The sequence below is a fragment of the Bradyrhizobium lablabi genome (genome assembly GCF_018131005.1).
In the GTDB taxonomy this organism is placed as follows: Bacteria; Pseudomonadota; Alphaproteobacteria; order Rhizobiales; family Xanthobacteraceae; genus Bradyrhizobium; species Bradyrhizobium lablabi_D.
Map to the genome: position 1 here is coordinate 284,159 of NZ_JAFCJK010000002.1, position 226,290 is coordinate 510,448.

The window sequence follows — 226,290 nt, forward strand, 5'->3', positions numbered from 1 at the left end:
GATACACAGTTCAAGCCCGATCCGGGCGTCGTTCCCGATCCGGACGAGTGCGAGAAGGCCGGCATCACGGTGGTGAACACCGGCTTCCAGCACAACGACATGCGTGACACCGGGCCGGACAAGGCCAAGAACTCGATCCAGTCGATGCTCGATAAATTCCTGGCGGATACGGACAGCGATGTCCGGCCCGTCGATACCAAGAACGCCCCGGCGACGATTCTGGAGCCTGGCCCTGTCACGCTCTATGTGCCGGTTGAGAAAACTGGACAGGCCGCGGACGGGAAGGCCGGAAGTGGAAAGGCCGCGAGCGTAAAGCGGGATCCGTCCGAGGCGACGAACTGACCAGCCGGGCAAGCGGGCCGACGGCGACCATCCGTTGACCAAGTCTAAACCGCCGCCCACATATATAGCTTGCTGAGAGAGCGAGCGCATATGGCTGGCGAACCGACCAGACCAACATCCGGAAAAGACGTGCCTTCGGCGCGTGCTGATCAGCCACACAAGAATGATCCGTTGCCGGAGGCGCGGACATCGACGGCCGAGGACATCGCGGCCTTCGTTGCGAAGGCGCGCGCGATGTCGCCGCATCGCGCCGGCGCGCGCGGCAGGCTGGTGTTCGCGCTCGACGCCACCATGAGCCGGCAGCCGACCTGGGACATGGCGTGCGCGCTACAGGCAGACATGTTCCGCGAGGCCGCTTCCCTCGGCAGTCTCGATATCCGCCTCGTCTATTATCGCGGCTTCAACGAGTGCCGTGCCACGGGGTGGATTTCCGACAGTGCGCATCTGGCGAAGCTGATGAGCAAGATCAATTGCGAGGGTGGCAACACGCAGATCGGAAAGGTGCTCTCCGAGGCGCGTCGTGAGGCGATCGGCGCCGGCGTCCGCGCGGTGGTTTTTGTCGGTGATGCGATGGAAGAACGCGTCGATGAGCTCTGCGGCAAGGCCGGCGAGCTCGGCATGCTCAAGGTGCCCGTGTTCATGTTCCAGGAGGGCGACGACGCTGTTGCCGAGCAGGCGTTCCGCGAGATCGCCCGCCTGACCGGCGGCGCCTGGTGCAGGTTCGATCCCGGTGCCGCGGCCCAATTAAGGGAGCTGCTGCGTGCCGCGGCAGCCTACGCCGCCGGCGGACGCGATGCACTGCTGCGGCTCGCCAGAAGCGGAAGCAGTGCGGCCAGGCTGATCGGCCAGATGAAATAGGCTACTGCGAGCAAGCGGCGGCGATGCCGCGGCCTTTCGCCAGGGCACCTACCTGAGCGTCATCATGCTTTTTGCCTCCGAAGAGCATATATTGCGCTCATGCCAACACTGATCGCCGGCGTCGTCGCCGTTATCATTCTTTACTCGCTGCTGCAGATGTTTCGTGCGGCCAATCCGACGGTCCTTGCGCGCGCGATCAGGATCGCGGGCGGCGTGCTGGCGCTAGCGGTTGCGGCTTTCACCGGCGTCAAGGGCGAACTTGCTGTGGCGATCCCGCTAGGCATCTTCGGTGCCGGACTGCTCGGTTGGTCGCCGTTTGGCGCCACGGGCTTCCCAAATCTCGGGAATATCTTCGGCGGCACGCGATCTTCGCCGGGACAAGCGTCGCGCGTCCGCTCGCAATATCTCGACATGAGCCTCGATCACGACAGCGGTGTGCTGAGGGGCCAAATCGTGGACGGTCCGCAAGCCGGCCGCACACTCGATGAGTTCGACCTGCAGCAGCTGCTCGCGATGGTGCCCGGCTTCGATGCCGAGAGCGTCGCGCTACTTGAAAGCTATCTGGACCGCCGGTTTCCCGCCTGGCGTCAGGACGCGCAGCACGACCGGGCAGGGGGGCAGCGCCGCGCGGCGGCGGGCGGAAAAATGACGGAGGAGGAGGCCTATCAGATCCTTGGCCTGCAGCCGGGGGCGACGCGTGACGACATCAGCCGGGCTCACCGCACCCTGATGAAGAAACTGCATCCCGACCAAGGGGGGTCGACGTACCTCGCTGCCCGTGTGAACGAGGCCAAGGATACTCTGCTTCGCACGCATCTCTAGCTAACTCCGGCAACGCTACCAACGCCACAGGCCGAGATCTGCTTCCGTCGATTACTGTCTGCTGCCTCGCGCCGCCCGCCATTGTCCGGCAAGGTCGATCGTTCATTCCCCAAAACTTAACCGTAAAACCTTGACGAGAAGTTTTCGCAAATCCTGCACGACGCGCGGGAACGGTCACCCTTTGTTGCCGAGAGCCGGAAGCAAAAGGCCGGCGCTTGCGGCGCCGGCCTGACCGAATTGAGGTGATGCATCGATCAGTTGCGAACGGTGATGCAGGATATCTCGGCGCGCTTCAGCGCCCGGCAGACCGCTTCGGCCTCGTCGCGCTCAAGCCCAGCGAAGCGGGCGCGGTAAAGCCTGCGGTTGTCCTTGGCGACAACCTCGGTGAACGGATCGGCCTTGCTTAGCAGTCCACGGGCCGAATTGCGGGCGAGGTCGATGCGTTGCTTGGCCTCGCCCTCGGATTCCAGCGCGCCGACCTGGATGATCCAACCGGTATGAGCGACAGGCGTCGCCGGCTGCCTGACAGTCCCACTCTGTTGGGCGACCGGCTGGCCGCGTGCCGGCTCGACGGCCGCCACGGCCCGAGGCGCGGCCGGCGCGGGCGTTTGCAGGGCCGAGGCTGGCAGCACGCCGAGCACGCCATTGCCGGTGCCGAAATTGGCGGGCTGCGGCGGCATGTCAGGCCTGCTGGTCTCGGTGATCCTCGCCATCACGGCGCTGGAGGTTTCCGCGACTTCGGCGCGCGCGGGAATCCCATTGGTGACCGATGGCGCGGGTTGAGCCGGACCCGCGGCGGCGAGCTTGATCGGTCCGGCCTTGACCTGGACGGTCTTCACCTTCACTGGCTTCATCGGCTCGGCCGAGCCTGGAATTGCGGCGATTGCCTGGGCCTGGATCACGCCGCTGGTCAGCGGAGCAGGCTCGGGCCTGGCTTGCGGCTGCTCGGCCTTGGCGGGCAGGGGCGGCAGGGCTGCAGCGGCCGCCGCCATCAGCGACGGCCTGTTGGCCGGGCGCGACGCCTGCATCGCGCCGGCGGCCGGTTCGGATGCGGCAGCGGCGCCGTTAGCGGGCGCGGCTTCTGCGACACGCGAAGCGTTATCGGCGTCGGCGACATCGAGATTCGTATCCGCGCCGTTTCGCTCGGTAATGGCGACGGCCGTACGGGTTGTCGCTGCCCTCTCGAGATTCTCGGCGAGCAGGTTGCGCATGGTGGCGTCGCGCGAGCCGCCGCTGCGGCCGCCCAGCACCACGCCGATCAGGTAGCGGTTGCCGCGGTGCATCGAACTCACAAGGTTGAAGCCGGAGGCGCGAGTGTACCCGGTCTTGATGCCGTCGATGCCTTCGACATTGCCAAGCAGGTGGTTATGGTTGCGGATTGCCTGGCCACGATAATTGAACACCGTCGTTGCGAAGTACCGATAGTAGCGCGGGAAGCGATCCTGGATCGCGCGGCCCAACGTCGATTGATCGCGCGCCGTCGTCACCTGCTCGTCGTTGGGCAAGCCCGACGCGTTGCGGTACAACGTCTTGCTCATGCCGAGTGCGCGCGCCTTGCGCGTCATCATCCTCGCGAAGTCCTCTTCGCTGCCGCCGATCGCCTCGGCGATGACGACCGCAGCGTCATTGGCCGAGCGGGTGACGAGGCCCTTGATGGCATCCTCGACCTTGATGGTCTGGCCGGGTCGCAGGCCCAGCTTGGTCGGCGCCTGTTCGGCGGCATGCTCGGAGACCGCCATCTCGGTGTCGAGCTTCATCTTGCCGGCGTCGAGACGCTCGAACAGCAGATAGAGCGTCATGATCTTGGTGAGGGAGGCGGGGTGACGCAGGCCGTCGGGGCTGTTCGAGGTGAGCACAGCACCGGAATTGCCGTCGACGATGATCGAGGCGAACTGCGGGCTATAGCTCTCACGCGCCTCCTGGTGCTGGCGCGCATGGCTGCGATGCCGGTAACGGCGCGCCTCGGCGCTGTCACTGGTGATCACTATCGCCGTGGTAACGGTAATGAGCCCGAGAACGCCAACTCGCAACGCCCGCGAGGAAGCCAAGGTTGTACGAAGCATCTACTTCCCCGTCCCAATTTCTATCTAGATCACCGGTTCGTTGGGCAAAATTGTGCCCGACGGCCGCCGACCCTTGCCTGCGCAACTACCGCACCAGGCAAAATGCCTGACGCCCGGCGACCGCTCAGGTTGCTGTTCTAGCTAAGATCCTGTTCAAAAACGGCTTTCAGGGCCGTCTATCGGAAGGCGAACAAAGTCCGGGAATCAGGTTAGGCGGCCTGAGTTTCCAAAAGCTTAAGCAACCGTTGCATGACCCGGCGGGACTTATTGCAAATGCCTCGAATCAAGGCAGTTTGCTTGTGCGACGCACCATTTTACTTGACATTATTGTGCAGTGCACTATCTTTGGAGGCGTCGAGGGGGCCGGAGCTTCCCGGCAAAGGGAATTGCGCATTCAAGTCTGGGAAAAGGAACCCTCTGATTATGGTCAAGCTCGAAGAGATTCAGAACTACGGCAAAGAGCACATGGAGTCGGTCGCGGCGTCCGCCAGCAACCTGCAAAGCGGCGTCCAGGCGATCGCCACCGCCTATGGCGACTACGCCAAGAAGTCCTTTGAGGACACCAAGTCGTATGTGGAGAAGCTGTCCGGCGTGAAGTCGCTCGACAAGGCGCTCGAGGCGCAGAACGAGTTCGTGCGCTCCGCCTACGAGACGTTCGTTTCGGAGTCACAGAAGATCGCCGGCCTCTACGGCGACTGCGCCAAGCAGACGTTCAAGCCGTTCGAAACCCTCGTCTCCAAATTTTCGCCGGCCCAGTAAGCGGCAGCGCGTCATCTCGGAATGGAAACGAAAAGCCCGGCCGTATAGGCCGGGCTTTTTTGTATGCTGGAGCGGGGCGCTTATCTGGCCACGCGCAGCCTCGACAGCGACTGACCGATCGAGTTGAACACCGACGCCGTTTGGGTGGCGGAAGTGACCAAGTAGAACTTGTCCGAGCCACTGGCGCAATATTGCAGGACCGCTGAAGTAGGATCCGTGCCGGTATTGACTTGCACCGTATAGATGGTGATGCCGGCCGCCTTGGCGTTGTCACAAGCCATCTTCTCCCGAGCATCGATTTGCGAGGCTGTGCTTGAATACCGGTTTTGCGTGTTCATGCCGTCGGACAGCAGGATGATCGCATCCTTGTAGGTATAGTTCGGGTCCTTTGGCGGAGCGTCGAACGGCGCGCCGTCGCCCAGCGTCATCCACGCCCAGGCAAGACCAATGCCCTGGTTGGTGTTGCCGGTCGGCTCCATGTCGTTGACTCGCGTCTTGAGCGAACTCCAGTTGTAGGTCAGCGGCATGATGGGTTGCAGGTAAGGATTGTTTGACGAGCTGCAGTATTTCTCGCTTCCCGACACGTATTCTTCAGCAGGGAACAACGTGGCCGTGTTGGTCGCGACCGGGGTCGTGTTGCTCACGTCGTAGTCCTTGGCACGGTCGGTGAAGCAGCCGGTCCATTTCGAATGATCAGGCGTCCACTTCTTGCCGTTTGATTCGCAGGTGCTCTTCGTCGTGTAGGTTGATCTGCTGCAGGTTCCCCAGCTTCCGTTGGCGACGTCCCACAGGCTCCAGTCGATCCAGGGCTGGTTGACGTTACTCGCGCCGGATGCGTCCACCTTGTAATTGACGTCCTTCGCGAACGGCACCACCGAGATGTAGATATCTCCGTTATTCTTGGCGAGTGCGCTGAGCTGATCGATCAGGCCGTTGGTACCGGCCACCGCGTTTTTCAACGCCGGCATCTTGCCGTCGTCAGCCATCGACCCGGTATTATCCAGCGCCATCGCCACCCGCATGCGGACATTGCCCCAGGCGGAGGTGGAACTGCTGTCGAAGTTCAGGTTGGGATAGCCGGCGAGCTTCATGAAGTCGGTCTTCACGAGGCCCGATCCATTGACCTGAACGGTCGAGCCCAGCGGTCCGCTCTGGGTGTAGCTGGCGTTGACCGTCACCGACTGCGCTTCGGTATTGGTGTACAGTGCCGTAAAGTAGGCCTGCGCCTTCGCCGGGATCTGCGCGGCGGTGATGTCGCCGTTGGTGAGGTCCTTCGCCAGCATCAGCGCGGTCGAGTCGAGCGCGGCCTGCATTGAGGAGCGGGCTTTGTTGGCGCGGGAGTAGTCGATCGCCGCGCCCATGAAGCTGATGATCGGCACGGCTGCGATGGCAAACAGCACCGCAATATTACCGTCGGTGGCGGCGGAAAACCGGCCGGCAGCCGAGCGGACGCGATTGAAAATGGCTGAACCAGACATGACGCTCTCATCGAGAAATTGGTGTGGCTGCCATCTCGACGCGGGCGGCTAAACAGAGAATGAATCGCGCTGTGGAAACCCGGCTAAGGTCCCTCCAAACATTAAAAAGCGAGGCAAAAGCCATCACTATCCTGAATGTTCGCTAAATTGGATGCCGGAGTCCTTTGTCAAATCGGACAGAAATGATTAACTTTGGGGCGATTGCTGCGCCGGATTTCGGCGGGCTCCGGGGCAGGGTGCCGAGGGGTACTTCTGCGCTTGCGGCAGGCTTGCCTCGGTCCCATATTTGGGACGCCGACCCAGCCGCCGGGCCGGATCGGGAGCGGCAATCTGGGAGGCGTTGCCGGAGGTTCCGCGAGAGCTGACGCCGCGATCGCGAAGCGGCCGTGCGCCATCCGGTTTCTCTTGTGGAATTTGAACGCCTGAGCCATGTCGCGATCCACGTCCATAGCCCTTTTGTCCACTTCGGCAACTTCGACCGCCTCCGCTCCCAGTATGAGCGACAATCGCCCCGGTGGGGCCAGCGGTCCCTCAACGTCGGTCATCACCAAGGTCAAGCCGAAGACCAAGCGTCCGAACCTGTACCGCGTCCTGATCCTCAATGACGACTACACTCCGATGGAGTTTGTCGTTCACGTCCTGGAGAAGTTCTTCAACAAGGATGCGGAGGCGGCGACCAAGATCATGCTCCACGTCCACCATCACGGGATTGGGGAGTGCGGCGTGTTCACCTACGAGATCGCCGAAACCAAGGTGACGCAAGTGATGGACTTCGCACGCAAGCACCAGCATCCGCTGCAATGCGTGATGGAAAAGAAGTAGTTCGCAAGCAGCAGTCGACCTGCCGCATCAGCGGGACGGGTCTTGCAATCGATTTTTGTGACGGAAGAATCCCCGCATGATTGCGGGGATCGGGTGCGCGACGACGCGGCGGCTGCCCGAATTTTACAGGAAATCCAACGTTTCGGAGCCGGTCTTTCGCCACGATCGGACGTAACTATATGAGGTGGGATCACGAAGGTTGTTATTGCCTGACCCGGTAATGGCGATCATGATGGCCGGGGACCATAGAGGAAGCGAATGCCAACTTTTTCCCAAAGTCTGGAACAATCCCTGCATCGCGCGCTGGCGATCGCCAACGAGCGTCATCATCAATACGCGACACTCGAACACCTTCTGTTGTCGCTGATCGATGATTCGGATGCGGCGGCTGTGATGCGGGCCTGCAGCGTCGATCTCGACAAGCTGCGGACGAGCCTCGTCAATTATCTCGAGACCGAATTTGAAAACCTGGTGACTGACGGCGCCGATGACGCGAAGCCGACGGCCGGGTTCCAGCGCGTGATCCAGCGCGCGGTGATTCATGTGCAGTCGTCCGGTCGCGAGGAAGTGACCGGCGCCAACGTGCTGATCGCGATCTTCGCTGAGCGCGAGAGCCATGCCGCGTATTTCCTGCAGGAGCAGGACATGACGCGCTACGACGCCGTCAACTACATCAGCCACGGCATCGCCAAGCGGCCGGGCGTCTCCGAGGCGCGGCCGGTGCGCGGTGTCGACGAGGAGACCGAGACCAAGGGCAACGAAGACGCAAAGAAGAAGGGCGAGGCGCTCGAGACTTATTGCGTCAACCTCAACAAGAAGGCCCGTGAGGGCAAGATCGATCCGGTGATCGGCCGTGGTGCCGAGATCAACCGCGCGATCCAGGTGCTGTGCCGCCGGCAGAAGAACAACCCGCTGTTCGTTGGCGAGGCTGGCGTCGGCAAGACCGCGATCGCGGAGGGCCTCGCCAAGCGCATCGTCGACAGCGACGTGCCGGAGGTGCTGGCGGCCGCGACGGTGTTCTCGCTGGACATGGGCACGCTGCTCGCGGGCACCCGCTACCGCGGTGACTTCGAAGAGCGCCTCAAGCAGGTGCTGAAGGAGCTGGAGGCGCATCCGAACGCCATCCTGTTCATCGACGAAATTCACACCGTGATCGGGGCAGGCGCGACCTCCGGCGGCGCGATGGACGCCTCCAACCTGCTCAAGCCCGCGCTGGCGTCCGGCACGATCCGCTGCATGGGCTCGACCACCTACAAGGAGTATCGCCAGCACTTCGAGAAGGACCGCGCGCTGGTGCGGCGGTTCCAGAAGATCGATGTCAACGAGCCGTCGGTGGAAGACGCAATTGCGATCCTGAAGGGACTCAAGCCGTACTTCGAGGACTACCATCGGCTGAAATACACCAACGAGGCGATCGAAGCCGCCGTGCAGCTTTCCTCGCGCTATATCCACGACCGCAAGCTGCCCGACAAGGCGATCGACGTGATCGACGAGTCCGGCGCGGCCCAGATGCTGGTCGCCGAGAACAAGCGCAAGAAGACGATCGGCATCAAGGAGATCGAATCCACGATCGCGACCATGGCGCGGATCCCGCCCAAGAGCGTGTCGAAGGACGACGCCGAGGTGCTGAAGCATCTCGAGCAGACCTTGAAGCGCGTGGTGTTCGGTCAGGACAAGGCTATCGAGTCGCTGTCGGCCTCGATCAAGCTCGCTCGGGCGGGCTTGCGCGAGCCGGAGAAGCCGATCGGCTGCTATCTGTTCTCTGGTCCGACCGGCGTCGGCAAGACCGAAGTGGCCAAGCAGCTCGCGGCGTCGCTCGGCGTCGAGTTGTTGCGCTTCGACATGTCCGAATACATGGAGCGGCACACCGTGTCGCGCCTGATCGGCGCGCCACCCGGCTATGTCGGCTTCGATCAGGGCGGCCTGCTTACCGACGGCGTCGACCAGCATCCGCATTGCGTGGTGCTGCTCGACGAAATCGAGAAGGCGCATCCCGATCTCTACAACGTGCTGCTGCAGATCATGGATCATGGTCGGCTGACGGACCATAACGGCAAGCAGGTCAATTTCCGCAACGTGATCCTGATCATGACCACGAATGCGGGCGCCGCAGATCTCGCGCGCCAGGCCTTCGGCTTCACGCGCAGCAAGCGGGAAGGCGACGACCACGAGGCGATCAATCGGCAGTTCGCGCCGGAATTCCGCAACCGGCTGGATGCGATCGTCTCGTTCGCGCATCTCAATGCCGACGTGATCGGCATGGTGGTCGAGAAGTTCGTCCTGCAGCTCGAGGCGCAGCTCGCCGATCGCGACGTCACTATCGAATTGTCCGAGCCAGCCAAGGCCTGGGTGATCGAGCATGGCTATGACGAGCAGATGGGCGCGCGTCCGATGGCACGCATCATCCAGGAGCACATCAAGAAGCCGCTGGCGGATGAGGTGCTGTTCGGCCAGCTCAAGGGCGGCGGCCATGTGCGCGTCGTTCTGGTCAAGGACGAGGCTGACAAGGACAAGATCGGCTTCGAGTTCGTCGAGGGACCGGTCACGCCGAAGCCCGAAAAGCTTCCCGGCGGCGCCCGCAAGCGCAAGCCGCCGAAGTCGGGTGGCGGCTCCAACGGCGGCGGCTCCAAGGGCCCCGCGTCGCGCGGGCCGCTGGTCAAGGCCTGAGGCGCCGACAGATAGCGAAATTGAAAAGGCCGGCTGATGAGCCGGCCTTTTTGCTTGGGCGAGAAGGTGTCAGCCCTCGCCGATCAGTTCCTTGATGCGACGCTGGAGCTGCCGCTTTTTAATCTCGCTGCGGCGCAGGCGCTCATCGAGATCGCTGACCGGCGCGTCCGATGTCATGATCCGGAAGGCAAGCCCGACCTTGTTGGCCTGCCGCCAGATCAGCCGCACCAGGAACGAGCGGCCCTTGCGCGCAACGGCGAGGGTCATCTGCTCCGGCAGCTTCGCGGTGGAATCGATTTCGACGCAGGCGCCGTGGTCGCTGATGTTGCGGACGACGCAATCCATCGTCGAGCCGCGCTCGTTGATCTCGGCGACCCCGCCATAGAGCACCTTGTCGCGCACGTCATGGCGCCGGTCCTGCATCTCGAAAATCCTCCAAATGAACGGCCGGACTGTATCGGGATGTGACGCGATGAGAAGATCGCCGGTGGAACCGGTTGGCGTTAACCTAAACCAATCCCGGCCATCACGACCGGGATTCCCGCCTAGTTTTCGCGTTGCAAAAGCTACGCCACGCGCTCCCGGAGGCCCTTGGCGATTTCCTTCTGCGCGTCGAACTCACGGCGCAGGCGCGCGAGCTCCTCGGTACCAAGCGCATCCGCATTGCTGTAGTCGCGCTTCCAGGAATGGTCGTCACTCCAGCGCAGCGGCGACTGCACAGTGGTCTGCGGACCCGGTGCCTGCTCCAGCACCCGCAGCGCAAGCTCCAGCGTGAACGCCTGCGAGGCTACATCATGCGGCTTTCCGGCGGAATTGCCGAGCGGGAAGTCGGAGAACAGGAAGCGCGGCACCGCCGCGTGCTCGACGATATCCTTCGCGCAACCCATCACGACCGTGGAGACGCCATTCTCTTCCAGATGCCGGGCGACCAGGCTGACGGTCTGGTGACACACCGGGCAACTCGGCACCAGCACCGCGGCCTCGACGCCATCGGCGCGGCAGCGCCGCAGGATCTTGGGCGCGTCGGTCTCGATGGTGACGCGATGGCTGCGATTGGTCGGCGCGCCGAAGAACCGCGGTGCGACGCTGCCGATCCGGCCCGTCTCGGCGAGGCGCCGGAGTTGCGCCAGCGGAAACCAGGTTCCGCTGTCCTCGGCCGAGGTGTGCACGCGGTCATAGGCGATATGGGAAATCCGCAGGTCCTGCTGCTTCGCGGTATCGCCGTCATAGACCGTGTAGAATTTTGCGCCGCCATTGTACTTAGCGCCGGGGCCCTGGTCGCCCTTGGCCGGATCGAACGGTGCCGCCGTCGTAACGATCGCGACACGCGACTGGTCGAGCGGCTTCTGCAACGGCTGGAACGGCGCCGAGGTGTAGTGCGCCCAGCGATAGGGCGTGGTGTAGCCGATTGCCGCATAATACTCGCGGGTGCGCATCATGTAGCCGATCGGCACATCGTCGTCGGGCGCAAAGCCTGGCTGATCGTCGGAAAGTGCGGCCATTTTGCGCTCCCATTTGCGCACCATTGTTAGTGTAATAGCTAGACGAGGGGTTTTGGGTGTCAAGCGCGGCGGCGCGGAGACAGAACTGCGATGCGAACGGGCCTCTGCGCCGGAACGTGGATGCTTGCGATGCTGGTTATTCCGGCGCACGCGGAAGACGCGGCGCCAGCCATGACCGGCGTCGCGCGGCCGAGCGTCGAGGAGCTCGCGATTCCCCAGCAGAAGCCGGCCGATGATGGCCGCGAGAGCGATACCCGAGAGGCGATGTGCCTGATGATCGAGTCCGCGGCTCGCGCGAACGACCTGCCGCTCGAATTCTTCGCCCGCGTGATCTGGCAGGAAAGCCGTTTCCAGGCGGATGCGGTCGGGCCGATGACCCGCAACGGCCAGCGCGCGCAGGGGATTGCGCAGTTCATGCCGGGCACCGCGAGTGAGCGAGGGCTCCTCGACCCTTTCAATCCGGTGCAGGCACTGCCGAAATCGGCCGAATTCCTGAGCGAGCTGCGCAACCAATTCGGCAATCTTGGGCTGGCGGCGGCCGCCTACAATGCCGGTCCGCGTCGGGTCCAGGAATGGCTTGCCGGGACCGGCTACATGCCGCAGGAGACCCGCAACTACGTGTTCGCGATCACCGGCTCCAGCGTCGATGACTGGGCGGCCGCAAGCCGCAACGGCAAGATGCCGGCGCGTGCGCCAACCTCGAGCTGCCGTGAGCTGATGGCGCTGTTGAAGCGCGCGCCCAATCCGTTTGTCGCCGAGCTCGAGCAGCACATCACGCTCTCGGCGGCGAAACTCTGGGGCGTGCAGCTCGCCGCCGGCTTCAACCGCGACAAGGCGCTAGCGATGTATGCCCGCGCCATGAAGCGGCTGTCTGCCGTGATCGGCGACCAGGATCCAAGCCTGCTCTCTTCCCGGCTGCGCACCCGCGGCAGCGCCACCTTCTACCAGGTCCGCATCGGCGCCGACACGCGCCCCGAGGCGGATGGTCTGTGCAATCGCATCCGCAAGGCGGGCGGCGCGTGCTTCGTGCTGAAGAACAGGGTGTGACCACATCATCCGCGTCGTTGCGAGGAGCTCGCGGCAAGATTGCAAAGCAATTTTGCGCTGAAGCGACGAGGCAATCCATCGATCCGCATGTGCAAAAGCATGGATTGCTTCCGCCTTCCAAGGCTACGGCGGACACGTCGCTTCGCTTCCAATGACGGCGGGGCATTGCCACGACATAGCCGCCCTGTGCGCCGCCTCGCTTGACCGCGCGTTCCGGCAGCCCTATTCCGCCACCGTCCAAACCCACTCCGACACCCCCGTGGCGCTTCCTCCGCTCGATTCCCCGCAATGGCAGACGTCGTTCCGCGCCTTCCTGTGGGGGGCACGATCGGTCGGCTCGACGGTGCTGACGCTGGTGCTGTTCGCGACCTATCTCGGCATCGGGGCGCTGGCGCATGATTCCGGCTTCTCGCTCGGCTGGACGCTCGCCAGCACCGCGTTCGTCTGGGCGGGGCCAGCGCAGATCATCGTGATCACGACGCTCGGCTCCGGTGCGACCATCGTGCAATCGGCGATCGCGGTCACAGTCAGCGCTGTCAGGCTGTTTCCCATGGTCGTTTCCGTTCTGCCGATGATGCGCACGGACGAGACCAAGCGGCGGCATCTCATTCTGGTCGCGCATCTCACCGCGGTGACGCTGTGGGTCGAATGCTTCCGCTTTCTGCCGCAGGTGCCGCGCAACCGGCGGATCGCCTTCATCCACGGCCTCGGCTGCGGGCTGGTCTGCGTCTGCCTGATCGCGAATACGATCGGATATGCGCTCGCAGCCAATCTCTCGCAGCTCCTGGGAGCGGGAATCCTGATGCTGACGCCGCTGGCCTTCCTGTTCTCGACCGCGCGCAACTGCCGGGAACTCGCCGACGTCATCGCGCTGGTGCTCGGGCTCCTGCTGTTTCCGGTGGCCGCGCTCCTGAACAGCGGTGTCGATATTCTGGTCAGCGGTATCGCGGCTGGCACCATCGCCTATGGTGTCCACCGGGCGAGGGCCGTGGCATGAGCAGCTTCATCGGCGACTGGCACGCGCTCGCGGTTCTGTTCGTCGCCGGCGTTATCCCCAACCAGATATGGCGGATGCTCGGCCTGTGGTTCGGCGGCGGGATCGACGAGGGTTCGGAGCTGCTGGTCTGGGTGAGGGCGGTCGCGACCGCGATCCTCGCCGGCGTCATCGCGCAGATCGTGGTGCAGCCGCCGGGTGCGCTCGCGAGCGTGCCGGACTGGCTGCGCTATGGCGCCGTGGTGGCGGGCTTTGCGGTGTTCATGCTGTCGCGGAAGTCCATCTTTGCCGGCGTGATCGCGGGCGAAATCGTCATACTCGCGGGCAAATACTGGATCGGCTGATTGCAGCGACCGCGCGATCGGGTAGTGTTGCCGTTCAGACATCTGATATCGGCGGACTGACACATGGTACGCGAAAGTGAACTCCGCGAGGGCGAGGTCGCCGTCGACATGCCCTCGGCGCGCGACGCTGGCCTCGTCTTCATCGGCCGGATCCGCACGCCCTGGACCTCGCGGCTGGCTACGCCGCGGCAGGGACGGCATGATGGGCCGGTGTGCCGGCTCGAGATCTTCGAGCCCTGGGTCGCCGCGATCAAGGGCGTCGATTTCTACAGCACTCTCGAGGTGATCTACTGGTTGCACCAGTCGCGCCGCGACATCGTGCTGCAAAGCCCGAAGAACAACGGCAACACCCGCGGCACTTTCTCGCTGCGCTCGCCGGTGCGCCCCAATCCGATCGGGACTTCGACCGTCAAGCTGGTCGGTGTCGAGGGCAACGTCATTCTCGTGCGCGGCCTCGACTGCCTCGACGAGACGCCGCTGCTCGACGTCAAGCCCGACCGCTGCGAATTCACACCGCTGGCCCCGCCGCAGCCGGGCGATTTCGAGACGGAGTGAGACTCGTGGCCCGGATTGCGTTGCGCTCTATCCAGCTACGTTGTGTTCCATTGTAGCGTCGGAATTTAGCAGGCGAACAGGTTCGTTCCTTGGCTATAAATGAAGTAAACCCAACCCTGCTGCGATTTGTATTGCAGCGATCCCATCCGGACACCGGTGTCGAGGACGGCGTCTTCAGCGCCGCGTATGAGCTTCGCGATCGAACTCAAGTGTCGGTCCAGGAGCGCGAACAGCTGGAAAATCTCCTGTCATGGTTCCGGAAAAATCTGGCAATACCCGAACGTTTCAACCGCACAAAGTCGAAGGGTTACTATCGCAGGAAAACAGCCGGTGTGTCGTGGCTCAAGCCCACGGCAACCGAGCACATTGAGAAGATGCGTGCGTTGGCCTCCGTGTTAGAGAACAACGGATACGGCGTTACTCAGATAACGACGGACAGACCGGGCTACATTATCTTCGAGGACCTCCATCAAGTGATCGCGGAACCGTTTCGCGAAAACAAGCCGCGTTGAAGTGTGGTCGGCGCGGCCTATTTCAAGGCCGCGATCAACTTGGTCGCATTGTCTTCCAGCACCTTGACGTCTTCCTTGCGGCTGGCGGGCGGCAAGAGCGCGACGCCGTCGAAGCGCGGCATCACGTGCATGTGCAGGTGGAACACGACCTGGCCGCCGGCGGGCTCGTTGAACTGCTGCACGGTGATCCCATCGGCGTCGAACGCTTTCATCGCGGCACCCGCGATCCTGTGCGCGGCGCGGGCGACATGGGCGTAGTCATCCGGCTTGATGTCGAGGATGTTGCGGGCAGCGGCCTTTGGAATGACCAGCGTATGCCCCTGCGAACGCGGCATGATGTCGAGGAAGGCGAGGACATGCTCGTTCTCGTAGACCTTGTGGCAGGGAAATTCGCCGCGCAAAATCTTAGCGAAGGGGTTTTGCTGGTCATAGGCAGGCATGTCGGCTCGGCTCCTCGGATCAAGTCCTGGAATGGGTAGCAGAAAGCTCAGGCTTCGTCGCCCGTCTTGCGGAACGGGCCGGCTTCGCTGAGTTCGCGGCCGACCTCGGCGACATAGGCGCGCTCGCGCTTGAGATAGTCGTCGATCGCTCGGCGCAACGCGGGATCGGCGATGAAATGCGCCGAATAAGTGGTCTGCGGCTGGTATCCGCGCGCGAGCTTGTGTTCGCCTTGCGCACCCGCTTCCACCACCTTCAGCCCGCGCTGGATGGCGAAATCGATCGCCTGGTAGTAGCAGACCTCGAAATGCAGGAACGGGTGGTGTTCGATCGCGCCCCAGTTGCGGCCGAACAGCGTGTCCGAGCCGATAAAATTGATCGCGCCCGCGATCCAGCGCCCTTTGCGTCTGGCCATGACAAGCAGCACGTCACGGCTCATGCTCTCGCCGATCAGCGAGAAGAATTTTCGTGTCAGATAAGGCCGGCCCCATTTGCGCGACCCGGTCTCCATGTAGAACTCGAAGAACGCATCCCATGCGTCTTCGGTGATGTCGCTGCCGGTGAGCCAATGGATTGTGATGCCGGCGGCGAGCGCTTCGCGGCGCTCGCGTTTGATCGCCTTGCGATGGCGCGAGTTCAGCGTGGCGAGGAAGTCGTCGAAGGTCTTGTAGCCCTCATTGTGCCAGTGGAACTGCTGGTCGGTCCGCTGCAGGAAGCCGTGCGCGCCGAGAAAATTTGCTTCCGCCTCGCGGGCGAAAGTCACGTGCACGGACGAGGCATCGGTGGCGTTGCAGAGCGCCCTGAGGCCGCGCGCCAGCGCTGAGCCGATCCGGCCGTGGTCGAGACCGTTGCGGATCAGCAGGCGCGGTCCGGTCGCGGGCGTGAAGGGAACGGAGACCTGCAGCTTCGGATAATAGCTGCCGCCGGCGCGGTGATAGGCCTCGGCCCAGCCGCGGTCGAACACATATTCGCCCTGTGAGTGGGACTTCAGGTAGCAGGGCACGACGCCGACAATTCTGTCGTCAATTTTTGCCACGAGATGCCGCGCCCCCCAGCCGGTCCGTGGGCAGGCTGAGCCGGAAGCTTCCACGGCGGCGAGAAAGGCATGGGATACGAAGGGGTTATAGCTCGACCTTGAAGCCGTCGGGCAGTTGCTTGCGGGATCGGGTGAGGCCAGCGTGTCGAGCTGTTCCAGGCTCGCGGGATCTGATGCCGGATTGGCACACGAGTCCCACTCGGCGGCCGGAATGCCGCCGATATCAGAAACAGCTTCGAGGGTGATTTCGGATGACGCCATCGAAAATTGAGACCGGTCCCAACTCGATCATGATGCGACTATCGCATCATGATCTCAGCCCTTTCTTTGTTTGAGCATGATCTCTTCGGAAAACCGGCTTCCACTTTTCCGGATCATGCTCCTGCGATCAGCCATCGCGCGTGGCGACCAACCGTTGCCAAGATCGTGCATCGCAGCGACGACTTCAAGGTTGACGGCGGCATGTCAGCTTCCCGGAACGAACCCCTCGAAAATGATCTGGTCGGCGTGACGCGCGGCGCGCTCGCGCTGTTCCGCCGTCCGCACGGTCCAGGCGAGCAACGGGCAGCCGAACACCTTACGGGCGATCCACGGCGCGGGCGCAGGCAGCTGGTCGACCCAGAATGCGACGAAATGCGGCTCGGTCCGAAACCCGTGACGTAAGTAAAGCATGCTGTCGCGCTGGGCCGGCGTCAGCTTCTTCCAGTAACCATCGTCATAATTGCGCTGGGCAACGATGCCGCGCGGCAGTTTCGGCATGATTTCGCGCAGCGCCAGCACCTGATCGGGGTCGAAGGACATGCCGACCACCGGGCCGGAATAAGAGGACAGCACCTCGGCCATCCGCCGAACCAGCTTGCGGTCACCGTTGAAATGGCTCTTTACCTCGACCACCAGCGGAACGCGGCCGCCGACGAGCGCGCAGAGGTCGCCGAGCGTCATCATCGGCTCGGACGTGTCCTTGAACTTCACCGCCTTCAACTCGGCCGCGGTCTTGCCCAGCAAGGCGCCCGAACCCTCGGTGAGGCGGCCGAGCGCATCGTCGTGATGCACCATCGCCTCGCCGTCGGCGGTAAGTTGGATGTCACATTCTATGGCGAAATTGCCGGCGACCGCGGCCTGCGCCGCAGCCGGCATGTTCTCGATGACGCCGCAGGCGGCATCGTGCAGGCCGCGATGGGCGACCGGCCGCCTGGTCAGCCAATCAGGTGCGCGCATCGCCGGTTCACGAGACTTCGAACAGGCCCTCGACTTCGACCGCCGCGTCCGCAGGCAGCGAGGCGACGCCGACGGTGGTACGGGCGTGACGGCCCTTGTCGCCGAAGGCTGCGACCATCAGGTCGGAAGCGCCGTTCAGCACCTTCGGCCCGTCGAGGAAATCTGGCGCGGAATTGATGAAGCCGCCGAGGCGCACGACGCGCACGACCTTGTCGAGATCGCCGAGCGCGGCCTTGATTTGCGCAAGCAGGTTGATGGCACAGCCGCGCGCTGCCGCGGTGCCTTGCTCGATGGTTACGCCGGCGCCGAGCTTGCCCTTGGCGATCAGCTTGCCCTCGGCGTTGAAGCAAACCTGGCCGGATACGAACAGCAGGTTTCCGGTGCGGACAAAGCCTACATAATTTGCGACCGGGGAGGCGGGCTCGTGCAGCGTGATGCCCTGTGCCGCCAGCTTCTGTTCGACTGTACCCGCCATGTTCTCATCCCTGGTTGAATTTATCTGAAATTTGGAAACGCGCTCAGGCGGGGCATTGTTTCGCGCATCGCGCCGCCGGTTGCAAGCGAAGGAACTCCTGACCAACCGTCGGAAATCGCAGGGATAGCCGCCGCAAGGCGGGCATGGCCGGATCCGTCCGTTACCTTTTTGTGAGACTCGCCCCAGTTGCGGCGCAATAGCGCCGTCACTATTGTGACGAATCGCCGTAGGGTTGAGGAAAGAACATGGTCTTGCCGTTCCGGCTTCCGTTGCGCGCCGTGGTTTTGTCGATTGCGGTTGCCGCTGGGGGCGAATTTGCCGGCTCGCCAGCCGTTGCTGCCGCGGGCGGGCCGTTTCTCTCGCATCAGGCGCTCTACGAGCTCAGCCTCGTCAAGTCGCGCGGCGGCAATGCGATCAGCAATGCGCGCGGGCGCATCCTCTACAACTTCTCCGGCAACACCTGCGAGGGCTATACGTCAGAATTCCGCCAAGTGTCCGAGCTCGACAGCGGCGAGGGCAAGGTGACGCTGTCAGACCTGCGCTCATCCTCCTGGGAGGACGCTGCCGGCAAGACCTACCGTTTCAAGATCGACGCCCGCATGAATGACAGCGATTCCGCACCGGTCGACGGGATTGCCGAGCGGGTCGGCGACCACATCACAGTCAAGCTGAAAGAGCCGGTCAACAAGACCTTCGATCTCGACGGCCAGATCGTGTTTCCAACCGAGCAGATTCAGCACATCATCGCCGCTGCCCGCGAAGGCAAGTCGGTGCTCGAGCTGACGGTCTATGATGGTTCCGATAATGGCGAGAAGGTGTACAACACGCTTTCGGTCATCGGCCAGCCGATCCCGGGCGACCGCGCAACCGCGTCGCCTGATCCGTCCACCGCAAGCGAGGCCATGAAATCGATGACGCGCTGGCCGGTGACGGTGAGCTACTACGACCGCGATGCCACGGCCAAGGACGGCGAGCAGACGCCAGTCTACGCGATGTCGTTCGAACTCTACGAGAACGGCGTTTCGCGCGCGCTGGTGCTTGATTACAACGACTTCGTCATCTCGGGCGCGATGGGCAAATTCGACGTCAAGGACAGCAAGCCCTGCAAGTGAGGCTGCGCTGAGGCATGTATTGCTTCGCGGAGCCTGCCATCCGGCGGCGCTTCGCGCCGACCGGGTAGCTCGTAATGACGGAAGCATCGTGTGTGACCGGTCTGGTCGAGAGTGCCGGACCCGGATAGGCTTCGCTGCAATCACGCGTCAGGGAGGCATAACATGAGCAAGCTGGAACATCTTCGCCCAAGCGGCCTTCACCATAATCCGGCATACTCCCACGTCGTAGTCGCCTCCGGCGCACGCACGATCTTTATCGCGGGACAAGTGTCCACCGACGAGGAGGGACGCGTGGTCGGCGTCGGTGATCTGGCGGCGCAGACGACGCAGGTGATGCACAATATCGGCCTGGCGCTGAAGGCCGCCGGCGCGAGCTACGCCAACATCGTCAAGATCACCACCTTCGTCGTCGGCTACAGGCCGGAGCTTCGTCCCGTCATCGGCAAGGCGCGCTCGGCGTTCTTCGAGGGCATGGAACCGCCAGCGAGCACGCTTGTCGGTGTATCCGCGCTTGCCGCACCTGAATGGCTGATCGAGATCGAGGCGGTGGCGGTCGCCGATTGAAGTCTGCTCGTCGCCGCACGGGGCGAGACGCAGCGACACTCTCCAAGGCTTCGGCGGGCAAGTCGCTCCGCGCGCAATGATGGAGTGTGCGCTCGCCGCCGCCGTGGCTACTCATCCGCCTGCTTCGCCGGCCCTTCATAGGCAATGCCTCTGATGACGGCGGCGTTGCCGAACCTCTTGCGCAGGCCGTCCATCGCACGCTCGGCATCGGCGGAGCGGCGGTCGAGCATGTCGGCATCGTTGGCCTGCGTGCCCGGCCGCAGCGCGCTGACGCCGGTGCCCATCAGGCGGAAAGCGGTGCCGTCGATTTCCCTGGCCAGCATCTCGCGCGATACCGCAAAAATCTTCGCCGCGAGTTGGGTCGGCGTCTGGATCGATTGCGAGCGGGTGCGTTGGCGAAAATCCGCCGTCTTCAACTTCAGCGTGATGGTGCAGCCCGAAAGGTCGCTGGTCTTCAGCCGTGCCGAGACCTTCTCCGACAGCCTCCAGAGCAGCTTCTCCAGCGTCGCGAAATCTCGGATGTCGTTCTCGAAGGTCGTCTCGCTCGAGATTGTCTTGGCGCCACGATCGGGCACGACGCGGCGGTCGTCGATGCCCCGCGCCAACTGCCACAGCCGGCGGCCCTCGCCGGAGAGCTGCTTCATCAGCTCGTTTTCATCGGCGCGCTGCAGGTCGGCAATGGTGCGGAAGCCGCGTTGTGCGAGCTTCTCCTGCGTCGCGGGCCCGACGCCGTAGATGAAGCCGACCGGCTTGTCCGCGAGCATCTCGCGGGCCTCGTCCTGGTCCAGTGCGGCAAAGCCTCGCGGCTTGTCGAGATCGGAGGCGATCTTGGCAAGGAACTTGTTGGAGGAGAGCCCGACCGACACCGTGATTCCGATCTCGCGTTCGACATCGCGCGCGAACCTGGCCAGTACCTTCGCCGGGATCATGCCGTGGACGCGCTGCGTGCCGGACAGGTCGAGGAAGGCCTCGTCGATCGACAGCGGCTCGACGAGCGGCGTCAGCGCCTGCATGGCGTGACGCACCTCGCGTCCGACCCGGACATATTTTGCCATGTCGGGGCGGATCACGGTCGCGTTCGGGCAGAGCGCGAGCGCCTTGAACATCGGCATCGCCGAGCAGACGCCATAGGTGCGGGCAATGTAGCAGGCGGCCGACACGACGCCGCGCTTGCCGCCGCCGATAATCACCGGCCGGTCGGCGATGTCGGGATTGTCGCGCTTTTCGACGGTTGCGTAGAACGCGTCGCAGTCGATATGCGCCAGCGCCAGCGCGGGGAGGGTGCGGTGGCGGACCAGCCGGGGCGAACCGCAATGACCGCATCGCTTCGCCCTGAAATCGAGGTCGCCGAGACAGTCCCGGCAGATCCCGAGCGGGCCGCCTGACGCTGGCGCCGCCGTCGTCACGGCACGTCGCGCTCCCAGTTCCGCTCACCCAGCACCTGATGGGCCGCAGCGATGTTGGTCGGATGCAGTTCCGAGGCGCTGGCAAAGGCCTTCACCATGGCATCATCGCGCATGACGAAATCGAGCACGCTCGCAAGGAATTGAGGATCGGAAGCCGCGCTCCGCAGCGTCTCGGGCCCGATTCCCGTCTCGGCCAGGAACAGACCCAGCCGCTCGGGATCGCCGGCAATGAAGCTCAGTGCCTGAATCGCAACGATTTCAGCAACTTCCCGAGGGTTGTGAACAGGCTTTTTCAACGCGCCAGTTTGCCTTTCCGTTAACTTATGATCTCTATTGAGACGCCCATCATGCCCGAGTCTTCCACGTGTGTTCAAGCAAACGGAAACCACGCTTTCGCAAGTTGGCGTTCGGGTTTAACGGGTTAAGAGCGATTCTGGCGCTAGTTTGAATTCACATTTCGACGCGCCCCAAGCGTGGTGCCCGATGCACCGCTGCCGGGCCCGTCTCCTGGATTTAGGAGGGACGGGATGGCCAAAACCGTCCTGATCGTGGAGGACAACGAGCTCAACATGAAGCTCTTTCGCGATCTGTTGGAAGCGCATGGCTATCAGACCTCGGGCACCAGTAACGGTTTTGAGGCGCTCGACATCGTCCGCAAGCTGCGTCCCGACCTCATCCTGATGGATATTCAGTTGCCGCAGGTTTCCGGCCTCGAGGTTACGCGCTGGATCAAGGACGATCCGGACCTGCGCGCCATACCGGTGGTCGCGGTCACGGCCTTCGCCATGAAGGGCGACGAGGAGCGCATCCGCGAAGGCGGCTGCGAGGCCTATTTGTCAAAGCCCATTTCGGTCGGAAAATTTATTGAAACTGTCCGACGTTTTATCGGGTAGTAGGGAGTGCAGTTCCGATGTCCGCGCGTATCCTTGTCGTCGATGACGTTCCGGCGAACGTCAAGCTCCTGGAAGCTCGACTGTCGGCCGAATATTTCGACGTGCTGACCGCTTCCAACGGCGCCGAGGCACTGGAGATCTGCGCGCGTGCCGAATGCGACATCATCCTGCTCGACGTGATGATGCCCGATATGGACGGCTTCGAGGTCTGCCGCCGCCTGAAGTCCAATCCGGTCACCCATTTCATTCCCGTCGTCATCGTCACCGCGCTGGACAGCCCCGCCGACCGCGTCCGCGGCCTCGAAGCGGGCGCCGATGATTTCCTGACCAAGCCGGTGTCCGACGTCGTGCTGATCGCGCGGGTACGGTCGCTGACGCGGCTGAAGATGATGACCGACGAGCTGCGCATGCGCGCCATTACTTCGCTCGAGATCGGGATGCAGGCGCCCGAGCGCAGCGCAATCGCCGACAAGGGCGTGGGCGGGCGCGTCCTCCTGGTCGACGACCGGCCGTCGTCCTATGAGAAGCTCGCGCCGATCCTCTCCGCCGAACACACCGTCGACGTCGAGACCAATCCTTCAGAAGCCTTGTTCCACGCCGCCGAGGGCGATTACGACCTGATGATCGTCTCGCTCGGCCTCGACAATTACGACGGCCTGCGGCTATGCAGCCAGGCGCGCTCGCTCGAACGCACGCGGCAATTGCCGATCCTCGCCATCTCGGACGCCGACAACAACACGCGCCTGATGCGCGGGCTCGAGATCGGCGTCAACGACTATCTGCTGCGCCCGGTCGACAAGAACGAATTGCTGGCGCGCGCCCGCACCCAGATCCGCCGCCGCCGCTACACCGACCATCTGCGCGACAATGTGCAGAACTCGATCGAGATGGCGATCACTGATGCGCTGACGGGCTTGCACAATCGCCGCTACATGGAGAGCCATCTTGCGACGCTCGCCGAGCAGGCCTCGGCGCGCGGCAAGCCGCTTGCGCTGATGATCCTCGACATCGACTACTTCAAGTCGATCAACGACACCTATGGTCATGACGCCGGCGATGACGTGCTGCGCGAGTTCGCTGTCCGCATCCGCAAGTCGATCCGCGGCATCGATCTCGCCTGTCGCTACGGCGGCGAGGAGTTCGTCATCGTGATGCCGGAGACCGATCTCCACGTCGCCGGCATGGTCGCCGAGCGGCTACGCCGCTCGATCGCCGGCGAGGCCTTCGCCGTCAACAAGGGCGCGAGACGGATCGATGTGACGATCTCGATCGGCCTGGCCACGCTGGAGCGCAAGGGGGAATCAGTCGCCGACGTGCTCAAGCGCGCCGACACCGCGCTCTATCGCGCCAAGCACGACGGCCGCAATCGCGTGGTCTCGGCCGCGGCGTAGGCCGTTTACCCATAAACCTGGTGGCGTGATGTGACGATGCCATATCCGCCTTGCTCACAAAGCGGCCGAGGTCGCACGGCGGCGTAATGCGTCGCGGACGGCCATGTCCGGATCGACGCGGAGGTTTGATCTAGATCAATGCTGCGGCTTCTCGCGAGAGGGTGGATCGGTAGGGGACTTTTTGCAATGGAGCGAGCCATGACAAACCTAAAAGTTCTTGGCGCAATCGTGATTGCGGCATCCGCGCTGTCCAGCTCTGCTGCGCTGGCGCAGGCGGCCCTTTCCAATCCTGACGCATGCCAAGCTGAATTCGCCAGCTGCACGGGTCTTGGAACCGGGAGTACGCCCACCGGCGGCTATCGGCGAACGGCGTATGGCCGGCCGGCGGCGGTTGCCGCGGGCGCTACAGTCGGCGGCTGGGGCAATTCTTACGCCATGTCCGGCGATATGGCCTGGCGCGGCAGCTGGAATGCGTATGCGGCCCGCAACGGCATCGTCTGCAGGCCCGGCACCTATTTCAAGGGTGCTGACGGTCTCCAGCATCCCTGCCAATAGGTAATTGATGCTAACTCAGGCGGCGAGCCAAAGCGCCGCCTGAGTCACGGCGGACTGCTGTTTCGCCGAAGTTTTCAGTCCACGTCAGGCACCACGACTGGATGGGGGTGCGGCCTCCGGATCGAGGTCCCGCACCATCGCCAATGCTTCGACGTGCCGCCCCGAAGGCGCGCGATGCTTGGAGGCCACGACCCAAAGCGGCCAGCGTCTCCCATTTCCAAGTGCAGACCTTTGTCAGCGCTGTGCGATTGGCTCGCTCAGCGGGGTTGCCCTCGCCTGGTGAAACAAGACGGACTGCGGTGCGTCGCCGACAGGCCAGAAACCATCATCGGCAAAACACAAACTCCTGCGGTGACCGACGATGTTCCCAGCCGGCTCGCTCCAATTCCGGAATGTCTTCATCGTCCATTGGATAGCCGATGCAAAAGTATCCGATGAAGCGCCAGTCTTTGGGAACATCCAGAATCCTGGCGATGACGACAGGATCGAGGATCGACACCCATCCCATTCCGACGCCTTCAGCTCTGGCTACCAGCCACATTGAAAAGATCGCGGTCACGACGGAATAATCCGCCATCTCGGGCATCGTCCGCCGACCGAGGCCGTGTCCGACAGTGGTCGAGCGGTCGGCGAATACGGCCAGATGACAAGGCGCCTCGCGCAGTCCGGCCAGCTTCAAGCGGGCATACCGGGTCGCCAGCCCGCCGTCATAGTCTGCGAGGGCATCGGCGTTGCAGGACTCGAAATTGGCGATCGCCGCCTCGCGACGGCCGACATCCTCGACAAGTACAAAGCGCCAGGGCTGACTGAGGCCAACCGACGGCGCCAGACAGGCGACTTCGATCAATCTCTCGACCATGCCCGGCGGAAGGGGCTCAGAACGAAAGCGGCGCACGTCGCGGCGCCAGGCAAGTAATTCGAGCAAGCCCGCGCGAAAGGTGCTGTCGAAATTGGGTGCGTCCGGTTTTTGGTTCATGCTGGCCCTCGCTTGTGCTTCGACAGCTCCGGCGGGAGAGGGGACCTCCGCTCTCCTCGCGACCCGACCTGGTTTCGTTCGAAAGACGCGCTTGTGTTTCAACTGGCGTCAGGTTGGCGTATCTTCGCCGCTTCCCGTGGCTTGTCCGGGATGCTTTTGTCGATGTTTACACCGGCATGCGCCAGCAGCACGATCGCGGCTTGCCTGGCCGCACGGGCCATCGCGGGATCGTCGCGCACCAGATCCTGTGCGATCGAACCGTCGACCAGTAACACAAGTTGCGTCGCAAGCCCCTCGGCATCGGCGACGCCGAGTTCTCGCAACAGATCGCGAAACCAGGCGCGGCGGCTCTCCTTGAACGCAATAGCGATCTTCCGGACCGAACGGTCCTCCGGCCCGAGCTCAGCCACCGCGTTCACGAACGGGCAGCCGCGAAAATCCTTGCTCGCAAAACGCCGCTCCAGCGAATCGAAGGTGGCGAGGATCTGCTCGGCCGGCGGCTTGTCGGAGGCGCGCGGCTGTACGAAGCGGCGTTCGAGATAGGCCGCGATCAGCGCGTCCTTCGATGGGAAATGATTGTAGAGCGTGCGTTTGCTGATGCCGATCTTGGCCGCAATCGTGTCGACGCCAATCGCGCGAATACCCTGCATGTAGAACAGCTTGTCGGCGGTCTCGAGGATCCGCTCTTTCATGGTCTGTTTGGGGGGCGGGGATGCCATGCAGCAGCCGTGGATCCTCATAGCTTGACACTGAGCCGCAAGCATAGACTAGTTACACAGGTCTGTGTAATCAAAACAGCGGGAATCGCAGGCCGCGGTGATCATGCCGCGTACCCGAACGGGAGAACAAGAAGCATGCCCCTGTTACAGGTCCTGCGTCCTACGCTTCCCATTCTGATCGGCGCCTCCATCATGCTCACGCTGAGCATGGGGCTGCGGCAGAGCCTCGGCATCTTCCTGCAGCCGCTGACGCACGACATCCGCATCTCGGTCTCGGACTTCACGCTGGCGCTGGCCGTGCAGAATCTCGCCTGGGGCTTTCTCCAGCCGTTGGCTGGCGCGCTGACGGTCCGCTACGGCTTCCGCCCGATCATGGTGGTCGGTTCGTTGATGTACATTGCCGGTCTGGCGCTGATGGCGACCGCGCAGGGGCTCGTCAGCGTCATGGTCGGCGGCGGCGTGCTGATCGGCACCTCGCTCGCCTGCACCGCCGCAGCGATTGCGATGTCTATCGCGGCGCGCGCGGTGCCTGAGACCGTCCGCTCGACCGTGCTCGGCATCGTCTCCGGCGCCGGCTCGCTCGGGGCGCTGCTGTCGGCGCCGATCGGGCAGATGCTCAACGAAGGTTTTGGCTGGCGCATCGGGCTCGCCGGCTTCGTCGCGCTATCGGTAGCGATGATTCCTGCGGCCTGGTATGCCGGTCGCGTCGACAGGATTCCGCTGCCGAAACAGGCCTCCGACGATATCGACGACGCGACTGCGGTGACGGCCGCGAAGACCGCGTTCGGCAATGCCTCCTTTGTGGTGATGACCTGCGCCTATCTCGTCTGCGGCATGCAGCTCGTGTTCCTCACCACGCATCTGCCGTCGTATCTTGCGATCTGCGGCCTCGATCCGATGCTGAGCGCGCAGACGCTCGGCATGATCGGCGGCTTCAACGTACTGGGTTCGCTGTTCTTCGGCTGGGCCGGTCAACGCTGGAACAAGCTCGCGCTGCTTGGCGCGATCTACATCCTGCGTTCGTTGGCGCTTGCCTGGTACTTCATGCTGCCCGCTACTCCCGCTTCCACGCTGCTGTTCGGCGCGATCATGGGCTTCCTCTGGATGGGCGTCGGTCCTCTGGTCGCGGGCGCGGTGGCCGAAATGTTCGGGCTGCGCTGGCAGGCGATGATCCAGGGCCTTGCCTTCATGAGCCACCAGATCGGCAGCTTCCTCGGCGCCTATGGAGGAGGGGTGCTCTACGACGCGCTCGGCTCCTACACCATGGCCTGGCGCATCGGTGTGGCGTTCGGCCTTGCCGGCGGCATCATCCAGGTGGCGTTCGCGCTGATCCGCCCGTCGCAGCCGCCCATCTTGAAGACCGCGTAGAGCAAGATCGCGTAGAGCCGAACGGCTCCGACTGTTGACGGACCGCTGCCGAAGCAAGTGGCAGCGGTCGATCTCTGCCTATTTATTGACTTGGAATCTGCCGAAAAGGTGAGCAGCCGGCGACCATTTCTTTGTAAGACCCCTATTAAATGAAGATTTTCCAAGAGGTTACGATAGCGCCATCGCTGGCACGAATCTTGATTGAGTTTGATTAAGAAATGGAAGCCGGAACCGTTACTGAGGTTCCGACCTGGCGACAATGGGGAAGGCTGGCCAGCGATGAGGCTAGTCGCGCCGATCTCCCAGCCAAACCGAGCCCGACGACCTTGCTGCGCCGCCGAGCAACGGGCGTCTTGTGCCTCACGTCAGGCCTTCATCCTGTTGCGATCTGCGAGCGCGCAGGCCCCATACATCGCGGCGCTTCGAGAAATTCCGAGAACTGGACGGCGGGGCAACGCCGCGGCGTTCGCGCGCGAGCGAGCCGTTACGCGTGTGCGCGGCAAGAGGCGGCTCCGAACACCGGCATCTCATGCGACGGGAGGAAGGCGATGGAGTTAGGGACATACACGCGTCAAAGACTCGTGAGACTCGCGGTTATTCTCTCGGGGGTGGCCGTCCTGTGGCTTGCGTTCGGCGATTTTGCGCTCGCCGAGGATGCGGCACCGCCGCCCTGCGGCGGCAAGGTTCTCGAGAAGTGCACGCCGAACTCTGGCGACACCGCGTGGATGCTCACATCGGTGGCGCTCGTCCTGATGATGACGATCCCCGGCCTCGGCCTGTTCTACGGCGGCATGGTGCGCAAGAAGAATGTCGGCGACACCGTGATGACCAGCTTTGCCGTCACCTGCCTGGTCACGATTTTGTTCGCCGTGCTGACCTACAGCCTGGCGTTTCGCGCCGGCACGCCGTTGATCGGTGGCCTGGACCGCATGTTTCTCAAGGACATCCTGAGCGATATCGGCAAGGGAGGAATCGGCAATCCGAACCCGCTTGCCGCAACCATTCCGGAGACGGTGTACATCTGTTTCCAGATGACATTCGCCATCATCACGCCCGCGCTCATTGCCGGCGCGTTCGCCGAGCGGATGAAATTCTCGGCGATGCTCTGGTTCATCGGCCTGTGGGCAATCTTCGTCTACGCGCCGATCGCGCACTGGGTCTGGGGACCTGACGGAATCTTCGCTGCCGGCAACGACGCAGCGTGGGTGAAGGTGCTCGACTTTGCTGGCGGCACCGTGGTGCATATCAACGCCGGCGTGGCCGGGCTGATGTGCGCCATCATGCTCGGCAAGCGCGTCGAGACGGGGCCGGCCCACAACATGGTGCTGACCTTCATCGGCGCCTCGCTGCTGTGGGTTGGCTGGTTCGGCTTCAATGCCGGTTCCGCGGTCACCGCAGGCATGCAGGCCGGAATGGCGATGCTGGTGACGCAGATTGCCACTGCCGTTGCCGCCTTCACCTGGATGCTGGTGGAATGGGCGCTCAAGGGTAAGCCGACCGTCGTCGGCATCTGCTCGGGTGCGGTCGCAGGTCTTGTTGCGATCACGCCGGCCTCGGGCTTTGTCGGCCCGATCGGTGCGTTTGCCATCGGCATCGGCGCCGGCGTCTTCTGCTACTGGGGATGCACCGGCTTGAAGCGCATGTTCAGCTACGACGACGCGCTCGATTGCTTCGGTGTGCACGCAATTGGCGGCATCGTCGGCGCGCTGCTGACCGGCGTCTTTGCGGTCGAGCAGTACGGGGGAACACCGGGCCTTCTTGAGGGAAATCCCGCTCAGTTCGTGAACCAGTGCATCGGGGTCGCGACCGTGTTCGTCTATGACGCTGTCGTCAGCTTGATCATTCTGTTCGTGGTCAAGATATTCGTCGGCCTCCGCGTGGCGCAGGATGCGGAGCGCGATGGGCTCGACCTCGCGCTGCATGGCGAGGTGGTACACTAGGACGAAGCGGGGCGGCATCCCGCAGGGCCGGCGATCGCTGCCGGTCCTGCGGGGCAAGACTGTTCGCAACGAGGTCATCGAATGAACTGGTTCTATTGGAACACGGCGTGGTCGCTGTTTTTCAGCCTCGTTTGGTTCATGACCATCACGCACAATCCTGATGCCGAGATCGCGGACAGGCATGTGCGCGACGAGGCGTTTGGCGGCGGCTAGCTCCGATAGTAGCGCCACATCCTGAGGAACGTCCGATGAATCTCATCGGGCGTCCGGTCGAATGGCTCAAGGTTGACCCGCACGACGCCGCGGTGGTCCATCTGCCACGGCAGGCGCATCATCAGGCGATAGGCGGGCCGCTTGCGCCAGTCGGCAACGAGCGCGCTGCCGATCGGCGCGTTGAGCGCGATCTGGAGCTCATGGACGGTCATCGCGCGCTCGGCGATCTGGACGAGATCGATACGCTCGACCGCGCGCCACCGGATCAATCCGAACGCCTGGATGAAGATGCCATACTGATTGGCGCCGATGGTCGGACGTCCGGTCTCGAGCAGGGGAATGTTGTAGTAGGTGAAGCCTGCCGCTGCCACTGCGAGCGCCAACCAGTAAAGGGCGCATGTGACCCATGTGGCCGTGAGGAAGATCGCCGCCAGCGCGGCCGTGACATAGACAGGAAAGTAGATGTCCTCGCGGCCATACGCGACCGAGTACCCACCGACGTTACCTTCCTGCGAGGTCGCGATCATGTAAACCCTACGCCCGGGCCCGTCCGGGAGGCAGAAGGGGTGACGCTCGGCCACAAAGCAAAAACGGGGCCGCAAAGGCCCCGTCTGACGACGTCAGGGTCCAGCAATCTTACTTGATCTTGGCTTCCTTGAATTCGACGTGCTTGCGCGCGACCGGGTCGTACTTCTTCTTGACCAGCTTGTCGGTCATGGTGCGCGAATTCTTCTTGGCAACGTAGTAGTAGCCGGTGTCGGCGGTCGACACGAGCTTGACCTTGATGGTGACCGCTTTGGCCATGTGCAAACCTCGGAAATGCAGGGATATCAGGAACCGGCCAAATCGGCCCGCGTTGGCGGGGAAACTAGCCAGAAACGGCCGGAAGTCAAGATTTTCCGGCCGGAGAGCGGTTCCTTTCCTGGCAACTAGGCCCCAAAGAAGCGGTTTTCCGGCCGCGGCAGGTCCAGATTCTCCCGCAGCGTCCTGCCTTCGTACTCTTTCCGGAAAATCCCGCGTTTCTGCAGTTCCGGGACGACCTTGTCGACGAAGTCGAACAGCCCCTGCGGCAAATAGGGGAACATGATGTTGAAGCCGTCGCTGCCACGGCTCGTCAGCCATTCCTCCATCTGGTCGGCGATGGTCGCGGGCGTGCCGACAAAGGCGAGGCCGCCATAGCCGCCGACGCGTTGGGCGAGCTGGCGCACGGTGAGCTTGTCGCGCGCGGCGACATCGACAATGCGCTGCCGGCCGCTCTTGCTCGCGTTGGTCTCGGGGATCGGCGGCAACTGCCCATCGGGATCGAAGCCGGAGGCGTCGGTGCCGAGGATCACCGAGAGCGAGGCGATCGCGCTGTCATAATGCACGCAGCTGTCGAGCAGCGCGCGCTTTTCCTTGGCTTCCTCGACGCTGTCGCCAACCACGACGAAGGCGCCGGGCAGGATCTTCAGATGGTCGGGGTCGCGGCCGAGCTTTTCCATTCGGCCCTTGATGTCGGCATAGAGCCTTTGCCCGTCGGCCAGGCTGCCGCCGCCGGTGAACACCGCCTCCGCGGTTTCGGCCGCAAGCTGCCTTCCGTCGTCCGATGCGCCGGCCTGCACGATGACAGGCCAGCCCTGTACCGGACGGGCGATGTTCAGCGGACCGCGCGCCGAGAGATATTTGCCCTTGTGATTGAGCACGTGCATCTTCGAGGGCTCGAAGAACAACCCGGATTCGACGTCGCGCACGAAGGCGTCGTCGGCGAAGGAATCCCACAAGCCAGTCACGACGTCGTAGAACTCCCGCGCCCGCCTGTAGCGCTCGGCATGCTCCATGTGATCGTCGAGTCCGAAATTCAGCGCGGCGTCGGGATTGGCCGTGGTGACGATATTCCAGCCGGCGCGGCCACCCGAGATGTGATCGAGCGAGGCAAAGCGGCGGGCGACGTGATAGGGCTCGTCGAAAGTGGTCGAGCCGGTCGCGATCAGGCCGATGTTCTCGGTCACTGCCGACAGTGCCGACAACAGCGTAAAGGGCTCGAACGAGGTGACGGTGTGGCTGCGCTTGAGCGCGTCGATCGGCATGTTCAGCACGGCCAGATGGTCGGCCATGAAGAAGGCGTCGAACTTGCCGGCCTCGAGCTTTTTGATCAGTTGCTTGATATGGGCGAAGTTGAAATTGGCGTCCGGCCAGGCTCCGGGATAGCGCCATGCGCCGGTGTGAATGCTGACCGGACGCATGAACGCGCCGAGCCTGAGTTGACGCTTCGCCATTGACCCGTCCCTTCCGTTGTCGGTAGCCGACTAGATGGGGGGTCCGTCCGCGGCGCGCTATCCGGCGGTGGCAGAAGAATTTTGCAATTTTGGCGACGGCGGGAGGCGGGTCTACGCCCCCAGCACATCCTTCTGCATCTTGCCGCCGTGGAAATGGAAGAAAGGTACGGGCGCGTCATGGCGCAGCGGGCCGGTGGCGAGCCTGCGATCGAGTTCGGCGAGCACGTTCTTGGTCATGGCATGCGCATCCGCGAGCGGCTCCGAGCCGATCTCGACCCACACCAGCTCGACCAGTTCGGCATCGGCATGCACCACGCCTTCGACACGATGCGCGATCGTCGATGCGTCAGCAGTAAAGAAGCGCGTATCGAAACGGCGAACCCGGCCAGGCGGCGTGATCGCGCGCGCGATCAGGAACAGGCCGGACGGATCGGGCAACAGACCTGCATCGGCGAACGGCTTCCACGGACCTTCGAGTTTACCGGCCTGCTCTACCCTGCGGCCGAGGCAGAGACCGGTCTCCTCGCAGGCTTCGCGTATCGCGGCATTGGCGAGGGCGCGGGCGCGGCCCGTCGTGATCTTCGGGCTTCCCTTGAGCAGATTGGCCTCGAGCTCGGGGGTGATCGGAGCGGCGACGGGCACGCGGTTGTCGTCCTTGTCGACCCGGCCGCCGGGGAAGACATATTTGCCCGGCATGAACACCACGTTGTCGTGCCGCTTGCCGACCAGCACTTTCGGCCTCGCGCCGGAGCGGTCGATCAGGATCAGCGTCGCTGCGTCCTTTGGCCGAAAGTAAGGATGATGATCGGCTTCTTTTTCTTCCTTCACGGCAGTTGCGGCTTCGGTCATGCCATCCCCGTTTGGTTTCTTCTTGATCGGGTTTAGCTAGACCGGGGGGATGTCGCTAGGGGCATTTTCATCAAAGCCGTGCATGCGAAGCGCCCATTGGAAACCTACCACGGCACCTTTGACCGGCTGCAGCAGCGCCAGTGACGCGATCAGCGTGACCGGCAGATAGATCGCCAGTTGCAGCGCGATCGGTGGCGAATAATTGGTCTCGATCCACAGCGCCATCGGAACCACGATGTGACCGACGATGACGATCACGAGATAGGCGGGCAGATCGTCGGCGCGATGCGGCGTGAAATCGAGACCGCATACCGAACAATTGTTGTCGACCTTGAGGAACGCGCGAAACAGTCTACCTTCGCCGCAGCGCGGGCAGCGGCCGCGGAACCCGCGCTTCATCGCGTTCCAGACGTCGCGCTTCTCGGGCTGTGTCGTGTTGCGTGTCCAGACGACCGTCGGCGGGGTCACCGTTTCCATGACTTGCCTCGCTTCGATTTACCGGACTTTTGCTTCGCCGGTTTGCGGTCCTTCGTCTTGCGCTGTTTCCGCTCCTGGTGCGCCGTCACGCGGCGTTCGGCCCTCACGGTGCGCTTTCTGTCGCGCGCAACGGCCCGGCCTTCCGACAACAGCTCGAATCTCAAGGCGCCGGCCACCGGTGCAGCCTCGACCAGGCGCACATCGACGACGTCCCCGAGCCGATAGATAGTACCGCTGCGCGAGCCGATCAGCGCGTGGCGTGTCTCGTCGTAGTTGAAATATTCGCCGCCGATGGTGCGGATTGGAACCAATCCGTCGGCGCCGGTATCGTCGAGCTTTACGAACAGCCCGGCGCGCGTGACGCCGGAGATGCGGCCCTGGAACGTGGCGCCGACGCGATCGGCGAGGAAATGCGCGATCAAGCGATCGGCGGTCTCACGCTCTGCCTTCATTGCGCGGCGCTCGGTGACGGAAATCTTCGCCGCGATTTCGGCGAGCGTTTCCACCGTTTCATCCGCCGGCAGCGCACCTTCGCCCAAGCCCAGCGCGCGGATCAGCGCGCGATGCACGATCAGGTCGGCGTAGCGCCGGATCGGCGAGGTGAAATGCGCATAGCGCCTCAGGTTTAAGCCGAAATGGCCATAATTCTCGGCGGAATATTCGGCCTGCGCCTGCGAGCGCAACACGACCTCGTTGACGAGCGGCTCGTAATCCTCCCCCGCCACCTGGGCGAGCACGCGGTTGAACTGCGAGGGCCGCAGCGCGCCTGACTTTGTAAAGGGCAGGTCGAGCGTCTTCAGGAATTCCTGCAGATTGTAAATCTTCTCCTGTGTCGGCTCGTCGTGCACGCGGTAGATCAGCGGCAGGCTCTTCTTCTCCAGCGTCTCGGCGGCCGCGACGTTGGCAAGGATCATGAATTCCTCGATCAGCCGGTGCGCATCGAGCCGCTCCGGCACGACCACGCGATCGACGGTACCGTCGGGCTTGAGGAGGATCTTGCGTTCGGGCAGATCGAGATCGAGCGGGTCTCGCTCGTTGCGCGCGAGCTTGACCAACTCGTAGGCGGCCCACAGCGGTTTGAGGATTGGGACGAGCAGGGGGCCGGTCGTATCGTCGGGCCGGCCGTCGATCGCGGCTTGGGCCTGCGCGTAATGAAGCTTTGCGGCCGAGCGCATCAGCACGCGATGGAAGCTGTGCGAACGCTTGCGGCCGTCGCTGCCGATCACCATGCGCACCGCGAGCGCGCCGCGCGGCTCGCCCGGCACCAGCGAGCAGAGATTGTTCGATATGCGCTCGGGCAGCATCGGCACGACGCGGTCGGGGAAATAGACCGAATTGCCGCGCTGGAGCGCGTCGCGATCGAGCGCCGAGCCCGGCCGCACATAGAAGGCTACGTCGGCGATCGCGACGTTGACGATGTAGCCGCCCTTGTTATTCGGATCTGGATCGGTTTCCGCATGCACGGCGTCGTCATGGTCCTTGGCATCGGGCGGATCGATCGTGACGAGCGGCACGTCGCGCCAGTCGTCGCGGCCCTGCAAGGTCGCCGGCTTGGCGTCTTCGGCTTCACGCAGCGCGGAGGCGGAGAAGACCTGCGGAATGTCGTGGGCATGGATCGCAATCAGGCTGATCGCCTTCTCGCTCGACAGTGAGCCGAGCCGCTCCTTGACGCGGCCCGAGGCGAGGCCGTAACCGCGCGTGCGGATCAGGTCGACGCTGACGAGATCGCCGTCCTCGGCGCCGCCGGCATCCGGCTTGGCGATGTTGAGCTCGCGGCCGGCCTGTTTCTTGTCGACCGGGATCAGCCGTCCGCCGCCATCGGGAAGGCTGCGGAACACGCCGAGGATGCGGGAGCGCGCGTGATCGATCACCTTGATGACGCGGCCGCGATAGGGCGTCCCGTCGCGCTCGTCAGTGACCTCGACCCGCAGCAGCGCGCGGTCGCCGACACCGGCTGCGGTGCCGGGCTTAGGCCGTCGCGGCGTCTCGATGCGGATTTTTGGCGCGGTGCCGTTTTCTTCGGTGTCCCACTCGGCGGGCGAGGCGATAAGCTCGCCATCGCTGTCGCGGCCGGTAATGTCGGCGAGCACGGTCGGTGGCAGCGCGGCCGGCTCATGTATCTTGCGGCCGCGCTTTGCGATCGTGCCGTCGTCGGCAAGCTCGCGAAGGATCTTCTTCAGCTCGACGCGGTCGGCATTCTTCAGGCCGAACTCGCGGGCGATTTCGCGGGTGCCGACCTTGCCTGGATTGGCGCGGATGAAGGTGACGATGGCGTCCCGGGCCGGAAAGCCATGGTCATGTCTGCGTTTCACTTATCCTCGTGCCTTGCCGACGCTCTTTTTCGGAGATGTCTTCGATGCTGCCGCGGGTTTTGCGGGCGATGTCTTGGCCGCCGATGCGACCGGCGCGCGCGCCTTGGTGGTCGCATCTGATTTCGGTTTTGCGACGGTCTTCTTCGCCGCGGCCTTCTTCGCGGGCTTGGGCTCGGCTTCGGCGTCGCCATCAGCCTTGGCCGTTTCCGCCTTCGTCGACCTTGCCGGCTTCGCGGCCTTCGCCTTTTTGGTCCTTGCCTTGCCGCCGCCCTTGGCCGCGCGTTCGTCGATCAGCGCGACCGCTTCGGCAACCGTGATCTCGTCGGGCGTGCGGTCGCTCGGGATCGTTGCATTGATACCGCCTGCGGTGACATAGGCGCCATAGCGGCCACTCTTGAGTGCGATCGCGCCGAGCGTCGGGTGATCGCCGAGCGGCTTGCCCGGATCGGATCCAAAGCGGCGGCCGCTCGGACCCTTCGCCGCCTTCTCCGCGATCAGCGTGACCGCGCGGTTCAGCCCGATGTCAAAAACCTCGTCGCCGGCCTCGAGGCTGGCATAGGTCTTCTCGTGCTTGACGAACGGCCCGAAGCGGCCGATGCCGGCGGTGATCGGCTGACCGGTTTCCGGATGCCTGCCGATCTCGCGCGGCAGCGACAACAGCTTCAGCGCCAGATCGAGGTCGACATCGCCGGGCGAGGTGCCCTTCGGGATGCCTGCACGTTTCGGCTTCTCGCCCTCGGAATAGTCTTTCGCCTCGCCGAGCTGGATGTACGGTCCAAAGCGTCCCGCCTTCACCGTGACGTCGAACCCGGTCTCCGGGTCCTTGCCGAGGATGCGGTCGGCGCTCTCGGCGCTGTCAGCGGCAAGCGGGCGGGTGTAGCGGCATTCCGGATAGTTCGAGCAGCCGACGAAGGCACCGAACTTGCCGGCCTTCAGGTTGAGCCGGCCGGTGCCGCAGGTCGGGCATTGCCTGGGATCGCCCCCATCCGCGCGCGGCGGATAGATATGCGGACCAAGCATCTCGTCAAGCGCGTCGAGCACTTCGGCAACCCGCAGGTCCTTGATGTCGTCGACCGCGCCGATGAAGTCGCGCCAGAAATCCTTCAGCACCTGCTGCCACGAGATCTCGTTGTTGGAGACGCGGTCGAGCTGCTCCTCGAGGTCGGCGGTGAAGTCGTACTCGACATAGCGCGAAAAGAAGTTCTCCAGGAACGCGACCACGACGCGGCCCTTGTCCTCGCCGTGCAGCCGCTTCTTCTCGAGCTTGACGTAACCGCGGTCCTTCAGCACCTGCAGGATCGAGGCGTAGGTCGAGGGCCGGCCGATCCCGAGCTCTTCCATCCGCTTGACCAGCGAAGCTTCCGAGAAGCGTGGCGGCGGCTCGGTGAAATGCTGGGTGACGGCGAGGCTTTGGCGTTTCACCGCTTCGCCTTCGCTCATCGCGGGCAGGCGGCGCGAATCTTCGTCCTCCTCGTCGTCATGACCTTCCTGGTACAGCGCGAGGAAGCCGTCGAACTTGATCACCTGTCCCGAGGCGCGCAATTCCAGGACGCGCGAACCGGCTTTCGCCTCGATGTCGACCGTGGTGCGCTCGAGCTCTGCCGATTCCATCTGGCTTGCGATGGTACGCTTCCAGATCAGTTCATAAAGCCTGGCCTGATCTGCATCGAGCCGCCGGCCGATTGAAGCGGGACGACGCGACAAATCGGTCGGGCGGATTGCTTCATGTGCTTCCTGCGCATTCTTGGCCTTGGTCTGGTACTGGCGCGGGGCGTCAGGCACATAGGCGTTGCCGTAGTCCTCGCCGATCACCTTGCGCGCCTGGGCGACCGCCTCGTTCGCGATCTGCACGCCGTCGGTGCGCATATAGGTGATGAGGCCGGTGGTTTCGCCGCCGATGTCGATGCCCTCGTAGAGCCGCTGTGCGATGCGCATCGTGTGCGCCGGCGCGAAGCCGAGCTTGCGGCTTGCTTCCTGCTGCAGCGTCGAGGTGGTGAATGGGGCCTGCGGGTTACGCCGCGCCGGCTTGGCCTCGATGGTCAACACCTTGAAGGTTGCGGCCTCGATCGCACGCCTGAAATCCTCCGCCGCCGCGCCGGAGCCGATATCGAGCCGCTGGATCTTCTTGCCGTCGGCACCGACGAGGCGCGCCTCGAAGGCTTCGCCGCGCGGCGTCAACAGCGTCGCGACCAGCGACCAATATTCCCTGGGTACGAACTTCTCGATTTCGAGCTCGCGGTCGCAGACGAGCCGCAGGGCGACCGACTGCACGCGGCCGGCCGAGCGCGCGCCGGGCAGCTTGCGCCAGAGCACCGGCGAGAGGGTGAAGCCGACGAGGTAGTCCAGCGCGCGGCGCGCCATGTAGGCGTCGACGAGGGCGCCATCGATCTGACGCGGCGCCTTCATGGCTTCGGACACCGCCTGCTTGGTGATGGCGTTGAACACGACGCGCTCGACCTTCTGGTCCTTCAGTGCGCGCTTCTCCTTCATCACCTCCAGCACGTGCCAGGAGATCGCCTCGCCCTCGCGATCGGGGTCGGTTGCGAGAATCAGGCGATCCGCCCCCTTGAGCGCCTTGGCGATGTCATTGAGGCGGGTCGCGGCCTTGGGATCGACCTCCCAGATCATCTGGAAATTTGCGTCCGGATCGACCGATCCATTCTTGGCCGGGAGGTCGCGGACATGGCCGAACGACGCCAGGACCTCATAGGAGGCGCCCAGATATTTGTTGATCGTCTTGGCCTTGGCCGGCGACTCCACGATGACGATATTCATGTCATTCCAATGGCTTGCGGGAAAGCTTGAAAGCGGGTTCCGCTAGACTCGCGGCCCGCTGTTTCGGGGCGAACATGGGTGTTGAGGCGGCCCCTGTCAAATCGACAGATATTGAGAACGGCGCCCGGGCTGCGGTTCCTATCCCAAGAGTTGTACGCTACGCCCTAGAGTTGCGGCCGAAAAGGGCGTATCTGTTCAGACGTTGTGGGGAACTAGGTGCGCTTTTGACCAAAGCAGGGGGCGGCCGGAAGCGACCAGCATCCGCCGGGCGGCAATCGCCAAATGACACGAGTGGAGAGGACAGCGCTGACGACGCCTTGATCCTCATCGCGGCTGCGGCCAGCGAGCTCGCCAAGCTCGCCCAGCGCCACGAGTTCGACGTCCTCGGCCATCTGTTCGACATGGCGCGGCTTGAGGCCGACGAACAGTTGCGGTCGCGGAGCCGCCGAAAACTGTCGTGAAGGCCCCGCAACCGCAAAGTCAGAACAAGCGGCGTTCGCACATCAGTGCGGGCGCATGTCCTTCGAGGGGCGGCGGCCCGAAGGTAGCGCGAGCACAACGAGGCAGAGCGCAACTATCATCATTCCCACGAATTCCAATACAAATGCGTCCATGGGCCATTTCTCCCGATAGATCGCTAGATTTGTCGGGAGCGAATTGACGGGTTGTTAAGCCTTATAGTTACTGCGCCGGCCCTCGGCACATGGTGGAAGGTGAGTTAATGCTCACGAGCCATATCGTGCGTCATTGCGGTATCAGATGGTGACGTGCAGGATGAGCATCACGTTCCGCAGAACGTCCGCGTGACGCGCTGATCCGGCAGTGGCGGATCGGCATAGGCCGCAAATTGCGGCTGATCCTCGAACGGCTTCGCCAGCACCGTCAGCAATTCCTCGAACGGCGCGTAGTCGTCGCTGTTCGTTGCGGCCTGGATCACAGCTTCGACGCGGTGGTTGCGCGGGATGAAGGCCGGGTTGACGGCCTGCATCGCCGCCTTGCGCTCGGCGGCGGTCTGCGGCTCCAGCGCAAGCCGCTCGCGCCAGCGCTTGGACCAGTCGTCGAATGCCACGGGATCGGTGAACTGCGCGCGGACATCGGCGGTGTCGGCCTCGTCGCCTGCGGCGTTGCCGAGCTGCCGGAAGGTCAGCGTGAAGTCGGCGTCGTTCTTCGCCATCGCATCGAGCAGGTCCTGGACGAGCGCCTCGTCGCCGTCGCGCGCGGTGAACAGGCCAACCTTTCTTGACAGGCCCGCCTGATAGGCCGCTGTGAATTTTTCCGAGAATTCGCCGAGCATGAATTGCGCCTGTTCGATCGCCTTGTCCTTGTCATCGTCGAACAGCGGCAACAGGCACTCGGCGAGCCGGGTCAGATTCCACAGCGCGATCCGCGGCTGGTTGGCATAGGCGTAGCGCCCCATCTCGTCGATCGACGAGAACACCTGTGCAGGATTGTAGTTGTCGAGGAAGGCGCAGGGGCCGTAGTCGATGGTCTCGCCCGAGATCGAGGTGTTGTCGGTGTTCATCACGCCATGGATGAAGCCGACGAGAAGCCAGCGCGAAACGAGCTCGGCCTGGCGCGCAATGACGCCCTCCAATAGCGCGTGATAGGGACGGTCGGCGCTTCTCACATCGGGGTAGTGCCTGCTGATGACGTGGTCGGCGAGCGCGCGCACTCCGTCAACATCGCCGCGCGCGGCGAAGAACTGGAAGGTGCCGACGCGGACGTGGCTTGCGGCAACGCGGGTCAGCACCGCGCCGGGCAGTGCCGTCTCGCGCATCACAGCCTCGCCGGTGACGACGGCAGCGAGCGAGCGGGTGGTCGGAATGCCCAATGCGAACATGGCCTCGCTGACAATGTATTCGCGCAGCACCGGCCCGAGCGCGGCGCGGCCGTCGCCCCGGCGGGAGAACGGGGTCGGACCGCTGCCCTTGAGCTGGATGTCGCGCCGCACGCCCTCCTTGTCGACGACCTCACCGAGCAGTATGGCGCGGCCATCGCCGAGCTGCGGGACGAAATGCCCGAACTGGTGGCCGGCATAGGCCATCGCGATTGGGTCGGCTCCGTCAGGCACAAGCTTACCAGCCAGGATTTCGGTACCCTCCGCCGTCGACAGCAGGTCCGGATCGAGGCCAAGCTGGATGGCCAGCGCAAGGTTCAGCTTGATCAGCCGGGGGCTTGCCACCGGGGTCGGGGCGACGCGGGCAAAGAAGTTCGCCGGGAGCGTCGAATACGTGTTCTGGAACGGGAAATGGATGGTCATGTCAAAAAGATAAGCTCGCGGGCGCAATAGGCAAACGGTTCGCGACCGATTGCCGAAAATGTGCGGTTTCGGGCCGAAACCGCTCGTTCCCTTGGTTGCCGCACCCCGCTTGCTCGGGTAAACCCTCCGCAACTTCGGACCGGGCCCTGGGCCGTCCGATTCGTTTGCTCCGACATCAGTTTTGGGACACCCATGCATCGCTACCGGTCACACACATGCGGCGCGCTCCGCGAGAGCGACATCGACCAGACCGCCCGGCTGTCTGGCTGGGTTCACCGGGTCCGCGACCACGGTGGCGTGCTGTTCGTCGACCTGCGCGACCATTACGGCATTACCCAATGCGTGGCTGACCCGGATTCGCCGGCGTTCAAGGAAGTGGAAAAGTTCCGCTCGGAGTGGGTGGTGCGGATCGACGGCAATGTGCGCCGCCGCCCGGCGGGCACCGACAATCCCGAGCTGCCAACCGGCATGATCGAGGTCTATGTCAAGGAGATCGAAGTGCTGGGGCCAGCGGCCGAGTTGCCGCTGCCGGTGTTCGGCGAGCAGGAATATCCTGAGGACATCAGGCTTAAGTACCGTTTCCTCGACCTGCGTCGCGAGAAGCTGCATCAGAACATCATGACGCGCGGCGCGATCGTCGATTCCATGCGCCGCCGGATGAAGGAGCAGGGCTTCTTCGAATTCCAGACCCCGATCCTGACGGCTTCCTCGCCGGAAGGCGCGCGTGACTTCCTGGTGCCGTCGCGCATCCATCCCGGCAAGTTCTACGCGTTGCCGCAGGCGCCGCAGCAATACAAGCAGCTCCTGATGATGTCGGGCTTCGATCGCTACTTCCAGATCGCGCCGTGCTTCCGCGACGAGGACCCGCGAGCCGACCGCTTGCCGGGCGAGTTTTATCAGCTCGACGTCGAGATGAGCTTTGTCACCCAGGACGACGTGTTCGCGGCGATGGAGCCCGTCATCACCGGCGTGTTCGAGGATTTTGCCAAGGGCAGGCCGGTGACGAAGAACTGGCCGCGGATTCCGTTTGCCGAGGCCGTGCGTAAATACGGCTCGGACAAGCCGGACCTGCGCAACAAGATCATCATGCAGGAGGTCTCCGAGCATTTCCGAGGCTCCGGCTTCAAGGTGTTCGCGCGGATGCTGGAAGACCCGAAGAACCAGGTCTGGGCGATTCCGGGCGTGGGCGGCGGTTCGCGCGCCTTCTGCGACCGCATGAACTCGTGGGCGCAGGGCGAGGGCCAGCCCGGCCTCGGCTACATCATGTGGCGCGAGGGCGGCGAGGGCGCAGGTCCCTTGGCCAACAACATCGGCGCTGAGCGGACGGCCGCGATCCGCGATCAACTCGGCCTCAAGGAGGGCGATGCCGCGTTCTTCGTCGCGGGTGATCCGGAGAAGTTCTGGAAGTTCGCAGGATTGGCGCGCACCAAGCTTGGAGAGGAGTTGAACCAGATCGACAAGGACCGGTTCGAACTCGCCTGGATCGTCGACTTCCCGATGTACGAGTACAACGAGGACGACAAGAAGGTCGACTTCTCGCACAACCCGTTCTCGATGCCGCAGGGCGGCCTGGAGGCGTTGCAGACGCAGGATCCGCTAACGATCAAGGCGTACCAGTACGACATTGCATGCAACGGCTACGAGATCGCCTCCGGCGGCATCCGCAACCACAAGCCGGACGCGATGGTGAAGGCATTCGAGATCGCGGGCTATGGCGAGCAGGAAGTGATCGACCGCTTCGGCGGCATGTACCGTGCCTTCCAGTACGGTGCACCGCCGCATGGCGGCATGGCGGCCGGGCTCGACCGCATCGTGATGCTGCTGTGCGGTACCACGAATTTGCGCGAAATCTCGCTCTTCCCGATGAACCAGCAGGCCGTGGACCTGCTGATGGGCGCGCCGTCTGAAGCCACGACCAAGCAGTTGCGGGAGCTTCACATCAGGGTGAATCCGCCGAACAAGGGCTAGCGGGGCGCTCCACGCCCTCATTGCGCTTGCGAGATGGCCCGGCGCCGCGAGTGCGGGCTCTCCGTGAAGCGATCAGCTTGACGATCAGGTTGTCTGAACGACGAACCGCGTCTCCGCTTCAGCCGCGATGTCAGCCCTGACTTTCACAGGGAATGAAGTTGCGATTTCCGGCTGGAAGAGCGGAGGAGGCCGCAGCCGCGGGGGATGGCCTGCCGGGTCTGTTGACGATGACGTTACCGGATGTTGCGTCCAAGCGGTTGGGCATGCTTCACATCCGGCTCGATTTGCCGGAAAACTGACTTCCCTTGGACTAGCAAAGCAACAAGACTTCAGGGCCGGAAACGCGGGGAGCATGTATGTCGTCATCGTCCGAAGAACTCCATAGCGCGGCGCTTGCCTATCATCGGCTGCCGCGGCCGGGCAAACTCGAGATCCACGCGATCAAGCCGCTTGCCAACCAGCGTGACCTCGCGCTCGCCTATTCGCCGGGCGTGGCCGCGGCCTGCACCGAAATCGCCAACAATCCGGCCGAGGCGGCTGCGCTCACCGCGCGCGCCAATCTGGTGGCGGTGGTCTCGAACGGCACCGCCGTGCTTGGTCTCGGCAATATCGGCCCGCTGGCGTCGAAGCCTGTGATGGAGGGCAAGGCGGTACTGTTCAAGAAATTCGCCGGCATTGACGTGTTCGACATCGAGATCAAGGCCGACACCATCGAGCGCGTCGTCGAGACGGTTGCGGCGCTGGAGCCGACCTTCGGCGGCATCAATCTGGAGGACATCCGTGGGCCGGAGTGCTTCGAGATCGAGTCGCAGCTCAAGGAGCGCATGAAGATCCCTGTATTCCACGACGACCAGCATGGCACCGCCATCATCGTCGCTGCGGCGATCGTCAACGCGTTGCTGCTGAACGGCAAGAAGCTTCCCGACGTCAAGATCGTCTGCTCGGGCGCGGGCGCCGCAGCGATCGCCTGCCTCAATCTCCTGGTCTCGATGGGCGCGCAGCGCAAGAACATCTGGGTCTGCGACATCGACGGCGTCGTGTACGAGGGCCGCGGCACCACGATGGACCGCTGGAAGGCGGTTTATACCCAGAAGACCGACGCGCGCGTGCTTGGCGACGTGATCGGCGGCGCCGACATCTTCCTGGGGCTTTCGGCGCCGAACGTGCTCAAGCCCGAGATGGTCAAGCGGATGGCGAATCAACCGCTGGTGATGGCGCTTGCCAACCCGGTGCCGGAGATCATGCCCGACGAGGCGCGCCAGGCGCGGCCTGACGCCATGATCTGCACAGGGCGTTCGGACTTCCCGAACCAGGTCAACAATGTGCTCTGCTTCCCCTTCATTTTCCGCGGCGCACTCGATGTCGGCGCCACCGCGATCAATGAGGCAATGAAGCATGCCGCGGTCGACGCGATCGCCCAGCTGGCGCGCGATCCGCCGTCGGATGCGGTCGCGCATGGTTTCGAGACTGGCGAGACGCAAGGGTTCGGCCCGGGCTCGCTGATCCCGAGCCCGTTCGATCCGCGCCTGATCCTGCGCATCGCGCCGGCGGTAGCGAGGGCTGCTACGGAGTCCGGCGTGGCGACCCGGCCGATCAAGAATTTCGACGAATACTGCGCCCAGCTTCAGCGCTACGCGTTCCGCTCCGGCCTGACCATGAAGCCGGTATTCGCCAAGGCGAAGACCCAGCCGGTGCGGGTGATCTATGCCGAAGGCGAGGACGAGCGCGTGCTGCGCGCCACCCAGGTCGTGCTTGAGGAGACGCTTGCGCGGCCGATCCTGGTCGGCCGTCCATCGGTTGTCGAAACCCGCATCAAGCGCTTCGGCCTGTCGATCAAGGCCGGCCGCGATTTCGACCTCGTCAATCCCGAGGACGATCCGCGGTACCGCTCCTATGTGCAGTCCTACATCGATGTCGCCGGCCGGCGCGGCGTGACCCCCGATGCCGCGCGGACGGTGGTCCGCACCAACAACACGGTAATTGCGGCACTTGCGGTGTCGCGCGGCGAGGCCGACGCCATGCTGTGCGGCGTCGAAGGCGGGTACATGACCCATCTGCGCCATGTTCGCGAGATCATCGGCTTCCTGCCCGGGATCAGCGACTACGCGGCGCTGTCGCTGTTGATCACCACCAAGGGCGCCTATTTCATTGCCGACACCCAGGTGCGGCCCAACCCGAGCGCGGAGGAACTCGCCGAGGTAGCATCGCTCGCGGCAATCCACGCCCATCGCTTCAGCTTCAAGCCCAAGGTCGCGTTCGTGTCGCATTCCGACTTCGGCAGTTACGATACAGAGTCAGCGCGCAAGATGCGCCGCGCCATGCAGCTCCTGAACGAGAAGCACCCGGAGCTCGAGGCCGATGGCGAGATGCAGGCCGACACCGCGCTGTCGGCCGTGGCACGCAAGATGGTGCTGCCGCAATCGCGGCTGGAGGGCGAAGCCAACATCCTGATCATGCCCACGCTGGATGCGGCCAACATCGCCTACCAGACCATCAAGGTGCTCGCAGATGCGTTGCCCGTCGGTCCGATCCTGATTGGCCCGGCGCGGCCTGCGCATATTCTCACCCCAGGCGTCACGGCGCGCGGCATCCTCAATATGACTGCCGTCGCCGCGGTCGAAGCCCAGGAGCGAGCCGGGCGCGCGCAACCGACGCTGTTCGGTTGAGGGGCGGCAGAGGATTCGATTTGATCGAGGCAGGCGGAACGACCATAATCCTTTCGCCTGCTTCGTCGATTTCCGCGATTTCGTGAGGCCAACCCATGCCGGCATTCATTACGTTTGGGCGAGTCTTGTTCGCCGTCCTGTTCATCTATTCGGGGGCGACCAAGCTGTTCAGCATCCAGGCGACCGCCGATGTCCTGACGGCCAAGGTGGCTGTTCCAGCGCTCGTTGCGCCCTACACCGTGCAGCTCGAAACCTTTGCCGGCATGCCCTTCATGCAACTGCTCACGATTGCGATCGGCGCCTTCGAGATCCTCGCGGGGCTGATGATCGCGCTGAATCTGCTGGCACGGTTCTTCGCAATCCTGCTGATCATCTTCGTGTGCTTCGCCACCTTCTACTTCCACGATTTCTGGAATCAGTCGCCGCCGGACAACGGCAAGACCCTGATCGATGCGTTGAAGAACCTCTCGATCATCGGCGCGCTGTTCATCATCGCCGGCTACGGCCGCGGTCCGCGCAACGCCGAGGCCTCCTACGGAGATGCATAGCGTCCCGTCGACCGGTCATTCGTAGGCGATGTCGCGCGTCCTGCGGACGAGGCTTTCGCCGCCGTCGACCGCAAGGTTTTGGCCGGGGATGGATTTGTTGTCCGCAAAGAACAGCACGGTGTTGGCGATCTCCTCAGGCGAGGGATTGCGCCGGAGCACGGTATCGCTCTTGACGCGGTCAAAATCGCGAGCCGTCTGCTTGCCGCTCGGATAGAGCAGGCCCGGCAGGATGCCGAACACCCGCATCCGGTCAGTCGGGTTCATCTGCCACAGCCGGGTGACGGCGTAGAGACCGCATTTGCCGATCGTGTAGCTGTAATAGTCCGGATTGAGGTTGACGACCTTCTGATCGAGGATGTTCACCACGGTTACGGGTCGCCGGCGGCTCGCGCTTTTGTACGCGAGCTCCAGCAGCAGGAACGGGGTCTTGACGTGGACGGCGAGGCTCGTGTCCAGGATTGCGGCGGAAGCCTTGCCAGGAAAGTCGTAGCTGAACGCGGAGGCGTTGTTGACGATCAGCTCCGGCATGCCGTGGTGCTCGACGATCTTGCCGAAGAAGTTCGGGATCCGGTCCGGCCGGCTGAAGTCGCAGGCGACGAGCGCCGCGGCGCCGCCATCGTCAACGATCCGGCGTACGATCGCCTGTCCCTCAGTGCGCGACCGGTTGACATGAACGATGACCTTGAAGCCGTTCCGCGACAACAGCTGCGCGATGACCGCTCCGAGTCGCCTGCCGGCTCCGGTGACGAGCGCAATGCGCATCAGGTCCAGTTCGCCCGGGTTCGGTATACTTCGACACCGGCGGCCTCAGCCTCGTTGAAGATGTCGAGCTTCATGATCGAGACGCGGCAGGAGCTGACGCGCGCGTCGGCGAAGCATTTGTCCACGATCTCGTCAAGCAGCGTCTCGAGCAGGGGCGTGTGGGGACGCGCGGGAAATCCCTTCAGGAAGTCCCTGATGCCGTCGTAGTCGATATAGCCAAATTCTGCGAGGCGTCGCTCGCCGAGCGCAGCGAACAGCGTCACATTGATGGACAGCCGGTTAGGACGTTCGGGATGCTGTTCCCAGGGATGAATGCCGCACGCGGCCTCCACCACGACGTTCTTCAACCTTACAACGACGTGGTCGGATTCGGTATCCATGCGATTGTGGCGCAGCGCCGCCGATCTTTCCAGGATAGCGGCTATTCCGAGACCGTGGTGACGACGCTGTTCACCGGCCGCGAACTCACGGTCGGCAACTTGACGTCCTTGGCGAGCTCTTCCTCATATTGCGGGATCACCGTGACTGGGAATTTCGCCCGCATCGCGACCACCTTGTAGCCGCCCGCCTTCAGCTGCTTCAACAGCTCGGGCAGCGCCTCGGCGGTATGCTTCTGGAAGTCGTGCATCAGGATGATGCCTTTGCCGAGCTTGTTGACCTTCTTCATCACGGTATCGATCACGGCCTGCGGCTTGCTCGACTTGAAGTCAAAGGAGTCGAGGTCGCAGGAGAAGATCGCGATGTTGCGGGTGCCGAGATAGGTCACCATTTCCGGCGGATGCTGCAGGGCGGGGAAGCGGAAGAACGGCGAGGGCGACACGCCGAGCGCCCATTTGACCGCGGCGTACCCGCGCTCGATCTCATCCTTCCTCTGCTCCTCGGTCAGTTTCTTGTTGTTCAGATTGGCATGCGACCATGTGTGCGCGCCGACCGTGTGGCCTGCCGCATAGACCTGCTTGAGGATCTCGGGGTGATAGGTCGCGTGCTTGCCGATCGGGAAGAAGATGCCTGTCGTGCATTCATCGGCGAGCGCCTTGAGCACAGCCGGCGTGTTGTTCGGCCACGGGCCGTCGTCGAAGGTCAGCACGACTTCGTGGTCGCGCAGGAAGTCGAGTTGCTTGAAGTGCTCGAACCCGAAGCCCGGACCGCCGGTCGTGTCGATCTCGACGGTGCGGCCGACGCCGAGCGCGCTCGGATTGTTGCAGGCGGCTCGCGCCGGCTGCGGCGGCTGTTGCGGCGGAACGGGCGCCGCGGTTGCGGCTGTCGCCGGTGCGGCCTGCGGCGTTGCCGCCGTTCCCTTGGCTGCGGCCGGAGCAGGGGCGGCCGCTTGAGGAGTGGCAGTTGGGGGCGGAGCGGTTGCACCCTTGGCTGCGGGGCTCTGCGGCCACGCCGCGGTTGAGGCGAGCAACGACACCGTGCCCGCGAAGACCAGAGATGCCGCAATGCGCATGGTGTGTTCCTTGCTGATCCCGTTCCGGTACTGGCTCTTTACCGGTACCGAATCCACCGCCTGCCCCGCCGAATAGTACCCTAGTTGGATCGGTGCCGCCAAGACAACGGAGGTGGCGGCTTTGTGTCCAAATCCTCGCCGGATGAGTTGATTCCGGGGATTACCGCGGTTGCTCAGGCGGCCGTCAGCGTGCGCGCGATTGCGGTCTTGATTCGTGTGTCCGTGGGCTCGACCGACTCGGGGAAGACATCGGCGATATAGCCGTTGCGGCCGATCAGGTACTTGTGAAAGTTCCAGCGCGGCACGTCCTTCGGCCGCGCCTCGGCGGCCCATCTGTAGAAGGGGTGCGCATTCGGCCCTTTCACGACGGCCTTGGCGGCGATCGGGAATGTCACGCCGTATTGATGCTGCGCCGTCTCCGCGATCTCGGTCTCGCCGCCCGGCTCCTGACCGCCGAAATCGTTTGACGGCACGCCGATGATAACGAGGCCACGATCGTGGAACTCGGTCCATAATTGCTGCAGGCCGGCATATTGCGGAGTGAAGCCGCAGAGCGAGGCTGTGTTCACGATCAGCAAGGGATGGCCGGCATGGTCGGCGAGGCGGATGTCGCCGCCGGCAAGCGCTGGGAACGAGAACGCGTAGGCCGTAATCCGGCTCATTCCGGTCTGCGCCCGGAGCGGGCACCAACCCGCCGGCGCGGCAAGCGCTGCCACGATCAGTGTCCTGCGGTCAATCATGCTCGCGCCCTCGAACTGACTTGGCGGGATCATAGTGCAACGCGCCGGCCGCAGCCTTCAAGAAGCCGTTATGGCTTGCATCTCTAGTGCAGCGAGACGATGAAGTCGGTGCCTTCGCCGGTCTCGCCCTGGTTGATGCCTTGATCGGCGACGATGATGGATGCGCCGGTGCCAAGCGCCTCGGTAACCCGCGCCATCGCATCGGCAGGGATCGTGATGCGGTCGAGCGCCTCGGTCGGGCTGTTCGGCGCGGGCAGCAGCTTTGCTTCGACGGGCTCTAGACCAGTGACCTTGCGACGGCCCGAGGGACGATCCCCTTGGTCGATGCGCGCGGCGTGGCGGACGATGACCGGAAGCGTGACCACTGTCCACCGCAACACATTCGCATCGTTCTTGTCAGATTCCGCCGTGAACACATGCGTGCCGAGCGGCCGGTCGCTCTGGGCTATCGTCACGGGCACATCGAACAGCGGCGCGAAATTCTGTCGCACATAGAGTCTCGAGTCCTTGCGGCTGATCAGCACCGAGATCTGGCCGGTGCGCTTCGGTTCTGACTTTGCAAGCGTCGGAAGCCGTGACGAATCCTTCTTGCTGTCAGGTGCGCCCGCAGCCGGAGCATCGGGCGCCTTCGGCGCCACAGGGCCGATGACGGAAGGTTTTGCCGATTCGACTTTCGGCGCCTCGGTCTTTGCACGGTCGCCCGTCGATGCGGTGTCGCTTTGGGCCGCCGGTAACTCCGGTCTCGCTGCGTCGGCACTCACGTCAGATTTGGATGCTTGGTCGGACTGGGCCGTGGCGGCATCCACCGACGTTGGAGGGGCGTCGGACATCGTCACCGATGCGGTTGCCGACGATATGCTGCCGCGGGCATCTGCCGTGCGGGTATTGTCGTGAAGCGAAACGGGCTGGGACGAGGGACCGACCGTCGAGCGCGGATCGAGACTGGTCTCCGGCTTGTTCACGCCCTTGTCGCCCTTCACGCCGAGCGGCGCGTCGACCTTGAGATCCTCGCCGACAAGCTGCGGCGGGACCTTCTGCGCGACGAGGAGCGGATGCGAGAAGCTCACGGGCGTCATCTGGCCGGGCGTAACGATGACGCGGGCGCCCATCCTCGTCCAATTCCACATCTTCACCGCGAACGCCATCGGCATGCGGATGCAGCCATGCGACGCCGGATAGCCCGGCAGCACGCCGGCGTGCATTGCCACACCCGACCAGGTGATGCGCTGCATGTACGGCATCGGCGCGTTGCTATAGATATTGGAGTGGTGGAATTTGTGCTTCTGGATGATGCTGAACACACCCATCGGGGTCGAGTGCCCCTTCATTCCGGTCGACACCGGGCTCTCGGCGAACAGGCCATTCGAATCGAAAACCTGCACCCGCTGCTTCTCGATGGAAACCGTTATGACCAGCGGCCCCTGCGGCTTGGTGCCGGTCTCGCTCTTGACTGCTACGTCCTTTTTGACCGGATTCCGCCATGCCTTCTGCCGGCGCGGTTGAACCATCGGCACAGCGGGCACGTAATAACCGGAGTCATAGCCGCCCCAATAGTAGAGGGTTGCGTCCGCTGGCGTGGAGACGCCAATAGTGCCTGCGGCAGTCAGGATGGCGAACGGCCAAACTCGCCCATTCGTAAAATCAAAAATGGCAACACGGCGCCCGTTCGCACGCATATTCCAATTCCCAGTCCAAGCCTTGTATTAGTTGTCGCAAAGGCGAAATACGTTCACCAGCCTACACCTCTAACCCTTGCGTGATCGCCTGGTTTTCGCGGAAAGCGTAACAAAAAAGCCTCACGTAAGGTTAAAGCGGCGCGGTGATCGGTTACCTGCGGAGCGCCTTCCTGCGCCGCCGCTTTTTCAGCAGTCCACAGGGCGACTGCCAGCGGAGACCCTCATGACATCGAGCTATGTGAGCGCGTGCGACATCCTAACGCGGTGTCGGTGGTGGTTTGTGCTGGCGCTTCTGGTTGTCGCTTTGGGGCATGCTGGGTCAGCGATCGCGGCGGATGAGCCGGACCTGATCTTCCGCCGCTCCACGGTTTTCAAATGGATCAGTCCGGACGACAAACTCGCGACCTATGGCGTCGACGACCCCGAGGTCGATGGTGTGGCCTGCCATTTCACTGTGCCCGAGAAAGGCGGTTTCAAGGGGTGGCTCGGCTTGGCCGAGGAAGTCTCTGATATCTCGTTGGCTTGCCGCCAGATCGGGCCGATTCGCTTCAAGGACAAGATGAGCCAGGGCGACGACATGTTTCGCCAGCGCCGCTCGCTGTTCTTCAAGAGAATGCAGATCGTTCGCGGCTGCGATGCCAAGCGTAACGTGCTGGTCTACATGGTCTATTCGGACAAGCTGATCGAAGGCTCCCCAAAAAACTCGACCTCGTCGGTGCCGATCATGCCTTGGGGAACCGGCGATACCAGCGTGCAGAGGTGCGGCGAATTTATTCAGTAGACGATCCAAGCGCTTGAGCTGTGAAGCTCAGCTCGTCTGCGAACTAGCGCTTGGTCTGGCCGAGCTGCTTTGCGCGGAAGTCGTAGCCTGGCCTTTCGGGTTCGATCCTGGAATCGCGGCATCCGACCAGCCGCACAAGCTTCTGCGGCGCGCATTCATTGTCGCCCATCACATGGGTGCCCTGTTGTGGCATTGCGCCAGCCATCTGCTGGCCACGTGTGCGGGGTTCACTGCCAACACCGTTGTTGCCACTGCCCACGATTGACATCCTCCGCTGTGTTGAAGGACGACAACGTGCCACGAGGCGAAGGGTTGCATCAATGCTCACCATAAATCGGGTGCAGCATGATTCGTGGCGGGCTTGGCTTTGCTGCGCTGCGGTCCGTTTCAGCGGCGCACGCCATGACACCCGATTGAGCCAGCGGCGCCATTGAAACTGTTTGTCTTTTGCCGCCAATGTTTCGTCGACCCGCGGCCGACGAAACAATTCTCCCGGCCAATGAAACCATTTTCCGCTTTTGGCGCAGATGTCCGGAAACGGCGAGTTGTTATCAAACTGTCAAGAAAGCGGCGGGGGCCGCCGGAACAACACCGGAGACAGTCAAAATGCGAGCCACCAGCTTCATCCTCGCCTTCGCGGTCTTGATTGTCGCTCCGTCGCTGGCTGGTTCTGCTGACAGTGGATTGCCTGGCGTCGGTACCTTCTCCTACAAAAGCCCCCCGGTCATGACCCCGGCGCCGATGGTGATGGCGGCGTACTAATCGCGACGCAAATCCAGAAAATCGCCGGCAAAGGCTCCGCATGTTGCTCCGCATCTGTCTCGCCGCCCTTGTGGCATCGTTCGCCCTCACTGCCTCAGCGCAGGCGCAGTCTCAGCTTCCGCTCCAATCTTTGCAGCTCCGCTCGCTGTTCAAGGTGCCCGATCCGCGTGGCGAGTTCGTTCGCCTCTGCGCACCCCACATGCTTGGCCGCTGGGCGCATCCGGAGGCGGTGTGCGGCTGCCTGCACGACTACGCCGCCGCGACGGTAGAGGACGCAGACCTGCGCGAAGCGCTGCTGCGCGGCATCAGCGAGACCGGAGTGCCGACGATTGAGACCGACTGGGTGCCGCCGTCCAAGCAGTCGGAAATCGGCCCAACCTTCACCAAGATCGCCAAACCGACACTGCAGTGCATGTTCGAGCCGTCGCCAACGACGAACTGACCGCGGCCCCCCGCGAACTGCTTGGCGGATCGATGATTGTTTGCCCCCCTGATTAACGCCTGGTCAGCCGCTGCACGCATGTGCGGGTGCGCAGCACGCCGCTCTGTGTCAGTTGTGACCCGACGACCTGCTTGATCTGCCCGGCGGGGCACGTGCCGTCGTCGACCCATACGCGCTGGCCGACGCGCAGATCGATGATGTCCTGCTCTCGCGACACGACCTGCTGCTGGGCGGTAGCAGGCAGCGTCAATGTGACGGGCGCGACGCCGCCGAGCAGCGCGCCGATGACCAGATGCAGGACAGTGCGATTGCCGGACATCGGTATCTCCTTGCTGCAAATTGTTTCGGGCGGCAACCTAGTCAGGGGGCGGCGATTCTGACAGGGCGCGGTGGGTAGTGCCCGAGGGCGGTTGGCGACGCTCGGTCGCCATCCGAAACGCTGCTCGGAGATGCATAGCGGAAGCCAATCCGGCACAATATCCGCCGCGCTGAGATCAGGCTACGGTACTGCGCCTGACTTCCGACATTCCTCATGGAGCTGCTGCATGAATGCCGATACGCAACAACGAATCCTTGACGCCGTTGAGTCCGGCTTTGATGCACAGCTTGCGACAACGAAGGATTTTGTTGCGATTCCCTCGACTCGCGGAGCGGAGGGGCCTTGCCAGGACATGATCGCCGATCTCTTGCGCGCGCGCGGCTACGAGGTCGACGACTGGCACATCAATCTCGACGAACTGAAGGATTTGCGTGGCTTCGGTCCGATCGAGCACGACTTCTCGAAGGCGCGCACCGTGGTCGGTACCTACCGCCCGGCGACGAACAGCGGCAAATCGCTGATCCTGCAGGGACATTGCGACGTGGTGCCGACCGGCCCGCTTGACATGTGGGAGACGCCGCCGTTCTCGCCCGTCGTCAAGGACGGCAGGATGTATGGCCGCGGCGCCTGCGACATGAAGTCTGGCACGATCGCCGCGTTGTATGCGCTCGATGCGATCGGGAAGGCCGGTCTAAAGCCGACGGCGCGGATCCATTTCCAGTCGGTGATTGAGGAGGAAAGCACCGGTGTCGGCGCGCTCTCGACGCTGCAGCGCGGCTATCGCGCGGATGCCTGCTTCATCCCGGAGCCGACCAACGGCAAAATGATACGCTCGCAGGTCGGCGTGATCTGGTTTCGCCTGAAGGTACGTGGCTTCCCGGTGCATGTATTCGAGGCGGGCGCCGGCTCGAATGCGATCATGGCGGCGTATCACCTGATCCACGCACTTGAGAAGCTCGAGATCGCCTGGAACGAGCGCGCCAAGTCTGACCGCCATTTCAAGCAGGTCGACCATCCGATCAACTTCAACCCCGGCATCATCAAGGGTGGTGACTGGGCATCCAGCGTGCCGGCCTGGTGCGACGTCGATTGCCGGATCGCTGTATTGCCGGGCTGGTCGATATCGGAGTGCCAGAACGAAATTCTCAGCTGCGTATCGGCCGCCGCGCGTGACCATCGCTTTCTCTCCAACAATCCGCCGCAGGTGGAATGGTCGGGATTTTTGTCCGAGGGGTACGAGCTCACAAGTTCCGAAGCGCCCGAAGCTGCCTTCGCCAGGGCTCATCGGGCAGTTTATGGCGGCGCGGTGCAGGACCGCGCGTTTACCGCGCTGACCGACACCCGTTTCTACGGGCTGAATTACAACATCCCGAGCCTCTGCTTCGGCGCCAGCGGTGCGGCGATGCACGGTTTCAACGAATATGTCGACCTGGAGTCGCTGCGCAAGTCGACGAAAGCGACCGCGCTGTTCATCGCGGAGTGGTGCGGGGTGGAGAATGTCTAGTGCCTCACGATGAGGAGTGCGCATCTGGGGGCCACAGTGCCCGGACGATCGCATCGAGCCCGTCCGTCAGCGCGGCAGGGCCAGGCTGCAAAATGATCGCTGACTTGATCTCGACGATACGATCGTTACGCACGGCCGGAATTGCGTTCCAGCCATCGCGCTTCCTGATGCGATCGGGCACGACCTTCTTGCCACACCAGGACGCCAGGATCACGTCGGGCGCCGCCTGACGCACGACGTCGGGCGCGATGATGCGGTCCTTGGCGGCCTTGTGAACGCGCAAATGCGGCAGCGCGTCCTCGCCGCCGGCGACCTCGATTAGCTCGGACACCCAGCCGATGCCGCTGATCAGGGGATCGTCCCATTCCTCGAAATAGACTCTTGGCCGCGACGGACGCGGCGTTGCGGCGATCGCCGCAAGCCGCTGCTCGAGGCCTTGTGCGAGCTGTTCGGCGCTATCAGCGGCACCGACGATCGCGCCGAGGGTGCGGATCATCGAAAAGATACCGGCGAGGTCGCGCTGGTTGAAGACGTGAGCGGCGACGCCCGCCCTCACCAGATCGGCGACGATAGCAGCCTGTAGGTCGGAAAAGGCGAGCACAAGATCGGGCTCGAGCGCGAGGATCTTTGGAATATCGGCCGAGATGAAGGCAGAAACCCGCGGCTTCTCGCGGCGGACCTGCGGCGGCCGCACCGCGTAGCCGGACACGCCGACGATCCGGTCCTGCTCGCCGAGCAGGTACAATGTCTCGACCGTCTCCTCAGTGAGGCAGACGATCCGGCGGGGAGGGAAGTCGCGCATGACCGACGATATGCGGATTGGCCGTGCCATGTCACGGCGGCGACGTCATCGTCGCCATTACCTCCGACGTCATTGCCGGGCGCAATCGGCCAATCCATCATGCGACGATGTTGGCGAACGGAAAATCGGGAGGACTTGATGACGCCGCTTGAGAGGATCCAGTCGATGAAAATGCCGTTCGCGGAACTGAAGGGCGTCGTCTTCACCGAAGCCGACCAGGATCGCGTGGTCGCCAAGATGGTGGTGCGGCCGGATCTCTGCACGCTCAATCACACCATTCACGGCGGCGCGATCATGGCGCTCGCCGATTCGGTCGGCGCGGCGGCGACCGTGATCAACCTGCCCGAAGGCGCCAAGGGCACCACGACACTGGAGAGCAAGACCAACTTCATCGGCGGCGCCAGGGAGGGAACCACCGTGACCGCCACTGCAACGCCAGTTCACCGGGGACGGCGAACCCAAGTCTGGCAAACCCGGCTGGAGACCGAGGACGGCAAGTTGGTGGCCCTCGTCACCCAGACCCAGATGGTGCTATGATAGGGTAATTGGTAGAATCTACAGCCAATTCTATGGGCATTTCAATGAATCCAGATACTTGAATTATATGGTGCGGTGCACAATATAGAGCGTGTAGGGACTGAACGCCTCCTCGAGGGCTACCACGAGGAGTTATGAAATGAACGATTATTCCCCCCATTCGACGCTCGCCAAGGGCACCGTGCGGACGCTGAGCCGGCAGGAAGAGTTACCTCTGCTGCGTGATCATTTGTTGCGTCTGGACCGAGCCAGCCGCCATGACCGCTTTCATGGCTTCATCGACGATGACTTTATCCGCCGCTATGCCGAGAAATGCGCCCACGACGGCACGGTCGTCATCGGCTATTTCGAGGACGGCGTCGTCCGTGGCGCGGCTGAGCTGCATCCGGCGGAGCAGTCACCCGATGCTCAGCCGGAAATCGCCTTCAGCGTCGAGGGCACAGTGCGGCGTAAGGGCGTCGGCAGCATCTTGTTCCGTGAGCTGATCGCCGAGGCGCGCGCCAGGGGCTACACATCATTGCGCATCACTACCGGCGCGCAGAACGACGCGATGCGGGCACTCGCCAGCAAATTTGGCGCGCATCTGACCTTCCGTCACGGCGAGTCGACGGGCAGCATCGACCTGACCAAGTACAGCCAGCGCGAACCAGCGTCGGCCATGTTGCCGGTTTCGCCGATCGAGGCCGCGCGCACGATCGTCAGCATGAATCGCGCCTATTGGCGGATGCTGATCCAGATGTCGGGCTGGGGTCGCGCCGCGTAAGCCAACGGCCACGAGGAAAGGGCAATTCGCTCGATGAATTGCCCTTCTTCGATCTCAGGTGCCGGTGCGCTTGTCGATCGCGAAGCGGCGGACCGCGCGGCGCTCGACCACTACTGAGCGCTGCGCGCCCTGTTCGCCCGCGATCACGCGAGTGGCGATGCCGGTGCGCGCACTGACTCGGGCAGTCTTCTTCACCTCGGCCAACACGTCTTCGTAGGGAAGGCCCATAAGTGCAGAGGCGATCTCGGCCTGGGCCTCAACATCGTCGGTGATGCCGACCGCAGCGAAGATTGCTTCCTCGAGCGTCGGCGGGTCATGCCGCACGCGTCGGGTGCCATACTTGGTGTTCCAGTCTCCGCTCATCGTCGCCTCGATTCTGATAGCGAGAGATAACTATGCGCCCTCATGTTGCATTGCAATATGAAAGTGTTATGGCAATCCAGCCATGCACCTAGAATCTCTCGACCTTGTGAGCATCGTAGACTTCGATGGTGGTCGCGACCGCTGTCAGCAACCGTAATGCGCGGACAAATTCTCGCGAGGCCGGCACGGCGAAATGTGACTCCAGCGCCGCACGATCGGCCCATTGCTCGAAAAACACCAGCCGGAGCGGGTTCTCGCAGTCGATATGGACGGCGTGCGAGAGGCAGCCAGGTTCGGTGCGTGAACGGCGCACGTGTTCGAGGGCGAGCCGCCGCATCTCGTCAAAGGTGTCGGGGCGGGCGGTCGCGCTACCGGTGACGACGATCATGCGGTTCTCCCGATGCCGATTCTCAAGGTGGCGCCTCGGTTGCGCCCGAAAAGGCGATGGATTGCTGCGGCCAGCGCATCAGCGCCGCGCGTCCGGCATCTGTCAGCACATAAATGCCGCGCTCCGCGCGATCGAACCAACCATAGACGTTGTGCAGAAGGATCTTGCCGGCATCGGGGATATCGGTACGGAGGTCGCGCACCCGGCGCGGACCATCCGACAGCGCCGAGGCGCAGGCGAGCGCCTGCTGGCGATAGGCGGTCATGATCGGTGCGCGAGTCGAGCCGCCCATCACAGGATCGCCCTTGCGCTTTTGATGCTCAGCGATCAAGCGCGAGCGCTTCCTGGGATTGCGGCGCGGCGCCGCGGTTGGCGGTTTCACCAGCACTTCGACATCGCCGGTATTGTTGACGCCGAGCATGCCGAAACCAAGCCGGCGGCATAAATTGCGGTAGCGCGCATCGCTCTCGCGGCCTTTGCCGCGGGTCGATATCTTTGCAGCAATCCAGACCTCGTCAGCGGCGCCGGCGCGATCGACCGCCTGGAGGATCAGTTCCAGATTGAAGGCGAGCTTGAGTTCCCCGATCACCACGAGCGGCGGATTGTCGGCGTTGAGCGCAACGAGGTCGCAGCCGCCGATTTCCCCCTTGACCGTGAAGCCGAGCTTTTCCAGGAAGCGTTTGACGGGCAGATAAAGCGCGGTTTCCAACGGGGTGCTCCGGCGGCGTTCAGCCGCGACTCATTGCGCGCAGCATAGCGCGGATCGGAAAAGCCCGGCGTATTGATCTAAACGCGCCCGTTGACCGGCAGCAGCGCGCCGGTGACGGCGGACGCGGCGTCGCTGGCGAGGAACAGGATGACATCGGCGAGTTCCTTCGGCTTCACCCATTTCGAGACATCGGCCGTCGGCATGCTGCTGCGATTGGCCGCCGTGTCGATGATCGACGGCAGCACCGCATTGACGGTGACCTTGCCCTTGAGCTCGGCGGCGAGCGCCTCCGTCAGGCGGTGCACGCCGGCCTTCGAGGCGGCATAGGGGCCCATGCCGGCACCGGCCTGCAGCGCCCCCATCGCGCCGATGTTGACGATGCGAGCGGCGCTGGATGCGGTGAGATGCGGGATCGCCGCGCGCGAGGCGTTCAGCGCGGTCATCACGTTGAGCGCGTAGATGCGCTGCCAGGACTTGGGATCGCCGTCCGCGACCGTCTCGAAGACAAAGCCGCCGGCGATGTTGACCAGCGCGTCGAGCCGCCCGAAATGCGCGGCTGCCTTGTCAATTGCAGCCGTGGCCTGCGCGGTATCGGTGAGATCGATACCGCCGAGCTCGACATGATCAGGCGTAGCAGGAAGTTGCGAGGCGGCATGATCGATGGCGGCTACGCGTGCGCCGCGCGCCCGAGCTTCCTCAACCACCACCTTGCCGAGCGCGCCGAGGGCGCCGGTGATGACGATGACTTTTCCATTCATCAGGTACCTCCGTGAAGGCCAGGGCCGTCAGCGGCCACTATCATCATGCGGATTTCATTTGCAATGCCGCGGCTTTGGCCTTCCTACTGCGAGCGTTCGTAAATTCATTCGCGTAGAGGATGTTTGCCATGCCCGACCCGAGGCCGTGCGAAACTCATCTCGACGTCTTTAAATTCGAACACAGGATGCGGCATTTCAAGACAGCGCTTGATAGCCAACGCAAGGTCAAGATCGTCGCCTTTGGATCGTCGTCGACGGCGGGCGCCGATAACATCCTGCCATACCCGCCGCGACTCGAGATGCTGTTGCGGCAACGTTTCTACGGCCGGATGATTGACGTGATCAACCGTGGGATCGGCGGGCAGGAGGCACCGGAAGAGTTGTCGCGGATCGAGTCTGACGTCATTGCCGAGGCACCGGTTCTGACGATCTGGCAGGTCGGCACCAACGCGGTCTACAAGAACTACAACGTCGACGAAGTCCGAGCTGCGATTACGGCAGGGATCGACTTGCTTACGCGGCTCCCGATGGATGTTGTGTTGATGGATGCCCAGTACACGGAGGCGATCGTCGGGCCGCCCGACAAGCTCAAGCTCGCCAACACGATCATGTCGATCATTTCGGAGATCGCCATCAAGAAGAAGGTCAACCTGTTCCGCCGCTTTGCTCTGATGAAGCGCTGGGTCGACGACAAGATCCCGCTCGCCGAACTCGATGACGGCGCGCCCGAGCATCTTCACACCAGCGAATGGGCGACCAATTGCCTGACCCAGGCGTTGGCCGGCGCAACGATTGAGGCGATCGAGATCGAGGATGTGTAGGGACAGGTCGAAATCGCTAAAATTTGCGATAATTCCGTAAGTCGATTGCAGAACCCCATCAGGTAGAAGCGGGCCATTACTAGGCATGGGGCTTTTGCTATGGGATATCTTCCGGATCACGGTTTGCCGCTCGTTCAGCTCAAGGAGCAGCGGCGCGACCTTGTCGTTGCCTTGCAGAACCGCACCGGACCGGTGAGTAGCTGGGAATTGATGCAGATCGCCGCGATCCAGCAGGCGATTTCGGCCTTCGAGGACGTCATTGCCGATCTCGACGCCGAGCTGGAAGCAGCAGCCTGACGCCTGCAACCAGCGAAGCTGGATCGATCAGGCCTGCAGATAGCGCCCTTCGAGCGCGTTGCGCTCGGCCCGTCCGAGCCCCAGGCCATCGCGAAAATAGCTGTCGAGATCGCCGTAGTCGGCCTCGATCGCCTCGAAGGCCGCGCCAAGGAATGCCGCCTGCACGGTGCCAAGCACCTGCTTGACGTCGTCAGGCAGGTCACTGCTCGCGGACGGGTCGCGCTTATAGAACTGGTTGGTCAAGAGGTAATCCTCTGAAATCACCTCGTCGGGCACGCCGAGCGCGTGCAGGATCAGTGCGCAGGCGAAGCCGGTGCGATCCTTGCCGGCGGTGCAGTGGATGACGAGCGGCGCGTGGTCTTCGAGCAGATGGGCAAACAGAGTGCGATAGCGTGGCGTGTTCTCCTGGACATAGCCGCGGTAGGAATCCCGCATCACTTCAACCGCGTCCGCGCTTGATGGCGGCCGGCCGCCGGCAGCAATGGCGCGCAAGGCCGCCACCACAGTCGGCTCGACGGGCAACGAGTGCACGGTGATGTCGGCAAGGCCGCACAGTGCATCGGCGCGTTCGACAACGCCGCGAAAATCGAATGCGCTTCTCACCCCGAGGCTGCGAACCACCGCGACGTCGTCGGCGGTGAGGTGGCCGAGATGGTTGGAGCGGAAAATCTGCCGCCAGCGCACACTGCGGCCGTCGCGGGTCGGGTAGCCGCCGAGATCGCGGAAATTGCTTGCTCCCAAAAGATTGAGATGGCGGGCCGGGGCTTCGTGCATCGGACAGACCTGCGTGGCTGATTATGTCGTGTGGGCGCTGCGGATGACTGGTATAACCGCCCAGCCAGGGGGACAGTATGCATTATCGTCAGATCACCATTCTTGTGGGCACAGCTCTTTCCGTAGCCTTCGGTGCGTCAGCCGCGTCGGCGCAAACGTTCCAGAACTACCGCTGCGCCGACGGCACGCAGTTCATCGCGGCGTTTTACCAGTATGATGCGCGCGCCCATCTGCAACTTGATGGCAAGGCGGTGACATTGAAGAAGCGCTTCTCGTTGTCTGGATCGCGCTACTCGGGCAACGGCGTCACCCTCATCATCACCAAGGCCGGATTGACTTCGCTCAAGCACGCCCGACGGGCGGCCACGGCCTGCAGTTCGACATGAAAAAAGGGCCGAAACTTTCCGTTCCGACCCTTCCTTACTGTCCCGATGCCGCTTGATGCCTGGCGTTCATCGCGTCTCCAAATTGCGCCGGCATCAATGATCCTGTCCCCGATTGGCATCGTCGATCGCTGCCTGATGGTACCAGCTATCGCTGCAACTCGCGGTCTCGACTTGTGCCGCAAGCTCGAGTGCTGTCCGCTCGCTATAGGGACGTCCCCCGAGAGCCGCGCGGCCGCCGGATGGGAATTGATAGATCTTGGCGGATCCCTGGTTTAGGCCCGAAGTAATCATGTGAAGTCTCCTTAACGGACGCGGATCTCCATAGTGCGCCCGACTTGTTCGCCCGTGGTTACCAATTTCGGTATCGGCCGGGACTTTTCGAGACGCAAGCAGGGGCAGCTTGATTAGGAAACGGTCATATTCTGGCTAATTCATAGGCAATTTTGCGCCTGCCTTCCGAGAGGCAGCATGCGGATGGTCAACGCTCGGCCCTGACGGTTGGTTGCGAAGATCCGCCTCCCGGAACGCAAATCGTCGGCTGCCACTGCCTCGGCTTTGGTCGGAGGTAAGGTCCAGGAGCCGGACTGCTGGAGAATCGGGCGCTTCAAGGCTGCAACGCGCCAATTTCGGCTGCCTGGGGCGCATGCCAGCCGCGCTGCTTTGTCGCAGCAAAAAATGCAGTGCCGTCGCGGGCGTCCATCGGGTGGGTGGGTGCCGCAGTGCAGCGGCTGGCATTTTAATTGCTTGGCGAGAATCGGCCGACGGTGGCCGGGTACGTGCGGCACCAACCGGCTTTGGTTTCCGCACGTTTTTGCATCATCAACAGAGAGGCTAAATGACCAAGTACAAGCTCGAGTATATCTGGCTCGACGGATATACGCCGACACCGAATCTGCGCGGCAAGACGCAGATCAAGGAATACGCATCGTTTCCGACGCTCGAGCAGTTACCGCTTTGGGGATTCGATGGTTCGTCGACCCAGCAGGCCGAGGGCCACAGCTCCGACTGCGTGCTGAAGCCGGTCGCAGTGTATCCGGACGCCGCACGCGAGAACGGCGCGTTGGTGATGTGCGAAGTCATGATGCCCGATGGCAAAACGCCCCATCCCTCGAACAAGCGCGCGACCATCCTCGATGACGCCGACGCCTGGTTCGGCTTTGAGCAGGAATACTTCTTCTACATGGACGGCCGCCCGCTGGGCTTCCCCTCGTCCGGTTATCCGGCGCCGCAGGGCCCGTACTACACCGGCGTCGGCTACAGGAACGTCGGCGCCGTCGCCCGCAAAATCGTGGAAGAGCATCTCAACCTTTGCCTCGCCGCCGGCATCAACCACGAAGGCATCAACGCCGAAGTGGCGAAGGGCCAGTGGGAATTCCAGATCTTCGGCAAGGGCTCCAAGACCGCCGCTGACCAGATGTGGATGGCACGCTACCTGATGCTGCGCCTCACCGAGAGCTACGGCATCGACATCGAATTCCATTGCAAGCCGCTTGGCGACACCGACTGGAACGGCTCCGGCATGCACGCCAACTTCTCGACCAAGTACATGCGCGAAGTCGGCGGCAAGGAGTATTTCGAGAAGCTGATGGATGCCTTCAAGGCCAACCGCGCCGACCACATCGCGGTCTACGGTCCCGACAACCACATGCGCTTGACCGGCAAGCACGAGACGGCGTCGATCGACACCTTCTCGTATGGCGTGGCCGACCGCGGCGCCTCGATCCGCGTTCCGCACTCCTTCGTCAACAACGGCTACAAGGGCTATCTGGAAGATCGCCGCCCGAACTCGCAGGGCGACCCCTACCAGATCGCGTCGCAGATCCTGAAGACGATCTCGCAGGTTCCAACCGGCGCCAAGGCCGCAGCGTAAGACACCAACCAAATCCGGACGGCGACGTCCGGAGACACAATTTGGTCCGCCAGGCGAAAGCTTTGGCGGACCTTTGCGTTATGATGAGACGCTTGCTCGCAACCGCGCTCAAGGCGGTTTCGCTGCATCATGAACCGCGCTAGATAGCGCAGCACTTTGGGTGCTCCGTGGGGGGCGCTGATGCGACGGGCCTGAGGGATGACAGATCATTCGGTTCGCGTGCTCTCGACGCTGGCGCTCAAGGGAGCGGTCGGCTTGCTCGCTGCAAACTACCGGGCCGCGAGCGGCGTGCGCATCGATGCCGATTTCGCGCCGACGCTGGCGCTGCTCGAGCGTCTGCGCGGCGGCGAGACCGCCGATCTCGTGATCCTGACCCGCGAGGGACTCGACGAGATGGCACGCGAGGGCCACATCGCTCCTGAGAGTTGCGTCGATCGCGCGCGCTCCTATGTCGGTCTCGCCGTGAGGGCGGGCGCAGCGCGTCCCAATATCGCAACCGAAGCAGCGTTGCGTGCAACGCTGTGCGGCGCGCGCTCGGTGGCCTATTCACGGATCGGTGCGAGCGGCATCCTGTTTTCACGGCTGATCGAACGGCTCGGCATCGCCGCCGAGGTCAACGCCCGCGCTGTCATCATCCCCGCCGGCTTCACCGCGGAAAGGCTTGTCACAGGGGAGGCGGATCTCGCCGTCCAGCAGATCAGCGAGCTGAAGCAGGTCAGCGGAATCGAGGTCGTCGGTCCAATTCCGCTGGAATTGCAGACGCCGGCGGTGTTCTCCGCCGGTCGCACGATGTCCTCGGCGAACAAGGATGCCGCCGATCACCTGTTGCGCTATCTGGCATCCGCGGAGGTTGCGCCTGTGCTGCGCGAGACCGGGCTCGAGCCTTGAATTTGCCGGGGCGGCGAAGCAACCTGCCGCGATGATCAAGTCGCTCCATGCAATTGCCGTTGCCGCGATGTTGGCCGTGCCGGTGCTCGCGCACGCGCAGTCGGCGGACCTCGTCCTTTGCGACCGCGTCGCCGCCGATCCCTCCGATCCCGACAGGCCGACCGATGTGAAGGGCGTAGCGGAGATCGCCCCGTCCGACATTCCAACCGCGATCAAATATTGCGCGGTGGCGGCGAAATCCTCACGCCGGGCGATGTACCAGCTCGGCCGCGCCTACGCGGCCAATCGACAGACGGCGGAAGCGGTCGCCGCCTGGCGGAAGGCCTCCGACAAGGGCTCGACATCGGCGATGGTGGAGCTTGGCGTGCTCTATGGCACCGGCGCCGGAGTTGCAAAGGACGAGGCGCAGGCCCGCAAGCTCTTCGAGCGCGCAGCGCAGGCCGGCAATCCGCCGCGGCGTCAGCAATCTCGCGGCGCTCGGCGGCGGCGCGCCGTCCGATCCGGCGCGCTCCCGCGAGCTGCTTGCCAAGGCCGCAGAGACTAATGCGGAGGCGCAGTACCAGCTGGGTATGATGCTGTCGGAAGGCGAGGGCGGCGCGCAGGACGACGTCGCGGCGCGCGCGCTGTTCGAGAAGGCAGCCGCGCAGAACCATGCCGGCGCACTGGAGCGGATGGGCGCGTTCACGCAGACCGGCCGCGGCGGGCCAAAGGATGCCGACGCGGCGAAAGCCTATTACGAGCGCGCCGCCGCGCTCGGCGACGAGAGCGCGAAAAAGGCGCTGGAGCGCATCCGCTGTCCCTATGCAATCAAGGACAAGCGCGGCAACCTCGTAACTACTCTATGCTTCTAAAGCATGATCCGGAAAAGTGCGTAGCGATTTTCCCCCACAACAAACGCGGAGCGTTTCGCGGAGATCATGCTCAAACAAGGACCTAAGGCGCGATGATGATCCAGCCTAATTTCATCGCGCTCTAGTCGAGTTTAGCCGGTTGGAACATTGGCCCCGCTATCCCGGTTGATGCCAGGAAGATGTTGGCGAGGTGACGTGATGATCCGAAAGCTACGTTCCGGCGAATACCGACTCTACTCTCGCAAGGTCAACCCGAAAACCGGCAAGCGGCGCAATCTCGGCACCTTCAAGTCGCGCGCCGCCGCCGAAAAGCACGAGCGCGACGTTCAGTACTTCAAGCGGCACTAGGTAGTGTCGGGTATAATGTCGGGTATATTGACGACGCACCGCCATGGGCAGCTGCGCCAAAACACCCAGTGGCGCGGGGCCTCCCGTGCTGCTATCTCGCCTCGAGAATCAATTGCTTATGGATTTTTCGTTGCTCAACGGGCTTTACAAGGTCGAGTACGGCATCAACGGCGCGTTCGGCCGCAGCATCATGTGCATGCACGACGGCAAGATGCTGGGTGGCAATTCTGCGTTTGCCCATCTCGGCACTTACGAGGTGCGGGACGGTGGGATCGACGCGGCCGTGGTCACCGAGCGTCACAATGATGACCCCCATTTCAAGCCGCTAATGGGGGCAGACGTGGCCGCCATCAAAGTGCGCGGGAAGCGGGAGGGATCGACGATCCTGTTTGAAGGCAGCTCGGATGCCGTGCCGGGCGCCGTGTTCTGGGCCAACCTGACGCCACTCGATGACGAGGCGCTGCCGCCGAGCGGCACCGTCGGGACGGGCGGCATCGTCAATGGGCTGTATTCTATTCATGTCCGCACGCTCGACGGTATCGATGCGTGGCTATCCGGCGTCATGCTGCTGATGGATGGCCGTATCCTCGGGGGAGACGCTTTCTTCTACTACCTTGGCTCGTATTCTTCCGCCGACGGCCGCTGGAAGGGCGAGATGATCAATCAGGAACATACGCCTGCAAAGGGCGTAAGCCCCGTCTTCGGCGGCCACGAGGTCGGCATCGGCTTTACCGGTGCATGCCGCGAGGATGGCGCGGAGCTGGAGGGGATTGCTCTCGCGGGCAAGCGCAGCCTTCGCCTGTCCGCCGAACTGAAGCTGATGCGTCGCGCATAGCGCGGCCTCAGTGTGGCGGCCGAAGACACGTGATGAGACGCAGAATGCATGGAAACGGGCTTCCACCAGAGCCCCGGATCGAATAAGAGGCCGCAACTCCTGTTTTTCTAGCACGTCCCATGATCCGCCTCGATAACGTCTCAAAACAACTCGGCCATCAGATCCTCTTCATCGAAGCCTCCGCCGCGCTCCAGAAGGGCGAGAAGATCGGCCTGGTCGGTCCGAATGGCGCCGGCAAGACCACGCTGTTCCGGATGATCTCGGGCCAGGAACTGCCCGATGAAGGCCAGGTCTCGGTCGATCGTGGAATATCGATCGGCTATTTCAGCCAGGATGTCGGCGAGATGTCGGGCCGCAGCGCGGTCGCCGAGGTGATGGACGGGGCCGGGCCCGTGAGCGTGGTCGCAGCCGAACTCCGGGAGCTCGAGGCCGCGATGGCTGACCCCGACAAGGCCGACGAGATGGACGACATCATCACGCGCTACGGCGAGGTGCAGCACCGTTTCGAGGAACTCGACGGCTATGCGCTCGATGGCCGTGCGCGCGAGGCCTTGGCGGGCCTCGGCTTCAGCCAGGAGATGATGGACGGCGACGTCGGAAAACTCTCCGGCGGCTGGAAGATGCGCGTGGCGCTGGCCCGCATCCTCCTGATGCGGCCCGACGTAATGCTGCTTGACGAGCCGAGCAACCATCTCGATCTCGAAAGCCTGATCTGGCTCGAGCAGTTCCTGAAAGGCTACGAGGGTGCGCTGTTGATGACCTCGCACGACCGCGAGTTCATCAACCGCATCATCAACAAGGTGGTCGAGATCGACGGCGGCCAGCTCACGACGTATTCCGGCAACTACGAGTTCTATGAGCAGCAGCGCGCGCTCGCCGACAAGCAGCAACAGGCTCAGTTCGAACGCCAGCAGGCGATGCTCGCCAAGGAGATCAAGTTCATCGAGCGCTTCAAGGCACGCGCCTCCCATGCCGCGCAGGTGCAGAGCCGGGTCAAGAAGCTCGACAAGATCGAGCGCGTCGAGCCGCCGCGGCGACGGCAGACGGTGGCGTTCGAATTCCAGCCGGCGCCGCGGTCGGGCGAGGACGTCGTCAACTTGAAGAGCGTCCACAAGGCCTACGGCAGCAGGCGCATCTATGACGGGCTCGACTTCATGATCCGCCGCAAGGAGCGCTGGTGCGTGATGGGCGTCAACGGCGCCGGAAAGTCGACGCTCCTCAAGCTGGTCGCCGGCTCGACCGAGCCGGATGAGGGCACAATTGCCATCGGCGGCAGTGTCAAGATGGGCTATTTCGCCCAGCATGCGATGGACCTGCTCGACGGCGAGCGCACCGTATTCCAATCGCTGGAGGATGCGTTTCCGCAGGCCGGCCAGGGCAGCTTGCGCGCGCTCGCCGGCTGCTTCGGATTTTCCGGCGACGACGTCGAGAAGAGGTGCAGGGTGCTGTCGGGCGGCGAGAAGGCGCGGCTGGTAATGGCCAAGATGCTGTTCGATCCGCCAAACTTCCTGGTGCTGGACGAGCCGACCAACCATCTCGATCTCGCGACCAAGGAGATGCTGATCAATGCGCTGAGCGAGTTCGAGGGCACTATGCTGTTCGTCTCGCACGACCGGCATTTCCTCGCCGCGCTCTCCAACCGCTTGCTGGAACTGACGCCGGACGGCATCCACCAATATGGCGGCGGCTACACCGAGTATGTGGCGCGCACCGGGCAGGAGGCGCCGGGGCTGCGGAGCTGAGCTTTCGCTTCACTGCTACAGCGTTTTCGAGCGAGTGAACGCCGGTTTGCGTGAAGAAATCGCGCCAAAACAAGAAAAGAAGTTGGAGCTTCGGTTCTGATTCAATCAGTACCGCCTCGTGTCAGCGAAGAACGGCAGATCAGAATCCCAGCTGAAATCTGCGGACGCATACTCGACGGCTTCGCTGGACAACTAAGCAGGAAGGCGCCAAAACCAAAAGTGGTACCCCACTGCCTACCCACGTCGCAGTTTTGTCCCAACTCGGAACGATAAGGGCATTCTGGATTAATTCAGGTGTCTCATCTAATCCGCAGCGAGCTGACGGGATGGTTTCAAGAATCGGCCGAATGTTCAAACGCTTGCCGACGCACATCGCTGACATCAAGGAGAATCCACGATGGTTGCCGATGTTTGCGCTGGGACGCGTAATGTTGTTTCGTGAGCTGGCGTGGAAGTTCAAAACAGCACCAGGGCAACTCGATCTCACAAACACACTTTTTCCTGAAGTTCCCGCCGAGAAGGTATCGGAACGGTTACGACAGGACGGACTGTTTCAGGGCTTCAGGCTTCCAGCAGCCGTTAGGTCGGAGATCTCCTCGTTTGCCCGGCGCACGCCCTGTTTTGGCAATTTCGACCGCAAGTTCGAACTGGTTGCCCAAGACCACGGGGCAGCCGAATTGGCGACCGGCAAGGCCATTCTGACTGGTCACTTCTTCGAACGCGTGCTCGATTGTGAAGCGGCCCGTCGCGTGCAAAAAGATCCGCTCTTGCTGCAGATCGCTCAGAACTACCTGGGAGGCGAGGCGCGCGTCACCGCGACCCGGCTGTGGTGGAGCTTTCCGAGCGCGAGAGCTAACGACTACGATCTTCATCTGGCATCTCAGAACAGGTTTCATTTCGATCTGGATGATTGGAGAATGATCAAGTACTTTTTCTACATCGAGGCGGTCGATCAAGATACGGGTCCGCATGTCTACGTCTTAGGCAGTCACCGGCAACGCGTACTCCGACATCAATTCACACTGCTGGTCGGTCAGTCCTCGCAGGAAATCGAGCGCATCTACGGCCGGGACGCGATCGTCATGCTGACAGGCCCTGAAGGTTTCGGTTTTGCCGAGGATCCTTTTGGATTCCACACGGGCTCGCTGGCCAAAAGCGGTCCAAGGCTCGTCCTCGAAATCAGTTTCGGAGTTAGCGAAAAGCTGCATCGCCGTTTCCACGGTGAACCGGTCGTTCGTTCATCCTGAGCGGAACCCGTTTAGTCCCGTACACCTTCCACAAAGCCGATCACGCGCTTCTGCGCGTCTGCCAGCGCCGCAGCGTTGGCGGGATTGGATTGGCGACCGCGGCCGGGGTCGTCGAAATCGTGGGTCGCGCCCGGATAGAGCAGGACGTCGATCTTGCTTCCGGCGGCGATGGATCGCTGAGCCACGTCCTGACACCTCTGCGGCGACACTTCCTCGTCATCCGAGCCGATTAGCATGGCAATGGGTGCGGCTGACCTGAGTGTCTGCGACAGCAATGCGTCCGGCCCACAGCCGGGATAGAAGGCGAGCGCCGCACGAAAGCCCGACTTCACTGCGCCTTGTCGTTGCATCACATTGAGCGTCGTGCTGCCGCCGTTCGACCAGCCCTGCAGGAAAATGCGCTTGCCAATGATGTTGCTTTGGCTGCGCAGCCAGTTCAAGGCGCCTTCGGCATCGAGCGGCCGCACCGTCAATTCGTTGACGTCGGTGCGATCCGGATCGTCGTGGGTAAAGCGGCCAAAGCCGTGGGCCTTGCCGCGCGGGCCGAAGCTGTCCGGCAGCAGCGCGACGTAACCGTGGTCCGTCCAATACTGTCCCCACATCATGTGCCGCCTCGACAGGCCATTCGCGTTGCAGGCGGCGGACGGGCTGGCCCGCGACACCAGCGTGCACTCCCTGTTGACGTTGATCGAGTAGGGCCCGCCGCGGCCGTGCAGCAGTACGATCGCGGGGTGCGGGCCTGGTCTTTCCGGCCTGAACAGATAGGCGACGATCTCGGTCTTGCCGTCGGCGCTCGGGAAGAACACCGTGTCGGGCGCGGCCGCGGCCGCCGATGCCGGCAATGCCGCGAGCATCAGGAGGGCAAGCTGTGGCGCGCGGTCGATCATCGGCACAGCATGAGCAGCATTTCGGATGAATTTGCGGCACGGCTACCGCGCCAGCAATGCAGAAGGCGCACGGCGCGCCGCATGGTGCTCCGCTTGTGGGGCACTGCGCCGCCCGGTACGATCTTCCAAAACGGGAGAAACGGCCATGAAGCACATCAGGATCGGCGACATTACGATCGACGCAGTGATCGAGCGGGAGGGGCCATGGCGACGGCCGCAGGATTTCTTCCCGGCCTATGACGACGCGGTGTTCAAACATCACCTGCCGACGATGGAGCCGGAGGTGTTCGACGCCGTGCGTGGCATGATGGTGATCACCTACCAGACCTTTGTGGTCCGCACGCCGCGCTACACCATCCTGGTCGACACCTGCACCGGCGAGGATAAGGGCCATCCGCCGCCGTTCGACTTCCCGGGCAAGGAGCGCTGGCGCAACGAGTTGTTCGCGCTCGGCATCTCCTTCGAGCAGATCGACTATGTGTTCTGCACCCATCTGCATATCGACCACACCGGATGGAACACGACGCTGCGCGACGGGCGCTGGGTGCCGACCTTCCCGAATGCAAAATACGTCTTCCACAAGCGCGAATATGCGGCCTGGGAGGCTGAGAATGCCAAAGGGGCAAATCCGCCGGGCACGGTGTTCCGCGACAACTGCCTGCCGATTGTCGAGGCGGGGCAGGCGCTGCTCGTCGATAACGACTATGCGCTTGACGACACCATCACGCTGACGCCGACGCCGGGGCATTCGCCTTGCCATTGCTGCGTCAATATCTTCTCCAAGGGACAGCGCGCGGTGGTTGCCGGCGACCTCATGCATCACGTGATTCAGTGCCGTGAGCCGGACTGGTCGGCCAGGCCCGATTGGGACCCGAAGCAGTCGGCGGTGTCCCGGCGGAAGTTCTTTGCTTCCGTCGCGGAGACGGACACGCTGATCTTGCCGATCCATTTCCCGGCGCCGACGGTCGGCCTGATCAAGGCGGATGGCGACCGCTTCGACTACCGTTTCAAGCGGGAATAGCGCGGCCGCGACGTCAGCGTCTCAGCGCGACGTCCCGGAATGCTGCGACCAGCGGCCGCTCGAGCTTTCCCTTCATGTCGAGAAGGATCTCATACGCCTTCTCCCGTGGCATTGTCGGCTTGTAGGTCCGCTGCTCGATCAGCGCGGCGAAGATATCTGAAATGGTCAGGACGCGAACAAGGTCCGAGATACTCCCTGCGCACAGGCCGTCCGGATAGCCGCTGCCGTCGAGATATTCGTGATGGTGACGCGCCGCATCGAGGATTTCGGCCGATATGCCCGGAGTGCTCTTCAGCACGTCGTATCCGGCGATGGGATGGCTTTCGATCAGCGCGCGCTCGGCCTCGTCGAGCCGGCCCGGCTTGTCCAGCACTGCAAGCGGGATCCTGGCCTTGCCGATATCGTGGAACATCGCGGCCGAGTGAAGCCGTTCGATGTCGGTCTTGGCCATGCCGAGGCTAAGGCCGAAATCGACGGCAATGCCGGTCACCAGCAGGCAGTGCTGGTAGGTGCCTTCATGATGGCGGCGCACCGCCGTCAGCCAGTCGGAGAGGCCGTTTTCCGCGATGCTGTCAGCGATCCTGCCGCCGGCGCGCCTGGCGTCCGCAACGTCGATCGCCTCGCCGCTGATCACTGCCGAAAACATCGTCGCGATGCTGGCGGCACCTGCGGACGCTGCCTCCTCAGCGGTGTTGGTCGGTTCGTCCGAAACGATCGACGGCGCGTCGATGTCGGCGAGCTTCGCCAGGAGCTGCGCTGGCTTGACCGGATTGACGAATGCGTGGGTCGCGCCGAGCGCGTAGGCCTGGACCGTGGCGAGGCGGCTCCGCTGGTCTATGATGAAAATGCGCTTCGGGATGCGCGTGAGCCTGTCAGAGGCTGCCTTCAGCGCCGTGATGTTGTCGATCAGGCGCAAGTCCGCACTGACAATGACGGCGTCGATGTCGTTGTGGCTAAACCGGGCGGCATCAAGCAGATCGGACCTGACCTCGAATGCCCGTCCAAGCATGCCACTGACTGCTGACAGCTTGGAGCGGCTATCGGCGAGAACGTAAATCGGCATCGAAATGGCCCGTCGGCCTCCTGGCATCGAAGTGCGGGTCACCCAAACCGGACGTCGCGCGACCGGCGCGTGACCTGGGTGAGGAATCGTTCGAGATCGCTGCAAAGTTGAAGGGCAAGCTCCTCGTTGATCTCGAATTTCGCCGCCGCATCGGCGCAGTCGATCTCGATGATTCCGCGCAGCGGTTCGGCTGACTCCGTCGATACCGTAATGCTCGTCACTCTCTGCATGGTCATTCGGGCAGTTCCCCAGACTTGATGAATGCCGCCGCCTTCATTTCGCAATGACGGCTCGTCCCTTTTTCTTTCGTTCCTCGACGAACCTCACGCCGACCTCGGCGCCATCGACGCGGATCAGCTCGCAGCGGCGGAAGGCCAGACCTCGCGAGGAGAGCAGCAGGAAGAATTCCTGCGCCTGCAGCACCTCCAGCGTGCCATCGACTTCAAGCCGGGCACCGGTTTGGGAGACGTCGAGCAGGACGCAACTGCGACGCCAGGTGCCGTCCACCGCCATAAGGTTGACGGGATAGCGGTTTTCGAGGCGAACGCGCTCCGATTTTCGGTCGCCATATGACATCAGGTCGCTCCTGCCGCGGAAGGTGGGTTCGCGGTCAACTCGTTGATCGAACCAAACCGGATCAGGCGTTGTGCGTTCGAGAGTGGAAGGGTTTCGAACATCTCCCTGGCCTGCTCGAGATGTTCTCGTGAGAGTGCCGGGCCGGCCTTGCGGCTGTTAACGATGGCCGCCGTAGTGGTCCAGTTCAGGCGGGAGGCTCGGCAGGCGACGACGAGGCCGTGGATGTCGCTGTGCTCGAGCAACAGCTCGATGGTTGCGGTCGGGACAGTTGCGAGCTGCGCCAGCGCTGCAACGAGGTGGCGGTAATCGCGCCGTACCGCAAAGCGGTTGACACTTGAATCGTTCAGTTGACCGGCATTGTTGAGGGCGAGGACCGCGGCCTTCGCTTCCGTATAGTCGACGGGCACCGGCTTCTTGGCTTGGGCGCGGGCGGTACCCGCATCGATCGCCTTGCGGATCGCATCCTGCATGTCCGGACGCGCGGCCTTGAGCAGCCGAGCTTGAGCGGCCGGGGTGCTCTTGGCGATGAGATCGTTAAGGACGCCGTGCGGCAGATCATCGCGCATCACCAGGGAATGGGCAACGTCGTCGTCTCGCTCAGCCGCGTCTACCAGGATGGCAAAGCTGGCGGCGGAAAATTGTGCGCCAGGATTTCTCGCCAAGGTGCGGCAGACGCCGCTCTCGCCGCGCATCAGAAGAATATCGGTGAGCTTTTCGCCAAGCGTTCGTCGCCCTGCGACTGCAACCAGATGCCTTTCGCCGCGGGCCTTGGCGACGTCGATCAGTTCGTCGTTCGACAGGGAGGCGCATTTGAGCAGGATCGGCGCCGCGACATCGGCATCTTCGTGATGGGCGAGGCGCCGCGCCAGTTCTCTGGGCACGGAACGCACATCGGCAATGGAGCCGCTGAGCTTGGTCAGGGTCCGTGTCTCGACGCTTTCGGTCAGGCGCACGAGCACGTCGTCGAACACGTCGATATGGTGTTCGTTCAGCCGCTCGACGTCAGCAAGAAACAGGCTGGCCACCTGGCGCAAGATCCGCACGCGCCGTTCCGGCGAGCCAGATTTCACAACATGATCGAGCTCTGCAATAAGTTCAGTCGCAATGGCAGTCACAGCGGTACCCAGAACGCGTTCCGCGACAGACAATATGTTTATGTTCCCGCAGTTATTTTTGGCCCTGAGCCGTTAATGCCCGCTATAAAAGTTGATGGGGACATAAGGCAAAGACTATCGAAAATCGGCAGGGACAACCGTTTCTCACGTTGTGTTTTTAGGCGATTTTGCCGCAACTGGTCGAATTGGAAGTGGGACGATTCGCAGAGTGAGACTTGGATAATGACTGTGGCGCATGCTGCGCTGCAGCGGGCGGTGTTTCTCAACATCATCTCAAATGAACGGTGGTGCGATGGCACCATTTCAGGTGCCAAGAGTATTTCGATTTGACGACATCGACGCGTTTCGGAGTTCGATCAGAAACCTCGACGTGGATTTCACGCCGCTCGCGCGCAGGATCTCGGCAGAGCAGGTCATCCTGAGCCTGCCCGGGTGCGACCTCAACTACACCCGGTCGTTCCCGCGGATCATTGACGCGCAGCTCGCGCCCGATACCACGGCCGTCGGATTCACGATGGACGACGGCGTTCCGATTCGATTCAACGGCGTCGAGCGCGATCGGGCAGTGATCGTGATCGGCCATAGCGGCGCCTTCTACACCTCCGTGGAGAAGACGCCGCGCCAATACGTTTCGATCATCTTCACGCCTGAAATGCTCGATCGGGGCTGGCCCGGCGCGGGTCTCAATTTCAGTGTCCACGAGATCAGCCAGGCGGCGCAGGACCGGTTGCGCGAAGCGGTGCGCCAGGTCCTGTTCGTCACGTCAGAGGCCGCGATGGCCGACGTCACGGGTGAGGCTGTCAAGGAATCCCTGCTGGCGGTCATCGACCAGGCCTTCTCCGAAATCGTGCCGGCAAAGTGGACGGCACGGGCCAATTCGACGCGTCAGTTCAAGGTCTTTAACGATGCTCGCGCCGTGCTGGCCGGGAACGTGGCTCACCCGATCTATAGTGGCGAGCTTGCCAAGCAGATCGGCGTGTCCGTGCGCACGCTGCATGACGCCGTGCAGCGATACCGCGGAATGAGCCTGCACCGCTATCTGCGCCTGCGGCGGCTCTGGCTGGTCCGTCAGCAACTGCTTGCCGGCACGCATAGCGTCAAGGCCAGCGCCTTGGCGTTTGGCTTCTGGCACCTGAGCGACTTCTCCAGAAGCTACCGGTCGCAGTTTGGTGAATCACCCTCCGAGACGCTGGCGGCGGCGCGCCCGAAGTGACGCTTGCTCCGGCATTTGTAAACTGACCGGTTCCAGAGCCACAGTTCTGAACGAATTCTTAACGGTCGCCAATGCACTCGTTGTGCGGTCCAAGGCATCCGTCCGGCCGAGCAGTTCAAGATGATTTACGGCAACACGAAGAAAAGTTGCCGCCATCGCCGGCAGGGGCGTGCGTTCCGGCGTCTCGTCCTGATCGCCTATTGCTCGCCGATCATGTCGAGCACACGCCGCGCCAACGTATCCATGACAAAGGGCTTGGTCAGCACCCGCATACCAGGCCCGAGTTGGCCATTGCCGATGATGGCGTTCTCCGCGTAGCCGGTGATGAAGAGCACTTTGAGGTCAGGCCGCGTGACGCGGGCGGCGTCGGCGAGTTGACGGCCGTTCATGCCCCCGGGGAGACCGACATCGGTGATTAGCAGATCGATGTGGCCGCCTGACTGCAGCATGCGCAGACCGGTCGGACCGTCCTTCGCCTCGCGCACGGCGTAGCCGAGTTCTTCCAGCACTTCGATCACCAGCATGCGCACACTCGGCTCGTCATCGACGATCAGGATCGTCCTGCCGGTTTGCGCCTGCACGACCTCGGCCCGATCGTCGCCGGCGCCGGCGTCCGCGGCAGTGCCATAGTAGCGGGGCAGGTAAAGGCACATGGTCGTGCCGTGCCCGACTTCGGAATAGATACGCACCTGTCCACCCGACTGGCGCACGAAGCCGTAGATCATGGAGAGCCCGAGCCCGGTGCCCTGTCCAATCGGCTTCGTCGTGAAGAAGGGATCGAAGGCACGCGCGATCACGTCGGGCGTCATTCCGGTGCCGGTATCGGTGACGCAAAGCGAGAGATACTGGCCGGGCGGCAGGTCGCGCTCCTTTGCGGCGCGGTCGTCCAGCCACTTGTTGGCGGTCTCGATGGTGATGCGTCCGCCCTCCGGCATGGCGTCACGCGCGTTGATGCAGAGATTAAGCAGCGCGCTTTCGAGTTGCGACGGGTCGATCAACGCCGGCCATAGTCCTCCGGCCGTCACGACCTCCAGCGCGATCTGCGGTCCGACGGTGCGCCGGATCAATTCCTCCATGCCCATCACCAGACGGTTCACGTCGGTCGGCCTCGGGTCGAGCGTCTGCCGGCGCGAGAAGGCGAGGAGGCGATGGGTAAGGGCGGCTGCGCGCTTGGAGGCGCCCTGCGCCGCGGTGACATAGCGATCGATCTCCGACAGCCGTCCCTGGCTCAGCCGCGTCTGGAGCAATTCGAGTGAGCCGATGATGCCGGTGAGCAGGTTGTTGAAATCGTGCGCGATGCCGCCCGTGAGCTGTCCGACCGCTTCCATCTTGTGCGACTGGCGCAGCGCCTCCTCGGCGTCGAGAAGCCGCGCCTGCTCGCGCAGCCGTTCCGTGACGTCGTAGGCGAACTGGTAGGCGCCGATCTGCTCTCCGCCGACATTGCGCAGCGCGTTGAACCGCATTTCATAGTGACGCCGGTCGCGGCTTGGATCGCCGAACTCGCCGATCTCGATGAATTCCTCGCCGGCGAGCGCGCGCTGCCAGATCGTTGCAAGAGCTGCCCGATGTTCGGGCTGGTTCTTGAGCGCGCCGAGCATGTTGTCGCCGGCCTTGGGCCGCACCCCGAAGATGCGCTCGAATTCGCCCGCGGAAGCACTGTTGATCGCGAGCCAATTGAACTCATTGTCGAGGACCTGGACGAACGCATTCGTGCCTTCGACGATGTCGGCCAGAATCTTGCGTTCGGCAATGGCCTCGACAACGCGAGCCTCCAACGTCTCGTTGAGCTGCTGCAGCGCGGCCTCGGCGCCCTTGCGTGCGGTGATGTCCTGGAACAGCACGGCGACTTGACGGCGGCCCGGAGGGTCGATGCGAAACGCGGCGAGCTCCAGATGGCGTCCGGTCGCGATCAGCTCGCGCTCGAACCGGACGGGTACCCCCGTGCGCAGCACGCCGGCGTAAAGCTCGACCCATCCGTCGGCCTCGTCCGGCACCATGTCCCGGACTTTGCGGCCAACGACGTTCGGGATACCGGCATGCTGGGCATAAGCGGGATTGGCTTCGACATGGATGTAGTCGCTGAGCGGGCCGTGTGGGCCGTCGATGAACTCGATGATGCAGAAGCCTTCATCGATGGAATCGAACAGCGTGTGGTAGCGTTCTTCGCGCTCGGCCAGAGCCATTTCCGTCCGCTTGCGCCTGCTGACGTCGGCGGCGACGAGCGCCTCGAGACGAACGTTTTCCGCTTCGAGCGCTTTGATGCGCCGCCGCAGGTCCTCGGCGTCATCCAAGGTCACGGCTACTTGCCTGACTTGGGGTCGTGCTGAAGTGAGCAATGCGACGCAAAATGAGTCTCGACGAGGCAGGAGGACGTAACCGCTTCCAGAACAGCGGTTTAGGCACTCTATGAAACGTCGCCATGCCGTGCTGGTTCCCGGTGCGGGACGGTCAAAGCCTCATGCCATTCGCCTGGCGCGGGCGGCGAGGCCACGGCCGGGAGGCGGTCGCGCCAGACGTGGCTGGAGGGACGACGGCGCCAGGGGATCAGGCGCCGCTCTCGCATTTCTTCATGAAAGAGGTCTTGGCCGCGCCGGCGAGCTTCTTGCCGTCAGAGCCCACCGCCTTGGCCGCGCAGGCATCCACGGTGCACTTCTTCATGAAGGAGGTTTTTGCCGCGCCGGCGAGTGGCTTGCCGTCCTTGCCCACAGCCTTTGTTTCGCAGGAGGCGTCCTGCGCAAAGGCCGAACCGGCCGCGAAGGTCGCGATGACGGCAGCCAAGAAAATCCGCTTCATTTGGGCTTCTCCCTGAACCAAACCAGTGACGGGATTGGATATCGGATTTCTGGTCCGATCAAGTTCCCAGGGCCGAATTTGTCGATTAAATACCCGGCCGGACCGGAGAGAATATCCGAGGCCGGATTGGAAACAACGGAGATTGCGGGAATGGAATTCGAGACGCTGGTACAGACACGCAGGAGCGTGCGCGGATTCAAGAAGCAACCGGTATCTCGGACGACCATCGAGGAGGTCATCGGCGTGGCCAAGCGCGCGCCGTCCTCGATGAACACCCAACCCTGGCACGTCCATGTCCTCACGGGAGCGCCGCTGGACGAGGTGCGCCGGCGCAACATGGAGGAGATGAGCGCGGGCGCCAGGCCGAAGCGCGATATCGTCAGTCATGGCGAATATCAGGGCGTCCATCGCGGCCGTCAGATCGATATCGCCAAGAAACTGTTCGGCGCCATGGGGATTGCCCGCGACGACAGGCCGATGCGGCAGGATTGGGTGCTGCGCGGCTTCCGTCAGTTCGACGCGCCGGTGTCGCTGGTACTGACCTATTACCGGATCCTCGATCCGGGCGCGGTCTGCCATTTCGATCTCGGCGCGCTCTGCTACGGCATCGTGCTCGCCGCCTGGGATCGCGGGCTTGGCACCGTCATCAACGGCCAAGGCATCATGCGCTCGGATATCGTGCGCGAGGTGGCGGGTATTCCCGAAGACGAGGTGATCATGACCTGCGTCGCCATGGGCTATCCCGACGACAGCTTTGCCGCCAATACGGTGCGGTCGGACCGCGAAGCCAATGGGGACTTCGTCCGCTATGTCGGCTTCGCCGAGTGATCGGGAAGGTGGCGGGGATCGAGATGAGGCGCGACACTGCCGCCATCTGTTTGATTGATCGGCTCGCCTGCTGACATTACGCCGCGCGGACCTCGGACAGAAAGCGGTTGACCTGACCCGCGAGATCATTCGATTGCGCGGAGAGTTGTTCAGCCGCGCCGAGCACCTGGGCCGCTGCATCGCCGGTATCGTCGGCGGCGCGCTGAACGCCGGAAATATTGGAATTGACCTCCTGCGTGCCGCGCGCGGCCTCCTGGACGCTGCGCGAAATCTCCTTGGTCGCCGAACCCTGTTCCTCGATCGCTGCCGCAATCGCGGTGCCGATCTGGTCGATCTCCGTGATGACATCAACGACGTTCCGGATCGCGGTGACCGTCTCGTCACTCGCGGCCTGGATCGCCGCAATCTGCTCGGAGATCTCCGTGGTTGCCTTCGCGGTCTGCCCGGCGAGCGATTTCACTTCGGACGCGACTACGGCAAAGCCGCGGCCGGCGTCGCCGGCGCGCGCCGCTTCGATGGTGGCATTGAGCGCGAGCAGGTTGGTCTGGGCGGCAATGTTCTGGATCAGCGTCACCACGTCGCCAATCTTCTGTGCGCCGTCGGCCAGCGAGCGCGCGGTATCGCCGGTGCGCCGGGCATGCTCGACCGCGCGCGCGGCGATCTCGGTCGACGTCGTCACCTGGCGTGCGATTTCGGAAATCGACGAGGTCAGTTCCTCCGTCGCGCTTGCCACCGTCTGCACGTTGGTCGAGGTCTGATCGGAGGCCGCGGCCACCACGGTGGCCTGGCGGTTGGTAGCGGCGGCGGTCGCGGACATCGACTGCGCGGTCTCTTCCATCACCGATGATGCCGATGATAGCCCGCCAACGAGTTCGCTGACCTTTGCCTCAAAGGTCCGGGTGAGATCGTCGAGCACGCGGGCGCGCCGCATCTTTACCTCGTTCTCGGCTTCCTTCTCGGCGGTGAGACGATCGGCTTCGATCTTGTTGTCCCGGAACACCTGTACGGCGGCAGCCATGGCACCGATCTCGTCATTGCGCGCAGCGCCCGGAATGGCCTCGGCGACGTCACCTGCGGCGAGACGCGACATGCGGCCTGTGAGGGCAGCGATCGGGTTGAGGATGCGGTGGCGAACCAGGACGATGAGGCCGGCGTTCGCGGCCACGAATGCAATCAGCCCGGTCAGAGCGATAGCGAAGCTCAAGCACGCGGAGGAATAGGCGGCGGCAAGCCCCTGTTCGGCATTGTCGTAGAAGGCGTCACGCACGAGGACGATGGCGGCGAGGCCGATCTGCGACTCGACGTAATAGGCATCGGCGTCCTGCTCGTACCTGCCTGACACCGCGCCCTCCTTGGCAAGCTTCAGCGCCTTGCCGAAGCGCTCGACAAAGTCGGCCTGCATCTTGCCGAGTGCCGCCGTAACGTTCGCAGGCGTTGCCGGATTGTTGCGGAGCTCCTGCAAGGTCGAAAGGATCTGATCGGTCCTGCCGGTGCTACGGTAGAGCTCCGCTTTCTCGGCATCGGTCGCGACGCGCTTGGCGCCGACCAGCGCCTTATGGAGACTGGCATTGAGGCCGCCGATGTCGCGCAACGTCCAGGCGACGTTAGCGTAGTTGGCCTGCCGGTAAGCGTTGCCGTCGAGACCTGCGAGCCCGCGCACCTGCTCGTCAAGCAGCGTCGTCACGCCGGCGTTGAAGACGGAATTGTCGGCGACGATCCTGGTGCCTGCGGCACGACGGACGTCGACCGGGCCAGCGATGGCTGCTGCGATCTCGCCGCGGAGCGCGGCAAACTTCACCTTCAGCGCATCGATCGCGCTCGCAACAGCCTCGCCGTCGTCAAGCGAGCCAGGCAGCTCGGTGCGCACCCGGTCGACCCTGGCGAGCGCGCCGTCGGTCAGTTGACGCAGCTTGTCGAGTTCGGCGATCTGCTTCTGATCAGTCGCGCTCGTGCCGAACAGGATGTTGATGGCATAACCTCGCTCGGGGTTCATGTATCGCGGGATATCGCCGACGGCGCGGACGATCTCGAGCCTGCTTTGGGCGATGGAGATCCTGTCCATTGTCTGGTACTTGGTCACTGCGACATAGGCTGCGAGCCCGCCGCCGACCGCGGATAGTGAAATGATCGCGGCCGTCAAAAAAGTACCGATTTTCATGTGCTGTGCGCCGTTCGTGACGAGTGAGGAGTGGGGACCTCAACCGTACCGGGTGCGCATTAATCCTGGGTTTACGCTACGGCGTAGCGCAGGCCGAACCCTGTCAACCGTGGGCGGAATCCGGAGATTCAAGCTTTTCCGGCCGCTGCAGCCCGCCTCAGTGCTCGTCCTCGGTGTCGCCTTTGGTCACGGCGCGATGCTGCGTCGAACCATCGGAACCCATCTCGCCGCAGGGGAGCTGGGTCCAGCTGCCGTCGGCCGCCTGCTGGTAGGCTTGACAGGTTGAGGATGTCGGGGTGGTGGACTTGTCGTCGGCCTTCTGCCGCTCCGAACTCTTCGCCAGCGCCGGAGTGGCAACAGCAGCGAGGGTTGCGAGCGAGCCTGCGAAAACCAACCTTGCGATCCGCATGTCGGGTTCTCCTTTTCGAAGCGACCCGTATTTCCGAAAATGAATTTGGCAATTTTTGGCCAGGGCGGATCCGCGGTAGAGGATTGCTTAATGCTTGGAAAACGAGCCAAAACAGCAGTTAACGCTTGCGAACGCGGGCCGCGTGATGCATCGCAGGACCGCGCGATCGCGACCATGATAGGATGGTTGTCATGACCCACCGCATCCTCGTTCTTTACGGCTCCTATCGCTCCGATCGTATGGGCATCCGCCTCGCGCATTTCGTCGTTGAGGGTCTTCGCGCCCGCGGCGACGATGTCGAACTGATTGACGCCAGGGAAATCGGCTTACCGATGCTAGACCGGATGTACAAGGAATATCCGAAGGGCGAGGCGCCGGCGGGGCTCGAGATGCTCGCAGGAAAGATCCGCAACGCCGACGGGTTCCTGTTCGTCACCGGCGAATACAATTGGGGCATCCAACCCGGGTTGAAAAACCTCACGGATCATTTCCTCGAAGAATGGTTCTGGCGTCCCGCAGCCATTGCAAGCTACTCGGCCGGTCGTCTTGCCGGTGCGCGGGCTGCGACCGCCTGGCACGGCACGCTGTCGGAGATGGGCATGGTGGTGGTATCCAGCACGATCGCCGCGGGTCCCATCGCGCAGACGTTGTCGGCGGAGGGCAGGCCGATCGGCGAGGGCGGCAAGGCACTGGAGAATGCCTTTCCGCGCTTTGCCGACGATTTCGCGTGGTGGATCGAAGCGGCCAAGGCGCAACGCGCGCGGAAGGCGCCGCCATATTGATCATAGCACTATGGTCTTCGGGAGTCGTTAGAGCATGAACCTCTTCAACGCGCCGTTCGATCCCGCACAGGACGCAGCGCTGGTCACCGGCGCCGGCAACGGCATCGGACGCGCGATTGCGCAGGCGCTGGTCGGCGAAGGCGTACGCACGGTGTTCGCCGACGTGAGCGAGGAACGGCTCGCAGCCGCGATCAGGACAGCGCCGCGGCCGGAACTCGCGGTGCCCTGGATTGGCGATCTTGCCGCGCGCGAGGGCTGCGATGCGCTCATCGCGCACGCGCTGTCCGCGCTTGGTCAGGTGACGCATTTCGTGCATAGCGCCTCGCCGCCGCGCCGCGAGGCTGATCATACGATGGCGGTCGATGCGGATACCTGGCGGCGGATGCACGCGGTCAATCTCGACGCCGGCTTTCATCTGTCGCGTGGATTGGCGCGGAAGCTGATTGCGGCCAAGATGCCCGGATCGTTCCTGCTGCTCACCTCGCTGCATGCGGGGACGCCGCGCAATCTGCCGCATTATTCGACGGCAAAGGCCGGCATGGCGATGCTGGTGAAAGAGCTGGCCAAGAGCTGGGGCCGCTACGGCATTCGCGTCAACGCGCTCGTCCCCGGTGCGATCGCCGCCGGCGGCTTCGTCGCCGACCCCGCGCTCGCAAGTTACATTCCGCTCGGCCGACTCGGGCAGGCAGAGGACCTTGCTCCGATGGCGCTCGCGGTGCTGTCCAACAAGTTCTCCCGCTACGTCACCGGTGCGTCGATAGTGGTCGACGGGGGATTGTCGCTGACCAACTGGTTCGCGCCGGCGGAGTTTGGCGAGATTTGATACCGGGCAGTCACTCCTTCGTCCTGATAAAGCCTGCCAGTCGCCCCTTCTGATCGTGGCACCACGTCGTCATGCCAAGGCGGCGCTGGTCGAGGTCGGTTGACTGTGTTGCGATCGCGACTTCCGACATCAACTCGTCGTCCTGCTTCTCGCCCATCTTGCCGCCGGTGTGCATGAAGGCGATCGCCTTGCGTACCTTCTCGGTGGTGCCGTCGGGCAGGTGCATCTCCTGCGCCTTCTGCACCAGGTCCTGATAGACGAGATCGGTACCGGGGCATTCGACCTTCGCGGCAAAGGCCTGCAGCACCATCGTGACGTAGGTCGAGCGTGGATCGGCGTGGACCGGTGCTGCCGCAACGAGCAGGCCGATCAGGACCGGGACATAGCGCATCAAATCCTCCTGAATCTTCCGGAAGGCTAGCGTCCGCTGAACCCCAGTGCAACCGAAGGGACACACTCGCTGAAGGAGCCGATCAAACAGACGTGTTCCATGTTGCGTCGCCACGATTTTGGCGCGATTTCGGCCGCAACTGCCTCAAGTTGACGCAGGGGGAGATACAGCCGTGTCGAAGTCCGGGCTCGCGATGGTGCTGATGGGAGCGCTCGCGGTGAGCGGGTGCATGCAGGCGACGCTCTCGCCTGCAACAGATGTTGCTATGACGACACGCGATCGGCAGTTGCTGGCGCATCCGCCCTATGCGAGGGCGAGCATCCCTGAGCAGTATCAGCGTCACATCGTCGAATACACTCGCCGCGAGCAACCGGGCACGATCCTGGTCGATACCGACAAACGCTACCTCTACTACGTGCTGCCCCAGGGCAAAGCGATCCGCTACGGCGTCGCCGTCGGCGAGGAGGCGATGGCCTTCTCTGGCGTCGCCACCGTTGGCCGTGTGGCGGAGTGGCCGGACTGGATTCCGACCGCCGAAATTCAGGCCCGGCTCGGGCCGTATCCTTCGCGGGTCCCCGGAGGGCCGGCCAATCCGCTCGGCGCGCGAGCGATTTATCTCTACCAGGGCAACAAGGACACGCTCTATCGCATTCACGGCACCAACCAGCCTGAATATATCGGGCAGGCGATCTCGTCGGGCTGCATTCGCATGACCAATACTGACGTCATCGATCTCTACCAGCGGGTGAAGACCGGCGCGACAGTGGTCGTGCTGCCGCCAGGACAGAGCGTGTCGCTGGAGTCATTCACAGCGCGCGGTTGATCTCTCCTCCATTCGAACGCAGTCGCCAGCGCGCTTGATCATGATGCGACCATGCAGATCGCATCATGATATCTCGCCCCCTTTGTTCTTGGGCATGATCTCTGCGCAAGCGCTTCGCGCTTGTCCCGCGAGGGAAACCGCTCCGATGCCCTCAACGTAGGGGCATCGGCGGGCGCACCACCGGCTCGTCATCGAGATCAGTCGTCGCGGGCAAGGGCTGCGACTGGGCAGGCGGCGGAGCCATCCGCTGTGCGGGTGCGGCGACAGCCGGCGGCAGCGCCGCTGCCGACGCGGACTGCGGAGCAGGCACATAAGCCTGGACCGGCCGGCGCGGCGTCGCCGGGGGTGGCGTCACGGCCGCACGCGGCGCCAGCGTCGAGGCGCGCGGGCGCGGCGGCGGAGCAGGATTGACCGTGGCAGGCCTGGCGTCGGCAGGCTTTGCCTCGGCCAGCTTCGCGATACGCTGAACCAATTGATCCTGGCCTGCCTTGAGCTGATCGATGCTCGCCTTGAGTTGCTCGATCTGCTGCCCCATCGACGCGAGATCGTGCGTCATCGACTGCAGAAGCTGCGTCTGATCAGGTGCGGGCTCCGCGGCAGCCGCCGCCGCCAGCGCAGGTGCCTCCGGTGCAGGCGCCGCTGCTGGAACCGTCATGGCGGGAGCCGCTGCGGCGGCCGCGGCTTCCTGCGGTGGCGCCGCAGGCTCGGGCTGTCGGACAGCTTGATCAGCGGCTGCGGTCTGCACCGCGGCTGCGTTCGTCTGTTCGGCGGCCGGCGCTGATTTCGATGTCAGCAACGACGACAGCGGCGCGACGTTCGGCGTCCACCCCGCGACCATCTGCTTCGCGCGATCGCCGTAGTGCTCCCACGCGGCGGCCGCGACGGCGCTGCCGATCGCGAACACGAAGAAGAACGCGCGGATCGCCCATCGGAGGCGCGACGGCCTCGCGTCCGTGAGCTTGAGATCATCGTGATCGACGTTCTCCTGCATGAGGTCTTCGAGGGTGAAGGTGCGGGCAGATGGCTCCATAGGAGCGGCCATTGTTGCGGCCGGACCGAAATGCGGCTCAAGCTGTCCGGAGTCGCGATACGCCGAAAAGGCTGCGGCATCAGGCGCGATCGTGGGCTTCTCTGTACGTGCAACCGGCGTGATTTCGGGTTCGATCGCGAAGATATCGTGCGGATCGGCGTCTTTCATGGAGAGCGTGGATTGCATTGGCGGTCCCGTGTTCTGTCCAATGTCAAACCGCAACCGGCGGCCGGCGAAATTTGCGTGATGTGTCAACGATCCCTGACCCACCACACGACTCCAGTCCGGTTTGACCAAAGCAAGGCGAGAGGATGGAGAGGTTGGGGCCGAACATGGCGAGTGTGTTTCGGGAACCTGGATCGAAGCCGTTGCGGGGGGTGGCTCAAGGGGCGTGCGTAGCCATTGCGGCGAGGCGAGCTCCATCGTTCAAGTTTGCGCGTGTTCGTCGGTTGTGCGACCAGCACCTGCGGTGTCTCACCGCAACGTTCGTCACCAATGCAAACTGCCCCTCATTCCGATGAGAAGGCGAGTTCGGAGTAGAGCGCATCGCAGGCTGCTCTCCGGCGTGACGGTTGAGTGAAAATTGTGGCGCGATCAACACACCCGAGTGGAAATCGTGTCGTAGGAGCCGGTTGGCACAGCCGCGCGCCTCCCTTCCGCCCGATTGGATTCCGCTGATAGGCATAGTTGAATTTTCGGCTTGGGCTGGGGCGCAAGTTGGGGATGCAACATGCCACGGGACGGTGCCGTTACCTCCTACGCCGGCGTCAAGGGTCGCACGCTGCGCGTTGCGTCTCTGGCCTCGTTACCGCGTGTGCGACAAACTTTCCGTCTTTTTGCCGCCATGCTCGGTGCCGCCTCGCTTGCGGCCTGCGCACAGTCCTCCGTCGTCAGTCAGCGGTCGCAGGCGCTCGCGAGCCGACCGGCATCTGTCGAGCACGTGCGAACGGTGTCGTCTCCGATGCGAACGCGGGTTGCCGCGGCGCGCCGGCATACACCGTACGCTCCTCGCAAGGACGATAGCAGGGTCGCCTCGCAGGGAGTCGCGAGCTTCTACAGCGAGGAACAGGAGACCGCGAGTGGCGAGAAGTTCGACGGGCGTGAGCTGACCGCGGCGCATCGGACATTGCCGTTCGGCACCAAGCTCCGTGTCACCGACGTCAAGACCGGGCGCTCCGTGACCGTGCGGGTCAACGACCGTGGCCCCTACGTATCCGGGCGCGTGGTGGACGTCTCCTATTCCGCCGCGCAGACGCTCGGCATGGTCGGAAAAGGCGTCGCGAACGTCCGGCTCGATGTCGTGCGGTGAGAGTGATGGGAAGGGGGCCTGGCCGACACGTCACCTTCTGACCGTGCGAGACGCACATCAAGCCAAGCGCACTTGCTCATGACATGCCAACCGTGATTGGAGCGGTGCCGCGGGCTTGGCCGCACGCTTTGTGACCATCGCCCGCGCATCCACCAAATTGTCACGCTCCCGGCGAATTGCAGCCCCAAGGCGCTGGCACCACCGGGCCCGGAGCGTCAGGGAGGGGATGAAGCATGACCTACATGATGATCGCAGAACGCGAGAATGAGACGGTCAGAGTCGAACGGGCGAGTTCATTCATCATAGTCGCCAAGGCGAAAATCTGGGCGAGCGAGGGATGGCAGGTGGTCATCACCGACAAGGACGGCAGATCGTACCAGCCCACGGAATTCGACAAATTGCTGGCGGCGTGACGAGGCCATGGGCGAAGCGGAGAGACCGTTTCGCGCCGGGCAGCGCGGGCGTCGGGTGTGGAACCATAGGTCGTGTTCGGCGGTTTGATATCAGGCCGCGGGACATTCGCGGGTCCTGCGACGGTCGGAAGTCGAGGAGAGCGCCATGATATCCGAGACGCAAATCCACACCATCGCGCGCCAGATGCTGGAGAAGCACGGCCTGCAGGCTATCGCACAGGCCGCACAGAACGCGTTGGCTTGCGAACGCAAGGGCGAGACCGAAGAAGCCAGGGAATGGCGCCACGTCGAGGACGCCATGAAGATAATGCGCGGGCCGCATCAGAGCTGACGATACCGAACAGCATCCGCGCAGGACAACCCTCCCGGGCGAGGCCTTCGAGACGGCGGTATGCGGCACGATCGAGCCACCCCGCTAAGGCGGTGCAGCACTCGAGTGCTTAATCCGGCGCTAAACGCGCTTGCGCCAGCTCGGCATCGGATCGAGCGGTGTCCGATAGAGCTCCCTCTGATCAACATCGGTGACACGAACGGCGCAGCCCTTTGCTTTCAGCTCGGGCTTCACCTGCAACAGCTCGTTGGCGAGCTGATCGGCGCGATCAGAGGCGAGGTGCAGGTCCTCGAGGATGATGGTTCCCTGGTTCCTGAACTCGCTTCCGACGACGAGATCGAAATTGTAATAGGGCATTCCGAAGTTCCCCCGTTTCGGTTTGCACGACATGCTAACACTGAGTCGACGGTTCCCTAAGACGTACAAAAGACGCACAACGCATATTGGCTGAGCGGTCGATAAGAAATTGTTGGCATCAGATCCTGCGTGACGCGCAAACATGCAACGTGATGAGTCACGCGCCGCGGCCCCGTATTTTTCCGGAGCGGGCGACGCGCCTCCCATTCTTCCCTCAATCTCCCGATGTAGATGTGATGCAGTTCACCCTTGTCTTGTTAGGATTTTATTAAACATGTAGCGACAGGCTTGGCCTAAGCGGAATTGCAGTGGAACCGGACCTCGTGAGCCGGCAGTTGCAGGAGAAGGCCGGTGGCGTAACGCCCGCCGGCCTTTTCTCGTTAACGCTCGCCAGCTGACGCCACTGCACCTGTGTGAGCGGCCGATTCCCCGCCACTAATCGGCTCGGCCGAGGTGCTGCCTTGCGTGCCACTTCGGGCCAGGCCCGCGCATGTAGTGCAGTTCGGGCCGATACGGACGCACGAAGTTTCCGAGCAGCGCGTGGCAACGCGCGATGATTGCGCCGAGGCGGCGGCGCAGCAGCGTCACCGATGATTGCATTGACCGCATCGTTGCCCCTCAGTGCAGGCTGAGCACGGAGGCGAACGGCACATCGAAGAGCTCGTCGCCGAGGTCGTCGGTGACATGCAGGACCCAGCTTCGCCAGTCTTCCCCGCCGGGCGCCATGAGATAAGAGCGGATCAGGCGTTCGGCATGCTCGCGCGCCTCGCCGAGATCCATTGCGGCGCCGCCGGATTGGTCGAGGAGTACGTGGTGATCGTCGGAACAGTGGAAATAGACTTCTGTCATCGGCCTGATTCCTGCGGCGAGCGAGTCTCGGATGCCAGAGACTTAACAGCGGTAAGGCGCGCGGAGAATCCGGGCGATCCACGATCGGAAAGTTACGGGGATTGTGTACGATTCGAATCACGTCGCCGTGATGACGCACCCGAAATGCGCCGCAGGTCTGTCGTGCATGCTCAGGTACTGATCGCGATGCTTTCGAATTTCCGATCGGGACGAACCAGAGCCTCCGCGCTCTCGACGATGCGCATTTCCTCGGTGCCGCGGAGCGCCGTGCATTCCAGCACGGCAAAGGTGACCGATGCAGCGTGAGCAAGCGCGGCCGGCGTATCGAGCCCGCGGACGCGCCCGGCCACGAGAAGCGCGGCGAACAGGTCGCCGGTGCCGGACGGGCTGATCGGTAGCCTCGGCGTGCGCACGCGCCAGGCTTCTGCGCGTTCGACGGCGAGCGTTTCGATCGCGCCCTCAGGTACATCGGCAAGCTCGGCACTGGTAACGACGATGGTCGACGGCCCGCGCGCCATGAGAGCCCGCGCCGCTGCGGTCATCTGACCCGCTGTCCTGGTCTTCGCGCCACAAAGAAACTCGAACTCGAAATGATTGGGGGTGATGACATCGGCAAGTGGGCAGAGCAGGTCGCGCACCAGCGCCGGGATGTCGGCGCGGACGAACAGGCCGCGGTCGCGATCCCCTAGCACAGGATCGCAGCAATAACGCAGTGCCTGGTTTTTTTCCTTGGCGCGCCCCACGAAATCAGCGACGACAGAGGCGATCTCGGCCGAACCGAGATAGCCCGACAGGATCATGTTGCAGGTCTCGACTGCGCCGCGCTCCTCGACGCCGCGCAGCAGATCGGCGACGAGCTTCGCATCAAGCACTTCTCCGCGGATAGTCGGATAACCCGGCCGGTTGCTCAGGAGCGTGGTCGGCACCGCTATGACGTCGATCCCATGAATCTGAATGGGAAAGGTGGCCGCGCTGTTGCCGACATGGCCGAAGGCGACCTGCGACTGAATGGAGATCACATTCATGCGTGGGGCTCAGCCGAACAAGGCGGCATAGATCACATAGAGCCAGCCCAGGATGCCGTGGATGATTGCCCAAAGTATCGAGTGGTTGTTGGTGTAGGAGATTGCGATCGCAAGCGCCGAGCCGAAGCCGACGCCGTATTTCGCGCCCTCAAGGCGAACCCCGTAATATCGATGCCCGTTCATGGTTGATCCTTCCCGTCAGCTCCCAGGGTGGGTTAGCGCTTGCGTAGCGTAGCTCACCAACCCGCGAGAGAGAATGGCGGGTAAGGTGTGGTCGGCAATCCCGCCCGGCAATCACTCCATGCCTCCGCGACCTCGCGGCGCGAAGCATCCGAGGTTTTGCGTTTCGGCGCCGCCGAACGGGTTCGGCACACCGCCTGTCATGAGCCTGGTCGATCGGTTAATCGCCTGCGTGCTCACGCTCCACCGCGTAGCGCAACCATCAAGCTAAATGGGTCTAAGTGAAGTGAACCGGAGTCACGCGGCATGATTGATAAGCCGCGCCTGAGACTTCACAGATGGGATGATCGCCATCGCGGCCGGTGCGGACATTGGTACCAATTTCACGCTTGTCGCTTATTGACCCCTTTCCGGACATTCGATTTGAAGTCCGTGACGTCCACCTTCATCTGAGTTTGGTCAGAAGCGCCCACCTCCCGTGTGATGGGCGCTTCGCTTTAACGATCAGTCTTTCTTGGGTGGAATTGGAGCTGCTGTCAGCATTCGGGCCTTCCATTTGCCGTCTACTTTGACATAGACAGCGGTCCAGGTACCCGATGCATCCAGCGCATCGCCCTTGTCGTTCTTGCCGGTGATGTGAAATTTGCCCATCGCGGCCGGGGTATCATCATCGACCTGCCACACCTCATCGACCGTGGCATCGAGCTTATTAAAACCTGCTTTGAAAGTACCGGCATAAGCGGTCGCGACATCATGCTTCCCGGCCGGATTGATAAAAATACCGTCCTTGGTGTAGAGCGCGGCGACGCAGGCCGGGTCCTGCTTGGTGTAGCAATCCATATAGGCGGAAGCGATCTTGCTGACTTCCTGCTTCATATCATCAGCTGATGCTGGAACCGAAAACACAAACGGGATGCACAATGCCAATAAAACTGAACGTTTCATTTCCACTCCCTCCCTTGGTGGTGCGCAATTGCACCGTGACGCCCACCGCAATGGGCGCTGCGTTGCAATCCTGTACTTTTCCAGCCGACTTCATGGGACGCCGATCGGTCCGATACCGGAGAGCCTAACATGGGTTCGCCCGGCCGTCAGCGTTGGTTTCGACGTGGTGGCTGCAACTGACATCGCGGCAACAGATCAGAACGTCGCGGGCACCGAAGCTGCGCATTTCGCGGTACGTGATTCTCTGCGGTTAGGTATGCGTCCTTCGCCTCTACTGTAGCCGTGCTTTATAGCAAAACGGATATTCTCGCCGCGTCGAGAGTACGATATTTTGGCCATAGGGATTCAAGCTGTCGGAATCCCCTTTCGAAAAGCAGGAGGGTACTAAATCGAAGATATGGAGGCCCATAATGAAGGGCATATTTGGCTTGCTGTTTTATTTGCTATTTTTACCGTTGGCTTTTGCTCATGAACATACGAATGCCGTACCGGAGATCGATCGGAAGTTTCTCGACAATCTTCAGCGACCGGACAACCGGCCTGACGAGCGTTACGACAAGAAATCCAGAGCGTGCTGTACAGACAAGGATGCCGTAAAAGTCGAATACAAGATGGTCGTGCCCGAAGGCGCCAGGTATCCGGAGCCTGAGTGGTACGTGTGGATTGAATCGGATAAACCGGACGGCACCCCGGGCGAATACAAATGGGTGAAAGTGCCGTCGGAGAAAATCGTAGAAGAGTATTCGCCTTCAGGTCAGGCATACGTGTATGTGTTCGGCCACGGCATCCAATGCTTCGTGCGCCCGCAGACGCGGTATTAACGATCCAGTGCCTGCGCGGTCTGGGCTGCGGCGTGCGCTCTCGGGTGCCGCGGGCGAGTCGGCGTTGAAGAAATCAACTTCGACATGCGACGGTCCACACGACCTCAACGGCAGGCTCGACCGACACCTACTTCGGCGGAGATGGCATTGCCGAAGAATGATGATCGACGATCATCCAGCGGTCGCCGTTCTTAACGTAGGTGAAGCTGTAGCGCGCCGGGAAGACTTTGCTCTCTCCGTTCTGGACATATGAAAAGGTGTAGTAGCCGGTGTTAACTGCGGTGTTGCCGTACACGCGGATTAGGTGATCGCCGAACGTTACTTTCAGACCGGGAAGAGCCTTGAAGGCGCCTACGAAATAGTCCCGCAACGCCGTCGGATCGGACCGGAGCTTCGGGGATATGGTCCCCCAAAGAACCGCGTCGCTGGAATAGAGTGGAAGCACCTTCTCGGGATCATCCTCACCTAATGCCTGCGCCCACGCTGCGGCTGCCGCCGCGACTTCGTCTTTGGGTTCGGCGGCGGCGGTCGCGGAGAGCGAAAAGGCCGCGAATGTCAAGGTGAGTGCCACGCCGGCGACGTGTAGAGAAGCTCGCATCGTTCGCCTCCATCGCTGCACGCCTGATGATGCCGCGGACGCGCGGCCCGCGACGGCGATGCTAAGCTCGCCACAGAGGTACACCGGCGTCAATATGTCCTACCGTAGCCAATCAAAATCCGATCGGGACATGAACGAAGAAAAATCAGCCTCATCGCGTTGAATTATCTAGTCTTTTGTTGCCAACACGTCTCTGCGCGATGGTTTCACGGTTTCCTTCGTGCTCCTCCCGGGGAGACCGGCTGCGCTCACGACGCGCTGTACGGCCTCCTGCGGCCTCCTGCGGCCTCATGCCTGCCGTATGCCTGTCGGAACGTGATTGATATTTTTCACGAGCGTTTCGGCGCTAAGGTCCGCAATCTCAGAAGGAAGGGGGGCTTCTCCGATGCGCGACGCCAAATGCAACTGCGGTGCACTCACACTCTCGCTTCCAGAAGAACCATCCAAGATAGTCGTTGCGTGCCACTGCATCGACTGCCAACGCCGAACCGGCGCGCCGTTCGGTGTGGGCGCTTATTACCCCGCTGAGGTCGTCACCATCTCAGGAACCTCAAAAGAGTTCACGCACGACGCCGCAAGCGGGGGGAAAATGCATAACTATTTTTGTCCGCAGTGCGGCTCAACAGTCTACTGGAAGGTCACCAATCTGCCCGCGCTGATCGGCGTTGCTGTCGGCGCGATGGCCGACCCAAAATACCGAGCGCCCGTCATATCAGTTTTTGAGCAGTCGAAACATGACTGGGTTCAAATTGATGGTGCCGTTGAGCACTTCCGGCAAGGCTACGTCCCAAAAATTTCGAACTGAGACATACCCCCGCGCTCGACGCTGCGGTAGCCGTCGTATCTGGCCGGACCCGTCCCGGAAGGGCCAAGTGCGGCGATCGTGCCACTTTCGGGCGCACGAGAAATTGCTGTAACGTTCAATCATGAGCTGTCGACGTGCGGAAGTGCTGCGTCCCCGAAATGCAATCCACGTCCGGGCGGGCTCTTTGGCCTGTAGGCGGTGGGGCGACTGAAGCAATCGCGGTCACCTGGAAATCGGTCCCGCCTTTCGCGTGAGCGCCGGCAAAGTCACCCCCGGGAAGGAGGAGCGCAACGTGACGAGTGACCAATCGAGAAACATCGTTGTGTGCTGCGACGGAACGGGGAACAAGCTCGACGTTTCTCGCACGAATGTCGTTCGGTTCTTCCGGGCATTGGATCGCAGTATCCCGGACGAGCAGGTCGCCTACTACCATCCAGGCGTAGGCACCATGCCGGCGAAAGCCGCGCTATGGTTTCTGTCGCGGTGGCTCACGCGCATGGCGGGATTAGCGTTCGGCTATGGAACGCTCGAAAACGTTGCTGACGCGTATGGCTTTATCGTCAAGTGGTATAGACCCGGCGATCGTATCTACCTTGTGGGTTTCAGCCGTGGTGCCCTGACCGTCCGCCTCATTGGCGGGCTCCTGCACCGCATAGGGGTACTTCGACCTGACGCTATTAGCCTAGTGCCTTACGCGCTCGAACTGTATGGAAGACACCTAACGCTCATTTCGGATAAGGACGAGCGTTGTCAGGCCCGTGCCGTCATTGAGGAGTTTCGCAAAACCTTCTCCTTTGACGGCTCCGTATGCATCCGTTTCCTCGGCGTGTGGGACACGGTCAAGTCGTTCGGCGTCCTGAGACCAAAGAGCTTTCCGCATATGCGACATAACCCTTCGGTCCACACGGTTCGTCATGCGATTGCGCTCGATGAGCGTCGCCGATTTTTCATCTTCACCAGCTGGGGCGGACTTCGCGATTGCGTCGAAGCGGGCCCTCCTGAGAACCAGAACGTGAGGGAGGTGTGGTTTGCGGGAGACCACGCGGACATCGGAGGTGGACATCCCGAGAAAGAGAGCGGGCTCTCGTGGTACTCGCTCCGATGGATGGTCGGCGAAGCGAGGCGCGCAGGAGCAAAGTTTGACGAGGACAAATTGTCGGAAACGATGCGCAGCGCAATGGAGGGCCGCTCAGCTTGCGAGTGCTTCTTCAAGCGTCACAAAATGGAGGGTTGGTACCAGCTGTTTGATCCACTGGCTACTTTCTTGCCATTCCCTGAACTTGAGAATTCACCTTTGCGCTCTCGACATCCTTCGGTGCATTTGCAGGAGGACTTGTCGGTTCCGCTTGGCTGGCCGAAGCCAAGCTTTCTCCCAAAGAACGGCAATCGGCACCCCGAGGCCTACCGCCGAAATGACCCGGGGGGGCCGCTGCTTCTGCATTGGAGCGTGAAGCAGCTCGTCGTCAATGGAAAATACAAGACGGTGAGCGGGAGAGAATTGGATCTCGGCGACGTGAGCTATATTGATGACGAAAAACTCTAGTGAGCGGCCTCCGCGCAGTGAGTTGTGGGGCGGAAACTTCGCGTGATCCGCGTCCATTTTCCGCAGTGGGTCCGTCTTTCACCCGATTGCGTCCCACGCCTTCCTGCGACATCGTCGCGGGCTTCTCAACGTGAAAGGCGGGTTTCCGCCATCGATCGCCGGTCGTAGAGTGGGCCAGAAGAGCAGCGCCAAGCTGTCGACGCAACGCACACGCCTTGAGGGGAGGACAGTGATGACGTCGCCTGTGAACCGCCGTCACGCGCTCGCGACCGTCGGCTCTTTCGTTGCTGCGCCCTGGTTGGCCTCAAGTACCGGACGCGCCGGAGACGCATGGCCGGGACGTTCGGTGCGCTATGTCAACGGCTTTCCGGCCGGTGGCGCCACCGATACGCTCTCCCGCGTGATCTGTCAGAGGATGAGCGAGCTCTCGGGCCAATCCTTTGTGGTCGAGAACAAGGCTGGCGCCGGCGGCGTCTTGGGCGCGGATGCGATCGCGAAGGCGCCGCCCGACGGCTACACGGTCGGACTCGGCGGGATCGCGAGCAACGTGCTTGCGATCGGCTCCTACGCAAAGCTTCCGTATCGCCCGCGCGAGGATTTCACATTCATCTCCGGCATGTGGCAATTGCCGAACATTCTTACCGCGAGGAAGGATCTGTTCTCCGCGGACTTGAAGGAATTGCTCGCGGCGTTCCGGAAGGACCCGGGAAAGTATACCTATGCGTCGGCGGGCTTCGGCACGACGCTGCACCTCTCAGGCGAGATGATGAACAGCATGGCGGGCGTCCACGTGAGGCATGTCCCCTATAAGGGTGGCGCTCCGGCACTGAACGACCTGCTCGGCGGCAATGTCGATCTGCTGTTCGACAATTTGCCGGGCTCGCTGCCGAGCGTACGCGCAGGCGCGATCAGACCGGTCGCGGTGACCTCGAAGACGCGGCTAGCGGAGCTTCCCGACGTGCCCGCTATGGCCGAATTGTTACCCGGCTACGAGCTTAGTTCGTGGGCCGGCCTCGTCGGCCCTGCGAACATAGCGAGCGACCTCGTCACGCAGATCAACGCGCTGACCGTGAAGGCCTTGAAAGACCCTTGGGTAGAAAAGCGCTACGCCGACCTCGGCGCCTCCGCCTGGCCGACAACGCCGCAGCAACTCGCCGCCTATCGTGACAGCGAGGAGACGAGGTTGCTGCCGATCATGAGGGCCGCTGGGATCAAGCCGGAGGGCGGTGGGTGAGGGGACTGGTCGCTGACTTTACGCGAGCCGACGGGTCGCGCGAACGCGCCCAATGACAGGCTCCGCGACGCCTCGGGTAATACTCCGACCGGCTCCCGATATCGCTCCACTCATCCTGGCCTCTCTTGCTATTTGAATGCACGCAAGCGCCCGTCCTGACGGCCGTCTCCGGGATAAATTGTCGCGGGCAGAATGTGAACTGCTTCACGCATGGGGTGGAGGAACTCAATCATGATACCGATGGTTGAGTGCAAGAATTCGAGCCCTGGTTGCATTGATCGGGAGGAGACCATGCGTGCAATCATCATTTTAAGAATCCTCGTATTTGTCCTGGCGACGACGTGTGTCGCGACGTCGGCATCGGCCTGCCCCGCGGGTTACCGCCCGTGCGGCGGCGCCTGCTGTCCCCGGTAAAACTATGTAGACGTGCGCCCCGAGAGGAGGCCGTCATGCGTATCAGGACCATGGTTACGATAGCCGCAATCGTCGTGGGAGCGCCCATCGCGGCGCATTCCCTGCAAACGCCGAGCAACGATCAGCTCGGCGACACGTTGCGGGAATATGGATTTATCCCGAAGAATCCGCCGACCACGCTGATGACCGTCGGGTCGCTCTACTACATCGATCCTGACGCGAAGCGTTTCACTCCAATATGCGTTGCCAGCAAGGCGGATATCGGAGAGGCCCTGCTTTCGTCCCCCAGCGTGGAGCTACAGCAGCGGCTCGAACGCAAGGGGCAGCTCGCGACCGGCATCAGCATTGACATCGGATGGATCTTCAAAGGCAGCGCCAGCAACGACTACGTCGTCAAGGTGAACTATTCACTCACGGACGTCCGCGTCGATGAGCTTCCGCTCGGCGTCAACTCGCAGATCTTCGGCAAGCTGATGGACCAACCGCAGTGCAATCAGGTGGCAGTGCAGTACATGCGTGCCGGCGGATATGTGTGTCAGGTGACCAGCATTTTATCAGCCACCGCTGAATTCAAGCTGGATCGCGATGTGCAAAACAAGTTGGGGACCAGTTCGAATGAAACGGTCAACGACGTCAAGGACATCATGAAGCGCGCCGTCGAGTCGCATGGCAATCAGGAAGTGGTCGACAAGGAAGGCCGGCTGCTGGCGGGCAAAGCACTGCAATACGGCGCCGCATTGACTCCGCTCTGCCTCGCGCCTGAGCATTCGCGGTTTTCCCGCGTCGTCCCGACCACGACTCTCGGTCGTTTCTGGAACTACGTGCTGTTCAATATCCTCGAGCCGATCCTTCCGGCCAAGGATGACGAGCCGGATACGTCGCAGGGGTAGAGCCTGAATGACGGAAGTGGCGCAGCATCACGCAACCACGGCAGTAGCCAGCACTGGCGGGAGTCAAAACAGATGGGCAAGCACACGTTTGACAGCTTGCGTGCCGACTACCGGCGACTGTGGGATGGGGCTACTGTTACCAAGTCGGCCGAAGCAAGGCGACAGGCCCAGTTGATCAACAGCCACCGTGCGACCTACGAGGACGTCGGCAAGACGGTCGGAGCGCCCTGGTGGGTGATCGGCGTCTTGCATCTGCGTGAGGCCGGCGAGGGCGATGTTGGCCGTTGGCTTTGTGTTTTGCACAACGGCGAAAAAATCATAGGGACCGGTCGTAAGACCTGCCTCGTGCCCGAGGGGCGCGGGCCATTCACGAGTTTTGGCGCAGCCGCGATCGATGCTTTCGAAGTCGAAGGTCTGAAAGACCGTCGCGAATGGAGCGAATGCCCGGTCGAATTCCTGGCTTACGTCTCCGAGAAATTCAATGGGTTCGGTTATCGCGACGAGCGCAACATGGTGAGCCCTTATCTTTGGGGCGGCACCAGCGTGCAGCAGCGGGGCAAATACATTGCCGACCACAAGTTCGACGAGAACACCATGGACCCGCAGATTGGGACGATGGCAGTACTCAAGAGCCTGCAGCAACTTGATCCGGGCATCGGCACGGTGGCGGGGCGGACGATCGTGTCCCAAGGGACCGCGTCTGCTCCAAGGACGACGCCTCCACCAGTTGCATCGGATCTCGCCAATCTCGTCGTCGCCGCCATGGAACGCAAGGGTTATCAGGTCGACCGCGGTCCAGGCCAACTCAATATTGTTTACGTCGAGGGGATGAATCCGGATGGCACACCCAACAACGACGAGGCCAACAAGTGGAACGACTTGCGCCTGCTGATCCGGTTCGAAGGCGGCCTCCCGAAGATCGTCGGCAAGTGGGCGGCAACGACCGAGCCGGGGCGGTACTGGACGGAGAACCCGTTGAGTCCTCTCGGCGCCGCGCGTATCGCATTCGGCCAGTACTCGAGTTGGCAGGTCGGAATGCACCACGCCGACAAGCCTTCGGGCCACGAAGCTCTCGTGCAGACCGGCGGACTGGTGACGGTCTGCCGTGACCTGAACAAGGACGGCCTGCGGACGGGCGACAGGTGCCAGACTGGAATATTCGGGATCAACCAGCATTGGGGCTTCGATCTGGCCGAGGTGGACAAGGCAAGCGCCGGCTGTTTGGTTGGTCAAAGCAAGGACGGCCATCGCGAGTTCATGGCCCTCGTGAAATCTGATCCGCGCTACCAGGCGAACCAGAAGTACGTGTTTGCTACCGCGGTCCTGCCGGAATCGGACGTACTGGCCGAAGCACTGGCCGTGGCTCCGCCGCCGGCACAACGACCGCCCGTGCTAGCCGACGCGAGTCGCAATGTGCGCCGCTGGCAAAAACTCCTTGGCTTTTCCGAACAGGAGCAAGACGGCATTTTCAGCTCGATCACCGAGGAGGCCGTGAAGCGATTCCAGCGCCGGCATGGACTGGTGGTCACCGGCGACCTCGATGAGAAAACACGGGACCTGTTGGAGCGGGAAGCAACGATCACCGTTGCGGATGCCCCGAGAATTTTGAAGCCGGTCGAACTCGTCAAGCAGCGCGAGCTCTTGAAGCAGTTCGTAGTTCCGGGGTCGCCTGGAAACGCCAGGCCGACCGAACCATTGCTCAAACCTCGTCTGCCCGATTTTACAAATCTATTTCCTAACCTTGCCACGGGAGTTGCAACCATGAATCCGTTGATTGCGCTTGCGGTTGGAGTTTTGCCCGAAATTCTAAAGGTTGTCGTCGGAGACAAAGCTGGTGGTGTCGCGGGCGCCGTCAGCCAGGCGGTCGCACAGATCGCCCACACGACAGATCCAGAGAAGGCGAGGGAGAAGCTCAACGCCGATCCGGCAGCGTTTTCCGAATTGCAGGTCAGGTTGGCTGAAATTGCGGCCGCTCAGGACGAAAAACGGCAGGAAGCACAGCTTGCATTGATCAAGGAGCAAAACGAGCAGGAGGCAAGACGGCAGCAGGCACAGATTGCGGTCCTCAAGGAGCAATATGAACAGGACGCAAAAAAGCGCGAAGCGCAGCTGGAGCAATTTCGTGTCCAGATCGAGGACACGAAGAGTGCGCGCTCTACCTTCAGCGCCCTGGCGCTCGCCAACAGTCCGATGGCCTGGGGAGCGCCAATGGTGTCGCTGGTCGTTACGCTCGGCTTCTTCGGGATATTGATCGTGCTGCTCACCCGCGGCATTGCGCCGGGCGATCAGGTGGCCCAGATCGTCAACATCACGGTGGGAGCTTTGGCCGCGGCATTTGCCACCGTTGTCAGCTTCTGGTTGGGGTCATCGCAGGGCTCACGGGCAAAGGATGCTTCGACCAGTGCAGCGATCGAGACCCAGGCGAGGCAAACCGAAGCGTTGCAAAGCACCCTCCTGCAGGCGCAGGTCAAACAAGCTGAGGTGCTGCAATCCACGGTCAAGACAGCAATCGCAACAGCGCCGGCGAAGGGACCTAAGTCGTCCAATTTTCGACGGAGCATTGACGTCGTGCTGGCAAACCAGGGAAGGTTTTCCGGCGATACAGGGGACCTGAACGCAGTCGCTCAATTCGGAATTACGATCGCTACCTTGCGAGATTGGCGGCAGGATCAGAAACTTGCGGCTGAGGATGTGCGCAACCTCGGGCGCGATGAAGCTTGCGAAATCTACCGGACGCGCTTCTGGAACGTCTTGCGGTGTGACGATCTTCCCGAGGGCGTCGACCTCGCTGTCTTTGATTTCGGCGTCAGCGACGGACCTGCGCGGTCGGCCAAGATGTTGCAGCAGGTTGTCGGCGCCGCTCCCGACGGCTCGATCGGCGACGCGACGATCGCGGCAACCAGAGCGATGGCTCCGAAAGATATCATTAAGGAAATTTCAGATCGCCGGTTGGACTACTACCGGGATTTGCCCAACGGGGCCCGGATGCGGGACAGAGCCGCCACCGTTGAGAAGATCGCTCTGGATATGATCCCGGCGGAACGGGCGATGGCTGCTTAGCGTACCGAACCCAAAGGAGAAGCTCCATGACTACGATGAAATTCTTGTCGGCGGGATTGATCGGAATCGCGATGCTCACCACGTCCGCCATGGCTCGTGAGCATCTCACGGCCGAGCGACACGCCGTACGGAAGGAAAATGCGCAGCACCACGTTGGCCGCTGGATTTACAGCCATCCCCGCATTCCAGCAGCGTCCGACTCATCGCCTCGGAACGAGCCAGGCGGCGTGTGTGATCAGGGCGACAACGCGATGATTTGCTGAATCGCCGCCATTCGCTTGCTAGCTTAGTCACTAGGCGCTCATGGCGAGGCGAAGCATTGCGCCGTCTCGAAGCATGCGGCCATCAAGGGATAGCTAGAAGGCGGGTTAGCGAATGGTACCCGGCAGACCAGAGAGCGCGGATTACGCCTTCGGCTAATCGGCCCTGCGCTTGTTCCGGCGCTCCTCAGGAATGAGAGGGGGTGGCTCGGGTGCGACCGCCTACCCATCATCGACAACCCCACCATCAACTGTTCGTCTCGATCGAGACGATATCACGACACATCACGAAAGCTGGATTGGGAGCCAGAAGCTCTGCGGCGTCGGAATTAAATCGCCGTTCGATCGGTCATACCAGTGCACGACCTGGTGCATTCGGCAAAGCAGGCAAATGTCCCTGAGCGTGCTGAATCCAAAAAGGAGAAGCTCTCATGACTACAATCAAATTCGTGTCGGCGGGATTGATCGCGATTGCGATGTTCACGACATCAGCCGTGGCTCATGAAAATTTCGTAACCGAGCGGCACGTCGCACGGCAGGACAGCGTTGGCACCTTCCTCACCGGCCGCAGGGCTTACAACCATGTCCGCATGCCCACGGCGTCCGTCACGTCGTCCCGGAATGAGCCCGGCGGAGTCTGCGACGAGGGCGACAATCCGATGATATGCTGACCTATTAACGAAGTGTAACCTGTCGGTTGGGTCGTTGAGTCCTCAGTGCCATTGCCGGCAGGCCAGCCGATCAATGGATGGTTTCGACCAGGGTTACTTTCACATGACATCACAAGAGTTGGATCGGCATCCGCTAGCCTTGGTGGTGACGGAATAGAATGCCATGAGGTTAGTCATACCAGCACAGAACTCGTGCATTCAGCAGGGGAGGCAAACGTCCTTGGGCTGACTGAATCAAAAAAGGAGAAGTTCGATGACACAAATTAGATACCTGTCGGCGGGATTGATGGCGATTGCCATGCTCACAATTTCCGTTGTGGGCCAAGAGAGCTTCGCGGCTGAACGACTCACCGCACGGAGCGAACATGCGAGTGGTTCCCACGCTGGCCACTGGATTTTCAGCCGTGCCCCCGCTTCAGCTCCATCCGCTCAATCCGAAATGTCGCCCCACAACGAGCCCGGCGGCGTTTGTGACCAGGGCGATAATCCGATGATCTGCTAAGCTCGGCACTCCAGCGCCCCACAAGGCCGCCGCCGCGCACGAGATGCGCGGCGGCGGATGCCTGACGAAGCGCGAGACGAGGTTGCCGCCATCTGCATCCTCGATCTCGTCATCGACGAGATCTGGGGTCAGCGAGTAGCATGCATGAGCGACGCGATATCCGCATGCGTGCGGGATTGGTTCGGTAGCTGCCCCAGACATCGCCAGGCTTGCGATTGAGTGCGCGTTTGCGCGGCCCTTTGGCTGATCCAGGGGACGCATGCTACGTTCTTGAGCGACAATTGCCGCTCAAGAGAGACACGGATTCATGGCGAAGGAACTGGCGAGACGAGCAGCGCGACGAACCGTCCTGGTGATCGATGTCGGCGGAACGCACGTTAAGGTGATGACCGACAAGGGGCGAACCAAGCGCGAGTTTGTCTCGGGTCCTGATCTTTCCGCCAGAGTGATGGTGAGGAAAGTCAAGGCGCTGACGAAAGACTGGACCTACGATGTCATCTCGGTCGGATATCCGGGGCCTGTCGTCCGCAACCGGCCCTTGGCGGAGCCTCATAATCTCGGTCGCGGGTGGGCAGGCTTCGACTTCCAAGAGGCGTTCGGCCGCCCGACGAAGGTCGTCAACGATGCGCTGATGCAGGCGATCGGCAGCTACCAGGGCGGCCGGATGCTGTTCCTCGGACTGGGAACGGGCCTCGGATCCGCGATGGTCGTCGATGGCGTTCCCCAGCCGATGGAGCTCGGTCACCTGCCATACGTCAAGAGCAAGACCTTCGAGGACTACGTCGGAGCGGCAGGTCTCAAGCGCCTTGGAAAGAAGAGATGGCGACAGGCCGTCGACGACGTCGTGAAGCGGCTGTTCGCCGCGCTGCAGCCTGATTACATCGTGTTGGGCGGTGGAAACGCCGACAAGGTCGACAGCCCGCCGCGCATGGTCCGGTTCGGCAAGAACGCCAATGCATTCGAGGGCGGGTTTCGGCTGTGGAGGAGGGGTGCGGTCAGAACGTCCGGCTTGCGCCCATAAAGGACTCCGCTCCGGCGCATCCGTGCGCGGCGCTCAGGGCTGCGCTTGTTGCTCCCTAAGCAAATCTGCGGAAGTGTCGCGAACCAATTCAAAGAGCGTATCTGCGGGAGGTTCGTCCGAACCGAGGGTTTCTGACGCGAGTTTGAATGGAGCTTAGCAATCACGGCAGTACCTTACGACGCGCTCAATTTCGGATCGGCTTGATATTCCCAGATATCGCAGAGTTTTATCGTCGAATCTCGCAAGGGCCATCACCGCCGTCCTGATCTCTCGTTCGCGTTGCCAATGCGAGCGAAGCCTAAAGATAATTTTTCCAGCGCCAACGGCACTCGCAGGAGTCGCAACCTCAGCGCTACGACGCCGAGATGCATTGTGAACAATACGACCATCATTCTGCGACCTGTGACTGCCGACCATAAGACGTCTCGCTGTTGCCATTGACGGAAACTCTTGCCGTCCTGGTGGATGGAAGTCGTTCCTCCGCTGGATGCCACGTGGCCGTCGCGCATGTCATGGTCAAGGTACGATATCCACCGACTTCGGCGTCGTCGGCATGTGCGCTCGCCACTCATCTTGCAACGTGGGCGGAGCTGCTGACCGACAAGCTCGCCCGATCAGGACGCCCGCTGGAGCAGAAGTTTGGCGAGTTCGTTTGGCATGTCGATCATCGCATCGTGGCTACAATTGAGCTCTTCACACCACCAGCCGCGCCGCTTGGCCAGCGTTGCAAATTGAACGAAAAGACCACCAAGACCATCCCACCCGCGCGTGAGAATATACCCAATATCTGCGACGCTATCGCAAGCACCGCTGAGCCGGGCGGGCGTCTCATTGGTGACATGCGGATGCATTGTGCACCGCCGGTCAACCCAATCAGCGTCCGCCCCACTAAGCCCCATAGCTGCTGCCGGGAGCGGGGGCACCTTCCAACCTTGGCCATGAAGGACGGCCAGAACATGCAGGCTCTTGCCAGAATCGGCCAGATAGCTGGCGACCGACTTGCCGTTTTCGGGCACGAAGGCGTCAAGGTAGATGAGCGAGCCAATTCGATCGGGCAAGCGGTCTGCGACGTGTCGTGCGATGGCTCCCCCATAGGAGTGGCCAACCAGGACCACGTCCCGCAGATCTTCCCAGATCAACAGATTGGCGACATCCGCAATGTGGGTCTCGAAGCCAACTTCACGGCTCAACAGGTGTGAGCGATCTCCGAGGCCGGTCAGGGTCGGAGTAAAGACCCCGTGTCCCTTGGCCGTTAGCTGGCCACGAATTCGTGACCAGCACCAGCCACCATGCCAGGCGCCATGAATCAGAACGTAGTTTGTCATTGCAGATAAACCTTTTAACGCTGTGACGATCGGGCGCTCACAAACGCAGTGTCCGAGACTGGCGCGTTGGTGGCGTCGCCGCAGACTTCGGTCGAAGCAGCTACGCCATCAAGTCCGTTTTTCAGACTGGAATTCGAGATCCTCCGTGATTAGGTCGCGTGAATGCCAGCCGGTTATGGTCAATTCTGCCCGATTGCAAAGGCGTCCGAAGTCTTCGCCACGCGCTGGACGCCGCTCATCCTGCGCGAATTGATGTCCGGTGCGCATTCCTTCAACGACATTCATCGCGGCGTTCCGCTGATATCGCGGGCCGTTCTGGTCGCGCGGCTGCGGCAATTGGAGAAGCAGGGCGTCGTTGAACGACGAATTCGTGTCGAGGGAGCAGGTTACGAGTATTGGCTTAGCGAAGCCGGCGAAGGCTTTCGCCCGGCGGTCGATGCGCTCGGTCGGTGGGGTCTCTCCCACACGTGCGACCGGATCGAACCATCTGATCTTGATCCGGGCTTGCTGATGTGGGCATTGCGCAAGCGGGTGAAGCTGAGCGCGCTACCGACACAAAGGATCGTCCTGCGTTTCGAATTCCTGGGCGTGCCGGCGAGCCGCACAAAGCTAAAAGTCATGTGGCTTTTGCTTGAGCGTTCTGGTGCCGACGTATGCGCCAGGGATCCCGGATTTGCCGTCGATCTCACGCTTCGGGGCAACATTCGTGACTGGATAGCCCTTCTTCTAACCCAGACAAGATGGCGCGATTTAGTGGGGGCCGCCCTTCAAATTGAGGGAGACCGAAAATTGATGACAATGGTTCCGGCGTGGCTTCAATTCGATGCGGTCAGCAAGGACAAGCTGGCAGTCGCATCGTGAAGCCGTGGGGTAACAACACGAGCTTTCGCCAATGGTGATTGCGGCGGGAACCGTCACCAAATCGCCTCAGCTGCCGAAGTTTCTTGCTTGTTCGTGATGCGCCGTGTCGGAACTGATGCCAATTCCGCTCGTTCTATGCGACGTAGACAGTTCGACAGGAGTGGGACCATGCGAAAAGTGATTCTTCCAATCGTCACCGCCTTGGCGCTCGGTGCAGCGACACCCGCCATGGCTTACGATTCCGGCGACCAGATTTCGATGCAGGCCGCGCTCGATGTGGCGACCGATCTCGGCGTCGTGACGGTGTCCCACACCCAGTTCCTCGGTGATGAATGGGAGATCGAAGGCCGCGACGGCGTCGGCCGCTGGATGGAGGTCTATGTCGACTCCCGAACGGCCGAGGTGCGCAACGTGAATCGCGGATGGTAGTGCGGTCTTCGTAGGGCATCAGCGCGCATCTTATGCGCAGGAGACAGAAGGGCGGGTAATCCGCCCTTTCGCTTTCCTATCTCGCGAGCGGCGGGCTGCCCGCATGAGCGAAGCGATATGCGGGCATGAGCGGAATGCATTGCCGTCGATGCGACGCGGGGGGCGTCGCTCGGGAATATCATTCTATTTTCGTGCGGAATTTAAGCACGGGCCTCCAGTCGCGTGCGTAGTCGTGAAATGAAAACTCAAGCAAGGCTTTGACGACTGTCATGGCGGTCGCGTTAGGGCCGATCACGATGATGTTTAATATGATAGACATCATCTTATTGACGGTAGGACACGGGTGCATATCTCCGGTTCTGGAGATATTACCCAGGAGAATTTCCGTGAAGAAGATATCGCTAGTCGTCGCAGCCGCTGCTGCGATCTCAATTGGCGCTGCGACTGCGAGCTCCGCGGTCGAGTTGCCGACCTATGAAGCAGATGGGTTGCCGATCTCGCCGGTACAGGTTGGCGTGCTGGGAGCGGCGCGTGTCCAAGGGCAGTCGGAGGTCACGACCAATACGCCGTCTCCGCATCAGCTGAGTGTCCTGACGCCTCGGCGGAAGCAGACGGCGGCGACGTCGGTCCGCAATGGACGGGTGACCAATTAATCGCGCTTGGTCTTCAGCGCGTAGGAGAGGGCGGCCGGTTGGCCGCCCTTCGACCGGCTGCTCGAGGTTTCATTGGGAAGAATCGTCGGACGCCGCCGGCGTGTTGGTAAAAACGACCAATTCCGTGATTTCACGCCGCCAGTTTTGATAATTGTCGCTGTTTTCGAAATGCTAATCTTCCGCTGCCATGAAAAATGCGGCAGGAAATATGAACTCGAAACTAACGAGATCGACGGCTCATCTGGCCCGTCGGATCGACCTCACGACGCTGCAACTCTTCGTTGCCGTATGCGAAGAAGGCAATCTCACTCGCGCCTCGCAACGCGAAGCGATCGCGCCATCCGCCGTCAGCAAACGCCTTCACGATCTTGAGGAACTGTTCCAAGTCGCCTTGTTCGATCGTCAGCCGTCGGGAATGGCGTTGACGTCGGCGGGCGAGTCTCTGCTGCACCATGCGCGAGTGACTTTGCTGAACGTCGAGAAGATCGCGGTCGACATGACTGATTTCGCGCAGGGCGTGCGAGGCCATGTGCGGATGCTTGCCAACCTGTCGTCGATCGTCGAGTTCCTGCCCGACGACCTGCCCGGTTTCTTTCGCACGCATAGTCTCGTCCGCCTGGATCTTCAGGAGCGTCCAAGTGCGGAGGTCGTGCGGGGAATCGAGGAGGGCGCGGCCGAACTCGGCATTTGCTCCGCGGACGTCGGAACGCGTGGACTGACCCGCCACGCCTACCGCAACGACCGGCTGGTGATCGTGGTGCCGCAGCGTCATCCGCTCGCGGCGTGCTGCGAGATATCCTTCAGCGACACGCTCGACTACGATCACGTTGGCCTTTTCGCAACTAGCTCGATCTACCTGCGTTCGCAGATCGCTGCGCAGCAGCTTGGAAAGTCGTTACGGCTTCGTGTTCACGTCCCCGGTTTCGATGCCGTATGCCGCATGGTGCAAGCCGGCATGGGCGTCGGATTGATGCCCGACCGTGCGTTCGAGGTGCTAAGCGGAGGTATGAAATTGCGAGCAATCCGGCTTCGCGACGAATGGGCGAACCGTGAATTGACGCTTGTGGCTCGCGATCAGGCGGGGATGTCCCCGATCAGCCGATTGATGCTCGAACATCTCCGGCGTCCGATGTCGCAGCGATCGCACTAGAAATATCCGCCGAAGTGCGATTTCGGCGAAGCAGTTGATGCGGTCGTTCTCGATCCACGAACGCCTTGTCTTGAAAGGCGATTAGACTCCAGCCCCTATCTCGGCAACTCCTTAACGAAAGACAAATTCGAGGAGCGCCGACATTGGGTGGACCGTTGAATGGCATTCGCGTTGTCGAATTCGGCACGTTGATTGCTGCGCCTTTTGCGGCGCGCTTGTTCGCCGAGTTCGGCGCGGAAGTGATCAAGATCGAACAACCCGGAAGTGGCGATCCGCTGCGAAAGTGGCGCAAGCTCCATCAGGGTACGTCGCTCTGGTGGTACCTGCAGTCCCGCAACAAGAAGTCGGTCGCGATCGACCTGAAGTCGGCGGAAGGGCGGATGCTCGCCCTGGATTTGGCCGCGTGCGCCGACGTCGTCATCGAGAACTTCAAGCCCGGCGGCCTCGAAAAGCTCGGGCTCGGGTGGGACGTGCTGTCGGCCCGCAATCCGAACCTGACGTTGGTCCGCATCTCCGGCTTCGGCCAGACTGGCCCTTATCGCGATCGCTCCGGCTTCGGTGCCATCGGCGAGGCCATGGGCGGCTTGCGGTTCACGACCGGCGATCCGGATAACCCTCCAGCTCGCGTCGGCATCAGCATCGGCGACAGTCTGGCTTCGTTGCACGGCGTGATCGGTGCGCTGATGTCTCTCTTGCGTGTGAAGAGCGGGCAGGGCCGTGGCCAGGTCGTCGACGTCTCGCTCTACGAAAGCGTCTTCAATCTGATGGAAAGCCTCGTGCCGGAATACGATCTGATGGGCCACGTCCGGACCAGAACCGGCGGCGCGTTGCCCGGCATCAGCCCCTCCAACACCTATCCGAGCGCGGACGGCAGCCATGTCGTCATCGCCGGCAACAGCGATGCGATTTTCGGACGTCTGATGGGCGTGATCGGACGGCCGGACCTCGCCCGGGATCCCGCGCTCGCGAGCAACGACGGGCGCGTCCGTCGCAACGACGCGATCGACGATGCGATCAGCGCGTGGACCAGGAAGAGGCCGCTCGATGAGATCCTGACTGCCCTCGACGCCGCCGACGTTCCGGCGGGACGGATCTATTCGGTCGCCGATATCGTCGCCGATCCGCATTATCTGGCCCGCGAAATGATCCTGCCGACCGAGTTGCCCGGCAATGTCGCGGTCAAGATGCCCGGCATCACGCCGAAGCTCTCGGAAACGCCGGGTGCCGTGAACTGGCCGGGCCCGACGCTCGGCCAACACACCGACGAGGTGCTCGGTGGCCTTGGTCTCGGCGAGCAGGAGGTACGCCGGCTTCGGAAGATCGGAGCCGTCCAATGACGCGGGCAGTACCCGACATCGTAATCCAGGAGGTCGCCCTGCGCGACGGCCTGCAAATCGAACCACAATGGGTCGAGACCGACGACAAGGTCGATCTGGTCGACGCGCTCGCTGCCGCCGGCCTGCGGCGTATCGAGGTCTCCTCCTTCGTTTCACCGAAGGTCGTGCCCTCGCTGTGGGACGCGGACGTGGTGTTCAAGCGCATCCAGCGTCGTCCAGGCACGGTCTATTCTGCTCTGGTGCCGAACCTCAAGGGCCTCGCCAGCGCGTTGCGGGCGCGCGTCGACGAGGTCAATTTCGTCATGTCGGCGAGCGAGACCCACAATCGCGCTAACGTCAACATGAGCCACGAGCGCTCGCTCGCGGCGCTCGCCGAGATCGTCGCGTCGGCCCGCCCCGCCGGCATCAAGGTCAATGCGACCATCGCGACCGCCTTCGGGTGTCCGTTCGAGGGCGCACAGCCGCTCGAGAAGGTGCTCAAGATCGCCGGACGCTATCTCTCGTTCGGCGTCGACGGCATTACGCTCGCCGACACGACGGGAATGGCCAATCCCCGCCAGGTTTCGGCGCTCCTTGCCGACGTGCTCTCGCTGACGTCCCGAGACAGGCTGACGCTGCACTTCCACAATACCCGTGGGCTGGGCCTGGTTAACGTGCTCGCCGCCTACGACACGGGTGCGCGTCGTTTCGACACGGCGCTCGGAGGATTGGGCGGTTGTCCGTTCGCGCCCGGCGCCACCGGCAATGTCTGCACCGAGGATCTCGTCAACCTGTTCCATGAGATCGGGCTCTCGACCGGTCTCGATCTGCAGGCGCTGATCGCACTGTCGCGCCGGCTTCCCGACCTGGTCGGCCACGACGTGCCCGGCCAGGTCGCCAAGGCCGGGCGAGCGCAGGACCTGCATCCCATTCCAACGGCCTTGCAGAATTCCGGATAGCGGTCGGCGATCCGCCGAAGAAAAACAGAACACACAGGGAAGGAAACATCATGACGATCACGGCGCCGCTCATCGAGGATGTCGGCTCGACGGTTACCGAACAGAAGGTCATCAGCAAGATCGCATGGCGGCTGATGCCGCTGATCATCGTCTGCTATTTCTTCGCCTTCTTCGACCGCGTCAACATCAGCTTCGCCAAGGCGGCGCTGCAGGCCGATCTGGGTTTGAGCAATACGGCCTATGGCTTCGGCGCCAGCCTGTTCGTGGTCGGCTACGTGCTGCTGGAGGTGCCGAGCAACATGCTGCTGTATCGGTTCGGCGCGCGGCGCTGGATCGCCCGCATCATGATCTCGTGGGGGCTTGCGACCGCCGCCATGGTGTTTGTGAGGACCGAGTGGCAGTTCTACGGCCTGCGCTTCCTGATCGGCGCGATGGAGGCCGGCTTCGCGCCCGGCATTCTCTATTATCTCACTCTCTGGTTTCCGAAGTCGCACCGCGGACGCATGACATCCGTGTTCTTTCTCGCGACCGCCTTCTCCGGAATCATCGGCGCGCCGGTCTCTGGTCTGATCCTGAGCCATCTGCACGGCGTGCACGGCATCGCCGGCTGGCAGTGGCTGTTCCTGGCGGGCGGCCTGCCTTGCGCGGCGCTGGGGTTCGTCGTGCTGCTTCGCCTCGACGACGATATCTCGCAGGCCAAATGGCTCAGTGCCCAGGAACGCGGCGTCATCTCCACACAGCTGGATCGCCAGCGCGACGAAATCGGCGAGCATTCGCAGTGGCGCGCGCTATTGATGCCCGGCGTGCTGTTGCTGGGATTTATCTACTTCCTGATCCAGGTCGCGTCCTACGGCTTGAACTTCTGGGCTCCCGACCTGATCAAGACCGCCGGTGGCGGCAATTCGACGACTGTCGGCTTCTTGACCGCGGTTCCTTATATCTGCGGCGCAATAAGTATGCTTGTCGTCGGGCAATTGTCCGATGCGACCGGCGAGCGTCCGAAGTTCGTGGCCGCGCTGATCTTTGCCGCGGCGATCGGCTTCTTCGCCGCGGGAATGTTCGACAGGAACGTACCGCTGCTGGTCGGCGCGCTCGCCGTGCTCGGCGCCGGCGTGGTCGCGGCGATCCCGACCTTCTGGACAATGCCGCCAAAGATCCTGGCCGGCGCTGGCGCGGCCAGCGGCATCGCGCTGATCAATACGATCGGCCAGCTGGGCGGCATTGTCAGCCCCGTGATGGTCGGGTCGATCAAGGACATGACCGGCAGCGCGACGCCTGCGCTCTATGTCATCGGTGGACTCTGCCTGTTCTGCGGCTCGCTGCTGCTGCTGGCGATGCCCCGCGGGCTGAAGCAGAACGATCTGTGATCCGCCGTTGGCCGTGCAAGCATGCTGGTCAACCTAGCGTCTCACAGTTGATTCACGGTTAGTTGCTCGCGGCGATGCTCTAGGAGCCCACTATGGCGATGGGCGGCCTTTCAGCCGCCCTTCGTGGATGTCCAGGTCAAGCCCGGGCGTCGCCGCAATCGTCGTCTGGCGACTCACGAACACCCCGTCGTACTTCCACACGTATCGCACTTCATGCAGGTGCCGTTCCGCACCAGCGTGAAGTTGCCGCACTCCGAGCACATCTCGCCTTCGTAGCCCTTTGCCTTCGCTTCTGCACGGCGTTCGGCCTTGCTGGGCGCGGCTGCGGCGGCTGCGCCCGCCTTGCTCCATTGCAGGGCTTCGAGCTTCTCGGTCGGCGACAGGTCGTGGCTGACTTCCTGCTTCAGCGCCACCGCGCCCTCGATGGTGTCGGAGAGGCCGCCGCGCCCGGTTCCACCGTGCGAGGAGAGGGCGGTGACGCGGGAGCCGCCTGATGGCGCCGAGTCGGAGTTGCCGGTGACAGCGGCCGAGCCACCGCGCATGATGACGAGGTTGTCGGTGCGTGAGCGGGTCAGGCCCTTCGACAGGTACTTGGTCGCCTGCGTCTGGCCCTGGGCTTCCGGCTCCTTGCCTTCCCCGACTCCCTTGCCGAGCGCGTCGAAATTGCTCTCGTTCGGATCGACATGGGCGAGGTCGAAGCGGCCCATGTAGCTCACCGCGAGCTCGCGGAAGACATAGTCGAGAATCGAGGTCGCGTACTTGATGCTGTCGTTGCCTTGCACGGGGCCCGCCGGCTCGAAGCGGGTGAAGGTGAAGGCGTCGACATATTCCTCCAGCGGCACGCCATATTGCAGGCCGAGCGAGACCGCGATCGCGAAGTTGTTGATGAAGGAACGGAGCGCCGCGCCTTCCTTGTGCATGTCGATGAAGATCTCGCCGAGACGGCCGTCGTCATATTCGCCGGTTCGGAGATAGACCTTGTGGCCGCCGACCACCGCCTTCTGGGTGTAGCCCTTGCGGCGATCCGGCATCTTCTCGCGCTCACGCATCACGACGATGCGCTCGACGAGCTTCTCGACGATCTTCTCGGAAACCTGGGCGGCACGCGCGGCCATCGGCTTCTCGTAAAGCGCCTCCACCGCATCGTCCTCGTCCTCATCGTCAGAGATGAGCTGCGAGTTGAGCGGCTGGGACAGTTTCGAGCCGTCGCGGTAGAGCGCGTTGGCCTTCAGCGCGAGCTTCCAAGACAACAGATAGGCGGACTTGCAGTCCTCCACGGTGGCATCGTTCGGCATGTTGATGGTTTTCGAGATCGCGCCTGAGATGAACGGTTGCGACGCCGCCATCATGCGGATGTGGCTCTCGACCGAGAGGTAGCGCTTGCCGATCTTGCCGCAGGGGTTGGCGCAGTCGAACACCGCATAATGTTCTGGTTTGAGGTGGGGAGCTGATTCCACCGTCATCGCGCCGCAGATGTGCACGTTGGCGGCCTCGATCTCGCGCTTGGTGAAGCCGACGGCGGCGAGCAGGTCGAAGCCGGGGGCTGCGATCGCCTCGGCGCCGATGCCGAGCTGATCGCGGATGAAATCCTCGCCGAACGTCCACTTGTTGAAGGCGAACTTGATGTCGAACGCGGTCGGCAGCGCCTTCTCGACCTTGGCGATCGCCTCGTCGGTGAAGCCCTTGGCCTTCAGCGTCGAGGCGTTGATGCCGGGTGCGTTGGAGAGCGAGCCGTGGCCGACGGCGTAGGCTTCGATCTCCGCGATCTCGCTCTCGCGATAGCCGAGCGTGCGCAGCGCTTCCGGCACCGCCTGGTTGATGATCTTGAAGTAGCCGCCGCCGGCGAGCTTCTTGAATTTCACCAGCGCGAAGTCGGGCTCGATGCCGGTGGTGTCGCAATCCATCACGAGGCCGATGGTGCCGGTCGGCGCCACCACGGTCGTCTGGGCGTTGCGATAGCCGTTGGCTTCGCCGAGCGACAGCGCGTCGTCCCAGGCCCTGACCGCATGCGTGACGATGTCGGCCTGCGGGCAGGAGGCGTGATCGAGCGGCACCGGATTGACCGAGAGCGCCTCATAGCCGGTGGCCTGGCCGTGGGCGGCGCGGCGGTGGTTGCGGATCACGCGCAGCATGTGGCCTGCGTTCTTCTTATAGCCTGGGAAGGTGCCGAGCTCCGCGGCCATCTCGGCCGAAGTCTTGTAGGCGATACCGGTCATCACTGACGTCAGCGCGCCGCAGAGAGAACGGCCTTCCTTCGAGTCGTAGGGCAGGCCCATGGTCATCAACAGACCGCCGATATTCGCAAAGCCGAGGCCGAGCGTACGGAATTCGTAGGAGAGCTCCGCGATGGCCTTGGACGGGAACTGGGCCATCATGACGGAAATTTCCAGCACGATGGTCCAGAGCCGGCAGAGGTGCTCGTAGGACTCGACGTCGAAGCGCCTGGTCGCCGTGTTGTAGAACGTCAGCAGGTTGGCCGAGGCGAGATTGCACGCCGTATCGTCCAGGAACATGTATTCCGAGCACGGATTGGAGGCGCGGATGTCGCCGGACGCCTTGCAGGTGTGCCAGTCGTTCATCGTGGTGTTGAAGTGCAGGCCCGGATCGGCGGAGGCCCAGGCGGCGTAGCCGATCTTCTCCCAGAGCTCGCGCGCCTTCAGCGTCTTCGTAATCTTCTTCGTCGTGCGGCCGATCAGATTCCAGTCGCCGTCGGTCTCGACCGCGCGGAGGAAATCGTCCTTCAGCGAGACCGAGTTGTTGGAGTTCTGGCCCGAGACGGTGAGATAGGCTTCCGAATCCCAGTCGGTGTCGTAGGTGTCGAACTGGATCTCCTTGTAGCCCTGCTTTGCGAACTGGATGACGCGCTTGATGTAATTGTCGGGCACGAGGTTGCGGCGCGCGAGCTTGATCTCGCGGCGTAGCGCCGGGTTCTTCTCGGGATCGAAGCAGTCGTCGCCGCTGCCTTCGCAGTTGACGCAGGCCTTCATCACGGCCTTGAGATGCTTCTGGTTGATCTTGGAGCCGGTGACGAGGGCTGCGACCTTCTGCTCCTCCTTCACCTTCCAGTCGATATAGGTCTCGATATCGGGGTGATCGGCGTCGACCACGACCATTTTTGCCGCGCGGCGCGTGGTGCCGCCGCTCTTGATCGCGCCGGCCGCGCGGTCGCCGATCTTGAGGAAGCTCATCAGGCCGCTCGAGCGACCGCCGCCGGACAGGCGCTCGCCTTCGCCGCGCAGGCGCGAGAAATTCGAGCCGGTGCCGGAGCCATATTTGAACAGGCGCGCCTCACGCACCCAGAGATCCATGATGCCGCCATCGTTGACGAGGTCGTCCTCGATGCCCTGGATGAAGCAGGCATGCGGCTGCGGATGCTCGTAGGCCGACTTGGATTTCGTCAGCTTGCCGGTCTTCCAGTCGACGTAATAATGGCCCTGGCCCGGACCATCGACGCCGTAGGCCCAGTGCAGGCCGGTGTTGAACCATTGCGGCGAGTTCGGCGCGACCATCTGCTTGGCGAGCTGGCAACGCAGCTCGTCGAAGAAGGCCAGCGCATCTTCTTCGCTCGAGAAATAGCCGCCCTTCCAGCCCCAATAGGTCCAGCAGCCGGCCAGCCGATCGAACACCTGCTTGGCCGAGGTCTCGCTGATATAGCGCTCGCTCTCGGGCAGCAGGCCGAGCGCCTCGGTGTCCGGCACCGAACGCCACAGCCAGGACGGCACGGTCTCTTCGTCGACCTTCTTCAGCCGCGCGGCGACGCCCGCCTTTCGGAAATACTTCTGCGCCAGCACGTCGGAGGCGACCTGCGACCAGAATTCGGGGACTTCAACGTTCTCGGCGCGGAACACGACCGAGCCGTCGGGATTGCGGATCTCCGATGTCGTCAATCTGAAATTGATGCCGGCATAGGGTGATTGTCCGCTGGTGGTGTTGCGCCGTTCGATTCGCATTGGTCGAGCCCCGTCTCTTCGCTGGCCGGCCCGCGTTTTTCGCGGTTGCCGGAATGTTACCCCTTGCGAAATCAGGGATACGCGCTTTTCACCCGCACTCCCGTCATCCGCAGCTCAGCCGGTGGATCCGGCCTGTTCCCCTCAACCGCGGGAATCCGGCTTGCACCGGCCCTGCGGCGGCACGCCCTGGACCACCCGAAGCGGGTCTTCCAGGTCCGTGCATTCAACGCCCCAACACGTCACGCGACACGCTACTCAACGCATCTTTGAACGCATCTTCTCGGGCCGGTTCCGGCCTCTTGTTGCTGGCCTTTCGGCCCGTTTTCGCGTCCCTGAGCTGATCAAAAATCAGGGCAGGCAAGCCCTTCACCCGCGGCGATAAAGGCCGGCGGAGTGGTCATTTTGGACCCTTTTGGGAGCGACCGGCGGGGACCCAAACACACTCGCGCCGAACAGGATGAAAGCTAGGCCAAATCCGTCACGCCCGTCAAGAACTAGTACGAGTTCCTGAATCAAATACTAAATATGGTGGAAAGTGGAGGATAACAGGGGTCAATGCCGCGCCTGTGATCGCAGCAAGTATCAGTGAGTCCTCAGGGATTCCCAAGCGGAAAAAATCTCTCATGCGCTGTGGAGGAAAGCTTCGCCCATTGTTCACAGGGGGACTATTTATTCGCGCCGCCGGATTGAACTTTCGGGACTCACGTAAGCCTACGGACAAACGACGCAGCAGGCATGTCAGGCGCGTGATGGTCCAGCGGCCAAATCGCGGGCAGGGTGACCTCTGATTCCATTCGCCGGATCCCATGACGAACTTGAAGCCAACGACGCGGGCGCGCATGGCGCCTGCCGGCCTGATGTTCCTCGCCATCACCTCGGTCGGCTGGGGCTTCAACTGGCCGGTGACCAAATTCCTGCTCGGTGAGCTACCTCCGCTGACGCTGCGCGGCACGACCGGGGTGATCGGCGCGGCGTTGCTCGCGCTCCTGGCGCTGCTCCGCTCTCAAAGCCTGGCGGTCGAGGCGCGGCTGTGGCCGCGGCTTGTGCTGTACTCAGTGCTCAACGTCACCGGCTGGATGGTGCTGATGGGGCTCGCGCTGCTGTGGCTGCCGGCGAGCGAGGCGGCGCTGATCGCCTACACCATGCCGGTATGGGCTTCGCTGCTCGCGTGGCCCGTGCTCGGCGAGCGTCCGACGCTGTTGCGCGCGCTCGCGCTCATAATGGCCTTCGCAGGACTGGCCGCGATCATGGGCGGCAACGGCATTTCCGCAAGCGCGGACAAGCTGCCGGGCATCATCATGGCGCTGTGCGGCGCGTTTGGCTTTGCTCTCGGCACGGTGCTGGCGAAGAAGTATCCGGTTCAGATGCCGCCGATTACGGCCGCGGCCTGGCAGATCGGCCTCGGCTGCCTGCCGGTCGCGCTCGCGGGCCTCACTATCGAAACCACCAATCTTGATCGCGTCACGACGCTCGGGTGGTGGCTCTTCGGCTATTCGACCGTCATCCAGTTCTGCATCGCCTATGTCAGTTGGTTCGCAGCGCTGGCGCGACTGCCGGCCTCGATCGCCGCGATCGGCACCATGGCGGTGCCCGTGATCGGCGTGGTGGCGTCGGCAATTGCGCTGAAAGAGCCGCTGGGTGCGACCCAGATCGCCGCGCTCATCTTCACGCTCGCCGGCGTCGTGCTCGCGACGCGGTCGTAGCGCCCCGTACTTGCGGAGACGGGCAAGCGAGATCACTTGCCAAGCGCCAACTCCACCATGCTGGCGAGCTGCGACTTCCGATATGGCTTTGCCAGCAGCAGCACCCCCTCGTCGAGACGGCCGTGATGCACGATCGCGTTCTCGGTATAACCCGAGGTGTAGAGTACCCTGACGCCCGGCCGCCGCTTGGCCACTTCGTCGGCGAGCTGCCGGCCGTTCATGCCGCCGGGCATGATGACGTCGGTGAACAGCAGGTCGAACGGATCGCCCTTGTCGACGATGGCGAGCGCGGCGCGGCTGTCAGCCGCGGCGATCGTCCGGTAGCCGAGGCTTGCGAGCTGCCCGGTGACGTAGTTGCGTACCAGCGCATCGTCCTCCACCACCAGGATGGTCTCGCTGCCGCGCCGTGCCGGCGCCGCCGCGGGCGCTTCCACCGCCGCCTGGCCGCGCGCCGGCGGCAGATAGAGCTTGATCGTGGTGCCGTGGCCCTCCTCGCTGTAGATCTTGATGTGGCCGCCGGACTGCTTGACGAAGCCGTAGACCATGCTCATCCCGAGGCCAGAGCCCTTGCCGACTTCCTTGGTGGTGAAGAACGGCTCGAACACCTTGTCCTGCACGGCATGCGACATGCCGGTGCCGGTATCGCTGACCGCGAGCATGACGTAGCGGCCCGGTGTGACGTCAGGATTGGCCGTTGCATATGCGTCATCCAGCACGATGTTGCTGCTCTCGAACAACAGCTTGCCGCCGTCGGGCATCGCGTCGCGCGCGTTGATTGCCATGTTGAGCAACGAGTTTGCGAGCTGCGACGGGTCGATATGGACGTTGGCCACATCCGGCGCGAGCGCGGAACTGATCTCGATTTGCTCGCCGAGGGTGGGTCGCAACAGCTTGGCGATGTCGAGCACGGTCGCGTTGATGTCGACGGTGCGGGGTTCAAGCGGCTGGCGTCGCGCGAAGGCGAGCAGATGCTGGATCAGCTCGCGGCAGCGCTCGGCTGCACGGTCGATCAGCTCCGCGGTCTGCAGCAGCGCCGGCTGGCTGCGCAGGCTGTCGACCAGCGTCTCGGTGGTGCCGGTGATGATCGTGAGCATGTTGTTGAAGTCGTGCGCGACGCCGCCGGTGAGCTTGCCGATTGCGTCGAGCTTCTGCGACTGTTGCAACTTGTGCTCCATTTCGCGCGAGGCGGTGATGTCGTGATAGACCAGCGCAGCGCCGGTGACTTTGCCGTCTGCCTCGCGCAACGGGCGGCCTGACACCACCAGATGGAGCTGGCGACCGCCGCGCAGCGAACGCGCGATGAATTCCAGGTCGTCGAATTCCTCGCCGCGCAACGCCCTGGCGGACGGCATGTCGCCGACCTGCATCAGCGTGACGCCGTCGGCATGGAGCACGGTGCTGCGCGCGCGCAGGGCCTGGACCGTCATGCCGGCGCGATAGCGCAGCATCTTCTCGGCGGCCGGATTGGCGAGCAGCACGTTACCGGTGGCGTCGATCACAAGCACCGCCTCGGCCATTGTATGGAAGGTGGTCTCCATCACTGAGGTGGAGCGGCGAAGCTCTTCGAGGGCTGCGCCGAGATCCTTGGTGCGTTCGGCGACCTTGGCCTCGAGTGACAGGTTGGCGGCCTTGGTCGCGCTCAGCGCGTCCTGCAGTTCGCGGCTGGACCGCCGGGTCGCGGCCGTCATTATCGCCGTGAGAATCAGGATCAGCAGCGCGCCGAGCAGGTCGATCGCCAGCAGCAGGCTGCCGTTGGTCTTCGATCGGTCGCTACGGACCGCAAGCAGCCGGCGCTCCTCGGTGACAACGCGCTCGAGCGTCGCCAAGATTTTGTCCAGCTGTGCGCGGCTTTCGCCGCCGGCCAGCATTTTTGCGATGCCGTCTCCGTCGCCGGAATTGCGTAACCTTATCATCTCGCCACCAAGCGCAACTTCTCGATCGACCTGTCCCTTGGCCTCCTCAAGCAGGTGTGCTTCGTCGGGATTGTCCTTCACTGCCGCGATCAGGTTGCCGAAAGCCGAGGTGAGAGAAGCGCTCGCCTCCTGATATTCCTTCGCAAACGTCGTATCTCCGGTCAGCGCGAAGCCGCGCGCCGCACTTTCCACGGCATGCAGCAGCGGCCGCATGTCCGAGATCTTCTTGAGCACGCCGAGCGTACGGTCCAGTGACTGGGCATCGCTGCGCGACTTGACGTCGAGCCCGATCGACGCCGCACTAATCACGAGGAGGATGGCAAGACCGCTGCCGAGGATGAGACGCTGGGAAGCCATTGAAGCTTTGGTACGGACAATTATTTCGAGAGGCGAGCGGAAGGCGTCGACTTGACGAGACACTCGTTGACGGCGGCGACCAGCGCCTGCGGCGTAAAGGGCTTGCGCAGGCACGCCGAGGCGCCAAGCTCGATCGTCATCCGCAGGAAATCCGGCGCGCGGTCGGCATTGGCAAAGGCGTAGCCGGACATCGCGATGACGGGGATGGTGGGAGCTCGTTCGTGGAAGATGCGGATCGCCTCGAAGCCGCGCATATGCGGCATGAAGACGTCGACGAGCATCACGTCGAAAGTCGCGTCTTGCAGCGCGCGCATGCCGGCCTCACCGCCGTCTGCGACGGTGACTTCGAAGCCTTGCCGTTGCAGGCAGACCTCGATGGCGACGCACACCATCGGGTCGTCATCGACGACGAGCACGCGCGGCACGGTGCATCCTCATTTTAGGGCTTTGCGTGCCGACGACTCGCTTGGCCCGTTTTACGATTAAGGCGGAACGGCGACAGGTAGTCTGTATGATAGAATGCATATGTGGTTTGCTGACAAGCAGATTTCCAATAAGTCGTGTGTCACATCACCTGCATTTGTCCAACCCTAGATTACAGGCTCAGATTACCTCGGATTACGGGTCCATGACTGCAGTTCCCATCGCCGGGCGTGCCCGGATGTCGCCGCTCGGCGCCGCGTTCCTCGTCGTCGCGTCGATCGGCTGGGGTCTCAATTTCCCGATCATGAAGTACCTGTTGACGGAGTGGCCGCCGCTGTCGTCGCGCGGGCTGTGCGGTATCGTCGGCGCGATTGCGCTCGCCCTCTTCGCGGTCGCTCGGGGCCAGTCACTGCGCGTGCCGGCGAAGATGGGGCTGCGGCTTGCATTGGTGTCGACCTTGACACTTGGCGGCTGGGTTGCGTTCATGGGGCTGGCGCTGATCTGGCTTCGCGCGAGCGAAGCGGCGGTAGTTGGAATATCGATTCCCGTGTGGGTTGCGTTGTTGGCCTGGCCGATTCTCGGCGAGCGCGTGTCGCTGTTGCGTGCGCTGTCGCTGGCGGTCGCCTTGATGGGCATTACCGTGTTGATCGGCGGTGCTGGCGTTGACGCCAGCCTGGAAAAGCTGCCCGGTATCCTCTGCGCGTTGGCCGGCGCGGTCTGCGTTGGGCTTGGCACCGTGCTGACCAAGCATTTCCCGCTCGCGATGCCGCCATTGTCGCTGGCCGCCTGGCAGATCGGGATCGGCTGCCTGCCGGTCGCGATCATCGGGATGCTCGTCGAGCAGCCTCAACTTGCGGCGCTGACGCCGCTCGGCTGGGCGTCGATGATCTACCTGACGCTGATCCAGTTCTGCCTCTGCTATGTCTGCTGGTTCGCAGCACTCGAGCGCTTGCCGGCTGCCACGGCCTCGATCGGAACTCTGCTGGTGCCCGTGGTCGGCGTACTCGCGGCGGCGGCGATGCTGCACGAGCCGCTTGGGCCGCGGGACATCGCTGCTCTCGTGGTGACGCTCGCCGCTGTAGCGGTCGCGCTGCGTGGATGAAAAAGGGCGGCGCTCGCGCCGCCCTTTTCGCAATCGGGAACTCGATCGGTAGCTACGGGCAGGGGTGCCGCTGGCCGTCGTAGCCGAGATAGGTGCCTGACGCCGGGTCGTAGGATTTGTAGCGCTGGGCGCAATAGGTCGCATCGCCGCCCGGTGCTGCCTCCACGGCGACAGGGGCGCTGTCGTCATAGTAGTAGCCATCGTCATAGTAACCGGGACCGTAATAGTAGCCCGAACCATAATAGGCGTTTGAGGCGAGCGCGCCGCCGACCAAAGCGCCTGCGGCCAGACCGGGATAGAACCCGCCGCCGCCGTAGTAACGGCGATGGCCGCCGCTCCATCCTCCGCCATGCCAATTGCCACCGCCGCCTCTCCATCCGCCGGTCGGAGGTGCGCCTCCGCCAGCGAAGCGGGGTCCAGACGGCGCGGCGACGGCCGGGCCGCCGCCAGCGCGCACGCCGCCAAATGCCGCGGCGTTACCGCCGCCGCGGAAGGCGCCAGCGCCCGGGCTTGCGACCGCTCCTCCGCGGAAGCCTCCGCCGCCAGCACCAGGGCTTGCGACCGCGGCCCGGCCACCACCTCCACCGGCCGCGTGGCCCTGCGCCGGCCCCGCCGGACCCTGGGCGAAACTTTCACTCGGCACTACCAGCGGCAGCGCGAGCGCCAACGCGGAGGCGACACTTAAAACCTTAAGATCAATCATAGCTGGCTCCATCTGCGGTACACGATCCAACCCCTTCTGGCGGCGCAGGTTCCGAGCCTGCGCATGGATTATGCGCAACGCGGAGACTGAAAGATTGGTTCTGTACGCTGCATGAATGGCTTGCGCCGAGCCCGCGACATTTGGCCACCAACGATCGGTATCACCGGATTGGCATCGCGGCGTGATCGACCCCACGCGAACGGCGCTGTCCCTCGCTGGACTTTTGGAGATTGAGGTGGCATCACAGCCCAACTGCCTCGAACTGACGATCGATCTGTCGCGCATGAAACAATTCCTGCTCAAATTCTTCACGTGGTGGAACGGCCAGACCTTTGGCACGCAATTGTGGACCTGGCGCTTCGGCGAACTGGTCGGTGAGGATGAGCAGGGCAACCGCTACTATCGCACCGCGGGTGGCAAGATCGACCCGACGCTCGGCTTCGAGCGACGCTGGGTCGTCTATAACGGCTATGCCGAGGCCTCGCGCGTGCCCTCGGGCTGGCATGGCTGGCTGCATCACACCGTCGATGTTCCGCCAACCGAACAGAACTATACGCCGCGCGAATGGGAGAAACCGCATGTGCCCAACATGACCGGCACGGCGCAGGCCTATCGTCCGTCCGGCTCGACGCTCGCGAGCGGCCGCCGTCCTAAGGCCACGGGCGACTATCAAGCTTGGACGCCCGGAAGCTGATCCTCCACGGTCACGCCTGAAGCGTCGTGCAAGCAAATCTTTGCGTGCACTGCACCATACCTGTGGACAACGGTAACAGCGGGGACGGGAGCGCTGCGGGCGACGATGCGCGCTTGCGCTCGGCCTTCGTTCGCGGCTCAATAGAGCCATCTTACGGAGATGGAAGACCATCGCGTCGGTTCGGGCTCCAGGTCGCGACTGTCCCGATAAGCAGCGGCTTCCGAGTAGGAGACGGCCGGGAGATAGGCCCCCGGTGCAGACTTCCTGAAATCGCCCGCTAATGTTGAAGCCACCGTGAGAAAGGAAAGGCCGCCCGGGAAACCGAGGCGGCCTTTTTCTGTCGCGCGTTACGATGCGAGACGTGCGGCGGCGCGCCCCATCAATTCGCTGCGACGCGCCTGCGCGGGCGCAATTCGCTCCTTCATGACGGCGAGGATCTCGGCCGGCGCGGTGTCGGGCGAGCCCGCGTTGAAGGGCGGCGCCGGGTTGTATTCGAGCCGAAGCTGAATCGCCTCCGCGGTCTTGCGGTCGACCAGCTCAGAGACCAGCGTCAGCGCAAAATCGATCCCCGCGGTGACGCCGCCGCCGGTGAAGCGGTTGCGGTCGACGCAGACGCGCGTCTTGGTCGGGATCGCGCCGAATGCCGGGAGGAAATCGATTGCACTCCAATGCGTGGTGGCGCGGTAGCCCTTCAGCAGGCCGGCGGCGCCGAGCACCAGCGATCCCGTGCAGACCGACGTGACATATCTGGCGCCGGCGGCCTGCCTGCGCAGGAAGCCCAGCATGTCCTCGTCGCCGACCATGTCGTCGGTGCCGAGGCCACCGGGCACGCAGATCACGTCGAGCTGCGGGCAGTCGGCAAAGGTCGTGGTCGGCGTCAGCACCATTACCGAATCGGTCGCGACAGGTTCGATGCGTTTCCAGATCAGATGCACCCTGGCGCCGGGCACCGAGGAGAACACCTGCAGCGGACCGGTGAGGTCGAGCTGGGTCACCTTCGGGAAGACGAGCAGTCCAATCTGCAGCGGGGCGGACATCATGGCCTCCAATCAGCGCTTGACGGCGCCAAGATGCCATGGTGGCCTGTTGTCCAAAATGCCAAATTTCCCTCATTTTAAGACATTCCTTGCCCGGAGGAGGATTTGACGATGATCGGTGTCCTGATCTTTCCCGACTTCCAATTGCTCGATGCGGCCGGCCCGATCGCGGCGTTCGAGATCGCCGCGCGCTTCGCCAATACCGCGCCGGCGATCCGGACGGTCGCTGTGAAGGCCGGGCCGGTACGAAGTTCGTCCGGGGTCGACATGATGGCGCGCGGCTTCAAGCCCTCAGCAGCAATCACGACGCTGATCATCGCCGGCGGCAACGGCGTGCGTACGCCGGCCACCTGTGCGACGACACTTTCCTTTGTCCGGCGGCTAGCCAGCCGCGGCGCCCGTGTTGCGAGCGTCTGCTCCGGCGCCTATGTGCTCGCCGAAGCCGGCCTGCTCGACGGCCGCCGCGCCACGACGCATTGGCAGCGCACCCCGCATTTCGTGAAGGCCTATCCGAAGATCAAGCTCGAGCCGGACCAGATCTTTGTCCGCGACGGCAACATCTGGAGCTCGGCCGGGATCACCGCCGGCATCGACCTGTCACTCGCGATGATCGCGGAGGATTATGGCGACGAGGTCGCGCAGAAGACGGCGCGGCAACTCGTGCTCTACCATCGCCGCAGCGGCGGGCAGTCGCAGTTCTCCTCGCTTCTCGAATTGAAGGCGCCGAACGGCCGCTTCGGGCCGCTGCTCGCCTGGGCCCGCGAAAATCTCGGTGCGCCGCTGACGGTCGAGGACCTGGCCGACAAGGCCGGGATGAGCTCGCGGCATTTCACCCGCGCCTTCATTGCGGAGACCGGCACAACGCCGTCGAAGGCAGTGGAGCGGCTGCGCATCGAGGTCGCGCGGCAGCGCGTCCAGTCGTCAGGCGAGGCGATCGAGCGTGTCGCCGAAATCACCGGCTTTCGCGATCCCGAGCGGATGCGCCGCGCCTTCATCCGCGCCTTCGGCCAGCCGCCGCAATCGCTGCGGCGGGCGGCGAGGGCTGGCTAGGTCGCGTCGCAAAAAATTCGGCTGCGCTCGGTGGACATCACGACATCCACGTTCAGATGCAGTTTGAGTTTGGGACAGCTTCGTTGCCCGATCTCATTGCATTCGCGCAGTCCATGCCTGTCGCGTTGCTGTTGAACCTGCGCGAAGTTCCCGTGACCCATATTAAGTAGGCTTTTTAAGTGGGCTTTGGGGACCCGGAGAGGTTCTGATGACGAAGCATCGAACGATTACTGGGGTCGTGGCCGTCGCTCTGCTCGCTGTTGCCGCCACCGCCGCCACCATGAAATCGCACTCGCCCTGGACCGACGGCATGGTTGCGTCCGGAACGACGTCGAAAAGCATTTCGGTTGACGCTAACGAGCTCGCGCCCGCGGATTTCGCCACCCGCTGGTCCGCCTTGACCTCGACAACAGACACGGCTGAGCGCGCGCCCGACGCCCGCTAGGGCGGCGCTGTCGCGAACAGTGATTGCAGTCGTGGCGCAAAAAAGCCCCCGCCGAAGCGGGGGCCTGATGTGCAATCGGTCATGCAATGAATGGAATTTACCAGTTTCGCGTCGCCGGGGCGGCGCAACCATTGACCTAAGATCAACTCAAGATCGCAGTAACCACGGGCGCTGATTACAAGACGCGGCCGTAGCCGAATTACTACTGGGTCAATGTGTCAGTCGCGATTTTCTTCTTAAGTGTTTCGCAGGTATCCCGAACTTCTGTGGTCATCAACGAGACGGCTTCGATTTGCAGGAAGAAGCGCTTACCTTGATCGCGATAACCTGCAGCGAATTCCTTGATTTCCGCGACCATGTCATGGACGCCAGCCACCATCGCCTCGCACTTCTTGGCGGCCAACTGCAATTCTGTTCCAAGCGCCTCGATCTCTTTCACTGCCGCTTCGTATTCGCGTACGACGGCTTCGGCTGACAGTTTGCCAACCTCGTTGACGCCGTTGCGGTGCTCGACGTAATCCGGCATCGGTGAGAGAGGCCGAACGTTGCCGCGGGGGCGGGGCGGACCCACCGTATTCATTTCGCGCTCCAATTGCTCCAACTCCAGGGGGGCGCGGGTACGGACTTCTGCACTAACACTCATACGAACGCTCCATAAGTTGTTACGGCAAATGGAGTTTACCAAGGTCAATGGATTTGTCTCGCTTTTCCACATCTTTGAAGTAAAGGAATTGTGCACTGCAATATGCTTTGCGGTATCACGGATGGCGGCCAAGAGCCCCGGATGACCAAGTACTGAAGCAAATGATACCGCTGTCGCCTTGCGGTGCAGTCATTGCGGCGGCTGGACGCAGGCAAGTACCCAAACGCGTGCCCGCGAGCGCTCGCGCCTGTCGCCGCCGAGCATTGACCCTGCGGTTGATTGGGCCCGGGGCGCGCTTAGGGAACCCGACCGGACCATTTCCTAGGCATTGGGATCGTTCGCATTGGGATAGAACAGCTGTTGGCCTTCGATCTTGTAATCGGCGATCGCTTTCTGCCCCTCTGACGAAATCAGCCAGTCGATAAAGCGTTGACCCGCCTCCTTCTTCACCGTGGGGTGCTTGGCTGGGCTGACCAGCATCACGCCATATTGGTTGAACAGGCGCTTGTCACCCTCGACCAGGATCGTGAGGTCGCCGCGATTCTTGAACGCCAACCACGTGCCGCGGTCTGAGAGCACATAGGCGTTGGACGCCGAGGCGGTATTCAGTGCGGCTCCCATTCCCTGGCCAATCTCCTTGTACCAAGGGCCGCGGTCTTTCGCGATATCGACCCCTGCGTCCTTCCAGAGCGCAAGCTCGGCGATGTGGGTGCCAGAGCGATCACCACGAGATATGAAGGGTGCGGCTTTCGTCCTTATGGCTTGCAGCGCAGCGGCGACGTCGCGGCCCTTGATCCCTGCCGGATCGTCTTTCGGTCCGACCAGGATAAAGTCGTTGTACATGACCGGATAGCGCTTCACGCCGAACCCCTCAGCGAGAAACTTCTCTTCCGCCGACCTGGCATGAACGAGTACGACGTCCGCATCACCACGGCGCGCCGTGTCGAGGGCCTGCCCCGTTCCTTGCGCGAGCACCTTGACCTCGACGCCGGTCTTCTCTTTGACAATCGGCAGCAGGTATCCGAACAGCCCCGAATCCTGCGTTGACGTCGTGGAGGCAACAACGATCGTTTCGTCTTGTGCCGAGGCGGAAACACTCAACGAAGCCAGCAGAATGATCGCAAAGGCACGGAGTGAACGACACCAGTGGGTCACGGGCGCCTCCTACAAAGAATCGTTTCAGGTCTCACCGACCCGTCAGGAAGCGCCCGAAAGAATAACTCAGTGCGCTCACGGTCATCGAAAGGATAATCAGAATAATGCCGAGGGCAAGCGCCAAGCTCAACTCGCCTTTACTTGTCTCCAGCGCTATCGCAGTTGTCATCGTGCGAGTATAGCCCCGAATGTTGCCTCCCACGATGATGATCGCACCGACCTCGGCGATGGCCCGACCAAATGCGGCTAGAAAAGCCGTTATCAATCTTTCGCGTCCGATGTTCAGAACCGACCCCGCGGCTCGCAAGCGCGAAGCGCCATCAACCAGCAGTACGTCTCCGTAGGTGGCCCAGAGGTCCACCATCATGCGGTGTACGAGCGCAATAACGATCGGGATGCCGAGGATGGTCTGCGCGACGATCATGGCCGTCGGCGTGAACAAGATTCCTAAGGCCCCCAATGGTCCGGACCGCGACAGGAGCAGGTAAACGGCAAGGCCCACCACGACGGGCGGCAATCCAAGCAAGGCGTTGGCGGTAACGATCAAGGCGCCCTTGCCCGGGATACGGTAAATGACCAGCGCCGTGCCGAAGGGAACTCCGATCGCAAAAGCGATAGCGGCTGCTGACAGGCTAACGCCGAGCGACAGGACCACAACCTCGCGCAATTCGGCATCGAGATGACCGATGAGGGTAGCGGCCGTACCCAAGGCTTGGACAAAATCATTCATTTCGCATTTCTAATGCCATACGTCGCAATCTCGCAAAATCCGGGAGGTCCTCCGTGGGGTCGAAACCGGTGGTCGTCGTGGTAGAAAGGGCATGCCGGTTCGACAACGGGTAGCGCGGGCATATTGCGGAGATTCTAATGCGGGGCGTCGGGATGCCAGCCGACACAGGCCAGCATCACGAAGAAGCCGACGACATAGGCGACAATGATCGGCCAGCCCTGAGTGATCCATCGCACGACGGATTTGGCCTCCGGGTACATGTTCGACACGGCCACGCCGGCCGAGGAACCGAACCACACCATCGATCCACCAAATCCGACCGCGTACGCCAGGTGGCCCCAGTCGTAGCCGCCTTGCTTCAGCGCGAGTGCGGTCAGCGGAATGTTGTCGAACACCGCCGAGACGAAGCCGAGACCAAGCGCGGTTGGCCAAGACGCTGCGGGCAATCTCTCGACGGGCATCATCGATGCCGCCGTCACGAGCGCGAGCAGGAAAATGGTGCCTTTGAGGGTTTCACGCATCACCGACCAGTCGGGGCGCCGCAGCGCCGCCGTGATCAGGATCGCGAACCATACCGCAAGCCCGAGCACAGGCAGCGCATCGAGCACTGCCGGGAATTTCAGATTGGCCGTGACGTTGGCAGTCAGTGCGGCGAGCAGGATAGCCGCAACGACCGCAACGCGCATCCAGTCGATGTTCAGGCCCGACGGCGCGTCCTTCACGATCGGGGAAAAGCGATGCTGCTGGAGCGATGCCGGCACGGCAAACACAAGCATGGCAGCGACGGCGGCGATATAGGCCTCCAGGACGCTGAATGGACTGATGCCGTCGATCCACATCATGGTCGTCGTGGTGTCACCGACCACACTTCCGGCGCCACCCGCATTGGAGGCGGCAACGATGGCTGCGAGATAGCCGATGTGGACCCGGCCGCGAAAGACGTGGCGGGCGACGGTCCCTCCGATCAGGGCCGCTGCGATGTTGTCGAGGAAGGCCGACAGCACGAACACAATCACGAGCAGACTCAGCGGACCCTTCCAGTCGTCAGGCAGCACTGCGGGCATCTCATCGGGAATTCGGCTCTCCTCGAAATGGCGGGACAGCAGAGCAAATCCCATCAGGAGCAGGAACAGGTTGGCGAGCCCGACCCAATCGTGCTGCATGTGGTGGGCAAGGCCCGCCACGCCCGTTCCGAACTTCGCGAAACCCGTGAACAGGAGTTTGTAGACGACGATGGCTGCGAGACCGCTCAACGCGACCGCAAGCGTGTGATGGTGGAACAAGGCGACGCCGAGGAGCGTCAGTCCGAACAGGATGAAGTCGAGCGGAATACCGAAGACGATGATGGGTGTGAGCAATGAAATCTCGATGGGTGTGGCCTGCTGGCTGCGTTGAGACGACCTGGCTGGCGCACTATCGCGCACCGCCGGGAAGTTCAACGCGCGTTATCGCCGCAAGACCAAGGCTGCACGACTCTGCTTCGCGCGTCCGGTGCGTCGATCGAGCGACCGGCGTGCGAAATTCCGGCGACCCGTCAAACGATCCGTCGATCTGGCTCAATTCAAGCTCCTCAGCCAGCCGCTGATCTCGGTGACGGCTACATTGGCCTGGCTGAGCAGTTTGCCCATGGTGAAGAAGCCGTGGAACTGTCCGGCGAAGTGACGGTAGGTCACGCTCACGCCAGCGTCGTTCAGGAATTTGGCATATTCGTCGCCTTCGTCGCGCAGTGGATCGGCCCCGGCGGTCAGCACATAGGCCGGCGGCAATCCGGCGAAGTTCGCCGCGCGCGCGGGGGAGGCACGCCAGTCGGTGGAGTCGGCGCCGCCGAGATAGTGATCGCAGAACCAGCCGATCACCGAATGCGTCAGGAGGATGCTGGTCTCGGGCTCGCGGTGCGAAGGATGCTTTCGCGAGAAATCGGTCGCGGGATAGATCAGAAGCTGGCCGGCGAGCTTCGGCCCCCCTCCGTCGCGGGCGATGAGCGCCACGACGGCCGCGAGATTGCCGCCGGCGCTGTCGCCGCCGACGATCAGGCGAGAGGCGTCGATGCCGAGCTCACTTGCGTTGGCGGCAATCCACCTGGTCGCGGTCACCGCGTCATCGACGGCGGCGGGATATCGGTGCTCAGGCGCCAGCCGATAATCAACCGAGATCACGATCAGCTCGCCCTCATGCGCGAGCTTCTGACACACCACCTCGTGGGTATCGAGATCGCCGATCACCCAGCCGCCGCCGTGGAAGAACACCAGGCACGGTGCAACACCAGCGGTCTTGCGCAGCGCCTTCGGCGTGTAGACGCGCGCGGGAATGGAGCCGTGTGGTGCAGGGATCGCGAGCGGTTTGCTCGACTGGAGCGCGGGCGGTTCGGGATTCACGACGAGGCGCGCGGCCCGGTAATATTCGCGCGCTTCCGGTGCGGTGAGCGTCTCATAGGCGGGGCGGCCGGCCTCCTGGAACGCCTTGTAGACAGCGGCGGCATCGGGATCGAGAACGACGGGCATTGAGGAAAACCTTCTGGCGGTGGTGAATTGAAGCGTCGAGCGGCGGTGCGGCCGCCGTCAATGAGTGTCGGGCCGGCTCCCCCGCGGTCGGCTCCGACAATCCGCGCCGCACTCGGCACGCAAATGGAGCGTCGCGGTTCCCATGACGCCGGCAGCACCGGTGACGACGGCGACCCAGCCGTCGAGACGGATGCGATCTGGCATGGTGATTTCCCCTGGCTGGTCCGGTTCGTCCGGATTTTCCTCGTTCTCGCGCAACCCGCGCGATTTCAGCGGAACGACTATCCCATGTGTTCGGAGGGCTGACCAGTGGCCGGGGAGGGCGGCAAACCGCCCTTTCCCCGCCGTATTCGCCGTGTTAACCGGTGATCCTGCGAGCGGCCGATATAAAGGTAAACTGTCGCGAGCCCGATTCGCCTGTTGCAGCCGCGCGAGAGATGTTTCGAACCATTGCCCTCACTGGCTTTGCGGCCCTGATCGCCGCCTCGACCGTCGCGCTTGCGCCGCCCGCGCGCGCGCAAATCGGCACGATTTTCTCCGATCCCGCGCCGCGACCGCCCGGCGCTATCCCGCGCGGTGGTCAGGTGCAGCAGCCCCCGAGCGATGACGACGAGGAAGTGCCGGAGTTGCCGCGTGGCCGGCTGCTGCCGACGCCGAACCGGCCATTGCCGCCGCCGCAGCAGCAGGGGGCGGGCGTGCCGCCGCCCGGCAGCGTGCAGTCGCAACCGCTGGCGCCGCCGCCCGGCACGACAGTTGCGCCGCAGAACCAGCCCGGCGTCGCAGTGCAGCCGCCGCAGCCGGGCGGGCCCAGCATCGCCAACGCGCCTCCCGGCCAGAGCCCGGCGCCAGGCCAGCCACCCGGGCAGCGCCAACCGAAGAACGTGCCGCAATCGCCGGCCACGCTGCAGCCGGGCGATGAGGTCGTGAGCGAGCCGCCTTCGACCAAGATCACCAACAAGAAGGCAAGCTTTTCCGGCCTCGACAAGATCACCGGACGCATCATCAATTTCGACGAGGATATCGGCGAGACCGTGCAGTTCGGCGCGCTGCGCGTGAAGACTGACGCGTGCTATACGCGGCCTTCGACGGAAGCCGCCAACACCGATGCCTTCGTGGAGGTCGACGAGATCACGCTGCAGGGTGAGGTGAAGCGGATCTTCTCGGGCTGGATGTTTGCCGCCAGCCCCGGTTTGCACGGGGTCGAGCATCCGATCTACGACATCTGGCTGACCGACTGCAAAGGGCCCGATCAGACCATTGTGACCGCGGCGCCCGATCCGCCGAAGCAGCCGACGCCGCCGCCTCCGCCGGCCCAGAAGCGTCCACCGGCGCAGAAGCAGGCGGCCCCGCGTCCGCCGCAGCCGCAATTCCAGCAGCAGCCGCCACCTCCGCCGCAACAGCAGCCGCGGCCGGGCGGATTGTTCGGCGGCCTGTTCGGGAACTAGCCGCGCTCGGCGATGATCGCCAGCGCCTCCGCGCCCTTGATCGGCTGCGTGGCATCGAGCATCAGGAACTCGGCGGGCACACCCATGATCGCCTTGTCGAGCAGCGCGCGGTAGCGGCGACGCGGAATTTCGATCGCGCCGAAGGTTTTCAGGTGCTCGGTCACATATTGCGTGTCGAGCAGTTCAAATCCGCCTGCGATCAGGCGCGCCACCAGATGCACCAGCGCGACCTTGGAGGCGTCGCGCGCGACGTGAAACATGCTTTCCCCGAAGAAGGCACGGCCGAGGCTCACGCCATAGAGGCCGCCGACGAGATCGCCGTCTTGCCAGACCTCGACGCTGTGGCAATGGCCGATCGCATTCAGCCCGAGATAGAGATCGCGGATGCGCTTGTTGATCCAGGTGTCGTCACGGCCGGGCTGCGGCGCCGCGCAGCCGGCGATCACGGCCTTGAACGCCTTGTCGACCGTCACGGTGAACACGTCCGAGCGCACGGTGCGGGCGAGTCGTGAGGCGATACGGAAGCCGTCGAACGGGATCACGCCGCGCAGTTCCGGCTCGACCCAGAACAGGGTGGGATCGTCGGCGCTCTCGGCCATCGGAAAGATGCCGCAGGCATAGGCGCGCAGCAGAACTTCGGGCGTGATTTCGGAAGAGGAGGAGTCGCGGGACGTCATGCGGAAGAGGATAGCAAAGGCGGCCTGGCCTTGCGATGGGCTCCGTCATGTCCCTGGGGCACGTCGAGGAGGCCGCCAGTTCGTCCACAAGCCGAGCCGTTCGTTCGCAGGCCGTAGGGCGTGACTGCGACTCTATGCTACGTTGCAATGAAAATGGTGACGCCGGGGACGCGGCGGTGGCTCGCGTTGCCAGGGATGAAACGAGGGGATGGGCTTGAAGATTTCCTGGAGAAAGTTTGCGCCGCTGATCGTCTGGCTGGCGCTATACCTGGTTCCGGTTCCGGAGGGGCTGAACGCCAATCAGTGGCACTATTTCGCGCTGTTCGGCGCCGTCATCACCGCCTTGATCCTTGAATCGATGCCGGTCGGCGCAGTCGGGCTGATCGGGCTCACGATTGCCGGCATCAGCGGCTATGTCGAGCACGACCCGAACAAGTCGCTGCGCTGGATGCTTAACGGTTTCTCGGAAAGCACGGTCTGGCTGATCGTCGGCGCCTTTGTTTTCTCGATCGGCTACCGCAAGAGCGGGCTCGGCCGCCGCCTCGCGCTGATGCTCGTGCACGCGCTCGGCCGCCGCACCATCGGGCTCGGTTATGCAGTGGCATTCTCGGACCTGGTGCTGGCGCCGGCGACCCCGTCCAATACCGCGCGCTCGGGCGGCACCATCTATCCGATCGTCAGTAACATTCCGCGCATCTATGGTTCCGAGCCTGGCCCGACCGCCGGCAAGATCGGCACTTTCGTCATGTGGACGGCATTCGCGACCACCGCAGTCACAAGCTCGCTGTTCCTGACGGCGCTGGCGCCGAACGCGGCAGCGCTGTCGATCGCAAAGAAGATCGTCAACGTCGAGGTTAGCTGGTCGGAGTGGTTCATCGGCTTCGCGCCGCTCGGTATCCTGTTGCTGCTGCTGGTGCCGCTCTTGAGCTACCTCGTCTGCCGGCCCGAGATCAAGGAAAGCCCGGAGATCGTGGCGTGGAGCAAGAACGAGCTGGCGGCCATGGGACCGCCGTCGCGTCATGAATGGATCATGGCCGCGCTGGTTCTGCTCGCGATGTTCTTCTGGATCTGCGGCTCCAATCCAAACATCAGCCTGCCGCTGCTCGGCTCCAACTTCATTAACGCCACAATGGTGGTGTTCGTCGTGATCTCGCTGATGCTGCTCTCCGGCGTGATCGCGTTCGAGGACATCGTTGCCGAAAAAAGCGCTTGGGAAGTATTCTTCTACTTCACCTCGCTGCTCACGCTGTCGTCGGGGCTGAACGAGATCGGCTTCATCAAATGGGTTGCGGAGGGCTATGCCAAGCCGCTCGCGGGCATGTCGCCGCTGATCGGGATGATCCTGCTCGTCTCGTTCTTTTTCTGGATCCACTATTTCTTCTCCAGCATCACTTCGCACACCGCGGCGGTTTTGCCGGTGGTGCTCGCCGTCGGCTCCAGCATTCCCGGCCTGTCCGTGCCGACTTTGATGCTGCTGTGCGTTTATTCGCTGGGACTGATGGGCGTGATCTCGCCCTACGCCACGGGACCGGCGCCGATGTATTACGGCAGCGGCTATATCGGGAAGGGTGATTTCTGGAAGTTTGGCCTGATCTTCGGGCTGATCTACTTCGCGGGGTTGCTGCTGATCGTGCTGCCCTGGTTGCAGATGGTTTGAGGCGCGTCGCACGCTACTTGGCAGCGGCGCTTGCCTCCGGCGCCGCCGCGACGCGGCGGAAACGGACCAGCACGCGGGTGCCCTTGTGGCCCGGATCGCGCTCGACGCTGGCGTCGAGCTTGGAGGCCATCGCGGCGACGATGCGCTGGCCCATTCCGGTCCCGCGCGGGCCGGTCTTGTCGCCGAAGCCGATGCCGTCATCGGTGATCGACAACAGGAGATCGGCACCTTCCGGCTTGAGCTCGACATGGATCGGTCCGGCACCGTCGGGATAGGCGTATTTCACCGCATTCATCACCAATTCGTTGACGATGATGCCGATCGCGACTGCGCGGTCCGGATCAATCTCGATCGGATCGGCGTTCACCGTCAGGCGTGACATCTTGTTGCCTTCCGCGGATCGCCGCAGATCTTCCAGCAGGGCCTCGAGATACTGGTTGAGCATTACGCTCTTGAAGTCGTGCGAGGTGTAGAGGCGACGATGCACCTGTGCGACCGCGGCGACGCGGCCCATGGCGTTGGTCAGCGCTGCCTTGACGTCCTTCTGCGTCGCGGAGTTGGCCTGAAGATGGAGCAGCGAAGCAATGATCTGGAGCGAGTTGCCGACGCGGTGATTGACCTCGCGCAGCAGCACTTCGCGCTCGGCCGCGAGAGCCGCATAGCGGTCGCGCGAGGCGTGCACTTCGGCCTCCGCCTCGTCGCGGGCCTTCTGAATCGCGGCCTGCCGGATCGCGCCGTTGACCGCAACCTGGAGCAGTGGAATGAACTCGCCCCTGACATCCTTGACCAGATAATCGGCGGCGCCGGCCTTCAGTGCAGTGACGGCGATCGCAGAGTCCTGCGACGCCGTCACGAACACCACCGGCGGAGCGCCCGGGACTTTCAGGATCCGCTCCAGCGTCTCCAGGCCATCGAGGCCCGGCATGTACTGATCGAGCGCGATCACGTCGATGCCGCCCTGGGCGAGACGATCGAGACCCTCCTGGCCGCTCGCCGCATGCACGACCTTGAAGCCGAGGCGCGTCAGGCCGCGCTCGACCAGGCGCGCCAGCGCGGCGTCGTCGTCTATATAGAGCAGTGTCGGCGTCGCTGACATCATGTGGCGGCTGGTGGAACCTGAATGACGGAGAAGAACAGGCCGAGCTGGCGGATCGCGTTGGCGAAGCTTTCGTAGTTCACCGGCTTGGTAATGTAGACGTTGCAGCCGAGCTCGTAGCAGCGCTTGATTTCCTGGGAGTCATCGGTCGTGGTCAGCACCACCACCGGCGTGGACTTCAGATATTTGTTCTCCTTGACCCGCTTCAGAATATCGATGCCGGTCGTATCGGGCAGATTGAGATCGAGCAGGATGAGCAGGGCCCGGCCCTTGTGCTCGGCGCCCGTCCCATCGGCGCCAAAGAGATAGCTGATGGCCGCTGTACCGTTCGTGAACGGCACGATCTCATTGTTGACACCTGAGCGCCGGATATTCCGCTCAATCAGGCGAGCATGGCCCTCATCGTCCTCAATCATGATGATGGTGACTGGATTGCTCATGATTTGTTGTCCCGCTGCTTTTCCGTCCAGTTGATTGGCAGTGTTATCGTGAATTTGCTGCCCTTGTGAAGTTCCGAGGCGACCGACATGGTTCCGCCCAGCCGGCGCACCAGCGCCCGGACATGGGCGAGCCCGATGCCCTGTCCGGGCTTGTCCTGGGTTCCCGCGCGGCGAAACAGGTCGAAAATGCGCTGATGGTCCTTGGGGTCGATGCCGCGACCGTTGTCCGCGATCTCGAAGATCGCAAAGCCGAGCTTGGTCCGCCCCTCGATCGAGATCTCGCCGGGTACGCCGTCCCTGAGGTATTTAAGTGCGTTGTCGATCAGATTCGAGAAGATCTGCTCGAGCGCAAGACGGTCGCTCGCGATATTCGGCAGCGCGCCGACATGGATCGTGGCTTCGGCCTCAGCCGCCTGATGCGCGACGGTCTTCGTGATTCCGTTGATCAGCGCGCAAACATCGATTCGCTCCGGCTTGAACTGGCGCCGGCCCTCGCGGGTGAGGTTGAGGATCGCCGTGATCAGGCGGTCCATCTTTGCAATCGAGGATTTGATGAAGCCGAGCGACTCGTTGAAGTCGTCGGACAGCTGCTTGTCCCCTCCTTCGAGCTCGGGCTCGGCGCCCGCCGTCGCATCGTCCGGTGTTGCGGGTGCAAACGCAGCGGTGCGGCTGAGCGCCGCGATCCGCCTGAAGATGTCGCCGCGCAACTCCTCCAGCTCGCTGGTGAAGCCCATGATGTTGACCAGCGGCGAGCGCAGATCGTGACTGACGATATAGGCAAAGCGCTGGATCTCGTCATTGGCCTCGCGCAGGTCCGCGGTGCGCTCGTCGACGGTCGTTTCGAGCGTGACGGCGAGGTCTCGCAGCTTGGCTTCGGCCTCATCGCGGACCCGTGCGGATCGGCGCAGCAGGAAGACCGCAACGGCGCCGAGCGCGATTACCATGCAGGAGCCGGCAATGGTGACGGTGGAGGCGAGAATCTGCGTTTGGTCGACGTTGGCGGTCCGCCTGGCAAACAGCCGATCTTCCTGTACGCGCATCGCCCGCGATACATCAGTGATCGCCTGCACTGTTTCGATCGAAGCACTGTCGCGCAGAACATCGATGCTCGCGGCAACATTGTTGTCCTTGACGCTGTCGATGGCGCGCGCGAAGTCGGCGAGCCGCTGACGCATCAGATCGTTCAATTTGGCGATGCCGGCCATCTGGTCCGGATTGTCACTCACCAGTTTGGCGAGTTGCTCGAGCGCCGGGAGAACACTATCCCTAGCGGTCTCGTATTCGCTGAGATATCGGGGCGCCGATGTAAGCTGGTAGGCGCGTGTTGCGCTCTCGGCGCGGCGGATTTCGAGCAGCAGGCTGGAGATCTGGTTCTCGACCTCGACCGTATGGACGAGCAGCGAGTTCTGCTCCCGTGCCTTGTTGACCAGAATGACGGACGACACGCTGACTGCGACCAGCACCAAAAATCCCGCCGCCAGCAGCAGGGCCTGCAACATCGCACGCCAGCGTCGTGAATCAGGCGCCACGATGGTCTCGCGTTGTCAACGAACTGCAGCTCAATGCGGTCTCTGGAAATGCCCCTAACCCAGTCAAACGCCCAACTGAGGCATCGGGTTCCATCGGAATCCGCAATTACTTCCCGTCGCCCGGTTCACCGGCGAGATACTGCTCCAGCCAGTGAATGTGATAGTCGCCGTCGATGATGCTGGGTTCGCGCACCAGGGCGCGGAACAGCGGCAATGTCGTCTCGATCCCGTCGACCACCATCTCGTCCAGCGCGCGACGCAGCCGCATCAGGCATTCGCCGCGCGTCTTGCCGTGCACGATCAGCTTGCCGACGAGGGAATCGTAATAGGGCGGGATCACATAGCCCTGGTAGACGGCGGAATCGATCCGCACGCCGAGGCCGCCCGGTGGGTGGAATTGCGAGATCCGCCCGGGCGAGGGACGGAATGTCTGCGGATTCTCCGCGTTGATGCGGCATTCGATGGCGTGGCCGATGATCGCGACCTCGTCCTGCCTCACCGGCAACTCGCCGCCGGCGGCGATGCGAATCTGCTCCAGCACGAGATCGATGTCGGTGATGCTCTCGGTGACGGGATGCTCGACCTGGATGCGCGTGTTCATTTCGATGAAATAGAACTCGCCGTCCTCATAGAGAAATTCGATGGTGCCGACGCCGAGATACTTCATGTCCCGCATCGCCTTGGCGCAGGTCTCGCCGATCTTGGCGCGGGCGGCGGTGGACAATACCGGCGAGGGACCTTCTTCCCAGACCTTCTGATGGCGGCGCTGCAGCGAGCAGTCGCGCTCGCCGAGATGGATCGCGCCGCCACGGCCGTCGCCGAGAATCTGGATCTCGATGTGGCGCGGCTTCTGCAGGTATTTCTCCAGGTAGACCGATGCGTCGCCAAAAGCCGACTTGGCCTCGTTGGCCGCGGTCGAGAGCGCAAGCGCCAGGTCGGCCTCGCTGTGTGCGACCTTCATGCCGCGCCCGCCGCCTCCGGCCGCGGCTTTCACCAGCACCGGGAAGCCGATCGACCTGGCGATTCCCATGGCGTCCTGCTCCGACGTCACCGCGCCTTCGGAGCCCGGCACCACTGGAATGCCGAGCCGCTTGGCGGTCTTCTTGGCCTCGATCTTGTCGCCCATCAGGCGAATATGCTCCGCCTTCGGCCCGATGAAGTGCAGATTGTGGTCGGCGAGGATTTCGGCGAAGCGCGCATTCTCGGACAGGAAACCGTAGCCGGGATGCACCGCATCCGCGCCGGTAATCTCGCATGCCGCGAGCAGCGCGGGGACGTTGAGATAGGAATCCTTCGACGGCGGCGGGCCAATGCAGACGCTCTCATCCGCAAGCCGTACATGCATGGCGTCGGCATCGGCGGTGGAATGCACCGCAACGGTCGAAATGCCGAGCTCCTTGCAGGCGCGCAGCACGCGGAGGGCAATCTCGCCGCGATTGGCTATGAGGATCTTGTCGAACATGGTGTCCTGTAGCGAGTGGCGAGAGGCGAATAGGGACGCGCGATGCCATTCGCTACGCGCTATTCCCCATTCGCCTACTCAATTATCACCAGCGGCTCGCCGAATTCGACGGGCTGGCCGTCCTCAACGAGGATCTGGGTCACCGTGCCCGCGCGAGGCGACGGAATCTGGTTCATCGTCTTCATCGCCTCGATGATCAGCAGCGTCTGGCCGGCCGATACTTTCGAGCCGACTTCGATGAACGGCTTGGCGCCCGGCTCGGGTGCCCAATAAGCGGTTCCGACCATCGGCGAGGGGACGACGCCCGGATGCTTTGCAAGGTCGGCTGCGGCCGCGAGCGGGGCAACCGCAACGGCCGATGCGGCAGCCGCAGGGACCGACGCGACCGGGACCGACGCCGCAATCGTGATGTTGCGCGCGACGCGCACACGCAGGCCGGCGCGCTCGATCTCGATTTCCGTCAGATCGGTCTCGGCGAGCAGCAGCGCGAGCTCGCGGATGAGCGCGCTGTCGTCGCTCCTGGTCTTTGCGGCTGATTTATCGTCTGGCTGGCGCGCCATGATGTTGATCCGGAATCTCTGTCGGGTAATGGGGAACGTCAGGACTGACGCTTAAGCCTTTGGCTTGGCACCGATCCTGGCTGCAAGGCCCAAGATCGCTAGCCGGTAGCCATCGATGCCAAAGCCGCAGAGCGATGCGAACGCGGCCTTCGCGGTGAACGAATGATGCCGGAAGCTTTCGCGGGAGTGAATGTTGCTGACATGGACCTCTACGGTCGGAATCTTCACCGCGACCAGCGCGTCGTGAAGCGCAATTGATGTGTGGGAGTAGCCGCCGGCATTGATGATGATGCCGACGGCCTTTTTGGCGTGAGCCTCATGGATGAAGTCGATCAGCTCACCCTCGCGATTGGACTGCCGACAGTCGGCGACCAGGCCGAATTGCCTGGCAGTGTCCGCGCAAAGTTTCTCGACATCGGCGAGCGTCGCGTGGCCATAGGTCTCGGGCTCGCGAGTCCCCAACAGGTTGAGGTTCGGTCCATTCAGCACATAGATCGTCGCAGAGGCTTGGGCCATCCAGGAGTCCGGCAAAGGGGGAATTAAGTCGCGGGGTTATAGGTAACAACGGAGCGGAGGGAAAGTCTTTAGGTTGATTGGGAAGCCCTTGAGAAGGCTCAATTCCCCTGCCAGGCATTGGCCCTAAGTCACGGAAAATGCTCATTAACCGACAACTGTGGAAAACTGCCGGCCAGTGCATCGGCGACGTCGCCCGGACAGCGCAAAGCCCCGCCAGCTGGGGCGGGGCTTCGAACCGGGCGATGGCGGCCTGGAGGGCCGCTCTCGCTTCCAGGGTCTGGGTCTGCTGTCAGCCTTCGAGGATGTAGACGATCTCATGCGTTTGCGGTCGCACGATCACGTAGCGGCCCTTGACCAGGATGAACTCATAGCCGCGCCATTCCGGATAGATCGCAACGACGCGCTCCGGCACCGGGTAGAAGTGCACGTGCGACGGCACCACCGTGCCGACCGCTACGTTGAAGTTCACGTTGGTGACCTCGCTAACCTTCTCCGACCTGATCGCAGTGGTAATCTGCGAACGCTTTTCGGCGGGCGGAGCCGCTGTCGCGGAGGTCGCCGCGTTACCGGTCGTGGTCTGCGAACGGCTGGTGTCGTTCGTCTGCGCGCGATTGGTGTCGGTTGGGTTCTTGGTCTGAGCGTTCTGGTTGGTCTGCGACGTAGAGCCGCTCTTCTCCTTGTCGCGGCTATCGGCGGCGTTGGTGCGGTCGCGACCCTCGCGGCCTTCCGCCTTCATGTCCTTCGAGTTCTCCTTGGATCCCTTGGCGGCGTCATTCTCCGAACTCTTGCTGTTCGACCGCTGCGTATCGTCGTGCGCGCCCTTGGCGGCGGCGCCGGCCTTGTCCGACTCCGACGATTTCATGCCCGACGACTCACCCTTGGTTGAATGCTCGGAACCCTTCATCCCGCCACTGTCGCGTTCCATCGTGCCGGACGCCGCGCCACCCGAAGGTGCATTGTGCTGCATGTTCGCGCCGCCGCCAGCCGCCGGCGATTCCTTGCCTGCGCCGCCTGTGCCTTGCGCAGTCGCGAAGCCCGTGCCGGCGATCAGGGCCGCCGCAGCGACCGAAATCAGAAAGCGTTTAGACATAGAGATTCTCCTCACGTGTGTGCATTGCCCGCGGCCGACAACGAGGGAGCGTGCGCGATGTTCCTCCTGATTTTTTTGTTCCGCGGTCTGTTTGGTGAATGTGCGATGAACGGCGGACCTTCAGCCGCAGGCGCAATCGAATTTCATGCATGTTGGTCGAGACGCAATCGCCGAGCTCGCCGTTGTGCGGCGGATGATTGAGCGGCGGGCAGTTCGTTTGCTGCCGCAAGCCAGTTCCGAACTTGCGATTCGACCAATGAAAAACCCGGCTGCAACGCAGCCGGGCTGTGATTGGAACGAACGTGATGCGCCCATTCGGATCAGCAGGTTGCCTTGCCGCAGCGGGCGACGCCGATCTTCTCCTTCAAATTGTCTAGGCCGATCGCACCGATAACGACCTGCTTGCCGATCACGTAGCTCGGCGTGCCGTTCATGCCCATAGATTCGGCGAGGCGGAAATTCTCTTCGATGGTCGCCTTTGCTTCCGGGCTCGTCATGTCCTTTTCGATCCTCGCAACGTCGAGACCGACTTCCTTGGCAACCGCAAGCGCGCGCGCCTTGTCGGCGGCGCCGCGGCCGCCAAGCAGCTTCTGGTGGAAGTCGAGATATTTCTTGCCGGTCGGATCCTGCATGCGCACGGCCACTGCGACCTGAGCCGCTTCGACCGAGCCCTGGCTCAGCACCGGAAACTCCTTCAGCACGACTTTCAGCTTCGGATCCGACTTCATCAGGTCGAGCATGTCGGACATCGCACGCTTGCAGTACCCGCAATTGTAATCGAAGAACTCGACGAAGGTGACGTCGCCGTCCTTGTTGCCAATGGTCACGCCGCGCGGCGAGTTGAAGATCGTGTCGGCGTTCTTGCTGATGCTGGCCTGGTGCTTTTCAGCCTCTGCGGCGGCCTGCCGCTTGCTCAATTCGGTCATCGCCTCCTCGAGCACCTCGGGATGCGCGATCAAATAGTTCCGTACGATGGTCTCGATGTCGCCGCGCTGGGTGTCGGAGAAGCTCTCGGCCGACGCGGCAAGCGGCGCGCCGCCGACGGCGAGCCCAATCAAGGCAGGGGCAAGAAAACGGAACAATGGCATGGGGACTATCCTTGTTCGGCCTAGCCCCAAGATACGCACGGGACAATGAGCCAGTTTCGATGATCGTTGTATGGAACTTCGGTTCATTTCTAGTTGTTTTTCGCGCCCGGCGGCGGCTTGGCGCTCACAATGTCGTCAGCTTTGACCCAGCCGGGCGTGCCGATCGCAAACCGCGTCTTGGCGCGCGAGGCGAGATCGCGCGCAGTCTTACTGTCGCCGCGCAGGTAGGCGGCCTGTGCCGAGGCGAGATCGGCCTGTGCATAATCGCCCTTGCGGCCATAGGCCATGGCAAGCTGGGTGTAGCCGAGCGGCGCCTCGCCCTCGCGCGCGACGGCGGCACGCAGAATACTTATGGCCTCATCGGTGTATGACTTGTTGTCGGAGGCGACCAGCGCCTGGCCAAGCAGCATCTCGATCAGCGGCGCGTTGCTGGAGAGTTGCACCGCCCTGCGCAGCGGCGCGATGGCCTCAGCCGGCCTGCCGCCCTCGAGCAGCGCCTGGCCGCGCAATTCGTAGAAATAGGGATTGTTGGGCTGCGCCTGGATCAGGCCGTCGATCTGCGCGATCGCGGACCGCAGGTCGCCATGCAGGTAGGTCGTGATCGCTCGCGCATAGCGCGCCGGAAGGCTGTTGTTGGAGAGCGGATAGCGCCGGTAGACAGTGTCCTGCCGCTCCATGAAGCCGGAAATCTTGGCGCGCATCATGTCGTGACGGAGCTGCAGTGCGGGATCATCCTTTTTGTCCCAATAGGGACTGGAATGCGCAAAGGCTTCCAGCGCCTGAACGCGATCGATCGGCATCGGATGCGATTGCAGATAGGGGTCGGCGCCGTGAGCGGCGAACAGGCTTTCGTCGGTGAAGCGCTTGAACGTCTCGTACATGCCCTTCGGGGACTGAGCGGTCGCGGTCAGGAACTTGACGCCTGCGCGATCGGCGTTCTCCTCCTGTTGCCGCTGGTAGGACAGGAGCGTGCGCCGGATCACCTCCTGCGGTGCCGACATGGCGGCGGCGCCGGCATTGGTCAGGCCGCTGCCGGATCCGCCGCGCGCGCCCACTGCGAGCGCACCGGCGCCGAGCAGCATGGCGATGATCATCTGGGTCTGCGCCTGCGCAAGCTGCTCGCGCAATTTTGCCAAATGGCCGCCCGCGAGGTGCCCGGTTTCGTGGGCAAGGACGCCGATGATCTGGTTTGGCGTCTCCGACTGCATCAGCGCGCCGTAGTTCACGAAAATGCGGCGGCCGTCGGCGACAAAAGCGTTGAACGTGCTGTCGTTGATGATCACGATCTGGATGTTCTGCTTCTCCAGACCCGCGGCGCGCAGAATCGGTCGGGTATATTCCCGAAGGAGCTGCTCGGACTCGGTGTCGCGCAGCAGAGGCGGGCCCTTGACCTGTTGCGCCTGCGTCGGAACGGCCGGGCCAAGCGCAAGCGCGACTGCGGCGGCGAGCGCGGTCACTTTGAAGGTCCGGGTGCGGAGCACAAGGCTGATCAGCATGGGGCGGTCTATTGGGGATGGCAGGCTGCGGAAGGACAAGTTCCGAATCTGGCCCTGATTAGATCAGAAGCGTGACCCAGTCTCTTGATTTTGCGGTTTTTCTTCACGCGAACCGGTATTCACCTAGCTTGAAAACGGTATAAGGAGCCGCCGAATGCGGCCAGTCTGGGGCGGTATCCGGTGCGGGAACCTGAATCCGGCCGCGGCCGTTCAAATAGCAGATATCAATGCTCGACGCGACACCAAGAGACTGTGTGGCAAGCCTGTTGACCGCGTCCGGACGGAGTGACGTTCCGCCCTTCATGGTGATGGATGTGATGGCGGCGGCGGCGCGAATCGAAGCAGCCGGCGGTCATGTCATCCACATGGAGGTCGGGCAGCCAGCGGCGGCGGCGCCGAAACCCGCGATCGCGGCGGCGCAGGCCTCGCTGCGTGACGGGCGGATCGACTACACCTCGGCGCTCGGCATTCCCACGCTACGCGCGCGCATCGCGCGACACTATTTCGAGGCGTATGGCTGTCCGGTCGACGCCGAACGCATCATCGTCACCACCGGCTCGTCGGGTGGCTTCATCCTGGCGTTCCTCGCAATGTTCGAGCCGGGCGATCGCGTTGCGGTTACCGTGCCGGGCTATCCGCCTTACCGGCATATCCTGACCGCGCTCGGTTGCGAGCCGGTGCTGATCGAGACCGCGAGCGACACCCGTCACGCGCTGACCGGCGAAGCGCTGATAGCGGCCCATCGCAAGGCGCCGCTGAAGGGTGTGCTGGTCGGCAGTCCGGCCAATCCGACCGGCACGATGATGTCGCGCGAAGCGCTGTCCGGCCTGATGGCGGCCGCCGAAAGCGCCGGCATCCGCTTCATCTCCGACGAGATCTATCATGGGCTCGATTACGCTTTTCCGGCGGTCACTGCCGCCGAACTGTCGCCGCGCGCGCTGGTGATCAATTCGTTCTCGAAATACTTTTGCATGACCGGCTGGCGCGTCGGCTGGATGGTGGTACCGCAATCGCTGGTGCGGCCGATCGAGCGGCTGCAGCAGAACCTCTCGATCTCGGTGCCGACGCTGTCGCAGATCGCGGCCGAGGCCGCCTTCGACGGCGCTGCCGAGATGGAAACTATCAAGCGCGGCTATCAGGAGAATCGCCGTATCCTGATCGAGGGCCTGCCGAAGGCGGGCCTCACAAAATTCCTGCCGGCTGACGGCGCATTCTATCTCTACGCCGACGTTTCCGACTTCACGTCAGACAGTTTCGCATTTGCGAGCGAGATGCTGGAGAAGGCGCATGTCGCGGCGACGCCTGGCGTCGATTTCGATCCGATCCACGGTCGTTCCTTCATCCGTTTTTCCTACGCGCGCTCGGCGGAGGACATGCAGGAAGCGGTTGCCCGGATCGCGCGTTGGCTTAAATAGCCCCGCAATCTTCAAGAGCCATCCCGGAGTTCAGCTTGTCAGTCGATCGGTTTCGCAGCGCGCTACCGCGCGCCATTTTCACTTGCGTCGGTATTGTGGCCCGGAGCGGGCCGGGAAGTTCTGCGCCGTCGCGCGTTTCCATTTGACTCTGCAGCCCAACTTGATCTTGGCTGTAGCTGCTTCTGAGGGGGAGTGAAACGCATGACAACGGCAACCGTAGCCACGGGTGCGCCGGCGAGCGCCAGCGCGAAGCCGTGGTACAAGGTTCTATACGTCCAGGTCCTGATTGCGATCGTGCTTGGCGCATTGGTCGGCTGGCTGTGGCCCAACCTTGCGACCAACGACTGGATCAAGGCGCTCGGTGACGGCTTCATCAAGCTGATCAAGATGGTGATCGCGCCGATCATCTTCTGTACTGTGGTGTCGGGCATTGCGCATATACAAGATGCCAAGAAGGTCGGCCGGATCGGCGTCAAGGCGCTGGTCTATTTCGAGATCGTCTCGACCTTCGCGCTGGTGATCGGACTGATCGTCGGCAATGTGGTGCGCCCAGGAGCAGGCTTCGGCAACGCGGCGGCGAACGCGCAGGCTGTCGCCAGTTACGCCAAGCAGGCGGAGGCGCAGAAGAGCGTCGACTTCGTCCTGCACATCATCCCCGACACGGTGGTCGGTGCTTTCGCGCAGGGCGAGATCCTGCAGGTTCTGCTGTTCTCGGTGCTGTTCGGCTTCGCGATCATGAGCCTCGGCGAGCGCGGCCATGTGATCCGCAGTTTCATCGATGACGCCGCGCACGCTGTATTCGGCGTCATTTCCATCGTGATGCGCGCGGCGCCGGTCGGCGCGTTCGGCGCAATGGCCTACACGATCGGCAAGTTCGGCACCGGTGCGATCCTCAACCTGGTCGGCCTGATCGCCACCTTCTATGTCACGGCGGCGCTGTTCGTGTTCGTGGTGCTCGGCACCATCGCGCGTCTGGCGGGCTTCTCGATCGTGAAGTTCCTTGCCTATATCAAGGACGAGCTTCTGATCGTGCTCGGCACCTCGTCCTCGGAGAGCGCGCTACCGTCCCTGATGGAGAAGCTCGAACGGCTCGGCTGCTCGAAGTCGGTTGTCGGCCTCGTGGTGCCCACGGGTTACTCGTTCAATCTCGATGGTACCAACATCTACATGACGCTGGCGACGCTGTTCATCGCGCAGGCGCTCGGCGTCGATCTGACCTTCACCCAGCAGATCACGATCCTGATCGTGGCGATGCTGACCTCGAAGGGCGCCTCAGGCATCACCGGCGCCGGCTTTATCACGTTGGCGGCGACGCTCGCCGTGGTGGATCCGCGGCTGGTGCCGGGCATGGCGATCGTGCTCGGCATCGACAAGTTCATGAGCGAATGCCGTGCGCTGACCAACCTGTGCGGCAACGGCGTCGCTTGCGTGGTCGTCGCCTGGTGGGAGGGCGAACTCGACCGCGAGAAACTCAACGCCAATCTCGCCAGACAGATCGATCCGACCGACATGGAAACCGCCATCACCACCGACTGAGCTGGCAGCCGGTGGCCTAAAGCGAAACCGCCCGGCATTGCCGGGCGGTTTTTCCTGAACTGGTGCTGGATCAGGCTAAAGCGCGATGAGATCAGGATGAATCATCATCGCGCTTTAGCTTGTTGTTTGCGCATGATCTTCGTGCAAACGCTCCGTGCTTGTCGCGAGGGCTTTAGTTGCCGCCGCCGAAGCGCCGTGACCACCAGCCCTTGCGAGCCGGAGCCTCGGTGGTGGCAGCCGGAGCGGGCTCCGCCGAAGGAGCCGGACCAGGCGACGTCTCAACCGCGCTCTGTGCCAGCGCGGCAGCCGGCGCATCCGCCTCATGATTCGACGACAGGAAGCTGACCTTTTCGCGCACTGTCGACCGGCGTCGCGCGGCGCGGTCGGCGTCGGCCTGGGCTTCCTCTGAAGCGGGCGCTTCGACCGCAACGGCCGGTGCAGGCTCGACCGGCTGCGACTCCGCCGCCTGCGGCGAAGCCGGCTCGGGCTGCTCCAGCGATGGGGCAGGCTCCGGCGAACCGCCATCGAAATCGGCGACGGCGTCGACCGCTTCCAGCTCGGCGGTCGGTCCGAGCTCGTCGGAAATTGATGCCGCAAGACCTTCTTCCGACGCTCCACCGCTGCGCCGACGGCGACCGCCACGACGGCCGCGGCGGCGCGGGCGCCGCTCGCCATTGCCGTCCTGATCGTTGCGCGCAAAAGCCGGCTGCTCGTCGGCGTCGTCCTCGTCTTCGTCAGCATCGTCGGCGGCAGCCGCCTCGACGCCCTCGGGCATCATGTTTGTAAGGTCGGCGTCCTCGCGCGCCTGGCCACCCTCGCGAGCTTCGCCGACACCAGCGCCACGACCGCGCCGCCTGCGCCGCCGCCTGCGGCGCTGGCCATCGCCTTCGCCGTCGGCGCTGGCTTCCTCGCCGGTCGACCGGTCGTCGGCGAGGCCTTCGGTCTCGTCGGTCTCGACCTCGGCTTCGAACTCGAACAGTTCCTCCTCGTCATCCGCCTCATCGGCCGGCGGTGGTGCCGCGGTGGCCTGCGCCGCCACGATAGCCTTGGCGGCCTCGAGCGTGTGCACCTGCTCGCCGCGATCGATGACGTAGGATTGCTGGCCGCTCACGGTCGCATCGGCGACCACCGAGAGTGAGACCTTGAAGGCGTTTTCGAGATCGCGCAGATGGCCGCGCTTGTGATTGAGGACGTAGAGCGCAACGTCGGTGCGGGTCCGCACGACAAGATTGTGGGTTGCCCCCTTCATCAGGATTTCCTCGATGCCGCGCAAAAGCTGCAGCGCCACCGAAGAGACCGAACGGACGTGGCCGCTGCCGCCACATTGCGGGCAGGGCTCGGTCGAACTCTCCAGCACGCTGGCGCGGATGCGCTGGCGCGACATTTCCAGAAGACCGAAATGCGAGATGCGGCCGACCTGGATCCGCGCGCGGTCCTGCCGCAGACAGTCGGACAGCTTGCGCTCGACGGCACGGTTGTTGCGCTTCTCGTCCATGTCGATGAAATCGATGACGATCAGGCCGGCGAGGTCACGCAAGCGGAGCTGGCGCGCCACTTCCTCCGCAGCCTCGAGATTGGTCTTGAGCGCGGTGTCTTCGATGTGATGCTCGCGCGTGGCGCGGCCCGAGTTGACGTCGATCGAGACCAGGGCCTCGGTCTGATTGATGACGATGTAGCCGCCGGAGCGCAACTGCACCGTCGGCGAGAACATTGCGTCCAACTGGCTCTCGACGCCCATCCGCGAGAATAGCGGCTGGCCGTCGCGATACTGCTTCACCGCGCGAACATTGGCCGGCATCAGCATCTTCATGAAGTCGCGCGCCTCGCGATAACCGGCTTCGCCGGCTACCTGAATCTCGTCGATCTCCTTGTTGTAGAGATCGCGCAGCGAGCGCTTGATCAGCGAGCCTTCCTCGTAGACGAGGCTCGGCGCCTGCGACTTCAGCGTCAGGTCGCGCACCGTTTCCCACATGCGGATCAGGTACTCGAAGTCGCGCTTGATCTCCGGCTTGGTGCGGGAGGCGCCGGCAGTGCGCAGGATGATGCCCATGCCCTCGGGCACGTCGAGATCCTGCACCACTTCCTTCAGCCGCGAGCGGTCCTGCGCCGACGTGATCTTGCGGCTGATGCCGCCGCCGCGCGCGGTGTTCGGCATCAGCACGGCGTAACGGCCGGCCAGCGACAGATAGGTGGTCAGCGCGGCGCCCTTGTTGCCGCGCTCTTCCTTGACGACCTGCACCAGCATCACCTGGCGGCGCTTAATGACCTCCTGGATCTTGTACTGGCGGCGCGGGCGGAACGGACGCTCCGGCACCTCCTCGAGCACGTCGTCGCCACCAACGGACTCGACGACTTCCTCCTCTTCGGCTTCCTCTTCGGCTTCCTCGCCGTCTTCCTCGTCGTCGTCGTCGTCGGTCTCGCTGCCATCATCGCCCTGAGGCGCAGCAGCATCCACAGCGGCATCCTCGGAGTCGGACAGTGTAACCTCCGCGACAGCCGGCTCGCCAGAGCCCGCAAGAGCCTCGTCCGCCGCGACAGCCTGGGGCGTGTCGTCGGCATGCGCGGCGTTCTCCTCGGCCTGCTCCTCATGCGTCCGTTCGGGCTCATGATTGATCTCGACGGTCTGGACGGTCTCGGGCGCGGCTGACGCAACGGACGCCTCGACCGCCGCTACGACCGGATCGGGTGGCGCATCGGCGGCCGTCGCCTCACTTACGGCATGGGCATCGTGGTGCTGGTCATGATGGCCACGGTCATCGTGGTCATGGCCGTGATCGTCATGGTGGTCATGGTCATGAGCATCCTGCTCACGACCTTCGTCCACCTGCGTGCCAAGATCATGGTGCTCGGCGTCGACCGGCTGTTCGCGACTTTCGTGGACCTCTGGCGCCTGCGGGTCGGCGCTGGCGCCCTCGACCACCTCGCTTTGCACGCGCTCGCTATGGCTGCGGCGGCGGGCGTTGCGATGGCGCGAACGGCGGCGGTGGCCGCGGTTTTCGTGCTCTTCCTCGGCCTCGCGGTGGGCGCGTTCATCAGCTTCGATCAGCGCCTGACGGTCGGCGACCGGGATCTGGTAGTAGTCTGGATGGATTTCGCTGAAGGCGAGGAAACCGTGGCGATTGCCGCCATATTCGATAAAGGCGGCCTGCAATGACGGCTCTACGCGCGTGACTTTGGCGAGATATATATTGCCGCGCAGTTGCTTGCGTTGGGCTGTCTCGAAGTCAAATTCTTCGACGCGATTGCCGCGGACCACGACGACCCGGGTCTCTTCCGGGTGGGTGGCATCGATCAACATCTTGTTGGGCATCTTGTAACTCTTGGCAGCGGCGGGCGCGGTGCATGGCGCGCGCGAATTGCGCCGCCCGGTGACGCGACGGTCCACCTGATTCGGGGGTGAGGGGAAGGCCAAAACGCGTCGCGAGGCGCAGAGCCGCGCGGGAATTCTCCGGGACGAGGCGTCGGGCGAAGCGTCCGCTTCGCGTCAGCGCGATCGTCTCGGGGATCCTGGTCGGCAATACCGTTTGGCGCATTAAGCGTCGGCCCGTCTAAACATGTTGGCGGCGAGAGATGCCGCCGTATCCTTTGCTGAAAGCCCGGCGTGGCGCCGAAGCGCTCGCCGGCCATCGCATATCGAGGCCCCGGGGGGCCGGATAATCAGCTATGCCGTGCCTCAAACCGTCCGTGTGGCGAAAGCGCGCCTGGGATCGGACGCCGCTCGGGCTTGAAACCGCCACTCCTTGTCTGCCGCGCACGGCGCTGGCTTGAGGAGTGGTCGGAAAAACACGCCGGAATCCTCGGCTTCGAAGATTCCACCGCCGCACCGGGAGGCTGAACGCGACACAACCGGCAGTACTAGCCGTCAGCACTCCGTACATACGTGGATTGACCGCCACGTGCAAGGGAGCGTCGCGGCGCGGCAACACTCGATCCTTTTCGCCCCAGCTGTGTTAAACCACGATTAACCGTGTCGTCCTAATGCGGTAAAACGCTGCTCGGAGGCATTGAATCGTTGGCGAATCGGGCAAATCACGGCGCTTTGCTGGGGTGTGGGCTATTGTGCGCCGCAGCATTGATGTTTGCGGCGGCAGGCCGCCCGAATGCTTCCGAGGGACCGGCAGCCGCAGCGAGTGCGAATTATCCAGTCGCTTCTGATGCACGCCTCGCTGGCGACGCCAGGCAGACCCGTTTCATCCTCGATCTCGATCGGAAGATCGAGTTCCACGCCTTCCCACTGGCCGACCCCTACCGGGTCGTTGTGGATATTCCGCAGGTCACCTTCCACCTTGCCGCCGGGACGGGCTCGTCGGGCCGGGGGCTCGTCAAGGCGTTCCGCTATGGCCTCGTGATGCCCGGCGGCTCTCGGATCGTCTTTGACCTGACTGGACCGGCGAGGATCGCCAATTCCTATATCCTCGAAGCCGCCAACGGCCAGCCGCCCCGGCTGGTGCTGGAATTCGAGGAGGTCGACCGTAGCAGGTTCGTCCAATCGCTCCCGGAGCTGAAGCCGTCCGTCGCAGACGCCAACGCCTCGGCAGCTGCGACCACGACGGCGGCCAAGGCGTCTGACGGATCCGATTCGCGACCGCTGATCGTGATCGACCCGGGCCATGGCGGCCTCGACAACGGCACGCAGTCCAACGGCGAGACGGAAAAGAATCTGGTGCTCGGATTCGGCCTCGCGCTGCGCGACCGGATCGAGAAATCCGGCAAGTACCGCGTGGTCATGACCCGCACTGACGACACGTTCGTCCCGCTGAACGACCGCGTGAAGGTCGCTCGCAGCCAGTCCGCGGCGCTGTTCGTCTCGATCCATGCCGACGCCTTGCCGAAGCGTGAGGGCGATGCCCAGGGCGCCACCATCTACACGCTGTCGGACAAGGCCTCCGACGCCGAAGCCGAGCGCTTGGCGGACGCTGAAAACAAGGCCGACGCCATCGGCGGGGTCAATCTGTCCGAGGAACCGACCGAGGTCGCCGACATCCTGATCGATCTCGCACAGCGGGAAACCAAGACCTTCTCCAATCGCTTCGCCCGCCTCTTGATGAGCGAGATGAAGGCCACGGTGCGGATGCACAAGCATCCACTCAAGTCGGCCGGCTTCCGGGTGTTGAAGGCTCCCGACGTGCCGTCAGTTCTGGTCGAACTCGGCTATGTTTCCAATAAGGGGGACCTCGAGCATCTGGTCTCGGAGAACTGGCGGAACAAGACAGTCGGTTCGATGGCCCAGGCAATCGACGCATTTTTCGCCAAAAGGCTCGCAACTGCCGGGCAGCCGCGGTGAAACCGGTGGAGCGAAAGGGCCGTAGCCGCGAGGGGAAGCCCTAGTTTGGCCACAGCGGCGACTGTATAGACAGTGGACCGCAGGGTCTTTGGAATCGACCATATTGTCCGAGGGCTCTTGTATATTGGGCGTGCGCAACGATGGCTCGTTGGGTCCCAGGCTGATCGTGTGAGTCTTTCGCACTTTTACAGGCGCTTCGGACAACTGAGCGCCGGAGGGTTGGAACGGAACTTCGATAATGCGCCTGCTCGTGCGGTTCATGGGTTTTTTGTTCGCCGCCGGAACGGTGGTGTTCCTGGTTGGCGTCGCTGCGGTCGCCGGCGCGATCTGGCATTTTTCCAAAGACCTGCCGGATTATTCGCAACTCCAGGACTATGAACCGCCGGTGATGACGCGCGTGCACGCGTCCGATGGTGCGCTCCTCGGCGAATACTCCAAGGAACGCCGGCTTTACCTGCCTATTCAGGCGGTGCCCAAGCTCGTGATCAACGCCTTCCTGGCCGCCGAGGACAAGAATTTCTACGAGCATGGCGGCATCGATTACCAGGGCATGGCCCGCGCCGCGATCCTCTATGCGCAGAACTATGGCTCGAATCGCCGCCCGCAGGGTGCCTCGACCATTACCCAGCAGGTGGCCAAGAACTTCCTGCTCACCAACGAGGTGTCGTTCTCCCGCAAGATCAAGGAAGCCTTGCTGGCGATGCGCATCGAGCGCGCCTATTCCAAGGATCGCATCCTCGAGCTTTACCTCAACGAGATCTATCTCGGGCTCGGTGCTTACGGCATCGCGGCGGCGTCGCTTGTCTATTTCGACAAATCGGTCAATGAGCTGACGATCGCGGAAGCCTCCTATCTGGCGGCGCTGCCGAAGGCGCCGGCCGCGCTGCATCCGGTGCGGAATCGCGACCGCGCCATCGAGCGGCGTAACTACGTGATCGATCGCCTGCTGGAAAACGGCTGGATCAAGCAAGCCGACGCCGACAAGGCTCGCAAGGAGCCGTTGGTCGTCACCAATCGCAGCAATGGCGCACACGTCTTCGCCGGCGAATATTTCGCCGAGGAAGTCCGCCGCGACATCTTTGAGCGCTACGGCGAAAAGAAACTCTATGAGGGTGGCCTGTCGGTCCGCACCTCGCTTGATCCGAAGCTTCAGGTGATGGCGCGCAAGGCGATGGCCGCGGGTCTCGTCAATTATGACGAGGCGCAAGGCTGGCGTGGCGCGCTCCACAAGTTGGATACTTCCGGCGACTGGGGCGTCAAGCTCGCGGACATAAAATCGCTGTCCGATATCTCGCCGTGGCGCATGGCGGTGGTACTCGAGACAAGCGATCAGTCGGCCCGAATCGGCTTCCAGCCCGGCCGCGAACTCGGCGGCGCAGTGTCCAAGGAACGCCAGACCGGCATCATCACGATCGATGGCGTGCGCTGGGCCAGGGTCAAGGGCAGGGCGCCGACGGCTGTCTCGCAGGTCCTGCAACCCGGCGATGTCATCTATGCTGACCCGCTGGTAACGAAAGAAGGCACGCCGGTCGAAGGTCAGTTTCGTTTGCGGCAGCTGCCGGAAGTCTCCGGTGCCATGGTGGCGATGGATCCCTGGACCGGCCGCGTGCTGGCCATGGTCGGCGGCTTCTCGTTCGACCAGAGCCAGTTCAATCGGGCGACGCAGGCCTACCGGCAACCCGGTTCGTCGTTCAAGCCAATCGTGTACTCGTCCGCGCTCGACAACGGCTATACGCCGTCGACCGTGGTGATCGATGCGCCGATCGAAATCGATCAGGGTCAGGGCGCGGGTGTGTGGCGTCCGGAAAACTACTCGACCGGCAAATATTACGGCCCGACCACGCTGCGAAACGCGCTGGAGCGCTCGCTCAACACTGTCACGGTTCGCCTCGCGCAGGACATCGGCATGCCCTTGATCGGCGAGTATGCAAAGCGCTTCGGTGTCTACGACGAATTGCCGAACTACCTGTCCTACGCACTCGGTGCCGGCGAGACCACCGTGATGCGCATGGTGACGGCCTATTCGATGTTCGCCAATGGCGGCCGTCGCGTGAAACCGACGCTGATAGATCGCATCCAGGACCGCTACGGTCATACCATTTTCAAGCACGACCAGCGCGAATGCCGCGGCTGCGACGCGCCCGGCGGCTGGAAGAGCCAGCCCGAGCCTCAGTTGATCGATCGCCGCGAGCAGGTGCTCGACCCGATGACGGCCTACCAGATCACTGAGATGATGGAAGGCGTGGTCCAGCGCGGTACCGCCGCGGCCGCGGGTTTCACACGGGAGATCGGCAAGCCGATCGCCGGCAAGACCGGCACCACCAACGATGAAAAGGATGTCTGGTTCCTCGGCTTCTCGCCGGACATCGTGGTCGGTGTCTATGTCGGCTACGACAAGCCGCGCAATCTCGGCCGCGGCGCCACCGGCGGTCACACCGCAGCGCCGATCGCGCGCGACTTCCTCAAGCTCGCCCTCGCCGACAAGCCGCCGACCCCGTTCAAGGTCCCGGCCGGCATCAAATTGATCCGCGTCGACGCAAAGACCGGCATGCGCGCCGGGCCCGGCGACGGCGGCCGCACCATTCTCGAAGCGTTCAAGCCGGGCACCGCGCCGCCGGACAACTACTCCGTCATCGGCGTAGCCGATGCCGATGGCCGCGCTCCCCCGGCGTCGCAGGGGCAGCAGCCTGATACGGGCCTGTTCATGCGTCCGGGAACCGGCGGATTGTATTAGCAGTTCTGTAGGCCAAATAATCGTGGCGGTGCGGCGAAGCTGATTGCGCTTTGCCGCGCTGGTCGTTACATCGCTCGCAAGTCATTTTCCCAACTCCTGAAAGACCATGCGCGCCGAAATCGAACGCCTTGTTGAAGAGATCAAGCAGTCAGTCGGGCTGCTGAGGAGGCATCTTTGACGTCGAGCAATCGACGGCACGCCTCGCCGAGCTGAACAAGCTCGCTGAAGATTCCAACCTCTGGAACGATCCCCAGAAGGCCCAGAAGCTGATGCAGGAGCGCACCTCGCTGGAGGATGCGCTCTCGGGCATCGGCAAGGTCGAGCGCGAACTTGAGGACAATATCGGCATGATCGAGCTCGGCGAAGCCGAGAACGACGAGGCCGTGGTTGCCGATGCCGAGAAGGCGCTCAGGGAACTGAAGAAGGAGGTGGCGCGGCGCGAGCTCGAGGCGTTGCTCTCGGGCGAGGCCGACAGGTTCGATTCCTATCTCGAGGTCCATGCCGGCGCCGGCGGCACCGAGAGCCAGGACTGGGCGCAGATGCTCTTGCGCATGTACACGCGCTGGGCCGAGAAACACGGTTTCAAGATCGAGTACCTTGAGGAGTCCCAGGGCGAAGAGGCCGGCATCAAATCGGCCACCATCCAGATCAGCGGCCACAACGCCTATGGCTGGCTGAAGACGGAGGCCGGCGTGCATCGTCTGGTGCGCATCTCGCCGTTCGATTCCAACGCGCGGCGGCACACATCGTTCTCGTCGGTGCAGATCTTCCCGGTCATCGACGACAGCATCAAGATCGAGATCAAGGAATCCGACGTCCGGACCGACACGATGCGGTCCGGTGGCGCCGGTGGCCAGCACGTCAACAAGACCGAATCCGCGGTGCGTCTGACGCATATTCCGACCGGCATCGCCGTGGTCTGCCAGGCCGGCCGCTCCCAGCACAAGAATCGGGCGCAGGCTTGGGACATGCTGCGCGCGCGGCTCTACGAGATCGAGCTGAAGAAGCGGGAGGAGCAGGCTGCCGCCGATCAGGCCGCCAAGACCGACATCGGCTGGGGCCATCAGATCCGCTCCTACGTGCTGCAGCCCTATCAGATGGTGAAAGACCTGCGCACAGGCGTGCAGACCTCCGACACGTCAGGCGTGCTGGACGGCGATCTCGACGAGTTCATGGCGGCCACGCTGGCGCAACGTGCCTTCGGCTCCGCACCCGGCTCGGTCGAGGATGTGGATTAGCTCATGCAGCGCGTTGCCTTCATCGGATTGGGGCGAATGGGCCACGGGATGGCCGGCCGCTATCTGGATGCCGGCTTCACCGTCGCCGTTTGGAACCGCAGCAAGGCAAAGGCCGAGGACCTGATCGCGCGTGGCGCGCGATGGTCGACCTCGCCGGAAGATGCCGCAATCGACGCCGACGCGGTCGTGACCATGGTGGCCGACGACGACGCCTCGCGCGAAGTGTGGCTGACCAAGGATGGCGCCGCCGCGACCATGAAGGCGGGTACGCTTGCGATCGAATGCTCGACAGTGTCGTATCAGCACGCGCTCGACATGGCGCGTGAGCTACACTCGCGCGGGCTGATTTACATCGATTGCCCCGTCACCGGCCTCCCGGAAGCGGCTGCCGCGGGCAAGCTGACGCTCCTGGTCGGCGCCGATGCCGCCGATCTCGACAAGGCACGGCCTTTCCTGGATCCGATCGGCAACACCGTCCGTCATTTCGGCGCGGTCGGCACCGGCACGGTGTTCAAGCTGATCAACAACCTGATGGGCGCCGTGCAGATTGCGGGCCTCGCCGAGGGAGTTGCGATAGCCGAGCACGCCGGTCTCGACATGAAGCTAGTGGCAGAGGCGCTCGCGACCGGAGCGGTGGCGAGCCCGCAGGTGATCCGCCACTCCAAACGGATGATCACTCGCGACTTCTCAGGCGCCTCCTTTACCGCCGCGTTGCGCCACAAGGATGCGACATACGCGGTGCGGCTCGCCGAGACGCTGCTGCCCGGCGTGCCGGTCAGCCGCGCGGTGCTTGCCGCCTACGACGAGGCGAGGGCGCACGCGGCGGACGATGACGAAGGCAAGATGATCGAGATCGTGTCGCGGCCGAAATAGGCCGGCAGGCTGCCCACGGAAATCGGGTGGGAATATTCCAGGCTGCCGGCTAGTCATCTGCGTTGAGCGCAGACGAGAACCGGACATGCTTTCCGCCGACAACAGGATCGACCGTCGCGACTGGTCGCTGCTCGGCCTGCTGTCGGTCTTGTGGGGTGGCTCGTTTTTCTTCAACGGCGTGATCTTGCGGGAATTGCCGCCGCTGACGCTGGTGCTGCTACGCGTCGCGCTGGGCGCTGTCGTCCTGTTGCCGTTGCTGCGAGGCTACAAGATCGAGCTTCCTCGTGGTTTGTCCGCCTGGGCGCCGTTCTTCGCGATCGGCCTGTTCAACAATGTCCTGCCGTTTTCGCTGATCGTGATGGGGCAGACCCACATTTCGAGCGGACTGGCCTCCATCCTCAACGCCACCACTCCGCTGTTCACCGTCATCGTGATGGCTGCCGCCGGCGAGGAGCGGCTGCAGGTCCGCCGCGTCGCCGGCGTGATCGTTGGTCTGATCGGAGTTGCGATCCTCCATGGTGATGCGTTCGGCTTCGGCACGAAGCAGGGCATTGGCATCCTGCTGTGTCTGGCCGCCGCCTTCAGCTACGGTCTGGCGGCTCTGGTGGCGCGGCGCCTGCCGTCGCGCGTGCCGCCGCTGGGGACGGCGACGTTCCAGATGCTGGCGTCCGCCGCGATGATGGCTGTTGTCGCCGGGGTCTTCGACAGGCCCTGGCAACTGCACATGCCAGGCACGACGACGTGGCTTGCGGTAATCGGCCTCGCCACGCTGTCGACGGCGCTCGCCTATATTGTGTTCTTTCAGATCCTTCAGCGCTCCGGGGCGACCAATGTGATGCTGGTGACGCTACTCATTCCGGTCACGGCGATCCTGCTTGGCTATCTCGTGCTCGGCGAACGGATCTCGACCAGGGAGGTCATCGGCGCGCTCGTGATCGGCAGCGCGCTGATCGTGATTGACGGACGCGTGCTGACATGGGCTCGGCGATAGCTACGCCCGGGTCTTCTTCCACTTCCCATCCGGCATATCACCGCGATGCCAGGCGGCAGCCACGGCATCGCGGCACTTGCGACGATCCGGGTACGGCGCAAAGCGGCCGCGTAGCGCGCGTCTGCCTTGGCCGCCCCCTGCTATCATCGAGCGCTCGCTTCCAGCTTGTACCAGCTGCCAATCACCCGCTGACGGGATGTTTCTCGCTTACTTCGCAGCCCGCGAACTCCCAATCGCAGACTGCGTCACGCGGTGGACGAGCGCCACTCCGGCTTTGCGATGTCAAAACTTATAGTTGACACCGAACCGCGCGATGTTGCCGACGTCGCGAACTTTGATCGAGGCGGCAACGCCCGGCACTGCAACACTCGCGTTGGTTTCGCCGAGTTCGTAGCGCAGATATTCGCCCCTCAGCGTGACCGCGCTGGTGCTGGTCAGATGGTAGAATGAATCGACGGGCAACGCATATTCGATGCCACCACCATAAGCAAAGCCGATCTCGGTCGTTTTGAGGCTTGCGTTCCCCCGCGTGCCAACACCAGGCTGAACTAAGTCGGCGCTATGCTCAACGGTCCCATATGCGAAGCCGCCGGTCCCGTAGACCAGGAAGCGATCATAGGCGTAGCCGAGTCTGCCGCGAATAGTTCCCAGATAATCCAGGCGGCTGCGCAGGTTCACCGTGCTTCCCGGGGCGACATCGCTGCTGTCGATCGGCAGACTGCCCGACACATCAGTATAGGCCGCATCGGCTTCGAGACCGATCACGATGCCGTTCAAATTGCCAAGCGAGAACTCGTAGTTGTAGCCGGCTTGGCCTCCCGCCGTGATACCGCTGCTTTTATTGCGAAGTGAGAGGTTGGGACCCCCAAGAGCCACTGGAAGACCGGACACGTCGACGCGGTCTGAATTGTCGAAGGCGCCGCCAACGTTCAACCCAACGTAGAAGCCGGTCCACGAAAACGCCTGCGGGGCCGGAGGAGCTTTCAAGGCCGGATGATAGCCAGCCGGCAAGTCCGCCGCGAAAGCGAGGCCCGGAACATTGGCGAGAGCGGATGCGAAGATCAGTTTCTTGAGCATGATGCGAACAGTCCTGTATGATGGCGAAGCTGGTCCCGACGCCTCCCTTCGATGACAATTGTTTGTAATCGTCAGTAGCCATAAATGGCAGGCGTTTGAAGACCGCGATCATCTTGCGCGCGCCGTGCAACGTTTCAATGCCTCGTATTACGGTTGAAATCCTTTTCGGGAATTTCACTCACACTGTGCCGATCTGTTGCCGCCAGGCGACACATCCCCGGAAAGGTTTGCTTCCGTCGCTAAGCAAAGTAGTGTCTTCATCACGAAGAAGCGATCGACAGTGAATGGGCTCTTGAGATCGACGGCGATGCGCAGATGGATCGGGGCTGTCAAGCAAACTATTAGCGCTGCGCACTCGTCCACGCCGCATACCATCCGGTGAATCGTCCGCTGTCGCGCTCGCCGCCGTGCCAGGCTGCGTAGGCGGTGCCGTCATCGGCGACCAGAACCACGGCATCGAGGCCCTTCGAGCGGCGGAGCGTATCGATGGCTTGCGCCGGCGTCTGCGCGATGGGGCCTGCGACATTGAAGGAGGTGTTGACCGACATCTCGACGCCGATATGGCGGCCGAGCGCCTTCAGATAAGCGTAGGTGAGGGGATCGTCCTGGGCTCGAACGATCTGGATGCGGCCGGTGCCGTCGGCATGCACCACCGCCGGGATTTTTTCGCGCGCCTGCGGCTTCGAGTGGGCCGTCAGCACCATGTAGTTATAGGCGTTGTAGTCGGCGTCGGAGGCGCCGTCTTCCAACTGGAAATAGTCTAGTGCCGCCTCCAGCGTCGCCATCGGCGCCAGCGGGCGGATAGCTTCACGGTACTTGACGCGTTCGTTGAGGCGCTCGCGGACATTGGGATCGCAGGGATTGGCCAGAATCGAGCGGTGCCCCAGCGCGCGCGGGCCGGTTTCCGCCGCGCCCTGGTAGATCGCGATGACGCCACCTTGCGCGACCATGTAGGCCATCAGGTCTGCGATGGCGTCGCGGCCTTCGGGGCTCGAGACATTGCCGATCGCTGTTGAGGCGACATCCTCGGCTTGCAGCGCCGCTGTGATGTCCGCATGCGTCGGCGGCAAACCGCAATAGAAAGCGTGCGACAAAGCGGCGCCGCGCGGCGCGCCAGCCATATGCGCAAACAGCCAGGCGGCGCCGATCGGCACACCGGGATCGCCCGGCACTGGCGGCACCCACATATGCAGCCGCGTCTTGCGGCCTTGCGCTTTCTCGAACCAAGCCTCGTCGAAATGCTCGAGCAGCCGCATGTTGCCGAGCGCGTTCAGCGCCACGCCGCCGGTCAGCACCAGGCGGTTGGTCCCGGTGATGCGGAGGAGATGATCGACAACATGGATCATCGCGTCCTCGAATACCATTTGCGTTGCGGCCGCCTTGTCGAGACGGTCCTTGGTGTCGGGACGGTGATGGATGTCCTCGACGCGCAGCATGGCGTCGGGATTCCAGAGCTGGTCGGGCCGCAGCGGCGGACCGAGGATTTCGATGAGCAGCGGCTTGTAGGGCTTGTCGGCCGGATCGCTATGCCAGTTGGCCATTGCGCGATTGAGACGCACCTCGCCGTTCGGGCCGAGCTGCAGCACTTCCTTCAATCGCTTGTAGTAGGGATTGGTCGCGCGGTTCATGTCGCCCCAAGCGGCGGCGCCCATGTAGCGGCCCTCGCTGGAGAGCCAGGTCCAGCCGCCCTGGCTGGAGGAAATCACCGTGTAGAAGGCGCCCAGCGAATCGAACAGGCTTTCGTTGCAGTAGAGTCGCTTCATCTCGCCGTTTTCGGCAACATAGAGCGAGATCGAACCGATATCGCCGGTGCCATCGAGCACGGCAATCGCGATCGGCTCTTGCGCGTCGGCAAACGGCGAGGCCGCGAATGAGTACCATGCATGATTGTCGTGATGCGGCAGGCAGATCAGCGGCAGCGGTCCGGCAAGCCCGAACATTCCGCCGAGCTTGCGCGACAGGCGCCGGACCTGGTCCATCTGGCGGAGGTTGATCGCTGGCGCGATCGGCGCGCGCAGCAGCTTGAGGCTTGCGGGCGCCTCCTCAATCGAGGTGCGGATCAGCATGGCCAGCAGCGCCGAATAGTCCCAGGTCGTGACGAAGGCTGCGACGTCGCCAATGTCGCGGCCCATCCGCCTCAGCACCTTGCGCATGTCGTTCAACGAGGCTTCCGGAAAAGCGTTGGTGTGCTTGTTACCGGAAAAGCGTTCCTCCTCATTGTTGATGATCAGGCGCGGTCCGCCGCTCTGAGTGACTTCGACCAGAGCAACACCGGTGTTGTGGGTACCCGGGCAGGCGAGCCCCGCGATGTAGACGCTCTCGCCACGCAGCAGGCGTTCGCGGATCGACGCGAGAGTCTGCTTGGCGAAATCGCTGTTCGCCTTGTGAAGGCCGCGCCGCTCCATCGCGGACTCGCTGATCCAGCGCGTGAACTCATAGCCCGCGCCCGCAATTCGCGGATGCCGGGGACCGGTACGGATTTTCGGCTTAAGCAATCAACCTGCCTCGACTTCTATGCACCCGGCCGACCATCAATCACAATTAGCGCCAGGCAACAATGCCGTTTCGTCGGACGGAAAAAAACCGGCGCTTGCCAGTACATGCGTGACTTGCGAGACTTGCCGCCAAAACAACGACAAAAATCGGGAGAAAACGATGCCATCTCGTTCTCGTTACATTGTTGTGATCGCAGCGCTCGCAAGTGCGGCGCTCGCCGCGACCTCTGCCTTTGCACAGAAGAAATACGATCCCGGCGCAAGCGATAGCGAAGTCAAGGTCGGCAACATCATGCCCTATAGCGGGCCGGCGTCGTCCTATGGCGTGATCGGCAAGACCGAAGCCGCCTTCTTCAGGATGATCAACGACCAGGGCGGAATCAACGGCCGCAAGATCGACTTCATCAGCTATGACGACGCGTATTCGCCACCGAAGGCGATCGAGCAGGCGCGCAAGCTCGTCGAGGGTGACGAGGTGCTGCTGATCTTCCAGGCGCTCGGCACGCCGTCCAATTCGGCGATCATGAAATACATGAACGCCAAGAAGGTGCCGCAGCTCTTCGTCGCTTCCGGCGGCACCAAGTTCGGCGATCCCAAGAACTTTCCCTGGACCATGGGCTTTCAACCCAACTACCAGAGCGAAGGACGCATTTACGCGAAATACATCCTCGATCATTTCCCCAACAGCAAGATCGCGGTGTTCTGGCAGAACGACGACGCCGGCAAGGATCAGTTCAAGGGCTTGAAGGACGGGCTCGGCGACAAGGCCGGCATGATCATCGCCGACAAATCGTATGAGGTGAGCGATCCCTCGATCGATTCCCAGATCGTCGCACTGCACGATTCCGGCGCCGACATTTTTTTCTCCTGGGCGGCGCCGAAGGGCTCCGCGCAGGCGATCCGGAAGGTCGGCGAGCTCGGCTGGAAGCCGAAGTTCTTCCTCGCCAACACCGCCACTTCGGTCGCCTCCGTGCTCAAACCCGCGGGCGTCGAATTTTCCAAGGGCATCATCTCCACGGCGTATCTGAAGGACCCGACCGATCCGACGTGGGACAAGGATCCCGCCATCGTGCAGTGGCGCGCCTTCATGGACAAGTATTATCCCGACGGCGACAAGGCCAACGCCAACAACCTCTATGGCTACGTGCAGGCGGAGGCGATGGCGCAGGTGCTGAAGCAGTGCGGCGACAATCTCACGCACGAGAACGTCATGAAGCAGGCGGCGAGCCTGAAGAACTTTCATTCCGAGCTGATGCTGCCTGGCATCATGGTCAACACCTCGCCCGACGACTATTTTCCGATCGAGCAGATGCAACTGATGAGGTTCGACGGCGAAGCCTGGGAGCTGTTCGGCGATGTGATCACCGGCGAAGTCGGGCACGAGGCGTCAAGATAGCGCGCAGTTGGATGGGCATCCGTACACTGGTTGCATAGGCTTGGAGCCGCGGAGGACCTCAGCCCGCGCTAAGGCGAACGCCGGCACGCAAGAACTTTTGCGGATCGACCGCCTCGCCATCGATCCGGGTTTCATAGTGCAGATGCGGCCCGGTCGAGCGCCCGGTTGAACCGACCGCGCCGATCACCTGACCGATCTTGACGACGTCGCCGACCCTGACATGGATTTCCGACAGATGACCGTAGCGGGTCGAGAGTCCGTTACCATGGTCGACCTCGACCATGCGGCCGTAGCCGCCGGCCCAACCCGACGAGACGATCTTGCCGTTGGCGGTCACGCGCACGGGATCGCCGGTGGCGGCGCGGAAATCGAGGCCTGTGTGCATGGCCGGGCGACCGAGGAACGGATCGCTGCGCACGCCGAAGCCGCTCGTGAACTCGACTTCGCCGACGACGGGCTTGCGGTAGGGTACCAGCGCCAGCGTCTGGTTCAGGCGCTGCATCTGCGCGCGGTTGATGTTGATGCGGTAGAGTTGGCGTTCGAATGGGCCGGCGTCGGCGGGGAGCTTGACGGGCACAAACGGACCACCCATGCCCGAGCGCGGCGTCGCCGCTTCGAGTTGGGCCATGTCGAGGCCGAGGTCGCCGATCACGCCGCGCATTCGCCGTACCCGCGATTCGATGCCGTCCTCGACCGAGGACAGCACGGCCATCTGCCGCCGCTCGATCTGATCCAGCGAGGTCTGCAGGCGAACGAGGACGTTGTCGACGCCTTGAACCTTGGCGAATTGATTGGGCTGAGCCTTGATCGCCAGCGGCGCGCGGGACTCCAGGCGTGCTTCGCGGTCGGGCGGTGCGACGAAGATCACGGTATCGCTGATCGGCGAGGGCTTTGGCGTACCGGGGGATGTCCCCCCGGTCTCGGCGCCGCGGCCCTGTGGCCTGATCGATCCGGTGACTGAGACGTCGGGGATCGCACCTAGCGCGGTGGTGCGCGATTCCAGTGTGGTCTGCCGACGCATGATCTGGTCGAGCTTCTGATCGAACTGTTCCTGGTCGAGCAGCTGGCGACTGGTGGTCCGATCGACCTTTGCGCGCAGTTCGGCGATGCGGTCCTCATAGGCGTATTGCATCTCGGCCTGGCGGGCGATCAGCCGGGTCAAGACGTCGTCGCGGAAGGCAAAATAGGTGGCGGTCGCAGCCGACCACATGCCGAGCAGGACGATGGTACCGACTGCGATCCAGAACACGACCGGCCCGAAGCGGACCTGCTTGCCGGCATGGACGATGGCGTACCCCGCGCCGGAACCGGCCGCGGCCGGCATTGTCGCCACCGCGGCGGCATTGGCGGCCGGCCGGCGCGGCGGCGTCCGGCCGTGGTCCTGCGGATGATGGTGCTTGTGATATTCGAAGTGATGACCAGAACGGCTCGACATCGGCACTCCCGCGCCGGTCGGACCAAGCTCCGTACGGCTATCTGTATGGCCGATTTGACCGTTCTATGGTTAATTTTCAGGAAATGGAACCGGACCGTCAGAGTGACCGTGCGGCCGCAAGCACCTCGTCGGCGTGGCCGTCGACCCTCACATTGCGCCAGACCTTGGCGACGTTACCCTGCGAGTCGATCAGAACCGTTGTGCGAATAATTCCCAGAAAGGTCTTGCCATACATGGATTTTTCGCCCCAGGCACCATAGGCTTCGAGCATTTCATGCTTCTCATCCGAGATCAGAGGAATCGACAAGTCGTGTTTGTTTCGAAATGATTCCTGCGCCTTAAGCGTATCGGCGGAGATCCCGAGCACCGCAGTGTCGGCTTCGGCGAAGGCGCCGTTCAGCCTGGTGAAGTCGACCGCCTCCCTTGTGCAGCCGGGGGTGTCTGCCCGAGGGTAAAAGAAAAGGACGAGCTTCCTTCCAGCGAAGTCGGTCAACGAGACAATGCCGCCGCCGTCGCGCGGCAGCGTGAAGGCCGGAGCAGTGCCGCCCTCGGAAAGTCCAGCGCCGCGCGATTTGGCCGCAGCCGCCGGCCTGGATTTTAACGGCTTCGATGATGCCCTGTGCGAGGCTTTGGCCGGGATGGATCTGGTGATCTTGCCTGAGGTCGCTGCAGCCGCCGTGCGGGGTTTCGCCGGGGACTTGCCCGTGCTCGCGCTTGCTCGGCGTGCGACCTTCGAGGCAGCCCGCTTTCCGGTTGGGTTGGAGGATTTCTTGCGCGTTTTCTTGGACATACGCCTTCCTTTCGTCGCTTTCCGCGGCTCAACCATTGGAGTATTGGGACCCTTGGCCACAGCGCAGGGATTCGCAGCCGTCGCGGTGCAAATTTGACCGCCTCGGGGTATGGTTACAAGGAATTCGATGCGTCACTCATCCGTTCGTTGAATCGCCTTTTGATTGGTTTCTTGGGTCTGTCAGCGGGCAGCAATATCAACCGAGGATTGGCGCGATGCCGACACAGGAGCGCTCGAAACGAATCGGAGGGCGCTCCGACGACGGCGATCAACTTCACCGCCAGCACCTAGAGGCAATGGCAAGGACTACGTCGCCGCAGGGGCCAAATCCGCGCACCGAGGCTCAATTCTCGCAATGGGAAGATGAGGTTGCGTGGGACGAACAGGACGAGGCTGCCGGCCATCGCGCGCGGCGGCTGTTGGCGCGTTCCGATACGGGTCTCCACCGCTTTTCCGATTTTTGTGCAGGCCTGCAGCGCTGGCTGAGGACTGGGCGCTGGGTGCGACGCGTTGGACTCGTGATGGTGGCGCTCGTGGCGGTCTTCGCGACCTGTTTCGGGGTGCTGTGGTGGCGCCTCGGTGCCGGTCCGATCAATCTCGACATGGCCACGCCCTGGCTCGCGGCGGCGATTGAAGAGAATATCGGTCACGGCAACACGGTTGAGGTCGGGGGCACCCAGATCGAGCGCGCCGGCCGAGTCAGAATCGCGGTGCGTATCCGCGATATCATCGTGCGCGACCGCGATCGTGCGATCGTCGCGAGCGCGCCCAAGGCCGAGGTGCGGCTGTCGGGAACGGCGTTGCTGATGGGGCAACTCCGCGCTGAAAGCCTCAACCTGGTCGATGCCGAACTGTCGGTGCGCATTACGCCAGATGGCTATGTGACGGTGTCGACCGGGGATACCGCCAAGCCGCTGGCAACCGGCGTCGCCTCGAAGAAGGACGCCGGATTGGCGCCGACACTTCCGCGCCCGCCGCCCGCCACTGCCGCGCCGTCGACGGCCGATTCCGCGCAGAGCGGGATCCTGGCCGGTCTCGATTGGCTCGACAGCCTCAGCATGACAGGGCTCGACGGCCAGAATCTCAATGAGATCGGTCTGAAGAACGGCAATCTCGTCGTCGACGACCAGCAGCGTGGCAGCAAATGGACCTTCGACAATATCAGCCTTAGCCTGCGACGGCCGAGCGGCGGCGGAGTGGCGTTGAGCCTTGGCGAGGAGGGCGCAAAACCCTGGTCGCTGCGCGTGCTCGTCGGCCCGCAAAGCAACGGCGTTCGCTCGGTCGACATCAAGGCCGACAAGGTCTCGACGAGCAACATCCTGCTCGCGCTCAGAACCAAGGATCTCACCTACAACGCGGACCTGCCGCTGTCGGGTGAACTGATGGGCGAACTCGGCCGCGACGGACTGCCGACCTATTTCCGCGGCAAGATCACCGCCGGCGCCGGCACCATCATCGACACCGACACGCCGGATTATCCGATGGCGATCGATTCGGCAGAGATAAGCGTCGAATGGGATGCGGGGCGGCGGGTGCTGCTCGCACCGTTCAAGATTATTTCCGGTGCCAACCGAATCACGCTGCTCGGCCATCTCGAGCCACCGAACGACAACGTTACCGATTGGCAGGCCGGATTCTCGGGCGGTACTATCGTGCTGGCCGGCATCGACAAGGAGCCGCCGCTGATCTTCAACCGCATCAACGTCGCCTTCCGCTTCGACACCGACAAGAAGCGCGTGATGCTGACACAGGCCGACATCAGCAATGGCGAGATCGGCGTCGCCGGCACCGGCAACGTCGACTATTCCGGCGAACCGCGGCTGCAACTCGGCTTTGCTGGCACGCCGATGTCGGCTTCCGCGCTGAAGCGGATGTGGCCGACCATCATCGTGCCGGAGGTGCGTGAATGGGTGATCGAACGCATCGAGAAGGGGACGCTCCAGCGTATCGATGTTGGCGTCAATTCGCCGGTGCGCAACCTGTCTCGCAAGGGACCGCCGATCCCGGATGACGGTCTCGCCGTCAACATCGTCGCATCAGGCGTCGCGGTGCGCCCGGTCGACGAAATGCCTGTCGTGCACGATGCCGATCTGAAGGCGAAGGTGACCGGCCGCACTGCGACGGTGACGATTGGCCAGGGCATCGCGGACACGCCCGCTGGGCGCAAGATCACGTTGTCGGATTTCACCTTCGAAGTGCCGGACATGGCGCCGAAGCCCTCGCCGTCGAAGGTCAAGTTCCGGGTCGATAGCGGAGTACCAGCGGCCGCGGAAATCCTTGCTTCCGACCGGCTGAGCGATCTCTCGGGCCCGCCCGTTGATCCCAACGCCAGCAAGGGCAACGTCACTGCCATCATCAATCTTGGCATGCCCGTGAAGGGCGCTCTGACCAAGGCCGACACGACCTACTCGGTCACCGCCGACATCAGCGGCGTCGCCATCGACAAGCTTGTGATGAACCAGAAGCTCGAGGCCAACGCGTTGAAGGTCGCAGCCAACAACGCGGGTTATCAGGTCAAAGGCGACGTCAAGATCAACGGGCAGGCGGCGTCGCTGGATTATCGCAAGCCCGCCGAGGGCGACGCCGATATCAAGCTGCAGGCAACCCTCGACGACGCGGGCCGCGCACGTCTCGGCCTTGATCTCGGCTCGGCCGCCAGCGGCGCTGTCCCCATCAAGCTATCCGGCAAGATCGGCAGCGGCGATAACAACACCAAGCTGGGCGTCGAGGCCGACCTGACCGCCTTGAAGCTCGACAACGTCCTGCCAGGCTGGGTCAAGGCGCCGGGCAAAGCGAGCAAGGCCACCTTCAACGTGGTGCCGAAACCCCAATCGACGCGATTCGAGGACATCGTCGTGGACGGCAGTGGGGCGTCGATCAAGGGCACGATCGAGATCGACCAAAACGGCGACCTGATGAACGCGAACTTCTCGACCTATTCGCCGTCGGAAGGCGACAAGACCTCGCTGAAGGCGGAGCGCGGCACAGACGGCGTCGTCAAGGTGACGATGCGCGGTGACGTGTTCGATGGCCGCGGTTTCCTCAAATCCGCAATCTCCGGCCGCGAGGCCGATGCCAAGGGCAGGACCAAGAACGTCGACTTCGATGTCGACGTGAAGCTGGGCGCCGTGGCCGGCTTCAACGGCGAAGCGGTGCGCAGCGTCGACGCCAAGGCTTCGCGGCGAAACGGCATCATCAAGGGCTTCAGCCTGACCGGGAAGGTGGGGCGCGACACACCTGTCACCGCGGATCTGCGCGGTCGTCAGCAGGGGCGCGAGGTGATCTACCTGCAGACTAACGACGCCGGCGCCTTCTTCCGCTTCACCGACACCTATTCCAAGATGCTCGGCGGCCAGCTCGCCCTCGCGATGGAGCCGCCGACGGTCGAACCGGGCGCCAAGGAGGGCCTGATCAACGTCCGCGACTTCGCGGTAAAGGGCGAAACACAGCTCGATCGCGCGGTCGCCGGCGGACCGATCGGCACGCAGAATGGCATCGCGTTCACGGCACTCCGCGCCGAGTTCACGCGCCACAGCGGTCAGCTTTCGATCCGCGACGGCGTCGTCAAGGGACCGAGCATCGGCGCCACGATCGAAGGCAGCATCGACTATGTCGGCAACCAGGTGCGCATGAACGGCACCTTCATCCCGATGTACGGGCTGAACAACATGTTCGGCCAGATTCCGTTCTTCGGAATTTTCCTCGGGGCCGGCAGCAATGAAGGCCTGATCGGCGTCACCTATGAAGTGGTGGGCACGCCCAATCAGCCGGTGCTGCGCGTCAACCCGATCTCCGCGTTGGCGCCCGGGCTGACACGGAAGATTTTCGAGTTCAGGCAAAACAACCCGACCGATTTTCAGCCGAACAACTGAAGCAACGGCACTGTGTCGGGCTTGCAATCTCCTGGCTCGGTGCCGGGCATCCTCGATGACGTCAGTAGCCGGCAGCCAGTCCACTGTTGCGACGCGGATCATTCGCTCCATAAAAGCGATTGCTGCCAACCGGCTTGCCCATAAGTGACGGCGCGCCGATGATGATGACCGCCAAATGATTGGCCGGGTGCGGCGGACCAAATTTGTGGCCCATGCCTTCCAGGATTTTGCGCGTGTCCGGTGACAGCGTGTAATTCTCCAGGTTGGTCAGGTCTGGGAGCCATTGCTGATGGAAGCGCGGCATGTCCACTGCCTCCTGGGCGCTCATGTCGTAATCGATGGCGCAGATCATCGTTTGCAGCACGGCGGTGATGATGCGGCTTCCGCCCGGCGTGCCCACCACCATGACCGGTTTGCCGTCCTTCGTCACGATAGTCGGACTCATGGAAGATAGCGGGCGCTTCCCAGGGACGATCGCGTTGGCTTCGCCCTGCACCAGGCCATACAGGTTCGGTACGCCCACTTTGGCGGTGAAGTCGTCCATTTCGTCGTTGAGGAGCACACCCGTCCTCGCCGCCGTCACGCGGGCGCCGAACCAATCGTTCAGCGTGTAGGTGACCGAGACCGCGTTGCCGTCCCTGTCGGCGATTGAATAGTGCGTGGTATTGCTGCCCTCGTGCGGCTCGACGCCCGGCTTGATGTCCTTGGACAAACCGGCCTTGTTTGGATCGATCACGGCGCGGATCTTGGCCGCGTAGTTCTTGTCGAGCAGGCGATCGAGCGGATTTTTCACGAAGTCCGGGTCACCGAGATAGCTGTTGCGATCGACATAGGCGTGGCGCATGGCTTCGATTTGGTAGTGCACGGCCTGTGCGGAGTGGAAACCCTGCTCCCTCAGCGGATAGCCCTCCAGGATGTTCAGAATCTCGCAGATGATCACGCCTCCCGAGCTCGGAGGCGGTGCGGAGACCACGTGGTAGCCGCGGTAATCGCATTCGACAGGCGCGAGCTCACGCGTCTTGTAGTTGTCGAGGTCCTCCTGCGTGATCAGGCCCTTGCCGGCCTGGCTCGATGCCACGATGGCACTGCCGACCCAACCCTTGTAGAAACCGTCGGTGCCTCGCTTGCTGATCTCGCGCAACGTTTCGGCGAGTTCGTGCTGCGCCAGCCGCTCTCCCACCTGGAACGGCTTGCCGTTGTTGAGGAAGATGGCGGCCGACGCGGGGTCTTCCTGAAAGTCCTTTGTCGCCGTGTGCAGCATTTCGATATCGCCCTGGTCCAGCACGAAACCATCCTCGGCCAGTTGAAGCGCCGGCGCGATCAGGTCGGCGCGCTTCATGGTGCCGTACTTCTCGCGGGCGTATTCCATACCGGAGACGGAACCGGGCACGCCGACCGCGAGGTGCCCCTTGGTGGACAGGCCCTTGATGACGTTGCCGTCCTTGTCGAGATACATGTTGGCGGTGGCGCCCTTCGGCGCCGTTTCGCGGAAATCCAGGAAGGTCTTGCGGCCGTCGGCGAGCTGGATGGTCATGAATCCGCCACCGCCCAGATTGCCGGCCGCGGGATAGACCACCGCGAGCGCATAACCGACTGCGACCGCCGCGTCGACCGCGTTGCCGCCCCGCTTCAGCACGTCGACACCCACCATCGTGGCCAGATGCTGGGCGGAAACCACCATGCCGTTTTCTGCGGCGACCGGCGCGACGGACGCCGCAGAAGCGGGAGCCGAGACCGCAATGCTGATCGAGGCGATCGCGGTGACCATCCACCGAAGCGCTGTTCCTGGTTTTTGCATCGATTTCCTCGGAAATGCCGGCTGTTGCACACCGGTTGCCATCGCACCGCGTATGTCTATCAGCGTGTGCGCCGGGGCGCCATGGGGTGGGTCATCCGTGGCCGGCGGGCTCCGAGATGGTTCACCTTCGCAGTGCCGGAACGACCAGGAACGGGATCATCCCGAGCACAACATTGACAAGCGCGAACACGATCAGCGGATTGTAGCTGTGGGCGTAGTCGTGGATCAGGCCGCCGCTCCAGGAGCCCAGTCCCGAACCAAGCCCGCTGCCGACCGAGATCGTGCCGTAGATCGTGCCGACACGTTCGCCACGGAAGATCTTGAGCGCAGTCGCCGTGATCAGTGGCCCGCGCGAACCGATCATGCTGCCGAAGCAGATCACGAAACCGGTGAGCAGCCAATAATTCGGGTACCACTGCAACAGCCAGAGCAGGATGATGCCGACGATCGAGACGCCGTAGCTGAACAGCACGGATGGTCTGCGGCCGATGATGCCGTCGAGCGTGGAGACGCCAAGCATCCCGATCACAGTGACGATGCCGGAAAATCCCCAGGCGGTCGCCGCCTGTAGCGGCGGGAATCCGGCATCGATCAGATAGGCCACGATCTGCGCGGTGATTGCGTACATTGCCACGGCGGTGAAGAAGAACGTGCAGAACAGCGCCCAGAACGTGTGATGGCGCATCGCGCTCGCCAGCGTCCAATCGTTCTCGAGGAGCTTGGTTTCGGCTCGTTTGACGACATGCGGCGAGCCAGCGGCGAACAGTCGCCAGGGCAACAGCAAGAGCGGAGCCAGCAGGCAGAGCGCGACCGCGCCGAACAGCTGGTAAGCTTCACGCCACCCGATGCGATCGATCAGGACCTGCGACATCGGCAGCAGCACCAGGATTCCCGTGCCCGTGGCCGAATAGATCACCGCCATAGCGGTGGGAAGCCGCGGGCCGAACCAGCGGCCGAGCAGGATCGAGTTCGGCACATTGCCAATCAGCGCAATGCCGAGACCGACGCAGAGCCCGACGCTGATCTGGAACTGCCAGAGATATTGCGCATGCGCCGCGATCATGAACGCGCAGCCGAGGAGCAGCAGTCCGAGGGAGAAGACGATGGGCGGCCCGGAGCGATCGAAGAGTCGGCCGACCAGCGGCGCGGTCAAGCCGCCGGCAAGCCATGTCAACGAATAGACCGAGACCACCTGCGCGCGGTCCCAGCCAAAACTTTCAGAGATAGGTTTCAGAAAAACGGTGAAACTCTCACCGAGGCCGCGGCCGAGCACCGACAGCACGAAGCAAAGCGCGAGCACGTTCAATGCGACGCGGGCCGGCTGCGCCGGCTTTATCAGCGTTTCGTCCCGAGGTGTGTTCTGGTCCATTGGATGCAGGGAGCGCGCTTTCGTGGCTCCCCACAACCGACAAATGAGAATGCGCCTATGCAGGCTTGAGCAGGACGTGCCGCTTCTTGCCGAGCGACAACTTGACGACACCTTCTGGCGTGAGGTTGGCTGATGTCAGCAGCATCTTCTCGTCGGTTACCGCAGCGTCGTTGACGCGCAGTCCGCCGCCCTTGATCTGACGGCGCGCTTCGCCGTTTGAGGCGACCAGGTCTGCCTTCACGAAGGCTGAGAGAACGCCAAGACCCGTATCAAATTCGCCGCGCGGAATTTCGACCGTCGGCAGCGTCTCGGCGAGCGCGCCCTCCTCGAACGTGCGCCGCGCTGTCTCGGCCGCCTCATTGGCTGCATCGCGGCCATGGAGCAGGGCCGTCGTCTCCGTCGCCAGCACTTTCTTGGCCTCGTTGATCTCGCCACCCTTAAGCGCTGCGAGCTTGCTGATCTCGCTCATCGGCAGGATCGTGAACAGCTTGAGGAACTTGACGACGTCGGCGTCCTCGACATTGCGCCAGTATTGCCAGAAGTCGTAAGGCGAGAACTGGTCGGCGTTGAGCCACACCGCGCCCTTGGCGGTCTTGCCCATCTTGTCGCCCGAGGCGGTGGTGAGCAGCGGCGTCGTCAGCGCGAAGAGTTGCGGGGTCCCCATGCGGCGGCCGAGATCGACGCCGTTGACGATGTTGCCCCACTGGTCGGAGCCGCCCATTTGCAGCCGGCAGTCGACGCGGCGCGACAACTCGACGAAGTCGTAGGCCTGGCAGACCATGTAGTTGAACTCGATGAAGCTCATCTCCTGTTCGCGCTCGAGGCGGAGCCTCACCGAATCCATGGTCAGCATGCGGTTGACAGAGAAGTGTCGACCGATATCGCGCAGCATCTCGATCCAGTTCAGCTTCGTCAGCCACTCGGCATTGTCGAGCATGACGGCGTCGGCGTGGCCGCCGCCATAGCGCAGCACCTTGGCGAACACGCCACGGATGCTGGCCTTGTTGGCTTCGATCTCCGCGATCGTACGGATCGCGCGCGTCTCGTCCTTTCCGGAGGGGTCGCCGACCATGGTGGTGCCGCCGCCCATCAAGGTGATCGGCTTGTTGCCGCTCTGCTGCAGCCAGTACAGCATCATCATGGTGAGAAAGTTGCCGATGTGCAGCGACGGTGCGGTGCAGTCATAGCCGACATAAGCGGTGGCCTGACCCTTGGCAGCAAGCGCGTCGAGGCTCTCGAAATCGGAACATTGGTGGATGAAGCCCCGTTCCTGTAAAGTATTCAGGAAATCCGATTTAAATGCAGTCATTTGTCTGCGACTCAGATCAGTCTTGTTTTACGGTTTTTGCAACTATTTGCGGAACCTTGGCGCAAAAGCTGCCGTGGGCGGATGCGCTGTGGCATTATAGGATGTACTTGTTTGATACAAGCCGGGGGTTCCCGGCTGGGGCCCGACCTCGATGATCCTAACCGCACTCGGACTCATGAGCGGCACCTCGCTCGACGGGGTCGACGTCGCGTTGCTCGAGACCGACGGCCGCCAGATCAAGGCCTTTGGCCCGTCGGGATACCGGCCCTATACCGATGGCGAACGCAGCGTGCTGCGCCAGGCACTGACTGAGGCTGTACACTTGCCGCAGCGCGATGCCCGGCCGGGGATCCTGCGGCAAGCCGAACACGTCGTCACCATCGCTCATGCCGAGGCAGTCGCAGCTTTCACCGCGCATAACCGCATCACCTGCCAGGACATCGACATCGTCGGGTTCCATGGCCAGACCGTGCTGCACCGCCCCGAGCGCAAACTGACCGTGCAGATCGGTGACGCTCCCGCGCTTGCCAAGGCGATCCACATCCCCGTGATGCATGACTTCCGCGCCGCCGACGTCGAGGCCGGCGGCCAGGGTGCGCCATTCGTGCCGGTCTATCACCGCGCGCTGGCGCAATCGCTGAACCGTGATGGGCCGATTGTCGTGGTTAACATCGGCGGCGTTGCCAACGTCACGTATATCGACGGCACGGACACGCTGATCGCCTGCGACACCGGACCAGGCAACGCGCTGCTCGACGACTACATGTATCGCGAGATGCACCAGCCGTTCGACACCGAAGGGCGCTTCGCCGCGATGGGGAAAGCCGACGAAGCCTGGATCGCGCAGGCGCTGAGGCTGCCCTTCTTTTCGTTGCCGCCGCCGAAGTCGCTCGACCGCAACGATTTCGCAAAACTCAGGCTCGATGGCATGGCGCCTGCCGATGGCGCGGCGACGCTGACGGCCTTCACCGCTGCTTCGATCGCCCGAATCGTGCCGCTGCTGCCGAAGCGGCCGAAAAGCTGGATCGTCGCGGGCGGCGGCGCCTCCAATCTCACGATGCTGCGGATGCTGCGCGAGCGGCTGGCGCCGGCGACCGTCGAGGCGGCGGAAACGTTCGGCTGGGCGTCGGATGCCATCGAGGCACAGGCGTTCGGCTTCCTCGCGGCGCGGGGGCTAAAAGGCTTGCCGCTGAGCTATCCCGCCACAACGGGCGTGCCGATCCCGATGACCGGAGGCATCATTGCGCGGCCGTGATTTGATGCAGATGCATCGACCTTGACGACTTCATGCAATTGCATGTATTTAGATGCAAGCGCATGAAAATCGAGGTTTCTCCATGGCCACCCTGAAGCTCGTCAGCCACAAGCTCTGCCCCTATGTGCAGCGCGCGGTGATCGCGCTTGCCGAGAAGGGCGTACCGTTCGAGCGAATCGATATCGATCTCGCCAACAAGCCGGACTGGTTCGTGAAGATTTCGCCGCTCGGCAAGGTGCCGGTGCTGGTGGTGACCCGCGACGATGGCAGGGAGGTCGCGTTGTTCGAGAGCAACGTGATCTGCGAATATATCGAGGAGACGCAGGCCGGGCCCAAGCTGCACCTGCAGGATCCGCTCGGGCGCGCCGAGCATCGTGCCTGGATGGAGTTCGGTTCGGCCATTCTGGGCGATCTCTGGGGGCTTGAGACCACCACGGACGCTGCGACGTTCGAGAGCAAGCGCCAGGCGGTGGCCACCAAGTTCGCGCGCGTCGAGGCCGCGCTCGGCGCAGGCCCGATGTTCGCCGGCGAACGGTTCAGCCTGGTTGACGCCGTGTTCGCGCCGATCTTCCGCTATTTCGACGTGTTCGACGAACTCTCAGATCTCGCGGTGTTCACGGCTACGCCGAAGGTGCGTGCATGGCGCGTGGCGCTTGCGCAGCGGCCAAGCGTCCGCGGCGCGGTTTCGCCTGATTATCACAAACTGCTTCGCGCGTTCCTGGTCCGTCACGACGCGCATATGCTGAAACTCGCCGCATAGCGCTGGCTGGCGCGTCAGCGCACGTTGGCGAGGCGCATGTCGAGATAGCCGGTCACCGTCTCCATCAGCGGCTCGAGCTTGCCGTCGAAGAAGTGGTTGGCACCGGGAATGACCTGCTGGTCGATCACAATGCCCTTCTGGGTCTTCAGCTTCTCGACCAGAGTGTTGACGTCTTTGGCTGGCACGACCGCGTCCTTATCGCCGTGCACGATCAGGCCCGAGGACGGGCAGGGCGCGAGGAACGAGAAGTCGTAGAGATTGGCGGGCGGCGCGATCGAGATGAAGCCCTCAACCTCGGGCCGGCGCATCAGGAGCTGCATGCCGATCCAGGCGCCGAACGAGAAGCCCGCGACCCAGCAGGCGCGCGCCTCCGGATTGATCGCCTGCGCCCAGTCGAGCGCCGATGCCGCATCCGATAGTTCGCCGGTGCCGTGGTCGAACGAGCCCTGGCTGCGGCCGACGCCGCGGAAGTTGAAGCGAAGCACCGAGAAGCCGCGATGCGCAAACGCGTAGTAGCACTGGTACACGATCTGGTGATTCATCGTGCCGTGGAACTGCGGATGCGGATGCAGAATCATCGCGATCGGCGCGTTCTTCTGCTTGGCCGGGTGGTAGCGGCCTTCGAGACGGCCAGCCGGGCCGGTGAAAATGACTTCAGGCATCAGGGGTCTCTTGATTGATATTCGATTGATCTCTCGACTGATCCGCAGGCATCAATCGAATGGGGGCTGACTTTATCGGCTGCCGGCTGACAAAGTGGCTCATCGAAGGGTGATCGGCGCCGTCAAGCGTTGGCGTGGACGGCACTGGGTTTGCTTTTGAGGCCAGCTTCTAGCATGAGGCGAGGGGCAAAAAGCAAGCATCTTGAGCACCCCCAAAGGCCGGCTCGATCGATCGGAATTGCGGTTGTAAGCGATGCCGCAAGCACCACTTGCGACAAGACGGCTAAAGCGAGGCGACCCGCAGGGAAGGGGTATGCTCGCCGGGATAAGGTAATATTGTAGTTCATGGTTGAGCGCGTCTATCTCGACTGGAATGCCACGACGCCGCTTCGCCCCGAAGCGAAGGCGGCGATGGAAGCGGCGTGGGAGTTGAGCGGCAACCCGTCCTCGGTTCACAGCGAGGGACGCAGGGCGCGCCGGGTCGTCGAGGATGCCCGCGAGGCGGTGGCAAGGGCGGTCGGTGCACGGCCCCAGGACGTGGTGTTTCTGTCGGGTGGCACCGAGGCCAACGCGCTGGCGCTGACGCCGGGGCTTCGGCGCGGCTCCGGCGCACGGGTCACGCGGTTGCTGGTATCAGCCGTCGAGCATGCCTCGGTGCTTGCGGGCGGCCGGTTTCCCGCCGAGACGATTGGGACGATCAAGGCGACGCCTTCAGGGGTTGTCGATCTCGAGCATCTGCGCAGTCTCCTGAACGATGGTCCGCCTGCGCTGGTGTCGGTGATGCTGGCGAATAACGAGACCGGCGCCATCCAGCCGGTGGCCGAGGTCGGTGAGATCGTTCACGCCGCCGGCGGCGTCGTGCATGTCGATGCCGTCCAGGCGTTCGGAAAGATTGCGTTCGATCTTACCTCGCTGCAGGCCGATCTTCTGTCACTATCGGCGCACAAGATTGGAGGGCCGAAGGGGATCGGAGCGCTGGTCCTCGGCCAAGACACCGAGGGACTGGACGCGCTGCTGCGCGGCGGCGGCCAGGAACTCGGGCGCCGGGCAGGAACCGAGAATGTCGCAGGCATTTCCGGCTTCGGCGCAGCGACGAAGGCGGCGATGGCGGACCTAAAGGCTGATGCCGCGAGGGTCAGGCGGCTCCGCGATCAACTCGAAGATGGGTTGCGACAAACGCCGGGTCTGACCGTCTTCTCCGATGATGTGAAGCGGCTACACAATACGATCCTCTTCACGGCGCCCGGGATGAAGGCCGAGACCGCGGTCATCGGCTTTGACCTTGCGGGCGTCGCAGTCTCCTCGGGTTCCGCCTGCTCTTCCGGCAAGGTTCAGCCGTCCCATGTGTTGGCGGCAATGGGATACCGTCGAGAGATGACGCAGGGAGCGGTGCGGCTTAGTCTGGGCTGGTCTACCACGGAGACAGACGTAGATTTGGCGCTCAAGGCTTGGCGAAAGCTTGCCAATACCCTAGTTAAGGGGGAGCGACGAAACACAGCTTGAACGGTTCTAAGCAGGTGATTTCGTGCCCAAAGCATCGTAATAGACTTTCGGAACTGATCCACCGCGGTCCTTGAAACCGCGAGCGGAGGATTGAATGCCTGCAGTGCAAGAGACTGTCGAGCGCGTCCGGCGCATCGACGTCGACCAGTATCGATATGGATTTGAGACGTTGATCGAGTCCGACAAGGCCCCTAAGGGGCTGTCGGAAGACACGGTCCGCTTCATCTCAGCAAAGAAGAACGAGCCCGCCTGGATGCTGGAGTGGCGCCTGGAGGCATTCCGCCGCTGGCTGACCATGACCGAGCCGACCTGGGCGCGGGTGAATTATCCTAAGATCGACTACCAGGACATTTACTATTACGCGGCGCCGAAGCCGAAGAAGACGCTGTCCTCGATCGACGAGATCGACCCGGAAATTCTCAAGACCTACGAGAAGCTCGGCATTCCCTTGCGCGAGGTCGCAATCCTGGAAGGCGTCGAGCCGCCGCCGGGCGGCGAGCCCTCGGCCAACCGAAAGATCGCAGTCGACGCCGTGTTCGATTCGGTGTCTGTCGCCACCACCTTCCAGAAGGAGCTCAAGAAGGCCGGCGTGATCTTCATGCCGATCTCTGAGGCGATCCGCGAGCATCCCGAACTCGTGCAAAAGTATCTCGGCAGCGTGGTGCCGACCTCGGACAATTATTTCGCGACGCTCAATTCGGCCGTGTTCTCCGACGGTTCGTTCGTCTACGTGCCGCCTGGCGTGCGCTGCCCGATGGAGCTGTCGACCTATTTCCGCATCAACGAGCGCAACACCGGCCAGTTCGAGCGCACGCTGATCATTGCCGACAAGGGCTCCTACGTCTCTTACCTCGAGGGCTGCACCGCGCCGCAGCGCGATGAGAACCAGTTGCACGCCGCCGTGGTCGAACTGGTCGCGCTGGACGATGCCGAGATCAAGTACTCGACGGTGCAGAACTGGTACCCCGGCAACTCGGAAGGCAAGGGCGGCATCTACAACTTCGTCACCAAGCGTGGCGACTGCCGCGGCAAGAACTCGAAGATTTCCTGGACCCAGGTCGAGACCGGTTCGGCGATCACCTGGAAATATCCGAGCTGCATTCTGCGCGGCGACAATTCGAGCGGCGAGTTCTACTCGATCGCGATCTCGAACGGCTACCAGCAGGTCGATAGCGGCACCAAGATGATCCATCTCGGCAAGAACACGTCGAGCCGGATAATCTCCAAGGGCATCGCCGCCGGCAAATCGCAGAATACCTATCGCGGCCTCGTCAGCGCGCATCGGAAAGCCACGGGTGCACGCAACTACACCGCCTGCGACTCGCTTCTGATCGGCGACAAGTGCGGCGCGCACACCGTGCCTTACGTCGAAGCGAAGAATTCGTCGGCGACGTTCGAGCACGAAGCGACCACCTCGAAGATCTCGGAGGACGTGCTGTTCTACTGTATTCAGCGCGGCCTGAGCCAGGAAGAGGCCGTCGGCCTCGTCGTGAACGGCTTCGTGAAGGATGTGTTGCAGCAACTGCCGATGGAGTTCGCGGTGGAAGCGCAGAAGCTGATCTCGATCAGTCTTGAAGGTTCGGTTGGTTAAAATTCGTCCCGTCCAAGGTCACGGCTGAGCCGCCTCGGGATGACGCTCAGGAAAAATGTGATGTCATTGCTTGAAGTGAAAGATCTGAAGGTCCGCGTCGAGGAGCGTGAGATTCTCCACGGGCTGTCGCTGACGGTGAATCCCGGCGAAGTACACGCGATCATGGGGCCGAACGGCTCCGGCAAATCGACGCTGTCGCATGTCATCGCGGGCAAGCCGGGCTATGAAGTCACCGACGGGCAGATCCTGTTCAGGGGTGAAGATCTCCTGGAAATGGAGCCCAACGAGCGCGCCGCCAAGGGCGTGTTCCTGGCGTTCCAGTATCCGGTCGAAATTCCCGGCGTGACCACCTGGAATTTCCTGCATGCGGCGCTGAACGCCCAGCGCAAGGCGCGCGGCGAGGACGAGATATCGTCGCCGGCCTTCCTCAAGAAGGTACGCGAGGTCGCCAGGTCGCTCAACATTCCGCAGGACATGCTCAAGCGCGGCGTCAATGTCGGCTTTTCCGGCGGTGAGAAGAAGCGCAACGAGATCCTGCAGATGGCGCTGTTCGAGCCGGCCGTATGCATCCTCGACGAGATGGACTCCGGCCTCGACATCGACGCGCTGCGCATTGCGGCCGACGGTGTCAACGCACTGCGTTCGCCTGAGCGCGCGATGGTCGTGATCACGCACTATCAGCGGCTGCTCAACTACATCGTGCCTGACTTCGTGCACGTGATGTCGAAGGGCCGAGTGGTTAAGAGCGGCGGCAAGGAACTGGCGCTTGAGCTGGAAGAGTCCGGCTACGCGCAGTTCGAAGATGCCGCCTGACAGGACGGATTTTGGCATGAACGTGGTGGCAAAGACCGAGACTGGACGCGCGGTGGGCGATGGTTTCGCCCTCGTGCGCGACCGTCTGCCGGGCGGGGGAAAGATCGCTGATCTGCGGCGCGAGGCGTTCGAAGCCTATGAGCGTGCGGGCTTGCCGCACCGCCGGATCGAGGACTGGAAATACACCGACCTGCGCGCGCTGATGCGCGAGGTGTTGCCGCTAGCGCCTCGGCCGGATGCCGCCGCGCTGAGCCGCGCCGCGGCCGCTACCAAGCCGCAGCTGATCGGCGGCGTACGGCGTCTGGTACTGGTGGACGGCGTGTTCGCTCCGTCGCTCTCCGATCTCGGCAATCTCGAAAAGGGGCTCACGATCCGCCCGCTGCGCGAACTGCTCGACGCTGGCGACAGCGCGCTGTCGACGCAGGCTTTTGCTTTCGATAATTCCAACCCGATGATCGCGCTGAACGGCGCGATGGCGACCGATGGCGTCGTCATCGAGGTCGCCGATGGTACCGTATTGGCGCAGCCGCTGCAGATCATTCATGTCGCCTCCGGCGGAGCGCCGGCCGCGATGTTCACACGCTCGTTGCTCAGGCTTGGCCGCGACGCCGGCGCGACGCTGGTTGAGAGCCATCTCGCTGCCGACGTCGCCACGGCCTATCAGACGTACAATGCGCTGGTTGTTTCGATCGGCGATAATGCCCGGTTCGAGCATGTTCGCCTGGTCGAGGATGCGTTCGATGCCTTCAACATTTCCTCGGTGAACGTGTCGCTGGGCGCGCACGCCCATTACAGCACATTCGGCCTGACCTCCGGCGCCGGTGTCAGCCGTTACCAGATGACCGTGACGTTCGCAGGCGAAGGCTCGAGGGTTGAAACCAACGGCGTCAATCTGCTCAACGGCAAGCAGCACGCGGACACCACGCTGTTCATGGACCACGCGGTGCCGAACTGCGCAAGCCGCGAGGCTTTCCGCGCCGTGGTCGACGACCGCGCCCGGTCGGTGTTCCAGGGCCGCATCATCGTGCGCCCCGATGCACAGAAGACCGACGCCAAGATGATGACGCGCGCGCTCCTGCTCTCGGATGAGGCGGAAGCCGACAACAAGCCCGAGCTCGAAATCTTTGCCGACGACGTCACCTGCGGCCATGGCGCGACCACCGGTGCGCTCGACGAGAGCCTGCTGTTCTATCTTCGCGCTCGCGGGCTACCGGAGAAAGAGGCCGAGGCGTTGCTGATCCAGGCCTTCGTCGGCGAGGCGATCGAGCAGATCGCGAACGATGCCTTGCGCGAGGTTGCGATCGCAACCGCACAGCGTTGGCTCGAGGCGAGGGTGTAAGCCATGCATCCGGCGGTCTCCAACGGCGCTTACGACGTAGCCCGCGTGCGGCAGGATTTCCCGGCGCTGGCCATGCAGGTCTATGGCAAGCCGCTGGTCTATCTCGACAACGCCGCCTCGGCGCAGAAGCCGAATGCGGTGCTTGACCGTATGACCGAGGCCTACACGAGCGAATACGCCAACGTGCATCGCGGATTGCACTATCTCGCCAATGCCGCGACGGAGGCCTATGAGGGCGCCCGCGCCAAGGTGGCGAAATTCGTCAACGCCCGCCGCAACGAGGAGATCATCTTCACCCGGAACGTCACCGAGGCGATCAACCTCGTGGCGTCGTCCTTCGGCGAGCCCAACATCAAGGCGGGTGACGAGATCGTCCTTTCGATCATGGAGCATCATTCCAACATCGTGCCGTGGCATTTCCTGCGGGAACGCCATGGCGCCGTGATCAAGTGGGCGCCGGTCGACGACGAGGGCAACTTCCTGATCGAGGAGTTCGAGAAACTCCTGACGCCGCGCACCAAAATGGTTGCGATCACCCAGATGTCGAACGCGCTCGGCACCCTGGTGCCGGTCAAGGAGGTCATCAAGCTCGCCCATAACAGGGGCATTCCCGTCCTGGTCGACGGCGCGCAAGGGGCGGTGCATCTACCGGTCGATGTCCGGGACCTCGATTGCGATTTCTACGCCTTCACCGGGCACAAGGTCTACGGGCCGACGGGCATCGGCGCGCTCTACGCCAAGCACGAGCATCTGGTCGCGATGCGGCCCTTCAACGGCGGCGGCGAGATGATCCGCGAGGTCGCCAAGGACTGGATCACCTATGGCGATCCGCCGCACAAGTTCGAGGCCGGCACGCCGCCGATCGTCGAGGCGATCGGTCTCGGGACTGCGATCGACTATGTCAGTTCGATCGGCAAGGAGCGAATTGCCGCGCATGAGCACGACCTGCTGACGTATGCCCAGGAGCGGCTGCGCGAAATCAACTCGCTGCGGCTGATCGGCACGGCCCGCAACAAGGGTCCCGTGATCTCCTTCGAGATGAAGGGCGCGCATCCCCATGATGTCGCGACCGTGATCGATCGCCAGGGCATTGCGGTGCGCGCCGGCACTCATTGCGTGATGCCGCTTTTAGAGCGGTTCAATGTCACGGCGACCTGCCGCGCGTCGTTCGGGATGTATAATACAAAGGAAGAAGTCGACCACCTTGCGCAGGCGCTGATCAAGGCGCGGGAATTGTTCGCATGACCGATACGGCCGAAGTCAAAACTTCCAATATGGAAACCACCTCGGCGCTGCCGGCGGAGGAGACCGAGCGCATGAGCGGCGAAATCGTCGCCGCGCTGAAGACGGTATTCGATCCGGAAATTCCGGCTGATATTTACGAGCTCGGCCTGATCTACAAGGTCGACCTTAAGGACGACCGCGGCGTCGATATCGTGATGACGCTGACCACGCCGAACTGCCCCGCGGCCGGCGAGTTGCCGCAGATGGTGGAGAACGCGGTGGCGAGTGTCCCGGGCGTCGGCGTCGTCAACGTCAATCTGGTGTGGGATCCGGCCTGGACGCCGGACCGCATGTCCGACGAGGCGCGCCTTGTTCTCAATATGTGGTGATGCGTAGGAAGGCCGAACTTAACCCTTGGAACGACCGGCAATTGATTTTGCCGCTGGGACTGACCACATGAACGACATGACACAAGCTTCACCGACGCCGACCAAGCCGAAGCCGCGCCCGCGCCCGCAGGTCATGAAACTGACGGATGCCGCGGCGGCGCGGATCACCGAACTCACCAAGCGCGCCGATTCGGAGATCGTCGGCTTGCGCGTCGGCATCAAAAACGGCGGCTGTGCCGGACAGTCCTATACCGTCGAATATGCCCACGAGATCCGCCCGACCGACGAAGTGGTCGAGGACAAAGGCGTGAAGATTCTGGTCGACCCGAAGGCCGTGCTGTTTCTGCTTGGCACCGAGATGGACTACAAGGCCGACAAGATGCAGGCCCAGTTCGTGTTCAACAACCCTAATCAGGTCTCGGCTTGCGGTTGCGGTGAATCGGTGCAACTCAAGCCGGCGAAGGTTTAAGGGGGCGGTCGCCGCAGGCGCCAGCCCTCATCCTGAAGAGCCGCGCCTTACGCGGCGTCTCGAAGGATGGGCCGCGGGCTTCACTGAGGCCTCATGGTTCGAGACGCGCGTCCGCGCTCCTCACCATGAGGGGAGAGTGGGGCAACTTCAAAAATGGACCGCGAATTCCTGATCGACCTGTTCGCTGATTTCGGTCCGGTCACCATCCGCCGGATGTTTTCCGGATTCGGCATCTCCGCTGACGGCACCAATTTCGCCTTAGCGCTGCGTGCTGGCCTTTATTTCCGCGCCGACGACGAAACCATTCCGCGGTTTGAGGCTGAGGGATCGAAGCCGTTCCAGTACCAGACGCGCACGAAAACCGTCACGGTGAATTCATATTGGCAGCTGCCGGCGCGGTTGTTCGACGATTCCGAGGAGCTTGCCGTGTGGGCAAGGTCGGCGCTCGCCGCCGCCCAACGCGCCGCGTTGCGCAAGCCTCCGAAGGCGCGGAAAGCGAAGGTTTCCACGCAGAAGGCCGCGGGCAAGAAGGTAAGCAAGAAGAAGCGTGTCGCGAAGAAAGCGGTCGCTGGGAAGGAACGCGTGCAAGGGAAAAAGTCCCCATCCTGAAGAGCGCGCATCGCGCGGTCTCTAAGTACGGGCGGGTACGGTCGGGCACGTGGTTCGAGACGGTGCTCCGCGCCTCATCTCACCATGGGGCGATTTACGCCACCCGGCTCTGGGTTTCGGCGGCGTATTCCGGATCGATCTCGCAGATCACGCGGTTGCGCCCTGCGCGCTTGGCGGCGTAGAGGCAGGCGTCCGCGCGCTCGATCAGCGAGTCCGTGTCATCCCCCGGCTTCAGCATGGAGACCCCAACCGAAATGGTGACGCGGCCGAGGATTTCGCCGGTGGACTTCTTCTTCAATTCCTTTGCCATCACGGCGCGACGGATGTGATCGGCGACCGTCAATGCCTGACGCAGCGCGGTGTTGGGCAACACCACCGCAAACTCCTCGCCACCGTAGCGGGCGGTAATATCCTGGCCCTTGATGGTTTGTTTCAGGGACTGAGCGACCAGCCGCAATACCTGGTCTCCGGTGAGATGACCGTAGGAGTCGTTGAACGACTTGAAGTGATCGATGTCGAACATCAATAGCGACAGCGGCTCGCTGCTCGCAAGCGCGCTGTGAACGGTCATCACGATCGAGCGATCGAAATATTTGCGATTTCCAAGACCCGTGAGCGGGTCGGTCAGGCTTTCGGCACGGATTGCTTCGAGGCTGTGCTGCAGGTCGCTGATCTCGGATTTCGAAAGCGTGAGCCGGTTCTCCAGCGCCTTGTTGGTCTCGCGCATCTCGCCCGTCGACTTCGCAAGGAGGTCGACGATCGCCTTGATCTGGTCGCGAGTCGTAGCGGATGCGAGCCGGTCGGTTGCGCCGGCCAAGCTTGCTTCGTAGCTCGAGGAGACGTCAAGCGCGTCGGTGATCAGTTTCATCACGTCGTCGATTTCGCCGATGACGCGCGCACCGACCTTGTCGATACGGTCGGATGTCTTGATGTGCGACAGGTAGGTTTCGTAGATCTGCTCGAGATCTGACTCGCTGAGCTTGCCGCTGCGCGCCAGCGTCTCGTTGATGATCTTGTTGAGGGAGGCATTGTATCCGGTCGCGTAGACGTACCAGATTTCATAATTGCGGGGAACGGCGGTTTGTCGAAGGGAGCGAATCTGACCAAGAGCGACTTCGGCAAAAGCCAACGTGCGTTCGTGTTCGTCCAACAGCTTGACCACCGTCACGTCCCCAATGCAGGCGGTGCCGGATTTTGCCCAGCAACAATAATTAAAGTATCGCCGCGAGGGTACGGGACGAGAGTGAAGGCAAGGTAAACGGGTGGGCGTTGCCGGTGTGGCCTTTGATCCGCCTCTTGACGCGTGCCGGCGGTGCAGAACGCGCTACAACGGCAGGCGATTGAAAGATTGGCCTGACATATCGTTCAGGCCAAGCCGACGCTTCACGCGCGTGCGCGCACCGGGCGCAGCAGGAACGCTGGCAGATGCGAGTGATCGGCGGGCTCGTGGTCCGCCTCCCGTTGCGGCCGCCGCGGCTCGCTGCGGCCGATCGAGGGCACGTGCTGGACTGTCGCCTCGGACTGTTGCGCGGCGTTACGGCCGCCCTGACGCGGCTCCTTGTCTTGACGCGGCTCGCGTTCGCGGCGCGGCTTGCGGCCGCCGCGAGCACTGTCACGCGAACCGTCACCGCCACGCGATCTGCGCGGCGCCCGGCCGTTGTCGGAAGTCTCGCTTTGAACGGTGTAGTCGCCCTCCGCGCGCGGGATCGCCTGGCCGATCAGTTTCTCGATCGCAGCGATCGACTTGGCGTCGAGGGAGGTGACGATGGAGATCGCGGTGCCGGCGCGTCCGGCGCGCCCGGTACGGCCGATGCGGTGGACGTAATCATCGGGATGATGCGGCACGTCGAAGTTGAAGACGTGGCTGACGGCGGGAATGTCGAGGCCCCGGGCGGCGACGTCGGAGGCGACGAGCAGGGGCAGTTCGCCCTTGCGGAATTGATCGAGCGCGGCCATGCGCGCGGGCTGATCCATGTCGCCGTGAAGGGCGCCGACGCTGAAGCCGTGCTTCTGCAACGATTTGTGAAGGACAGCGACTTCGCGTTTGCGATTGCAGAAGATAATCGCGTTGTTGAGTTCCTTGGCCTCGCGCAGCAGGCGGCGGAGGATCTCGCGCTTCTCGTGCGGCTCGCGCCCCGCGGGCACCTGTGACTGCGTCACGGTAGCGGCTGTTGTCGCGGGCTTGGACACTTCTATCCTGGCCGGATTGTGCAGGAAGGTCTCGGTAATGCGGCTGATTTCAGGCGGCATGGTCGCGGTGAAGAACAGGGTCTGCCGCGTAAACGGGACAAGCTTGCAGATACGCTCGATGTCGGGGATGAAGCCCATGTCGAGCATGCGGTCGGCTTCATCGATCACCAGCAGCTCAACGCCGGTGAGCAGCAACCCGCCGCGTTCGGTATGGTCGAGCAGGCGGCCGGGCGTCGCGATCAGCACATCGACGCCGCGCGTCAGCTTGGAGTCCTGGTCGCCGAAGGAGACGCCACCGATCAGCAGTGCCACGTTGAGCTTCTGGCCCGCGCCGTATTTGTCGAAATTCTCCTTCACCTGCGCGGCAAGCTCGCGCGTCGGCTCGAGGATCAGGGTGCGCGGCATTCTTGCCCGTGCGCGGCCCTTTTCGAGGATCGTGAGCATCGGAAGAACGAAGGCGGCGGTCTTGCCGGTGCCGGTCTGGGCGATGCCGAGAACGTCGCGCCGGGCGAGAACGTGGGGGATCGCCTGTTCCTGGATGGGGGTGGGGGTGGTGTAACCGGTGGCCGCAACTGCGGCGAGGACCTTGTTGGACAGGCCTAGATTGGAAAAAGACATTGAGCCTCTGGTCGATACCGCCGTTCGGAATCGAAGATAAAAGGCTGTCGCGTCCGGCCCCGAAACGGCTCGCTTCTCAAAAAAGCTCGGGGGCTCTGACTGACGCTGACGGGCGGCAAACCTGACGAATCGCGTTTCGATCCGACGCTGCGCTCAGGCGGAACATAGGGGCCAAACCAGCAAAGTCAATCTTGGAACGGGGCAGATGGCCGAAAAAGCTTAATGTTTTCGCACGAATAAGCGTCTGTTCTGTCATTTTCCCGTCAAATCGGTCGCTAACCCCTCGGGGATGGTGAAGCAAGCCGGCACAACCGTCCTGGAGGCGGCGGGAACGCGGCTGGACCATTGAACCGGCCAAACCACTGATCCGACTATCGTCCGGCGGTCGCATGTGCCCGCTGGTTGCAAGCGGGGGACGGGATGACGCGTTGGCTTTGGGGAGTATCCGCAACAACCGCTATCGCGACCGCGTTCATGGCATTGAGCGCTCCGGCGCATGCGGATAAACGCGTTGCGCTGGTCATCGGCAACAATGACTACCGGAACGTGCCGAAACTCCAGAAGGCGGTCAACGACGCCCGCACCATGGGCGACACGCTGAAGCAACTTGGCTTTAGCGTCATGGTCGCCGAAAATCTGAACCGCCAGGCCTTCTCCGAGACGTTGCTTGCTTTCGACCGTTCAATCGACCCTGGCGACACCGCGTTCTTCTTCTATGCCGGCCACGGCTTTGAGATCGCCGGCCAGAACTTCCTTCTGCCGACCGATGTGCCGGCGGCGACCGAAGGTCAGGAAGAACTTGTGCGCGACGCGTCGGTCCTTGCCGATCGGATCGTCGAGCGGCTGCAAAACAGGCAGGCGCGCACCTCGATCCTGGTGTTCGATGCCTGCCGCAACAATCCGTTCGAGCGGCCGGGCACCCGCGCAGTTGCGGGCGGCGGCGGGCTTGCGCCGATGATGCAACTGCCGGAGGGCGTGTTCTCGGTGTTTTCGGCAGGTCCCCGCCAGACCGCGCTCGATCGCCTCTCGAACGACGACGCCAATCCCAACTCGGTGTTCACGCGGACCTTCGCCAAGGAGCTGGTGCGGCCCGGTGAGAATCTCGTGCAGGTCGCGCAGCGCACGCGGCGGCTGGTGAGCGAGATGGCCGATACCGTGAAGCACAAGCAGATCCCCGTCTATTTCGACCAGATGGTCGACGACGTCTTCCTGAACGGCATGGCAAAGGGACAGGCTGAGGCTGCCAGGCCCTCAGCGCCGCCACAGCAGGTGGCCGCACTGCCCCCGATGTCCGTGCCGAAAACCCCTAAAGAAGATACGGTCAACGCTCCGATCGCGAGCTTCTCGCGGCATAGTGGCGGCTGGACCGTGGTGTTCTCGATTGCCGACCCGACGCTCGGCATCTCCTGGCGGATGGGCGATGCGGGCGAATTCCGCGAAACCGGCTTCATCGACACGCTCGACTCGCGCACGCGTAAGCGGATGCCCAATCCGTCGATCGAGCTGCCGTCCGACGCGTCCGCAGGCACGATCCAGCTTCGCTATGTTGATACGCAAGGCGAGGTGCAGGGGCCGTTCCCGATCAGGTTCGATCCCGAAGCGGCGCTGATCCGCGACCAGCGCAAGATCCTCGACATGACCGCGACGAGCTGGCTCTCGTTCCGCGAGTTCAACGGCCTCCTCGTCTACTACACGCACCTGATGTCCTACCGCTGCGCTATTCGCGAGGTGCGCGTCGGCATTGATACGGCTGTGCCGGACAAGGTTCTGAAGATGCCGCCGTGTGATCCTCGCGATCCCAGCGTAATTCCGCATGATGCGCAGCCCTATTTGAAGCTCGCGCCGCAGACCAGATCGGTCTCGGTGGAGTTGACCTACCGCGACGGCAGCGTATCGGAGATCAAGACGTTCCGGCGATAGGAGTTCTGGTCCGAACGGCGTTACAATCCAGCAAACAACGGGGCCGGATCATGAACACAGGCAAGCTGGAGCAGCGTCAGGCGGGCTCGATGAAGGTTCGCTGCTGCATTGTCGGCGGCGGGCCAGCAGGGATGATGCTGGGCTATCTGCTCGGCCGCGCCGGGATCGATGTCGTGGTGCTGGAGAAGCACGCCGACTTCTTCCGCGATTTCCGCGGCGACACGGTGCATCCCTCGACCTTGCAGGTGATGGACGAACTCGGGCTGATCGAGGGTTTCCTGAAGCTGCCGCATCAGGAACTGCAGAAGCTCGACGGTATGTTCGGCGGCACGTCGGTGCGGATCGCCGATCTCAGCCGTCTCAGGGTCAAATATCCCTTCATCGCGTTCATGCCGCAGTGGGACTTCCTCAACTTTTTGCGCGAGAGCGGCAAGCACTTTACCTCGCTCAAGGTGCTGATGAGCACCGAGGCCACCGACCTGATCCGCCACGGCGATAACATCGCCGGCGTGCGCGCGCAGTCGCCGGATGGTCCCATCGACATCGAGGCGGATCTGACCGTTGCCTGCGACGGCCGTCACTCAACCGTGCGCGAGCGTGCTGGGCTTAAGGTCGAGGAGATCGGCGCGCCGATGGATGTGCTGTGGTTTCGCGCCGGGCGCCGCCAGGACGAGAACGAGAACGTGTTCGCCCGCGTCGAGCCCGGCAAGATGATGGTGACCTTCGACCGCGGCGACTATTGGCAATGCGCCTATGTCATCGCCAAGGGGCAATACGACGCGGTGAGGGCAAGGGGGCTGCCGGCGCTGCTTGATGACGTCGTGCGCATGGCGCCGGTCCTGAAATCTGGTATCGCCGAGGTGAAGAGCTTTGATGACGTCAAGCTGCTCACTGTTGCGATCAATCGCCTGACGCGCTGGACACGGCCCGGACTGTTGTGCATCGGCGATGCCGCGCATGCGATGTCGCCGGTCGGCGGCGTCGGCGTCAACCTCGCGGTGCAGGACGCGGTCGCGACCGCCAACCTGCTCGCCGCGAAGCTCGCCCAGGGCTGCCCGCCGGAGTTCGAACTCGATGCCGTGAGGCGCCGCCGCGAATTTCCAGTGCGAGTGACGCAGCGGATGCAGGTGATCGCGCAGAACAACATCATCACTGTGGCGCTGAAGTCAGGCAACCAGCCGCTGACGGTACCGCTGCCGGTGCGGCTGATCACGGCGATGCCGTTTCTGCAGGGGATCACCGCACGGCTTGTGGGCCTCGGCGTCCGTCCCGAGCACGTGCATTCGCCGCTCAGGAACCGGTCCGTCGCGACTCCGGTCGGCTAGAAATTTATCAAGGATAACAGCGGGTTAATCGACTCTGAAAAGTTGCGCGGCTGCAACAGGGGAAGGCGATTCAAGTTCCCTGCGCACAGATTCGACATGACCGCGCGCGCCTGTTTCCTTTTGGTAAGTCTCTCTTTGAGAAGGGTGGCACCCATCAGACAACTGGGGGTACCTCACCATGTTTCGTGCCAAACTGATTGCCGCATTGACCGCTACCACCGCGCTCGGTGTCAGCGCCGCCTCGGCCGCAGACTTCGCCGCGCGTCCTTACACCAAGGCGCCAGCCTACATCGACACCATCTACAACTGGGCCGGCTTCTATATCGGTGGCAACGTCGGTGGCTCCTGGACCAACCAGGAATGGATCAACAGCGCCAACAACACGGCGTTCGGCGATCTCTCGCCGGGCCAGGGCTTCCGGCAGAGCGGCGCCGGCGTCTTCGGCGGCGGCCAAATCGGCTACAATTGGCAGGCCAACAACTTCGTGTTCGGTCTCGAGGGCACGGTCGCCGGCCTCGACAACAGCGGCACCGTCGTCAACAACGTGTTCGGTGCCGGCCGCGACGATCGCTTCAACTGGCGGACGGACTGGATGGTGACTGTTGTCGCGCGCGCCGGCTTCGCCGTGCAGAACAACCTGTTCTATGTGAGGGGCGGTTATGCCGGCGCGAACAACAGCCTTTCGGTTGCCGATATCGCGCCGCCGGCCACTGGCAACGGCACGGCATCGGCGTGGCACAATGGCTGGACTGTCGGCGCCGGCTGGGAGTACGGCATCACCCCGAACTGGATCATCGGCCTCGAATACGATTACGCCTCGTTCGAGAAGAAGAACTATCAGCTCGCGGGCGCTGCTGCGCCTGCGACCTATGCCTTCGACGTGCGTCCGCACGACATTCAGTCGGCGGTGTTTCGCCTGAGCTACAAGTTCGGTCCGGTACTGGGACCGCGTTACTGAGCTTTTCCTATGTCGCACGACGTGAAAGCCCCGGACCGGTCCGGGGCTTTTGCTTTTTTCAAAGGTCAGGCCGTGATCGAATAGCCGCCATCGACGGGAATGGCGGTGCCGGTAATAAAGTCGGACGCCGGCGAAGCCAGGAAGACGGCAATCCCGGCGAGATCGCCTGGCGTGCCCCAGCGCGCCGCCGGCGTACGGGCGAGAACCCGCTCGTGCAATCCGTCGATCTGCTCTCGTGCACGCTTGGTGAGATCGGTGTCGATCCAGCCGGGCAGCACAGCGTTGGCCTGGATGTTGTCGGCTGCCCAGGCGCAGGCGCAGGCACGGGTGAACTGCACGATGCCGCCCTTGCTCGCGGCGTAGGCGGGCGCAAAGCTCGCGCCGAAGATCGACATCATGGATCCAATATTGATGATCTTGCCGCCTCCGACCTGCTTCATCGCAGGATGGACCGCCTGCGAGCAAAGAAAGGCGCTGGTGAGGTTGGTCTGAATCACGCTGTCCCATTCGCCGATGTCGAGCGCATGCGGCGGTTTGCGGATATTGATGCCGGCGTTGTTGACGAGGATGTCGATGCGGCCGAGCTCGCGGCTCACGCGCGCGACCATCGATGCGACGGCGGCCTTGTCGGTGACGTCGCAGGCAACTGCTATCGCTGTGCCGCGCTGATCGAGTTGCGCGATCGCGTCGGCCGATTTCACCTCGTTCCGCCCGACGACCGCAATCGTGGCACCGGCTTCCGCGAGGCCGAGCGCCATGCCGAGCCCGATGCCTCCATTGCCGCCGGTGACGATCGCGACTTTGCCTGAGAGATCAAACGGTCCGTCTTTCATTGTTGTCATCCGCTGCAATTCTGAAGCAGGTGCGTAACCTGCTTTCTGTGAGCCTTCCCTTGACGCGTCCCGTGCGCGTGCCAAGGGTCCGGAGACCGCTGCAACGGCGCCCGTAACTTGCAATCGGATACGATGCCACAGCGATCGGCAAGACCGGATCTCGCATGGAGAGCCGTGGAATGCGACGCAGGACGATCGCTCTTGCCCGCGGCCGGCGCCGTGGACCTCGATGCGTACCGGACGCGACAGGCTGACTGTAGCGTCGACCGTCGCGCAGGTCGCCGGGCTCACCTACGACAAGCCGCATTGTTACAATCGGGTATCGGGCTATTGCGATGCGCGTGGACAGGGCACATGCAGCAAAAAGCCCCGGACGATGCCGGGGCTTTTCTCTCTGTAGCAACGGGTGCTGACAGATCAGTAGTTGGCGGCGACCGGAGGGCCACCCCAGTTGAAGCGATACGTGATCGAGGTCGTGATCGTCTGCACCCAGGGCTTGAAGGTGATGTCGCGGCCGACCGGAACGCCAGCGGTGGTCAACTCGCTGATGTTCTTGGTGTCGTAGAAGGCCGAGCGGTACTCGGTCTTCAGGAACCAGCCGGGCGCGTTGATGCCGAAGAAGTTCAGGTTATTCTCGACGCCGCCGCCGATGAACCAGCCCGAGCGATCAAAGCCGTTGGTGACCCCGCCGACCGGGGTTCCGGTGGCGGTGTTCAGCAGCGTGGTGCCCTTCCAGTGAGAGCCCGACCAGCCGGCGTTGACATAGGAAAGGACGTTCGGCGCAACCAGATAGCCGAGGCGAACGCCCGCAGCGTAGTTGGCGTCGTTGTTGATGCGACCACCCACGAGCGCCGTCTGGTCCTGGATGGTGCCCTTCATTGAGCCCCACTGGCCGTCGCCGAAGATGCCGAACACCCAGGTCGGGCTGATCTGCCAATCGTAACCAATAGCGGCGGTGCCGAACCAGCCGTCGCCACCTTGCTGCTGGTTGAAGCCGCAGAGGATACAAGCCCCCGTGAACGTATTGACGATGCCCGTGTCAGCCTCCCAGACACCACCGCCGGCGCCGCCGGAGATGTAGAAGCCCGTCCAGCTAAAGACCGGTGCGATCGGCGGGGGCGCCTTGGCGTAAGGCCGGGCGCCAAGATCGGCCGCAGACGCCGAGGCTGTCATCGCAGCAACCGCCGTCATAGCGAGCAGAAATTTCTTCATTTTCTCAGTTCCTCGACTTTCGCATTCGCTTGACTGGGCGGGCTTGCACCGATTCCCAAAACTCATGATCGGACTATACGTAGTTCCGCCGAAAATGCTGTTGCTGGTGAGACACAACCGCCTGAAAACGAACTTGGCATTGGCCCTCAAGCAGGCAGCCGGCACCGCTCCCGGAGGGAGCAGAAGCTGTTCAGAATCAAGGCATTGACGCTTTAGACGTCGAGCAGTTCGTCGCTGGCAAATTCGGCCTTGTCGGAGATGAAGGCAAACCGTGCCTCGGCCTTGGTGCCCATCAGCCGCTCGACGGAATCGGCGGTGCCCTCGCGATCGTCTGCGAGCAGCACCACGCGCAGCAGGGTGCGCTTGGCCGGATCCATGGTGGTTTCCTTGAGCTGCGCCGGCATCATCTCGCCGAGGCCTTTGAATCGACCGATTTCGACCTTGGCGTTGGCGTTGAACTCGCTCTTCAGGAGGGCGTCCTTGTGGGCGTCGTCGCGCGCGTAGACCGACTTGGTGCCATGGGTGAGCTTGTAAAGGGGCGGCACGGCCAAATAGAGGTGGCCTTCGTCAATCAGCCGCGGCATCTGCCGGTAGAAGAAGGTGATCAGAAGCGAGGCAATGTGCGCGCCGTCGACATCGGCGTCGGTCATGATGATGATGCGCTGATAGCGCAGATCCTCTTCGCGATAGTGCGCGAGCGTGCCGCAGCCGATCGCCTGCACAAGGTCGGAGAGCTGGGCGTTTGCGGTCAGCTTGTCCTTGCCCGCAGAGGCGACGTTGAGGATTTTGCCGCGCAGCGGCAGCACGGCCTGGGTCCTGCGGTCGCGTGCCTGCTTGGCGCTGCCGCCGGCCGAGTCGCCCTCAACGATAAAGAGCTCCGAACCTTCCGTGCCTGCGTCGGTGCAATCGGCGAGTTTGCCGGGTAGGCGAAGCTTCTTGCCGGCGGTCTTGCGCGCGGTCTCTTTCTCCTGACGGCGACGCACCCGCTCGTCGGCACGCTCGATCACGAAATCCAGAAGCCTGTTGGCCTGGTTTGGATTCGCTGAGAGCCAGTGGTCGAACGGATCCTTCATCGCCTGCTCGACGATGCGTTGCGCCTCTGCGGTCGCAAGGCGATCCTTGGTCTGGCCCTGGAATTCTGGCTCGCGCACGAATACCGAGAGCATCACGGCGGCACCCACCATCACGTCTTCCGAGGTGACGGAGGTCGCGCGCTTGCCCTGGCCGACACGTTCGGCGTGGTCCTTCAAGCCGCGCAGCAGCGCACTGCGCAAGCCTGACTCATGCGTGCCGCCATCCGGCGTCGGCACGGTGTTGGTGTAGGACGAGAGGAAACCGTCGGCATCCGCGGTCCAGGCTACCGCCCATTCGCAGGCACCATGCGCCCCGCTGCGGCCCGACTTGCCGGAGAAGATGTCCGGATGCACCAACGTGTCGGCATGGATCGCCGCCGCCAGATAGTCCTTGAGGCCGCCGGGGAAATGGAAGCTCGCTTCGGCCGGAACGTCCTCGATGCCCTTGAGGAGCTCCGCGTCGCAGCGCCAACGAATCTCGACACCGCCGAACAGATAGGCCTTTGACCGCGTCATCTTGAACAGACGCTGTGGCTTGAACGTTGCCTTGGCGCCGAAGATGTCGGTATCCGGCTTGAAGCGGATGCGGGTACCGCGGCGGTTGTTGATCTTGCCGAGGTCTTCGAGCCTGCCCTTTGGATGGCCGCGCTCGAACCTCATCCGGTAGAGTTTTTGGCTGCGCGCCACCTCGACCTCGAGCTGCGAGGAGAGGGCGTTGACCACGGAGACGCCGACGCCATGCAGGCCGCCTGAGGTTTCGTAGACCTTGGAGTCGAATTTGCCGCCCGAATGCAGCGTGCACATGATGACCTCAAGCGCCGACTTCTTCGGGAATTTCGGATGCGGATCGACCGGGATGCCGCGGCCGTTGTCGGTGACGGTCAGGAAGCCGTCCGCCGTCAGTTCCACGTCGATGAAAGTGGCATGCCCGGCCAGTGCCTCGTCCATCGAGTTGTCGATTACCTCGGCGAACAAATGATGCAGCGCCTTCTCGTCGGTGCCCCCGATGTACATGCCAGGCCGCCGGCGGACCGGCTCCAGTCCCTCGAGGACCTCGATGTCGGCGGCCGTGTAGGCGTCCTCGGCTCCGCCGGAACGGGCGGCAACCTTCAGCGGCGCTCGGCCCTTGGGTTCCGTTGCCCCGAACAAATCGTTGCCGGACTTGCTTTTGGCAGCTGATTTCAGAGGTTTGGACATGGCTCTTCAGGTGTTGCGCGATCTCGGGCGCAGCGAATCGGTTGCTTCGACTATGCCACGGATGGGGTAGGAAAAGGTGGCGGCCGGGCTGCCAAGGCAATTCCCCGGGCAAGGCCCCCGCAAATAGAAACTCGTCACTACGCGCGTGAGGTCCGGAATGCAATTCGGGTGACCTGATGCCGATGCCTGCGATCAGCACTGCATTGTCGGGACGTTTCTACAAAATCCAAGTGGCGCGCCACTGGCGTGGGAAAGCGCCCCAAATCACGTTGCCGTGCGCCTTTGTGACTTGATGTCGGGCAAGCCGCGGGCTTACCTGTCCTTTGGCTATGAACCCGCAGAAGGGTCAAGCCGGCAAGGGGCGGGGAAGGCATTCATTTTATGGAAGATTTTGCGCGCGCCCTGGCTGATTTCGTGCGCTACAACCAGGCTTGGGCCGCTCCGATCGTTATGCTGCTGGCGTTCGGCGAATCGCTTGCGTTCATTTCGCTGCTGGTCCCCGCATGGGGTGCCCTGGTCGCAATTGGGGCCCTGATCGGCGTCAGCGGTATCAGCTTCTGGCCGGTCTGGATCGCCGGCGGCATCGGCGCTGCACTCGGCGATTGGGTCTCCTACTGGTTCGGCTATCGCTACAAGGAGCAGGTTGCGCAGATTTGGCCGCTGTCGCGCTATCCGGAGATCCTGCCGCGCGGCGAAGCGTTTGTCAGGACGTGGGGGGTGCCCAGCATCTTCATCGGCCGCTTCTTCGGCCCGTTGCGCGCCTCGGTGCCGCTCGCCGCCGGCATCTTCGAGATGTCGTACTGGCAATTCCAGATCGCGAACTTCACCTCGGCGCTGGTGTGGTCGGCCGTGCTCCTGCTGTTTGGCGACGTCATTGCGCACATCGTCGAGTGGTTGTGGCGGGTGGTGTAGGGGACCGTTCCAGGCATCCACACGCGATGAGAGAAGGTAAAAGTTTTTCTATCCAGGCGAGAGGGTAGTAATCTCCCAATGCTAGCTCTGAGGCCGGCGTCTTGGTGGTCGCCGGGGCTAGCATCACGATGGTCACGCGAATCTGTCTCTTCCCAGCTTTCCTGCTTTTGATCCTGCCGAGCTTCGCTGCAGCCGAAACAGCGGACACGGTCACTGCAACTGCGGACCGGCACCAGGTCTGGGTCGATCCGGGCTGGCGGCGGACGGTCGTCCGTTATGCCATCACCTTCGACGAGCAGGGCCTGAGCACAACCATTTTCGATTTCGAAGCCGAGGCGCTTGACGAGAGAGGGGCCGCAGCGCTCGCCCAGCGGACCTTTGGCTACAATAGCTACTTCTATGAACTATCGTCCAGCGAACTCGCCACGTTGAAGGCCGATGGCCGCGTCATCGCGGTCGACGAGCGGGCCGTCCGCGACCAGTCGGCCTCGACCGACGCGTCCTCTCCGTATTTCGATGAGCAGCGACAGCGGATGGTTGCTTATCCTGATGTCGCTCCCGGCGACAAGATCAGGGGGCGGCTGATCTACAAGTCGAAGCTCGCCGTGTTTCCCGGCGAGTTTGCAGGCTACTGGAGCCAACCGGCGGACCAACCTCCCGAGGTGATGGAGCTGTCGCTCGATGCGCCTGCCTCGAAGTCGTTGCGCATTGCGGAGCGCAATGTCGAGCACAGCGAGGAGAGGCTGGGCGACCGGGTCATCCATCATGTCCGCTTCAGGCAGGACACGCCGACGCTACGCCAGATCGAGGCAGGATCATTTGACGATGCCAGGCGCTTCGAGGTCAGCACCTTCGCGGATTATGCGGCTTTTGCGGCGATGCTGAACGCCCGCAATGCGCCAATGGCGCGACCCGACGAAATTTTGCGCAAGCTTTCGGCCGAAATTGTAAACGATGCCACCGACACGCGAAGCAAGGTCGAGCGGATCCACAACTGGGTCGCGCGCAACATCCGCTACGTCGGGATCGGATTTGAGGACGGCGGCTTGACGTCGCAACCGGCATCCGCTGTGTTGGCGGCGCGCTACGGCGATTGCAAGGCACATGCGACGATCCTCAAGGCGTTGCTCGCGGCTCAGGGGATCGAAGCCAATCTGGTCGCGGTGAACTCCGGCGCGCAGTACACGCTGACCGAGGTCGCCACGCAGAATTTCGACCACGTGATCATCTACGTTCCAGCGATCGACCGCTATCTCGACCCAACAGCATCGCTTGTAGCTTTCGACACCCTGCCACCGAACCTCGGAGGCAAACCGGCGCTCAACATCGACAAGGGGGTGCTGGCCCGCGTTCCGGTCGCCGGACCGCAGCGCTTCGTGCTGGCGGCAGATACCGACTACACGCTGCTCAGCGATGGCAGGCGTCGCGCGCGTTCAACCTTTTCCGGTGACGGCCTGGGTGCGGTCATTGGACGCTCCGTCGCCCAGCGCCTGGAAGCGATGGACCGTCAGAACAGCGCCAAGAGGATGATCGAGCAAGCCGGTCTGACCGGCAGCGGCGACTACGCCTTCCCGAACCCGCGGGAGCTGTCTGACAGCTATGCCATCACCGCGATATTTGAGATCAGCAAGCCCGTCGGCCTCGACCATCCCGAACGCATCCGCATGCTACCCTTGACCGATCCAAGGCCGTCGCCGCTGCTGCTTGCCACCGGCGGGGCCACCGACCGGGCCTTTCCCTGCCGTTCGCTGGAATATCGGGAGACCAGCTCGTTGACGGTGCCCGAGGGAACGCACTTCTACGAAAAGGCGGCCCCCGTCACCTATAGCCAAAGCTTCACCGGCAGCACCGTGTACGGCGCTGCAGCAGGGCGCATCGACGTCAATGCGACGGCCGCGCTCGACGGCCGGACGATGCGCTCCAGCACAACGCTGCGGCTCAGCATCGATGCTGCGGTCTGTCCGGCCGAGTTTGCCACAGCGATCAAGGCCGGCTTGGACAAGTTTACAGAGTTCAAATACCGACAAGTCGGATTGACGCCGAAATCGGTGCCGCTCGTTACCGAAGTTAGCGCCGACTTCACCGCCGGTGTGAACGCGTACAACGCGCAAAACTACACGCGCGCGATGGCATTGCTCCGACCCTATGCCGAGAGCGGAAACGCCTCGGCCCAATCCTATGTTGGGTACATGTACGAAAGCGGCTTTGGCATCGAGCACAACTATGCCGAAGCGATCCGTTGGTTTCTCATGGCTGCCGAGCAGGGCGATCCCTACAGTCAAGGGAAGCTGGGCTATGCTTATGAGTACGGGCTTGGAACGGCGCGCAACGAGAAGGTCGCAGCCCAATGGTATGCCAAGGCAGCCGACCGGGGCAGCGTCTTTGGCCAGTCCCGTCTGGCGCGCCTGTATCGGGATGGTGTCGGCGTCGCGCAGGACTATCAGCAGGCGGCGAACTGGTTCTCGAAGGCGGCCGATCAGGGCTCGACCTGGGCGCAGATGAATCTCGCGCTCCTCTATATCAAGGGCCAGGGACTGCCGATGGATCAGTCCAGGGGCATCGCCTTGCTCCGGATAGCTGCGGATCAGAATGACAGCGATGCCCAGTACAATCTGGGGTACGCCTATGAGAGTGGCACCGGCGTGCCAAAGGACACCCGAGAGGCCGTCAAATGGTACGCCAAGGCGTCCGATCGCGGCAGCACGCTCGCCCGCACGCGCCTCCAGGGATTGCTGGCGGGCGGCGGCTTTTGGGAGAGCCTTCTCCGCCACGTCGGCCTGCTGAGCAAGCTGTGAACGCCGACACGTCTTGCCCGCCCCCGGCGCCGGCGGTCGTGCGCAACAACATCGCGCTGGCTGGCTGGGCGGCAGTAGGCCTCGGAATAAGGTCACCGCGGAGGGGTTAGCGCGGTAGGCAAAGGCTGGATTGCCGTCATCGGGCGACCATCAAAACGCTGGTAAAAGCTCGCCGCACCATCGTGAACGCCAGCCAATTGCCAATCACGGTCTTACTGGGAGGACATCATATGGAACTGACACGACGACACGCTCTTGCCGGCGCCGCCGGGATCACTGCCGCCTCGCTGTTGCCGGCCGCTCCGGCCGGCGCGGCGGCGCCGATGGCGGACAAGCAGGCGCCGAGCTTCTATCGCTACAAGGTCGGCGACATTCAGGTCACCGTGGTGTCGGACGGGAAGAACGTCTTCAAGCTGGAAGACTCCTTCATCACCAATGCGAAGAAGGACGAGGTGAACGCGGCGCTTGAGAAAGCGTTCATGCCGCGCGACACGATGACGATCCACTTTGCGCCGCTCGTCATCAACACGGGCGGCAAGCTCGTCGTGATCGACACCGGCAACGGTGCGCTGGCGAAGACCAACAGCAAGGGTGCCAATGGCCTGTTCTCCGACAATTTCGTCGCGGCCGGCTTTGACCCGAAGAATGTCGACACGGTCGTGATCTCGCACTTCCATGGCGACCATGTGAACGGCCTTTTGACGGCCGAGGGCGCCCCGGCATTCCCGAATGCCGAAGTGCTGGTGCCGGCAACCGAATGGAAGTTCTGGATGGACGACGGCGAGATGAGCAGGGCGCCTGCCGGCCGCATGCAGGGGTTGTTCAAGAACAACCGCAACATCTTCGAGGCCGGTCTGAAGAAGAAGGTTACGCCCTATGAGTGGGGCAAGGAGATCGCGCCGGGCCTGACCTCAGTTGAAACGGTCGGGCACACGCCGGGCCATACCTCGTATGTGCTGGCGTCCGGCTCGGGCAAGGTCTTCATCCAGTCCGACGTCACCAACAACCCGAATCCGTTCGCGACCAATCCGGGCTGGCACGCGTTCTTCGACCAGGATGCCGATGTGGCGGAAAAGACCCGCCGGCGGGTCTACGACATGTTGGTCGCGGAAAAGCTCCAGGTGCAGGGATTCCACTATCCGTTCCCCGGCCTTGGTAATGTCGAGAAGGACGGCAGTGGCTACCGGGTGATCCCGGCACCGTGGAATCCGGTAATCTGACCGGATTTCCTTGACGTCACGCGGGCGCGGCCTTATAGCCGCGCCCATGATCAACGCTGCGACCATCATTGTTGCCCGCCGCCGCCGCATCTCAGCGGTGTGGGCGGTCGTTCGCGTTTAAGATCGTCGCCTCTGCCGCCGGATCTCCTCCCGCGGCGCTTTCTTCGAAAAAGACACGCGGTTCGATCTGGCGGCTCCTACGTCACGCAGGAGTTCGACATGTATACGCCACCGGTTTTCAAGCCCGACCGTGCCGCAAGCCTTGAGTTTGCCGAGACGCGCGGTTTCGGCATCGCCTGCGCGTGGGACGGCGCCAAGCCGATCGCCTCCGCACTTCCGTTCTATCTGACCTACGCGGACGACGGCACGCCTCGGGCGCTGTTTCATGTCGCCCGTCACAATCCGCTGGTAAAGCTTGCTGGCGGCGCGTCCTGGCTGCTGGCCGTCACCGGCGCGGATGCCTATGTATCGCCCGATTGGTACGTGTCGCCGGACCAGGTGCCGACCTGGCTCTATCAGGCCGTCCATCTGACGGGACCGGTACGCGTACTGTCGGGTGAAGAACTGGCCGCGCAAATCGATGCGCTGAGCGCGAAGTTCGAGAACAGGTTGCAGCCCAAAAGGCCCTGGACGTCTGGCAAGATGACGGCAGCGAGGCTGGAAGCGATGAAGAAGGCGATCGTCGGTCTTGAGATGGTGGTTGAGGAAGTGGAGGGCAGCTTCAAGCTGAACCAGCACAAATCCGAGACCGACTATGCGGCGGTCGCCGGCGCGCTTGCCGCGCAACCCGACGCCGGCGCGCAACAGATCGCGCAGCTGATGCGGCAAGCGCGGCCGGATGTCTTTGCAACGGAAACGAACGAACTCGAAAGGAGCGTGCCATGACCCTCACTGATAGCCAGCCGCCGAAGACCAAAAGCGGCGCGGCCACGCCTGCCGTGTTCGTTGATGGTGCCTCCGGCACGACCGGTCTTGGCATACAGGAGCGCCTCCGCGAACTGGGCGGTGTGGCGGTGAAGCACATCGCCGAAGACAAGCGGAAGGATGCCGGTGCCAAGCGCGCACTGATGGAGGAGGTTGATCTGGTCATCCTCTGCCTGCCCGATGACGCCGCGAAGGAAACGGTCGCATTGCTCGATACGATGGGGAATGCCGCTCCCAAGGTCCTCGACGCATCGACGGCGTATCGCGTGGCCCCCGATTGGGCGTATGGCTTTCCGGAACTCGCGCCCGACCAGGCTGACAAGATCCGGACCGCGCGCAAGGTCTCGAATCCGGGCTGTTATCCGACCGGTGCGATTGCGCTGCTGCGGCCGCTCGTCGATGACGGCCTGCTGTCCGCAGATTATCCCGTCACCGTTAATGCGGTGAGCGGTTATTCGGGCGGCGGCAAGTCGATGATTGCAAGCTTCGAGGACGGCACGGCGCCGTCCTTCGAGCTCTATGGTCTCGGTTTCGAGCACAAGCACGTGCCGGAGATGCAGCTCTACGCGCGGCTGACGCGCCGGCCGATCTTCATCCCGTCGGTCGGCAACTTCCGGCAGGGCATGCTGGTCTCGGTGCCGCTCCAACTGGACACACTGCCGGGCAAGCCGAATGGAACAGAGCTGCAGGCGGCACTGGCAAAGCGATACGCCGGCAGCAGCCACGTGGTTGCGATGCCGCTGCAGAACGAAGCCGTCAAGAGCGGCCGGATCGAGCCGGAAGCGCTGAACGAGACCAATAAGCTCGAGCTTTACGTCTTTGCCAGCGACAAGCATCATCAGGCGGTGCTCGTCGCGCGCCTCGACAATCTGGGCAAGGGGGCGTCCGGCGCGGCCGTGCAGAACATGCGGCTGATGCTGGGGCTGCCCGACGCCTGACGACCAGGCGACGCATCGTGGACCACGAGACGCTGCAATTCTATCGACGCAATGCCGAGGCCTATGCCGGGTGGACGAAAGCCCCGTCCGCCCGGCTTGCCGGCTTCCTCGCCTTGCTGCCCAAGGGCGGTGCGGTCCTCGAACTCGGCTGCGGCGCCGGCAACCATGCAGCAGTGATGCTGGCCGGCGGCTTTGCCGTGCGCGTCACCGACGGGTCACCCGAGATGGCCGCAGTCGCCGCGCGCCGTCTAAGCTACCCCGTTGAAGCCATGCTGTTCGACGAGCTCAATGCCCAGGAGGCCTATGACGGTGTCTGGGCCAGCGCCTGCCTGCTGCACGTTCCGCGCACCGAGCTGGCTGATATACTCAGCCGCATCCACCGCGCGCTGAAGCCGTCGGGCCTCTTCTACGCAAGCTACAAGATCGGCCACGACGATGGCCGCGACAGTATCGGCCGCTACTACAATTACCCGTCGCCGGAATGGCTGCAGGCAACCTACGCAGCGTCAGGCAGATGGACGCAACTGTCGTCCGGTACCAGCGAGATCAAGGGTTTTGACGAGGCGCCCGCGACGATGTTGCACGTCGTCGTGCGAAAGGCCGCGGATTAGGGTGCAGTCGGTGCGGCTGGCGCCGCAACCGACGAAGAAACGCGGATCAAACGACCTTGAAAATCGCCAGCGCCAGCACAGCCTGGGCCAGGAAGCCGACCGTAAAGGCGAGCGTCCGGAACACCGGCAAGCCGAGCGTATAGACGACCAGATGGGCGAGGCGAGCCCAGAAATAGACGGCGCAGGCGAGCACGGTCCATTTGGTCGAGTAGTCGGCCGCGTTGAGGATCAGTACCAGCGGTGCGAAGATCACGAGGTTCTCGATCGCGTTGTCGTGCGCGAACATCAGCCGCGTCGCCCAATCGGCGTGCGGCTTGTCGTTGCGCGAGGGATTGGCCATGGCGCCGCCGAGGCCACGGACCTGGCAGCGGTTGATGATGTAGGGGACCCACAGCAGCCCGGTCAGGATCACCGTCAGTGACAGCCAGAACAGTTCACGAGTCATCGTCTCCCCCTCAGCTGATTTCGATTCCCGACCCGGCGGGACGCTGTGTTTATAGCTGAGAGGGGGACCGCGCGCTATGCGCGGACCCGTACATAGCTGCCGGGGGCATCCTCGATCGGCGGCAGGCCGGAGGCGCCCACAGCACGCGCGGGCACCTTTTCCGAATCGATGTTTTCCAGCCACTCGCGCCAGTCGGGCCACCACGAGCCTTTGTGCTCGTGGGCGTCCTTCAGCCAGTCCGCAAGCTTCACGTCCCTGATGCTGTCGTTGGTCCAGTACTGGTACTTATTCGCCGCGGGCGGATTCACCACGCCGGCAATGTGTCCGGAGCCGGAAAGCACATATTTCACCGGGCCGCCGAAGAACTGCGAGCCGTAAAGCACCGATTCGGCCGGCGCGATGTGATCCTCGCGGGTGGCGAGGTTGTAGACCGGCACCTTCACCTTCGACAGATCGAGCAGCGTGTTGTCGAGCACCATGGAGCCCGTCGAAAGGCGATTCTCCAAATAACAGTTGCGCAGGTAGTAGGAGTGGTTCGATGCCGGCATTCGCGTCGCGTCCGAATTCCAGTGCAGCAGGTCGAACGCGGATGGCGACTGGCCCTTCAGGTAATTGTTCACCACATAGGACCAGATCAGGTCGTTCGAACGCAGCATGTTGAAGGCCATCGCCATCTTGCTGCCCTCGAGCACGCCGGATTCGTACATATCGCGTTCCAGCGCCGAGATCTGGTCCTCGTCGACGAACACGAGCAGATCGCCGGCATGGGTGAAGTCGACCTGCGCTGCAAAGAACGTCGCCGAGGTCACGCGCTGGCGGCGCTTCTCCGCGAGATAGGCGAGAGTGGAGGCGAGCAGGGTGCCGCCGACGCAGTAGCCGGCGGTGTGAACCTTCATCTCGCCGGTGACCTTTTCGATCACATCCATCGCGGTGAGCGGGCCTTCGGTCATGTAGTCGGCCCAGGTCTTTTTGCCGAGTTCCCTGTCCGGATTGACCCAGGAGATCACGAACACCGTGATGCCCTGGTCAACGCACCACTTGATGTAGGATTTCTCGGGACGCAGATCGAGGATGTAGAACTTGTTGATCCAGGGCGGCACGATCAGGAGCGGCGTGCGCAGCACATCCTCAGTGGTCGCTGAATACTGAATCAGTTGCATCAGCTCGTTCTGGTAGATCACCTTGCCCGGCGTCGTCGCCATGTTGACGCCGACTTCAAGGTTGGTCGGATCGGATTGGCGGATGCGCAACGTGCCCTGGCCGGCCTCGATGTCCTCCGCCAGCATCTTCATGCCGCGCACGAGATTGTCGCCATTGGTTTCGACCGTCGTGCGCAGCACGTCCGGGTTGGTCAGAACGAAATTCGACGGCGCCAGCGCGTTCGCAATCTGCTGGACGTAGAACTCGGCCTTCTTGCGGGTATGGGGGTCGATGCCTTCGGCATTGCTGACCAGTTCCTGCGCCCATCTGGACGTGAGCAGATAGAGCTGAAGCACGAAATCGAAGAACTGGTTCGACTTCCACTCCGGATCCTGGAAGCGCTTGTCTCGCAGAGCGGGTTCGATCGCGGGCTTGGCGTCCTGCTCGCCGGCCATGCGGCGCACGGCGGTGCCCCACAGATCGAGGTAGTCCTTGCCGAGCTTCATCTGCAGCTCGGAGGCGCGTTCCTTGTCAGATAGCCAATATTCGGCAATCACGGTAAAGGTCTTGATCACCTCGCCGAGTTCGTTCGGGGTCTTGTCGCGGACTTCGCCGGTCTGGCGCGGCTTGAGATAGGCTGCAAGGGCTTGACCGCTGCTTTCCATGGCCCGCGCAATATTCATGGCGAAGGCCTCGGCGTTGAACTTGGGGCCGGCCTGGGTTTCAGTGCTGACGTTGCTCATCTCGGAGACATTATAGCGTGGATTCGTGGACGTCATCGCGCGGTGCGGCAACGGCTGTCAAAGTCAGTTGTTTCGATCTGTTGCGCTGCGACAAAAATTCTTTGTTCTGACATATTGAAGCCTCAGGGGGACGCTTTGGTTGGCTCACGCATTAATTCGTTCGGACGACAATGGTTTGAACTGTTAAGGCGACGATTAACGCAGCGGGGACGTTGCAAGGCTCGTACCAGTGCGACCCGCGTCGGCGACGTGCAAAGTGCGCGCTAGCTTGGTGGGGACTTTCGGCGCATGCCGATCTATCGGATGATCAAAGCTCTTGCGGCCGCAATGCTGTTCGCGTCGATGACGGCGTTGGGCGGCTGCGCGAGCGTGTTCGCGGACCTGCCGGGGGTTGGAGTGCCAGCCGATGCGCCGGAGCGACCAAAGGAAGCAGGCGGCTACCTGCCAGTCCACGACATTCCGCCCGATCGCAGTGAGCAGGCGATCAAACCCGCGGAACAGGCCAAGATCGAATCCGAGCTGATCGCCGCGCGGGAGCGCCAGGCGTCCACGGCTGCGCAAAATTCGGCCGGCAAGTAGTCTTTCGAAAAGGCGGATCAAGCGCTGGCGCTGCTGTACGTCCGTGCTAAAAGAACATCAACTCAACCGCATATCCGGTCGTCGCCCCCGATTTGTGCGCCTGAATTCGCCATAAGTCATTGATTCGGTGCGATTTCTGGATGAGGCCGAATCCGGTTCCTCACAAGCTGGGGATGGTCGATTCTGCCGCACCCGGTTGTCGGAGCAAGGGTCCCATGGAAGATTTCTACCGCATTCGCCGTCTGCCGCCTTACGTCTTTGAGAAGGTTAACCAGGCCAAGGCGGCCGCGCGCAACGCCGGGGCCGACATCATCGACATGGGCATGGGGAACCCGGACCTGCCGACCCCGCCCCATGTGATCGAAAAATTGAAGGAGACGCTGGGTAAGCCGCGGACCGATCGCTACTCGGCCTCGCGCGGCATCAACGGGCTGCGCAAGGCGCAGGCCGCCTATTACGCGCGCCGCTTCGGCGTCAAGCTCAATCCCGACACCCAGGTTGTCGCGACCCTGGGCTCCAAGGAGGGCTTTGCCAATGTGGCGCAGGCGATCACTGCGCCGGGCGACGTCGTGCTGTGTCCCAATCCGAGCTATCCGATCCACGCCTTTGGCTTCCTGATGGCGGGTGGGGTGATCCGCTCGGTGCCATCAGAGCCGACACCGCAATTCTTCGAGGCGGTCGAGCGCGCGATCATCCACTCGATTCCGAAGCCGATCGCCTTGATCGTCTGCTATCCTTCGAACCCGACGGCCTATGTCGCGGACCTCGATTTCTACAAGGATCTCGTCGCATTCGCGAAGAGGCATGAAATTTTCATCCTGTCGGACCTCGCTTACGCCGAAGTCTTTTTTGACGAGAACAATCCGCCGCCCTCGGTGCTGCAGGTTCCGGGCGCTATCGACGTGACCGTCGAGTTCACCTCGATGTCGAAGACGTTCTCGATGGCTGGCTGGCGCATGGGCTTTGCCGTCGGCAACGAACGAATCATTGCAGCGCTCTCGCGCGTGAAATCCTACCTCGACTACGGTGCCTTCACGCCGATCCAGGTGGCGGCAACCGCCGCGCTGAACGGGCCGGACGACTGTATCCGCGAGATGCGTGATACCTATCGCAAGCGGCGCGACGCGCTGGTCGAATCGTTCGGCCGTGCCGGCTGGGACATTCCGCCGCCGCGGGCGTCGATGTTCGCCTGGGCGCCGCTGCCCAAGGGATTCGAGGACGTCGGTAGCATGGAGTTCGCCACGCTGATGGTGGAGAAGTCGGGCGTCGTGGTGTCGCCCGGCGTCGCCTTCGGCGAGCATGGCGAGGGATTTGTGCGCATCGCGATGGTGGAGAACGAGCAGCGTATCCGGCAGGCCGCGCGCGGCGTGCGCCGCTTCCTTGAAAGCGGTATCGAAACGTTGCACAACGTGGTTCCTCTCGCCAACCGGCGCTGATCCTTCAAGGTTTCTTTCGTCATGGTCGCACCGCTGAAAGTGGGCATCGCGGGGCTCGGCACCGTCGGTGCTGAAGTCGTCCGTCTGATCGAGGCGCAGGGGCGCACCCTGTCGGCGCGCAGCGGCCGCGGCGTGCGCGTCGTTGCCGTCACTGCGCGCTCGAAGGCCAAGAAGCGCAGCCTCGACCTGCGCGGCATCGAATGGGCAAAGAGCCCGCAGGCGCTGGCGGAAAATCCGAACGTCGATTGCTTCGTCGAATTGATTGGCGGCGCCGGCGATCCCGCGTTCGCAGCGATCGAGACCGCGCTGAAGACCGGCAAGTCGGTGGTGACGGCCAACAAGGCGCTTATCGCCAAGCATGGCTTGCGTCTCGCCAAGGCCGCGGAGAAGCATGGCGGCGCATTGAACTTCGAAGCCGCCGTCGGTGCGGCGATCCCGGTCATCAAGACCCTGCGCGAGGGCCTCGCGGGGACTGGCGTCAACCGCGTCTATGGCATCCTCAACGGCACCTGCAATTATATCCTGACGCGAATGGAGCAGGAGGGCCTTTCCTTCGCCGAATGTTTGAAGGACGCCCAGCGCCTCGGTTACGCCGAAGCCAACCCGTCATTCGACGTCGACGGCCACGATACCGCGCAGAAGCTCGCGATCCTGGCAAGTCTGGCCTTCGGAACAAAGGTGGCGCAGAGCGCTGTCTATGTCGAAGGCATTTCCTCGATTACGCCGGAGGATCTCCGCGCCGCCGAGGAACTCGGCTACCGCGTCAAGCTGCTTGGTGTTGCCGTGCGGACTACCAAGGGTATCGAGCAGCGCGTACATCCGACCATGGTGCCGAAATCCTCCTCGATCGCTCAGGTCATGGGCGTCACCAACGCGGTGACGATCGACGGCGAGGGGATTCCGCCGATCACGCTGGTTGGTCCAGGCGCGGGCGGCGCGGCAACTGCCTCGGCCGTGGTCGCTGACATCGCCGATGTCGCGCGCGGCATCCGCGCAATGCCGTTCGGGCGTCCGGTGGAGCGGCTGCGCGCTACGACCAAAGCGCCGATGGAACGCCATGAGGGTGGCTATTATATCCGCCTGATGGCGCGCGATCTTGCAGGTACTGCCGCAACAATCGCCACGCGCCTTGCGGAACAGAAGATATCACTGGAATCGATCGTGCAGCGGCACTCGAATGGCGTCGATGTGAACGGGTCGGCCAAAAAAGCTTCACCGGTTCCGGTCATTCTGATTACCTACGCGACCAACGAGGACGCGGTGTATCGCGCGCTCGACGCGGTGCAGCGCGACAAGGTCATCAGCGGCCGGCCGCAGGTGATCCGGATCGAGAAAAACTAGCGCGTGACCTGAGCGGGTTTCGCGCGAGATGAATGACGGGGGCAGCACGCCGTCCGTGAGGCTTAAGGAGTACGCTGATGTCGACACATATTTCCGTTCCGCCGCAGCTGTTGCTTGAGCGCATCCTGACGCTCGAAATCGTGCGGGTGACGGAGCGCGCGGCGGTGTCGGCCGCGCGGCTGCGCGGCCACGGCCAGGAGAAGGCCGCCGACAAGGCCGCGGTCGACGCGATGCGCCGCGAACTGAACAAGTTGCCGATCGAGGGCACGATCGTGATCGGCGAGGGTGAACGTGACGAAGCACCGATGCTGTTCATCGGCGAGAAGGTCGGCCTCAATGCAGGCCCCAAGGTCGATATCGCGGTCGATCCGCTCGAGGGCACCACGCTGTGCGCCAAGAACATGCCCGGCTCGATCGCCACAATGGCGATGGCCGACGGCGGCACGCTGTTGCACGCGCCTGACGTCTACATGCAGAAGATTGCGATCGGCCCAGGTTTTGCCAAGAACGTGATCGAGCTCGACGCGCCGCCGGCCGACAATGTGCGCCGGCTCGCCAAGGCGAAGGGCGTCGATGCCACCGCCATTACCGTGCTGGTGCTCGATCGTCCGCGCCATGCCGACATCATCAACAGTGTCCGCAGCACCGGGGCTGCCGTGCAGCTGATCACTGACGGCGACGTAGCCGGCGTCATCCACTGCGCGAACCCCGAGGAAACCGGCGTCGACATGTACATCGGCACGGGCGGGGCTCCCGAGGGTGTGCTGGCGGCGGTCGCGCTCCGCTGCATTGGCGGGCAGATGCAGTGCCGCCTGATCCTCGACAGCGAGGAGAAGCGGGAGCGTGCACACAAGATGGGCGTCACCGATCCCAAGATGATCTACGGCATCGAGGACATGGCGAAGGGCGACTGCCTTTTCGCTGCGACCGGCGTCACCACCGGCTCGCTGCTGACGGGCGTGAAGTTCAAGAAGGACGTCATCGAAACCGAGACGGTCGTGATGCGCTCCGTCACCGGGACCGTGCGCTACATCAAGGCCGAGCATCGCCAGCTCGACAAATTCCACCTCGACTAGAATCGACCATCGTTCGGGGCGATGCCAGGCATCCAAACCGGCGCCTCGAGATTCCGGGTTCGCCCTGCGCGTGCCCGGAATGTCAACCATAACAAATCTGGGAGAAGGGCATGTCTGATGTGTCTGCGGTCAAGGCGCTCGTGTTCGACGTGTTCGGTACCGTCGTCGACTGGCGTACCAGCCTGATCAACGACTTCTCCAAATGGTCCGAGGCGCGCGGCATCACCGCGGACTGGATGGCACTGGTCGATGGCTGGCGCGCGGTCTACGCCGCCTCGATGGACGAGGTGCGCAAGAACCCGCAGAACGGCTACGTCATCCTCGACGTGCTGCATCGCCGCTCGCTCGAAAAGCTCGTTTCGCAATTCGAGATCAAGGGGCTGACTGAAGCGGACCTGCATCATCTCACGATGGGCTGGCATCGCCTGCATGCGTGGCCCGACAGTGTCGCGGGCCTCACGCGGCTGAAGACAAAATACACCATCTCGCCGCTGTCGAACGGCAATGTCGCGCTACTCACGAACATGGCGAAGTTCGCGGGCCTGCCCTGGGACCTGATCATGTCGGCCGAGCTGTTCGAGCACTACAAGCCCGATCCGGAAACCTATCTCGGTGCCGCAAGACTGCTCTGCCTGCCGCCGGAACAGGTGATGATGGTTGCCGCGCACAACCACGATCTCAAGGCCGCGCAGAAGCTCGGTCTGAAAACCGCTTTCGTGGCGCGGCCGACCGAATACGGCCCGCATCAGAAATACGATTTCGAGGCGAAGGGCGACTGGGACATGGTCGCCAAGGATTTCGGTGAACTAGCGGGCCGAATGGGCTGCTAGAGGCTGGCCTGCGAATCATTGAAGCGTTACGATTCTTGCCTGGCTCGGAAGGGATCATGACGCTCCACGCATCCGCACTGCCCGTCGAGGCACCGCCGGCATTCCTCGGTGTGACGCGGTCGCTGACCGGAAAATTCTGGCGCGACCGGCTCGATGCGCGCGGCGCCGCAAGGGCGCTTGCCATCGTCCAGCGTTACAATCTGCCGGAGATGCTCGCGAGGGTGCTGGCCGGGCGCGACGTCGAGCTGGATGCTGTCCAGGATTATCTCGATCCGACCATCCGCAAGCTGATGCCCGATCCTCACACCGTGACGGACATGGAGGCGGCGGCCAAGCGCATCGCGGATGCGGCTACGCGCGGTGAGAAGGTTGCGATCTTCGGCGACTATGACGTCGATGGCGCAACCTCGGCCGCGCTGCTCGCCTGGCATTTGCGTCATTGCGGGCTCGACCCGCTGATCCACATCCCTGATCGTCTGTTCGAAGGCTATGGCCCGAACACCGAGGCCGTGCGCGCGCTGGCGGCAAAGGGCGCGACGCTGCTCGTCACCGTCGATTGCGGCACCACCAGCGTCGAACCGCTTGCCGAGGCGAAGAAGCTCGGCATGTCGGTCGTCGTGATCGACCATCACCAGACCGGCGATCAATTGCCCGAGGTCGATGCGCTGGTAAATCCCAACCGGTCCGACGACCTCTCCGGGCTTGGCCATCTCGCCGCCGTGGGCCTCGTGCTGGTGACGCTGGTCGCCGTGAACCGCGAGCTGCGCCAGCGCGGCTTCTGGTCAAGCGAAATGCCGGAGCCCGACCTGCTTGGCATGCTGCATCACGTCGCGCTCGGCACCGTCGCCGACGTCGCGCCGCTGACCGGTCTCAACCGCGCCTTCGTGGCCAAGGGCCTGATCGCGATGCGTCGGCGGGACCATGTCGGGCACACCGCCCTGATGGATGTGTCGCGGCTGAACGGCCCGCCGGAAGCCTGGCATCTCGGCTTCATGCTGGGCCCGCGCATCAACGCCGGCGGACGGATCGGGCGCGCGGATCTGGGTGTGCGGCTGCTGCTGGAGGGCGACATTTCGGAGGCGGCGCGGATCGCGGCCGAACTCGACCGCCTCAACAGCGAGCGTCGCGTGATCGAGCAGGCGGCCGAGGCTCAGGCCGAAGCCGAGGCGCTGGCCTCACTTGGAGTTGAAGATAAGGGCGCGGTGATCGTTACTGCCGCCGAGGGCTGGCACCCCGGCGTCGTTGGCCTCGTCGCCGCGCGGCTGAAGGAGAAATTCGCGCGGCCTGCATTTGCGATCGCGCTCGAACCTGGCGGAATCGGCACAGGCTCGGGCCGCTCGATTGGCGGCGTCGATCTCGGTAAGGCGGTGCGGCAGGCGGTGCACGATGGTCTGCTAATGAAAGGCGGCGGCCACGCGATGGCGGCCGGCGTAACCCTGCGCAAGGAGAGGCTTGCCGAATTCCGCGCCTTCATGGAAAGCGCGCTTGCCGCCGACGTCGCTGCGTCGCGCCACGAGAACGAGCTCTTCATCGACGGCGCGGCGACGGCGCGCGCAGTGACGCCGGAATTCGCCGCAACCCTCAATCGCGCAGGGCCGTTCGGTAGCGCCAATCCGGAACCCGTCATCGCGCTGCCGTCGCATCAGCTCGTCTATGCCGATGAGGTCGGGCAAGCGCATCTTCGGCTGCGACTCAAGTCGGGTGACGGCTCCATCGTCAACGGTATCGCATTCCGCTCTATCGGACAGAAGCTCGGTAGCGCCTTGACGCAAAATCGCGGCCAGCAATTGCACGTGGCAGGCTCTCTCGCCGTCGACCGTTGGCAAGGCACCGAACGTGTGCAATTCCGTGTGCTCGACGTCGCGGTGCCGGACCAGGGCCCCGCGGTGATCAGATGAGAACGTGCGGAGAGGGCAAATGTCGGGACAGGTTCAAGGAAAGGTCGCGCTCGTCACTGGCGGCGCGTCAGGTATCGGCGCGGCGGTCGTCGAGGTACTTGCTCAGGAGGGGGCGACGGTTGTCGCGACTGATATCGACGAACTGAACGGTCCGGAGCTGGCCGCGCGCCTCAGGAAAGCCGGCCGCGAGGTGATTTTCCTGCCGCAGGATGTCACGAGCGAGGAGCGCTGGGCGGAAGTGGTCGCCGAGATCGGCAAGCGCTTTGGCCGTCTGGATGTGCTCGTCTCCAATGCCGGCGTCGGGATTGCCGTGCCCTCAATCGTCGACATGACCTTGCAGGATTGGCGTCGTCAGACCGCGATCAATCTCGACGGCGTGTTTCTCTCGGTCAAACACTCGCTGCCCCTGATGCGCAGGCACAGTGGCGGCTCCATCATCATGATGTCGTCGCTCGCGGGCTTGCGCGGTGCGGCGAATCTGTCCGGCTACTGCGCGACCAAGGGCGGCGTGCGGCTGTTCGCCAAGGCGATCGCGATGGAATGCGCACAGATCGGAGATGGCATCCGCGTCAACTCGGTCCATCCAGGTATCATCGACACGCCGATCTGGGGCAAGATCCCGACCGGCGCCACAGGTGCCGGCCAGAACGCGCCGATCGATCCGGAAGAACGCGCCAGATTTGCAACGCCGCTCGGCCGCGCCGGCCAAGCAATGGAAATCGCGCAGGGCGTGCTGTATCTCGCCTCCGACTCGTCACGTTACGTCACGGGGACCGAACTCGTCATCGACGGTGGCATGTATGCCGGCGGAGTCGTGCGACAACAGTAAGTCTTGGTCGTTGCGAGCGAAGCAGTCACGGTTTCATGGAGAATGGATTGCTTCCGCCTTCACCGAAGCTTCAACGGACAAGTCGCCGCTATCGTTCCTCGTAGAGAGGATGGATCAACTTCCCTGCCGCAACCGCGCCAGCACCTTCAGCCCGCCGTAGCCGTCGGCGGGCAACAGGCCCGTCTTGATCTGATAGTCCTTGATCGCCTTCATGGTGTCATTGCCGACGCGGCCGTCATTGCCGCCGGTGTCGAAGCCCGCCTTGGTGAGCCGCGTCTGCATCTCCTGCACCTCGGCGAGCGTCAGCACGCGCTCCGAGCCGGGGAACGGCTGGATGAAGGGTGGCGCGCCGAGGCAGCGGTCGCCGAGGTGGCAGATCGCCAGCGCATAGTTCATCGAGGGGTTGTAGCTCTTCACCGAATAGAAATTCGGGCCGAGCAGGAATGCGGGGCCGCCTGCGACGGGAATCCAGAGCTGCGCGGACGCGTTGGGCTGCGGGAACGGCTGGCCGTCGGCGCGGGTGACGCCGACGCTCGCCCAGGCCGCGTAGGTACGGCTTCCGCTCGCACCGCCGCCGGGTGCGCGGACCTCATAGCCCCAGTGCTCGCCGCGGTGATATTTGCCGCGATTGACCAGATACTTCGCGGTCGATCCCAGCGCGTCGTCCGGCCGCCCGAAGGGCGAGACCTTGCCGTCGCCGTCATAGTCGAAGCCGACGTTGAGCCAGACTTCGGGCATCCATTGCGAATGGCCCATCGCGCCGGCCCAGGAGCCGCGCATCTCTTCCGGCGTGCTCCAGCCGCGCTGGACGATCTTGAGAGCATTGATCAACTCGGTTTCCCAATAGGCCTTGCGGCGCGGCTCGTTCCAGGCGAGCGCCGCGAGGGACGGGAACACCGGCCGCATATGATTCTGCTGCACCAGCGGATCGCCATAGGCGGATTCGACGCCCCACAGCGCGAGCAGCGTGCCGCGCTCGACGCCGAAGTCGCGCTCCACCCGGGCAAACAGCGCCTCGTTCTTCTTCAGCGCCTCGCGGCCGTTGATGACGCGCCAGTCCGAGACGCGGCGGTTGACGTACTGCCAGATCTGCTCGTTGAATTCGGGCTGGTTGCGCATCTGCCTGAACACGCTCATGTCCGGCTCGATGTGGCCCATCACGCGGGTCCAGGTCGCTTCAGAAATGCCTTTTGCGATTGCGCGGGCACGAAAATTATCGCGCCACTGGTCGAAGCCCGGAGGCGCGGCTGCCAGCGCCGCAACCGGATTCGCGAGCATTGCGCTCGCCGCAAGACCCGTCTTCAATACGGTGCGTCGCGAAAGGGACTTCAGGGAATCAATCTGTCTCATGCCGCCAGTCTAGCGGCGCTGATGGAGTAGACCAAAGCCAAGACGCCGCGGGAACTAGCTATCCTGCAAATCTGTGGCGATTTTTGACAACCAGCGCCGGACGGCGAGTTCCGCCTTGGGCGAAAGACCGGCGGCAAGGCGCCCCTCCAGCGCCTGGGCGATGTGCCGGCATCTCTCGAGCAGCACGGTTCCACGGCGCGTCAGCGTCCATTGCAGCACGCGCCCGTGGACGGGGTGCGGCGTCTTGCGGATCGCGCCATCGCGCTCGAGGTTGCGGATGATCAAGCCGACTGTCTGGGGCGTCAGGATCGCAACCCGCGCCAGATCGGCGCCGGAGAGTCCAGGATAGGCCTTCAGCATGGTGAGGACGACGAATTGCGGCGTGGTCACGCCGAGGTCCGCGAGCGCGCGTTCCATCGAAAGACGCGCTGCTGCCTGCGCCTGACGCAGGAGGTAGGCGAGGTAGCCCTGTTCGCCGCGCTTGCCTTGGCCGGGCAGCGGCGGAACGGAGCGGATCGGAACCCGATTTGCGGTGGACGACTTTTCGGGTGAGGGCGATTTTCGTCCGGTCCGCTTTTTTGCAGGGCGCCCTCTGGCGGTTCTGAATTTCCGATGCTTTCGCATTCCGGCCATGCGGCCTGATTTTGCCTTCGCGGGCTTCCGCGCCTTGCTCATGTATCAGTGCTCTTATACTATATCACGGCTCTGATAACATAAGGTCAGAACCAATGTCACATGCTCGCAAAGAGTATACGGATTTCGAGCTGCTGGCGCCGGATGTTTTTGCCGCCGTGCGATCTCTCGGCCAGTACGCGGGGAAAGCCGGTCTCGAAAAGCAGCTGCTCGAACTCGTCAAGCTGCGCGCTTCGCAGATCAATGGCTGCGCTTTCTGCGTGCAACATCACATCCTGCAGGGAGAGAGCCTCGGCGTTCCCACTGACAAACTCAACCTCGTCGTAGTCTGGCGTGAAGTACCGCAATTCTCGGCGCGCGAACGCGCGGCGCTGGCCTGGACCGAGGCGCTGACGTTGCTTGCAAACGGCGTCAGCGACGAAGTCTATGCACAGGCGAACGCGGAATTCTCGGAGCAGGAGTTGACTTATCTCACCTCGGCGATCGCATCGATCAATATCTGGAACCGGTTCGGCGCCGCCTATCGCTGGACGCCACCAGCGCGCAGGCCCGTGGTGGGCGCGGCATCCTCGTAGTAGGTCGGTTCACGAAGGAACTAGGGAACAGAAGGGTAAGGGAGAAGACACATGACGTCGATGGCTGCGACTTTCTCTGTTTCACCCCCGTCGCGATCGGTTTCGCTTGCGGTCATTGCGGGGCTCGCCTGCGCGATGGTGATTGGCAGGTCACTGCCGCTGACGATGGACACAATCTCATCGGCGATCGTGCCGCTTTGCGCGGCCGCGACCGGCGAGGGATCGGCGCTCGACAAGGTTGAGTTGATCACTTCGCACGCGTTGCCGAATGTCCCGGGCAAGCGCGTGACCGTCGTCCGCGTGACCTACGGCCCCGGCGGTTTTACGCGTCCGCATCGCCATGCAGGCTCGGTGACGGCCTACATCACCAAGGGTGAAATTCGCTCCCAGCTCGGCGGCGGGCCGGTCGAGACCTTCACGGTCGGCCAGTCCTTCTTCGAGCCGCCGGGCTCGACACATGTGGTGTCGGCCAATGCGAGCACCACCGAGCCGGCGGAATTGATCGCGGTGTTCGTAGCGGACGAAGGCGCGCAGCTTACGACATTCCTGGAGTAGGGCGAGCAAGCGTCGCCTAGATACCCGCGCGCGCCAGCGGATCACGGCCGAACCGATTGTCTCCTGATCGTCCGGGCAAGAAGCCCAGAACGGCAAGCAGCAGCAGATAAGGAAACCAGATCTTGATATGGATCGCGTCGGCGACGGCCGGAGCGGCGAGCACAAGCAGCAACCACCAGCCCGAAACGTTGAGGTCATGCAGCCGCTTCACCAGGACTGCGACGAGCGGCCATAACGTGATGAGCACGGCCAGCAACGGCGCTAAGTCCAGCGGCGGATTGAGGTCGGGAACATTGTAGTACCTGACACGCGGAATCGTGAGGTTCCGCCAGGTTCGGATGATCAGGACGTCGACCAGAATCAGCCCGAAGTACCCCAGTCGAAATTCCTGCCGGCTGATGCGGCCGTTCGTTGACAGGAAATACCAGGTGAAGGTTGAGAGCATGGCGCCTGCGGTTCTGCTTGAATTCGGCTGAAGCCATACCCCAACGTCCGTTAACGCCGCTGGAATCGAGCCGCGACATTTGGGCGCTTCTCGTCAACCATCAGTTGCCGACACCTTCCGGCGTGCCGAGATGATGCGCCACGTCGTCCGGCAACGCGTGGGCGGCGGCCGCCATCGGTCCGGGGTCTGGTCCGACCTCACGGCCGCGGCCACGGATCAGCCGTTCATAGTCCGACACCAGCGTGGTGTAGGGATTGACCCTGGCATTCATGAGCCGACGGACGAACAGAGCTGCCAGCCAGCACGAGACGAAGCTGGCAAACTTCCTGATCAATGCCCCCCTACGCCCTCGATTCCCCCGGAGAGCAGCGCCTAATCCTTGGCGCGCTCAACGTAGGAACCGTCCTCGGTCATGACCACGATGCGGGTGCCGGTGGTGACATGCGGCGGCACGCCGGTACGTATGCCGTTGGAGAGCATCGCGGGCTTGTAGGAGGAGGAGGCAGTCTGGCCCTTGGTCACGGGCTCCGTCTCCACGACTTCCAGCGTGACGCGCTGGGGCAGTTGGATTGCAACAGGATTGCCCTCGTGAAGCGAGAGCTTCACGGTCATGTTTTCCTGCAAATAGGGTGAGGCGGAACCGACGATCTCCTTGGACACCTGGACCTGGTCGTAATTCTCGGCGTTCATGAAGTGGAAGCCGTCACCATCCTCATAGAGGTAGTTGAAGTTGTGGTCTTCGACGGTGGCTTTTTCGACCTGGTCTGTGGTCTTGTAGCGCTCCGAGACCTTCACGCCGTCGCCGATGCGACGCATTTCGATCTGGCTGACCGGAGTGCCCTTGCCAGGATGGATATTCTCTGCGGACAAGACTACGTAAAGCTTGCCGTCCTGCTCGATGACGTTGCCCTTGCGGATAGAGCTGGCGATGACTTTCAAGGTTGTTTTCCTAAATTTGGCGGCCGGGGCTCAAATCGGTTGAGCCGCCCTCGGCCATGGCGGCGATTTCGGGCTGCAACATACTGATTTGTCCCTGAGATGCCAGCTTTTTGCGGCCGGTTTCGGCACGTTGCCAACCGCTCCGATGATGTGGATTTGGCTCTATTTTCGGTCCGTGTCGGGGATCTTGACCGCGTTGGGTGTGCGCGCCGGCGCCGGGCTTCTGCATTTCAGCCCACCGTCCGCATAGACAATGCGAGCGTCTTTCGACATGAAGAAACGAACCTCGGTACACTCCGTCAAGGCTAGGGCCATGTCGACTGCCAATTCTATCAATATCAATGGCTTGTTCTTGCTCTTTAAACAGACGCTCAGTCTCGCTGGTGTTGGTTGCGCGCTCACTCGGGCGCCGCGGCGATGACCGGACAAGGGCAACCCTCGCCCTGGTGGACGCCGGCGCGCTACGCCGACCGCAGGCCCTTCCTGCGGGCGCGGAGCGCGATCACGAGGGCGCTCAGGGTCTGGTTCGAGGAACAGGGGTTTACCGAAGTCGAGACCGGGATTCTGCAGGTCTCCCCGGGAAACGAAACCCATCTGCATGCTCCTCGTACCGAGTTGACCGGCCCCGATGGTTCGCGCACAACGCGGTACATGCGCACCTCGCCGGAGTTCGCTTGCAAGAAGCTGCTCGCGGCGGGCGAACCGAAGATCTACGAGTTCGCACGGGTGTTCCGCGATCGCGAGCGCGGCGACCTGCATCTGCCTGAGTTCACCATGTTGGAATGGTACCGCGCCGACGAAGGGTATGACGCCATCATGGCTGATAGCGTCGTCGCGATCGCCCACGCCGCGCAGGCGACCGGTATCGGAACCTTCTCGTTTCGCGGCAGGACCGCAGATCCCTTTGCCGAACCGGAACTGCTGACCGTCGGCGGCGCGTTCCAACGCTTCTCTGGTATCGATCTCCTGGCGACGATCACTGACGGCGAGGGCGACCGCGCGGCGCTCGCGGCCGCCGCGGGTTCACAGGTGCGGATCGCTGGTGACGACAGCTGGTCTGATATCTTCAGCAAGGTGCTTGTGGAGCATATCGAGCCTCATCTGGGGCAGGGGCGGCTCACCGTGCTGTTCGAATATCCGGCGCCGGAAGCGGCACTGGCGCGGACCAGGGCCGGCGATGCCCGCGTAGCGGAGCGCTTCGAGGTCTATGCCTGCGGTGTCGAACTCGCCAACGGCTTCGGCGAGTTGACGGATGCTGTCGAACAACGGCATCGTTTCACCGCCGCGATGGACGAGAAGGTCCGTCGCTACGGCGAGCGATATCCGCTCGATGATGACTTTCTGGCCGCGGTCGGCCAGATGCCCGAGGCGAGCGGCGTTGCGCTGGGCTTCGACAGGTTGGTGATGCTGGCCAGCGGCGCGCCCAGGATTGATCAGGTGGTATGGACGCCCCCTGCAGGAGAAACATGAACAGGATCGATCCGAAACTGGCGGCCACCTTGCGCCGGCCGCGCGAACTGGTCGGTGCCGGTTTCGCACCGGCCGCGGCGCTTCCCGACCTGGAGAGAGTTGCCGCGCGCTACGCGATCGCGGTGACGCCCGAGTTCGCGGCGTTGATCGATGCAGCAAACCCGGACGATCCGATCGCACGACAGTTCGTCCCGAGCGTCGAAGAGCTCGCCGAACGGCCCTTCGAAAATGCCGATCCGATCGGCGACGATGCGCATTCGCCGGTGCCGGGAATCGTGCATCGCTATCCAGACCGCCTGCTGTTCAAGCTGGTTCATGTCTGCGCGGTGTATTGCCGATTCTGTTTCCGCCGGGAAATGGTCGGACCGGGTAAGGCCACGGCGTTGTCCGAAGACGCCTATCGCGCCGCGCTGAATTACATCCGCTCGCATTCCGAAGTCTGGGAGGTCATCCTGACCGGTGGCGATCCCTTGATGCTGTCACCGCGCCGATTGTCCGAGATCATGGCCGATCTCGCCGGCACTGATCATGTGAAGATCATCCGCATCCATACCCGCGTACCCGTTGCCGATTCCGCGCGGCTCGATGCCGACATGATCGCCGCGCTCAGGGTCGAGGGTGCGACAACCTGGGTCGCGGTTCACGCCAACCATCCCCGCGAACTGACCGGGACCGCGCGAGCCGCCTGCGCGCGGCTCGTCGACGCTGGCATTCCCCTGGTGAGCCAGTCGGTGCTCCTGCGTGGTGTCAACGACGATCCCGCTACGCTGGAAGCCCTGATGCGCGCATTCGTCGAATGCCGGATCAAGCCCTACTACCTGCATCACGGCGATCTCGCGCCGGGCACCTCGCATCTGCGCACCACAATCGAAGCCGGGCAGGAACTGATGCGCGCCTTGCGCGGCCGCGTCTCCGGCCTCTGCCAGCCAGATTACGTGCTCGATATTCCCGGCGGCCATGGCAAAGCGCCGATCGGGCCGAGCTATTTGTCGCAGCCACCATCCCACGAACGTGACCCGTCCGCCGAGGGGCGGTATCGTATCGTCGATTATTGCGGCGACGCCCATCTCTATCCACCTGCGTCATGAGTGGGGCCGGAGTGGACAAGCGGGAGCCGCCGGAGGACGAGGGCGACCGGACGCTCGAAAACGCCGTGCTGTTTGGCCTCTTTGTGGTGTTGGTCGCCGCGGGAATCTGGCTACTTGGCACCATGGCCGATATACGCAAGGTTCAGGATTGCGCGGCGCAGGGGCGACGCAATTGCGCTACTATCGATGTTCCGGAGCGGGCGCGATAACGAGGGCTGAGAGGCGGGAGACGCAAGATGCAGAAAACAGTTTTGTCCCTGGCATTGATGATTGTGATCGTGGCGCCCGAGGCGTGGGCGCAGGGGGGATCGACCACGGTCCAGAAAAACCCCGACAGGCCGTTGATTCAGGCGCCGATCGGACACCGGCAGCCGCGCGCCAGCGACGTGCCGACCGAGAGGAACCTCAGCGACCCCAATAACCCGGTGAACAAGGAAGACGCCGCGCTCGACAAGAAGATCAAGAGCATCTGCCGCGGCTGCTGAAGCGGCAGGAGGCAGGCGGGGCGCCACGTTGCGCCCCCGCCGCCTGCGCTCAGTCCATTTTCCCCGCGTCAGGCCGAACGCTCCTTCAGGTTCCCGCGCTGCGCGCCGCGCCGGGCCTCAACGGCGTCGGCCAGCCTGCTCAGCACCTCGGTCGTCGTTTCCAGGTCGATGCAGCCGTCCGTGATACTCTGGCCGCGAGTGAGCGCTTTGCCCGCGATGACGTCCTGACGGCCGGCGACCAGGTTGCTCTCGATCATCACGCCGATGATGCGCTGGTCGCCGCCTGCGACCTGACATGCGACGTCGGCAGCGACGATCGGCTGGTTCTCCGGCTTCTTGCCCGAGTTGGCGTGGCTGGTGTCGATCATCAGCCGCGGCGCGACGCCGGCGCGGCCGAGTTCGCCGGCTGCGTCATCGACGCTCGCTGCGTCGTAGTTCGGAAGACGGCCGCCACGCAGGATGACGTGGCAATCCTCATTGCCGCTTGTCGCAGCAATCGCCGAACGGCCGCCCTTCGTGACCGCCATGAAATGGTGCGGGTGCGAGGCCGACTTCACCGCGTCCGCGGCGATCCGCACATCACCGTCGGTGCCGTTCTTGAAGCCGACCGGGCAGGACAGTCCGGAAGCGAGCTCGCGATGGATCTGGCTTTCGGTGGTGCGTGCCCCGATCGCCGCCCAAGATACCAGATCGGCTATGTATTGCGGCGTCGTCATGTCGAGGAATTCGGTGCCGGCGGGCAGGCCGAGATTGTTCACAGCCGATAGCACGTTGCGCGCGAGGCGCAGGCCCTTGTTGATGTCGAAGCTGCCGTCGAGATTGGGGTCGTTGATCAATCCCTTCCAGCCGACAGTGGTGCGCGGCTTCTCGAAATAGACGCGCATCACGACCTCGAGGCGGTCGGCAAGCTGTTCGCGCAAGGCGACGAGGCGCTCGGCATAGTCGACAGCGGCGGCGGGATCGTGGATCGAGCAGGGGCCGACGACGATCAGCAGGCGGTCGTCGGTCCCATTGAGGATCGCGTGGATGGCGTTGCGGGCGCCCATCACGACCCGCGTAGCGGTCAGGGTGCGCGGAATCTCTCCCATCACCTCGGCGGGCGTACTCAGTTCCTTCAGTTCCCTAATTCGAAGATCATCTGTCGTGCTCAACACGGCTGGCTCCTTGGGGTTGGGACCTGCCGGCACGAAAAAACCGCCAGGTCTGGCGGCTTGTTCGGACTTCTGCTGCAAATCTTAGATTGAGCGCGATCCTCCTGCCGCCAGCAAGCTGTCGTAGCCAAAATACCAAAAATAGCCGGTGGCGAGGTTGATCATGGCGAAGCCCTATAGCGCAGGGATTTTGCCTTGTCACTCCTTTATTCCGGCGGCCGCCCGCATCCGGTTACGGCCGAGCACGTACACCACGGCGGTTGCGATCAGGAGCAACAGCCCGATCAGGATCGACGTGAAGCCGATCGGGACCAGGATGAACGAGGCATTGCGCTCGGGACTGACGTACCAGTGATGGATCGAGGTGAGCAGGAACGATACCCCGGCAAAGCTCGCGCCTCCGCCGACCAGCAGGAGCGCCCACATCCGTCGCAATCGGCTGAGCCGCTCGCGTGCAAGCTCGGTGCGCGGCGCGTGGTGCTTGCCGACCCGCCGCACCAGCCTCACCGCAAATCCGATCGAGGAGAAGCCGATCAGCACGCTCGCCGCTCCGAGGAGCAGCCGTGTGGTCGAGCCGAGGTCGGGAATGTGCTGCAGCGAGAGCAGCGGAAAATCGAACGCCGCATGCAGCGCGATCGGCGCAAACAGCACGAGCGCCCCGCTCGAGATGCGCGCGAAGTCACGGTTGTGCCGGTGCGCGCCGAGCGCGCCGCCCGAGCGCGCGATCGCAAGATAGGCGCCCGCGATGATGCCGAGCGCGCCGTGGAACGGCACCGTCAAAACACTGCGCAGCGCGGCCAATGCGCGCCACATGTCCTTGTGCTGCACGAGATAGGCGAGGTTCTCATAGGCGGCAAAGCCGAGCCCGGCGGCCGCGCCATACACCACCGTATCCATCGGATCGCCGAAGGCGCGGCGCCGTGCCGACACGGCAACGATGACCAGGACCTTGACGATCTCTTCCGGAGCGGCAACGCCGAACACGGCGCGGACGGCCACGGTCATCCAAGGATCGCCGGGAATGGCGAGCAGCGCGTTGAACGGTGCGCGTGCAAGCCCGAGCAGCGAAATACTCGCAGCGCCCAGCACGAAGGCGAGCCACACCTGGGCCGGCGGTCCGGGCCGCTCCTCGGCGGCGATGACGAGCCATAACACCAGCAATGCGGGCGCGATGGCGGCGACGCCGATCACGGTCGGAAGCGACTCAAGCAGTAACATGAGCCAAACGGCTCCTTTCGTGGCTCAAACGGTGCGTTCTGAAGAAATGGCAGCAAATACAGTGGATTGCAATTGATGCGCGGCATCGAACGCGCTACGGAGAACTTCGTTGCCGATTTGCCACGGAACGCGCGAAACCGGCAGCGTCACGCCGGCAAGATGCGCTGCTCCTGGCCATTTCGACTGGCGCCTGCATTGCAGGTGATCGTCGCGGGCGACGGACTTGGCCCAAACAGGCCGCAATCACATTTCAGGCTGCGTGGAACGACGAGGCATGAGCGGCATCGTGGACGCGTGCCGCTCGTCAGACAGGAGGTATTGCCGGGTGTTTCTACGTGGTGCTGAGAGCCATACACGGTCATTTCTCAAGGCGGTCAGTTGGCGGACGCTGGGAACGCTCGATACCTTCGGCATCAGTTGGTTCATAACGGGCAGGGTCGCAATCGCAGGTTCGATTGCCGGGCTCGAGGTCGTGACCAAGGTTGCTTGGTACTACCTGCACGAGCGCGTCTGGGCTGTTGTGCCGTTCGGACGACGAACCTGATCGCGTTCGGCGGGAGAGGTAGGTTCAAAGGCTTGCTCCCAGTCCAAGCGGGCCACGTGATCTTGGCGTGGATTGCATCCGAGCCATTACAGGAACTTTTGCCGCTCTGAAGCAGGACGCCAGCAGGTCGTCATGGTCGTTGCGATGACGTTGAGACACATGAACTCGCATTCTCGCGGCGCGTCGCGTCCGAGGTTTTCTGAATCTTCGCCGCTCGAAAGACGGAGGGCGCAGGGAAAGCCGGGTGCCGATCGCACCCATGGGTCCCGTGCAACAAAAAGCACGGGGGTAGGACCACAGGTGTAACCGGAATCAACCCGGCTTTCCCTGCGCGATGGTTTACGGCTTACTTCGCGCTCTTCCCGGTGAGACCAGCCTTGTTGTCACCGTCATCAGTGAGAAGCTTGCTTCTCGCTGACTTGACACCTGCATCGGGGCGTCAGAACCACACGACTTCGCCGTCCGCCTTGGCACGTTCGCCTCGTGTGCCGCAGCGTCCACCGCATCTCAACCCAACACTCGTGACGATGGCGAAGCGCCCCTCATTCGGATGAGACGGGCGGATTAAACCGCTGATTTGGGTCAATCCGGAAGCGGAATATTTCTCGCCCGAGGACTTGCTGCGTCGGGCAAATCGGTGATCGAGAACGACCCACGGGGTCTGGCTTGTCGAGACGACTCGCTGCGATGACTGGTTGAATAGTCCATATCTACAACCAACGATATCCAGTCGATACTGGGCGAATACACCTTTCGGTGGTCATGACATCTATAGCGTTTTCGAGCGGAGTGGCCACCGGTTCGCGGGAAGAAAAACGCGTCAAAACAAGGATCTGGAGCTTCGGTTCTCATTCAATCAGAACCAATAATGCTCTAGTGGGAGTGACGGTAAGGCAGCGCTGCTGACCGAAAACGTGTCACACCGTGGACTTCAACCGAAAATTGCTGCTGTCGCATTCGTGTAGTAGCATCATCCGCATTGATGCCGCGAGAACCCGTCGGACGGGATATCTATTTTGCCGCGGTCGGAAGCAATAGAGGCTGCATAGAGGCGTCGCTAAAAAACTTGGCCAAAAAACCCATCAGGGATGTGAAGCGCCGCACACGTAGCGGCCGACCGGCATACTACTTTCGCTTGTCGAGCGCGCGTTGGTTTAGTTGAGAGCGAGTTCCGTTCGACATGTTTGAACCGAAGGACCTACACCCGAACACATAACAGGATATTGGCTCGAGGTTCGCTAGTTGCTTGCTGACTCAGCATCGCGACGGAATATTCAGAAGTCGGCACGCCTTTTTATCTGATCGTCCGCGGCTGTTTCAGGAGGAGAACTTCAGGAAAGCCGATTCTAGAACTCGATTTGACCGCGTTGAATTTAACTATTGCGAGGCCGCCATGCATAAGCCAGAGCCGTATCTGGTGCGCGCGACAAGGCAGTCGCTTGAGAATGAATTTACCCAGTCGGACGCTACCCTTGGCTCAAAACATTCTTCGAATGCCGCGCCGCACCTGCCTGGACGCGTTGCAGGATCATCCGATCAGCGTCTCATCCTGATAAGTCGCCCCGGACTGGTCAGTGACTGTCTTCACAACGCACTCAACGAATGCGGTTATGAAACCGTTCTCCACTCGCTGAGTGATCCACTCAGAGCTCCGATCGAGGGCGCCAATCTTGTCGTCATCTCCGTCGGTTCCAATGAGCCCGACGGTCTCGCGGCTGTCCGCCAACGGGCGCAAGAGTCACGCGACCGTCTGCCCGGTGTTCCGGCCATGGCTCTGATTGAGCAGTCCAGCCAAGATCTGGCAAGCGGACTGGCAGACGTCGGTCTCGTTGCGATCGTCCAGGGATATCTTTCGGTAAAGATCGTGACGGCCGCCATACACCTCGTCATGGTCGGTGGATCATTGATGACGACGAAAATCTGTCTCCATACCGATGAGCTGGCGCCCCTGCAGCCGGACAATATCATCGAGGCAGCCGGCGATGCTGACGACATGGACTTTTCCTCGATTGGAAATTTTACAAAGCGTGAAATTGCGCTGCTGACACGTTTGCGCCAGGGCATGCAGAACAAGATGATCGCCTACGAACTTGGCATCGCGGAAAGCACCGTTAAAGTTCATCTGCGTCACATAATGTCCAAATTAAATGCGAGCAACAGAACACAGGTCGCGTATATGTTGGCAGGCGGGCCGGTCACTGCGCCAAAGTCGGCGTTTCACAAGCTTGAACCAATCAATATTGCAGCGAACGTCTCTGAGCCGCTCTCGGTAACTGTCGATCCGGCAAAGGCATCTCCCGCGACGGGTTTTTGATCCGGCAGTCCACCAGCGTGAGCCGCTGTGGCGGCGCGTAGCACGCCTCTTTCTCCTGGCAATGCAACCAGGTGTGGCACGACGTCTTCGTCCGATCGATGGTTCGCGCCCGTGTTTCGCCAGGCGAGTCGTCCGCACGACGATATTGTCTCTCTTCTGGATATCACCGCTACTCAATCGACGAGCACCGACGCAGATTGCACCTGCGGCCGCGAGATATGATGCGGCAAAATACTCGGGGCCAACGCAGATCGTACTTCCTTTGGCTTAATCGCTTCGGCTTCTCGACGCGGCCGCGCTCGCATTTGCATGTCCTCATGGTCAGCTTGCGGCTCGGGGAATTCGCCCGGATTATCGGGTCATCACGCCAATGTCGACGTGAGAAAAAACCGCCCGGCATCGGGCAATCGTCGCGCGAAGGAGACGCATAATGTTCAAGACCAGAACTATCATTCTTGCCGCTCTCATCTCCGCTGCCGCTCTGGCTAGCTCTCCAGCCTCGGCCGCCTGCATCGGATGTGGAAATGGCAACGGCAACGGAAACGTCGGTGTCGGCAACGGTAACGCGAACGGCAACGGCAATACCGGCGCCCTCAACGGCAACCTGAACGGCAACGGGAACATCGGGTTTTTTAACGGCAACCTGAACGGTAACGGCAACGCTGGGCTCGCCAACGGCAACGTGAACGGCAACGGCAACATCGGCGCGTTCAGCGGCAACGGGAACGGCAACTTCAACCTGGGTGCCTTCAACGGCAACTTCAACGGCAACCTTAACCAATAATCATGCGACATACGGGAGATCGGATGAACGCCAACCGTATGTTTGATTAGTGCTTTGTCGATGTTGCTCTCATTCGAGCGCTCGCGGCCCGCCCCACCGCGGACGCTTAGTGAGGGCAACATCGGGATGTTCAGGCGACAAGCCAGCATACAAGAACGAATTCAGACGAGACAGACTCAGACAAGAGCAGGCTTGCAGCAATCCAGTCTTTAGGAGTCGGATATGAAACGTACTCGAATGAATTTTGCAATCCTCACTTGCGTCGAGCTGAGCATCGCCGTTGCGATCCCCTTGAATGCCGAGATTCTCTCCATTTCCAGCAAGGGCGCCAACGTCCCCAAGGTACCCGGACTGGAGCGTTGGGCGCAGTGTATCGGATGCGGCAACGGCAATGGTAACGGCAACATCGGAATCAATAGCGGCAACAACAACGGCAATTTCAACAGTGGCGCAGGCAACGGCAATGGAAACGGAAACGGAAACGGCGCGCCGCAAACCAACGGAAATCTCGGTTTCATGAACGGCGGAACGGGAAACGTTGGAGCCTTCAACGGGCTCGGAAACTCCAGCTCGACAAGTGGCAACAACAATCTTGGTGCGTTTAACGGCAACGCGAACGGCGGAACTTTCAATGGCAACGGCAACGTCGGCTCATTCAACGGAAACCTTAACGGTATCGGCAACGTCGGCGGCGCAAGCGGCAGCTTTAACGGAAACGGCAACATTGGCGCATTGAACGGAAATCTTAACGGGAGCTTCAATCATTGACCTCTGTCGCGAGCAAACTACGACCCTATCAGATCATGAGGCGCACGCTGGTCATTATCAGCGCCATTACAGTCGCTCTCCTGCTCATTGGGGCCGGCAACGGCAACGGCAACGGAAACGTCGGCTACGGCAATGGCAACGGCAACAGCGGGAACTTCAACGGCAACAACAATCGCGGCAACAACAACGGCAACAGGAACGCGACCGACAATAATGGAAATAATCGCACCGGCGATAATAACGGCAATGACAACCCGAAGCGCCAGAACGGCAACAGGGGGCCGTACGTCAAGTAGCTGAGCAAGTCTGCGCGCTGTTGCGTTGATTGTGCAGAGTCAACAGCGGGCCAATAACGAGGAAGGCCTGGAGAGCAAGATGAAACTCCTGTTGGTGAGCTCGCTCATCGTCGGTTCCGCTGTCAGCTGGCCGATGACATCATCGTGGTGGCGAGCCGGAGGGAATACGCATCTCATACTGGCGAGTCTGGAGGGAACCACGTCTTCCGCCCCGGACTACCTGACGTCTTCAGTGAAGGTTGAAGATGTCGTCAAGACCATTATGGCGACCGGTTCGTTGATCCCTTCGCTCAATGTGGAGGTCGGCTCGGTGTTGTCTGGGCGGATTTCGAAACTGAAGGTCGATTTCAACGACAAGATCGTCAAGGATCAGGTTCTGGCGGAGCTCGATCCCAGGACATTCGAATTGGCGGTCGCTGCCAGTCAGGCCGCGGTTGGAGGATCAAAAGCCGATCTCAAAGCCGCTGAAGTCCGCCTCGAACGGGCGATGATTGAGGCCAGGCAAGCAAAGCTGGAGCGCCTCGTGCTCGCCGCGCGCGTCGATCGGGCGAAGGTCGCGCTTGATATCGCCGATCGCGAGTTCAGGCGCAAGTCGTGGCTGCAGGAACGCAACGCGGCACCCGCCATGGAGGTGCAGGATTCTCAGTCGCGGCTCGACGCCGCCGCGGCCTCCTTGCGCGAGAGCCAGGCCATACTGGAAAACCAGACCAACGCAATAGATGCTGCCGTCACGGGCGTCGAGCGGGCAAAGGTCGACATCATCGGCATCCGCGCGAGCGTGGACAAGGCACAGGCACAGCTTCAGACGGCACTCACCGAACTCGACAGAACAAAGATCAGGTCTCCGGTGGACGGAGTCATCGTTGGCCGCAACATCACCGAAGGGCAAACTCTGGCGACCGGTCTCGAAGCCAAGACGCTGTTCACCATCGCGGGCGATCTCGGCCACATGGAAATCAATGCGCGGGTTGATGAGAGCGATATTGGCAAGATCAAGGTCGGACAAGGTGCGACATTTACCGTTGACTCCTTTCCGGATCGAACATTTCAGGCAACGGTGAAGCAGATCAGGATGGCCCCGCAAGTTATCCAGAACGTTGTTACCTACACGGTTGTATTGACCACCGAGAACCCCGACTACATCCTGTTGCCGGGAATGACCGTGCTCGCGAAGATAACGACCGAGCGCACTCCGGCATCCATGACTGTGCCGCTCGCCGCACTTCGGTTTCGTCCACAAGGTGAAGTCGCGCCGAAGCGGAGCAGGAATGATCGCCAGGCATCTCTCTGGGTGTTGCGATCGGGTAGTCAGCCCGAGCGGCTCTCTGTGGTCAGAGGGGATGACAACGGAACGAATGTAGCCGTCAGTTCTGACGAACTCCGGGCGGAAGACCGGATCGTCATCGGTGAAGGCGCTCCGGCATCGGACCACGCCGTTGTTCGATAGTCGATGGACATCGAAGATGATTGCCGAGGCACGCAAGATTGGCAAATCATACGCGTTGGGATCGACGACGGTAACCGCGCTCCATCCATCGTCGTTTTCGATCGCCAGTGGGGAATTTATCGCGATTCTCGGGCCGTCGGGATCCGGGAAATCGACCCTGATGAATATCATCGGGCTGCTGGATCGACCATCCGTTGGTCAGTTCCGGCTGAACGGTACAGACTGCGCCGACCTCAGTGACGATAAGGCCGCGCAAATGCGTAATCGATTTATCGGCTTTGTGTTTCAGGCGTACCATCTTCT

General features: G+C 62.9%; 214 protein-coding genes and 2 pseudogenes (2 of these 216 only partly in view). 120 read left to right on the forward strand and 96 right to left on the reverse strand.

Annotated features, from left to right (window positions below):
- The 3 genes from JQ553_RS06340 to JQ553_RS06350 form a co-directional block, all read left to right on the forward strand.
- Window positions 1-342 carry the end of an alpha/beta fold hydrolase gene (locus JQ553_RS06340; RefSeq protein WP_212499053.1) on the forward strand. 597 nt of this gene lie to the left of the window's left edge, so 342 of the gene's 939 nt are visible here — the last part of the coding sequence; its start codon lies beyond the left edge, outside the window; its stop codon occupies window positions 340-342.
- A gap of 90 nt (window positions 343-432) precedes the next feature.
- Window positions 433-1,200, forward strand: coding sequence for a VWA domain-containing protein (locus JQ553_RS06345; protein WP_212499054.1), 768 nt, complete (start codon window positions 433-435; stop codon window positions 1,198-1,200).
- A gap of 99 nt (window positions 1,201-1,299) precedes the next feature.
- Entirely contained in the window at window positions 1,300-2,022 is a 723-nt protein-coding gene (locus JQ553_RS06350; protein WP_212499055.1) for a DnaJ domain-containing protein, read from the forward strand.
- A gap of 254 nt (window positions 2,023-2,276) precedes the next feature.
- On the opposite strand, the gene JQ553_RS06355 is transcribed toward JQ553_RS06350, so the two are convergent.
- Window positions 2,277-4,085, reverse strand: coding sequence for a D-alanyl-D-alanine carboxypeptidase (locus tag JQ553_RS06355; RefSeq protein WP_212499056.1), 1,809 nt, complete (start codon window positions 4,083-4,085; stop codon window positions 2,277-2,279).
- 423 nt (window positions 4,086-4,508) lie between these two features.
- On the opposite strand from JQ553_RS06355, the gene JQ553_RS06360 reads away from it, so the two are divergent.
- Window positions 4,509-4,844 carry a phasin family protein gene (locus JQ553_RS06360; protein WP_212499057.1) on the forward strand — a complete coding sequence of 112 codons (336 nt, stop codon included), beginning with the start codon at window positions 4,509-4,511 and terminating at the stop codon, window positions 4,842-4,844.
- A gap of 80 nt (window positions 4,845-4,924) precedes the next feature.
- Here the strand turns inward: JQ553_RS06360 and JQ553_RS06365 are convergent, their stop codons facing one another.
- Window positions 4,925-6,322, reverse strand: a complete 1,398-nt coding sequence (locus JQ553_RS06365) for a TadE/TadG family type IV pilus assembly protein (RefSeq protein WP_212499058.1) — start codon at window positions 6,320-6,322, stop codon at window positions 4,925-4,927.
- Window positions 6,323-6,817: 495 nt separating this feature from the next.
- Between JQ553_RS06365 and clpS the strand changes: the two genes are divergently transcribed.
- Window positions 6,818-7,144 carry an ATP-dependent Clp protease adapter ClpS gene (gene clpS, locus JQ553_RS06370; RefSeq protein WP_212499059.1) on the forward strand — a complete coding sequence of 109 codons (327 nt, stop codon included), beginning with the start codon at window positions 6,818-6,820 and terminating at the stop codon, window positions 7,142-7,144.
- Window positions 7,145-7,402: 258 nt separating this feature from the next.
- The gene (gene clpA, locus JQ553_RS06375) at window positions 7,403-9,811 is read left to right on the forward strand and encodes an ATP-dependent Clp protease ATP-binding subunit ClpA (protein WP_212499060.1); all 2,409 of its coding nucleotides are present in this window, start codon (window positions 7,403-7,405) and stop codon (window positions 9,809-9,811) included.
- A gap of 69 nt (window positions 9,812-9,880) precedes the next feature.
- On the opposite strand, the gene JQ553_RS06380 is transcribed toward clpA, so the two are convergent.
- A complete protein-coding gene (locus JQ553_RS06380) occupies window positions 9,881-10,234 on the reverse strand; it encodes a PilZ domain-containing protein (protein ID WP_212499061.1) in 354 nt (117 codons plus the stop codon).
- Window positions 10,235-10,377: 143 nt separating this feature from the next.
- Complete coding sequence (locus JQ553_RS06385) at window positions 10,378-11,313, reverse strand: glycine/sarcosine/betaine reductase selenoprotein B family protein (protein WP_212499062.1); 936 nt, start codon at window positions 11,311-11,313, stop codon at window positions 10,378-10,380.
- Window positions 11,314-11,442: 129 nt separating this feature from the next.
- On the opposite strand from JQ553_RS06385, the gene JQ553_RS06390 reads away from it, so the two are divergent.
- From JQ553_RS06390 to JQ553_RS06410, 5 genes are all read left to right on the forward strand, one after another.
- Complete coding sequence (locus tag JQ553_RS06390) at window positions 11,443-12,360, forward strand: lytic transglycosylase domain-containing protein (protein ID WP_249144011.1); 918 nt, start codon at window positions 11,443-11,445, stop codon at window positions 12,358-12,360.
- Between the two features lie 259 nt (window positions 12,361-12,619).
- Window positions 12,620-13,357, forward strand: coding sequence for an AzlC family ABC transporter permease (locus JQ553_RS06395; protein ID WP_212499063.1), 738 nt, complete (start codon window positions 12,620-12,622; stop codon window positions 13,355-13,357).
- Window positions 13,354-13,698, forward strand: coding sequence for an AzlD domain-containing protein (locus JQ553_RS06400; RefSeq protein WP_212499064.1), 345 nt, complete (start codon window positions 13,354-13,356; stop codon window positions 13,696-13,698). Before JQ553_RS06395 ends, JQ553_RS06400 begins: the two co-directional genes overlap by 4 nt.
- Window positions 13,699-13,761: 63 nt before the next feature.
- Entirely contained in the window at window positions 13,762-14,253 is a 492-nt protein-coding gene (gene tsaA, locus JQ553_RS06405) for a tRNA (N6-threonylcarbamoyladenosine(37)-N6)-methyltransferase TrmO (RefSeq protein ID WP_212499065.1), read from the forward strand.
- 89 nt (window positions 14,254-14,342) lie between these two features.
- Complete coding sequence (locus JQ553_RS06410; protein WP_212499066.1) at window positions 14,343-14,765, forward strand: hypothetical protein; 423 nt, start codon at window positions 14,343-14,345, stop codon at window positions 14,763-14,765.
- A gap of 17 nt (window positions 14,766-14,782) precedes the next feature.
- On the opposite strand, the gene JQ553_RS06415 is transcribed toward JQ553_RS06410, so the two are convergent.
- The 4 genes from JQ553_RS06415 to JQ553_RS06430 all read right to left on the reverse strand — a co-directional run bounded on the left by JQ553_RS06415 (window position 14,783) and on the right by JQ553_RS06430 (window position 17,932).
- Window positions 14,783-15,205 carry an HIT family protein gene (locus JQ553_RS06415; protein WP_212499067.1) on the reverse strand — a complete coding sequence of 141 codons (423 nt, stop codon included), beginning with the start codon at window positions 15,203-15,205 and terminating at the stop codon, window positions 14,783-14,785.
- Between the two features lie 47 nt (window positions 15,206-15,252).
- Window positions 15,253-16,500: a GNAT family N-acetyltransferase gene (locus tag JQ553_RS06420; RefSeq protein ID WP_212499068.1), complete on the reverse strand. Its 1,248-nt coding sequence runs from the start codon at window positions 16,498-16,500 to the stop codon at window positions 15,253-15,255.
- A gap of 204 nt (window positions 16,501-16,704) precedes the next feature.
- Window positions 16,705-17,457 (reverse strand): glycerophosphodiester phosphodiesterase, encoded by a 753-nt coding sequence (locus JQ553_RS06425; RefSeq protein WP_212499069.1) that lies wholly within the window; start codon window positions 17,455-17,457, stop codon window positions 16,705-16,707.
- 7 nt (window positions 17,458-17,464) lie between these two features.
- Window positions 17,465-17,932 carry a RidA family protein gene (locus tag JQ553_RS06430; protein ID WP_212499070.1) on the reverse strand — a complete coding sequence of 156 codons (468 nt, stop codon included), beginning with the start codon at window positions 17,930-17,932 and terminating at the stop codon, window positions 17,465-17,467.
- A 245-nt stretch (window positions 17,933-18,177) separates the two neighbouring features.
- Here JQ553_RS06430 and JQ553_RS06435 point away from each other — a divergent pair, with 245 nt between their 5' ends.
- On the forward strand, window positions 18,178-19,044 hold the full coding sequence (locus JQ553_RS06435) for a cell envelope integrity EipB family protein (protein WP_212499071.1): 867 nt from the start codon (window positions 18,178-18,180) through the stop codon (window positions 19,042-19,044).
- Between the two features lie 162 nt (window positions 19,045-19,206).
- On the forward strand, window positions 19,207-19,608 hold the full coding sequence (locus JQ553_RS06440; RefSeq protein ID WP_212499072.1) for a RidA family protein: 402 nt from the start codon (window positions 19,207-19,209) through the stop codon (window positions 19,606-19,608).
- A 107-nt stretch (window positions 19,609-19,715) separates the two neighbouring features.
- Here the strand turns inward: JQ553_RS06440 and JQ553_RS06445 are convergent, their stop codons facing one another.
- The gene (locus JQ553_RS06445; protein ID WP_409363037.1) at window positions 19,716-21,014 is read right to left on the reverse strand and encodes a DNA polymerase IV; all 1,299 of its coding nucleotides are present in this window, start codon (window positions 21,012-21,014) and stop codon (window positions 19,716-19,718) included.
- On the reverse strand, window positions 21,011-21,310 hold the full coding sequence (locus tag JQ553_RS06450; RefSeq protein ID WP_212499674.1) for a DUF3572 domain-containing protein: 300 nt from the start codon (window positions 21,308-21,310) through the stop codon (window positions 21,011-21,013). Before JQ553_RS06450 ends, JQ553_RS06445 begins: the two co-directional genes overlap by 4 nt.
- A gap of 231 nt (window positions 21,311-21,541) precedes the next feature.
- Between JQ553_RS06450 and JQ553_RS06455 the strand changes: the two genes are divergently transcribed.
- The 3 genes from JQ553_RS06455 (at window position 21,542) to JQ553_RS06465 (ending at window position 23,853) form a co-directional block, all read left to right on the forward strand.
- On the forward strand, window positions 21,542-21,907 hold the full coding sequence (locus JQ553_RS06455; protein WP_212499073.1) for a response regulator: 366 nt from the start codon (window positions 21,542-21,544) through the stop codon (window positions 21,905-21,907).
- A gap of 17 nt (window positions 21,908-21,924) precedes the next feature.
- Window positions 21,925-23,298, forward strand: coding sequence for a PleD family two-component system response regulator (locus JQ553_RS06460; RefSeq protein ID WP_212499074.1), 1,374 nt, complete (start codon window positions 21,925-21,927; stop codon window positions 23,296-23,298).
- A gap of 198 nt (window positions 23,299-23,496) precedes the next feature.
- Window positions 23,497-23,853, forward strand: a complete 357-nt coding sequence (locus tag JQ553_RS06465) for a hypothetical protein (RefSeq protein ID WP_212499075.1) — start codon at window positions 23,497-23,499, stop codon at window positions 23,851-23,853.
- A gap of 325 nt (window positions 23,854-24,178) precedes the next feature.
- Here the strand turns inward: JQ553_RS06465 and bluB are convergent, their stop codons facing one another.
- Both bluB and JQ553_RS06475 read right to left on the reverse strand, forming a co-directional pair.
- The gene (bluB, locus tag JQ553_RS06470) at window positions 24,179-24,829 is read right to left on the reverse strand and encodes a 5,6-dimethylbenzimidazole synthase (protein WP_212499675.1); all 651 of its coding nucleotides are present in this window, start codon (window positions 24,827-24,829) and stop codon (window positions 24,179-24,181) included.
- A 98-nt stretch (window positions 24,830-24,927) separates the two neighbouring features.
- A complete protein-coding gene (locus tag JQ553_RS06475) occupies window positions 24,928-25,548 on the reverse strand; it encodes a TetR/AcrR family transcriptional regulator (RefSeq protein ID WP_212499076.1) in 621 nt (206 codons plus the stop codon).
- Window positions 25,549-25,683: 135 nt separating this feature from the next.
- Between JQ553_RS06475 and JQ553_RS06480 the strand changes: the two genes are divergently transcribed.
- From JQ553_RS06480 to JQ553_RS34860, 3 genes are all read left to right on the forward strand, one after another.
- Window positions 25,684-26,916 carry an MFS transporter gene (locus JQ553_RS06480; protein WP_212499077.1) on the forward strand — a complete coding sequence of 411 codons (1,233 nt, stop codon included), beginning with the start codon at window positions 25,684-25,686 and terminating at the stop codon, window positions 26,914-26,916.
- Between the two features lie 548 nt (window positions 26,917-27,464).
- On the forward strand, window positions 27,465-28,856 hold the full coding sequence (locus JQ553_RS06485; RefSeq protein ID WP_212499078.1) for an ammonium transporter: 1,392 nt from the start codon (window positions 27,465-27,467) through the stop codon (window positions 28,854-28,856).
- 81 nt (window positions 28,857-28,937) lie between these two features.
- Entirely contained in the window at window positions 28,938-29,069 is a 132-nt protein-coding gene (locus JQ553_RS34860; protein ID WP_283817227.1) for a hypothetical protein, read from the forward strand.
- Here JQ553_RS34860 and JQ553_RS06490 read toward each other — a convergent pair.
- The 7 genes from JQ553_RS06490 to topA form a co-directional block, all read right to left on the reverse strand.
- Window positions 29,066-29,596: a hypothetical protein gene (locus tag JQ553_RS06490; RefSeq protein WP_212499079.1), complete on the reverse strand. Its 531-nt coding sequence runs from the start codon at window positions 29,594-29,596 to the stop codon at window positions 29,066-29,068. The genes JQ553_RS34860 and JQ553_RS06490 overlap by 4 nt on opposite strands.
- Before the next feature lie 109 nt (window positions 29,597-29,705).
- Window positions 29,706-29,873 carry a 50S ribosomal protein L33 gene (rpmG, locus tag JQ553_RS06495; RefSeq protein WP_212499080.1) on the reverse strand — a complete coding sequence of 56 codons (168 nt, stop codon included), beginning with the start codon at window positions 29,871-29,873 and terminating at the stop codon, window positions 29,706-29,708.
- Window positions 29,874-29,998: 125 nt separating this feature from the next.
- On the reverse strand, window positions 29,999-31,324 hold the full coding sequence (locus JQ553_RS06500; protein WP_212499081.1) for an LLM class flavin-dependent oxidoreductase: 1,326 nt from the start codon (window positions 31,322-31,324) through the stop codon (window positions 29,999-30,001).
- A 111-nt stretch (window positions 31,325-31,435) separates the two neighbouring features.
- Window positions 31,436-32,173, reverse strand: a complete 738-nt coding sequence (locus JQ553_RS06505; RefSeq protein ID WP_212499082.1) for an NUDIX hydrolase — start codon at window positions 32,171-32,173, stop codon at window positions 31,436-31,438.
- Between the two features lie 36 nt (window positions 32,174-32,209).
- Window positions 32,210-32,650: a DUF983 domain-containing protein gene (locus JQ553_RS06510; RefSeq protein ID WP_212499083.1), complete on the reverse strand. Its 441-nt coding sequence runs from the start codon at window positions 32,648-32,650 to the stop codon at window positions 32,210-32,212.
- Window positions 32,638-34,962: a ribonuclease R gene (gene rnr, locus JQ553_RS06515; RefSeq protein ID WP_212499084.1), complete on the reverse strand. Its 2,325-nt coding sequence runs from the start codon at window positions 34,960-34,962 to the stop codon at window positions 32,638-32,640. Before rnr ends, JQ553_RS06510 begins: the two co-directional genes overlap by 13 nt.
- Entirely contained in the window at window positions 34,963-37,737 is a 2,775-nt protein-coding gene (topA, locus tag JQ553_RS06520) for a type I DNA topoisomerase (RefSeq protein WP_212499085.1), read from the reverse strand.
- Between the two features lie 317 nt (window positions 37,738-38,054).
- Between topA and JQ553_RS06525 the strand changes: the two genes are divergently transcribed.
- Complete coding sequence (locus JQ553_RS06525) at window positions 38,055-38,198, forward strand: hypothetical protein (protein ID WP_212499086.1); 144 nt, start codon at window positions 38,055-38,057, stop codon at window positions 38,196-38,198.
- A gap of 320 nt (window positions 38,199-38,518) precedes the next feature.
- On the opposite strand, the gene JQ553_RS06530 is transcribed toward JQ553_RS06525, so the two are convergent.
- Entirely contained in the window at window positions 38,519-39,997 is a 1,479-nt protein-coding gene (locus JQ553_RS06530; protein ID WP_212499087.1) for a YdiU family protein, read from the reverse strand.
- Between the two features lie 192 nt (window positions 39,998-40,189).
- On the opposite strand from JQ553_RS06530, the gene aspS reads away from it, so the two are divergent.
- The 3 genes from aspS (at window position 40,190) to JQ553_RS06545 (ending at window position 45,179) form a co-directional block, all read left to right on the forward strand.
- A complete protein-coding gene (gene aspS / locus JQ553_RS06535) occupies window positions 40,190-41,965 on the forward strand; it encodes an aspartate--tRNA ligase (protein ID WP_212499088.1) in 1,776 nt (591 codons plus the stop codon).
- Between the two features lie 356 nt (window positions 41,966-42,321).
- The gene (locus JQ553_RS06540; RefSeq protein WP_212499089.1) at window positions 42,322-44,631 is read left to right on the forward strand and encodes an NADP-dependent malic enzyme; all 2,310 of its coding nucleotides are present in this window, start codon (window positions 42,322-42,324) and stop codon (window positions 44,629-44,631) included.
- A gap of 95 nt (window positions 44,632-44,726) precedes the next feature.
- Window positions 44,727-45,179, forward strand: a complete 453-nt coding sequence (locus JQ553_RS06545; RefSeq protein ID WP_212499090.1) for a DoxX family protein — start codon at window positions 44,727-44,729, stop codon at window positions 45,177-45,179.
- Between the two features lie 15 nt (window positions 45,180-45,194).
- On the opposite strand, the gene JQ553_RS06550 is transcribed toward JQ553_RS06545, so the two are convergent.
- From JQ553_RS06550 to JQ553_RS06570, 5 genes are all read right to left on the reverse strand, one after another.
- Window positions 45,195-45,941: an SDR family oxidoreductase gene (locus JQ553_RS06550; protein ID WP_212499091.1), complete on the reverse strand. Its 747-nt coding sequence runs from the start codon at window positions 45,939-45,941 to the stop codon at window positions 45,195-45,197.
- Window positions 45,941-46,321 (reverse strand): dihydroneopterin aldolase, encoded by a 381-nt coding sequence (locus JQ553_RS06555; protein ID WP_212499092.1) that lies wholly within the window; start codon window positions 46,319-46,321, stop codon window positions 45,941-45,943. The genes JQ553_RS06550 and JQ553_RS06555 overlap by 1 nt, the downstream gene beginning before the upstream one ends.
- Window positions 46,322-46,362: 41 nt before the next feature.
- On the reverse strand, window positions 46,363-47,391 hold the full coding sequence (locus JQ553_RS06560) for a polysaccharide deacetylase family protein (protein WP_212499676.1): 1,029 nt from the start codon (window positions 47,389-47,391) through the stop codon (window positions 46,363-46,365).
- Between the two features lie 173 nt (window positions 47,392-47,564).
- Complete coding sequence (locus JQ553_RS06565; RefSeq protein ID WP_212499093.1) at window positions 47,565-48,131, reverse strand: glutathione peroxidase; 567 nt, start codon at window positions 48,129-48,131, stop codon at window positions 47,565-47,567.
- An 83-nt stretch (window positions 48,132-48,214) separates the two neighbouring features.
- Window positions 48,215-49,807: a L,D-transpeptidase gene (locus tag JQ553_RS06570; protein WP_212499094.1), complete on the reverse strand. Its 1,593-nt coding sequence runs from the start codon at window positions 49,805-49,807 to the stop codon at window positions 48,215-48,217.
- A 223-nt stretch (window positions 49,808-50,030) separates the two neighbouring features.
- Here JQ553_RS06570 and JQ553_RS06575 point away from each other — a divergent pair, with 223 nt between their 5' ends.
- Window positions 50,031-50,588 carry a CreA family protein gene (locus JQ553_RS06575; protein ID WP_212499677.1) on the forward strand — a complete coding sequence of 186 codons (558 nt, stop codon included), beginning with the start codon at window positions 50,031-50,033 and terminating at the stop codon, window positions 50,586-50,588.
- A gap of 43 nt (window positions 50,589-50,631) precedes the next feature.
- Here the strand turns inward: JQ553_RS06575 and JQ553_RS06580 are convergent, their stop codons facing one another.
- Window positions 50,632-50,856, reverse strand: coding sequence for a hypothetical protein (locus tag JQ553_RS06580; protein WP_212499095.1), 225 nt, complete (start codon window positions 50,854-50,856; stop codon window positions 50,632-50,634).
- 338 nt (window positions 50,857-51,194) lie between these two features.
- Here JQ553_RS06580 and JQ553_RS06585 point away from each other — a divergent pair, with 338 nt between their 5' ends.
- Both JQ553_RS06585 and JQ553_RS06590 read left to right on the forward strand, forming a co-directional pair.
- Window positions 51,195-51,350 (forward strand): hypothetical protein, encoded by a 156-nt coding sequence (locus JQ553_RS06585; RefSeq protein WP_212499096.1) that lies wholly within the window; start codon window positions 51,195-51,197, stop codon window positions 51,348-51,350.
- 40 nt (window positions 51,351-51,390) lie between these two features.
- The gene (locus JQ553_RS06590; RefSeq protein ID WP_212499097.1) at window positions 51,391-51,792 is read left to right on the forward strand and encodes a hypothetical protein; all 402 of its coding nucleotides are present in this window, start codon (window positions 51,391-51,393) and stop codon (window positions 51,790-51,792) included.
- Window positions 51,793-51,844: 52 nt separating this feature from the next.
- Here JQ553_RS06590 and JQ553_RS06595 read toward each other — a convergent pair whose 3' ends face one another.
- A complete protein-coding gene (locus JQ553_RS06595; RefSeq protein WP_249144012.1) occupies window positions 51,845-52,111 on the reverse strand; it encodes a DUF6719 family protein in 267 nt (88 codons plus the stop codon).
- Window positions 52,112-52,337: 226 nt separating this feature from the next.
- On the opposite strand from JQ553_RS06595, the gene JQ553_RS06600 reads away from it, so the two are divergent.
- Window positions 52,338-53,615 carry an ArgE/DapE family deacylase gene (locus tag JQ553_RS06600; RefSeq protein WP_212499098.1) on the forward strand — a complete coding sequence of 426 codons (1,278 nt, stop codon included), beginning with the start codon at window positions 52,338-52,340 and terminating at the stop codon, window positions 53,613-53,615.
- A 4-nt stretch (window positions 53,616-53,619) separates the two neighbouring features.
- Here the strand turns inward: JQ553_RS06600 and JQ553_RS06605 are convergent, their stop codons facing one another.
- Window positions 53,620-54,417, reverse strand: a complete 798-nt coding sequence (locus JQ553_RS06605; protein WP_212499099.1) for a cobalamin-binding protein — start codon at window positions 54,415-54,417, stop codon at window positions 53,620-53,622.
- Between the two features lie 138 nt (window positions 54,418-54,555).
- Between JQ553_RS06605 and JQ553_RS06610 the strand changes: the two genes are divergently transcribed.
- Window positions 54,556-54,954 carry a PaaI family thioesterase gene (locus JQ553_RS06610; protein ID WP_212499100.1) on the forward strand — a complete coding sequence of 133 codons (399 nt, stop codon included), beginning with the start codon at window positions 54,556-54,558 and terminating at the stop codon, window positions 54,952-54,954.
- A 139-nt stretch (window positions 54,955-55,093) separates the two neighbouring features.
- Complete coding sequence (locus JQ553_RS06615) at window positions 55,094-55,717, forward strand: GNAT family N-acetyltransferase (protein ID WP_212499101.1); 624 nt, start codon at window positions 55,094-55,096, stop codon at window positions 55,715-55,717.
- A gap of 54 nt (window positions 55,718-55,771) precedes the next feature.
- Here JQ553_RS06615 and JQ553_RS06620 read toward each other — a convergent pair whose 3' ends face one another.
- The 4 genes from JQ553_RS06620 to fabG form a co-directional block, all read right to left on the reverse strand.
- A complete protein-coding gene (locus JQ553_RS06620; RefSeq protein WP_212499102.1) occupies window positions 55,772-56,080 on the reverse strand; it encodes a hypothetical protein in 309 nt (102 codons plus the stop codon).
- Between the two features lie 88 nt (window positions 56,081-56,168).
- Window positions 56,169-56,468: a putative quinol monooxygenase gene (locus tag JQ553_RS06625; RefSeq protein ID WP_212499103.1), complete on the reverse strand. Its 300-nt coding sequence runs from the start codon at window positions 56,466-56,468 to the stop codon at window positions 56,169-56,171.
- Between the two features lie 22 nt (window positions 56,469-56,490).
- Entirely contained in the window at window positions 56,491-57,177 is a 687-nt protein-coding gene (locus JQ553_RS06630; protein WP_212499104.1) for a DUF2161 domain-containing phosphodiesterase, read from the reverse strand.
- A 77-nt stretch (window positions 57,178-57,254) separates the two neighbouring features.
- Window positions 57,255-57,935: a 3-oxoacyl-ACP reductase FabG gene (gene fabG, locus JQ553_RS06635; protein ID WP_212499105.1), complete on the reverse strand. Its 681-nt coding sequence runs from the start codon at window positions 57,933-57,935 to the stop codon at window positions 57,255-57,257.
- A 128-nt stretch (window positions 57,936-58,063) separates the two neighbouring features.
- On the opposite strand from fabG, the gene JQ553_RS06640 reads away from it, so the two are divergent.
- Together JQ553_RS06640 and JQ553_RS06645 are read left to right on the forward strand one after the other, a co-directional pair.
- Window positions 58,064-58,756, forward strand: a complete 693-nt coding sequence (locus JQ553_RS06640; RefSeq protein ID WP_212499106.1) for an SGNH/GDSL hydrolase family protein — start codon at window positions 58,064-58,066, stop codon at window positions 58,754-58,756.
- Between the two features lie 99 nt (window positions 58,757-58,855).
- Window positions 58,856-59,053 (forward strand): hypothetical protein, encoded by a 198-nt coding sequence (locus JQ553_RS06645; protein ID WP_212499107.1) that lies wholly within the window; start codon window positions 58,856-58,858, stop codon window positions 59,051-59,053.
- A gap of 27 nt (window positions 59,054-59,080) precedes the next feature.
- On the opposite strand, the gene JQ553_RS06650 is transcribed toward JQ553_RS06645, so the two are convergent.
- Window positions 59,081-59,827 carry a tyrosine-protein phosphatase gene (locus tag JQ553_RS06650; protein ID WP_212499108.1) on the reverse strand — a complete coding sequence of 249 codons (747 nt, stop codon included), beginning with the start codon at window positions 59,825-59,827 and terminating at the stop codon, window positions 59,081-59,083.
- Between the two features lie 77 nt (window positions 59,828-59,904).
- Here JQ553_RS06650 and JQ553_RS06655 point away from each other — a divergent pair, with 77 nt between their 5' ends.
- Window positions 59,905-60,213, forward strand: a complete 309-nt coding sequence (locus JQ553_RS06655; RefSeq protein WP_212499109.1) for an MliC family protein — start codon at window positions 59,905-59,907, stop codon at window positions 60,211-60,213.
- A 93-nt stretch (window positions 60,214-60,306) separates the two neighbouring features.
- Here the strand turns inward: JQ553_RS06655 and JQ553_RS06660 are convergent, their stop codons facing one another.
- Complete coding sequence (locus JQ553_RS06660; protein ID WP_212499110.1) at window positions 60,307-60,504, reverse strand: DUF2735 domain-containing protein; 198 nt, start codon at window positions 60,502-60,504, stop codon at window positions 60,307-60,309.
- Window positions 60,505-61,048: 544 nt separating this feature from the next.
- Between JQ553_RS06660 and JQ553_RS06665 the strand changes: the two genes are divergently transcribed.
- From JQ553_RS06665 to JQ553_RS06695, 7 genes and pseudogenes are all read left to right on the forward strand, one after another.
- On the forward strand, window positions 61,049-62,083 hold the full coding sequence (locus JQ553_RS06665; protein ID WP_212499111.1) for a glutamine synthetase beta-grasp domain-containing protein: 1,035 nt from the start codon (window positions 61,049-61,051) through the stop codon (window positions 62,081-62,083).
- A gap of 198 nt (window positions 62,084-62,281) precedes the next feature.
- Window positions 62,282-62,971, forward strand: a complete 690-nt coding sequence (locus JQ553_RS06670) for a substrate-binding domain-containing protein (RefSeq protein ID WP_212499112.1) — start codon at window positions 62,282-62,284, stop codon at window positions 62,969-62,971.
- A gap of 31 nt (window positions 62,972-63,002) precedes the next feature.
- Window positions 63,003-63,822 (forward strand): annotated as a pseudogene (locus JQ553_RS06675) (tetratricopeptide repeat protein).
- Between the two features lie 198 nt (window positions 63,823-64,020).
- The gene (locus tag JQ553_RS06680; RefSeq protein ID WP_016843021.1) at window positions 64,021-64,170 is read left to right on the forward strand and encodes a hypothetical protein; all 150 of its coding nucleotides are present in this window, start codon (window positions 64,021-64,023) and stop codon (window positions 64,168-64,170) included.
- A 130-nt stretch (window positions 64,171-64,300) separates the two neighbouring features.
- Window positions 64,301-65,005 carry a hypothetical protein gene (locus tag JQ553_RS06685; RefSeq protein WP_212499679.1) on the forward strand — a complete coding sequence of 235 codons (705 nt, stop codon included), beginning with the start codon at window positions 64,301-64,303 and terminating at the stop codon, window positions 65,003-65,005.
- A 119-nt stretch (window positions 65,006-65,124) separates the two neighbouring features.
- Window positions 65,125-66,747: an ABC-F family ATP-binding cassette domain-containing protein gene (locus JQ553_RS06690; RefSeq protein WP_212499113.1), complete on the forward strand. Its 1,623-nt coding sequence runs from the start codon at window positions 65,125-65,127 to the stop codon at window positions 66,745-66,747.
- A 347-nt stretch (window positions 66,748-67,094) separates the two neighbouring features.
- A complete protein-coding gene (locus JQ553_RS06695) occupies window positions 67,095-67,994 on the forward strand; it encodes a hypothetical protein (RefSeq protein WP_249144013.1) in 900 nt (299 codons plus the stop codon).
- An 11-nt stretch (window positions 67,995-68,005) separates the two neighbouring features.
- Here JQ553_RS06695 and JQ553_RS06700 read toward each other — a convergent pair whose 3' ends face one another.
- Entirely contained in the window at window positions 68,006-68,881 is an 876-nt protein-coding gene (locus JQ553_RS06700; protein ID WP_212499115.1) for a dienelactone hydrolase family protein, read from the reverse strand.
- 145 nt (window positions 68,882-69,026) lie between these two features.
- Between JQ553_RS06700 and JQ553_RS06705 the strand changes: the two genes are divergently transcribed.
- Window positions 69,027-69,902, forward strand: a complete 876-nt coding sequence (locus JQ553_RS06705; protein ID WP_212499116.1) for an MBL fold metallo-hydrolase — start codon at window positions 69,027-69,029, stop codon at window positions 69,900-69,902.
- 13 nt (window positions 69,903-69,915) lie between these two features.
- Here the strand turns inward: JQ553_RS06705 and JQ553_RS06710 are convergent, their stop codons facing one another.
- From JQ553_RS06710 to JQ553_RS06725, 4 genes are read right to left on the reverse strand one after another with little or no spacing between them, the layout of a single operon-like run.
- Complete coding sequence (locus JQ553_RS06710) at window positions 69,916-70,965, reverse strand: HD-GYP domain-containing protein (protein WP_212499117.1); 1,050 nt, start codon at window positions 70,963-70,965, stop codon at window positions 69,916-69,918.
- 38 nt (window positions 70,966-71,003) lie between these two features.
- The gene (locus JQ553_RS06715; protein ID WP_212499118.1) at window positions 71,004-71,201 is read right to left on the reverse strand and encodes a hypothetical protein; all 198 of its coding nucleotides are present in this window, start codon (window positions 71,199-71,201) and stop codon (window positions 71,004-71,006) included.
- Window positions 71,202-71,238: 37 nt separating this feature from the next.
- Entirely contained in the window at window positions 71,239-71,541 is a 303-nt protein-coding gene (locus tag JQ553_RS06720; protein ID WP_212499119.1) for a PilZ domain-containing protein, read from the reverse strand.
- Window positions 71,541-72,584 (reverse strand): DUF2336 domain-containing protein, encoded by a 1,044-nt coding sequence (locus JQ553_RS06725; RefSeq protein WP_212499120.1) that lies wholly within the window; start codon window positions 72,582-72,584, stop codon window positions 71,541-71,543. Before JQ553_RS06725 ends, JQ553_RS06720 begins: the two co-directional genes overlap by 1 nt.
- A 30-nt stretch (window positions 72,585-72,614) precedes the next feature.
- Between JQ553_RS06725 and JQ553_RS06730 the strand changes: the two genes are divergently transcribed.
- A complete protein-coding gene (locus JQ553_RS06730) occupies window positions 72,615-72,986 on the forward strand; it encodes a hypothetical protein (RefSeq protein WP_212499734.1) in 372 nt (123 codons plus the stop codon).
- Window positions 72,987-73,026: 40 nt separating this feature from the next.
- Window positions 73,027-73,869, forward strand: a complete 843-nt coding sequence (locus JQ553_RS06735) for a helix-turn-helix domain-containing protein (protein WP_312015092.1) — start codon at window positions 73,027-73,029, stop codon at window positions 73,867-73,869.
- A 197-nt stretch (window positions 73,870-74,066) separates the two neighbouring features.
- Here the strand turns inward: JQ553_RS06735 and JQ553_RS06740 are convergent, their stop codons facing one another.
- Window positions 74,067-76,166, reverse strand: a complete 2,100-nt coding sequence (locus JQ553_RS06740; RefSeq protein WP_212499121.1) for a PAS domain-containing protein — start codon at window positions 76,164-76,166, stop codon at window positions 74,067-74,069.
- Between the two features lie 247 nt (window positions 76,167-76,413).
- On the reverse strand, window positions 76,414-76,662 hold the full coding sequence (locus tag JQ553_RS06745; protein ID WP_212499122.1) for a hypothetical protein: 249 nt from the start codon (window positions 76,660-76,662) through the stop codon (window positions 76,414-76,416).
- Between the two features lie 150 nt (window positions 76,663-76,812).
- On the opposite strand from JQ553_RS06745, the gene JQ553_RS06750 reads away from it, so the two are divergent.
- A complete protein-coding gene (locus JQ553_RS06750) occupies window positions 76,813-77,490 on the forward strand; it encodes a nitroreductase (protein WP_212499123.1) in 678 nt (225 codons plus the stop codon).
- Between the two features lie 76 nt (window positions 77,491-77,566).
- Here JQ553_RS06750 and JQ553_RS06755 read toward each other — a convergent pair whose 3' ends face one another.
- Both JQ553_RS06755 and JQ553_RS06760 read right to left on the reverse strand, forming a co-directional pair.
- Window positions 77,567-79,648, reverse strand: a complete 2,082-nt coding sequence (locus JQ553_RS06755; protein WP_212499124.1) for a methyl-accepting chemotaxis protein — start codon at window positions 79,646-79,648, stop codon at window positions 77,567-77,569.
- 157 nt (window positions 79,649-79,805) lie between these two features.
- A complete protein-coding gene (locus JQ553_RS06760; protein WP_212499125.1) occupies window positions 79,806-80,057 on the reverse strand; it encodes a hypothetical protein in 252 nt (83 codons plus the stop codon).
- A 191-nt stretch (window positions 80,058-80,248) separates the two neighbouring features.
- Between JQ553_RS06760 and JQ553_RS06765 the strand changes: the two genes are divergently transcribed.
- Window positions 80,249-80,839: an NADPH-dependent FMN reductase gene (locus JQ553_RS06765; protein ID WP_212499126.1), complete on the forward strand. Its 591-nt coding sequence runs from the start codon at window positions 80,249-80,251 to the stop codon at window positions 80,837-80,839.
- A gap of 34 nt (window positions 80,840-80,873) precedes the next feature.
- Window positions 80,874-81,662, forward strand: coding sequence for an SDR family NAD(P)-dependent oxidoreductase (locus JQ553_RS06770; protein ID WP_212499127.1), 789 nt, complete (start codon window positions 80,874-80,876; stop codon window positions 81,660-81,662).
- Window positions 81,663-81,672: 10 nt separating this feature from the next.
- On the opposite strand, the gene JQ553_RS06775 is transcribed toward JQ553_RS06770, so the two are convergent.
- Window positions 81,673-82,053: a hypothetical protein gene (locus tag JQ553_RS06775; RefSeq protein ID WP_212499128.1), complete on the reverse strand. Its 381-nt coding sequence runs from the start codon at window positions 82,051-82,053 to the stop codon at window positions 81,673-81,675.
- Between the two features lie 172 nt (window positions 82,054-82,225).
- Here JQ553_RS06775 and JQ553_RS06780 point away from each other — a divergent pair, with 172 nt between their 5' ends.
- Window positions 82,226-82,876: a L,D-transpeptidase gene (locus JQ553_RS06780; RefSeq protein ID WP_312015093.1), complete on the forward strand. Its 651-nt coding sequence runs from the start codon at window positions 82,226-82,228 to the stop codon at window positions 82,874-82,876.
- 151 nt (window positions 82,877-83,027) lie between these two features.
- On the opposite strand, the gene JQ553_RS06785 is transcribed toward JQ553_RS06780, so the two are convergent.
- Window positions 83,028-84,092, reverse strand: a complete 1,065-nt coding sequence (locus JQ553_RS06785; protein ID WP_212499129.1) for a hypothetical protein — start codon at window positions 84,090-84,092, stop codon at window positions 83,028-83,030.
- Between the two features lie 544 nt (window positions 84,093-84,636).
- Between JQ553_RS06785 and JQ553_RS06790 the strand changes: the two genes are divergently transcribed.
- The 3 genes from JQ553_RS06790 (at window position 84,637) to JQ553_RS06800 (ending at window position 85,959) form a co-directional block, all read left to right on the forward strand.
- Window positions 84,637-85,215, forward strand: coding sequence for a septal ring lytic transglycosylase RlpA family protein (locus tag JQ553_RS06790; protein ID WP_212499130.1), 579 nt, complete (start codon window positions 84,637-84,639; stop codon window positions 85,213-85,215).
- 233 nt (window positions 85,216-85,448) lie between these two features.
- Window positions 85,449-85,628 carry a hypothetical protein gene (locus JQ553_RS06795; RefSeq protein WP_212499131.1) on the forward strand — a complete coding sequence of 60 codons (180 nt, stop codon included), beginning with the start codon at window positions 85,449-85,451 and terminating at the stop codon, window positions 85,626-85,628.
- Window positions 85,629-85,773: 145 nt separating this feature from the next.
- Entirely contained in the window at window positions 85,774-85,959 is a 186-nt protein-coding gene (locus tag JQ553_RS06800) for a hypothetical protein (protein ID WP_212499132.1), read from the forward strand.
- A 120-nt stretch (window positions 85,960-86,079) separates the two neighbouring features.
- On the opposite strand, the gene JQ553_RS06805 is transcribed toward JQ553_RS06800, so the two are convergent.
- The 6 genes from JQ553_RS06805 to JQ553_RS06830 form a co-directional block, all read right to left on the reverse strand.
- Window positions 86,080-86,316 (reverse strand): DUF6894 family protein, encoded by a 237-nt coding sequence (locus JQ553_RS06805; protein ID WP_212499133.1) that lies wholly within the window; start codon window positions 86,314-86,316, stop codon window positions 86,080-86,082.
- Window positions 86,317-86,751: 435 nt separating this feature from the next.
- The gene (locus JQ553_RS06810; RefSeq protein ID WP_212499735.1) at window positions 86,752-86,916 is read right to left on the reverse strand and encodes a hypothetical protein; all 165 of its coding nucleotides are present in this window, start codon (window positions 86,914-86,916) and stop codon (window positions 86,752-86,754) included.
- A gap of 18 nt (window positions 86,917-86,934) precedes the next feature.
- Complete coding sequence (locus JQ553_RS06815; RefSeq protein ID WP_212499134.1) at window positions 86,935-87,165, reverse strand: DUF6894 family protein; 231 nt, start codon at window positions 87,163-87,165, stop codon at window positions 86,935-86,937.
- Window positions 87,166-87,335: 170 nt separating this feature from the next.
- Window positions 87,336-88,190 carry a pyridoxal kinase PdxY gene (gene pdxY, locus JQ553_RS06820; RefSeq protein WP_212499135.1) on the reverse strand — a complete coding sequence of 285 codons (855 nt, stop codon included), beginning with the start codon at window positions 88,188-88,190 and terminating at the stop codon, window positions 87,336-87,338.
- Window positions 88,191-88,199: 9 nt separating this feature from the next.
- Complete coding sequence (locus tag JQ553_RS06825) at window positions 88,200-88,373, reverse strand: hypothetical protein (protein ID WP_212499136.1); 174 nt, start codon at window positions 88,371-88,373, stop codon at window positions 88,200-88,202.
- 501 nt (window positions 88,374-88,874) lie between these two features.
- Window positions 88,875-89,315, reverse strand: a complete 441-nt coding sequence (locus tag JQ553_RS06830) for a nuclear transport factor 2 family protein (protein WP_212499137.1) — start codon at window positions 89,313-89,315, stop codon at window positions 88,875-88,877.
- A gap of 410 nt (window positions 89,316-89,725) precedes the next feature.
- Between JQ553_RS06830 and JQ553_RS06835 the strand changes: the two genes are divergently transcribed.
- A complete protein-coding gene (locus JQ553_RS06835) occupies window positions 89,726-90,136 on the forward strand; it encodes a hypothetical protein (protein WP_212499138.1) in 411 nt (136 codons plus the stop codon).
- A 127-nt stretch (window positions 90,137-90,263) separates the two neighbouring features.
- Here JQ553_RS06835 and JQ553_RS06840 read toward each other — a convergent pair whose 3' ends face one another.
- On the reverse strand, window positions 90,264-90,695 hold the full coding sequence (locus tag JQ553_RS06840; RefSeq protein ID WP_212499139.1) for an SgcJ/EcaC family oxidoreductase: 432 nt from the start codon (window positions 90,693-90,695) through the stop codon (window positions 90,264-90,266).
- Between the two features lie 424 nt (window positions 90,696-91,119).
- Between JQ553_RS06840 and JQ553_RS06845 the strand changes: the two genes are divergently transcribed.
- The 7 genes from JQ553_RS06845 to JQ553_RS06875 all read left to right on the forward strand — a co-directional run bounded on the left by JQ553_RS06845 (window position 91,120) and on the right by JQ553_RS06875 (window position 101,134).
- The gene (locus JQ553_RS06845; protein ID WP_212499140.1) at window positions 91,120-91,539 is read left to right on the forward strand and encodes a GFA family protein; all 420 of its coding nucleotides are present in this window, start codon (window positions 91,120-91,122) and stop codon (window positions 91,537-91,539) included.
- A 292-nt stretch (window positions 91,540-91,831) separates the two neighbouring features.
- Window positions 91,832-93,082: a DUF2235 domain-containing protein gene (locus JQ553_RS06850; protein ID WP_212499141.1), complete on the forward strand. Its 1,251-nt coding sequence runs from the start codon at window positions 91,832-91,834 to the stop codon at window positions 93,080-93,082.
- 232 nt (window positions 93,083-93,314) lie between these two features.
- Window positions 93,315-94,316, forward strand: coding sequence for a tripartite tricarboxylate transporter substrate binding protein (locus JQ553_RS06855; protein ID WP_212499142.1), 1,002 nt, complete (start codon window positions 93,315-93,317; stop codon window positions 94,314-94,316).
- A 449-nt stretch (window positions 94,317-94,765) separates the two neighbouring features.
- On the forward strand, window positions 94,766-95,620 hold the full coding sequence (locus tag JQ553_RS06860; RefSeq protein ID WP_212499143.1) for a hypothetical protein: 855 nt from the start codon (window positions 94,766-94,768) through the stop codon (window positions 95,618-95,620).
- 72 nt (window positions 95,621-95,692) lie between these two features.
- Window positions 95,693-98,680: a glycosyl hydrolase 108 family protein gene (locus JQ553_RS06865; RefSeq protein ID WP_212499144.1), complete on the forward strand. Its 2,988-nt coding sequence runs from the start codon at window positions 95,693-95,695 to the stop codon at window positions 98,678-98,680.
- 691 nt (window positions 98,681-99,371) lie between these two features.
- Complete coding sequence (locus JQ553_RS06870) at window positions 99,372-99,611, forward strand: hypothetical protein (protein ID WP_212499145.1); 240 nt, start codon at window positions 99,372-99,374, stop codon at window positions 99,609-99,611.
- 809 nt (window positions 99,612-100,420) lie between these two features.
- A complete protein-coding gene (locus JQ553_RS06875; protein WP_212499146.1) occupies window positions 100,421-101,134 on the forward strand; it encodes an ROK family protein in 714 nt (237 codons plus the stop codon).
- 614 nt (window positions 101,135-101,748) lie between these two features.
- Here the strand turns inward: JQ553_RS06875 and JQ553_RS06885 are convergent.
- A complete protein-coding gene (locus tag JQ553_RS06885; protein WP_212499148.1) occupies window positions 101,749-102,459 on the reverse strand; it encodes an alpha/beta hydrolase family protein in 711 nt (236 codons plus the stop codon).
- A 162-nt stretch (window positions 102,460-102,621) separates the two neighbouring features.
- Here JQ553_RS06885 and JQ553_RS06890 point away from each other — a divergent pair, with 162 nt between their 5' ends.
- From JQ553_RS06890 to JQ553_RS06920, 8 genes and pseudogenes are all read left to right on the forward strand, one after another.
- Window positions 102,622-103,320 (forward strand): helix-turn-helix domain-containing protein, encoded by a 699-nt coding sequence (locus JQ553_RS06890; protein WP_212499149.1) that lies wholly within the window; start codon window positions 102,622-102,624, stop codon window positions 103,318-103,320.
- A gap of 168 nt (window positions 103,321-103,488) precedes the next feature.
- Window positions 103,489-103,749 (forward strand): PepSY domain-containing protein, encoded by a 261-nt coding sequence (locus JQ553_RS06895; protein WP_212499150.1) that lies wholly within the window; start codon window positions 103,489-103,491, stop codon window positions 103,747-103,749.
- 386 nt (window positions 103,750-104,135) lie between these two features.
- A complete protein-coding gene (locus JQ553_RS06900; protein WP_312015094.1) occupies window positions 104,136-104,402 on the forward strand; it encodes a hypothetical protein in 267 nt (88 codons plus the stop codon).
- Between the two features lie 208 nt (window positions 104,403-104,610).
- Window positions 104,611-104,781 (forward strand): annotated as a pseudogene (locus JQ553_RS35055) (LysR family transcriptional regulator); the annotation flags it as partial.
- Between the two features lie 117 nt (window positions 104,782-104,898).
- Entirely contained in the window at window positions 104,899-105,552 is a 654-nt protein-coding gene (locus JQ553_RS06905; protein WP_312015111.1) for a LysR substrate-binding domain-containing protein, read from the forward strand.
- A 143-nt stretch (window positions 105,553-105,695) separates the two neighbouring features.
- Window positions 105,696-106,889 (forward strand): CaiB/BaiF CoA-transferase family protein, encoded by a 1,194-nt coding sequence (locus JQ553_RS06910; protein WP_212499152.1) that lies wholly within the window; start codon window positions 105,696-105,698, stop codon window positions 106,887-106,889.
- The gene (locus JQ553_RS06915) at window positions 106,886-107,827 is read left to right on the forward strand and encodes a hydroxymethylglutaryl-CoA lyase (protein ID WP_212499153.1); all 942 of its coding nucleotides are present in this window, start codon (window positions 106,886-106,888) and stop codon (window positions 107,825-107,827) included. Before JQ553_RS06910 ends, JQ553_RS06915 begins: the two co-directional genes overlap by 4 nt.
- A 50-nt stretch (window positions 107,828-107,877) precedes the next feature.
- Window positions 107,878-109,194: an MFS transporter gene (locus tag JQ553_RS06920; RefSeq protein ID WP_212499154.1), complete on the forward strand. Its 1,317-nt coding sequence runs from the start codon at window positions 107,878-107,880 to the stop codon at window positions 109,192-109,194.
- A 173-nt stretch (window positions 109,195-109,367) separates the two neighbouring features.
- On the opposite strand, the gene JQ553_RS06925 is transcribed toward JQ553_RS06920, so the two are convergent.
- A complete protein-coding gene (locus JQ553_RS06925) occupies window positions 109,368-113,144 on the reverse strand; it encodes a vitamin B12-dependent ribonucleotide reductase (RefSeq protein ID WP_212499155.1) in 3,777 nt (1,258 codons plus the stop codon).
- 806 nt (window positions 113,145-113,950) lie between these two features.
- On the opposite strand from JQ553_RS06925, the gene JQ553_RS06930 reads away from it, so the two are divergent.
- Window positions 113,951-114,847: a DMT family transporter gene (locus JQ553_RS06930; protein ID WP_212499156.1), complete on the forward strand. Its 897-nt coding sequence runs from the start codon at window positions 113,951-113,953 to the stop codon at window positions 114,845-114,847.
- Between the two features lie 32 nt (window positions 114,848-114,879).
- On the opposite strand, the gene JQ553_RS06935 is transcribed toward JQ553_RS06930, so the two are convergent.
- Window positions 114,880-117,117, reverse strand: a complete 2,238-nt coding sequence (locus JQ553_RS06935; RefSeq protein ID WP_212499157.1) for a CHASE3 domain-containing protein — start codon at window positions 117,115-117,117, stop codon at window positions 114,880-114,882.
- 20 nt (window positions 117,118-117,137) lie between these two features.
- Window positions 117,138-117,542, reverse strand: a complete 405-nt coding sequence (locus tag JQ553_RS06940) for a response regulator (protein WP_212499158.1) — start codon at window positions 117,540-117,542, stop codon at window positions 117,138-117,140.
- A 203-nt stretch (window positions 117,543-117,745) separates the two neighbouring features.
- Here JQ553_RS06940 and JQ553_RS06945 point away from each other — a divergent pair, with 203 nt between their 5' ends.
- Window positions 117,746-118,642 (forward strand): DMT family transporter, encoded by an 897-nt coding sequence (locus JQ553_RS06945; protein ID WP_212499159.1) that lies wholly within the window; start codon window positions 117,746-117,748, stop codon window positions 118,640-118,642.
- Window positions 118,643-118,694: 52 nt separating this feature from the next.
- Here JQ553_RS06945 and JQ553_RS06950 read toward each other — a convergent pair whose 3' ends face one another.
- Entirely contained in the window at window positions 118,695-119,345 is a 651-nt protein-coding gene (locus JQ553_RS06950) for a BA14K family protein (RefSeq protein ID WP_212499160.1), read from the reverse strand.
- A gap of 283 nt (window positions 119,346-119,628) precedes the next feature.
- Here JQ553_RS06950 and JQ553_RS06955 point away from each other — a divergent pair, with 283 nt between their 5' ends.
- Window positions 119,629-120,039, forward strand: a complete 411-nt coding sequence (locus tag JQ553_RS06955; RefSeq protein WP_212499683.1) for an NADH:ubiquinone oxidoreductase subunit NDUFA12 — start codon at window positions 119,629-119,631, stop codon at window positions 120,037-120,039.
- 347 nt (window positions 120,040-120,386) lie between these two features.
- Here JQ553_RS06955 and JQ553_RS06960 read toward each other — a convergent pair whose 3' ends face one another.
- Window positions 120,387-121,076, reverse strand: coding sequence for a DJ-1/PfpI family protein (locus tag JQ553_RS06960; protein ID WP_212499161.1), 690 nt, complete (start codon window positions 121,074-121,076; stop codon window positions 120,387-120,389).
- Window positions 121,077-121,187: 111 nt separating this feature from the next.
- Between JQ553_RS06960 and JQ553_RS06965 the strand changes: the two genes are divergently transcribed.
- A complete protein-coding gene (locus tag JQ553_RS06965; protein ID WP_212499162.1) occupies window positions 121,188-122,126 on the forward strand; it encodes a GlxA family transcriptional regulator in 939 nt (312 codons plus the stop codon).
- A 208-nt stretch (window positions 122,127-122,334) separates the two neighbouring features.
- Window positions 122,335-122,571 carry a hypothetical protein gene (locus tag JQ553_RS06970; protein WP_212499163.1) on the forward strand — a complete coding sequence of 79 codons (237 nt, stop codon included), beginning with the start codon at window positions 122,335-122,337 and terminating at the stop codon, window positions 122,569-122,571.
- Between the two features lie 202 nt (window positions 122,572-122,773).
- Here JQ553_RS06970 and JQ553_RS06975 read toward each other — a convergent pair whose 3' ends face one another.
- From JQ553_RS06975 to JQ553_RS06995, 5 genes are all read right to left on the reverse strand, one after another.
- Entirely contained in the window at window positions 122,774-123,214 is a 441-nt protein-coding gene (locus tag JQ553_RS06975; protein ID WP_249144014.1) for a hypothetical protein, read from the reverse strand.
- A 321-nt stretch (window positions 123,215-123,535) separates the two neighbouring features.
- Window positions 123,536-124,369, reverse strand: a complete 834-nt coding sequence (locus tag JQ553_RS06980; protein ID WP_212499164.1) for a substrate-binding domain-containing protein — start codon at window positions 124,367-124,369, stop codon at window positions 123,536-123,538.
- Window positions 124,370-124,400: 31 nt separating this feature from the next.
- Complete coding sequence (locus JQ553_RS06985) at window positions 124,401-125,099, reverse strand: ABC transporter permease (RefSeq protein ID WP_212499165.1); 699 nt, start codon at window positions 125,097-125,099, stop codon at window positions 124,401-124,403.
- Window positions 125,100-125,233: 134 nt separating this feature from the next.
- Window positions 125,234-126,457, reverse strand: a complete 1,224-nt coding sequence (locus tag JQ553_RS06990; RefSeq protein WP_212499166.1) for an SLC13 family permease — start codon at window positions 126,455-126,457, stop codon at window positions 125,234-125,236.
- 198 nt (window positions 126,458-126,655) lie between these two features.
- On the reverse strand, window positions 126,656-127,600 hold the full coding sequence (locus JQ553_RS06995) for an alpha/beta hydrolase (RefSeq protein WP_212499167.1): 945 nt from the start codon (window positions 127,598-127,600) through the stop codon (window positions 126,656-126,658).
- A 437-nt stretch (window positions 127,601-128,037) separates the two neighbouring features.
- On the opposite strand from JQ553_RS06995, the gene JQ553_RS07000 reads away from it, so the two are divergent.
- Window positions 128,038-129,045 (forward strand): DUF2155 domain-containing protein, encoded by a 1,008-nt coding sequence (locus JQ553_RS07000; protein WP_212499168.1) that lies wholly within the window; start codon window positions 128,038-128,040, stop codon window positions 129,043-129,045.
- On the opposite strand, the gene aat is transcribed toward JQ553_RS07000, so the two are convergent.
- Window positions 129,042-129,722 carry a leucyl/phenylalanyl-tRNA--protein transferase gene (gene aat / locus JQ553_RS07005; RefSeq protein ID WP_212499169.1) on the reverse strand — a complete coding sequence of 227 codons (681 nt, stop codon included), beginning with the start codon at window positions 129,720-129,722 and terminating at the stop codon, window positions 129,042-129,044. The two genes, JQ553_RS07000 and aat, sit on opposite strands and share 4 nt — an antisense overlap.
- Before the next feature lie 208 nt (window positions 129,723-129,930).
- Here aat and JQ553_RS07010 point away from each other — a divergent pair, with 208 nt between their 5' ends.
- Window positions 129,931-131,379 (forward strand): DASS family sodium-coupled anion symporter, encoded by a 1,449-nt coding sequence (locus JQ553_RS07010; RefSeq protein WP_212499170.1) that lies wholly within the window; start codon window positions 129,931-129,933, stop codon window positions 131,377-131,379.
- A 13-nt stretch (window positions 131,380-131,392) separates the two neighbouring features.
- Here JQ553_RS07010 and JQ553_RS07015 read toward each other — a convergent pair whose 3' ends face one another.
- From JQ553_RS07015 to JQ553_RS07055, 9 genes are all read right to left on the reverse strand, one after another.
- Entirely contained in the window at window positions 131,393-132,478 is a 1,086-nt protein-coding gene (locus JQ553_RS07015) for a sensor histidine kinase (RefSeq protein ID WP_212499171.1), read from the reverse strand.
- Window positions 132,475-132,915 (reverse strand): response regulator, encoded by a 441-nt coding sequence (locus JQ553_RS07020; RefSeq protein WP_212499172.1) that lies wholly within the window; start codon window positions 132,913-132,915, stop codon window positions 132,475-132,477. Before JQ553_RS07020 ends, JQ553_RS07015 begins: the two co-directional genes overlap by 4 nt.
- The gene (locus JQ553_RS07025; protein WP_212499173.1) at window positions 132,912-134,444 is read right to left on the reverse strand and encodes a CHASE3 domain-containing protein; all 1,533 of its coding nucleotides are present in this window, start codon (window positions 134,442-134,444) and stop codon (window positions 132,912-132,914) included. Before JQ553_RS07025 ends, JQ553_RS07020 begins: the two co-directional genes overlap by 4 nt.
- A 106-nt stretch (window positions 134,445-134,550) precedes the next feature.
- Window positions 134,551-135,906, reverse strand: a complete 1,356-nt coding sequence (gene accC / locus JQ553_RS07030) for an acetyl-CoA carboxylase biotin carboxylase subunit (protein WP_212499174.1) — start codon at window positions 135,904-135,906, stop codon at window positions 134,551-134,553.
- Window positions 135,907-135,980: 74 nt separating this feature from the next.
- Entirely contained in the window at window positions 135,981-136,466 is a 486-nt protein-coding gene (gene accB, locus JQ553_RS07035; RefSeq protein WP_212499175.1) for an acetyl-CoA carboxylase biotin carboxyl carrier protein, read from the reverse strand.
- A gap of 51 nt (window positions 136,467-136,517) precedes the next feature.
- On the reverse strand, window positions 136,518-136,982 hold the full coding sequence (gene aroQ, locus JQ553_RS07040; protein WP_212499176.1) for a type II 3-dehydroquinate dehydratase: 465 nt from the start codon (window positions 136,980-136,982) through the stop codon (window positions 136,518-136,520).
- Window positions 136,983-137,271: 289 nt separating this feature from the next.
- Window positions 137,272-138,072 carry a DUF1236 domain-containing protein gene (locus JQ553_RS07045; RefSeq protein ID WP_212499177.1) on the reverse strand — a complete coding sequence of 267 codons (801 nt, stop codon included), beginning with the start codon at window positions 138,070-138,072 and terminating at the stop codon, window positions 137,272-137,274.
- Between the two features lie 320 nt (window positions 138,073-138,392).
- Window positions 138,393-139,160, reverse strand: coding sequence for a DsbA family protein (locus JQ553_RS07050; RefSeq protein ID WP_212499178.1), 768 nt, complete (start codon window positions 139,158-139,160; stop codon window positions 138,393-138,395).
- A gap of 89 nt (window positions 139,161-139,249) precedes the next feature.
- Window positions 139,250-140,656 carry a M48 family metalloprotease gene (locus JQ553_RS07055; RefSeq protein ID WP_212499179.1) on the reverse strand — a complete coding sequence of 469 codons (1,407 nt, stop codon included), beginning with the start codon at window positions 140,654-140,656 and terminating at the stop codon, window positions 139,250-139,252.
- A 227-nt stretch (window positions 140,657-140,883) separates the two neighbouring features.
- Here JQ553_RS07055 and JQ553_RS07060 point away from each other — a divergent pair, with 227 nt between their 5' ends.
- Both JQ553_RS07060 and JQ553_RS07065 read left to right on the forward strand, forming a co-directional pair.
- A complete protein-coding gene (locus JQ553_RS07060; RefSeq protein ID WP_212499180.1) occupies window positions 140,884-142,071 on the forward strand; it encodes a pyridoxal phosphate-dependent aminotransferase in 1,188 nt (395 codons plus the stop codon).
- A 201-nt stretch (window positions 142,072-142,272) separates the two neighbouring features.
- Entirely contained in the window at window positions 142,273-143,607 is a 1,335-nt protein-coding gene (locus tag JQ553_RS07065; RefSeq protein WP_212499181.1) for a dicarboxylate/amino acid:cation symporter, read from the forward strand.
- 172 nt (window positions 143,608-143,779) lie between these two features.
- On the opposite strand, the gene JQ553_RS07070 is transcribed toward JQ553_RS07065, so the two are convergent.
- Entirely contained in the window at window positions 143,780-146,917 is a 3,138-nt protein-coding gene (locus tag JQ553_RS07070) for a ribonuclease E/G (protein WP_212499182.1), read from the reverse strand.
- 702 nt (window positions 146,918-147,619) lie between these two features.
- Here JQ553_RS07070 and JQ553_RS07075 point away from each other — a divergent pair.
- The 5 genes from JQ553_RS07075 to JQ553_RS07095 all read left to right on the forward strand — a co-directional run bounded on the left by JQ553_RS07075 (window position 147,620) and on the right by JQ553_RS07095 (window position 154,727).
- On the forward strand, window positions 147,620-148,891 hold the full coding sequence (locus JQ553_RS07075) for an N-acetylmuramoyl-L-alanine amidase (RefSeq protein WP_212499183.1): 1,272 nt from the start codon (window positions 147,620-147,622) through the stop codon (window positions 148,889-148,891).
- Between the two features lie 238 nt (window positions 148,892-149,129).
- Window positions 149,130-151,625, forward strand: a complete 2,496-nt coding sequence (locus JQ553_RS07080) for a penicillin-binding protein 1A (RefSeq protein WP_212499184.1) — start codon at window positions 149,130-149,132, stop codon at window positions 151,623-151,625.
- A 106-nt stretch (window positions 151,626-151,731) separates the two neighbouring features.
- Window positions 151,732-152,863, forward strand: a protein-coding gene (prfB, locus tag JQ553_RS07085) for a peptide chain release factor 2 (protein WP_212499185.1) whose coding sequence is annotated in 2 segments (ribosomal slippage) — window positions 151,732-151,800 and window positions 151,802-152,863 — 1,131 coding nt in all. Because the reading frame shifts where the segments join, the coding sequence is not laid out codon by codon here.
- A gap of 3 nt (window positions 152,864-152,866) precedes the next feature.
- A complete protein-coding gene (locus tag JQ553_RS07090) occupies window positions 152,867-153,736 on the forward strand; it encodes an NAD(P)-dependent oxidoreductase (RefSeq protein WP_212499186.1) in 870 nt (289 codons plus the stop codon).
- Between the two features lie 85 nt (window positions 153,737-153,821).
- Window positions 153,822-154,727, forward strand: a complete 906-nt coding sequence (locus JQ553_RS07095) for a DMT family transporter (protein WP_212499187.1) — start codon at window positions 153,822-153,824, stop codon at window positions 154,725-154,727.
- Window positions 154,728-155,009: 282 nt separating this feature from the next.
- Here JQ553_RS07095 and JQ553_RS07100 read toward each other — a convergent pair whose 3' ends face one another.
- Entirely contained in the window at window positions 155,010-155,804 is a 795-nt protein-coding gene (locus tag JQ553_RS07100; RefSeq protein ID WP_212499188.1) for an outer membrane protein, read from the reverse strand.
- A 341-nt stretch (window positions 155,805-156,145) separates the two neighbouring features.
- Window positions 156,146-158,299 (reverse strand): carbamoyltransferase C-terminal domain-containing protein, encoded by a 2,154-nt coding sequence (locus JQ553_RS07105; RefSeq protein WP_212499189.1) that lies wholly within the window; start codon window positions 158,297-158,299, stop codon window positions 156,146-156,148.
- A gap of 160 nt (window positions 158,300-158,459) precedes the next feature.
- Between JQ553_RS07105 and JQ553_RS07110 the strand changes: the two genes are divergently transcribed.
- Window positions 158,460-159,695: an ABC transporter substrate-binding protein gene (locus JQ553_RS07110; protein WP_212499190.1), complete on the forward strand. Its 1,236-nt coding sequence runs from the start codon at window positions 158,460-158,462 to the stop codon at window positions 159,693-159,695.
- A 58-nt stretch (window positions 159,696-159,753) separates the two neighbouring features.
- Here JQ553_RS07110 and JQ553_RS07115 read toward each other — a convergent pair whose 3' ends face one another.
- Window positions 159,754-161,130, reverse strand: coding sequence for a M23 family metallopeptidase (locus tag JQ553_RS07115; RefSeq protein WP_212499191.1), 1,377 nt, complete (start codon window positions 161,128-161,130; stop codon window positions 159,754-159,756).
- A gap of 97 nt (window positions 161,131-161,227) precedes the next feature.
- On the reverse strand, window positions 161,228-161,920 hold the full coding sequence (locus tag JQ553_RS07120; protein ID WP_212499685.1) for a peroxiredoxin: 693 nt from the start codon (window positions 161,918-161,920) through the stop codon (window positions 161,228-161,230).
- A gap of 215 nt (window positions 161,921-162,135) precedes the next feature.
- On the opposite strand from JQ553_RS07120, the gene JQ553_RS07125 reads away from it, so the two are divergent.
- Window positions 162,136-165,792, forward strand: a complete 3,657-nt coding sequence (locus JQ553_RS07125) for a DUF3971 domain-containing protein (RefSeq protein WP_212499192.1) — start codon at window positions 162,136-162,138, stop codon at window positions 165,790-165,792.
- Window positions 165,793-165,853: 61 nt separating this feature from the next.
- On the opposite strand, the gene ggt is transcribed toward JQ553_RS07125, so the two are convergent.
- The 3 genes from ggt to tyrS all read right to left on the reverse strand — a co-directional run bounded on the left by ggt (window position 165,854) and on the right by tyrS (window position 170,268).
- Window positions 165,854-167,590: a gamma-glutamyltransferase gene (gene ggt / locus JQ553_RS07130; protein WP_212499193.1), complete on the reverse strand. Its 1,737-nt coding sequence runs from the start codon at window positions 167,588-167,590 to the stop codon at window positions 165,854-165,856.
- A 121-nt stretch (window positions 167,591-167,711) separates the two neighbouring features.
- Window positions 167,712-168,959, reverse strand: coding sequence for an MFS transporter (locus JQ553_RS07135; protein WP_212499194.1), 1,248 nt, complete (start codon window positions 168,957-168,959; stop codon window positions 167,712-167,714).
- Between the two features lie 55 nt (window positions 168,960-169,014).
- Window positions 169,015-170,268: a tyrosine--tRNA ligase gene (gene tyrS / locus JQ553_RS07140; RefSeq protein ID WP_212499195.1), complete on the reverse strand. Its 1,254-nt coding sequence runs from the start codon at window positions 170,266-170,268 to the stop codon at window positions 169,015-169,017.
- 151 nt (window positions 170,269-170,419) lie between these two features.
- On the opposite strand from tyrS, the gene JQ553_RS07145 reads away from it, so the two are divergent.
- Together JQ553_RS07145 and JQ553_RS07150 are read left to right on the forward strand one after the other, a co-directional pair.
- A complete protein-coding gene (locus JQ553_RS07145; protein WP_212499196.1) occupies window positions 170,420-171,523 on the forward strand; it encodes an anhydro-N-acetylmuramic acid kinase in 1,104 nt (367 codons plus the stop codon).
- Between the two features lie 82 nt (window positions 171,524-171,605).
- Window positions 171,606-172,283: a glutathione S-transferase family protein gene (locus JQ553_RS07150; protein ID WP_212499197.1), complete on the forward strand. Its 678-nt coding sequence runs from the start codon at window positions 171,606-171,608 to the stop codon at window positions 172,281-172,283.
- A 14-nt stretch (window positions 172,284-172,297) separates the two neighbouring features.
- Here the strand turns inward: JQ553_RS07150 and JQ553_RS07155 are convergent, their stop codons facing one another.
- Entirely contained in the window at window positions 172,298-172,945 is a 648-nt protein-coding gene (locus tag JQ553_RS07155) for an alpha/beta hydrolase (protein WP_212358576.1), read from the reverse strand.
- A gap of 345 nt (window positions 172,946-173,290) precedes the next feature.
- Between JQ553_RS07155 and JQ553_RS07160 the strand changes: the two genes are divergently transcribed.
- The 8 genes from JQ553_RS07160 to JQ553_RS07195 all read left to right on the forward strand — a co-directional run bounded on the left by JQ553_RS07160 (window position 173,291) and on the right by JQ553_RS07195 (window position 180,882).
- Complete coding sequence (locus JQ553_RS07160; protein WP_212499198.1) at window positions 173,291-174,448, forward strand: cysteine desulfurase family protein; 1,158 nt, start codon at window positions 173,291-173,293, stop codon at window positions 174,446-174,448.
- A 94-nt stretch (window positions 174,449-174,542) separates the two neighbouring features.
- Window positions 174,543-176,039, forward strand: coding sequence for a Fe-S cluster assembly protein SufB (sufB, locus tag JQ553_RS07165; protein WP_212499199.1), 1,497 nt, complete (start codon window positions 174,543-174,545; stop codon window positions 176,037-176,039).
- 60 nt (window positions 176,040-176,099) lie between these two features.
- Window positions 176,100-176,852, forward strand: coding sequence for a Fe-S cluster assembly ATPase SufC (sufC, locus tag JQ553_RS07170; protein WP_212499200.1), 753 nt, complete (start codon window positions 176,100-176,102; stop codon window positions 176,850-176,852).
- 16 nt (window positions 176,853-176,868) lie between these two features.
- Window positions 176,869-178,191, forward strand: coding sequence for a Fe-S cluster assembly protein SufD (gene sufD, locus JQ553_RS07175; protein WP_212499201.1), 1,323 nt, complete (start codon window positions 176,869-176,871; stop codon window positions 178,189-178,191).
- A 3-nt stretch (window positions 178,192-178,194) separates the two neighbouring features.
- Window positions 178,195-179,436, forward strand: coding sequence for a cysteine desulfurase (locus tag JQ553_RS07180; RefSeq protein ID WP_212499202.1), 1,242 nt, complete (start codon window positions 178,195-178,197; stop codon window positions 179,434-179,436).
- A complete protein-coding gene (locus JQ553_RS07185) occupies window positions 179,433-179,804 on the forward strand; it encodes an SUF system Fe-S cluster assembly protein (RefSeq protein ID WP_212499203.1) in 372 nt (123 codons plus the stop codon). The genes JQ553_RS07180 and JQ553_RS07185 overlap by 4 nt, the downstream gene beginning before the upstream one ends.
- A 76-nt stretch (window positions 179,805-179,880) precedes the next feature.
- Entirely contained in the window at window positions 179,881-180,273 is a 393-nt protein-coding gene (locus tag JQ553_RS07190) for an iron-sulfur cluster assembly accessory protein (RefSeq protein WP_212499686.1), read from the forward strand.
- A 153-nt stretch (window positions 180,274-180,426) separates the two neighbouring features.
- Window positions 180,427-180,882 carry a TfoX/Sxy family protein gene (locus JQ553_RS07195; protein ID WP_212499204.1) on the forward strand — a complete coding sequence of 152 codons (456 nt, stop codon included), beginning with the start codon at window positions 180,427-180,429 and terminating at the stop codon, window positions 180,880-180,882.
- A gap of 94 nt (window positions 180,883-180,976) precedes the next feature.
- Here the strand turns inward: JQ553_RS07195 and JQ553_RS07200 are convergent, their stop codons facing one another.
- Together JQ553_RS07200 and JQ553_RS07205 are read right to left on the reverse strand one after the other, a co-directional pair.
- Window positions 180,977-182,044, reverse strand: coding sequence for a GGDEF domain-containing protein (locus JQ553_RS07200; RefSeq protein WP_212499205.1), 1,068 nt, complete (start codon window positions 182,042-182,044; stop codon window positions 180,977-180,979).
- 221 nt (window positions 182,045-182,265) lie between these two features.
- Window positions 182,266-183,690 (reverse strand): DEAD/DEAH box helicase, encoded by a 1,425-nt coding sequence (locus tag JQ553_RS07205; protein WP_212499206.1) that lies wholly within the window; start codon window positions 183,688-183,690, stop codon window positions 182,266-182,268.
- A 474-nt stretch (window positions 183,691-184,164) separates the two neighbouring features.
- Between JQ553_RS07205 and JQ553_RS07210 the strand changes: the two genes are divergently transcribed.
- The 3 genes from JQ553_RS07210 (at window position 184,165) to JQ553_RS07220 (ending at window position 187,893) form a co-directional block, all read left to right on the forward strand.
- Window positions 184,165-185,610: a caspase family protein gene (locus tag JQ553_RS07210; RefSeq protein WP_249144097.1), complete on the forward strand. Its 1,446-nt coding sequence runs from the start codon at window positions 184,165-184,167 to the stop codon at window positions 185,608-185,610.
- Between the two features lie 50 nt (window positions 185,611-185,660).
- Window positions 185,661-186,935: an FAD-dependent oxidoreductase gene (locus tag JQ553_RS07215; protein ID WP_212499208.1), complete on the forward strand. Its 1,275-nt coding sequence runs from the start codon at window positions 185,661-185,663 to the stop codon at window positions 186,933-186,935.
- Window positions 186,936-187,113: 178 nt separating this feature from the next.
- Complete coding sequence (locus tag JQ553_RS07220) at window positions 187,114-187,893, forward strand: outer membrane protein (protein WP_212499209.1); 780 nt, start codon at window positions 187,114-187,116, stop codon at window positions 187,891-187,893.
- A gap of 65 nt (window positions 187,894-187,958) precedes the next feature.
- Here the strand turns inward: JQ553_RS07220 and JQ553_RS07225 are convergent, their stop codons facing one another.
- The 3 genes from JQ553_RS07225 to parE all read right to left on the reverse strand — a co-directional run bounded on the left by JQ553_RS07225 (window position 187,959) and on the right by parE (window position 192,208).
- The gene (locus JQ553_RS07225) at window positions 187,959-188,726 is read right to left on the reverse strand and encodes an SDR family NAD(P)-dependent oxidoreductase (protein WP_212499210.1); all 768 of its coding nucleotides are present in this window, start codon (window positions 188,724-188,726) and stop codon (window positions 187,959-187,961) included.
- A 417-nt stretch (window positions 188,727-189,143) separates the two neighbouring features.
- Window positions 189,144-189,938: an outer membrane protein gene (locus JQ553_RS07230; RefSeq protein WP_212499211.1), complete on the reverse strand. Its 795-nt coding sequence runs from the start codon at window positions 189,936-189,938 to the stop codon at window positions 189,144-189,146.
- A gap of 212 nt (window positions 189,939-190,150) precedes the next feature.
- Entirely contained in the window at window positions 190,151-192,208 is a 2,058-nt protein-coding gene (gene parE, locus JQ553_RS07235) for a DNA topoisomerase IV subunit B (RefSeq protein ID WP_212499212.1), read from the reverse strand.
- 381 nt (window positions 192,209-192,589) lie between these two features.
- Between parE and JQ553_RS07240 the strand changes: the two genes are divergently transcribed.
- The 6 genes from JQ553_RS07240 (at window position 192,590) to JQ553_RS07265 (ending at window position 199,608) form a co-directional block, all read left to right on the forward strand.
- Entirely contained in the window at window positions 192,590-193,120 is a 531-nt protein-coding gene (locus tag JQ553_RS07240; protein ID WP_212499213.1) for a DedA family protein, read from the forward strand.
- Between the two features lie 128 nt (window positions 193,121-193,248).
- Complete coding sequence (locus tag JQ553_RS07245) at window positions 193,249-195,915, forward strand: DUF3857 domain-containing protein (RefSeq protein ID WP_212499214.1); 2,667 nt, start codon at window positions 193,249-193,251, stop codon at window positions 195,913-195,915.
- A 230-nt stretch (window positions 195,916-196,145) separates the two neighbouring features.
- Window positions 196,146-197,135: an MBL fold metallo-hydrolase gene (locus JQ553_RS07250; protein WP_212499215.1), complete on the forward strand. Its 990-nt coding sequence runs from the start codon at window positions 196,146-196,148 to the stop codon at window positions 197,133-197,135.
- A 219-nt stretch (window positions 197,136-197,354) separates the two neighbouring features.
- Window positions 197,355-198,020, forward strand: a complete 666-nt coding sequence (locus JQ553_RS07255) for an FMN-binding negative transcriptional regulator (RefSeq protein ID WP_212499216.1) — start codon at window positions 197,355-197,357, stop codon at window positions 198,018-198,020.
- Window positions 198,017-198,997 carry an N-acetyl-gamma-glutamyl-phosphate reductase gene (gene argC / locus JQ553_RS07260; protein ID WP_212499217.1) on the forward strand — a complete coding sequence of 327 codons (981 nt, stop codon included), beginning with the start codon at window positions 198,017-198,019 and terminating at the stop codon, window positions 198,995-198,997. Before JQ553_RS07255 ends, argC begins: the two co-directional genes overlap by 4 nt.
- Window positions 198,998-199,014: 17 nt before the next feature.
- Window positions 199,015-199,608, forward strand: coding sequence for a bifunctional 2-polyprenyl-6-hydroxyphenol methylase/3-demethylubiquinol 3-O-methyltransferase UbiG (locus JQ553_RS07265; RefSeq protein ID WP_212499218.1), 594 nt, complete (start codon window positions 199,015-199,017; stop codon window positions 199,606-199,608).
- 46 nt (window positions 199,609-199,654) lie between these two features.
- Here JQ553_RS07265 and JQ553_RS07270 read toward each other — a convergent pair whose 3' ends face one another.
- Window positions 199,655-200,053: an MAPEG family protein gene (locus JQ553_RS07270; RefSeq protein ID WP_212499219.1), complete on the reverse strand. Its 399-nt coding sequence runs from the start codon at window positions 200,051-200,053 to the stop codon at window positions 199,655-199,657.
- A gap of 74 nt (window positions 200,054-200,127) precedes the next feature.
- The gene (locus JQ553_RS07275) at window positions 200,128-201,936 is read right to left on the reverse strand and encodes an alpha/beta hydrolase (RefSeq protein WP_212499687.1); all 1,809 of its coding nucleotides are present in this window, start codon (window positions 201,934-201,936) and stop codon (window positions 200,128-200,130) included.
- Window positions 201,937-202,239: 303 nt separating this feature from the next.
- Here JQ553_RS07275 and JQ553_RS07280 point away from each other — a divergent pair, with 303 nt between their 5' ends.
- The 7 genes from JQ553_RS07280 (at window position 202,240) to JQ553_RS07310 (ending at window position 209,925) form a co-directional block, all read left to right on the forward strand.
- Window positions 202,240-202,515, forward strand: coding sequence for a hypothetical protein (locus JQ553_RS07280; RefSeq protein WP_249144016.1), 276 nt, complete (start codon window positions 202,240-202,242; stop codon window positions 202,513-202,515).
- Between the two features lie 215 nt (window positions 202,516-202,730).
- Complete coding sequence (locus tag JQ553_RS07285) at window positions 202,731-203,951, forward strand: LL-diaminopimelate aminotransferase (RefSeq protein ID WP_212499221.1); 1,221 nt, start codon at window positions 202,731-202,733, stop codon at window positions 203,949-203,951.
- 21 nt (window positions 203,952-203,972) lie between these two features.
- Entirely contained in the window at window positions 203,973-205,292 is a 1,320-nt protein-coding gene (locus JQ553_RS07290) for a homoserine dehydrogenase (RefSeq protein ID WP_212499222.1), read from the forward strand.
- Between the two features lie 77 nt (window positions 205,293-205,369).
- Window positions 205,370-206,368 carry a class II fructose-bisphosphatase gene (glpX, locus tag JQ553_RS07295; protein WP_212499223.1) on the forward strand — a complete coding sequence of 333 codons (999 nt, stop codon included), beginning with the start codon at window positions 205,370-205,372 and terminating at the stop codon, window positions 206,366-206,368.
- A gap of 110 nt (window positions 206,369-206,478) precedes the next feature.
- Complete coding sequence (locus JQ553_RS07300) at window positions 206,479-207,198, forward strand: haloacid dehalogenase type II (RefSeq protein WP_212499224.1); 720 nt, start codon at window positions 206,479-206,481, stop codon at window positions 207,196-207,198.
- Window positions 207,199-207,254: 56 nt separating this feature from the next.
- Window positions 207,255-209,096: a single-stranded-DNA-specific exonuclease RecJ gene (recJ, locus tag JQ553_RS07305; protein ID WP_212499225.1), complete on the forward strand. Its 1,842-nt coding sequence runs from the start codon at window positions 207,255-207,257 to the stop codon at window positions 209,094-209,096.
- Window positions 209,097-209,115: 19 nt separating this feature from the next.
- Entirely contained in the window at window positions 209,116-209,925 is an 810-nt protein-coding gene (locus JQ553_RS07310; RefSeq protein WP_212499226.1) for an SDR family NAD(P)-dependent oxidoreductase, read from the forward strand.
- A gap of 114 nt (window positions 209,926-210,039) precedes the next feature.
- Here the strand turns inward: JQ553_RS07310 and JQ553_RS07315 are convergent, their stop codons facing one another.
- Entirely contained in the window at window positions 210,040-211,275 is a 1,236-nt protein-coding gene (locus JQ553_RS07315; RefSeq protein WP_212499227.1) for a lytic murein transglycosylase, read from the reverse strand.
- Window positions 211,276-211,329: 54 nt separating this feature from the next.
- Window positions 211,330-211,908: a MarR family transcriptional regulator gene (locus JQ553_RS07320; protein WP_212499688.1), complete on the reverse strand. Its 579-nt coding sequence runs from the start codon at window positions 211,906-211,908 to the stop codon at window positions 211,330-211,332.
- Between the two features lie 95 nt (window positions 211,909-212,003).
- Here JQ553_RS07320 and JQ553_RS07325 point away from each other — a divergent pair, with 95 nt between their 5' ends.
- Both JQ553_RS07325 and JQ553_RS07330 read left to right on the forward strand, forming a co-directional pair.
- On the forward strand, window positions 212,004-212,483 hold the full coding sequence (locus JQ553_RS07325) for a carboxymuconolactone decarboxylase family protein (RefSeq protein ID WP_212499228.1): 480 nt from the start codon (window positions 212,004-212,006) through the stop codon (window positions 212,481-212,483).
- A gap of 51 nt (window positions 212,484-212,534) precedes the next feature.
- Window positions 212,535-213,038, forward strand: a complete 504-nt coding sequence (locus JQ553_RS07330) for a cupin domain-containing protein (protein ID WP_212499229.1) — start codon at window positions 212,535-212,537, stop codon at window positions 213,036-213,038.
- 16 nt (window positions 213,039-213,054) lie between these two features.
- Here JQ553_RS07330 and JQ553_RS07335 read toward each other — a convergent pair whose 3' ends face one another.
- The 3 genes from JQ553_RS07335 to efp form a co-directional block, all read right to left on the reverse strand.
- Window positions 213,055-213,483: a DUF805 domain-containing protein gene (locus JQ553_RS07335; protein WP_212499230.1), complete on the reverse strand. Its 429-nt coding sequence runs from the start codon at window positions 213,481-213,483 to the stop codon at window positions 213,055-213,057.
- Window positions 213,484-213,583: 100 nt separating this feature from the next.
- The gene (locus tag JQ553_RS07340) at window positions 213,584-213,817 is read right to left on the reverse strand and encodes a hypothetical protein (protein WP_212499231.1); all 234 of its coding nucleotides are present in this window, start codon (window positions 213,815-213,817) and stop codon (window positions 213,584-213,586) included.
- A gap of 38 nt (window positions 213,818-213,855) precedes the next feature.
- The gene (gene efp / locus JQ553_RS07345) at window positions 213,856-214,422 is read right to left on the reverse strand and encodes an elongation factor P (RefSeq protein WP_212499232.1); all 567 of its coding nucleotides are present in this window, start codon (window positions 214,420-214,422) and stop codon (window positions 213,856-213,858) included.
- A gap of 417 nt (window positions 214,423-214,839) precedes the next feature.
- On the opposite strand from efp, the gene epmA reads away from it, so the two are divergent.
- Genes epmA through JQ553_RS07365 form a run of 4 tightly spaced genes read left to right on the forward strand, consistent with a single transcriptional unit; the run spans window position 214,840 to window position 217,465 of the window.
- The gene (epmA, locus tag JQ553_RS07350) at window positions 214,840-215,892 is read left to right on the forward strand and encodes an EF-P lysine aminoacylase EpmA (protein ID WP_212499233.1); all 1,053 of its coding nucleotides are present in this window, start codon (window positions 214,840-214,842) and stop codon (window positions 215,890-215,892) included.
- Window positions 215,889-216,980 (forward strand): lysine-2,3-aminomutase-like protein, encoded by a 1,092-nt coding sequence (locus JQ553_RS07355; protein ID WP_212499234.1) that lies wholly within the window; start codon window positions 215,889-215,891, stop codon window positions 216,978-216,980. Before epmA ends, JQ553_RS07355 begins: the two co-directional genes overlap by 4 nt.
- Before the next feature lie 11 nt (window positions 216,981-216,991).
- Complete coding sequence (locus JQ553_RS07360; protein ID WP_312015095.1) at window positions 216,992-217,189, forward strand: hypothetical protein; 198 nt, start codon at window positions 216,992-216,994, stop codon at window positions 217,187-217,189.
- Window positions 217,190-217,216: 27 nt separating this feature from the next.
- The gene (locus tag JQ553_RS07365; RefSeq protein ID WP_212499236.1) at window positions 217,217-217,465 is read left to right on the forward strand and encodes a hypothetical protein; all 249 of its coding nucleotides are present in this window, start codon (window positions 217,217-217,219) and stop codon (window positions 217,463-217,465) included.
- Between the two features lie 68 nt (window positions 217,466-217,533).
- Here JQ553_RS07365 and JQ553_RS07370 read toward each other — a convergent pair whose 3' ends face one another.
- A complete protein-coding gene (locus JQ553_RS07370) occupies window positions 217,534-218,619 on the reverse strand; it encodes a 3-deoxy-7-phosphoheptulonate synthase (protein ID WP_212499237.1) in 1,086 nt (361 codons plus the stop codon).
- 195 nt (window positions 218,620-218,814) lie between these two features.
- A complete protein-coding gene (locus JQ553_RS07375) occupies window positions 218,815-219,834 on the reverse strand; it encodes a PrsW family glutamic-type intramembrane protease (protein ID WP_212499238.1) in 1,020 nt (339 codons plus the stop codon).
- A gap of 325 nt (window positions 219,835-220,159) precedes the next feature.
- Between JQ553_RS07375 and JQ553_RS34865 the strand changes: the two genes are divergently transcribed.
- The 7 genes from JQ553_RS34865 to JQ553_RS07410 all read left to right on the forward strand — a co-directional run.
- Window positions 220,160-220,378 (forward strand): DUF2061 domain-containing protein, encoded by a 219-nt coding sequence (locus JQ553_RS34865; RefSeq protein WP_312015096.1) that lies wholly within the window; start codon window positions 220,160-220,162, stop codon window positions 220,376-220,378.
- A gap of 1,393 nt (window positions 220,379-221,771) precedes the next feature.
- Window positions 221,772-222,692 (forward strand): response regulator transcription factor, encoded by a 921-nt coding sequence (locus tag JQ553_RS07385; RefSeq protein ID WP_212499240.1) that lies wholly within the window; start codon window positions 221,772-221,774, stop codon window positions 222,690-222,692.
- Window positions 222,693-223,122: 430 nt separating this feature from the next.
- The gene (locus JQ553_RS07390) at window positions 223,123-223,476 is read left to right on the forward strand and encodes a hypothetical protein (RefSeq protein WP_212499241.1); all 354 of its coding nucleotides are present in this window, start codon (window positions 223,123-223,125) and stop codon (window positions 223,474-223,476) included.
- Between the two features lie 222 nt (window positions 223,477-223,698).
- On the forward strand, window positions 223,699-224,244 hold the full coding sequence (locus JQ553_RS07395) for a hypothetical protein (protein ID WP_212499242.1): 546 nt from the start codon (window positions 223,699-223,701) through the stop codon (window positions 224,242-224,244).
- The gene (locus tag JQ553_RS07400) at window positions 224,241-224,540 is read left to right on the forward strand and encodes a hypothetical protein (RefSeq protein ID WP_212499243.1); all 300 of its coding nucleotides are present in this window, start codon (window positions 224,241-224,243) and stop codon (window positions 224,538-224,540) included. The genes JQ553_RS07395 and JQ553_RS07400 overlap by 4 nt, the downstream gene beginning before the upstream one ends.
- A gap of 79 nt (window positions 224,541-224,619) precedes the next feature.
- Window positions 224,620-225,987, forward strand: coding sequence for an efflux RND transporter periplasmic adaptor subunit (locus tag JQ553_RS07405; protein ID WP_212499244.1), 1,368 nt, complete (start codon window positions 224,620-224,622; stop codon window positions 225,985-225,987).
- Between the two features lie 16 nt (window positions 225,988-226,003).
- On the forward strand, window positions 226,004-226,290 hold the start of the coding sequence (locus tag JQ553_RS07410) for an ABC transporter ATP-binding protein (protein WP_212499245.1). It continues 448 nt past the right edge of the window; 287 of the gene's 735 nt are visible here — the first part of the coding sequence; it begins with the start codon at window positions 226,004-226,006; the stop codon falls past the right edge of the window.

Excerpts from the sequence above, each read along its gene's own strand:
- JQ553_RS06870 (WP_212499145.1), top strand. The coding sequence starts at position 99,372 with ATGACTACAATCAAATTCGTGTCGGCGGGATTGATCGCGATTGCGATG.
- JQ553_RS07150 (WP_212499197.1), top strand. The coding sequence starts at position 171,606 with ATGGCCACCCTGAAGCTCGTCAGCCACAAGCTCTGCCCCTATGTGCAG.
- JQ553_RS06750 (WP_212499123.1), top strand. The coding sequence starts at position 76,813 with ATGGAATTCGAGACGCTGGTACAGACACGCAGGAGCGTGCGCGGATTC.
- JQ553_RS06455 (WP_212499073.1), top strand. The coding sequence starts at position 21,542 with ATGGCCAAAACCGTCCTGATCGTGGAGGACAACGAGCTCAACATGAAG.
- aspS (WP_212499088.1), top strand. The coding sequence starts at position 40,190 with ATGCATCGCTACCGGTCACACACATGCGGCGCGCTCCGCGAGAGCGAC.
- glpX (WP_212499223.1), top strand. The coding sequence starts at position 205,370 with ATGTCGACACATATTTCCGTTCCGCCGCAGCTGTTGCTTGAGCGCATC.
- JQ553_RS07210 (WP_249144097.1), top strand. The coding sequence starts at position 184,165 with ATGGCATTGAGCGCTCCGGCGCATGCGGATAAACGCGTTGCGCTGGTC.
- JQ553_RS06650 (WP_212499108.1), bottom strand. The coding sequence starts at position 59,827 with ATGCACGAAGCCCCGGCCCGCCATCTCAATCTTTTGGGAGCAAGCAAT.
- JQ553_RS06465 (WP_212499075.1), top strand. The coding sequence starts at position 23,497 with ATGACAAACCTAAAAGTTCTTGGCGCAATCGTGATTGCGGCATCCGCG.
- argC (WP_212499217.1), top strand. The coding sequence starts at position 198,017 with ATGACCCTCACTGATAGCCAGCCGCCGAAGACCAAAAGCGGCGCGGCC.
- parE (WP_212499212.1), bottom strand. The coding sequence starts at position 192,208 with ATGTCCAAACCTCTGAAATCAGCTGCCAAAAGCAAGTCCGGCAACGAT.
- JQ553_RS06665 (WP_212499111.1), top strand. The coding sequence starts at position 61,049 with ATGACCAAGTACAAGCTCGAGTATATCTGGCTCGACGGATATACGCCG.
- sufC (WP_212499200.1), top strand. The coding sequence starts at position 176,100 with ATGTCATTGCTTGAAGTGAAAGATCTGAAGGTCCGCGTCGAGGAGCGT.
- JQ553_RS06915 (WP_212499153.1), top strand. The coding sequence starts at position 106,886 with ATGACGCGGGCAGTACCCGACATCGTAATCCAGGAGGTCGCCCTGCGC.
- JQ553_RS06890 (WP_212499149.1), top strand. The coding sequence starts at position 102,622 with ATGCCAGCCGGTTATGGTCAATTCTGCCCGATTGCAAAGGCGTCCGAA.
- JQ553_RS07280 (WP_249144016.1), top strand. The coding sequence starts at position 202,240 with ATGATCAAAGCTCTTGCGGCCGCAATGCTGTTCGCGTCGATGACGGCG.
- JQ553_RS06390 (WP_249144011.1), top strand. The coding sequence starts at position 11,443 with ATGCTGGTTATTCCGGCGCACGCGGAAGACGCGGCGCCAGCCATGACC.
- JQ553_RS06705 (WP_212499116.1), top strand. The coding sequence starts at position 69,027 with ATGAAGCACATCAGGATCGGCGACATTACGATCGACGCAGTGATCGAG.
- JQ553_RS07020 (WP_212499172.1), bottom strand. The coding sequence starts at position 132,915 with ATGAGCAATCCAGTCACCATCATCATGATTGAGGACGATGAGGGCCAT.
- JQ553_RS06670 (WP_212499112.1), top strand. The coding sequence starts at position 62,282 with ATGACAGATCATTCGGTTCGCGTGCTCTCGACGCTGGCGCTCAAGGGA.
- JQ553_RS06605 (WP_212499099.1), bottom strand. The coding sequence starts at position 54,417 with ATGCGCGACTTCCCTCCCCGCCGGATCGTCTGCCTCACTGAGGAGACG.
- JQ553_RS06690 (WP_212499113.1), top strand. The coding sequence starts at position 65,125 with ATGATCCGCCTCGATAACGTCTCAAAACAACTCGGCCATCAGATCCTC.
- accC (WP_212499174.1), bottom strand. The coding sequence starts at position 135,906 with ATGTTCGACAAGATCCTCATAGCCAATCGCGGCGAGATTGCCCTCCGC.
- JQ553_RS07405 (WP_212499244.1), top strand. The coding sequence starts at position 224,620 with ATGAAACTCCTGTTGGTGAGCTCGCTCATCGTCGGTTCCGCTGTCAGC.
- JQ553_RS06715 (WP_212499118.1), bottom strand. The coding sequence starts at position 71,201 with ATGACCATGCAGAGAGTGACGAGCATTACGGTATCGACGGAGTCAGCC.
- JQ553_RS06345 (WP_212499054.1), top strand. The coding sequence starts at position 433 with ATGGCTGGCGAACCGACCAGACCAACATCCGGAAAAGACGTGCCTTCG.
- JQ553_RS06460 (WP_212499074.1), top strand. The coding sequence starts at position 21,925 with ATGTCCGCGCGTATCCTTGTCGTCGATGACGTTCCGGCGAACGTCAAG.
- JQ553_RS07220 (WP_212499209.1), top strand. The coding sequence starts at position 187,114 with ATGTTTCGTGCCAAACTGATTGCCGCATTGACCGCTACCACCGCGCTC.
- JQ553_RS06540 (WP_212499089.1), top strand. The coding sequence starts at position 42,322 with ATGTCGTCATCGTCCGAAGAACTCCATAGCGCGGCGCTTGCCTATCAT.
- JQ553_RS06845 (WP_212499140.1), top strand. The coding sequence starts at position 91,120 with ATGCGCGACGCCAAATGCAACTGCGGTGCACTCACACTCTCGCTTCCA.
- JQ553_RS06560 (WP_212499676.1), bottom strand. The coding sequence starts at position 47,391 with ATGCGCATTGCGGCATCTCTGGTCTTCGCGGGCACGGTGTCGTTGCTC.
- JQ553_RS06985 (WP_212499165.1), bottom strand. The coding sequence starts at position 125,099 with ATGAATGATTTTGTCCAAGCCTTGGGTACGGCCGCTACCCTCATCGGT.
- JQ553_RS06680 (WP_016843021.1), top strand. The coding sequence starts at position 64,021 with ATGATCCGAAAGCTACGTTCCGGCGAATACCGACTCTACTCTCGCAAG.
- JQ553_RS07155 (WP_212358576.1), bottom strand. The coding sequence starts at position 172,945 with ATGCCTGAAGTCATTTTCACCGGCCCGGCTGGCCGTCTCGAAGGCCGC.
- JQ553_RS07275 (WP_212499687.1), bottom strand. The coding sequence starts at position 201,936 with ATGAGCAACGTCAGCACTGAAACCCAGGCCGGCCCCAAGTTCAACGCC.
- JQ553_RS06620 (WP_212499102.1), bottom strand. The coding sequence starts at position 56,080 with ATGAGCGGAGACTGGAACACCAAGTATGGCACCCGACGCGTGCGGCAT.
- ggt (WP_212499193.1), bottom strand. The coding sequence starts at position 167,590 with ATGCAAAAACCAGGAACAGCGCTTCGGTGGATGGTCACCGCGATCGCC.
- JQ553_RS06765 (WP_212499126.1), top strand. The coding sequence starts at position 80,249 with ATGACCCACCGCATCCTCGTTCTTTACGGCTCCTATCGCTCCGATCGT.
- JQ553_RS06585 (WP_212499096.1), top strand. The coding sequence starts at position 51,195 with ATGCGAGCCACCAGCTTCATCCTCGCCTTCGCGGTCTTGATTGTCGCT.
- JQ553_RS06595 (WP_249144012.1), bottom strand. The coding sequence starts at position 52,111 with ATGTCCGGCAATCGCACTGTCCTGCATCTGGTCATCGGCGCGCTGCTC.
- JQ553_RS06720 (WP_212499119.1), bottom strand. The coding sequence starts at position 71,541 with ATGTCATATGGCGACCGAAAATCGGAGCGCGTTCGCCTCGAAAACCGC.
- JQ553_RS06640 (WP_212499106.1), top strand. The coding sequence starts at position 58,064 with ATGCCCGACCCGAGGCCGTGCGAAACTCATCTCGACGTCTTTAAATTC.
- JQ553_RS07115 (WP_212499191.1), bottom strand. The coding sequence starts at position 161,130 with ATGTCGAGCCGTTCTGGTCATCACTTCGAATATCACAAGCACCATCAT.
- JQ553_RS06755 (WP_212499124.1), bottom strand. The coding sequence starts at position 79,648 with ATGAAAATCGGTACTTTTTTGACGGCCGCGATCATTTCACTATCCGCG.
- JQ553_RS07335 (WP_212499230.1), bottom strand. The coding sequence starts at position 213,483 with ATGCTCTCAACCTTCACCTGGTATTTCCTGTCAACGAACGGCCGCATC.
- JQ553_RS06970 (WP_212499163.1), top strand. The coding sequence starts at position 122,335 with ATGACGAAGCATCGAACGATTACTGGGGTCGTGGCCGTCGCTCTGCTC.
- JQ553_RS07195 (WP_212499204.1), top strand. The coding sequence starts at position 180,427 with ATGGACCGCGAATTCCTGATCGACCTGTTCGCTGATTTCGGTCCGGTC.
- JQ553_RS07215 (WP_212499208.1), top strand. The coding sequence starts at position 185,661 with ATGAACACAGGCAAGCTGGAGCAGCGTCAGGCGGGCTCGATGAAGGTT.
- JQ553_RS06430 (WP_212499070.1), bottom strand. The coding sequence starts at position 17,932 with ATGGCGGGTACAGTCGAACAGAAGCTGGCGGCACAGGGCATCACGCTG.
- topA (WP_212499085.1), bottom strand. The coding sequence starts at position 37,737 with ATGAATATCGTCATCGTGGAGTCGCCGGCCAAGGCCAAGACGATCAAC.
- sufD (WP_212499201.1), top strand. The coding sequence starts at position 176,869 with ATGAACGTGGTGGCAAAGACCGAGACTGGACGCGCGGTGGGCGATGGT.
- JQ553_RS06570 (WP_212499094.1), bottom strand. The coding sequence starts at position 49,807 with ATGCGTGCGAACGGGCGCCGTGTTGCCATTTTTGATTTTACGAATGGG.
- JQ553_RS06645 (WP_212499107.1), top strand. The coding sequence starts at position 58,856 with ATGGGATATCTTCCGGATCACGGTTTGCCGCTCGTTCAGCTCAAGGAG.
- JQ553_RS06865 (WP_212499144.1), top strand. The coding sequence starts at position 95,693 with ATGGGCAAGCACACGTTTGACAGCTTGCGTGCCGACTACCGGCGACTG.
- JQ553_RS06565 (WP_212499093.1), bottom strand. The coding sequence starts at position 48,131 with ATGATTGACCGCAGGACACTGATCGTGGCAGCGCTTGCCGCGCCGGCG.
- JQ553_RS07045 (WP_212499177.1), bottom strand. The coding sequence starts at position 138,072 with ATGTCTAAACGCTTTCTGATTTCGGTCGCTGCGGCGGCCCTGATCGCC.
- JQ553_RS06500 (WP_212499081.1), bottom strand. The coding sequence starts at position 31,324 with ATGGCGAAGCGTCAACTCAGGCTCGGCGCGTTCATGCGTCCGGTCAGC.
- JQ553_RS07185 (WP_212499203.1), top strand. The coding sequence starts at position 179,433 with ATGACCGATACGGCCGAAGTCAAAACTTCCAATATGGAAACCACCTCG.
- JQ553_RS06600 (WP_212499098.1), top strand. The coding sequence starts at position 52,338 with ATGAATGCCGATACGCAACAACGAATCCTTGACGCCGTTGAGTCCGGC.
- JQ553_RS07250 (WP_212499215.1), top strand. The coding sequence starts at position 196,146 with ATGGAACTGACACGACGACACGCTCTTGCCGGCGCCGCCGGGATCACT.
- sufB (WP_212499199.1), top strand. The coding sequence starts at position 174,543 with ATGCCTGCAGTGCAAGAGACTGTCGAGCGCGTCCGGCGCATCGACGTC.
- JQ553_RS06355 (WP_212499056.1), bottom strand. The coding sequence starts at position 4,085 with ATGCTTCGTACAACCTTGGCTTCCTCGCGGGCGTTGCGAGTTGGCGTT.
- JQ553_RS06885 (WP_212499148.1), bottom strand. The coding sequence starts at position 102,459 with ATGACAAACTACGTTCTGATTCATGGCGCCTGGCATGGTGGCTGGTGC.
- JQ553_RS06860 (WP_212499143.1), top strand. The coding sequence starts at position 94,766 with ATGCGTATCAGGACCATGGTTACGATAGCCGCAATCGTCGTGGGAGCG.
- JQ553_RS06825 (WP_212499136.1), bottom strand. The coding sequence starts at position 88,373 with ATGAACGGGCATCGATATTACGGGGTTCGCCTTGAGGGCGCGAAATAC.
- tyrS (WP_212499195.1), bottom strand. The coding sequence starts at position 170,268 with ATGACTGCATTTAAATCGGATTTCCTGAATACTTTACAGGAACGGGGC.
- JQ553_RS07270 (WP_212499219.1), bottom strand. The coding sequence starts at position 200,053 with ATGACTCGTGAACTGTTCTGGCTGTCACTGACGGTGATCCTGACCGGG.
- JQ553_RS06415 (WP_212499067.1), bottom strand. The coding sequence starts at position 15,205 with ATGCCTGCCTATGACCAGCAAAACCCCTTCGCTAAGATTTTGCGCGGC.
- JQ553_RS06935 (WP_212499157.1), bottom strand. The coding sequence starts at position 117,117 with ATGGCTTCCCAGCGTCTCATCCTCGGCAGCGGTCTTGCCATCCTCCTC.
- JQ553_RS06695 (WP_249144013.1), top strand. The coding sequence starts at position 67,095 with ATGTTCAAACGCTTGCCGACGCACATCGCTGACATCAAGGAGAATCCA.
- JQ553_RS06660 (WP_212499110.1), bottom strand. The coding sequence starts at position 60,504 with ATGATTACTTCGGGCCTAAACCAGGGATCCGCCAAGATCTATCAATTC.
- JQ553_RS06490 (WP_212499079.1), bottom strand. The coding sequence starts at position 29,596 with ATGATCGCGACCTCGCAGGAAGGTAACGTCGGTGGGTACTCGGTCGCG.
- JQ553_RS06545 (WP_212499090.1), top strand. The coding sequence starts at position 44,727 with ATGCCGGCATTCATTACGTTTGGGCGAGTCTTGTTCGCCGTCCTGTTC.
- recJ (WP_212499225.1), top strand. The coding sequence starts at position 207,255 with ATGACGCTCCACGCATCCGCACTGCCCGTCGAGGCACCGCCGGCATTC.
- JQ553_RS07190 (WP_212499686.1), top strand. The coding sequence starts at position 179,881 with ATGACACAAGCTTCACCGACGCCGACCAAGCCGAAGCCGCGCCCGCGC.
- JQ553_RS06895 (WP_212499150.1), top strand. The coding sequence starts at position 103,489 with ATGCGAAAAGTGATTCTTCCAATCGTCACCGCCTTGGCGCTCGGTGCA.
- JQ553_RS06350 (WP_212499055.1), top strand. The coding sequence starts at position 1,300 with ATGCCAACACTGATCGCCGGCGTCGTCGCCGTTATCATTCTTTACTCG.
- tsaA (WP_212499065.1), top strand. The coding sequence starts at position 13,762 with ATGGTACGCGAAAGTGAACTCCGCGAGGGCGAGGTCGCCGTCGACATG.
- JQ553_RS07125 (WP_212499192.1), top strand. The coding sequence starts at position 162,136 with ATGCCGACACAGGAGCGCTCGAAACGAATCGGAGGGCGCTCCGACGAC.
- JQ553_RS06920 (WP_212499154.1), top strand. The coding sequence starts at position 107,878 with ATGACGATCACGGCGCCGCTCATCGAGGATGTCGGCTCGACGGTTACC.
- rpmG (WP_212499080.1), bottom strand. The coding sequence starts at position 29,873 with ATGGCCAAAGCGGTCACCATCAAGGTCAAGCTCGTGTCGACCGCCGAC.
- aat (WP_212499169.1), bottom strand. The coding sequence starts at position 129,722 with ATGACGTCCCGCGACTCCTCCTCTTCCGAAATCACGCCCGAAGTTCTG.
- JQ553_RS06440 (WP_212499072.1), top strand. The coding sequence starts at position 19,207 with ATGAGCAAGCTGGAACATCTTCGCCCAAGCGGCCTTCACCATAATCCG.
- JQ553_RS06770 (WP_212499127.1), top strand. The coding sequence starts at position 80,874 with ATGAACCTCTTCAACGCGCCGTTCGATCCCGCACAGGACGCAGCGCTG.
- JQ553_RS07120 (WP_212499685.1), bottom strand. The coding sequence starts at position 161,920 with ATGTCCAAGAAAACGCGCAAGAAATCCTCCAACCCAACCGGAAAGCGG.
- JQ553_RS07205 (WP_212499206.1), bottom strand. The coding sequence starts at position 183,690 with ATGTCTTTTTCCAATCTAGGCCTGTCCAACAAGGTCCTCGCCGCAGTT.
- JQ553_RS06925 (WP_212499155.1), bottom strand. The coding sequence starts at position 113,144 with ATGCGAATCGAACGGCGCAACACCACCAGCGGACAATCACCCTATGCC.
- JQ553_RS07000 (WP_212499168.1), top strand. The coding sequence starts at position 128,038 with ATGTTTCGAACCATTGCCCTCACTGGCTTTGCGGCCCTGATCGCCGCC.
- JQ553_RS07010 (WP_212499170.1), top strand. The coding sequence starts at position 129,931 with ATGGGCTTGAAGATTTCCTGGAGAAAGTTTGCGCCGCTGATCGTCTGG.
- JQ553_RS06930 (WP_212499156.1), top strand. The coding sequence starts at position 113,951 with ATGACGAACTTGAAGCCAACGACGCGGGCGCGCATGGCGCCTGCCGGC.
- JQ553_RS06790 (WP_212499130.1), top strand. The coding sequence starts at position 84,637 with ATGCCACGGGACGGTGCCGTTACCTCCTACGCCGGCGTCAAGGGTCGC.
- JQ553_RS07245 (WP_212499214.1), top strand. The coding sequence starts at position 193,249 with ATGGTCACGCGAATCTGTCTCTTCCCAGCTTTCCTGCTTTTGATCCTG.
- JQ553_RS06610 (WP_212499100.1), top strand. The coding sequence starts at position 54,556 with ATGACGCCGCTTGAGAGGATCCAGTCGATGAAAATGCCGTTCGCGGAA.
- JQ553_RS06800 (WP_212499132.1), top strand. The coding sequence starts at position 85,774 with ATGATATCCGAGACGCAAATCCACACCATCGCGCGCCAGATGCTGGAG.
- JQ553_RS07095 (WP_212499187.1), top strand. The coding sequence starts at position 153,822 with ATGCTTTCCGCCGACAACAGGATCGACCGTCGCGACTGGTCGCTGCTC.
- JQ553_RS06995 (WP_212499167.1), bottom strand. The coding sequence starts at position 127,600 with ATGCCCGTCGTTCTCGATCCCGATGCCGCCGCTGTCTACAAGGCGTTC.
- JQ553_RS06960 (WP_212499161.1), bottom strand. The coding sequence starts at position 121,076 with ATGTCCGCCCCGCTGCAGATTGGACTGCTCGTCTTCCCGAAGGTGACC.
- JQ553_RS07240 (WP_212499213.1), top strand. The coding sequence starts at position 192,590 with ATGGAAGATTTTGCGCGCGCCCTGGCTGATTTCGTGCGCTACAACCAG.
- JQ553_RS06400 (WP_212499064.1), top strand. The coding sequence starts at position 13,354 with ATGAGCAGCTTCATCGGCGACTGGCACGCGCTCGCGGTTCTGTTCGTC.
- JQ553_RS06365 (WP_212499058.1), bottom strand. The coding sequence starts at position 6,322 with ATGTCTGGTTCAGCCATTTTCAATCGCGTCCGCTCGGCTGCCGGCCGG.
- JQ553_RS07100 (WP_212499188.1), bottom strand. The coding sequence starts at position 155,804 with ATGCTCAAGAAACTGATCTTCGCATCCGCTCTCGCCAATGTTCCGGGC.
- JQ553_RS07330 (WP_212499229.1), top strand. The coding sequence starts at position 212,535 with ATGACGTCGATGGCTGCGACTTTCTCTGTTTCACCCCCGTCGCGATCG.
- JQ553_RS06485 (WP_212499078.1), top strand. The coding sequence starts at position 27,465 with ATGGAGTTAGGGACATACACGCGTCAAAGACTCGTGAGACTCGCGGTT.
- JQ553_RS34860 (WP_283817227.1), top strand. The coding sequence starts at position 28,938 with ATGAACTGGTTCTATTGGAACACGGCGTGGTCGCTGTTTTTCAGCCTC.
- JQ553_RS07385 (WP_212499240.1), top strand. The coding sequence starts at position 221,772 with ATGCATAAGCCAGAGCCGTATCTGGTGCGCGCGACAAGGCAGTCGCTT.
- JQ553_RS07080 (WP_212499184.1), top strand. The coding sequence starts at position 149,130 with ATGCGCCTGCTCGTGCGGTTCATGGGTTTTTTGTTCGCCGCCGGAACG.
- JQ553_RS06435 (WP_212499071.1), top strand. The coding sequence starts at position 18,178 with ATGGTCTTGCCGTTCCGGCTTCCGTTGCGCGCCGTGGTTTTGTCGATT.
- JQ553_RS06745 (WP_212499122.1), bottom strand. The coding sequence starts at position 76,662 with ATGAAGCGGATTTTCTTGGCTGCCGTCATCGCGACCTTCGCGGCCGGT.
- JQ553_RS07055 (WP_212499179.1), bottom strand. The coding sequence starts at position 140,656 with ATGCTGATCAGCCTTGTGCTCCGCACCCGGACCTTCAAAGTGACCGCG.
- JQ553_RS07325 (WP_212499228.1), top strand. The coding sequence starts at position 212,004 with ATGTCACATGCTCGCAAAGAGTATACGGATTTCGAGCTGCTGGCGCCG.
- JQ553_RS07310 (WP_212499226.1), top strand. The coding sequence starts at position 209,116 with ATGTCGGGACAGGTTCAAGGAAAGGTCGCGCTCGTCACTGGCGGCGCG.
- JQ553_RS06580 (WP_212499095.1), bottom strand. The coding sequence starts at position 50,856 with ATGTCAATCGTGGGCAGTGGCAACAACGGTGTTGGCAGTGAACCCCGC.
- JQ553_RS06385 (WP_212499062.1), bottom strand. The coding sequence starts at position 11,313 with ATGGCCGCACTTTCCGACGATCAGCCAGGCTTTGCGCCCGACGACGAT.
- JQ553_RS06855 (WP_212499142.1), top strand. The coding sequence starts at position 93,315 with ATGACGTCGCCTGTGAACCGCCGTCACGCGCTCGCGACCGTCGGCTCT.
- JQ553_RS06835 (WP_212499138.1), top strand. The coding sequence starts at position 89,726 with ATGAAGGGCATATTTGGCTTGCTGTTTTATTTGCTATTTTTACCGTTG.
- JQ553_RS06575 (WP_212499677.1), top strand. The coding sequence starts at position 50,031 with ATGACATCGAGCTATGTGAGCGCGTGCGACATCCTAACGCGGTGTCGG.
- JQ553_RS07375 (WP_212499238.1), bottom strand. The coding sequence starts at position 219,834 with ATGTTACTGCTTGAGTCGCTTCCGACCGTGATCGGCGTCGCCGCCATC.
- JQ553_RS06945 (WP_212499159.1), top strand. The coding sequence starts at position 117,746 with ATGACTGCAGTTCCCATCGCCGGGCGTGCCCGGATGTCGCCGCTCGGC.
- fabG (WP_212499105.1), bottom strand. The coding sequence starts at position 57,935 with ATGAATGGAAAAGTCATCGTCATCACCGGCGCCCTCGGCGCGCTCGGC.
- JQ553_RS06810 (WP_212499735.1), bottom strand. The coding sequence starts at position 86,916 with ATGCAATCATCGGTGACGCTGCTGCGCCGCCGCCTCGGCGCAATCATC.
- JQ553_RS07300 (WP_212499224.1), top strand. The coding sequence starts at position 206,479 with ATGTCTGATGTGTCTGCGGTCAAGGCGCTCGTGTTCGACGTGTTCGGT.
- JQ553_RS06795 (WP_212499131.1), top strand. The coding sequence starts at position 85,449 with ATGACCTACATGATGATCGCAGAACGCGAGAATGAGACGGTCAGAGTC.
- JQ553_RS06615 (WP_212499101.1), top strand. The coding sequence starts at position 55,094 with ATGAACGATTATTCCCCCCATTCGACGCTCGCCAAGGGCACCGTGCGG.
- JQ553_RS06655 (WP_212499109.1), top strand. The coding sequence starts at position 59,905 with ATGCATTATCGTCAGATCACCATTCTTGTGGGCACAGCTCTTTCCGTA.
- JQ553_RS07145 (WP_212499196.1), top strand. The coding sequence starts at position 170,420 with ATGATCCTAACCGCACTCGGACTCATGAGCGGCACCTCGCTCGACGGG.
- JQ553_RS06815 (WP_212499134.1), bottom strand. The coding sequence starts at position 87,165 with ATGACAGAAGTCTATTTCCACTGTTCCGACGATCACCACGTACTCCTC.
- JQ553_RS06380 (WP_212499061.1), bottom strand. The coding sequence starts at position 10,234 with ATGCAGGACCGGCGCCATGACGTGCGCGACAAGGTGCTCTATGGCGGG.
- JQ553_RS07365 (WP_212499236.1), top strand. The coding sequence starts at position 217,217 with ATGCAGAAAACAGTTTTGTCCCTGGCATTGATGATTGTGATCGTGGCG.
- clpS (WP_212499059.1), top strand. The coding sequence starts at position 6,818 with ATGAGCGACAATCGCCCCGGTGGGGCCAGCGGTCCCTCAACGTCGGTC.
- JQ553_RS06550 (WP_212499091.1), bottom strand. The coding sequence starts at position 45,941 with ATGCGCATTGCGCTCGTCACCGGAGCCGGCAGGCGACTCGGAGCGGTC.
- JQ553_RS06480 (WP_212499077.1), top strand. The coding sequence starts at position 25,684 with ATGCCCCTGTTACAGGTCCTGCGTCCTACGCTTCCCATTCTGATCGGC.
- JQ553_RS07390 (WP_212499241.1), top strand. The coding sequence starts at position 223,123 with ATGTTCAAGACCAGAACTATCATTCTTGCCGCTCTCATCTCCGCTGCC.
- JQ553_RS06775 (WP_212499128.1), bottom strand. The coding sequence starts at position 82,053 with ATGCGCTATGTCCCGGTCCTGATCGGCCTGCTCGTTGCGGCAGCACCG.
- JQ553_RS07355 (WP_212499234.1), top strand. The coding sequence starts at position 215,889 with ATGAACAGGATCGATCCGAAACTGGCGGCCACCTTGCGCCGGCCGCGC.
- JQ553_RS06420 (WP_212499068.1), bottom strand. The coding sequence starts at position 16,500 with ATGGCGTCATCCGAAATCACCCTCGAAGCTGTTTCTGATATCGGCGGC.
- JQ553_RS07225 (WP_212499210.1), bottom strand. The coding sequence starts at position 188,726 with ATGAAAGACGGACCGTTTGATCTCTCAGGCAAAGTCGCGATCGTCACC.
- JQ553_RS07255 (WP_212499216.1), top strand. The coding sequence starts at position 197,355 with ATGTATACGCCACCGGTTTTCAAGCCCGACCGTGCCGCAAGCCTTGAG.
- JQ553_RS06785 (WP_212499129.1), bottom strand. The coding sequence starts at position 84,092 with ATGCAATCCACGCTCTCCATGAAAGACGCCGATCCGCACGATATCTTC.
- JQ553_RS06475 (WP_212499076.1), bottom strand. The coding sequence starts at position 25,548 with ATGGCATCCCCGCCCCCCAAACAGACCATGAAAGAGCGGATCCTCGAG.
- JQ553_RS06505 (WP_212499082.1), bottom strand. The coding sequence starts at position 32,173 with ATGACCGAAGCCGCAACTGCCGTGAAGGAAGAAAAAGAAGCCGATCAT.
- JQ553_RS06730 (WP_212499734.1), top strand. The coding sequence starts at position 72,615 with ATGATCGAGCTCTGCAATAAGTTCAGTCGCAATGGCAGTCACAGCGGT.
- JQ553_RS07285 (WP_212499221.1), top strand. The coding sequence starts at position 202,731 with ATGGAAGATTTCTACCGCATTCGCCGTCTGCCGCCTTACGTCTTTGAG.
- JQ553_RS06555 (WP_212499092.1), bottom strand. The coding sequence starts at position 46,321 with ATGGATACCGAATCCGACCACGTCGTTGTAAGGTTGAAGAACGTCGTG.
- JQ553_RS06590 (WP_212499097.1), top strand. The coding sequence starts at position 51,391 with ATGTTGCTCCGCATCTGTCTCGCCGCCCTTGTGGCATCGTTCGCCCTC.
- JQ553_RS07060 (WP_212499180.1), top strand. The coding sequence starts at position 140,884 with ATGCTCGACGCGACACCAAGAGACTGTGTGGCAAGCCTGTTGACCGCG.
- bluB (WP_212499675.1), bottom strand. The coding sequence starts at position 24,829 with ATGAACCAAAAACCGGACGCACCCAATTTCGACAGCACCTTTCGCGCG.
- JQ553_RS06965 (WP_212499162.1), top strand. The coding sequence starts at position 121,188 with ATGATCGGTGTCCTGATCTTTCCCGACTTCCAATTGCTCGATGCGGCC.
- JQ553_RS07110 (WP_212499190.1), top strand. The coding sequence starts at position 158,460 with ATGCCATCTCGTTCTCGTTACATTGTTGTGATCGCAGCGCTCGCAAGT.
- JQ553_RS07065 (WP_212499181.1), top strand. The coding sequence starts at position 142,273 with ATGACAACGGCAACCGTAGCCACGGGTGCGCCGGCGAGCGCCAGCGCG.
- JQ553_RS07320 (WP_212499688.1), bottom strand. The coding sequence starts at position 211,908 with ATGGCCGGAATGCGAAAGCATCGGAAATTCAGAACCGCCAGAGGGCGC.
- JQ553_RS07230 (WP_212499211.1), bottom strand. The coding sequence starts at position 189,938 with ATGAAGAAATTTCTGCTCGCTATGACGGCGGTTGCTGCGATGACAGCC.
- JQ553_RS07070 (WP_212499182.1), bottom strand. The coding sequence starts at position 146,917 with ATGCCCAACAAGATGTTGATCGATGCCACCCACCCGGAAGAGACCCGG.
- JQ553_RS06975 (WP_249144014.1), bottom strand. The coding sequence starts at position 123,214 with ATGAGTGTTAGTGCAGAAGTCCGTACCCGCGCCCCCCTGGAGTTGGAG.
- JQ553_RS06425 (WP_212499069.1), bottom strand. The coding sequence starts at position 17,457 with ATGCGCGCACCTGATTGGCTGACCAGGCGGCCGGTCGCCCATCGCGGC.
- JQ553_RS07290 (WP_212499222.1), top strand. The coding sequence starts at position 203,973 with ATGGTCGCACCGCTGAAAGTGGGCATCGCGGGGCTCGGCACCGTCGGT.
- clpA (WP_212499060.1), top strand. The coding sequence starts at position 7,403 with ATGCCAACTTTTTCCCAAAGTCTGGAACAATCCCTGCATCGCGCGCTG.
- JQ553_RS06625 (WP_212499103.1), bottom strand. The coding sequence starts at position 56,468 with ATGATCGTCGTCACCGGTAGCGCGACCGCCCGCCCCGACACCTTTGAC.
- JQ553_RS07015 (WP_212499171.1), bottom strand. The coding sequence starts at position 132,478 with ATGATGTCAGCGACGCCGACACTGCTCTATATAGACGACGACGCCGCG.
- JQ553_RS07180 (WP_212499202.1), top strand. The coding sequence starts at position 178,195 with ATGCATCCGGCGGTCTCCAACGGCGCTTACGACGTAGCCCGCGTGCGG.
- JQ553_RS07395 (WP_212499242.1), top strand. The coding sequence starts at position 223,699 with ATGAAACGTACTCGAATGAATTTTGCAATCCTCACTTGCGTCGAGCTG.
- JQ553_RS06360 (WP_212499057.1), top strand. The coding sequence starts at position 4,509 with ATGGTCAAGCTCGAAGAGATTCAGAACTACGGCAAAGAGCACATGGAG.
- JQ553_RS06530 (WP_212499087.1), bottom strand. The coding sequence starts at position 39,997 with ATGACCATCCATTTCCCGTTCCAGAACACGTATTCGACGCTCCCGGCG.
- pdxY (WP_212499135.1), bottom strand. The coding sequence starts at position 88,190 with ATGAATGTGATCTCCATTCAGTCGCAGGTCGCCTTCGGCCATGTCGGC.
- JQ553_RS06830 (WP_212499137.1), bottom strand. The coding sequence starts at position 89,315 with ATGAAACGTTCAGTTTTATTGGCATTGTGCATCCCGTTTGTGTTTTCG.
- JQ553_RS07090 (WP_212499186.1), top strand. The coding sequence starts at position 152,867 with ATGCAGCGCGTTGCCTTCATCGGATTGGGGCGAATGGGCCACGGGATG.
- JQ553_RS06905 (WP_312015111.1), top strand. The coding sequence starts at position 104,899 with ATGACTGATTTCGCGCAGGGCGTGCGAGGCCATGTGCGGATGCTTGCC.
- JQ553_RS06700 (WP_212499115.1), bottom strand. The coding sequence starts at position 68,881 with ATGATCGACCGCGCGCCACAGCTTGCCCTCCTGATGCTCGCGGCATTG.
- JQ553_RS06710 (WP_212499117.1), bottom strand. The coding sequence starts at position 70,965 with ATGCCGATTTACGTTCTCGCCGATAGCCGCTCCAAGCTGTCAGCAGTC.
- JQ553_RS06950 (WP_212499160.1), bottom strand. The coding sequence starts at position 119,345 with ATGATTGATCTTAAGGTTTTAAGTGTCGCCTCCGCGTTGGCGCTCGCG.
- epmA (WP_212499233.1), top strand. The coding sequence starts at position 214,840 with ATGACCGGACAAGGGCAACCCTCGCCCTGGTGGACGCCGGCGCGCTAC.
- JQ553_RS07050 (WP_212499178.1), bottom strand. The coding sequence starts at position 139,160 with ATGCCATTGTTCCGTTTTCTTGCCCCTGCCTTGATTGGGCTCGCCGTC.
- JQ553_RS06510 (WP_212499083.1), bottom strand. The coding sequence starts at position 32,650 with ATGGAAACGGTGACCCCGCCGACGGTCGTCTGGACACGCAACACGACA.
- aroQ (WP_212499176.1), bottom strand. The coding sequence starts at position 136,982 with ATGGCCCAAGCCTCTGCGACGATCTATGTGCTGAATGGACCGAACCTC.
- JQ553_RS06875 (WP_212499146.1), top strand. The coding sequence starts at position 100,421 with ATGGCGAAGGAACTGGCGAGACGAGCAGCGCGACGAACCGTCCTGGTG.
- accB (WP_212499175.1), bottom strand. The coding sequence starts at position 136,466 with ATGGCGCGCCAGCCAGACGATAAATCAGCCGCAAAGACCAGGAGCGAC.
- JQ553_RS07135 (WP_212499194.1), bottom strand. The coding sequence starts at position 168,959 with ATGGACCAGAACACACCTCGGGACGAAACGCTGATAAAGCCGGCGCAG.
- JQ553_RS06955 (WP_212499683.1), top strand. The coding sequence starts at position 119,629 with ATGAAACAATTCCTGCTCAAATTCTTCACGTGGTGGAACGGCCAGACC.
- JQ553_RS06760 (WP_212499125.1), bottom strand. The coding sequence starts at position 80,057 with ATGCGGATCGCAAGGTTGGTTTTCGCAGGCTCGCTCGCAACCCTCGCT.
- JQ553_RS06805 (WP_212499133.1), bottom strand. The coding sequence starts at position 86,316 with ATGCCCTATTACAATTTCGATCTCGTCGTCGGAAGCGAGTTCAGGAAC.
- JQ553_RS07160 (WP_212499198.1), top strand. The coding sequence starts at position 173,291 with ATGGTTGAGCGCGTCTATCTCGACTGGAATGCCACGACGCCGCTTCGC.
- JQ553_RS07315 (WP_212499227.1), bottom strand. The coding sequence starts at position 211,275 with ATGAGACAGATTGATTCCCTGAAGTCCCTTTCGCGACGCACCGTATTG.